At 67.1% G+C, this 222,221-nt stretch carries 207 protein-coding genes and 2 tRNA genes (1 of these 209 running past the window's edge); 98 read left to right on the forward strand and 111 right to left on the reverse strand.

Translation table 11 applies throughout. From position 1 onward, the window contains the following. Positions 1-521: 521 nt before the first annotated feature. Entirely contained in the window at positions 522-1,043 is a 522-nt protein-coding gene (locus GGR33_RS00005; RefSeq protein WP_183501272.1) for a DUF2244 domain-containing protein, read from the reverse strand. Positions 1,044-1,063: 20 nt separating this feature from the next. Between GGR33_RS00005 and nth the strand changes: the two genes are divergently transcribed. Next, entirely contained in the window at positions 1,064-1,831 is a 768-nt protein-coding gene (gene nth / locus GGR33_RS00010) for an endonuclease III (protein ID WP_183501273.1), read from the forward strand. 16 nt (positions 1,832-1,847) lie between these two features. Here nth and GGR33_RS00015 read toward each other — a convergent pair whose 3' ends face one another. After that, positions 1,848-2,366 (reverse strand): cupin domain-containing protein, encoded by a 519-nt coding sequence (locus tag GGR33_RS00015; RefSeq protein WP_183501274.1) that lies wholly within the window; start codon positions 2,364-2,366, stop codon positions 1,848-1,850. A 320-nt stretch (positions 2,367-2,686) separates the two neighbouring features. On the opposite strand from GGR33_RS00015, the gene purC reads away from it, so the two are divergent. Then, positions 2,687-3,481: a phosphoribosylaminoimidazolesuccinocarboxamide synthase gene (purC, locus tag GGR33_RS00020; protein ID WP_183501275.1), complete on the forward strand. Its 795-nt coding sequence runs from the start codon at positions 2,687-2,689 to the stop codon at positions 3,479-3,481. 62 nt (positions 3,482-3,543) lie between these two features. Here purC and GGR33_RS00025 read toward each other — a convergent pair whose 3' ends face one another. The 5 genes from GGR33_RS00025 to GGR33_RS00045 form a co-directional block, all read right to left on the reverse strand. Next, complete coding sequence (locus tag GGR33_RS00025) at positions 3,544-5,199, reverse strand: glycosyltransferase family 2 protein (RefSeq protein WP_183501276.1); 1,656 nt, start codon at positions 5,197-5,199, stop codon at positions 3,544-3,546. Positions 5,200-5,350: 151 nt separating this feature from the next. Further along, complete coding sequence (locus GGR33_RS00030; RefSeq protein ID WP_183501277.1) at positions 5,351-7,477, reverse strand: glycosyltransferase family 2 protein; 2,127 nt, start codon at positions 7,475-7,477, stop codon at positions 5,351-5,353. Between the two features lie 43 nt (positions 7,478-7,520). Beyond that, positions 7,521-8,198: a hypothetical protein gene (locus GGR33_RS00035; RefSeq protein ID WP_183501278.1), complete on the reverse strand. Its 678-nt coding sequence runs from the start codon at positions 8,196-8,198 to the stop codon at positions 7,521-7,523. A gap of 58 nt (positions 8,199-8,256) precedes the next feature. Continuing rightward, positions 8,257-8,805 carry an invasion associated locus B family protein gene (locus GGR33_RS00040; RefSeq protein ID WP_425488720.1) on the reverse strand — a complete coding sequence of 183 codons (549 nt, stop codon included), beginning with the start codon at positions 8,803-8,805 and terminating at the stop codon, positions 8,257-8,259. Positions 8,806-8,906: 101 nt separating this feature from the next. Next, positions 8,907-9,158, reverse strand: a complete 252-nt coding sequence (locus tag GGR33_RS00045; RefSeq protein WP_183501279.1) for a hypothetical protein — start codon at positions 9,156-9,158, stop codon at positions 8,907-8,909. Here GGR33_RS00045 and oxlT point away from each other — a divergent pair. From oxlT to GGR33_RS00070, 5 genes are all read left to right on the forward strand, one after another. Next, a complete protein-coding gene (oxlT, locus tag GGR33_RS00050) occupies positions 9,157-10,467 on the forward strand; it encodes an oxalate/formate MFS antiporter (protein WP_183501280.1) in 1,311 nt (436 codons plus the stop codon). The two genes, GGR33_RS00045 and oxlT, sit on opposite strands and share 2 nt — an antisense overlap. Further along, positions 10,464-11,228 carry a fumarylacetoacetate hydrolase family protein gene (locus GGR33_RS00055; RefSeq protein ID WP_183501281.1) on the forward strand — a complete coding sequence of 255 codons (765 nt, stop codon included), beginning with the start codon at positions 10,464-10,466 and terminating at the stop codon, positions 11,226-11,228. Before oxlT ends, GGR33_RS00055 begins: the two co-directional genes overlap by 4 nt. A 149-nt stretch (positions 11,229-11,377) precedes the next feature. Continuing rightward, positions 11,378-12,385, forward strand: coding sequence for a ketopantoate reductase family protein (locus GGR33_RS00060; RefSeq protein ID WP_183501282.1), 1,008 nt, complete (start codon positions 11,378-11,380; stop codon positions 12,383-12,385). Positions 12,386-12,413: 28 nt separating this feature from the next. After that, entirely contained in the window at positions 12,414-13,964 is a 1,551-nt protein-coding gene (locus tag GGR33_RS00065) for an acyl--CoA ligase (RefSeq protein ID WP_183501283.1), read from the forward strand. 199 nt (positions 13,965-14,163) lie between these two features. Continuing rightward, positions 14,164-14,472: a hypothetical protein gene (locus tag GGR33_RS00070; protein WP_183501284.1), complete on the forward strand. Its 309-nt coding sequence runs from the start codon at positions 14,164-14,166 to the stop codon at positions 14,470-14,472. A 10-nt stretch (positions 14,473-14,482) separates the two neighbouring features. Here GGR33_RS00070 and GGR33_RS00075 read toward each other — a convergent pair whose 3' ends face one another. Together GGR33_RS00075 and GGR33_RS00080 are read right to left on the reverse strand one after the other, a co-directional pair. Next, positions 14,483-16,453, reverse strand: a complete 1,971-nt coding sequence (locus GGR33_RS00075; RefSeq protein ID WP_183501285.1) for a potassium transporter Kup — start codon at positions 16,451-16,453, stop codon at positions 14,483-14,485. Positions 16,454-16,601: 148 nt separating this feature from the next. Continuing rightward, entirely contained in the window at positions 16,602-16,907 is a 306-nt protein-coding gene (locus tag GGR33_RS00080; RefSeq protein WP_183501286.1) for a hypothetical protein, read from the reverse strand. 277 nt (positions 16,908-17,184) lie between these two features. Here GGR33_RS00080 and GGR33_RS00085 point away from each other — a divergent pair, with 277 nt between their 5' ends. Continuing rightward, positions 17,185-18,354, forward strand: a complete 1,170-nt coding sequence (locus GGR33_RS00085; protein ID WP_183501287.1) for a winged helix-turn-helix domain-containing protein — start codon at positions 17,185-17,187, stop codon at positions 18,352-18,354. A 55-nt stretch (positions 18,355-18,409) separates the two neighbouring features. After that, positions 18,410-20,731: a Tex family protein gene (locus GGR33_RS00090; protein WP_183501288.1), complete on the forward strand. Its 2,322-nt coding sequence runs from the start codon at positions 18,410-18,412 to the stop codon at positions 20,729-20,731. A 151-nt stretch (positions 20,732-20,882) separates the two neighbouring features. Here GGR33_RS00090 and GGR33_RS00095 read toward each other — a convergent pair whose 3' ends face one another. From GGR33_RS00095 to GGR33_RS00105, 3 genes are all read right to left on the reverse strand, one after another. Then, positions 20,883-21,866, reverse strand: coding sequence for an alpha/beta fold hydrolase (locus GGR33_RS00095; RefSeq protein WP_425488732.1), 984 nt, complete (start codon positions 21,864-21,866; stop codon positions 20,883-20,885). Positions 21,867-22,012: 146 nt separating this feature from the next. Further along, positions 22,013-25,486, reverse strand: a complete 3,474-nt coding sequence (locus GGR33_RS00100) for an ATP-binding protein (RefSeq protein ID WP_183501290.1) — start codon at positions 25,484-25,486, stop codon at positions 22,013-22,015. Then, a complete protein-coding gene (locus tag GGR33_RS00105) occupies positions 25,486-26,754 on the reverse strand; it encodes a metallophosphoesterase family protein (protein WP_183501291.1) in 1,269 nt (422 codons plus the stop codon). Before GGR33_RS00105 ends, GGR33_RS00100 begins: the two co-directional genes overlap by 1 nt. Before the next feature lie 170 nt (positions 26,755-26,924). On the opposite strand from GGR33_RS00105, the gene GGR33_RS00110 reads away from it, so the two are divergent. The 4 genes from GGR33_RS00110 to GGR33_RS00125 all read left to right on the forward strand — a co-directional run bounded on the left by GGR33_RS00110 (position 26,925) and on the right by GGR33_RS00125 (position 31,990). Further along, positions 26,925-27,332, forward strand: a complete 408-nt coding sequence (locus GGR33_RS00110; RefSeq protein ID WP_183501293.1) for a GFA family protein — start codon at positions 26,925-26,927, stop codon at positions 27,330-27,332. A gap of 27 nt (positions 27,333-27,359) precedes the next feature. Continuing rightward, a complete protein-coding gene (locus GGR33_RS00115) occupies positions 27,360-28,127 on the forward strand; it encodes a LamB/YcsF family protein (RefSeq protein ID WP_183501295.1) in 768 nt (255 codons plus the stop codon). 132 nt (positions 28,128-28,259) lie between these two features. Further along, positions 28,260-29,786, forward strand: a complete 1,527-nt coding sequence (locus tag GGR33_RS00120) for a DUF2235 domain-containing protein (protein ID WP_284211093.1) — start codon at positions 28,260-28,262, stop codon at positions 29,784-29,786. Between the two features lie 185 nt (positions 29,787-29,971). Next, positions 29,972-31,990, forward strand: a complete 2,019-nt coding sequence (locus tag GGR33_RS00125; protein WP_183501297.1) for an AI-2E family transporter — start codon at positions 29,972-29,974, stop codon at positions 31,988-31,990. A gap of 7 nt (positions 31,991-31,997) precedes the next feature. Here GGR33_RS00125 and GGR33_RS00130 read toward each other — a convergent pair whose 3' ends face one another. From GGR33_RS00130 to GGR33_RS00145, 4 genes are all read right to left on the reverse strand, one after another. Continuing rightward, entirely contained in the window at positions 31,998-32,882 is an 885-nt protein-coding gene (locus tag GGR33_RS00130) for a putative selenate ABC transporter substrate-binding protein (RefSeq protein WP_183501299.1), read from the reverse strand. Between the two features lie 97 nt (positions 32,883-32,979). After that, entirely contained in the window at positions 32,980-34,470 is a 1,491-nt protein-coding gene (locus GGR33_RS00135; RefSeq protein WP_183501301.1) for an amino acid permease, read from the reverse strand. Positions 34,471-34,590: 120 nt separating this feature from the next. Next, the gene (locus GGR33_RS00140) at positions 34,591-35,364 is read right to left on the reverse strand and encodes a DJ-1/PfpI family protein (RefSeq protein ID WP_183501303.1); all 774 of its coding nucleotides are present in this window, start codon (positions 35,362-35,364) and stop codon (positions 34,591-34,593) included. A 22-nt stretch (positions 35,365-35,386) separates the two neighbouring features. Further along, positions 35,387-36,382 carry an alpha/beta fold hydrolase gene (locus GGR33_RS00145; RefSeq protein ID WP_183501305.1) on the reverse strand — a complete coding sequence of 332 codons (996 nt, stop codon included), beginning with the start codon at positions 36,380-36,382 and terminating at the stop codon, positions 35,387-35,389. A gap of 155 nt (positions 36,383-36,537) precedes the next feature. Here GGR33_RS00145 and GGR33_RS00150 point away from each other — a divergent pair, with 155 nt between their 5' ends. Next, positions 36,538-37,011, forward strand: a complete 474-nt coding sequence (locus tag GGR33_RS00150; protein ID WP_183501307.1) for an Hsp20 family protein — start codon at positions 36,538-36,540, stop codon at positions 37,009-37,011. Positions 37,012-37,186: 175 nt separating this feature from the next. On the opposite strand, the gene GGR33_RS00155 is transcribed toward GGR33_RS00150, so the two are convergent. From GGR33_RS00155 to tesB, 5 genes are all read right to left on the reverse strand, one after another. Beyond that, positions 37,187-37,486, reverse strand: coding sequence for a hypothetical protein (locus GGR33_RS00155; RefSeq protein ID WP_183501309.1), 300 nt, complete (start codon positions 37,484-37,486; stop codon positions 37,187-37,189). 135 nt (positions 37,487-37,621) lie between these two features. Further along, a complete protein-coding gene (locus tag GGR33_RS00160; RefSeq protein WP_183501311.1) occupies positions 37,622-38,905 on the reverse strand; it encodes an outer membrane beta-barrel protein in 1,284 nt (427 codons plus the stop codon). Positions 38,906-39,271: 366 nt separating this feature from the next. Continuing rightward, a complete protein-coding gene (locus tag GGR33_RS00165) occupies positions 39,272-40,786 on the reverse strand; it encodes an ammonium transporter (protein WP_183501312.1) in 1,515 nt (504 codons plus the stop codon). Between the two features lie 82 nt (positions 40,787-40,868). Next, complete coding sequence (locus GGR33_RS00170) at positions 40,869-41,207, reverse strand: P-II family nitrogen regulator (RefSeq protein WP_183501314.1); 339 nt, start codon at positions 41,205-41,207, stop codon at positions 40,869-40,871. Positions 41,208-41,531: 324 nt separating this feature from the next. Beyond that, positions 41,532-42,404 carry an acyl-CoA thioesterase II gene (tesB, locus tag GGR33_RS00175; RefSeq protein ID WP_183501316.1) on the reverse strand — a complete coding sequence of 291 codons (873 nt, stop codon included), beginning with the start codon at positions 42,402-42,404 and terminating at the stop codon, positions 41,532-41,534. Between the two features lie 137 nt (positions 42,405-42,541). Between tesB and GGR33_RS00180 the strand changes: the two genes are divergently transcribed. The 7 genes from GGR33_RS00180 to bioD all read left to right on the forward strand — a co-directional run bounded on the left by GGR33_RS00180 (position 42,542) and on the right by bioD (position 52,159). Then, positions 42,542-43,804, forward strand: a complete 1,263-nt coding sequence (locus GGR33_RS00180) for an FAD-dependent monooxygenase (protein WP_183501318.1) — start codon at positions 42,542-42,544, stop codon at positions 43,802-43,804. A 576-nt stretch (positions 43,805-44,380) separates the two neighbouring features. After that, positions 44,381-45,517: an ATP phosphoribosyltransferase regulatory subunit gene (locus GGR33_RS00185; protein WP_183501320.1), complete on the forward strand. Its 1,137-nt coding sequence runs from the start codon at positions 44,381-44,383 to the stop codon at positions 45,515-45,517. 1 nt (position 45,518) lies between these two features. After that, on the forward strand, positions 45,519-46,505 hold the full coding sequence (gene hisG / locus GGR33_RS00190) for an ATP phosphoribosyltransferase (RefSeq protein WP_183501321.1): 987 nt from the start codon (positions 45,519-45,521) through the stop codon (positions 46,503-46,505). A 131-nt stretch (positions 46,506-46,636) separates the two neighbouring features. Then, the gene (locus GGR33_RS00195) at positions 46,637-49,489 is read left to right on the forward strand and encodes an ATP-binding protein (RefSeq protein ID WP_183501323.1); all 2,853 of its coding nucleotides are present in this window, start codon (positions 46,637-46,639) and stop codon (positions 49,487-49,489) included. A gap of 80 nt (positions 49,490-49,569) precedes the next feature. Continuing rightward, positions 49,570-50,496, forward strand: a complete 927-nt coding sequence (locus GGR33_RS00200) for a ring-cleaving dioxygenase (protein ID WP_183501325.1) — start codon at positions 49,570-49,572, stop codon at positions 50,494-50,496. A gap of 176 nt (positions 50,497-50,672) precedes the next feature. After that, positions 50,673-51,446 (forward strand): ferredoxin--NADP reductase, encoded by a 774-nt coding sequence (locus GGR33_RS00205; protein WP_183501327.1) that lies wholly within the window; start codon positions 50,673-50,675, stop codon positions 51,444-51,446. After that, positions 51,443-52,159, forward strand: a complete 717-nt coding sequence (bioD, locus tag GGR33_RS00210) for a dethiobiotin synthase (RefSeq protein WP_183501329.1) — start codon at positions 51,443-51,445, stop codon at positions 52,157-52,159. Before GGR33_RS00205 ends, bioD begins: the two co-directional genes overlap by 4 nt. Before the next feature lie 15 nt (positions 52,160-52,174). On the opposite strand, the gene GGR33_RS00215 is transcribed toward bioD, so the two are convergent. After that, complete coding sequence (locus tag GGR33_RS00215; RefSeq protein ID WP_183501330.1) at positions 52,175-53,071, reverse strand: LysR family transcriptional regulator; 897 nt, start codon at positions 53,069-53,071, stop codon at positions 52,175-52,177. A 122-nt stretch (positions 53,072-53,193) separates the two neighbouring features. Here GGR33_RS00215 and dctA point away from each other — a divergent pair, with 122 nt between their 5' ends. From dctA to GGR33_RS00230, 3 genes are all read left to right on the forward strand, one after another. Beyond that, positions 53,194-54,504, forward strand: a complete 1,311-nt coding sequence (gene dctA, locus GGR33_RS00220) for a C4-dicarboxylate transporter DctA (RefSeq protein ID WP_183501332.1) — start codon at positions 53,194-53,196, stop codon at positions 54,502-54,504. A 31-nt stretch (positions 54,505-54,535) separates the two neighbouring features. Then, the gene (locus tag GGR33_RS00225; protein WP_183501334.1) at positions 54,536-55,699 is read left to right on the forward strand and encodes a mandelate racemase/muconate lactonizing enzyme family protein; all 1,164 of its coding nucleotides are present in this window, start codon (positions 54,536-54,538) and stop codon (positions 55,697-55,699) included. A 232-nt stretch (positions 55,700-55,931) separates the two neighbouring features. Continuing rightward, complete coding sequence (locus GGR33_RS00230) at positions 55,932-56,315, forward strand: VOC family protein (RefSeq protein ID WP_183501336.1); 384 nt, start codon at positions 55,932-55,934, stop codon at positions 56,313-56,315. Here GGR33_RS00230 and GGR33_RS00235 read toward each other — a convergent pair. From GGR33_RS00235 to GGR33_RS00245, 3 genes are all read right to left on the reverse strand, one after another. After that, complete coding sequence (locus tag GGR33_RS00235) at positions 56,312-57,241, reverse strand: prephenate/arogenate dehydrogenase family protein (RefSeq protein ID WP_183501338.1); 930 nt, start codon at positions 57,239-57,241, stop codon at positions 56,312-56,314. The genes GGR33_RS00230 and GGR33_RS00235 overlap by 4 nt on opposite strands. 1 nt (position 57,242) lies before the next feature. Then, positions 57,243-58,355, reverse strand: coding sequence for a pyridoxal phosphate-dependent aminotransferase (locus GGR33_RS00240; RefSeq protein ID WP_183501339.1), 1,113 nt, complete (start codon positions 58,353-58,355; stop codon positions 57,243-57,245). Positions 58,356-58,430: 75 nt separating this feature from the next. Continuing rightward, on the reverse strand, positions 58,431-59,741 hold the full coding sequence (locus tag GGR33_RS00245) for an MFS transporter (RefSeq protein ID WP_183501340.1): 1,311 nt from the start codon (positions 59,739-59,741) through the stop codon (positions 58,431-58,433). A gap of 238 nt (positions 59,742-59,979) precedes the next feature. On the opposite strand from GGR33_RS00245, the gene metX reads away from it, so the two are divergent. Genes metX through GGR33_RS00260 form a run of 3 tightly spaced genes read left to right on the forward strand, consistent with a single transcriptional unit; the run spans position 59,980 to position 62,394 of the window. Then, positions 59,980-61,191, forward strand: coding sequence for a homoserine O-acetyltransferase MetX (metX, locus tag GGR33_RS00250; protein WP_183502076.1), 1,212 nt, complete (start codon positions 59,980-59,982; stop codon positions 61,189-61,191). Then, complete coding sequence (gene metW, locus GGR33_RS00255; RefSeq protein WP_183501342.1) at positions 61,191-61,880, forward strand: methionine biosynthesis protein MetW; 690 nt, start codon at positions 61,191-61,193, stop codon at positions 61,878-61,880. Before metX ends, metW begins: the two co-directional genes overlap by 1 nt. A gap of 4 nt (positions 61,881-61,884) precedes the next feature. Beyond that, positions 61,885-62,394, forward strand: a complete 510-nt coding sequence (locus GGR33_RS00260) for an AAA family ATPase (protein WP_183501344.1) — start codon at positions 61,885-61,887, stop codon at positions 62,392-62,394. Here the strand turns inward: GGR33_RS00260 and GGR33_RS00265 are convergent. Next, on the reverse strand, positions 62,391-63,776 hold the full coding sequence (locus GGR33_RS00265; protein ID WP_183501345.1) for an FAD/NAD(P)-binding protein: 1,386 nt from the start codon (positions 63,774-63,776) through the stop codon (positions 62,391-62,393). The genes GGR33_RS00260 and GGR33_RS00265 overlap by 4 nt on opposite strands. Before the next feature lie 253 nt (positions 63,777-64,029). Then, positions 64,030-65,376 carry a glutamate--tRNA ligase gene (gltX, locus tag GGR33_RS00270; RefSeq protein ID WP_183501347.1) on the reverse strand — a complete coding sequence of 449 codons (1,347 nt, stop codon included), beginning with the start codon at positions 65,374-65,376 and terminating at the stop codon, positions 64,030-64,032. 120 nt (positions 65,377-65,496) lie between these two features. Here gltX and GGR33_RS00275 point away from each other — a divergent pair. After that, a tRNA-Val gene (locus GGR33_RS00275) sits at positions 65,497-65,571 on the forward strand. 16 nt (positions 65,572-65,587) lie between these two features. Here GGR33_RS00275 and GGR33_RS00280 read toward each other — a convergent pair. The 6 genes from GGR33_RS00280 to GGR33_RS00305 form a co-directional block, all read right to left on the reverse strand. Beyond that, positions 65,588-65,746 carry a hypothetical protein gene (locus GGR33_RS00280; RefSeq protein ID WP_183501349.1) on the reverse strand — a complete coding sequence of 53 codons (159 nt, stop codon included), beginning with the start codon at positions 65,744-65,746 and terminating at the stop codon, positions 65,588-65,590. 94 nt (positions 65,747-65,840) lie between these two features. After that, positions 65,841-66,518, reverse strand: a complete 678-nt coding sequence (gene gph / locus GGR33_RS00285; protein ID WP_183501351.1) for a phosphoglycolate phosphatase — start codon at positions 66,516-66,518, stop codon at positions 65,841-65,843. Between the two features lie 163 nt (positions 66,519-66,681). Next, on the reverse strand, positions 66,682-67,155 hold the full coding sequence (locus tag GGR33_RS00290; protein WP_183501353.1) for an SRPBCC family protein: 474 nt from the start codon (positions 67,153-67,155) through the stop codon (positions 66,682-66,684). 156 nt (positions 67,156-67,311) lie between these two features. Then, positions 67,312-68,214 (reverse strand): class I SAM-dependent methyltransferase, encoded by a 903-nt coding sequence (locus GGR33_RS00295; protein WP_183501355.1) that lies wholly within the window; start codon positions 68,212-68,214, stop codon positions 67,312-67,314. A 329-nt stretch (positions 68,215-68,543) separates the two neighbouring features. Further along, on the reverse strand, positions 68,544-70,547 hold the full coding sequence (locus GGR33_RS00300) for a putative bifunctional diguanylate cyclase/phosphodiesterase (protein ID WP_183501357.1): 2,004 nt from the start codon (positions 70,545-70,547) through the stop codon (positions 68,544-68,546). Between the two features lie 94 nt (positions 70,548-70,641). Further along, entirely contained in the window at positions 70,642-73,911 is a 3,270-nt protein-coding gene (locus GGR33_RS00305) for a PAS domain S-box protein (RefSeq protein ID WP_183501359.1), read from the reverse strand. 312 nt (positions 73,912-74,223) lie between these two features. Between GGR33_RS00305 and GGR33_RS00310 the strand changes: the two genes are divergently transcribed. From GGR33_RS00310 to GGR33_RS00330, 5 genes are all read left to right on the forward strand, one after another. After that, positions 74,224-74,694 carry a hypothetical protein gene (locus GGR33_RS00310; protein ID WP_183501361.1) on the forward strand — a complete coding sequence of 157 codons (471 nt, stop codon included), beginning with the start codon at positions 74,224-74,226 and terminating at the stop codon, positions 74,692-74,694. Between the two features lie 157 nt (positions 74,695-74,851). Continuing rightward, entirely contained in the window at positions 74,852-75,562 is a 711-nt protein-coding gene (rpiA, locus tag GGR33_RS00315; protein WP_183501362.1) for a ribose-5-phosphate isomerase RpiA, read from the forward strand. A gap of 47 nt (positions 75,563-75,609) precedes the next feature. Next, on the forward strand, positions 75,610-76,173 hold the full coding sequence (locus tag GGR33_RS00320; protein WP_183501363.1) for a DUF2059 domain-containing protein: 564 nt from the start codon (positions 75,610-75,612) through the stop codon (positions 76,171-76,173). 29 nt (positions 76,174-76,202) lie between these two features. Next, entirely contained in the window at positions 76,203-77,588 is a 1,386-nt protein-coding gene (gene gor / locus GGR33_RS00325) for a glutathione-disulfide reductase (RefSeq protein WP_183501365.1), read from the forward strand. 127 nt (positions 77,589-77,715) lie between these two features. After that, entirely contained in the window at positions 77,716-78,030 is a 315-nt protein-coding gene (locus tag GGR33_RS00330) for a hypothetical protein (protein ID WP_183501367.1), read from the forward strand. Between the two features lie 54 nt (positions 78,031-78,084). Here the strand turns inward: GGR33_RS00330 and GGR33_RS00335 are convergent, their stop codons facing one another. Next, positions 78,085-78,852: an alpha/beta fold hydrolase gene (locus GGR33_RS00335; protein WP_183501368.1), complete on the reverse strand. Its 768-nt coding sequence runs from the start codon at positions 78,850-78,852 to the stop codon at positions 78,085-78,087. Positions 78,853-78,999: 147 nt separating this feature from the next. Here GGR33_RS00335 and GGR33_RS00340 point away from each other — a divergent pair, with 147 nt between their 5' ends. Next, a complete protein-coding gene (locus GGR33_RS00340) occupies positions 79,000-79,509 on the forward strand; it encodes a hypothetical protein (RefSeq protein WP_183501370.1) in 510 nt (169 codons plus the stop codon). Here the strand turns inward: GGR33_RS00340 and GGR33_RS00345 are convergent. Next, positions 79,460-82,126 carry an MGH1-like glycoside hydrolase domain-containing protein gene (locus GGR33_RS00345; protein WP_246412689.1) on the reverse strand — a complete coding sequence of 889 codons (2,667 nt, stop codon included), beginning with the start codon at positions 82,124-82,126 and terminating at the stop codon, positions 79,460-79,462. The two genes, GGR33_RS00340 and GGR33_RS00345, sit on opposite strands and share 50 nt — an antisense overlap. Before the next feature lie 198 nt (positions 82,127-82,324). Between GGR33_RS00345 and GGR33_RS00350 the strand changes: the two genes are divergently transcribed. Beyond that, on the forward strand, positions 82,325-82,513 hold the full coding sequence (locus GGR33_RS00350) for a hypothetical protein (RefSeq protein WP_183501373.1): 189 nt from the start codon (positions 82,325-82,327) through the stop codon (positions 82,511-82,513). Positions 82,514-82,523: 10 nt separating this feature from the next. Here the strand turns inward: GGR33_RS00350 and GGR33_RS00355 are convergent, their stop codons facing one another. Both GGR33_RS00355 and GGR33_RS00360 read right to left on the reverse strand, forming a co-directional pair. After that, entirely contained in the window at positions 82,524-84,110 is a 1,587-nt protein-coding gene (locus GGR33_RS00355; RefSeq protein ID WP_183501375.1) for a DHA2 family efflux MFS transporter permease subunit, read from the reverse strand. 5 nt (positions 84,111-84,115) lie between these two features. Beyond that, entirely contained in the window at positions 84,116-85,339 is a 1,224-nt protein-coding gene (locus GGR33_RS00360) for an HlyD family secretion protein (RefSeq protein WP_183501377.1), read from the reverse strand. Positions 85,340-85,464: 125 nt separating this feature from the next. Between GGR33_RS00360 and GGR33_RS00365 the strand changes: the two genes are divergently transcribed. From GGR33_RS00365 to GGR33_RS00375, 3 genes are all read left to right on the forward strand, one after another. Then, complete coding sequence (locus GGR33_RS00365) at positions 85,465-86,121, forward strand: TetR/AcrR family transcriptional regulator (protein ID WP_183501379.1); 657 nt, start codon at positions 85,465-85,467, stop codon at positions 86,119-86,121. A gap of 159 nt (positions 86,122-86,280) precedes the next feature. Then, positions 86,281-86,496, forward strand: coding sequence for a hypothetical protein (locus GGR33_RS00370; protein ID WP_183501381.1), 216 nt, complete (start codon positions 86,281-86,283; stop codon positions 86,494-86,496). Between the two features lie 85 nt (positions 86,497-86,581). Then, a complete protein-coding gene (locus GGR33_RS00375; protein ID WP_183501382.1) occupies positions 86,582-86,938 on the forward strand; it encodes a hypothetical protein in 357 nt (118 codons plus the stop codon). A gap of 371 nt (positions 86,939-87,309) precedes the next feature. Here the strand turns inward: GGR33_RS00375 and GGR33_RS00380 are convergent, their stop codons facing one another. Beyond that, positions 87,310-87,504 (reverse strand): hypothetical protein, encoded by a 195-nt coding sequence (locus tag GGR33_RS00380; protein WP_183501384.1) that lies wholly within the window; start codon positions 87,502-87,504, stop codon positions 87,310-87,312. A gap of 53 nt (positions 87,505-87,557) precedes the next feature. On the opposite strand from GGR33_RS00380, the gene GGR33_RS00385 reads away from it, so the two are divergent. Next, positions 87,558-89,699, forward strand: a complete 2,142-nt coding sequence (locus GGR33_RS00385; protein WP_183501385.1) for a sodium-translocating pyrophosphatase — start codon at positions 87,558-87,560, stop codon at positions 89,697-89,699. A gap of 116 nt (positions 89,700-89,815) precedes the next feature. Here the strand turns inward: GGR33_RS00385 and GGR33_RS00390 are convergent, their stop codons facing one another. From GGR33_RS00390 to GGR33_RS00410, 5 genes are all read right to left on the reverse strand, one after another. Continuing rightward, positions 89,816-90,055 (reverse strand): hypothetical protein, encoded by a 240-nt coding sequence (locus GGR33_RS00390; RefSeq protein ID WP_183501387.1) that lies wholly within the window; start codon positions 90,053-90,055, stop codon positions 89,816-89,818. Positions 90,056-90,122: 67 nt separating this feature from the next. Beyond that, positions 90,123-90,593, reverse strand: a complete 471-nt coding sequence (locus GGR33_RS00395) for a YaiI/YqxD family protein (protein ID WP_183501389.1) — start codon at positions 90,591-90,593, stop codon at positions 90,123-90,125. 8 nt (positions 90,594-90,601) lie between these two features. After that, positions 90,602-91,165, reverse strand: coding sequence for an LPS assembly lipoprotein LptE (lptE, locus tag GGR33_RS00400; RefSeq protein ID WP_183501391.1), 564 nt, complete (start codon positions 91,163-91,165; stop codon positions 90,602-90,604). A 220-nt stretch (positions 91,166-91,385) separates the two neighbouring features. After that, complete coding sequence (gene leuS / locus GGR33_RS00405; protein WP_183501392.1) at positions 91,386-93,977, reverse strand: leucine--tRNA ligase; 2,592 nt, start codon at positions 93,975-93,977, stop codon at positions 91,386-91,388. A 99-nt stretch (positions 93,978-94,076) separates the two neighbouring features. Further along, a complete protein-coding gene (locus GGR33_RS00410) occupies positions 94,077-95,132 on the reverse strand; it encodes a DUF1963 domain-containing protein (protein ID WP_183501394.1) in 1,056 nt (351 codons plus the stop codon). Between the two features lie 104 nt (positions 95,133-95,236). Between GGR33_RS00410 and GGR33_RS00415 the strand changes: the two genes are divergently transcribed. Both GGR33_RS00415 and GGR33_RS00420 read left to right on the forward strand, forming a co-directional pair. Further along, the gene (locus GGR33_RS00415; protein WP_183501395.1) at positions 95,237-96,049 is read left to right on the forward strand and encodes an SDR family NAD(P)-dependent oxidoreductase; all 813 of its coding nucleotides are present in this window, start codon (positions 95,237-95,239) and stop codon (positions 96,047-96,049) included. A 23-nt stretch (positions 96,050-96,072) separates the two neighbouring features. Then, positions 96,073-96,798, forward strand: coding sequence for a YggS family pyridoxal phosphate-dependent enzyme (locus GGR33_RS00420; protein WP_183501397.1), 726 nt, complete (start codon positions 96,073-96,075; stop codon positions 96,796-96,798). Positions 96,799-96,813: 15 nt separating this feature from the next. Here GGR33_RS00420 and GGR33_RS00425 read toward each other — a convergent pair whose 3' ends face one another. Both GGR33_RS00425 and GGR33_RS00430 read right to left on the reverse strand, forming a co-directional pair. Further along, positions 96,814-97,245: a MarR family winged helix-turn-helix transcriptional regulator gene (locus GGR33_RS00425; protein ID WP_284211107.1), complete on the reverse strand. Its 432-nt coding sequence runs from the start codon at positions 97,243-97,245 to the stop codon at positions 96,814-96,816. A gap of 229 nt (positions 97,246-97,474) precedes the next feature. Beyond that, entirely contained in the window at positions 97,475-98,011 is a 537-nt protein-coding gene (locus tag GGR33_RS00430) for a L,D-transpeptidase family protein (protein ID WP_183501399.1), read from the reverse strand. 335 nt (positions 98,012-98,346) lie between these two features. On the opposite strand from GGR33_RS00430, the gene GGR33_RS00435 reads away from it, so the two are divergent. Both GGR33_RS00435 and GGR33_RS00440 read left to right on the forward strand, forming a co-directional pair. Next, positions 98,347-99,033: a response regulator transcription factor gene (locus GGR33_RS00435; protein ID WP_183501401.1), complete on the forward strand. Its 687-nt coding sequence runs from the start codon at positions 98,347-98,349 to the stop codon at positions 99,031-99,033. A gap of 171 nt (positions 99,034-99,204) precedes the next feature. After that, positions 99,205-99,660 (forward strand): cyclic nucleotide-binding domain-containing protein, encoded by a 456-nt coding sequence (locus GGR33_RS00440; RefSeq protein WP_183501403.1) that lies wholly within the window; start codon positions 99,205-99,207, stop codon positions 99,658-99,660. A 29-nt stretch (positions 99,661-99,689) separates the two neighbouring features. On the opposite strand, the gene GGR33_RS00445 is transcribed toward GGR33_RS00440, so the two are convergent. Together GGR33_RS00445 and GGR33_RS00450 are read right to left on the reverse strand one after the other, a co-directional pair. Continuing rightward, on the reverse strand, positions 99,690-100,118 hold the full coding sequence (locus GGR33_RS00445; protein ID WP_183501405.1) for an NfeD family protein: 429 nt from the start codon (positions 100,116-100,118) through the stop codon (positions 99,690-99,692). Further along, positions 100,115-101,119, reverse strand: a complete 1,005-nt coding sequence (locus tag GGR33_RS00450) for an SPFH domain-containing protein (protein ID WP_183501406.1) — start codon at positions 101,117-101,119, stop codon at positions 100,115-100,117. Before GGR33_RS00450 ends, GGR33_RS00445 begins: the two co-directional genes overlap by 4 nt. A 163-nt stretch (positions 101,120-101,282) precedes the next feature. Between GGR33_RS00450 and GGR33_RS00455 the strand changes: the two genes are divergently transcribed. Beyond that, entirely contained in the window at positions 101,283-101,996 is a 714-nt protein-coding gene (locus GGR33_RS00455) for an SIR2 family NAD-dependent protein deacylase (protein WP_183501408.1), read from the forward strand. A 218-nt stretch (positions 101,997-102,214) separates the two neighbouring features. Here GGR33_RS00455 and GGR33_RS00460 read toward each other — a convergent pair whose 3' ends face one another. Then, a complete protein-coding gene (locus GGR33_RS00460) occupies positions 102,215-102,667 on the reverse strand; it encodes a c-type cytochrome, methanol metabolism-related (protein WP_425488721.1) in 453 nt (150 codons plus the stop codon). Positions 102,668-103,169: 502 nt separating this feature from the next. On the opposite strand from GGR33_RS00460, the gene GGR33_RS00465 reads away from it, so the two are divergent. From GGR33_RS00465 to GGR33_RS00475, 3 genes are all read left to right on the forward strand, one after another. After that, entirely contained in the window at positions 103,170-103,646 is a 477-nt protein-coding gene (locus GGR33_RS00465) for a (2Fe-2S)-binding protein (RefSeq protein WP_183501412.1), read from the forward strand. Continuing rightward, positions 103,643-105,988, forward strand: a complete 2,346-nt coding sequence (locus GGR33_RS00470) for a xanthine dehydrogenase family protein molybdopterin-binding subunit (RefSeq protein WP_183501413.1) — start codon at positions 103,643-103,645, stop codon at positions 105,986-105,988. Before GGR33_RS00465 ends, GGR33_RS00470 begins: the two co-directional genes overlap by 4 nt. A gap of 171 nt (positions 105,989-106,159) precedes the next feature. After that, positions 106,160-106,528 carry a hypothetical protein gene (locus GGR33_RS00475; RefSeq protein WP_183501415.1) on the forward strand — a complete coding sequence of 123 codons (369 nt, stop codon included), beginning with the start codon at positions 106,160-106,162 and terminating at the stop codon, positions 106,526-106,528. Here the strand turns inward: GGR33_RS00475 and zwf are convergent, their stop codons facing one another. Continuing rightward, positions 106,529-107,986, reverse strand: coding sequence for a glucose-6-phosphate dehydrogenase (gene zwf, locus GGR33_RS00480; protein ID WP_284211108.1), 1,458 nt, complete (start codon positions 107,984-107,986; stop codon positions 106,529-106,531). A 448-nt stretch (positions 107,987-108,434) separates the two neighbouring features. Between zwf and GGR33_RS00485 the strand changes: the two genes are divergently transcribed. Further along, positions 108,435-108,662 (forward strand): hypothetical protein, encoded by a 228-nt coding sequence (locus GGR33_RS00485; RefSeq protein WP_183501418.1) that lies wholly within the window; start codon positions 108,435-108,437, stop codon positions 108,660-108,662. An 18-nt stretch (positions 108,663-108,680) separates the two neighbouring features. Here GGR33_RS00485 and GGR33_RS00490 read toward each other — a convergent pair whose 3' ends face one another. The 10 genes from GGR33_RS00490 to hemH all read right to left on the reverse strand — a co-directional run bounded on the left by GGR33_RS00490 (position 108,681) and on the right by hemH (position 121,155). Beyond that, positions 108,681-108,908: a hypothetical protein gene (locus GGR33_RS00490; RefSeq protein WP_183501420.1), complete on the reverse strand. Its 228-nt coding sequence runs from the start codon at positions 108,906-108,908 to the stop codon at positions 108,681-108,683. Positions 108,909-109,150: 242 nt separating this feature from the next. Next, on the reverse strand, positions 109,151-112,600 hold the full coding sequence (gene addA, locus GGR33_RS00495) for a double-strand break repair helicase AddA (RefSeq protein WP_425488722.1): 3,450 nt from the start codon (positions 112,598-112,600) through the stop codon (positions 109,151-109,153). Between the two features lie 112 nt (positions 112,601-112,712). Beyond that, positions 112,713-113,777, reverse strand: coding sequence for a recombinase RecA (gene recA / locus GGR33_RS00500; protein WP_425488733.1), 1,065 nt, complete (start codon positions 113,775-113,777; stop codon positions 112,713-112,715). Positions 113,778-113,977: 200 nt separating this feature from the next. Next, positions 113,978-114,373 carry a cupin domain-containing protein gene (locus GGR33_RS00505; protein ID WP_183501426.1) on the reverse strand — a complete coding sequence of 132 codons (396 nt, stop codon included), beginning with the start codon at positions 114,371-114,373 and terminating at the stop codon, positions 113,978-113,980. Positions 114,374-114,537: 164 nt separating this feature from the next. Beyond that, on the reverse strand, positions 114,538-114,939 hold the full coding sequence (locus GGR33_RS00510) for a F0F1 ATP synthase subunit epsilon (protein ID WP_183501428.1): 402 nt from the start codon (positions 114,937-114,939) through the stop codon (positions 114,538-114,540). A 147-nt stretch (positions 114,940-115,086) separates the two neighbouring features. After that, on the reverse strand, positions 115,087-116,541 hold the full coding sequence (atpD, locus tag GGR33_RS00515; protein ID WP_183501430.1) for a F0F1 ATP synthase subunit beta: 1,455 nt from the start codon (positions 116,539-116,541) through the stop codon (positions 115,087-115,089). 27 nt (positions 116,542-116,568) lie between these two features. Further along, positions 116,569-117,459 (reverse strand): F0F1 ATP synthase subunit gamma, encoded by an 891-nt coding sequence (locus GGR33_RS00520; protein WP_183501432.1) that lies wholly within the window; start codon positions 117,457-117,459, stop codon positions 116,569-116,571. A 77-nt stretch (positions 117,460-117,536) separates the two neighbouring features. Further along, a complete protein-coding gene (atpA, locus tag GGR33_RS00525) occupies positions 117,537-119,066 on the reverse strand; it encodes a F0F1 ATP synthase subunit alpha (RefSeq protein ID WP_183501434.1) in 1,530 nt (509 codons plus the stop codon). 63 nt (positions 119,067-119,129) lie between these two features. Further along, the gene (locus tag GGR33_RS00530; RefSeq protein ID WP_183501436.1) at positions 119,130-119,699 is read right to left on the reverse strand and encodes a F0F1 ATP synthase subunit delta; all 570 of its coding nucleotides are present in this window, start codon (positions 119,697-119,699) and stop codon (positions 119,130-119,132) included. Positions 119,700-120,075: 376 nt separating this feature from the next. Continuing rightward, on the reverse strand, positions 120,076-121,155 hold the full coding sequence (gene hemH / locus GGR33_RS00535; protein ID WP_183502080.1) for a ferrochelatase: 1,080 nt from the start codon (positions 121,153-121,155) through the stop codon (positions 120,076-120,078). Between the two features lie 277 nt (positions 121,156-121,432). On the opposite strand from hemH, the gene GGR33_RS00540 reads away from it, so the two are divergent. Both GGR33_RS00540 and GGR33_RS00545 read left to right on the forward strand, forming a co-directional pair. Further along, complete coding sequence (locus GGR33_RS00540) at positions 121,433-122,968, forward strand: bifunctional metallophosphatase/5'-nucleotidase (protein ID WP_183501437.1); 1,536 nt, start codon at positions 121,433-121,435, stop codon at positions 122,966-122,968. Positions 122,969-123,002: 34 nt separating this feature from the next. Then, entirely contained in the window at positions 123,003-123,710 is a 708-nt protein-coding gene (locus tag GGR33_RS00545; RefSeq protein ID WP_183501438.1) for a uracil-DNA glycosylase, read from the forward strand. On the opposite strand, the gene GGR33_RS00550 is transcribed toward GGR33_RS00545, so the two are convergent. Both GGR33_RS00550 and alaS read right to left on the reverse strand, forming a co-directional pair. Continuing rightward, positions 123,707-125,122: a phosphatase PAP2 family protein gene (locus GGR33_RS00550; RefSeq protein ID WP_183501439.1), complete on the reverse strand. Its 1,416-nt coding sequence runs from the start codon at positions 125,120-125,122 to the stop codon at positions 123,707-123,709. The two genes, GGR33_RS00545 and GGR33_RS00550, sit on opposite strands and share 4 nt — an antisense overlap. A gap of 431 nt (positions 125,123-125,553) precedes the next feature. Beyond that, positions 125,554-128,244 (reverse strand): alanine--tRNA ligase, encoded by a 2,691-nt coding sequence (alaS, locus tag GGR33_RS00555; protein ID WP_183501440.1) that lies wholly within the window; start codon positions 128,242-128,244, stop codon positions 125,554-125,556. Between the two features lie 220 nt (positions 128,245-128,464). Here alaS and GGR33_RS00560 point away from each other — a divergent pair, with 220 nt between their 5' ends. Beyond that, the gene (locus tag GGR33_RS00560; protein ID WP_183501441.1) at positions 128,465-129,241 is read left to right on the forward strand and encodes a phosphotransferase family protein; all 777 of its coding nucleotides are present in this window, start codon (positions 128,465-128,467) and stop codon (positions 129,239-129,241) included. Between the two features lie 117 nt (positions 129,242-129,358). Here the strand turns inward: GGR33_RS00560 and GGR33_RS00565 are convergent, their stop codons facing one another. After that, on the reverse strand, positions 129,359-129,877 hold the full coding sequence (locus tag GGR33_RS00565) for a TspO/MBR family protein (protein ID WP_183501442.1): 519 nt from the start codon (positions 129,875-129,877) through the stop codon (positions 129,359-129,361). 93 nt (positions 129,878-129,970) lie between these two features. On the opposite strand from GGR33_RS00565, the gene GGR33_RS00570 reads away from it, so the two are divergent. Both GGR33_RS00570 and GGR33_RS00575 read left to right on the forward strand, forming a co-directional pair. Further along, positions 129,971-131,167: a trans-sulfuration enzyme family protein gene (locus GGR33_RS00570; RefSeq protein WP_183501443.1), complete on the forward strand. Its 1,197-nt coding sequence runs from the start codon at positions 129,971-129,973 to the stop codon at positions 131,165-131,167. A gap of 62 nt (positions 131,168-131,229) precedes the next feature. Beyond that, a complete protein-coding gene (locus GGR33_RS00575) occupies positions 131,230-131,676 on the forward strand; it encodes a hypothetical protein (RefSeq protein WP_183501444.1) in 447 nt (148 codons plus the stop codon). 34 nt (positions 131,677-131,710) lie between these two features. On the opposite strand, the gene mdoH is transcribed toward GGR33_RS00575, so the two are convergent. Further along, complete coding sequence (mdoH, locus tag GGR33_RS00580) at positions 131,711-133,600, reverse strand: glucans biosynthesis glucosyltransferase MdoH (protein ID WP_183501445.1); 1,890 nt, start codon at positions 133,598-133,600, stop codon at positions 131,711-131,713. A 206-nt stretch (positions 133,601-133,806) separates the two neighbouring features. On the opposite strand from mdoH, the gene GGR33_RS00585 reads away from it, so the two are divergent. Both GGR33_RS00585 and panC read left to right on the forward strand, forming a co-directional pair. Further along, positions 133,807-135,330, forward strand: coding sequence for an OpgD/OpgG family glucan biosynthesis protein (locus GGR33_RS00585; protein WP_183501446.1), 1,524 nt, complete (start codon positions 133,807-133,809; stop codon positions 135,328-135,330). Positions 135,331-135,377: 47 nt separating this feature from the next. Then, positions 135,378-136,235, forward strand: coding sequence for a pantoate--beta-alanine ligase (gene panC / locus GGR33_RS00590; RefSeq protein WP_183501447.1), 858 nt, complete (start codon positions 135,378-135,380; stop codon positions 136,233-136,235). A 53-nt stretch (positions 136,236-136,288) separates the two neighbouring features. On the opposite strand, the gene GGR33_RS00595 is transcribed toward panC, so the two are convergent. The 8 genes from GGR33_RS00595 to GGR33_RS00630 form a co-directional block, all read right to left on the reverse strand. Further along, the gene (locus GGR33_RS00595; protein WP_183502088.1) at positions 136,289-137,479 is read right to left on the reverse strand and encodes an extracellular catalytic domain type 1 short-chain-length polyhydroxyalkanoate depolymerase; all 1,191 of its coding nucleotides are present in this window, start codon (positions 137,477-137,479) and stop codon (positions 136,289-136,291) included. A gap of 79 nt (positions 137,480-137,558) precedes the next feature. Next, on the reverse strand, positions 137,559-137,966 hold the full coding sequence (locus GGR33_RS00600; protein ID WP_183501448.1) for a CopG family transcriptional regulator: 408 nt from the start codon (positions 137,964-137,966) through the stop codon (positions 137,559-137,561). Between the two features lie 113 nt (positions 137,967-138,079). Further along, positions 138,080-138,814, reverse strand: coding sequence for a DNA polymerase III subunit epsilon (gene dnaQ, locus GGR33_RS00605; protein ID WP_183501449.1), 735 nt, complete (start codon positions 138,812-138,814; stop codon positions 138,080-138,082). A gap of 37 nt (positions 138,815-138,851) precedes the next feature. Then, the gene (gene coaE, locus GGR33_RS00610; protein WP_183501450.1) at positions 138,852-139,469 is read right to left on the reverse strand and encodes a dephospho-CoA kinase; all 618 of its coding nucleotides are present in this window, start codon (positions 139,467-139,469) and stop codon (positions 138,852-138,854) included. Continuing rightward, entirely contained in the window at positions 139,466-140,299 is an 834-nt protein-coding gene (locus GGR33_RS00615) for a shikimate dehydrogenase (RefSeq protein WP_183501451.1), read from the reverse strand. Before GGR33_RS00615 ends, coaE begins: the two co-directional genes overlap by 4 nt. After that, positions 140,299-141,249: a cation diffusion facilitator family transporter gene (locus tag GGR33_RS00620; RefSeq protein WP_246412696.1), complete on the reverse strand. Its 951-nt coding sequence runs from the start codon at positions 141,247-141,249 to the stop codon at positions 140,299-140,301. Before GGR33_RS00620 ends, GGR33_RS00615 begins: the two co-directional genes overlap by 1 nt. Before the next feature lie 11 nt (positions 141,250-141,260). Next, positions 141,261-141,887: a Maf family protein gene (locus GGR33_RS00625; RefSeq protein ID WP_183501453.1), complete on the reverse strand. Its 627-nt coding sequence runs from the start codon at positions 141,885-141,887 to the stop codon at positions 141,261-141,263. Positions 141,888-141,894: 7 nt separating this feature from the next. Continuing rightward, on the reverse strand, positions 141,895-142,725 hold the full coding sequence (locus tag GGR33_RS00630; protein ID WP_183501454.1) for a pyruvate, water dikinase regulatory protein: 831 nt from the start codon (positions 142,723-142,725) through the stop codon (positions 141,895-141,897). Between the two features lie 499 nt (positions 142,726-143,224). On the opposite strand from GGR33_RS00630, the gene hemE reads away from it, so the two are divergent. From hemE to GGR33_RS00645, 3 genes are all read left to right on the forward strand, one after another. Then, positions 143,225-144,286 (forward strand): uroporphyrinogen decarboxylase, encoded by a 1,062-nt coding sequence (hemE, locus tag GGR33_RS00635; protein ID WP_183501455.1) that lies wholly within the window; start codon positions 143,225-143,227, stop codon positions 144,284-144,286. A gap of 84 nt (positions 144,287-144,370) precedes the next feature. After that, on the forward strand, positions 144,371-144,808 hold the full coding sequence (hemJ, locus tag GGR33_RS00640; RefSeq protein WP_183501456.1) for a protoporphyrinogen oxidase HemJ: 438 nt from the start codon (positions 144,371-144,373) through the stop codon (positions 144,806-144,808). 38 nt (positions 144,809-144,846) lie between these two features. Continuing rightward, a complete protein-coding gene (locus GGR33_RS00645; RefSeq protein WP_425488734.1) occupies positions 144,847-145,188 on the forward strand; it encodes a lysozyme inhibitor LprI family protein in 342 nt (113 codons plus the stop codon). A gap of 73 nt (positions 145,189-145,261) precedes the next feature. Here GGR33_RS00645 and GGR33_RS00650 read toward each other — a convergent pair whose 3' ends face one another. From GGR33_RS00650 to ileS, 5 genes are all read right to left on the reverse strand, one after another. Then, positions 145,262-146,545 (reverse strand): M16 family metallopeptidase, encoded by a 1,284-nt coding sequence (locus GGR33_RS00650; protein WP_183501458.1) that lies wholly within the window; start codon positions 146,543-146,545, stop codon positions 145,262-145,264. 56 nt (positions 146,546-146,601) lie between these two features. Further along, the gene (locus GGR33_RS00655; protein ID WP_183501459.1) at positions 146,602-147,987 is read right to left on the reverse strand and encodes a M16 family metallopeptidase; all 1,386 of its coding nucleotides are present in this window, start codon (positions 147,985-147,987) and stop codon (positions 146,602-146,604) included. 179 nt (positions 147,988-148,166) lie between these two features. Then, positions 148,167-148,898 (reverse strand): hypothetical protein, encoded by a 732-nt coding sequence (locus tag GGR33_RS00660; protein ID WP_183501460.1) that lies wholly within the window; start codon positions 148,896-148,898, stop codon positions 148,167-148,169. Positions 148,899-149,021: 123 nt separating this feature from the next. Continuing rightward, the gene (gene lspA, locus GGR33_RS00665) at positions 149,022-149,537 is read right to left on the reverse strand and encodes a signal peptidase II (RefSeq protein WP_183501461.1); all 516 of its coding nucleotides are present in this window, start codon (positions 149,535-149,537) and stop codon (positions 149,022-149,024) included. Then, the gene (ileS, locus tag GGR33_RS00670) at positions 149,537-152,524 is read right to left on the reverse strand and encodes an isoleucine--tRNA ligase (protein WP_183501462.1); all 2,988 of its coding nucleotides are present in this window, start codon (positions 152,522-152,524) and stop codon (positions 149,537-149,539) included. The genes lspA and ileS overlap by 1 nt, the downstream gene beginning before the upstream one ends. Before the next feature lie 376 nt (positions 152,525-152,900). Here ileS and GGR33_RS00675 point away from each other — a divergent pair, with 376 nt between their 5' ends. Further along, on the forward strand, positions 152,901-153,167 hold the full coding sequence (locus GGR33_RS00675; protein ID WP_183501463.1) for a hypothetical protein: 267 nt from the start codon (positions 152,901-152,903) through the stop codon (positions 153,165-153,167). A 174-nt stretch (positions 153,168-153,341) separates the two neighbouring features. Further along, positions 153,342-153,524, forward strand: a complete 183-nt coding sequence (locus GGR33_RS00680; protein ID WP_183501464.1) for a hypothetical protein — start codon at positions 153,342-153,344, stop codon at positions 153,522-153,524. A 174-nt stretch (positions 153,525-153,698) separates the two neighbouring features. Here GGR33_RS00680 and GGR33_RS00685 read toward each other — a convergent pair whose 3' ends face one another. The 7 genes from GGR33_RS00685 to GGR33_RS00715 form a co-directional block, all read right to left on the reverse strand. Beyond that, on the reverse strand, positions 153,699-154,361 hold the full coding sequence (locus GGR33_RS00685; protein WP_425488735.1) for a MarR family winged helix-turn-helix transcriptional regulator: 663 nt from the start codon (positions 154,359-154,361) through the stop codon (positions 153,699-153,701). 281 nt (positions 154,362-154,642) lie between these two features. Further along, positions 154,643-155,032 carry a response regulator gene (locus tag GGR33_RS00690; protein WP_183501466.1) on the reverse strand — a complete coding sequence of 130 codons (390 nt, stop codon included), beginning with the start codon at positions 155,030-155,032 and terminating at the stop codon, positions 154,643-154,645. Between the two features lie 144 nt (positions 155,033-155,176). Continuing rightward, a complete protein-coding gene (locus GGR33_RS00695; protein WP_183502091.1) occupies positions 155,177-156,430 on the reverse strand; it encodes an adenosylmethionine--8-amino-7-oxononanoate transaminase in 1,254 nt (417 codons plus the stop codon). A 54-nt stretch (positions 156,431-156,484) separates the two neighbouring features. Continuing rightward, positions 156,485-156,889, reverse strand: coding sequence for a hypothetical protein (locus tag GGR33_RS00700; RefSeq protein ID WP_183501467.1), 405 nt, complete (start codon positions 156,887-156,889; stop codon positions 156,485-156,487). Between the two features lie 196 nt (positions 156,890-157,085). After that, positions 157,086-157,835, reverse strand: a complete 750-nt coding sequence (locus tag GGR33_RS00705; protein ID WP_183501468.1) for a YebC/PmpR family DNA-binding transcriptional regulator — start codon at positions 157,833-157,835, stop codon at positions 157,086-157,088. A 132-nt stretch (positions 157,836-157,967) separates the two neighbouring features. Then, entirely contained in the window at positions 157,968-159,137 is a 1,170-nt protein-coding gene (locus GGR33_RS00710; RefSeq protein ID WP_425488736.1) for a GNAT family N-acetyltransferase, read from the reverse strand. Then, entirely contained in the window at positions 159,137-160,501 is a 1,365-nt protein-coding gene (locus GGR33_RS00715; protein WP_183501469.1) for an oligosaccharide flippase family protein, read from the reverse strand. The genes GGR33_RS00710 and GGR33_RS00715 overlap by 1 nt, the downstream gene beginning before the upstream one ends. A 160-nt stretch (positions 160,502-160,661) precedes the next feature. Between GGR33_RS00715 and GGR33_RS00720 the strand changes: the two genes are divergently transcribed. Together GGR33_RS00720 and dapD are read left to right on the forward strand one after the other, a co-directional pair. After that, positions 160,662-161,369 (forward strand): glutathione binding-like protein, encoded by a 708-nt coding sequence (locus GGR33_RS00720; RefSeq protein ID WP_183501470.1) that lies wholly within the window; start codon positions 160,662-160,664, stop codon positions 161,367-161,369. Between the two features lie 98 nt (positions 161,370-161,467). Further along, complete coding sequence (gene dapD, locus GGR33_RS00725) at positions 161,468-162,322, forward strand: 2,3,4,5-tetrahydropyridine-2,6-dicarboxylate N-succinyltransferase (RefSeq protein ID WP_183501471.1); 855 nt, start codon at positions 161,468-161,470, stop codon at positions 162,320-162,322. A 24-nt stretch (positions 162,323-162,346) separates the two neighbouring features. Here the strand turns inward: dapD and GGR33_RS00730 are convergent, their stop codons facing one another. Together GGR33_RS00730 and GGR33_RS00735 are read right to left on the reverse strand one after the other, a co-directional pair. Beyond that, positions 162,347-163,219 carry a sigma-70 family RNA polymerase sigma factor gene (locus tag GGR33_RS00730; protein ID WP_183501472.1) on the reverse strand — a complete coding sequence of 291 codons (873 nt, stop codon included), beginning with the start codon at positions 163,217-163,219 and terminating at the stop codon, positions 162,347-162,349. After that, positions 163,219-163,686 (reverse strand): carboxymuconolactone decarboxylase family protein, encoded by a 468-nt coding sequence (locus tag GGR33_RS00735; RefSeq protein WP_183501473.1) that lies wholly within the window; start codon positions 163,684-163,686, stop codon positions 163,219-163,221. The genes GGR33_RS00730 and GGR33_RS00735 overlap by 1 nt, the downstream gene beginning before the upstream one ends. Before the next feature lie 145 nt (positions 163,687-163,831). Between GGR33_RS00735 and GGR33_RS00740 the strand changes: the two genes are divergently transcribed. From GGR33_RS00740 to GGR33_RS00755, 4 genes are all read left to right on the forward strand, one after another. After that, positions 163,832-164,230, forward strand: coding sequence for an MAPEG family protein (locus GGR33_RS00740; RefSeq protein ID WP_183501474.1), 399 nt, complete (start codon positions 163,832-163,834; stop codon positions 164,228-164,230). A 112-nt stretch (positions 164,231-164,342) separates the two neighbouring features. Then, the gene (locus GGR33_RS00745) at positions 164,343-165,215 is read left to right on the forward strand and encodes an alpha/beta fold hydrolase (protein WP_183501475.1); all 873 of its coding nucleotides are present in this window, start codon (positions 164,343-164,345) and stop codon (positions 165,213-165,215) included. Positions 165,216-165,283: 68 nt separating this feature from the next. Next, positions 165,284-166,165 carry an acid phosphatase gene (locus GGR33_RS00750; RefSeq protein WP_425488723.1) on the forward strand — a complete coding sequence of 294 codons (882 nt, stop codon included), beginning with the start codon at positions 165,284-165,286 and terminating at the stop codon, positions 166,163-166,165. Then, complete coding sequence (locus GGR33_RS00755) at positions 166,123-167,106, forward strand: ketopantoate reductase family protein (RefSeq protein WP_425488737.1); 984 nt, start codon at positions 166,123-166,125, stop codon at positions 167,104-167,106. Before GGR33_RS00750 ends, GGR33_RS00755 begins: the two co-directional genes overlap by 43 nt. Here GGR33_RS00755 and GGR33_RS00760 read toward each other — a convergent pair. Both GGR33_RS00760 and GGR33_RS00765 read right to left on the reverse strand, forming a co-directional pair. After that, positions 167,072-167,788, reverse strand: a complete 717-nt coding sequence (locus GGR33_RS00760) for a YoaK family protein (RefSeq protein ID WP_183501478.1) — start codon at positions 167,786-167,788, stop codon at positions 167,072-167,074. The genes GGR33_RS00755 and GGR33_RS00760 overlap by 35 nt on opposite strands. Next, positions 167,778-167,996: a hypothetical protein gene (locus tag GGR33_RS00765; RefSeq protein ID WP_183501479.1), complete on the reverse strand. Its 219-nt coding sequence runs from the start codon at positions 167,994-167,996 to the stop codon at positions 167,778-167,780. Before GGR33_RS00765 ends, GGR33_RS00760 begins: the two co-directional genes overlap by 11 nt. 98 nt (positions 167,997-168,094) lie before the next feature. Here GGR33_RS00765 and GGR33_RS00770 point away from each other — a divergent pair, with 98 nt between their 5' ends. Continuing rightward, positions 168,095-168,964, forward strand: coding sequence for a LysR family transcriptional regulator (locus GGR33_RS00770; protein ID WP_183502095.1), 870 nt, complete (start codon positions 168,095-168,097; stop codon positions 168,962-168,964). A 10-nt stretch (positions 168,965-168,974) separates the two neighbouring features. On the opposite strand, the gene GGR33_RS00775 is transcribed toward GGR33_RS00770, so the two are convergent. The 5 genes from GGR33_RS00775 to GGR33_RS00795 are packed head-to-tail and all read right to left on the reverse strand — an operon-like array spanning position 168,975 to position 173,659. Next, positions 168,975-169,559 (reverse strand): hypothetical protein, encoded by a 585-nt coding sequence (locus GGR33_RS00775; RefSeq protein ID WP_183501480.1) that lies wholly within the window; start codon positions 169,557-169,559, stop codon positions 168,975-168,977. After that, positions 169,556-170,800, reverse strand: a complete 1,245-nt coding sequence (locus GGR33_RS00780; RefSeq protein WP_183501481.1) for a YcxB family protein — start codon at positions 170,798-170,800, stop codon at positions 169,556-169,558. The genes GGR33_RS00775 and GGR33_RS00780 overlap by 4 nt, the downstream gene beginning before the upstream one ends. Before the next feature lie 15 nt (positions 170,801-170,815). Continuing rightward, entirely contained in the window at positions 170,816-171,643 is an 828-nt protein-coding gene (locus GGR33_RS00785) for a TerC family protein (RefSeq protein ID WP_210301794.1), read from the reverse strand. Further along, positions 171,594-172,664: a DMT family transporter gene (locus GGR33_RS00790; RefSeq protein ID WP_183501482.1), complete on the reverse strand. Its 1,071-nt coding sequence runs from the start codon at positions 172,662-172,664 to the stop codon at positions 171,594-171,596. Before GGR33_RS00790 ends, GGR33_RS00785 begins: the two co-directional genes overlap by 50 nt. A 53-nt stretch (positions 172,665-172,717) precedes the next feature. Continuing rightward, positions 172,718-173,659: a lipid kinase gene (locus GGR33_RS00795; protein ID WP_183501483.1), complete on the reverse strand. Its 942-nt coding sequence runs from the start codon at positions 173,657-173,659 to the stop codon at positions 172,718-172,720. 249 nt (positions 173,660-173,908) lie between these two features. Here GGR33_RS00795 and GGR33_RS00800 point away from each other — a divergent pair, with 249 nt between their 5' ends. From GGR33_RS00800 to GGR33_RS00810, 3 genes are all read left to right on the forward strand, one after another. Further along, positions 173,909-174,601, forward strand: a complete 693-nt coding sequence (locus GGR33_RS00800; RefSeq protein WP_246412698.1) for a hypothetical protein — start codon at positions 173,909-173,911, stop codon at positions 174,599-174,601. 24 nt (positions 174,602-174,625) lie between these two features. Beyond that, complete coding sequence (locus GGR33_RS00805; protein ID WP_183501484.1) at positions 174,626-175,954, forward strand: thermonuclease family protein; 1,329 nt, start codon at positions 174,626-174,628, stop codon at positions 175,952-175,954. A 245-nt stretch (positions 175,955-176,199) separates the two neighbouring features. Further along, complete coding sequence (locus GGR33_RS00810; protein ID WP_183501485.1) at positions 176,200-177,324, forward strand: DUF2778 domain-containing protein; 1,125 nt, start codon at positions 176,200-176,202, stop codon at positions 177,322-177,324. A 46-nt stretch (positions 177,325-177,370) separates the two neighbouring features. Here the strand turns inward: GGR33_RS00810 and GGR33_RS00815 are convergent, their stop codons facing one another. After that, on the reverse strand, positions 177,371-178,582 hold the full coding sequence (locus GGR33_RS00815; RefSeq protein ID WP_183502101.1) for an MFS transporter: 1,212 nt from the start codon (positions 178,580-178,582) through the stop codon (positions 177,371-177,373). A 133-nt stretch (positions 178,583-178,715) separates the two neighbouring features. Here GGR33_RS00815 and GGR33_RS00820 point away from each other — a divergent pair, with 133 nt between their 5' ends. Both GGR33_RS00820 and GGR33_RS00825 read left to right on the forward strand, forming a co-directional pair. After that, positions 178,716-179,519, forward strand: coding sequence for an AraC family transcriptional regulator (locus GGR33_RS00820; protein ID WP_183501486.1), 804 nt, complete (start codon positions 178,716-178,718; stop codon positions 179,517-179,519). Between the two features lie 80 nt (positions 179,520-179,599). Continuing rightward, positions 179,600-180,010 carry a flagellar basal body rod C-terminal domain-containing protein gene (locus GGR33_RS00825; protein WP_183501487.1) on the forward strand — a complete coding sequence of 137 codons (411 nt, stop codon included), beginning with the start codon at positions 179,600-179,602 and terminating at the stop codon, positions 180,008-180,010. Between the two features lie 39 nt (positions 180,011-180,049). Here the strand turns inward: GGR33_RS00825 and GGR33_RS00830 are convergent, their stop codons facing one another. Further along, a complete protein-coding gene (locus GGR33_RS00830; RefSeq protein ID WP_183501488.1) occupies positions 180,050-180,640 on the reverse strand; it encodes a TetR/AcrR family transcriptional regulator in 591 nt (196 codons plus the stop codon). 104 nt (positions 180,641-180,744) lie between these two features. Here GGR33_RS00830 and GGR33_RS00835 point away from each other — a divergent pair, with 104 nt between their 5' ends. The 3 genes from GGR33_RS00835 to GGR33_RS00845 all read left to right on the forward strand — a co-directional run bounded on the left by GGR33_RS00835 (position 180,745) and on the right by GGR33_RS00845 (position 183,894). Beyond that, on the forward strand, positions 180,745-181,923 hold the full coding sequence (locus tag GGR33_RS00835; RefSeq protein WP_210301795.1) for an alpha/beta fold hydrolase: 1,179 nt from the start codon (positions 180,745-180,747) through the stop codon (positions 181,921-181,923). Between the two features lie 186 nt (positions 181,924-182,109). Continuing rightward, positions 182,110-183,411: an alpha-hydroxy acid oxidase gene (locus tag GGR33_RS00840; protein ID WP_183501489.1), complete on the forward strand. Its 1,302-nt coding sequence runs from the start codon at positions 182,110-182,112 to the stop codon at positions 183,409-183,411. Between the two features lie 78 nt (positions 183,412-183,489). Then, a complete protein-coding gene (locus GGR33_RS00845) occupies positions 183,490-183,894 on the forward strand; it encodes a YybH family protein (protein ID WP_183501490.1) in 405 nt (134 codons plus the stop codon). Between the two features lie 223 nt (positions 183,895-184,117). Here the strand turns inward: GGR33_RS00845 and GGR33_RS00850 are convergent, their stop codons facing one another. Then, positions 184,118-185,383, reverse strand: a complete 1,266-nt coding sequence (locus GGR33_RS00850) for a hemolysin family protein (protein ID WP_183502105.1) — start codon at positions 185,381-185,383, stop codon at positions 184,118-184,120. Positions 185,384-185,554: 171 nt separating this feature from the next. After that, complete coding sequence (locus GGR33_RS00855) at positions 185,555-186,430, reverse strand: outer membrane protein (RefSeq protein ID WP_183501491.1); 876 nt, start codon at positions 186,428-186,430, stop codon at positions 185,555-185,557. Between the two features lie 242 nt (positions 186,431-186,672). Between GGR33_RS00855 and GGR33_RS00860 the strand changes: the two genes are divergently transcribed. After that, positions 186,673-186,861, forward strand: coding sequence for a hypothetical protein (locus GGR33_RS00860; protein ID WP_183501492.1), 189 nt, complete (start codon positions 186,673-186,675; stop codon positions 186,859-186,861). A 137-nt stretch (positions 186,862-186,998) separates the two neighbouring features. On the opposite strand, the gene GGR33_RS00865 is transcribed toward GGR33_RS00860, so the two are convergent. Further along, positions 186,999-187,160: a hypothetical protein gene (locus tag GGR33_RS00865; RefSeq protein ID WP_183501493.1), complete on the reverse strand. Its 162-nt coding sequence runs from the start codon at positions 187,158-187,160 to the stop codon at positions 186,999-187,001. A gap of 201 nt (positions 187,161-187,361) precedes the next feature. Between GGR33_RS00865 and GGR33_RS00870 the strand changes: the two genes are divergently transcribed. The 4 genes from GGR33_RS00870 (at position 187,362) to GGR33_RS00885 (ending at position 190,646) form a co-directional block, all read left to right on the forward strand. Then, positions 187,362-187,571, forward strand: coding sequence for a hypothetical protein (locus tag GGR33_RS00870; protein WP_183501494.1), 210 nt, complete (start codon positions 187,362-187,364; stop codon positions 187,569-187,571). Positions 187,572-187,639: 68 nt separating this feature from the next. Then, complete coding sequence (locus GGR33_RS00875) at positions 187,640-189,262, forward strand: ABC-F family ATP-binding cassette domain-containing protein (protein ID WP_183501495.1); 1,623 nt, start codon at positions 187,640-187,642, stop codon at positions 189,260-189,262. A 90-nt stretch (positions 189,263-189,352) separates the two neighbouring features. Next, positions 189,353-190,393 (forward strand): cysteine synthase A, encoded by a 1,041-nt coding sequence (locus GGR33_RS00880; RefSeq protein ID WP_183501496.1) that lies wholly within the window; start codon positions 189,353-189,355, stop codon positions 190,391-190,393. A gap of 103 nt (positions 190,394-190,496) precedes the next feature. After that, complete coding sequence (locus GGR33_RS00885) at positions 190,497-190,646, forward strand: DUF3309 domain-containing protein (RefSeq protein ID WP_210301796.1); 150 nt, start codon at positions 190,497-190,499, stop codon at positions 190,644-190,646. Positions 190,647-190,717: 71 nt separating this feature from the next. Here GGR33_RS00885 and GGR33_RS00890 read toward each other — a convergent pair whose 3' ends face one another. From GGR33_RS00890 to GGR33_RS00900, 3 genes are read right to left on the reverse strand one after another with little or no spacing between them, the layout of a single operon-like run. Beyond that, entirely contained in the window at positions 190,718-191,503 is a 786-nt protein-coding gene (locus GGR33_RS00890) for an ABC transporter permease subunit (RefSeq protein ID WP_183501498.1), read from the reverse strand. After that, positions 191,500-192,414 carry an ABC transporter permease gene (locus tag GGR33_RS00895; RefSeq protein ID WP_183501499.1) on the reverse strand — a complete coding sequence of 305 codons (915 nt, stop codon included), beginning with the start codon at positions 192,412-192,414 and terminating at the stop codon, positions 191,500-191,502. Before GGR33_RS00895 ends, GGR33_RS00890 begins: the two co-directional genes overlap by 4 nt. Continuing rightward, entirely contained in the window at positions 192,411-193,505 is a 1,095-nt protein-coding gene (locus GGR33_RS00900) for an ABC transporter ATP-binding protein (protein ID WP_183501500.1), read from the reverse strand. The genes GGR33_RS00895 and GGR33_RS00900 overlap by 4 nt, the downstream gene beginning before the upstream one ends. Before the next feature lie 356 nt (positions 193,506-193,861). Here GGR33_RS00900 and GGR33_RS00905 point away from each other — a divergent pair, with 356 nt between their 5' ends. After that, positions 193,862-194,425, forward strand: a complete 564-nt coding sequence (locus GGR33_RS00905) for an extensin-like domain-containing protein (protein ID WP_183501501.1) — start codon at positions 193,862-193,864, stop codon at positions 194,423-194,425. Between the two features lie 17 nt (positions 194,426-194,442). Here the strand turns inward: GGR33_RS00905 and GGR33_RS00910 are convergent, their stop codons facing one another. The 4 genes from GGR33_RS00910 to GGR33_RS00925 all read right to left on the reverse strand — a co-directional run bounded on the left by GGR33_RS00910 (position 194,443) and on the right by GGR33_RS00925 (position 198,004). Further along, positions 194,443-195,135, reverse strand: coding sequence for a Crp/Fnr family transcriptional regulator (locus GGR33_RS00910; RefSeq protein ID WP_183501502.1), 693 nt, complete (start codon positions 195,133-195,135; stop codon positions 194,443-194,445). 239 nt (positions 195,136-195,374) lie between these two features. Beyond that, positions 195,375-196,379 carry an LLM class flavin-dependent oxidoreductase gene (locus GGR33_RS00915; protein ID WP_183501503.1) on the reverse strand — a complete coding sequence of 335 codons (1,005 nt, stop codon included), beginning with the start codon at positions 196,377-196,379 and terminating at the stop codon, positions 195,375-195,377. A 171-nt stretch (positions 196,380-196,550) separates the two neighbouring features. After that, positions 196,551-197,606 (reverse strand): NAD(P)-dependent alcohol dehydrogenase, encoded by a 1,056-nt coding sequence (locus GGR33_RS00920; protein WP_183501504.1) that lies wholly within the window; start codon positions 197,604-197,606, stop codon positions 196,551-196,553. Positions 197,607-197,761: 155 nt separating this feature from the next. Continuing rightward, positions 197,762-198,004 carry a hypothetical protein gene (locus GGR33_RS00925; protein WP_210301847.1) on the reverse strand — a complete coding sequence of 81 codons (243 nt, stop codon included), beginning with the start codon at positions 198,002-198,004 and terminating at the stop codon, positions 197,762-197,764. A 208-nt stretch (positions 198,005-198,212) separates the two neighbouring features. On the opposite strand from GGR33_RS00925, the gene GGR33_RS00930 reads away from it, so the two are divergent. Beyond that, the gene (locus GGR33_RS00930; RefSeq protein ID WP_183501505.1) at positions 198,213-200,084 is read left to right on the forward strand and encodes an ABC-F family ATP-binding cassette domain-containing protein; all 1,872 of its coding nucleotides are present in this window, start codon (positions 198,213-198,215) and stop codon (positions 200,082-200,084) included. A gap of 62 nt (positions 200,085-200,146) precedes the next feature. Here the strand turns inward: GGR33_RS00930 and GGR33_RS00935 are convergent, their stop codons facing one another. Further along, on the reverse strand, positions 200,147-200,371 hold the full coding sequence (locus GGR33_RS00935; RefSeq protein WP_183501506.1) for a hypothetical protein: 225 nt from the start codon (positions 200,369-200,371) through the stop codon (positions 200,147-200,149). A gap of 314 nt (positions 200,372-200,685) precedes the next feature. Here GGR33_RS00935 and GGR33_RS00940 point away from each other — a divergent pair, with 314 nt between their 5' ends. The 3 genes from GGR33_RS00940 (at position 200,686) to GGR33_RS00950 (ending at position 204,022) form a co-directional block, all read left to right on the forward strand. Next, on the forward strand, positions 200,686-201,099 hold the full coding sequence (locus tag GGR33_RS00940; RefSeq protein ID WP_183501507.1) for a DUF4174 domain-containing protein: 414 nt from the start codon (positions 200,686-200,688) through the stop codon (positions 201,097-201,099). Between the two features lie 12 nt (positions 201,100-201,111). Next, positions 201,112-202,116 carry an alpha/beta hydrolase gene (locus tag GGR33_RS00945; protein WP_183501508.1) on the forward strand — a complete coding sequence of 335 codons (1,005 nt, stop codon included), beginning with the start codon at positions 201,112-201,114 and terminating at the stop codon, positions 202,114-202,116. Between the two features lie 136 nt (positions 202,117-202,252). After that, positions 202,253-204,022: an ATP-binding protein gene (locus tag GGR33_RS00950; protein ID WP_183501509.1), complete on the forward strand. Its 1,770-nt coding sequence runs from the start codon at positions 202,253-202,255 to the stop codon at positions 204,020-204,022. A gap of 107 nt (positions 204,023-204,129) precedes the next feature. Here the strand turns inward: GGR33_RS00950 and GGR33_RS00955 are convergent, their stop codons facing one another. The 4 genes from GGR33_RS00955 to GGR33_RS00970 form a co-directional block, all read right to left on the reverse strand. Beyond that, entirely contained in the window at positions 204,130-206,124 is a 1,995-nt protein-coding gene (locus GGR33_RS00955) for a family 2A encapsulin nanocompartment cargo protein cysteine desulfurase (protein ID WP_183501510.1), read from the reverse strand. Beyond that, positions 206,111-207,502, reverse strand: coding sequence for a family 2B encapsulin nanocompartment shell protein (locus GGR33_RS26180; protein WP_183501511.1), 1,392 nt, complete (start codon positions 207,500-207,502; stop codon positions 206,111-206,113). The genes GGR33_RS00955 and GGR33_RS26180 overlap by 14 nt, the downstream gene beginning before the upstream one ends. Positions 207,503-207,881: 379 nt before the next feature. Next, the gene (gene cysE, locus GGR33_RS00965) at positions 207,882-208,748 is read right to left on the reverse strand and encodes a serine O-acetyltransferase (protein ID WP_183501512.1); all 867 of its coding nucleotides are present in this window, start codon (positions 208,746-208,748) and stop codon (positions 207,882-207,884) included. Between the two features lie 90 nt (positions 208,749-208,838). Next, on the reverse strand, positions 208,839-209,045 hold the full coding sequence (locus tag GGR33_RS00970) for a hypothetical protein (protein ID WP_183502109.1): 207 nt from the start codon (positions 209,043-209,045) through the stop codon (positions 208,839-208,841). Between the two features lie 290 nt (positions 209,046-209,335). Here GGR33_RS00970 and GGR33_RS00975 point away from each other — a divergent pair, with 290 nt between their 5' ends. The 6 genes from GGR33_RS00975 to GGR33_RS01000 all read left to right on the forward strand — a co-directional run bounded on the left by GGR33_RS00975 (position 209,336) and on the right by GGR33_RS01000 (position 211,666). After that, the gene (locus tag GGR33_RS00975) at positions 209,336-209,773 is read left to right on the forward strand and encodes a protein tyrosine phosphatase family protein (protein ID WP_183501513.1); all 438 of its coding nucleotides are present in this window, start codon (positions 209,336-209,338) and stop codon (positions 209,771-209,773) included. Further along, positions 209,770-210,186: a YeeE/YedE family protein gene (locus GGR33_RS00980; RefSeq protein WP_183501514.1), complete on the forward strand. Its 417-nt coding sequence runs from the start codon at positions 209,770-209,772 to the stop codon at positions 210,184-210,186. The genes GGR33_RS00975 and GGR33_RS00980 overlap by 4 nt, the downstream gene beginning before the upstream one ends. Before the next feature lie 2 nt (positions 210,187-210,188). Beyond that, the gene (locus GGR33_RS00985; RefSeq protein WP_183501515.1) at positions 210,189-210,641 is read left to right on the forward strand and encodes a YeeE/YedE family protein; all 453 of its coding nucleotides are present in this window, start codon (positions 210,189-210,191) and stop codon (positions 210,639-210,641) included. Positions 210,642-210,714: 73 nt separating this feature from the next. Beyond that, positions 210,715-211,074: a hypothetical protein gene (locus tag GGR33_RS00990; RefSeq protein ID WP_183501516.1), complete on the forward strand. Its 360-nt coding sequence runs from the start codon at positions 210,715-210,717 to the stop codon at positions 211,072-211,074. 115 nt (positions 211,075-211,189) lie between these two features. Further along, positions 211,190-211,266: transfer RNA gene (locus tag GGR33_RS00995), tRNA-His, on the forward strand. A gap of 190 nt (positions 211,267-211,456) precedes the next feature. Next, entirely contained in the window at positions 211,457-211,666 is a 210-nt protein-coding gene (locus GGR33_RS01000) for a hypothetical protein (protein ID WP_183501517.1), read from the forward strand. A 30-nt stretch (positions 211,667-211,696) separates the two neighbouring features. On the opposite strand, the gene GGR33_RS01005 is transcribed toward GGR33_RS01000, so the two are convergent. Continuing rightward, positions 211,697-214,297 carry a P-loop NTPase family protein gene (locus tag GGR33_RS01005; protein WP_183501518.1) on the reverse strand — a complete coding sequence of 867 codons (2,601 nt, stop codon included), beginning with the start codon at positions 214,295-214,297 and terminating at the stop codon, positions 211,697-211,699. Positions 214,298-214,615: 318 nt separating this feature from the next. On the opposite strand from GGR33_RS01005, the gene GGR33_RS26380 reads away from it, so the two are divergent. From GGR33_RS26380 to GGR33_RS01025, 4 genes are all read left to right on the forward strand, one after another. Next, positions 214,616-216,505: a quinol:electron acceptor oxidoreductase subunit ActD gene (locus GGR33_RS26380; protein ID WP_183501519.1), complete on the forward strand. Its 1,890-nt coding sequence runs from the start codon at positions 214,616-214,618 to the stop codon at positions 216,503-216,505. Next, a complete protein-coding gene (locus GGR33_RS01015) occupies positions 216,502-217,620 on the forward strand; it encodes a hypothetical protein (RefSeq protein WP_183501520.1) in 1,119 nt (372 codons plus the stop codon). Before GGR33_RS26380 ends, GGR33_RS01015 begins: the two co-directional genes overlap by 4 nt. A 117-nt stretch (positions 217,621-217,737) precedes the next feature. Continuing rightward, complete coding sequence (locus GGR33_RS01020; protein ID WP_183501521.1) at positions 217,738-218,556, forward strand: class II glutamine amidotransferase; 819 nt, start codon at positions 217,738-217,740, stop codon at positions 218,554-218,556. Positions 218,557-218,735: 179 nt separating this feature from the next. Continuing rightward, the gene (locus GGR33_RS01025; RefSeq protein WP_183501522.1) at positions 218,736-219,482 is read left to right on the forward strand and encodes a sigma-70 family RNA polymerase sigma factor; all 747 of its coding nucleotides are present in this window, start codon (positions 218,736-218,738) and stop codon (positions 219,480-219,482) included. Positions 219,483-219,489: 7 nt separating this feature from the next. Here GGR33_RS01025 and GGR33_RS01030 read toward each other — a convergent pair whose 3' ends face one another. After that, complete coding sequence (locus tag GGR33_RS01030) at positions 219,490-220,290, reverse strand: pentapeptide repeat-containing protein (protein ID WP_183501523.1); 801 nt, start codon at positions 220,288-220,290, stop codon at positions 219,490-219,492. Positions 220,291-220,486: 196 nt separating this feature from the next. Here GGR33_RS01030 and GGR33_RS01035 point away from each other — a divergent pair, with 196 nt between their 5' ends. The 3 genes from GGR33_RS01035 to GGR33_RS01045 form a co-directional block, all read left to right on the forward strand. Continuing rightward, a complete protein-coding gene (locus GGR33_RS01035; RefSeq protein ID WP_183501524.1) occupies positions 220,487-221,161 on the forward strand; it encodes a Crp/Fnr family transcriptional regulator in 675 nt (224 codons plus the stop codon). Between the two features lie 213 nt (positions 221,162-221,374). Next, positions 221,375-221,788, forward strand: a complete 414-nt coding sequence (locus GGR33_RS01040) for a DUF1236 domain-containing protein (RefSeq protein WP_183501525.1) — start codon at positions 221,375-221,377, stop codon at positions 221,786-221,788. 188 nt (positions 221,789-221,976) lie between these two features. Continuing rightward, positions 221,977-222,221, forward strand: the 5' portion of a protein-coding gene (locus GGR33_RS01045) for a hypothetical protein (RefSeq protein ID WP_183501526.1). Its footprint extends 22 nt past the window's final position; only the first 245 of its 267 coding nucleotides appear in the window; it begins with the start codon at positions 221,977-221,979; the stop codon falls past the right edge of the window.

Here is a 222,221-nt window from a genome sequence, read left to right on the forward strand (position 1 = left end):
CACCCTCAGTTCAGAACCAGATCAACCGGCCCCGTCCCGAAGTGGAGGCGCCGTTTAAAGCGCCACCGAAACCATGTCAACTGGGAAAATTCGAAGAAGTGAATTTTCTCGTTGGCGTCAGACCCAGTCTTCTTTCGGTATCCCGAAGATGAAGTCAAGATCTTTTGTAGTTCTCTTCGTCACCTGAGCTTCGTTGAAGCTTTCCGTTTCGAAGTGGAGGCGCCGTTTAGAGCCCCTCCGAACCCCTGTCAACTCGAAAAATCTAGAAGATCCAGATCGTCTCGAAACCGACAGGTTCACATCTTTAGAGGCAAAAGCAGGCCGCCCAGCTGTCGCTGGAGCCATCCCGCGGATTGTTCAGAAGATGCGAAGGCCACCGAGCTGCTTTCGCGGCCGGCGCCGATGGACAGCGATATACGGATGGCCCGATCGGGCGTCAACCCGAAAATGCACTGCACCATGAAAAACGCCTGCCGCGAGGGCAGCGCACCATGGCCTGCAATCTGTACGAGCGCGCTGCCTCAGTAGCCCTTCTTCGCCTGGGCCAGGGCCCGGCTCAGTCCTTGGGCGACGGCTTCGCGCTCCGGGGGTGATGCATCGCGCGCGACTGCGACATGCTCATGACGAGAGACGAGCGTGAGGGCTCTGAGGCCGAATTCTTCGTCCTCGACACGACTTAAACGGGTCCAGAGCGGATTGAAGCGCCACTCGCGCCGCTCGCCCCGATGGCTCACCCGCCGCAGCAACACCTCGATCGGCGAGATCGCCACCTCCTCGAAGGAGTGCCCGCGCCGGAAGCTCACCTTGAGCGCGACGTAGAGCGCCAGCATGTCGAGGCCGAAGAAGCCGGCGATGGGCCAGAACCCCTTTGCCAGGCAGGCGATCGACGTGACGAGGGAGACCGCGCAGCAGGCCGCCATGACGAGACGGAAGCCGTCCCGGCTCAAGGACTGATGCGGCCGGATCACCGCCGCGTAGATCGGACGGTCGATCGCGTCCGGATCGAGACCGTCGGGATGGGCATGGAGGTTGCCGCTCGCCATCGGGGCAATATAACGCCCGGATGCCCGCCAGGAAGACGCCGCCCGTGACAAAACCGACGGCGAAAGCCGGCCGAGCCGCAAAGGCCGTGGGCCGGCTCCAGAAGCCCGTCGCTGCGCGGGTCGAGACAGCGCCGAAACCCGTCGACGCAGCGACGCTCTTCGAGATCTTTTCGCGGTTGCGCGACGCGAATCCGGAACCGCGGGCCGAGCTGCACTACGTCAACGCCTACACGCTGCTCGTCGCCGTGGTGCTCTCTGCCCAGGCGACCGACAAGGGTGTGAACATCGCCACCACACCGCTCTTCGCCATCGCCGATACGCCGCAGAAGATGCTCGATCTCGGCGAGGAGCGCGTGCGCCACGCCATCCGGACCATCGGCCTGTTCAACACCAAGGCTAAGAACGTCATCGCGCTCTCGCGCATCCTGGTGGAGCGCCATGGCGGCGAGGTGCCGCGTACGGCCGAAGAACTCGAAGTGCTCCCGGGCGTCGGCACCAAGACGGCGAGCGTGGTGCTCAACGTCGCCTTCGGCATCCCGCGCATCGCCGTCGACACCCATATCTTCCGGGTGGCGAATCGGATCCCGCTCGCGGTCGCGGCCACCACGGACAAGGTGCAAGCGGCCCTCGAGCGGATCGTGCCCGAACCGTTCCTGCTCAACGCCCACCACTGGCTGATCCTGTTCGGGCGCTACATCTGCAAGGCGCGCAAGCCCGAATGCCCGCGCTGCCCGATCGTCGATCTGTGCCGCTATCCGTCTAAGACCATGGAGATCGGAGCGGCCTGACGGCCACTGGGCCGCCTCAGACCTCGCGCCAGCCCGGCTTGCTCTCATCGGTCAGGTGGTAGTGAATCGGCCCGATGCCGGAAATCGCGATCACGGCGGGCTCGGGCGCCGACTTGATGACGCCGTCGTAGTGCGGCGTCTTGGCGACGCGGCGGACGTAGGAGCCGGCGGGAACCGGAACGGTCTTGTCGGGCGCGAAATCCTCGCCGCTCGCCACATACCAGACGCCCGATAGCACGACGCACATACGATCGGTCTCGTACCAGTGCGGCGCGCTCATGTAGCCCTGGTGCCAGCGGATCAGCACGTAGTACTGGCCCGGCTCGCTGATCGAGCCCGTCATCGCCGCCGCCTCCGCCATGCCCGGCGGAAAATTGTAGAGCGGTTTCCACGGGATCTTCTCCGGCGGAACCACGATGGTCATGCTCGGATCGACCCCCGCGGCCTGCGCGCCGAGACCACCGAACGCGCTCGCGGCGGCCGCAGCGAGAGAGCCGGTTAGAAGATCCCGGCGCTTCGGAACGATAATGGTCATGATTTCTCCCAGCGCGGCAGCCCGCGCTCGGTGAGAATGCGGCCGCGCCGGCTGGGTTGCCCGTGATCGCGGAACCGTCATCGCGGCATCGGGCATGACCGGTGGACTCAGGCTCGGCGAGCGGACCGCGAGACCGCTCTCGGTGAATCCGGCTGCCTGCTCTGCAAGTCCCGTGCGTTGTGCTGCCTTTTCGCATCGGGTAGTTTGGCGGCCGGCTGCGGCAGATTTCGGCGACGACGTCTTCCGCCGCCCGACCCCGCTCCGGGTCGCCGCGCCGCGGATTCCGCATCAGGTGCCAGTCCCGCAAGGAGCCCCGGCCCATGGACTTCCTCAAACCACGGTACACGCCTATGAACCGCCGCCGTCGCATCTACGAGGGCAAGGCGAAGGTCCTCTATGAGGGTCCCGAGCCGGGGACGCTGATCCAGCACTTCAAGGACGACGCGACCGCCTTCAACGCGAAGAAGCACGAGGTCATCGACGGCAAGGGTGTGCTGAACAACCGGATCTCCGAGTTCCTCTTCCAGCACCTCAACGACATCGGCGTGCCGACGCATTTCATCCGCCGGCTGAACATGCGCGAGCAGCTGATCCGTGAAGTCGAGATCATTCCGCTCGAGGTGGTGGTGCGCAACGTCGCCGCCGGCTCGCTGGCGACGCGGCTCGGCCTCGAGGAAGGCACCCAGCTGCCGCGCTCGATCATCGAGTTCTACTACAAGAACGACGCGCTCAACGACCCGATGGTCTCGGAAGAGCACATCACCGCCTTCGGCTGGGCGACCCCCCAGGAGATTGACGACATCATGGCGCTGGCCATCCGCGTCAACGACTTCCTGTCCGGTCTCTTCCTCGGCGTCGGCATCCGCCTCGTCGACTTCAAGATCGAGACCGGCCGTCTCTGGGAAGGCGACATGATGCGCATCGTCGTCGCCGACGAGATTTCTCCGGATTCCTGCCGGCTCTGGGACATCAAGTCCGCCGACAAGCTCGACAAGGATCGTTTCCGCAAGGATCTCGGCGGCTTGATCGAGGCCTACACGGAAGTCGCCAAGCGACTCGGCATCATGTCCGAGAACGAAAAGGTCCAGACCGGCGGCCCACGGCTGGTGCAGTAGGTTCGTCGCCCTCACCGTCATTCCGGGTTTCGCTCCGAGCCCCGGAATGACGGCGGAGCGATCTATCGCGGCTGAGCCGGCTCCAACCCTGTCCAACCTCGTCGCAGCCGCGCGTGGGTCGACAGATCCGGGTCGAAGCCGGGGTGATAATGGGGGTCCTGCGCCAGCAGCGGCCCCCATCTTTTTTGCAGGTTCGCGACCTCTCGGGCGTGCCGTGCTTCGGCCTCTGGTGACCGGATGCGGCTTGCCGCCTCGCGGTGATGCAAGACGGCCGAAGGCACCAGCAGGGTGCGGTAGCCGGCCCCGTTCAGGCGTAGGCACAGGTCGACATCGTTGAAGTCGACGGAAAAACGCTCGGCATCGAAACCGCCGACTTCCCGAAACTTCTGGGCCTCGACGACGAGGCAGGCCGCCGTGACGGCCGAGATCCGATGCGTCGCCAGCAGCGCCCCGAGATAGCCAGGCGCATCTCCTGGAAAATGCCGGTGGCCGTGCGTGACGAGGCCCCCGCCCGTCCCGAGCATGATGCCGCCATGCTGGATGCGGCCTTCGCCGTCGCGCAGCTTCGCCCCGACGGCCCCGACGCCCGGCCGCAGCGCCTCGCGCACCATCCGCTCCAGCCAGTCCGGCCGGAACGCCTCGACGTCGTTGTTCACGAAGGCGATCAATCGGCCCCGCGCCGCCTCGGCCGCCCGGTTGTTCATGCCGGCGAAGTCGAACGGCCCGGGACAGGCGACCACATGGGCGACGCCGCGCGTTTCGAGGTCGCGCAGATAGGCGAGCGTTTCCGGCTCTCGGCTACCGTTGTCGCAGATCAGGATTTCCTTGGCCGGCCAGTCGGTGCGCTCCAGGAGGCTGGCGATGCAGGGCCGAAGCAGGTCGAGCCGGTCGCGCGTCGGCACGATCAGGCTGACCAGCGGGCGCGGCTCGGGCAGCGGGCGCGCGACGGTGATGACGGCGTTCTCGATCGAGACGTTGCTGGGTTCCCCGCGCCTCGTGAGATCGGCACGCACGACGGCGAGGCGTGCCGCATGATCGCCATCGGCGAGGGCGGCCAAGGGCGAGAGCGAGAGGATGCGGGGGAGATGGCGGACGAGGCCGCCCGCGGCATCGATACGAAGGCAGACGTCGAGCGCCTCCGCCCCAGCCGCGAGATTCTCACCGAAGGCGGCGAGAGCCTCGCGGCGTAACGCCACGACGGGACCGACATAGTCGAGGCTCCGCAGGAAATCGGGATCGAAGCCCGAACGAAGGACCGGCAGCACGGAGCCGTCCTCGCGCTCGGCCAGGGCATCACCATAGAGGGCCTGAACCGCCTCGTTCTCCGAAAAGACCCTCGCGATGGCTTGAGCCGAGCCCGCCACGAGTTGGTGCTCGGCCGGGAGCAGAACGATCAGCGGTGCCGCGCCGACGGGCATTTCCGAAAGCCGATCGGGAGCGAGCGCGTCGATCCCATGGGCCGCGAGCGCCGAGGGTGCCTCCGGCGCGTGCCGGGCATGCTGCGGCAGCCAGAGCCGGTGATCGATGCCGGCGAGCGCCGCGAGCTTCTGCCGCGCCCGGAGACGTTTTCCCCGCAGTCGCGCCCAGGCGATGGCGCGCGCGTCGCGCGGTTGGCGCAAGAGCGCGGCGGCGATTTTTAAGAGGCCGCGTTCTGGCGCAGTGGTGAAGCGCAAGTGAGCAGGCAGGGTAGCAGAGGAAGACGCGTCGCGCTTGCTCATCCGGCAGCGCGCCCTCGGTTCGACGACACGCGCGTGCTCGTTCCGTCATTGCGAGCGAAGCGAAGCAATCCAGGGCCACACACGCGACGATGGCCCGTCAGCTCTGGATTGCTTTGCCTGCGGCTCGCAATGACGGATGTCGAAGCCCCCACTATTCCAGATCCTCGCCGAAGGTCGTGAGCGAGAGCGCCGGGTGGTAGAACGGGTCGTGGCGGATCACGTCGCGCCAGCGCGCGGCGAAGGCATCCGCCTCGCGCTCGAAGCGGCGCCGCTCCTCGCCCTTCGGCCGGCCGCGGCTGACCGATTCGAGATGCGACAGGGTGGCCTTCGGCGTCCAGATCGTCTTGAGGCCGCGGGCGCCGAGACGCAGGCAGAAGTCGACGTCGTTGAAATCGATGCCGAAGGTCTCCTCGTCGAAGCCGCCGACCTCATCGAATTTTTGGCGCTCGACGGCAAGACAGGCCGCCGTCACCGCCGAGACCTCGTGCGCCACCTTCAGTCGGCCGAGATGGCCGGCCGTGTCGCCGGGCCGCCGCCGCAGGATGTGGCCCGCTCGGCCCCCGAGGCCGACCACGACGCCAGCATGCTGCAGGGTGCCGTCCTCATAGAGAAGCTTGGCGCCAACGGCTCCCACCTCCGGCCGCACGGCCTGCCCCACCATCGCCGAGAGCCAGCCGGGCTCCAGAACCGCGATGTCGTTATTGAGGAGCACGAGCACACGACCGCTGGCGGCACGCACGCCGGCATTGGTCATGGCCGAGAAGTTGAAGGGATGCGGGTAGGGCTCGATGCGCACACGCGGATCGGCGCGCAGCCGGTCGTAGAGCTCCAGTACCGCCGGGTCGGTCGAACCATTGTCGACGATGACGAGTTCGATCGCGGGATAGTCGGTCTGGCGCAGCACGCCCTCGGTAACGCGACCGATCAGGTCGAGCCGGTCGCGGGACGGGATGACGATGCTCGCGAGCGGCGCCGGTTGCGGCACCGGCCAATGCAGGTCGAGCACTCTGCCGGCCATCGCGGCCCGGGCCGGCGAGCCGATACGGGTGAGATGCCGGTCGAGTGCTGGCCCATGCTCGGCCGTTTCGCCGGGAGTCGGTTCGGAACGGCAGAGGATGCGGGGGACGTGGGCGACCGCGCTAGCAGCGGACACGGCCGCCAGGGTGAGCGCCGTGCCGTCGGACGGCCCGACCGGGCACTCGTCCAGTCGCTCACAGAGTGCTCGCGACAGCAGCGTCGGGCGGCCGAGATAGCCGGTGACGAGAGCGAGGTCCGGACTCCAATCGGGCTTGAGCCGTGGGCGCAGGGAGGGCGTCGCCACCTCCTCGTCGGCATAGACGAGATCGGCTGAGTCGGCGGCGAGCCTGCTGGCCAGCATCGCCAGCGCCTCGGGCCGGAGTTCGTCGCCGGGCCGGAGTTGGGCCAGGGCGTCGGCGCCGCCCAGGATGGCGGCAGCGGTGGCGGTCTCGTCCCAAGTGGTTTCGGTGATGCGCGCGTCCGGTGGACCGATCGGCTCGCTTCGAGGCGGGTCCGAGGCCGTCTCGCCGAACCAGGCGATCGTCGCCTGCCAAGCCTCGTGATCCTGCGCGATCAAACTCGCCACCGTCCGGCGGAGCGCAGCGGCGTCGGAGCGGCGCGCCGGCAGGATCAGGCGGATCACGGAGCCGACGCCGGAGCCGGCATCCGCGGCCGGCCGCAGACGTTCCTCTCGCCACTCGGCGTAGTGCGAGAACCGGGTGACGGCGCAGGCTCCGCGCAGGATATCGCGGTAGCGCCGCTCGTCGCCCCGCAGCCGGTTGTAGAGTGCGGGCACGACCCGGATCGGGCGTTTCCGCAGGCATTCGGCCCACACACTCGGATGGCTGCGCAGGCCGACCCGCTCCAGGGTGAAGCCCGGCTCGGCCGCGAGTTGGATCTCGTCGAGATCGGCAGGCATCAGGCCGAGCCAAGAGGCCGCCCCCAACACCACCCCCGGCATGATGAAGTCCTGCGTCGCTCCGCCGGTGCGCAGCAACCGGATCATCGGCCGAGACGGCGCCGCGGACGGGTCGATCCGATAGCTCAGCACGATCCAACGGTCGCGCAGCCGGCCTTCCACCACCAGGCGCCGGTCGAAAAGCGGGGCCAGGATGGATTCGAGGGAATACGTGGCGTCGCGGCCGAGCCAACGCCCCGATCGCCGAGCCGGATCGCGGCGCGCTACGGGCGCGATGGCGGCAGCGTCCCGATGCTGAGCCGGGCCTGGTGGCGGCAATGGGGACGCGGCGGCCTGCTCCATGGTGCGCGGCTTATGCGGGACGCCCTCGCGCGCGTCACCCCTCTCACTGGGCGTCGAGCGCCGGTTCTGCCGGGGCCGCGACGGCCTCGGCCGGGGCTTTTCGCGTGCGGCGGCCCGCGCTCTTGGCCTTGGGCTTGGGCGCCGTGCCGGCGAGCGCCACCTCGATCTCGTAGCCAACCGCCATGTCGGCCGGCACCTGCAATCCGTCGTCGACGACCGAGGTCTGGCCGAGCGCAGCGCCTGCCGGGATCGACACCGCGACCCGGCGCGTATGCGTGGCCACGACCTTGTCGTTGTACTTCAGCGAGACGGTGAGGGGCGCATCGAAGGTGCCCGCCCCGCCGGCCGGGCCAAGCAGCGCTCGCACCTGCACGCCGACGCGCACGCGGACCGCGCCGCCCGGCAGCACGCCGCATTCGCGGCTCATCTGGCCGAAGGTGATCTGGTGGCGCAGGCGGCCGGAATCGCCGGGGGCGCCCGCATAGGCCTGGATGGCGGCTCCGCCGTCGCGGACGTCGATCTGCGGACAATAGGCCTCGTCCGGATCCTGGAGCTTCGGTCCCCTCAGGAGCGGAGTGGCGTCACCGCCGCCGCTCTCGCCACCACCGCCGCCGCCACCTCCGAACATGTTCTTGAAGAAGCCGCCCGTTTCCGCCTGCGCCGCGCCGATCCCGGCGAGCGACAGCGCGAGCGCCGCAACCAAATGACCCCGTCCCCGCATGGTACCGTGTTCCGATTCGTCTCGTCCGCAGCGCCTCTGGCACCGAAATCGGACGATTTTATTTCATCGACTCGAAGCCGGTGTCGAAACCCTTGAGCGAGAGCGGGATGCCGACCCCCTCCTCCGGCGTCTGGAAGACGATGAAGGTGGCCTGCTTGCCGCTCTTGAAGGTGCGGATCAGGCCGTCATCCATCACCACCTCGGCGACGCAGCCCGTGGTCAGGCAGCGCACGAAGCCGGCGCGGCCGATGTCGTTGGCGTCGATCTTCAGGCCGAGGCCCGACGGCAGCAGTACGCCGAGCGGGGCGACCACACGCAGCAAATAGCCGCGGTTGTCGGCCGTCTTGAGCACGATCACGACCAGCGAGAGGTTCGGCCTGTCCTCGGCGGCGACGTATTGGACGAGGGCGCATTGCTCGGCCTTGGCGCCGGCCGGCGTCTCGCAGCGCAGTTGCCAGTCGTCGAAGGTCTTGCGGACTTCGCCCTGCGCGCGGGCCGCGTTCGGCGCCGCGAAGCCGAGAACGAGAGCCAGCGCCACGAGCAGCCCCGGCAGATAGCGAACCGAAGCCGGTCCGTCCGCCCGTCGCAACCCCATGCTCAGCCTCACGCGCCGTTCCTCACTCGCACCACGGTGGCCCCGCAATCGGTCTGAGCAACCGCGAAAAGCCAGGGTGTTCCGACCATGGCGGGCGGTCGCCTGTCAAGCGATCAGGCTGCGCGAGAACACCCCGCTGCGCCAGCGACTTGGCTGTACGTTCGATCCGTGCCGGCGGCCTCGATCGAAAGCAGCCAGCCACCAATGCCTATGATGAAGTTCAAATTTTTTGGATGATGAAGCCAAATATTTTGCGGCGAGTCCCAAGGTCCCAGCCAGGTGATGGTTGTTGTATTCAAAATGCGTTGAACTAGAACCGAAACCGACAAGAAAAACTCAAACAGCGGACGTCGAGAAGCGCTCATGGCCCTGCATGCCGCCGACCCCGTGTCCGGTCCGGACACTCATGCCGGCTCTGCGGTGGCCGCTCCCGCATTCGGCCGCTGGGGCCAGCTCACCATCGGTGTGATCTGCATGGTGATGATCGCCAACCTCCAGTACGGCTGGACGTTCTTCGTCCCCGACATCCAGAAGAAGTTCGGCTTCGATCGCGCCGCGATCCAGTGGGCCTTCACGCTGTTCGTGTTGTTCGAGACCTGGCTCGTGCCGATCGAGGGCTGGTTCGTCGACAAGTACGGCCCGCGGGTCGTGGTGCTGTTCGGCGGTCTGCTCTGCGGCATCGGCTGGGTGATCAACTCCTACGCCGACACGCTGAACCTGTTCTATCTCGGCCAGGTCATCGCTGGCATCGGCGCTGGCGCGGTGTACGGCACCTGCGTCGGCAGTGCGCTGAAGTGGTTTCCGGACAAGCGCGGCCTCGCCGCCGGCATCACCGCGGCCGGCTTCGGTGCCGGCTCGGCGCTCACCGTCGCCCCGATCCAATGGATGATCTCGGACCACGGCTTCCAGGCCGCCTTCTTCTATTTCGGCATCGGCCAGGGCGTGATCGTCTGCGTGCTCGCGCTGCTGCTCGCCTCTCCGAAGAAGGGGCAGCTGCCGCAGGCTCCCGCTCAGACCAACGTCATCCAGACCCGGCGCAACTACACGCCGTCCGAGGTCGCCCGTCAGCCGATTTTCTGGCTGATGTACTTCATGTTCGTCATCGTCGGCGCCGGAGGCCTGATGATCACGGCCAACCTGAAGCCGATCGCCGCCGATATCGGCGTCGACAAAGTGCCCGTGACGATCCTCGGCCTGACCATGGTGGCGATCACCTTCGCGGCGACGATCGACCGGGTGCTCAACGGTCTGACGCGTCCGTTCTTCGGCTGGGTCTCGGACAAGATCGGCCGCGAGAACACCATGTTCATCGCCTTCGCCATGGAAGGCGGCGGCATCTACATGCTCTACCTCTGGGGCCACGACCCGCTGTGGTTCGTGCTGCTCTCGGGCTTCGTGTTCTTCGCCTGGGGCGAGATCTACTCGCTGTTCCCCTCGACCTGCACGGACACGTTCGGCTCGAAATTCGCCGCGACCAATGCGGGCCTGCTCTACACGGCCAAGGGTACGGCAGCGTTGCTCGTTCCGGCCGCGAACTATCTGCAGCAGAGCTCGGGCAACTGGAACGGCGTCTTCCTGGTCGCGGCCGGCGCCAACATCCTGGCCTCGCTGCTCGCCATCGCCGTGCTGAAGCCCTGGCGCGCCCGCGTCGTCGCCCGGAGCGCCGCGGCATGACCCTTTGGATCCGCTACACGCATGACGGCCGCGAGGGCTTCGGCCAGCTCGACGGCGAGCGCATCGCCGTCTTCGAGGGCGACCTGTTCGGCGCGCCGACGGCGACCGGAGAGACGTTGCCTCTCGCCGAGGTCGCTGTCGCGATGCCCTGCCGCCCCTCGAAGCTGATTGCGCTCTGGAACAACTTCCACGCCATGGCGGAGAAGCAGGAGCTGACGCTTCCCGAGGCGCCGCTGTTCTTCGTGAAGCCCGCGAGCAGCTACGCCGCGTCTGGCGCCGTCATCCCGATCCCCGAGGCGGCCGGCCGCGTGGTCTACGAGGGCGAGCTCGGCATCGTCATCGGCAAGCGCATCCGCGACGCGGACGAGGCAACGGCAGCCGACGCGATCTTCGGCTACACCTGCACCAACGACGTCACCGCGCCCTCCATCCTCAAGGCGGATGCGAGCTTCGCGCAATGGGTACGCGCCAAGGGCCTCGACGGGTTCTCGCCCTTTGGCCCCGTCATCGCCACCGGCCTCGACCCGGCGACGCTTACGGTGCGCACGCTGGTGAACGGGCGCGAGCGCCAAAACTATCCGGTCTCCGACATGGTCTTCCCGCCGGCCCGCCTCGTGTCGCTGCTCTCGCAGGGCATGACCCTGGAGCCGGGCGACCTCATCGCCTGCGGCACCTCCAACGGCGTCGGACCGATTCCGAAGGGCGCCACCGTCGACGTGGTGATCGACGGAATCGGCGCCCTCTCCAACCGCTTCGAGTAGAGGTCGAGCAAGACCAAGGGACAGGTGTCTCTGCTGGACTGGCATATAGTATTACCGGCCAGCCCAAGGTTTGAACGATACGACGAGAGGCGTCTGCCGGATCACGATCCCGGTCGAGGCCTCGACGGAAACCAGACACGGACACAGGCATGAGCATCGCGATCGTCGGCGCCGGAGCCATCGGCGGATATCTCGGAGTCAGGCTGGCGGAAGCCGGCGAGGACGTCACCTTCATCGCCCGCAGCAACGCGGCGGCCATCGCCAAGGACGGCCTTCGGCTGATCGAGGAGGACGGCAAGGAAATCCACGCCAGGAACGTGAAGGCGACGCGCTCCATGGAGGAGGCCGGCCGGCACGACATCGTGCTGCTCACGGTGAAGGCGCACCAGGTCGGGCCGATCGCGGCCGATCTCAAGCACCTGATTGGCCCCGAGACGGTCGTCGTCACCATGCAGAACGGCATTCCGTGGTGGTACTTCTCGGGTGGCCATGGCGGCCAATACGAGGGCACGCAGCTCGAGACCGCCGATCCGGGCGGACTGATCGCGCAGCATCTCGACCCGCGCCAGGTGATCGGCTCGGTGGTCTATCCGGCCGCCGTGCTGACCGATCCCGGCACCGTGACGGTGATCGAGGGCAACCGCTTCGGCCTCGGCGAGCTCGACGGCTCGAAATCCGAGCGCGCGCTCAACGTCTCGCAGCGCCTGACCAAGGCCGGCTTCAAGGCGCCGGTGACCAACGATATCCGGGCCGAGCTCTGGCTCAAGCTCTGGGGCAACCTCAGCTTCAACCCGATCTCGGCGCTCAGCCACGCGACGCTGGAAGACATCTGCCGCTTCCCCGACACGCGAGAGCTCGCGATCGCGATGATGAAGGAAGCCGAGAAGATCGCGAACACGCTCGGCGTCACCTTCCGCGTCGGCATCGACAAGCGCATCGCCGGTGCTGAGAAGGTCGGCGCGCACAAGACCTCGATGCTGCAGGACGTCGAGGCCGGCCGGCCGATCGAGTTGGAGGCCTTGGTCGGCTCGGTGATCGAGCTGGGCCGGCTCGTCGGCGTGCCGACGCCCCACATCGATACCGTTTACGCATTGATGAGGCTCCTGGCGCGCAGCCTCGAGACGGCGAACGGCCGTCTCGCCATCGCGCAGGCTTGAGTCTCGGACCATTCAGATCGCAGGGAAAATGACCGTGGCCGCATCTGCTCCCCCGTCAGCGACGACCCTCCACGCTCTCCTCCAGCACGGCGCCGATGATGCGTCGGCGTTGTCGAGCCCCGGCGGCGTGCCGCTGAGCTTCGCCGCGCTTCGTGCGCTGGCCGAACGCACCGTCGCCGACCTGAACGCGCACGGCATCGGCCGCGGCGACCGCGTGGCGATCGTGCTGCCGAACGGGCCGGAGATGGCCACGGCCTTCATCTCGGTCGCCTCCGGCGCGACCTCGGCCCCGCTCAACCCGTCCTACAAGGCGGACGAGTTCGAATTCTACATGAGCGACCTCAACGCGAAGCTGCTCATCGTCGCCGAGGGCAGCGAGTCGGCCTCGGTCGCCGTCGCGGAGAAGCTCGGCCTCGCCGTCGCCCGCCTGACCCCGACGCCGGACCAGGGCGCCGGCAGCTTCACCCTCGCCTTCGCCGGCGAGGCAGCCAGTCCGGCCGAGCAGAGCGGCCGCGCCGAGCCCGACGACATCGCCCTGATCCTGCACACCTCGGGCACCACGTCGCGTCCGAAGATCGTGCCGCTCAAGCAGTCGAACGTCTGCGCCTCGGCCCGCAACATCCGCACGGCGCTGGCCTTCACGCCGGAGGATCGCGGCCTCAACATCATGCCACTGTTCCACATCCACGGACTGATTGCGGGCGTGCTCGCCCCGCTCTCGGCCGGCGGCCAGGTCTGCTGCTCGCCGGGCTTCAACGCGCTGAAGTTCTTCGGCTGGATGGAGGAGGTGAAGCCCACCTGGTACACGGGCGTGCCCACCATGCATCAGGCGATCCTCGGCCGCGCCGCGCGCAACCGCGAGATCATCGAGTCGACGCCTCTGCGCTTCATCCGCTCGTCCTCGTCCTCTCTTCCGCCGCAGGTGCTGCGCGAGCTCGAAGAGACCTTCGGCGCTCCGGTCGTCGAGGCCTACGGCATGACCGAGGCCTCCCACCAGATGGCCTCGAACCCGTTGCCGCCCAAGCCGAACCGCCCCGGTTCGGTCGGCCTCGCCGCCGGTCCCGAGATCGCGGTGGTGGACCATGACGGCGAGCCGCTGCCGGCAGGCGAGACCGGCGAGATCGTCATCCGCGGCGATAACGTGATGCCGGGCTACGAGAACAACGACAAAGCCAATGAGGGGGCCTTCACCAAGCAGGGCTGGTTCCGCACCGGCGACCAGGGCGTGCTCTGTCCGGAAGGCTATCTGACGATCACGGGGCGCCTCAAGGAGATCATCAACCGCGGCGGCGAAAAGATCTCGCCGCGCGAGGTCGACGAGATCCTGATGGATCACCCCGCAGTGTCCCAGTGCGTGACCTTCGCGGTGCCCCACGACAAGCTCGGCGAGGACGTTTGCGCCGCGATCGTACTGCGCGAGGGGGCCTCGGCTCTCGAGAAGGAGATCCGCAGTTTCGCCTCCGAGCGGCTCGCGGCCTTCAAGGTGCCGGCCAAGATCGTCATCCTCGACGAGATCCCGAAAGGCGCCACCGGCAAGCTCCAGCGCATCGGGCTGGCCGAGAAGCTCGGGCTGGCCTGACGGTCACGAGGGCGGATCTTCGCCCTCGGCTCAAGGCCCCGAAGAATAAGATAAACTTAAAATCTCGCATCCAAAAATGATGCGGGATGTGACGTCTTGTGTTTTGCGTATTCGGCAAAAGTCTCTACATCCAATGACACTTCGAATCCGGCGATAACGACCGGATGATTAAGAAGAAGCATCGGGAGGATTTTGCAACATGTGCATCAAGACCGTCCTGCCGCTGGCCGCGGTCCTGATCCTGCCTTTGCCGGCTCAGGCGCTGACCATGGCCGATCCGCTCACCGCCTGGGCCAATGCCTCGGCCATGGACCGGATGGCGCTCGCCACACGCTTCGGGAAGTCGTTCGTCTCCCTCAACGAGGGCTTCACGAGCGGCTTCTTCCTCAAATGCATCGACGACATCTCGATCTATGGGGGCGCCAAGGATGCCAAGATCGAGGACGCGATGCGCGAATGCGTCGCCTCCAAGCAGCGGCTCAAGGCGACACCCGACGACGACGAGTGATCGGGCTCGGCTAGATCTCGATCTCGGTGCCGACCTCTACCACCTGGCGGGTCGGCAGGCCGAAATGGGCGCCCGTGCGCTCGGCGTTGCGCTTCATGAAGGCGAAGACGCCCTCGCGCCAGGCGGCCATTCCGGGATGGGTCGGTGAGGGGATGACCGCCTCGTGGCCGACGAAATAGGTCAGGTCCTCGATGAATTCGGGCGGGAGCAGACCGCTCGCTACCGCGCAGCGCAGGCCCTCGGGGATCGAGGCCGTCTGCATGAAGCCGTAGCGCAGGACCACCCGTTCCATGCCGCACGTATGATGCGAGATCGCCTTGCGGATGCCGGAGGCGACGAGGGTCACCTTCGCCCGCTCGCTGGCGGGGATGACCGGCTCCTCTTCGTAGATCACGGTGATCAGCAGGATGCGCTCGTGCAGGCATTTGCTGCGGTCGACCAGCCGGCCGAGTGCCAGCGGGATGCCCTCAGCGCCCGCCGCAAGGAACGCCGCGGTGCCCGGCAGCGTGACCGGCGGGTCCGATGCGAGCTTCGCCAGGAAGCCCTCGACCGGCTCGCGGAGCGTCTTGCGTTGTGCCTCCAGCAGGCGGTTGCCGGTCAGCCAGGTCAGCATCAGGAAGGCGACGGTGAAGGCGAGCACCAGCGGAAACCAACCGCCCTCGAACAGCTTCACGCTGTTGGCCGAGAGGAAGATCAGGTCGACGACGAGGAAGGCGCCGTTCAGCGCGAAGACGGCGATCGGGTTGTAGCCCCACTTCAGGGCGACCAGCGCCGCGAGCAGAGTGGTGATCGCCATCAGCGCCGAGACGGCGATGCCATAGGCGCCGGCCAGGGCATCGGACGAGCCGAAGATCAGCACCGCCGTGATCGTTGCGAGCGCCAGCAGCCAGTTCACCGCCGGCACGTAGATCTGGCCGCGCTCGTCCCGCGCCGTGTGGATCACGCGCAGCGGAGGCATGAAGCCGAGCTGGATCGCCTGTTGGGTCAGCGAGAACACTCCGGAGATTACGGCCTGGGAGGCGATCACGGCAGCCAGGGTCGCCAGGGCGAGCAGCGGATAATGCGCCCAATCCGGCGCGAGGCGGTAGAACGGGTTCTCGATTGCGTCCGGCTCGACGATAAGCAGGGCGCCCTGACCGAGATAATGGATGACCAGCGCCGGCAGCACGAGGCAGAACCAGGCCTTGCGGATTGCCGAGGCGCCGAAATGGCCGAGATCGGCATACATCGCCTCGCCACCGGTCACGGCGAGGAAGGCCGCGCCCATCATGGCGAAGCTGACGTGCCAGCCGGCATGAGTGACGAATTCCACCGCCTTCAGCGGATTGACCGCCGACAGGATCTGCGGCGCATGCACGATGCCGCCGACGCCCATCAGGGCGAGCACCAGAAACCAGACCAGCATCACCGGCCCGAAGACCTGCCCAATGGTGGCGACGCCCTTGCGCTGGACGTAGAAGATCCCGAGCAGGATCACGAGCGTGATCGGCACCACGAAGCGCCCGAGCGCCGGCGCGTCGACCTTGAGGCCCTCGATGGCGGAAAGCACTGAAATCGCTGGCGTGATCGCGCCATCGCCATAGAGCAGGGCCGCACCGATCAGGCCCACGACGAGCAGCAAACCCTGCCGCGTTCCCGCCTCCGCATGGCGTGCGCCGAGGAGCGCCAGCATCGCGACGATGCCGCCCTCGCCCCGGTTGTCCGCGCGCAGGATCAGCACCGCGTATTTCAGCGAGACGATGAGGATCAGCGACCAGAGGATCAGCGAGATCGCGCCGGTGGCGGCCAGGGGCACAGGCGCGCCGCCAGCGGTCGCCGCCTTCACCGCCTCCTTGAAGGCGTAGAGCGGACTGGTGCCGATGTCGCCGTAGACAACGCCAAGCGCCCCGAGCGTCAGGGCCGGCCCCGCCGCATGGCGGACCGCCCCGGGCTTTCGCGCGACGGGAGGCGTGTCGACGGCCGGCGCGGCAGCTTGGCTCAACGTGCGGCTCCGATTCCGAGCGCGACTGTTGAGGTGGAGAGGTAGCCTAACCTGCGTCGCCGTCCAGGGCTCGGCCGACGCTATCCCCTTCGGACAGCCGGTCGAGGCGAGAATTCGGTAGGCCGCCCGACTTTGCCGGGGGCTTTCGTCAGGCGAGTTCCAGCAACGCCTCGGCCGCAGATGCGCGCATCCCGAGCGGACCCGCGTGCAGCGCCTCGACGAGCAGCCGGATTTCCTCCGGGAAAAGCGCCTCGTGTTCAAGCCCGAAGGCCGTATCGAGCGCGGGGCCGAGGGCGCGCGCCAGGGGATGGGCGGGCGAGCCAGCCGGCGAGTCATCCCCGCCGAACCGGATGAGACCGGAAACGAAGTCGATGGCGAAGGGCCGAGAGCCGCGCATGAAGTCCAGAACCGTGCACGGCCGGTCGGAAACGACGGGCGCTCGTGCAAGGCTCAAGCTGAGCCATCGCGATTGAACGCAGGCTGAAGCGCGCGATGCCGTTGCGTTCAGCAGGCCCCGTCTGTGGACAGATTTCGCGAGGGCGGCGGCGACCTGTCGGCTCGGACGTGCTGACGGCGACGGCCGGCAGACCCTATCTGGTCCTCGTCGCCCCGCGTGAAGGGGCAACGATCAGCTCTGCCAGCCCAGCGGGGTGCGCAGCTCTGGTCGAGGATGCGACAGGCACCTCGGCCGCGCACCCCGTCCCGCGCTCTGCCGATACCGAAAGGCCCGCATGATCAGCCAAACGATCGGCTTGCCGCTGGCGCGGCGGATCGCCCTCGCCGCACAGGGTTTCGGTGCGCGCCGGCCGCCCGTGCCGGGATCCGCGCATCTGCGCCGCACGCTGGAGCGTCTACATCTGCATCAGATCGACAGCGTCAACGTGCTCTCGCGCGCCCATTACCTGCCGGCCTTCTCGCGGCTGGGAGCGTATGACCGTGGCGATCTCGATCGGCTCGCCTGGGGGCCGAAGCGCCAACGAGGGCTCTTCGAGTACTGGGCGCACGAGGCCTCCCTGCTGCCCTTCGCGCTGCAGCCGTCTCTGCGCTGGCGGATGGCGAAGGCCGATCGCGGCGAGGCGGGTTGGGTCAGGATGCGCGCCTATGCCGGCGAGCGGCGTGCCGAGGCGATGGCGCTTCTCGACCGGATTCGCGGAGAAGGCCCGCTTGCCGCCGCGGATTTCGAGGCCCACCAGGGCCAGTCCGGCTGGTGGGAATGGAGCGACGTGAAGAGCGCGCTCGAATGGCTGTTCTGGGCCGGCCACATCACCACGGCCACGCGGCGCGGCGGGTTCGAGCGGGTCTACGACCTGCCCGAACGCGTGCTGCCCGCCGAGATCCTGGCCCAGCCGACGCCCGCCGTCGCCGAGGCCCATCGTGCACTGATCGCCCGTGCCGCGACCGCCCACGGCATCGCCACCGACGCCGAATTGCGGGACTATTTCCGCCTGTCGCCCGAGGAGGCGCGGCCCGCCATCCTCTCGCTCGCGGAAGAGGGCGTGCTGATCCCGGTCTCGGTGCCGGGATGGCGCCATGCCTGGCTTCACCGGGACGCACGCCAGCCACGCCGGATCGAGGCACGCGCCCTCCTCGTCCCCTTCGATCCGCTGATCTGGGAGCGCGACCGGACCGAACGCCTGTTCGGCTTCCGCTACCGGATCGAGATCTACGTCCCGGCCGAGAAGCGCGTTCACGGCTACTACGTCCTGCCATTCCTGCTCGGCGACCGCCTCGTCGCCCGCGTCGACCTCAAGGCCGACCGGCAGGCGTCGCGGCTACTGGTGCAGGCCGTCCACTTCGAACCGGACGCGCCCGGTGATGCCCAGGATGCGCTCGTCGTGGAGCTGGACGACATGGCGCGATGGCTTGGCCTGGAGGGCGTTACGATGCCTGGTCGCTCGTGAACCTCCGGGAAATCGTGCTAGCCCATCCGCCGACCGTGAGAGTGCCGGAGACACCATGAAGTCCGTGACCCTGCTGATCGCCGAGGAGCTCGGAGTCAGGGAGGCGCAGGTGGCCGCAGCCGTTGCGCTGCTCGACGGCGGTGCGACCGTGCCCTTCATCGCCAGATACCGGAAAGAGGCGACCGGCCTGCTCGACGACGCCCAGCTGCGCACGCTCGAAGAGCGGCTCGGCTACCTCCGAGAGCTGCAGGACCGGCGCAAGACCATCCTCGACAGCATCCGGTCCCAGGACAAGCTCACGCCGGACCTCGCCCGGGCGATCGAGGCGGCCGACACCAAGGCGCGGCTGGAGGACATCTACCTCCCCTACAAGCCCAAGCGCCGCACCAAGGCGCAAGCCGCCCGGGAGGCAGGACTCGGCCCGCTCGCCGACGCGCTGCTGGCCGACCCGTCGAGCGATCCGAAGACCGCAGCGCGAGCCTACGTCTCGCCTGCCAAGGGCGTGCCCGGCACAGACGAGGCGCTGGAGGGCGCCCGGAACATCCTCATCGAAAAATTCGCCGAGGATGCCGACCTCGTCGGGCGCCTGCGCGAGGATTTTTGGCGCAGCGGCAATGCCGTGTCGAAGGTCCGCAAGGGCAAGCAGGAAGCCGGCGCCAAGTTCGCTGACTATTTCGACTGGAGCGAGCGCCTGGAGCGCATGCCCTCTCACCGCATCCTCGCGCTGTTTCGCGGGGAGAAGGAGGAGATCCTCGACGTCGAGCTCGCCGCCGAGGGCGAGGACATGCCGGCCGGCCAGCCGGGTCCGTTCGAGCTCGCCGTCTGCAAGCGCCATGGCGTCTCCGACCGGAGCCGCCCCGGTGACCGTTGGCTGCTCGAGACCGTCCGCTCGGCCTGGCGCACCAAGATCCGCACCGGGATCAAGACCGATCTGCGCACGCGCCTGTTCGAAAAGGCCGAGACCGAGGCCGTGAAAGTCTTCGCCGGCAACCTCAAGGACCTGCTCCTCGCTGCCCCCGCCGGCGGCCGGGCCACGATGGGGCTCGACCCGGGCTACCGGAACGGCGTGAAGGTCGCGGTGGTCGATGCCACCGGCAAGGTCGTCGCCGTCGAGACCACCTATCCGCACGAGCCGCAGCGGCGCTGGGCGGAGACGGTCCAGGCGCTCGGCCGGCTCTGCCGGCAACACAAGGTCGAGCTCATCGCCGTCGGCAACGGCACCGCCTCGCGCGAGACCGACAAGCTCGCCGCCGAGATCCTGGCCGCCCAGCCGGACCTCAAGATGGCGAAGGTGATGGTCTCGGAGGCCGGCGCCTCCGTCTACTCGGCCTCCGAGATCGCCAGCCGAGAATTGCCGGAGCTCGACGTGTCGCATCGCGGCGCAGTGTCGATCGCCCGGCGGCTGCAGGACCCGCTGGCCGAACTCGTGAAGATCGATCCGAAATCGATCGGCGTCGGCCAGTACCAGCACGACGTCGGCGAGGCGAAGTTGTCGAAGTCGCTCTCGGCCGTGGTCGAGGACGCGGTGAACGCCGTCGGCGTCGACGTGAACACGGCCTCGCCCTCGCTCCTGGCGCAGGTCTCGGGCCTCGGCGCGACAGTCGCCGGCAAGATCGTGGCCCATCGCGACGCGAACGGCCCCTTCAGCACTCGCGCGGGCTTGAAGAAGGTCGCCGGGCTCGGTGCCAAGACCTTCGAGCTGGCAGCCGGCTTCCTACGCATCCAGGGCGGCAAGGATCCGCTCGACTCGTCCGGCGTCCACCCGGAATCTTACCCAGTCGTGCGGCGCATCCTCGATGCCACCAAGAGCGACATCCGCGTCCTGATCGGCAACGAGACGGTGCTGAAGGGCCTGTCGCCCGCCACCTTCGCCGACGAGCGCTTCGGCATCCCCACCGTGCGCGACATCATCGCCGAGCTGGAAAAGCCTGGCCGCGATCCGCGCCCGGCCTTCAAGACCGCGACCTTCCAAGAGGGCGTGGAGAAGATCACCGACCTGAAGCCGGGCATGCAGCTCGAAGGGGTGGTCACCAACGTCGCCGCCTTCGGCGCCTTCGTCGATATCGGCGTGCACCAGGACGGCCTCGTCCACATCTCTGCCATGGCCCGCAAGCGCATCGCCTCGCCGGCCGAAGTGGTGAAGGCGGGCGACGTGGTCCGCGTCCTCGTCCTCTCTGTCGATCCAGCCCGCAAGCGGATTGGCCTCTCGATGCGCCTCGACGATCCGATCGACCGCGCTGCGCCGGCACCGGGTCAGCGCCCCAGCGCCCGGCCGGAGCCGCGGCACACGGAGTCGAAACCGGCCCCCGGCGCGCAGCCAGGCGGGGCCCTCGCCGATGCCCTTCGGCGCGCGGCGGAGGCCAACCGGCGCCGTTAGCGAAAGCCGGTGTGGCGCCTTGGGTCCCAGAAACCGTCATACGGCATCGATGAGCCGTGGCGCATGGCGAGTTCCATAAACGCCGAGACTGACCGGCCCGGCTGAAGCCGACCGATCCGTCTCGTTCCCGTCGAATGCGCCAAGCCGTCCGTCAGTTCTTCGCAGCGCCCGCCGGATGGTTGCCGAGGTTCCGGTCGAGGAAGCCGCGGATCAGCGGCGCCATCTCGTCGAGCTTGTCCTCCAGGGCGAAGTGGCCCGTGTCGAGGAGGTGCAGTTCGGCGTTCGGAAGATCGCGCAGATAGGGATGTGCGCCCGCCTCGGGGAAGATCTTGTCGTTCTTGCCCCAGACGATCAGCGTCGGCGGCTTGCGGTCGCGGAAGAAGGCCTGGAATTGCGGGTAGAGCGGCACGTTGGTGCCGTAGTCGTGGAACAGGTCGAGCTGGATGTCCTTGTTGCCGGGCCGGTCGAGAAGGGCCTGGTCCTGGACCCAGTTGTCCGGGCTGATCCGCGAGACGTCCTTCACGCCGTCGGTGTACTGGAAGATCGTGGTCGGCAGCGTCACGAGGCCGGAGAGCGCCTCGCGGTTCTTGGCCGAGCCGTCGGCCCAATAGGCTTTGATCGGGTTCCAGAAGTCGGTCAGGCCCTCTTCGTAGGCGTTGCCGTTCTGGACGATGAGGCCGCTGACCCGCTCCGGATGCTTGAGGGCGAGCCGGTAGCCGACGGGGGCGCCGTAATCCATCACGTACATCGCGTAGGACTTGGCGCCGATCTGGCCGAGCAGCCCGTCCACCAAGTCGGCATAATGGCCGAAGGTGTAGGCGAACTTGGTGTGATCCGGTGCGTCGCTCTGGCCGAAGCCCGGATAATCCGGCGCGATGACGCGGTAGCGGTCGGAAAGCGTCGGGATCAGGTTGCGGAACATGTGCGACGAGGTCGGGAAGCCGTGCAGCAGCAGCACGACGGGGCCGTCGGCCGGACCGGTCTCGCGGTAAAACACCTTCACGCCGTCGACCGTCGCGGAACGATAGTGAACGGTGGCGGGGACCTGGGCGACACTCGCGGGCTGTGCGGCTGGGGCAGCCAGGGTCTGGGTGGCAAGGCCGAAACCGGCAGTTGCCAGCAGCAGCGGGAGCATGATCCATTTCATCGAAAACCTCCATCGATCGAGCGCCGCGGGGTGCGTGTCGGCCTCTGGGAGGGAAGATGAAACTTTCGATTTGGAGAGTTAATCCGCTCAATCGTCAATAGACTGTTGCGTTGATCGGAACAGTCACGCTGGGGTCACGCACCCGGTAGAGAGTGGATGGTCACCCCGGGACCGGCCCGCCGGGCCACCTCGCAAAGATGGCTGTGATGCGTGAGGTAGACGACCTGCCCCACCCGAGCCATGCCAGCGAGCAGCCCGAAAGCCTCCTCCGCGCGGAAGTCGTCGAAGGTTTCCATGATGTCGTCGGCAATGAAGGGCAGAGGCGCCCGTGCCTGCACGAACTCGTGGTAGCCGGCGACGCGCAGCGCCAGATAGAGCTGGAAGCGCGTGCCCTTCGAGAGCTGGTCCGCCTCCTTCGAGCCGCCGCCGGCCGACAAGGCGATCAGCGTCTCGCCGTCTTTGTCCGGCTGTGCCGTGAGCCCCGAATAGGCGCCCCGGCTGATCGTGCGGAAGGCATCCGAAGCACGCGTCATCATCGAGCTGCGGTGGCGCTCACGATAGATCCGCAAGCCGTGCTCGGTGGCGGCCGTACCGGCGCGAAGCTGCAGGTAGCGCGCCGCGCCGTCCTCGATCTCCAGCAGCGTCGTACGCCGGCGCCCTTCGATCTCCGCGACCTTGTCGTCGCCACCGATGGCCTCGACCTTGCCGGTCGCGTCCTTCAGCTGGGCGAAGATCTCCTCACACAGCCGGACCTGGTCGGCGAGGCGTGCCTGAAGCTCCGCCAAATCCGCGTCCAGGGCCTCGCGGTCGGCGGCATCGAGCCGCTGCTCGGCCTCGGCGAGGCTGGCGAGGCGCAGGGCATCGAGGATCTCGCGCTCGGCCGCCTCGGCCTGCTCACGCAGATCGCTGCGTCGGCCGACATCGGCCAGACACTGGCCGACCTCTACGAGGGTCTCGACGGCGAAGAGGGCGGTCATCTCGCCCTTGCGGCCGGCATAGATGGCCAGGGTCTCGGCGAGACGGGCCTTGCGGGTGCCGGCCTCCTCGGCGGCTTCGACCAGCTTTTTCCGGCGCTCCTGCTCGGTGCGGGCCTCGCGGATGCGCTCGCCGACGCGCCGGGCCACGCCGAGCGGATCGGCGGCATCTTCGTCGAGACCGAGCTCGCCGGCCATACGCGCGACGAAGGCGCGAAACTCCTCCTGGTCCTTCGTCATGGCGTCGATCCGATAGGCCAGATCGGTCTTGCGCTGGACCGCAGGCGCCAGTTCCTCGATGGCGATGAGCATCTCGCGCACAGCAGAAACGCTCGGCACCGCCCTGCCCTCGCCGAGCCAGCAGCCGGCGCAGGTCTCGGCCCAAGCCGTGCTCCACCCGGCCCCCCGTGTCTCGGCCTGCTCGACGGCGCGGTGGCGGCCGGCGAGGTCGCGCTCGCGCTCCTCGACATCCTCGCGCAGGCCCCGGATCTCGGATTGGCGGTCGAGCGCACTCTGCGCGGTGGCGAGGAGCGCGGCGAAACCTGCCCCGGAGTCCACCGCCAGACCGGCAGCATCAAATGCGGTCCGCATGCGCTCCTCGCCGTCGCGTTCGTCGGCCAGGGCCTCACGCAGGTCGGATTCGGCCGCGAACAGCGCCTCGCGCACGGCCAGGGCGTTCGCGCGCCGGGTCAGCCATCCGTCGAGTTCGGCCGGTGTCATGGCCGGATCGAGGGCGGAGGCGATCCGGCTGATCGCGCTGGCGATGTCGCCACGCAGCCCGCTCAGGGCTTCCGCAGCCTTCGCCTGGTGGCCTTCGGCCCGGCGCAGCTCCGCCTCGGCGATGGCGAGAGCCTGCGCACGCTGTTGCAGGATGGCGAGATCCGCCACGTGGCCGAGCCGCGCAGAGGCGACCAGATCGTCCTGGCGCAGTAGGGCCTCGAAGGCATCGGCCGAGGCTGACGTGAGATCGCGGCGATGCGTGGCCCAGGCTCGTTCACGGCCGGCCCGCAGCTCCGCCGCCTCGCGGTCGTCGACGAGACCTTTCACGGACGCCATCGCCGCGCGTTCGGCGATGAGCCGTCCGACCTCGTTCCTCAGCCGCTCGACCTCGCCGGCATGCCGGGCCACGGCCGTCTCGCGTGCTTCCAGGTCGGCGCCCCAGCCCCGGATCGTCGCCGGCTCGGGGTAGCGCAGGGCAAGCAGTTCGTCGGCCTCGCCCTGCCAAGGAGCGAGCATGCGCAGCCGGTCGGCGAGACGCGCCCGCTCCGCATCGCGAGCACGCTCCGCCAATCGGCGACGGGCGTCGTGATCGGAGCCGCGCAGAGCGGACAGTGTGGCGGCGAGACCGGCCATCGCGGCAGGCGCCCTCGCGTCGCCGGCATCCGAGGCCTGCAGTCGTTCCTGCGCCTCGGTGAGGCGGCGCTCCGCATTTGCTCGCTCGGTGAGTGCGGCCTCCCTGGCGGCATCGAGCCCCGAGCGCGTTTCGATCAGCTCGCGCAGGCGGCCGGTCACCGAGGCGCCGAGCAGGAGACGGCGCGGCTCCTCTTCGCCGGGCTTATCGAGGCGAGCGAGGATAGCGGCGACGGCAAGATCGGCGGCGCGCACCTGGACGCGGCGTTCCGGCAGGTCGATCTCGGCCGTGGAATAGCGGGCCTTCATGCCCTCCAACCGGTCGAGCGCGTCGTGGCGCTTCAGCGCGACCTCGTCGACGGTGATCGCGTCGATCTCGTCCTGCAGGCGGCGCAGCTCGTCCTCGGCGGATTTCAGCCGGATGCCGAGTTCGATCTCCTGTTTCTGCAGCGACGGAAGGTCCTGAAGCCACGCTCCGGGCGGCTCGGGAAGGCCGGCGAGCGGAGCGAGGCGCTCGCGGATCGCGCGCAGGGCCGCCAGCCGCGGCAGGGCGTTGAGCGAGCGCTGGACCGCATCGAGGCGCCCCTGCACCTCCGAACGCCCGGCTATGGCCTCGTCGTATTGTGCGTTGGCCCGGTCGCGCGTCGCGATCAGCCGGGCATAGTCCGAGGCGATGGTGTCGAACTGCTCGCGCTCGGCCTTCAGCGTGGCGAGACGCGCCTTGAGATCGGCGAGCGCGCCGCCGCGGGCCCGGTACTTGTAGAAGCCGTCGGCCTCGGCGCGCAGGCCGAGCAGGTTGCGGCTGAGATCGGCGAGGCCGGCGCCAGCCGAAAACAGCAGCTCGCCGAGATCGCCCTTGCTCGCCAAAATGCTCTCGCCGCCCTTCTCCAGGGTCTCGTCGTCGAGGGAGAACATGGTCCGGTAGGCATCGCGGTCGATGCCGCCGAGATCGACCCTGATCGCCGTCTCTGGGATCACCTGGTCGTTGCCGTCGAGCAGGCTGGCCTGCGGCTTCTTCAGGCGGCCGAAGCTGCGCGGACCATCAGAAAAATCCAGCACACCGCCGATCCGCATGGTCGGATAGGGGTGCAGGAAGTTGTAGGGGCTCTGGCCGCCGATGCCGAACAGCAGATCGAGAAACGCCGCCAACGTCGTCGATTTCCCGGCTTCGTTCGGGCCGTAGACGATGTGCAGGTCCGGCACGCCCTCGGTCCGCTCACCGAAGTCGATCGCGTGGTCCGTGAACTTACCGTAGCGGGTGAGGTCGAGACGACGCAGACGCATCAGGCCTGATCATCCAGCGCGTGGAGACGGGCCAGGACCTCGTCGGTACCCTCGCGGGCATGGCGGGAGAGCAGGGTCTCGACGGCTGCCTCGTCCGCGCCGAAGCCGTCGCGGCATTCCGATGGGAGCTGGCCCCTCAGCTCATCGGCGATGTCGCCGAGCTCTTTCAAGAAAGCCTGCGAGCCGAGCACCTCGTCGTCGATCAGGCGACGCAGCTCGTGCAGCGGATCGGATGAGGCGGCCGTCGCCTCCTCGGGCGGGATGCAGGCGATCTCGAGCTTTTCGAGCCAGCAATCGCCAACGAGCCCCCCCCGCGCCTCGGCCTCGGTCCGCAAGACATCGCCGTCGCGACGCATGCGCCAGGCGAGCGGCGTCGCTCCGGTGAGCGTGAGCCGCGCCACGAGATGCCGGGTCGAGACCGTCATCCGCGCCCGCTCCAGCGCCGCGCCGATGGCGCCGATGATCTCGCGCCATTCCGTGACGCCTGAGACGTCCACCGAAACGCGCTCGAACTGCGCGATGCCGATCGGGCGCCCCTCGACGCGGATGGCGCGGTCATCGCCGATCGTGACAAGGGTCACCGATTTGGCGCCGGCTTCGTTGATGTCGCGGCCCTGCGGCATGCCGGGCATCACGATGGTGCAGTCGCCCTCGGTGACGGAGCGCCGATGGATGTGCCCGAGCGCCCAGTAGCGGAAGCCGGTGGCGCGCAGATCGGCGAGGCTGCAGGGCGCATACGGGTCGTGCCCGGCTGCCCCCGCGAGGCTGGTGTGCAGGATGCCGATATTCACCGCCCCTTCGACGGCCGGCCGGTATTTGGCGAGTAGGCTCTCGGGTGCCTGCGACTGCGAAAAGCTCAGGCCATGGATCGCGACCGGAAAGTGGTCGCCATCGCGGTCGATCGCGATCGTGTCGGCGCGTCCGCCGAACACCGTGACCGTCTCGGGAAACACCAGCTCCTTGGTGATCTTCGACAGGGCGTCGTGGTTGCCGCGGATCACGAAGACGCGGGTGCCGGCGTCGTGCAGCCGCCGGATCTGGTCGGCGAGGAAGCGGGCCGTCTTCATCGAGGTCTGTTCGCCGTCGTAGAGGTCGCCGGCCAACAAGAGCGCGTCTACGCGCTCGTCGAGGCAGAGATCCACGATGGCGGTCAGCGCCTGCCGCGTCGCGTCGCCGATCAGAGCGGCGAGATCGGGATTGCGCAGGGCGAGCGAACGCAGCGGGGAATCGAGATGGATGTCCGCCGCGTGGACAAAACGAAACGCCAAGGAACCGGAGACTCCGCACCGCCCGCCCGGTCTGGATGCCGGGCTCGTGCGGGTGCGATTATCTCCGATGGAGTCGGCCGGTTCAACGCGCCCGGGCGACCGTCCACCGGGAGGAGCGGCATCGAATTTCCGAACTCGGCGTCGTAACCTCTCGCGAAAAGGGATCGGACATGACCCGCATCACCGGCGGATGCCTCTGCGGCAGCCTGCGCTACGAGGCAGAGGGCGAGCCTCAGTTTGCGGGCATTTGCTGTTGCGCCGATTGCCGGAAGGCCTCGGGCTCCGGCTTCATCCCGTTCATGGGCTTCGCGAGCGAGGCCCTGCGGTTCAGCGGCGCGGCGGCGCAATTCCGTTCGCCCTGCTTTCGGGGTGGGGAGGCCCTGCGCAACTTCTGCCCGTCCTGCGGCGGCCTCGTCTTCGGCGGAGAGGCCGGGAAGGACACATCGCACACGATCTATGCCGGCTCCCTCGACGATCCGTCGCTGTTTCGGCCGACGATGGCGATCTTCGGCCGGGACAAGCCCCACTGGTTGCCCGTGCCGCCGGGCCTGACGGTGTTCGAGACGATGCCTGAGTGACGAATGCGTGCCGACGGAGACACGAGCATGAGCCGCACCATCGACCTCAACGCCGATCTCGGCGAAGGTTTCGGCCCCTGGCGGATGGGGGACGACGCCGCCCTCCTCGACGTCGTCACGTCGGCCAACATCGCCTGCGGCTTCCATGCCGGCGATCCGGACATCATGGTCGAGACGGCGCTCGCCGCGCAGCAGCGCGGCGTCGCCATCGGCGCCCATCCGGGCTTTTTCGATATTCGCGGCTTCGGCCGAAACCTGATCCGAGAGACGCCCAGGAAGATCGAGCGGGACGTCGCCTACCAGATCGGCGCGCTGCAGGCCTGTGCGGCCCTGGCCGGAACCCGCGTCACCTACGTCAAGGCGCATGGGGCGCTCGCCAATCTCTCCAACGCCGAGGACGAGGTGGCCGAGGCGATCGCGCGGGCGGTGGCCGGCGTCGATCGCGGCCTCGCCCTCATGGTGATGCCAGGGCTGGCCGCCGAGCGCGCAGCGGACCGCGCCGGCCTGCGCGCGATCCGCGAGATCTACGCCGACCGCGCCTATGCCGATGACGGCACCCTCGCGCCGCGCTCGGCCGAGGGCGCCGTTCTGCACGAGACGCGCGACATCGCCCCGCGCGTGATCCGCATGGTCGAGGATGGCGCGATCACGACGCTCTCGGGCAGGCGCATCCCCATCAGCATCGACACGGTCTGCGTCCACGGCGACAATCCGGGGGCCGTCGAAGCGGCGCGTGCCGTGCGCGCCTCGATCGAGGCGGCAGGCATCGTGGTGGCGCGGTTCGCCGCGACCTGAACTCCGGCCCCGATCACGTGGGGTCCGGGCGGCCGCCGCCATGAGGCTTTCCTACCTTCCCAGGCAGACGATCCACATCCTGGCGTTAGAGCGACCGGACTTCATAAGTCACATTGCCATTCAGCGAATACAGTGCTCACCTTCTTCTGCGGAGGAAGTGTTTTGGCAAAAAACATTATCATTTTCTCAGATGGCACCGGCCAAGCAGGCGGGTTGCTGCCGGACGAAACCCGCAGCAATGTCTACAAGCTGTACCGCGCCACCCGCGTTTGCCCGGACACGTCAATCGACCCGGCACATCAACTTGCGTTCTATGATGTCGGACTCGGCTCAAAAGCAGCCGGCGGCAACATAAGGATCGCCTGGTGGCGCCGCCTCTACAATATTCTCGGTTCCGCGACTGGGCTCGGAATTACGCAAAACATCATCGATTGCTATGCCGCGATCCTGCAGGTCTGGGAGCCGGACGACCGCATCTACCTCCTTGGCTTCAGCCGCGGGGCCTACACCGTTCGCTGTGTCGGCGCCGCCCTTTCGCTGTGCGGTGTTCCCACGCGGTCCGAGTCCGGCGAGCCCCTCCGCCGCGATCCGGCATCCGCCAAGGCGCTGGCCTCGGAAGCGATTCGACAGGTTTATCAGTTCGGCGCCGGCAAGACCGAGAAGGACGGGACCGCGAACAAGCTGCTCGAGGGCGTGCGTAACGAATTAGCGGCCGATTTTCGAAAGCGTTACGCATCGGCCGCGCCGAACGATGCCAACCTGTCGAATGCCTATCCGTACTTCATCGGCGTCTGGGACACCGTTGCTGCACTCGGACTAACCACTCGCAGGTTTCTGGGGCTCGGCCTCGCTGTGGCGGTGACCCTCGGCCTGCTCGCTCTGATCATGGATTTCTTCCTGGTCAGGTTCGGTCACTATTTCAGCGCCGCTCTCTTCTGGCAGTCCTATCTGCGCGTTACTGGTCTTTCCGCCGCAGTGGCCGTTCTTGCTTACCTTGCCTTCTACGTAAAATTCACGACCAAAAGTAAGATCCCTTGGTATGAAACGCTTCATCTGACCGGTTGGAAGATGGTCTTCTACAACACGGAGCTGAACCCCTTCATTCAACACGCCCGGCACGCGCTGTCGATCGACGAGAACCGCAAAGAGTTCAAGAACGTCCCCTGGACGAAAGGAAAGCAGGTCGTGACGGTCGGGAAGAAGGGGGCTGAAACGCAGCTCATCCAGACGTGGTTTGCCGGCGTACATTCGGATGTCGGCGGTAGCTATATCGAGAACGAAGCGCGTCTGTCCGACATCGCCCTGAAATGGATGATCGACCAGGCGATATCGCTGCCGAAACCGCTCCTCGTCGACGCGTCCGTCCTGCACCTTTGGCCGTCAGCCGACGGTCCGCAGCACGACGAGCGAAAGGCGACCGTGGCGAGTTGGCCCGGTTGGTTCGTCTGGTTGATGACGCTGATCTGGAAGCGCGAGGAGCTGGGCTGGAAACCATGGGTCCGAGAGGTTCCCAGGGATGCCCCGCTCGATCCGAGCGTGCTCGCGCGCCTGCAGTTGCGGGCCGTGCTGCGCTACGACCTAACCGAACCCTACCGCCCGAAAGCGCTCGAACACCACGTTCAGGCGCATCACCTGTATCCGCCGGCAAACGGCGTCTGATCCCTTCCCTGGAAGCCCCTCATGCCGTGAGCCGCGCCTCGGTGCAGAGCCGTATCCGCGGCGAGCCATGCACGGAGATCGCATGGCCGTCTCCGTACCGCGCAAAAACTCGGGATCGAATTCATAATCTCACAGTTTCTTGTGGCGCGCCGGTCAGGTGCGCCGAGTGAGAGAGTGTGCGGGCCATGAGTACCGATCCGAGGGCCCAGGCTTTGATCGCCCCGCCGCGTCCCACGCGAGTCACTGCCGCAGAGACGCCGAAAGGCGCCATCGCCTCTCCGTTGATCGTCACGGCGATCATCGTCACCGCGCTCTATCTCGCCCGCGACATCCTGATCCCGATCGCCATCGCGGTGCTGCTGTCCTTCGTGATCGCGCCGCTGGTGAACCTGATCCGACGGCTGAAGCTCGGCCGGCTGTTCTCCGTGCTGGTCTCGGTACTGATCGCCGCGGGCATCATCGGCGCTCTCTCAACGGTGATCGGCGTGCAGGTCGCCGACCTGGCGAAGGACGTGCCGCGCTACCAGCACACGATCGAGCGCAAGATCGAGGGCCTGCGGCACGGTCCGCTCGGCACCGGCATGGACTACCTCACCAACATCAACCGGGCGATCCACGACGCCGGCAACGACGCGGACAAGCAGAAGAAGGCGGATACGTCGCAGACCAAGCCCGATCCCGCACCGGCGCCCGTCATCGTCGAGATGAAGGACCGCCCACCGAGCCCGTTCGAACTCGCCAACACCGTGCTCTCGCCCGTGCTGGGGCCGCTCGCCACCGCAGGCATCGTGCTCGTGGTGCTGCTCTTCATCCTGATGCAACGCGAGGATCTTCGCGATCGGCTGATCCGGCTGGCCGGATCGAGCGACCTGCACCGCACCACCGTGGCGATGGACGACGCGGCGCGCCGGCTCAGCCGCTACTTCATCGGCCAGCTCGCGCTCAATTCCGGCTTCGGCATCGTGATCGGCCTCGGCCTTTGGGCGATCGGCGTGCCGAACCCGGTGCTGTGGGGCATCTTTTCCGCGCTGATGCGCTTCGTGCCGTATATCGGCGCCTTCCTCTCTGCGGTGTTTCCCGTCGCAGTGGCCGCGGCGGTCGATCCGGGCTGGGGCATGGCCATCGCCACGCTGGCATTGTTCGGTGTGATCGAGCCAATCGTCGGCCAGATCATCGAGCCACTGGTCTACGGCCATTCCACCGGGCTCTCGCCCTTCGCGGTGCTGGTCTCGGCCCTGTTCTGGATCTGGCTGTGGGGGCCGGTCGGGCTGATCCTGTCGACACCGCTCACCGTCTGCCTCGTCGTGCTCGGGCGGCACGTCGACTCGCTCGAATTCCTCGACGTGCTGTTCAGCGACCGGCCGGCGCTGACGCCGATCGAGAATTTCTACCAACGCATGCTTGCGGACGATCCGGAGGAGGCACAGGAACACGCCGACCTGATCCTGCGGCAATGCTCGCTCTCGGCCTATTACGACGAGGTGGTGCTGAAAGGGCTCGAACTCGCATCGCGCGATGCCACCCGTGGCGTGCTGACCCTCGAACAGAAGAGCGACATCCGCACCTCCATCACCGCGCTGATCGACGATCTGGAAAGCCGCCGGGACGAGCGGCCCGCCCGCCCCAAGACCGCACGGCGCCTCTTCGCGGGCAAGGCGGTGGCCGCGGAGAGCGCGTTCGATCCGTCGCCGGCCGTCGACGATCCGCCGGAGCACGGCGAACTGCCCGAGGCCTGGAGGCAGGAGGGCGCGGTGCTCTGCGTCGCCGGCCGCGGCTTCCTCGACGAGCCGGCCGCGGCGATTCTGGCTCAGCTCCTGCGCAAGCTCGGCCTCGGCACGCGGCTGGCCGAATTCTCGGAACTCGCCCGTGCCAAGATCGACAACTTCGATGCCGGCCCGGTACAGATGGTCGTGGTGATCTCGCTGGCGATCGGCGGCGAGCCCGGCCATGTGCGCCGCCTCGTCGGGCGACTGCGCAGCAAGCTGCCCGGCAAGCGCATCGCCGTCGGCCTCTGGCAGATCGACGAGGATTCCCTCGGACAGGCCGGGCGCCGAGAGATCGACGCCGACGAGCACGTTTCCTCGCTGCGCGACGCGGTCGAGGCGGTGCTGTCCAGCGCGGGCACGAAGGCGGGCGCCGCGGCAGCGGAGGCCGAGAAGGCGGCGGCGATCCCGCCGAGGCAGGCCATGCCGACGCCGGCGTGACCCGGCGTCAATCCAGCATGCCGGTGGCCTTGCCGACCTCGACCAGCGGCTGGAAGGCGTCGTTCTTCACCGGCACGAACTTTGTGCGGCCAAAGGGCTCGAGCAGCTGGGGATCGGTCATGCCGATGAGCGCCTGACGCAGCTTCTCGGTGAAGCCCTTGCCCCAGGTCTGCTCGACGTCACCGCGCACCGACCATTGCGTGTTGGCGAAGGCCGGCGATTCCCAGATCACCTTGACCTTGCTCGGATCAACCTTGCCGGCCTTCTCGTCGAGCTTCCAAACCGTGTAGTCGACGGCGCCCATGTCGAACTGCCCCGACTGGACGAGCTGGATGGTGCGGCTGTGCTCGCCCGAATAGCCGATGCGCGAATAGACCTCGTCCGGTGTTTTTCCCGGGAAGGCCTGACGGATATAGAATTCCGGCATCAGCCGGCCGGAGGTCGAGGAGCGCGACCCGAAGACGAAGGTCTTGCCGAGGGTGCCGACGGGGAAGTCGGGCGACTTCTCCAGGCCGAGCCGGGTGTTGGCGATGAAGTAGGTGCGGAAATTCGCGTCTTCCGCTCCCTGCGCCAGGGCCTGCGAGCCGGCGACCAGCTTGCGCGCCTGCACGCCGGTGAAGCCGCCGAACCAGGCGAGTTGGACCTCACCGTTGCTGAAGGCTGTCACGGCCGAGGAGTAGTTCTTGACGGTGACGTATTTCACCGGGACGCCGAGCTTGCTCTGGAGATAGGCCGCGACCCGGCCGTAGCGCTCGACGAGCCGGGCCTCGTCCTGGTCGGGGATCGCCGTAAAGGCGAAGACCGGCTTGGCCTCCTGCGCGTGCGCGGCACCGCCCGCGATCGCGGCAGCGAGACCCGCGATGAGCGCACCCGCACGAACCAGCCCGAACATTCGAAGTCTCCCTTCGCGCTGCCTCCCGCGGCAGTATCGACGATGCGAGACTAGAGACCGGCTCCTGACAGCTTCGTGACAGGAGCCGGGGCCCAGCTCAGATCGCCGTCGTCGCGTTGCTGCCCTCCTCGCGGCCGATGCGGCTGTTGCGGCGGCTCCAGCCAAAATAGATCAGCAGGCCGATCGCCAACCAGATGACCAGCCGCAGCCAGGTCTCGCCGTCGAGCGACACCATCATCGCGAAGCACGACAGCACGCCGAGGATCGGCACCAGCGGCACCAGCGGCGTGCGGTAGGCGCGCGGGGCATCGGGCTGCGTGCGGCGCAGGATGATCACGCCGATGCAGACCAGGATGAAGGCGAGCAGGGTGCCGATCGAGGTCATGTGGCCGAGTTGGCTGATCGGCAGGAAGCCGCCCAGCGCACTCGTGAACACCATGAAGAACAGGTTCGAGCGGTAGGGCGTCTTCCATTTCGGGTGGATCGCCGCGAAGAAGCCCGGCAGCAACCGGTCCTGCGCCATCGTGTAGAACACGCGGCTCTGGCCGAGCAGCAGCACCAGGATCACGGTGGAGAAGCCGCAGATCACGCCGAAGGTGACGAGGCCGCGCAGCCACGGGAACGGCGTCTGGGCGATGGCGGTGTTCACTGGGGCGGCATCGCCCTTCATCGCGTCGTAGTGGACGAGACCGGTGAGGACGCCGGCAAAGGCGATGTAGAGCACCGTGCAGATCGCCAGCGATCCGAGGATGCCGATCATCATGTTGCGCTGGGGGTTCTTGGCCTCCTGCGCCGCCGTCGAGACCGCGTCGAAGCCGACATAGGCGAAGAACACGACGCCGGCCGCGCGCATCACTCCGGAGATGCCATACTCGCCGAAGGTGCCGGTATTGGGCGGCAGGAAGGGCTGGTAGTTCTGGCCCTTCACGTAGAACAGGCCGACGCCGATCACGGTGATCACCACGGCGACCTTCACCAGGACGATCGCGGCGTTGACGCGGGCCGATTCCCGGATGCCGATCATCAGAAGGGCCGAGGCCGCGACGATGATGAAGATCGCTGGCAGGTTCACGAGGCCGTGCGCCATGGTGCCGTCGGCGAGCTGGTAGGTCTCGAAGGGCGAGTTCGCGAAGGCGCCGGGCAGGTTGATGCCGAGCGTGTCCTTGAGGAAGCGCGTCACGTAGCGCGACCAGCTCACCGAGACGGTGGCGGCGCCCACCGCGTATTCGAGCACGAGGTCCCAGCCAATGATCCAGGCGACGAACTCGCCCATGGTCGCGTAGCTGTAGGTGTAGGCCGAGCCCGCGACCGGGATCATGCCGGCTAGTTCCGAGTAGCACATGCCGGCGAAGGCGCAGCCGATGGCGGCAATGGCGAAGGAGATCACGACGGCGGGGCCGGCATGCTCGGCCGCCGCGATGCCGGTGAGGGAGAACAGTCCGGCGCCGATCACCGCGCCGATGCCGAGGCCGATCAGGCTCCAGGGACCGAGGGTCCGTTGCAGGGAATGCTCGCCGCCCTCTGCATCGGCGTTGAGCCGATCCAGGGTTTTGATGCGGAAGAGATCCCCCGCGATGCCTGACGCCATGTCCGCTCCCTCCCGCTCTTGATGTCGTTGCGACGATTGAGCGTTGAAAACGCTGTGGTTGCAAGGATGTTGCCGAGATTCGGCAGCCTCGGCTGGTTTTCCGCCCGCGACGTCCGCTTCTCAGCGGTCGGAGGCCGCTTTCACCGAGCCGTCGACGAGATGCCGCAGGATCTCCCTGGCCGAGCCAGCAATATCCGGGCCGGCAGCGCCCGGAGTGCCGGCCTGGAAGGGAGGCTGTGGCGCATATTCGGCAACGAGTTGCGCGGTCTTGGCATAGGCCTCGCCCTTCAGTCGGGCGGCGAGAGCGATCGCGAAGTCGAGCCCTGCCGAGATGCCGGCAGCGGTGACGCGGTTGCGATCGAACACGACGCGCTCGTCGACCGGCGTCGCGCCGAGCAGCGGCAGCACGCTCTCTCGTACGCACCAATGCGAGGTGGCGCGGTAGCCCTGGAGTAGACCCGCCGCGCCGAGGATCAGCGAACCGGTGCAGACGCTGGTGATCCAGGAGGCGACCGCCGCCTGCGCGCGCAGGAAGGCCAGGGTCTCGGCGTCGCGCATCTGCGCCGGCGTGCCGTCGCCACCGGGCACGAACAGCACCGTGACCTCGCGCGGGCAGCCCTCGAAATCGTGCGTCGCCAGGATCGAGAGGCCGGTATCGCTCTCGACCGGGCCGGCCCGTTTCGCGACGAGATGAAGGCCGCCCTCGGCGAGCCCGGAGAGCAATTCCTGTGGTCCGACGACGTCGAGAGCGGTCATGCCGGGATAGAGCAACATCGCGATCGAGATGCCCTTCGCGGACGCCCCGGCCTTGGGCTCTGACCCGGCGAGCGCCGCGGCCGGACGCGGCAGCAGAGCCGCCACGAGGGCGGCCTTGGTGAAGTCGCGCCGCTTCATCGTCCCGTCCTTCCGGCCGCTCTCAGGCCTCCTCGCGCTGCCGATCGCGGCGGACGGAGGCATCGCGATCCGCGCCCGCATGGCCCGGTATGAAAGCATCGAAAGCGGCCCAGAAATCGGCGTGGATCGCGTCAGTCTCGTTGAGGATCTCGTGTCGCGCGCCGGGCAGCACGATGAGATGGCCGGCGCGCAGACGCCCGACGAAGCGCTCGGTCGCCGGCAGGCTGCAGACTGGGTCGGCGCCGGCACCGACGACGAGCACCGGAATCTCGATTTGCGGCGGCACGCGCGGGTCGCGCAGGCGCTGCATGGCCCGGAAGGCGGAGGCGAGCCAGGCGATGGTCGGGTCACCTACTGCGCCAGCACCGACATCGACCGCCGCGGCGGCGTTGCGGGCGTATCGCACCGGATCGCCAGAGAGCCGGTTCCCGGCAAACGGCTTCGTGGCGATCGAGACCGCACTGCCGAACGGAATGTAGGCCCGGCCGAAGCCGAGCCGGTGGAGGAAGCGCGACAGCAGCGAGGCAGCGAGCGGATACTTCACCATGCGCAGCCCGAGCATCGGCGCCACCGTCACCAGCCGCTCAAAGGGCAACCAGCCCTCCAGCGCGCCGGTTAAGGCGATGGCGCCCCCCATGGAATGGGCCAGAGCGAAATGCGGCTCCGGGGTCGAGGGCACCAGCACGGTCTCGGCGACGGCCGTGAGATCGAGCCGGTAATCGTCGAACCGCGCCACGTGGCCCTTGTGGGCATTGCGGACCTGCCGCGAAGAGTCGCCCTGGCCACGCCAGTCGAAGGCGACGACGTGGAAGCCGCGGCGGCGCAGCTCACCGATCGGCTCGTAATACTTCTCGATGAATTCGGCCCGGCCCTGCATCAAACAGACGGTGCCCTTCTCCGTGCGGCCCACCGGACGCCAATAGGCGGCACGCAGGGTCTGGCCGTCGGCGGTGCGCACGGGAACCACGGTCGCTCCCGGCGGGATCGGATTCCCTGGCGTGGACTTGAGCGTCAGCATCGTCGGATGGGGCCTCGCGAAAGCGCCCGCGGAAGTCTTGCGAGCGCGAAAATCCGTTCCGATATCAGTCTCGCGCCGGCCAATGCGGCGGCGCGACGGTCCGGCCCTCAGGCGGACCCGACCAGTCTACATGTTGCTCACCGAGAGGATATGTCATGCGCCACTACGATCTCGCCCCGCTCTATCGCTCGACCGTCGGCTTCGACCGCCTCTTCGCCGCCCTCGACGGTTTCGTCAGCGCCGAGCAGGCTCCCACCTATCCGCCCTACAACATCGAGCGGACCGACGAGAACGCCTACCGCGTGACCGTCGCCGTCGCAGGCTTCACCGAGGCCGAACTCTCGATCGAGACCCGGGAAAGCACCCTGACTATCAAGGGCGAGCGCAAGCCCGTCGAAGGCAGCAAGGCGGAGCTTCTCCATCAGGGCATCGCCGCACGCGCCTTCGAGCGCCGCTTCCAGCTCGCCGACCACGTCCAGGTCACCGGCGCGTCACTGGAGCATGGTCTGCTCCACGTCGATCTCGTCCGCGAGGTTCCCGAGGCCAAGAAGCCGCGCCGGATCCAGATCGCGGGCAACGCTCCCGCAAGGCAGCCGACCATCGAGGGCTCGGTCCAGCAGGCCGCGTAAGGCCTTTCGAGTTCAAACGCTTTTGTCAGAGCGCCTCGGCCGTCGGCCGGGGCGTTTTCGTTCGAGCCCCCGTCACTGCGAGCGTAGTGAAGCAGTCCAGGGCAAACAGGCCGACGTCGCGGGTGCGACCCTGGATGGTTTCGCGTCGCCAAGACGCAGAGCGAGGCGCCAGACCTCAAAAGTCCCCGAAGCGGTCACCGCGGCCGGGCTCGTAGCAGGTGTAGCCCACGAAGCATTGCGGCGTGTCGCGGGCCGGCACGAAGGCGCGCCTACCGATCTCGGTGGGCTCGCAAAAGCTTCTGTCGCGCACGAAGCGGTCGTAGGTCTGGCCGCCGGTGCCAAGCACCACGCCGCCCTGTCGCAGAACCACGTCCCGGGCCTGCGCGCAGGTCATCTGCGTGGTGGAAGGCCGCGCGGAGGCCGCCGAGGCAAGAACCGCCAGCATCAGCGCGGACAGTGCCGTGGTGCGGATCATGACAAAGGGCTCGCGTGTCCCGGCGCCCATCATGCGCCGTACCCGGACAAGTCCGCGCCCGTCCCTTGGCTCCCCCGCCAACGAAAAAAGCCCCGGATCGCTCCGGGGCTTTTCTCTCGATCGGGTGTCGACGGATCAGAAGGTGAAGCCCGTCTCGATCAGGTAGCGGTCCTGGCCCGACTTGTTGCCGAAGCGGCCGAAGCCGAGGCCGAGCACGCCGCCGCCTGCGAAGGCGGTGCCGCGCTGGAAGCTGGCGAGATCGACGTGAGCGTACTCGCCGCGAAGGAAGTAGCGGCCGTAGGTGAAGGTCGGGGTGATCGTGTACGAGAAGGCCTCGCTGCCCGGTCCGTAGAGGACGTTCGTGCGGCCGAACGGATCGTTACGGTTGCCGCTCTGCGTGATGTACTCGAAGCGGCCACCGAGCGAGAAGTTGTCGTTGAAGTTGTAGGCGGCCAGGATCGACGCACCGAAGGTCTCGGCGCCGATCAGGCCGAGGCCGGCGTTGGAATCGACGGCGGTGTACTGGACGTACGGCGTCACGGTCCACGGACCGCTAGCGTAGGTGTAGTTCGCGCTGACGATGCTGCTGTTCTGGAGTGCCAGCGGCGTCGCGAACTGGAAGCCGAAGCCACGGGTGGAGGAGTTGAAGTTGTTGAAGTGCGTGCCGCCGTTGACGCCGATCGTGTTCGAGTCGTCCAGCTTGTAGGTGATGGCGCCGGTGACCCAGTTCAGCTCACCCGAATAGAAACCGTCGGTGACCGCGAGCGACGCGCTGAGCGGGCCGCTCGAATAGTTCACCTGGGCGCCCTGGTTGATGATGTTCTCCTGACCGAAGAGCAGGCCGCGGGAGATGTTGATGTTCTGGAAGGTGAACGGCAGCTCGGAACCGATGTTCGTGAACATGCGGCCGCCCTGGACCGACCACTCTTCATTGATCTGGTACTTGCCGTAGGCAGCCGGGACCGGCCCAAACAGCAGCTTGTTCTGATCATACGACTGATAGACCGGCAGGCCGAGGCCCGGGATCGAATAGAGGCCGGCAGCGACGAAGAACTGGAACGGGCCGTCGGCCTTCTGGACCCACAGCATCGCGTTGCTGAAGTCGAGGCGCGAGGTGCGCTCGGGATCGGTGCCGGGCGTCGGGGCCGCATAGGCGAACTGGGCCGACTGGAAGCTGTAGGCGTAGCCCGACAGCGCACCGCCGAGATACAGGTCGCCGATCGGAGAGGCCCAGCAATTGTTGTCGGCCGGGGCCTTGATGGTGGGACCGTAGGACGGCGTGGAGAGCGCAGCCTTGCAATGCTCCTCGACCATGATCGGCGGCGCTGCCTTGGCGGGAAGGTCGGCAGCGAAAGCGGATCCGGCGGCGAGAAGTGCAAGCGTCGCCACGGAACCCCGCAGCACCAGTTTGGAAGACATCGGTCGAGCCCCTTGATTTCTTGTATGGTCAAGGTTGCAGGACCGGCCCGTGCACCGCAAAACCAAGTTTGAGGCAATTGCCTATTCAGTAGGCAGTTTCGGTTGCACGAACTTGGTTGACACAGCGTGTTGCGAAGTTGCCACGATTTTGGTGGCGACCTGAGGTGCAGTCGGAAGCTTTCGACGGATGTCTTCTTCATACATTTTTTACATTCGAAGGTCGTTTCGCACCGAGACATGGGTTTTTGGAACAATCCGAATCACCCGATCTCGCAAGAACCCGCCGGAAAACGAAAAGACCCCGGCGCAGAGCGCCGGGGTCTTCCATCTCGATCGACTTATCTTGTCAGGATCGAATGTGTCCTATCAGTAATTGTAGGCGCGCTCGCCGTGATCGGCGATGTCGAGGCCCTCGCGCTCCTCGTCTTCCTTCACGCGCAGGCCGATGGTGAAGTCGACGAGCTTGTAGAGGATGAGCGAGCCGATACCCGACCAGAGCAGGGTGAGGCCGACCGCTTCCGCCTGGATGATGAGCTGGCCCATCATGTCGTAGGCGCCGACGGCGAGTTCACCGGGCTTGGTGGTGTAGTCGGGGATGCCGACGCCGCCGAGCTTCGGGTCGACCAGGATGCCGGTCGCCAGAGCACCGAGGATGCCGCCGATGCAGTGGACGCCGAAGACGTCCAGCGAGTCGTCGTAACCCAGTGCGTTCTTCACGGTGGAGCACATCACGAAGCAGACGCCGCCGGCGACGAGGCCGAGGACGATCGAGCCCATCGGGCCGGCGAAGCCCGAGGCCGGGGTGACCGCGACGAGACCCGCGATGGCGCCCGAGAGCATGCCGAGCAGCGAGGGCTTGCCCTTGGCGACCCATTCCACCAGCAGCCAGGACACAGCCGCCGCCGCCGTGGCGACGAAGGTGTTGATCATGGCGAGCGCGGTGGTGCCGTTCGACTCGAGGTTGGAGCCGGCGTTGAAGCCGAACCAGCCCACCCAGAGAAGCGAGGCGCCGATCGTGGTCATGGTCAGCGAGTGCGGGGCGAGCAGGTCACGGCCGTAGCCGATGCGCTTGCCGAGGAGCAGGCAGCCGACGAAGCCGGCGATACCCGCATTGATGTGCACGACCGTGCCGCCGGCGAAGTCGAGCGCGCCCTTCTTGAACAGGAAGCCCGCATCGCCGAGCGCCGTGTCGTAGGCGGCCTTGGCCGCGGCATTCGCCTCGCCACCGGCAGCCGCGAGCGCCTTGGCGGCGTCGGCGGTCAGGTCCGGGCCGGGCCAGTACCAGACCATGTGGGCCATCGGGAAGTAGATCAGCGTCACCCAGAGGATGACGAACACGATCAGCGCCGAGAACTTCATCCGCTCGGCGAAGGCGCCGACGATGAGGGCCGGGGTGATCATCGCGAACGTCATCTGGAAGCAGATGTAGACGTATTCGGGGATCACGACGCCGTTCGAGAAGGTGGCGACGTTGGCGTTCGCGTCGACGCCCTTGAGGAAGGCCTTCGAGAAGCCGCCGACGAAGTCGTTGATGCCGCCGCCGTTGGTGAAGGCGAGGCTGTAACCGTAGAACACCCACAGCAGGCAGACGATGCAGGCGATGGCGAACACCTGGGTCAGCACCGAGAGCATGTTCTTGGTGCGCACGAGGCCGCCGTAGAACAGGGCCAGGCCCGGCACGGTCATCATCAGGACCAGGACGGACGCGATCAGCATCCAGGCGGTGTCGCCCTTGTTCGGCAGGGGCGCAGCGGCAGCCGCTGCGGCGGGAGCAGCCGTGGCGGCTTCCGGCGTCGGCGTCTGCGCGAGGGACGGCTCGATGAAGAGGAGGCCGAGGGCGGCCCCTCCCAAGCCGAGCGCGAGGAGGTTACGGAGTTTCATGGGCACGTGGCTCCCGATCGCGATGCGATTGTGATGGAGGAGAAAGAGGGGTCCGGCCTGGGGCCGGAGGGGAGGAAAGGGCTCAGAGGGCGTCCGCGTCGGTCTCGCCGGTGCGGATGCGGATGGCCTTCTCGAGCGGCATCACGAAGATCTTGCCGTCGCCGATCTGGCCGGTGCGGGCGGACCCGGCGATGGTGTCGATGACGCTGGTGACGAGATCGGCGGCGACCGCGACCTCGATCTTCAGCTTCGGCAGAAAGCTGACGGCGTATTCGGCGCCGCGATAGATTTCCGTATGGCCCTTCTGGCGTCCGTAGCCCTTGACCTCGGTCACGGTCAGGCCGTGTACGCCGATGCCGGTCAGGGCGTCGCGGACCTCCTCCAACTTGAACGGCTTGATGATCGCCATCACGATTTTCATGGGCGGCGCCCCCTGGGTTCACGCGTTGTGCCGCCGGTCGCCTTCGTCGTCGTTCAGACGGGCTCAAGGTCCGGCGGTTCCGCAGGGCTCGGAATGAGCCTGCGACCGAGCCCCCTTATTCAAGGACTGTGCCAGACGGAACTTTTTTGCATTTTGAAGTTGTGCCCAGAAACTGAGCCGGCGCTGACTCCTGCGAGGGCACATTAAAACGGCCAAGCTGCATCATTTCTCGCCATATCGATGAAATCGGCGGCGAAAACGCAATTCAGCCCTGCCTGCGCCGCTTAATCCCGTCGAGATCGACTGAAATTCAGGCAATCGTCGTCAGCGACGCGGCCGGATCAGGCCTTCCTGGGCAACGGAGGCGACGAGGCGGCCGTCGCGCGAAAAAATCGCGCCGCGCGCGAAGCCGCGAGCGCCCGATGTGCTGGGGCTGTCTTGAGCGTAGAGCAGCCACTCGTCGGCCCGCGCCGGCCGGTGGAACCAGAGCGCGTGGTCGAGGCTCGCCGACTGGATCTCCGGATCGAACACCGTGCGTCCATGAGCGATCAGCGACGAATCGAGCAGCGTCATGTCGGAGGCGTAGGCGAGCACCGCTCGGTGAATCGCCGGGTCGTCGGGCAGCGGCGCGCCAGTGCGCATCCAGACGTGGAAGCGCGGCGCGCGCGGCTCACGGCTCTGGTAGCGCTCGATCTCGACCACCTTCAGCTCGATCGGCCAGCTCTGGGTGAAGTAGGCGAACGTCTTCGCCGGCACGATCGTGTCAGCTTGATCCGGGCCGGCGGCGATGAAGCCGCGCATCTCTCCCAGCTCCTCGGGCATCGGCACGTCGGGCATCGCGCTGGCGTGCTCGTAGCCCGGCTCGTCGCCGTGGAAGGAGGCCGACATCGCGAAGATCGCACGGCCGTGCTGGATCGCCTTGACGCGCCGCGTCGTGAAGCTGCCGCCGTCGCGGATGCGCTCGACCTCGTAGACGATCGGCACGGCCGGATCCCCGCCGAGCAGGAAATAGGCGTGCAGCGAGTGCGGCGGCCGCGCCGCCTCGACGGTGCGCGATGCCGCGACGAGGGCCTGCGCCACGACTTGGCCGCCGAACACCCGCTTCCAGCCGTTCTTCTGGCAGATGCCGCGAAACAAGTCGGTCTCGAGCTGTTCGAGATCGAGGAGGCTGAGGAGTTCGCGGACGGCGTCGGACATGGTCTCGCAAGCTGCAGTCGAGCGGGCGATATAGCGCGCGGGCTGGCCCTGTCGCCATGCATCACGCTCATCCGCGCGGATTGCCGAGGGCGGCCCGGAATGTCACGTCACGCGAGCACGGGTTGGAGGATGGCACCATGAACGGTTCGGCGAGTCGTGCGGGCAGCCGCAACCTGCTCGTGGCCGGGGCCGGCATTCCGGGCCTCACCCTCGCGCTCGCCCTGAAGAGGGCGAACCGCGAGGCCATCGACGTCACGGTCTGCGATCCGGGCCTGTCGGCCGGCGCCGCGCGGCATCGCGGCCGGGCCTTTGCCGTGGCAGCCGGACCACGCCGGATGTTCGAACAACTCGGGTTGTGGGAGATGATCGCGCCAGCGGCGGAAGCCATCCGCGACATGGCGATCACCGACAGCCGGCTCGCCGACCCGGTACGCCCGACCTTCCTGACCTTTGCGCAAGACGGCGAGACGACGCCGGACGGGGCGCCCTTCGCGCATATGGTCGAGGCCGAACCCCTGGTGGAGGCGCTGCTCGCAGCCTCTCGCGAGGCAGGCATCGGCTTCGCGGCGACGGGCATATCGGCCGCGTCGCCCGAGCGCGACCGCATCCGGGTGAGGCTCGGCGACGGGCGCGAGTTGACCGCTTCGCTCGTGGTCGCGGCCGACGGCGCCCGCTCACGCCTGCGCGAGGCGGCCGGCATCGGCTGGGTCGGCTGGTCCTATCCGCAATCCGGCATCGTCGCGACGATCGCACACGAGCGCGAGCACGAAGGCCGCGCCTATGAGCACTTCCTGCCGAGCGGCCCCTTCGCGACCCTGCCGCTGACCGACCGAGACGGCCGGCACCGCTCCTCGATCGTCTGGACCGAACGGCAAGCCGATGTGGCCGCGCTGCTCGGGGGCGAGCCCGAGGACGTGCTGGCGGAGATCGAGCGGCGTTTCGGGTTGAAGCTCGGCCGGCTCGCGCTTGAGGACGGCCCGAGCGCCCATCCCTTGAGCTTCGGCATCGCCCGCGCCTTTCGCGCGGACCGGCTGGCGCTGCTGGGCGATGCGGCGCACGTCATTCATCCGGTCGCCGGCCAGGGCCTCAATCTCGGGCTGGCAGGTGCCGCGGCGTTGGCGGAGGTCATGACAGAGGCCCTGCGGCTCGGCACCGATCCCGGCGCGCCGGAGGTGCTGCGCGCCTACGAGCGCGCTCGCCGCTTCGACACGGTGGCGATGGCGGCGGCCACCGACGGCCTCAATCGGCTCTTCTCCAATGACGCGCTGCCGGTCCGATTGGCCCGCGATTTCGGCCTGGGCCTCGTCGAGCGCATGCCCGGCCTGAAGCGGTTCTTCATCGGGGAAGCATCCGCAGCGCGCGGATCGCAGCCCCGCCTCCTTCGAGGCGAGGCCCTCTAGATCGGCCCTCAGGCGCTCTTGCGAAACAGCCAGACCACGTTGTCGACATAGACCGGCTCGGCCAGCGCGGCCTCGCGACGAACCGTCTTCACACGCGTCTCGACCGCCATCGGGCGATTCGCGTTCCAAGTGATCCAGCGCGCCACCGGCCGCCCGCTGCACCGCCTCTGGATCCAGCTCGGTACCTTCGATCGTATTGCCATGCCCCCCCTCCATAGCCGTCCCCTGGCGAGGGTCGGCTCAGTCCAAAGTCAGACCAGGATTCGCCGTTTGGCAAGCGGTAACCATGCTAAGCGTCGCTGCATCCCCCGATTTCGATCACGGAACCGTGATCGAAATCGGTCCGATCCATGGCGGCAGCTCGATCTCGCACCCTGCGTAATCAGCGTCCCGCGGCCGCGCGGCGTGACGGTCGCCAACGGGCGCGCCGGTTGGTAGGAGAGCCGGGTTTTAAGCATCTTCGCAAGGAGGCCGTCGCCATCCGTGCGGAGAAGAGGCGCAGCGACAAGGCCTTAGCGCTTTCTCCATGAATCACCGGTTCATGAGAGGACGACCTGTCGAGCCCGGACGAGGACCATGACGAGACCGGAGGCCAGCGGAGCGAGTGCGGCGGAGGCGGAGGCCCATGCGCGCCTGCTCGCCCATTTCGCGGAGGCCGGCTACGCCGCCGTGACGCCGCCGGTGCTGCAGCCGGTCGAGCCGTTCCTGGAACTGTCGGGCGAGGACATCCGCCGCCGCATCTTCGTCACGACGGACGGCGCGGGCGCCGAACTCTGCCTGCGTCCGGAATTCACGATCCCCGTCTGCCGCCACCACCAGGCGATGCGACCGGGTGAGTCGGCGGACTATTCCTATCTCGGCCCGGTCTTCCGGCTCGCGGCCGGCGAGGCGGACGAGTTCACGCAGGCCGGCATCGAATCGATCGGCCGCACCGATACCCCGGCAGCCGATGCCGAGGTGCTCGGCATGGCGCTGGACGGACTTGAGCAGCTCGGCCGGACCGACGTCTCCGTGCGGCTCGGTGACATGGGATTGACGCACGCGCTGCTCGACGCGCTCGCGGTGCCTCCCGTCGCTAAGCGCCGGACCCTGCGCGCCATCGCCTCCGGGCGCTCGCTCGACGAGGTCGCCAACCCCGCCCAGACCGAGGACCCGCATGCCGGGCTGCTCGCCACGATCCAGGGGCAGGACCCGCGGGGCGTGCGCGCCTTCGTCGAGGACGTCCTCTCGATCGCCGGCATCTCGCGCGTCGGCGGGCGCAGCGCCGGGGAGATCGCCGAGCGCTTCCTCGCCAAGGCCGCGGCGCAGGCGCAAGGCGGCGCAGGCCTCAATGCCGAGAATCGCGCCCTGGTCGAGCGCTACTGCGCCGTCTCGGGAGACCCGGACAGGGCCTGCGAAGCCGTGCGGTCCCTCGCCCGCGAGGCCGATCTCCGCCACGAGGGTCTGGACGCGGCGCTCGCGCTCTTCGAGGAGCGCACCGGGTTCATGGCCGCGCGCGGCCTGCCCGTCGAGCGCTTCGCCTTCTCCGGCGGGTTCGCGCGCAATCTCGACTACTATACCGGCTTCATCTTCGAGGTGACGTCGGGCCAGCCGGGCGCGCCCGCCCTCGTCGGCGGCGGCCGCTACGACGGCCTGCTTCAGCATCTCGGCAGCCCGGTGCCGCTGCCGGCGGTGGGCTGCGCCTTCTGGCTCTCGCGGTGCGGCGGGAACTGACATGACCGACCAGATCACCGAGCCCCTGGTGCTCGCCGTCCCCTCCAAGGGACGCCTCCAGGAGAACGCCGCCGCCTTTTTCGGCCGGGCCGGCCTGAAGCTCGCCCAGCTCAGCGGCGCCCGCGACTATCGCGGCACCCTCGTCGGGGTGCCCGGTGTCGAGGTGCGCTACCTGTCCGCCTCCGAGATCGCCAGCCAGCTCGCCAGCGGCGCGGCCCATCTCGGCATCACCGGTGAGGACCTGATCCGCGAGACGCTGCCCGACGCGGAAGCCTCGGTGGAGCTGCTGACCCCGCTCGGCTTCGGCAACGCCACGGTCGTCGTCGCCGTGCCGCAGGCCTGGATCGACGTGCGCGCCATGAGCGATCTCGACGAGGTCGCCAGCGAGATGCGCCTCCGCCAGGGTCGGCGCCTGCGGATCGCCACCAAATACGTGAACCTGACGCGCCGCTTCCTGGCCCGGCACGGCATCGCCGATTACCGCATCGTCGAGAGCCTGGGCGCCACAGAGGGCGCGCCGGCCGCCGGTTCGGCCGAGATCGTGGTCGACATCACCACCACCGGCGCGACGCTCGCGGCCAACGCTCTCAAGATCCTCGACGACGGCATCATCCTGCGCTCGGAGGCGAATCTCGTCGCCTCGATGAAGGCGTCCTGGGGCGAGAGCCAGCGCGACGCCCTGCGGGCCGTGCTCGGCCGCATCGCCGCCGAGGAGCGCGCCCGCACCAGCCGCGAGGTTCGTGCCGGCCTGCCCGAGAATGGCGCGATCGACCTCGCCAGCCTCGCCGCCCTGCACGAGGCCGAGCTGCCCTATGGCGCGCCCAAGGGCCTCGACGGCGAGATCGTGCTGCGCTGCCCGGCGGAAGCCGTGTTCGCGCTGTCCGACGCCCTCGTCCGGGCGGGCGCCCGCTCCGTCACGGTGAGACGCATCGACTACGCTTTCGCGGCAGAGAACCCGTTGGCTGAGCGGCTGCTCGCCCGTCTGTAGCGCGAGGGTCGCGGCGGGTCGGAATCCGTGGCGATCGACGTCGATTTCAGAAGAGGTTAACGGAGTTCGCGTTAACTCGGTCGGATTCGCCCGGCGTTATCGTTTGCCGGCGCTCCAACCTCGATTCCGCGATGATCCCGCTTCCGCCGAACGAAGTCGAACGGCTGGCCGCGTTACGCGGCCTGCACATCCTCGACACGGCTTCGGAACCGCATTTCGACGCGGTTTGCCGTACGGCGGCGGCCCTGTTCCGCGTGCCGATCGCGCTGGTCTCGCTGATCGACGCGGACCGGCTCTGGGTGAAGGCGCGCTGCGGCGTCGACGTGGACAGCGCGCCGCGCAAGGATGCCTTCTGCAGCCGCACCATCCTCTCGGACGACGTCCACGTCGTCGAGGACGCGCACCGAGATGATTGCTTCGCCGGCAATTCATTCGTCACGGGGGAGCCTCGGGTCCGGTTCTATGCCGGTGCTCCGCTGATCCTGCAGAAGGACCTGCGCGTCGGCAGCCTCTGCCTCGTCGACACCGTTCCGCGCTGCTTCTCGCCCGAGCAACGCCGCCAGCTTCAGGACCTCGCCGAGATGGTTGTGGCCCATCTCCACCTGCACGCGGCGACCGCCGACAAGGCGCGGCAGGCGGCCGCCCAGCAGGCCGCGATCCTCGGCCAGCTCGCCGAAGGCGTCATCGTCACCGACACGTCCGGCAGGATCACCCTCGTCAACGAGGCCGCCGCCGCGATCCACGGCGTCGCCCGCCTCGACGTCACGCCGGACGATTACAGCGCCACCTACCACCTCTTCACCGAGGATGGCCGGCCCTACGTGTCCCGCGAACTGGCCCTGGCGAGAGCCGTGCGCGGCGAGACGGTTCTCGGCTCGCGCTGGCGCATCCGGCGCCCCGACGGATCGGACGTGCTCGCCGTCGGCAGCGCCCGGCCCCTGCGCGGGCCGGACGGGGCGCAGATCGGCGCCGTGCTGACGGTACGGGACGAGACGGCACGGGACGCCGCGGAGGCCGGCCTGCGGGAGAGCGAGGCCCGCTTGCGCGCGCTCACCGACAACATGCCCTCGGGCGGTGTCTTCCAGCTCGCCAGCGGCCTCGCGCCGAACGGCACGGGCCGGCGCTTCCTGCACCTGTCGCGCAGCTACGAGCGGATGACCGGCGTCTCGGTGGAGACGGCCATCGCCAACCCGCACATAGCCTACGGCCTGATCGTGCCCGAACATCGCGCGCTGATCACCGAGGCCGAGGAGCGTTCGATCCGCGACCGCACGCCGTTCGACGTCGAGGTCCAGATCCAGCGCGCCGATACCGGCGAACTCCGCTGGTGCCGGATCATCTCCGCCCCGCGAGACCTGCTCGACGGCTCGGTGATCTGGGACGGACTGCTCATCGACGTCACCGATCAAAAGCGCACCGACGATGCCCTGCGCGAATTGAACGCGACCCTCGCTCAGCGCGTCGCCGCGCGCACGCAGGAGGCGGATGCGGCCCGCGACCAGGCCGAGGCGGCGAGCCGGGCCAAGTCCGAATTCCTGGCCGCCATGAGCCACGAGATCCGGACGCCGCTCAACGGTATCCTCGGCTACACCGATCTCCTCCTCGACCATGCGACCCTCGACAAGGCCCTGCGGCCCCATGCCGAGCGCATCCGCTCGGCCGGCTCGGCCCTGCTGACCGTGGTCGACGACATCCTCGATTTCTCCACCGTCGAGGCCGGACGCATCGCGCTTTCGCCCGAACCGCTGGCGATCGATCGCCTGGCCGAGGAGGCCGCCGCGATCGTGCGTCTCAGCGCCGAATTGAAGGGGTTGCGGCTCGGCGTCGAGGCCGATCCCGCGCTGCCGAGCCACGTCCTCGGCGACCGCGACCGGCTGCGTCAGGTGCTGCTGAACCTGCTCAACAACGCCGTGAAGTTCACCGCCGAGGGTAGCGTGACGCTGGCGATCGAAGGAGCACCCAGCGGCACTGGTGAGGCGCGGCTGCGTTTCTCCGTGCGCGATACCGGGATCGGCATCCCGGCCGAGAAGCAGCACCTGCTCTTCGAGCGCTTCAGCCAGATCGACGGCACCATCCGGCGCGAATTCGGCGGCACCGGCCTCGGCCTCGCCATCTCGAAGCGGCTCGTCGAACTGATGGGCGGCACGATCGGCCTGACGAGCGAAGCGGGGCGCGGCTCGACCTTCTGGTTCGAGGTCAGCTTGCCGCTCGCCGAGCCGGCGCCGTGCCCGGCGATCGAACGCCTGTCCGCTCCCCGCCGTGGCGGTCGCCGGCTGCTCCTCGTCGAGGATGTCCCGCTGAACCAGGATCTCGCCGAGGCCGTGCTCACGCGCGCGGGCCACGCGGTCGATATCGTCGCCAGCGGCGCCGAGGCCGTGGCCGCGGTCCAGGCCGAGAAGTACGACCTCGTGCTGATGGACATCCAGATGCCGGGCATGGACGGGATCACCGCCACCCGCCTGATCCGCGCCCTCGATCACCCGGCTGCCGCGGTCCCGATCGTGGCAATGACCGCCAACGTGCTGCCGCAGCAGGTCGCGAGCTACCGGCAGGCCGGCATGCAGGACCATGTTGGCAAGCCGTTCAAGAAGCAGGCTCTCTTCGCCACGATCGAGCTTTGGGCGCTGGGCGGCAGCGAGGACGCGGCCGACGTCGTCGAGCCGGTCGCCAATCGCGGTGCCTTCGAGGCCATCGTCGACACGCTCGGCCGATCCCGCGCCGACGACCTGCTCGCGACGCTGGCGGAGGAGCTCGACGCCCGCCTCGGCGAGGAGGGGACGATCCCCGATCGCGACGGGCTGGCGGACGGCGCGCATGCGATGGTCACGGCCGCCGCGATGCTCGGATTCGACGACCTGTCCGACCTCTGCCGCAAGGTCGAGACGTCCTGCCGCGCGGGCGCCAATTACGCCCCGCTGGTCGTCCCCCTGCACAAGCAGAGACGCCTCGCGCTCCGCAGGATCGGAAGCCTTCTCGCGACCTGAGCGGGATGCGGGACAGGCCCGCTTTGGCAAAGGCGTCGCCGCACACCATGTCTGCCCCGAATCATCGGGACGGACGCGGGATGCAGCTCACCGGACTCCACCACCTCACCGCCATCACGGCGCGCGCGGCCGACAACGCGGCCTTCTACACCCGCGTGCTGGGGCTGCGCCTCGTCAAGAAGACGGTGAACCAGGACGACGTCTCGGCCTATCACCTGTTCTACGCCGACGGGCTGGCCTCGCCGGGCTCCGACGTCACCTTCTTCGATTGGCCGGCTCCACCCGAACGGCGCGGCACCAGCAGCATCAGCCGCACCGGCCTGCGCGTCGCCGGTGGCCTCGACTGGTGGCACGAACACCTTTCGCGCGCAGGAGTGAAGCCATCGGAACCGCTGATGCGGGACGGCCGGCTCACCCTCGACGTCGAGGATCCCGAAGGCCAGCGTCTCAGCCTCGTCGACGATGGTGGCGCGGGCGAGAGCCATCCCTGGGCCGGCAGCCCCGTACCGCAGGAGCGCCAGATCCGCGGGCTCGGACCGGTCCAGCTCAGCGTCGCTGCTGCCGAGCGGACCGAGGCAGTCCTTACCGACGTGCTCGGCATGCGCTTCGAGCGCAACTTCGACAGCCCCGAAGGCGCAGTGCGCGTCTTCAGCATGGGTGCAGGCGGCCCAGCCGCGGAGGTGCACCTTCTCGAGGATGCCGGCGCGCCTGCGCGGCAGGGCGCGGGCGCCGTCCACCATGTCGCCTTCCGCATTCCCGATTCCGACTACGCGGCCTGGGCCGATCGCCTGAACCAGCGGCGGATGCCGTCGAGCGGGCCGGTGGACCGCTTCTATTTCCGCAGCCTCTACTTCCGCGAGCCCAACGGCATCCTGTTCGAGATCGCCACGGACGGCCCCGGCTTCACCGCGGACGAGCCCCTGGAGACGCTGGGCCAGCGCCTCGCCCTGCCGCCCTTCCTGGAGCCGCGCCGCGCGGAGATCGAGGCCGGACTGAAGCCCTTGTGATCGAGCGCCCTTATCGACGCCGCGATTCAGTCATGAACCGCTGGCATGGCGCTGCTCGCAATCGACGTGCATCTGCTTCGCGCGAAGCACCTCGGCATTGTCCTCGACTTGACGCGCGGGCCGCACCTGCGAGAAGAGCGGCAAAAAAATCATCGGATTCGGGACAATTTAGAATTATGAGCAAGTACTACGAAGAGCGGGTTCTCAGCGTTCATCATTGGACCGACACGCTTTTCTCTTTCCGCACCACGCGCGATCCTTCGTTCCGCTTCCGCAACGGCGAGTTCACGATGATCGGGATCGAGGTCGAGGGAAGGCCTCTGCTGCGCGCCTATTCGGTGGTCTCGGCCAATTACGAGGAAGAGCTGGAGTTCTTCTCGATCAAGGTCGCCAACGGCCCGCTCACCTCGAAGCTTCAGCACCTCAAGGTCGGCGACCCGATCATGGTCGGCAAGAAGCCGACCGGAACGCTGGTCCTCGACAACCTGCTTCCCGGCAAGAACCTCTACCTGCTCGGCACCGGCACCGGCCTCGCGCCGTTCATGTCGATCATCAAGGATCCGGAGACCTACGAGCGCTTCGAGAAGGTCGTGCTGGTCCATGGCTGCCGCCAGGTGCAGGAGCTCGCCTATGGCGAGACCATCACCGAGGCGCTACCGAACCACGAATTCCTCGGCGAGGTGATCTCGGCCGGCCTGATCTACTACCCGACCGTGACCCGCGAGCCCTTCCGCAACCGCGGCCGCATCACCGATCTGATGGTGTCCGGCAAGCTGTTCGAGGATATCGGCCTGCCGAACATGTCGATCGAGAACGACCGCTTCATGCTGTGCGGCTCGCCGGAGATGATCCGCGACACCCGCGAGTTGCTCTCCGGCCTCGGCTACGAAGAGGGCAACCACGGCGAGGCCGCCCACTACGTCATCGAGAAGGCCTTCGTCGAGAAGTGAGCGCGACACCCCGGCGCCGCGCCCTGTTCATCGCCGGCGCCGGAACCGAAATCGGCAAGACCTACGCGACCGCCGCGCTGACCCGCCGCCTGCGTGAGCAGGGACGCCACGTCCTAACGCTGAAGCCGCTGGCCAGCGGCGTCCCGCCGATCGACGATCCTGCCTTCGCCGAAAGCGACACCGCGATCCTGCTGGCGGCCCAGGGACTTTCCGTCGCGACGGAGACGGTGGAGGCCTGCTCGCCCTGGCGGTTTTCCGCGCCGCTCGCGCCCGACCAAGCTGCGGCCCGGGAGGGGCGAAAGCTCCATCTCGACGAACTCGTCACGTGGTGCGAGCGGCAGCTCCCACCCCATCGACAGCCTCATCCCGATATGACTGTCCTGATCGAAGGCGTCGGCGGCCTCATGAGCCCGATCACCGCGGACGCCACCGGCCTCGACTGGCTGAAGCAGCTTGGTTTGCCGGCTCTACTCGTCTCCGGCAGCTATCTCGGCGCAATCAGCCACGCGCTGACCGCCATCGAGACTCTGAAAGCGCATGGTGTCCCGCTCGCAGGCGTCGTGGTGAGCGAGAGCACCGACGCGCCGACGCCGCCGGAGGTCGTTTCAGAGGCCATAGCACGGCGTGTGGAGGTGACGGTTGGGATCGTGCCGCGTGGCGGCGCTTTTCCTGGCGGCCTTGCCGATGCGCTGCTTCAAGGGCCGCTCGGCTAGGCGGCCGACCTCCCCTCAGCCGTCCTCCAGCCGCCCCCAGAGCGTGTCGGCGACGTGGTTGCGGCAGTCGAGCGAGCGAAACAGCCGGATCTCGATCGGGATGTCGAACCGTGCGGGGCCGGCCCGCACCAGGCGGCCTCTCCCCAGATCCTCCTCGGCGAGCGTCCGGGGCAGCCAAGCGAGGCCATGACCTTCGCGCGCCATGGTCAGCAGCGTTGCGGCCAGCCGCGAGGTGAATCCCGCCTCCAGACGCAGTTCGCCACTCTCGGAGATCTGCGCCGCCAGGATACGGCCGAGGCCTGAGGCTTGAGCGTAGCCGAGATGCGGCAACGGCCTGTCCCGCGTACCCGGCAGCGACCAAAGCGGCTGCCCGTCTTCATCGGGCGCGGAGACGGGGACGAGCACGTCCTCGCCGATGGTCACGCTCGGAAACCGGTCCGCTTCGAAGCGCATCGGCACCCGCGCATGGCAGTGGCACAGCAGGAAATGCACCTCCCCGCCGAGCATCATCTGCTCGCAGGCCTCCATGCTGTCGGAGATGAGGTTCAGCGCGCCGAGCGCCTCGACGCGCATCAGGCCGCGTATCCAGGCCGGAAAGAAGGTGAAGGAGAGCGCGTGCGTGGCGGCCACCGAGAGCGCGCCGGTATCCCGCTCGCCGATGGCTTGCGTCTCGCGGCGCGCGCGGTCGAGCGCGCGCATCATCTCGACGGCCTGCGGCTGGAGATGCAGCCCGGCCTCCGTGAGCACGGCGCCTTGCGCGCCCCGCACGAAGAGCGGCGTGCCGATCCAGTCCTCGAGAGCCCGGATACGCCGGCTGAAGGCGGGCTGCGTCACGTTGCGGGCGTCGGCGGCGCGGGAGAAGGTCTTCTGCTCGGCGAGCGCCAGAAAATCCTTCAGCCAGTCGAGATCCATGCCGATGCCGTTCTCGCATAACGCGAACCGAACATGGCATTGGCCCGAGCGGCGAGTCCAGCAGTAGGTCTTCGGGAAAGCCCCCGTACGAGAGGCACTCAGATCCCGGGAGGATCACGGCCATGAAGAACTGGCTCGGCAAGCTCTACATCCAGGTCTTCTTCGGGATCATTCTCGGTGGCCTGATCGGATATGTCTGGCCCACCATCGGCATCGCGCTGCAGCCCTTCGCGGACGGCTTCATCAAACTGATCAAGATGCTGCTCGCGCCGATCATCTTCGGCACGATCGTGGTCGGCATCGCCAAGATGGGCAACCTCAAGGAGGTCGGCCGCATCGGCATCCGGGCGCTGTTGTACTTCGAAGTGGTCTCGACGCTGGCTCTCGTGATCGGCCTCGTCGTCGTCAACATCATGCAGCCGGGCGTGGGCATGAACATCGATGCCTCGCACATCGATGGGAAGGCCATCGCCGGCTACGCCAAGGTGGCCGAGACGCAGCCCGGCCTCGTCGGCTTCCTGATGGACATCATCCCGACGACCATCGTGGATGCCTTCGCCAAGGGCGCGATGCTGCAGATCATCCTGATCTCGGTGCTGCTCGGCATCGCCCTCGTCGAGGCCGGCGAGCGCGGCAAGCCGGTGGTCGCGGTGATCGACAGTCTGCTCGATGCGCTCTTCCGCATCGTCGCGATGGTCATGCGGCTCGCACCCCTCGGCGCGGGAGCCGGCGTCGCCTTCACCTTCGGCAAGTACGGCGTCGGCACCGTCTGGTCGCTCGCCTACCTGATGCTCGGCGTCTACCTCACCTCGATCGTCTTCGTGGTGGTGGTGCTGGGCGCGGTGGCCCGCTGGGCCGGCTTCCCACTCACGAAGTTCCTCGCCTACTTCAAGGACGAGATCCTCATCACCTTCGGCACCTGCTCGACCGAAGCGGTGATGCCCCGGATGATGGCGAAGCTCGAGCGGCTGGGCTGTGACAAGTCCGTGGTCGGGCTCGTGCTGCCCACCGGCTACACCTTCAACGCCGACGGCACCTCGATCTACCTGACCATGGCGGCGATCTTCGTCGCGCAGGCCACCAACACGCCACTCGATATCTGGGGGCAGCTCGTCATCCTGGGCGTCCTGCTGCTGACCTCGAAGGGATCGGCGGGCGTCGCCGGCGCCGGCTTCGTGACGCTCGCGGCGACCCTGTCGAGCATCCACACCGTGCCGGTGACCGGCCTCGTCCTGCTGCTCGGCGTCGACCGTTTCATGAACGAGGCGCGTGCCGTCACCAACCTCATCGGCAACGGCATCGCCACCATCGCCGTCGCGAAATGGGAGGGCGCCTTCGACCAAGCGAAGGCCGAGGCCGCGTATCGCGACCGCGCCCGGCCCGTCCTCGCCGAGCCCTCGTCCGACCCGCAGGCGGTGGCCGCCGCCTCCTGACGCCCCCTCACCTTAAAAAGCGAGAAAGAGCATGCGCATCGTCGACGTCTGCGAGATCACCAAGCCGATCTCATCGCCCATCCGCAACGCCTATATCGACTTCTCGAAGATGACTGCGAGCCTGGTGGCCGTCGTCACCGACGTGGAGCGGGATGGCCGCCGGGTGGTCGGCTACGGCTTCAACTCGAACGGTCGCTACGGCCAGGGCGGCCTGATCCGCGAACGCTTCCGGGATCGCCTGCTCCAGGCCGAGCCGAAGAGCGTCCTCAACGAGGCAGGCGACAACCTCGACCCGCACAAGCTCTGGGCGGCGATGATGACCAACGAGAAGCCCGGCGGCCACGGCGAGCGCTCGGTGGCAGTCGGCACCCTCGACATGGCGATCTGGGACGCGACGGCGAAGATCGCCGGCAAGCCGCTCTTCCGCATGCTCGCCGAGCAGGATGGCCGCGAGGCCGATCCGCGCGTCTTCGTCTACGCGGCCGGTGGCTACTACTATCCCGGCAAGGACTATTCTGCCCTGCGAGCCGAGATGCGCAGCTATCTCGACCGCGGCTACAGCGTCGTGAAGATGAAGATCGGCGGCGCCCCGATCGACGAGGACCAGCGCCGCATCGAGGCCGTGCTCGCCGAGATCGAGGGGCAGGCCCGGCTCGCCGTCGACGTGAACGGCCGCTTCGACCTCGAGACCGGCATCGCCTACGCCAAGATGCTCCGCGAATACCCGCTGTTCTGGTACGAGGAGATCGGCGACCCGCTCGACTACGCCCTGCAGGCGGCGATGAGCGAGTTCTATCCCGGCCCGATGGCCACCGGCGAGAACCTGTTCTCGCACCAGGACGCCCGCAACCTGCTCCGCTACGGCGGCATGCGCCCGGACCGCGACTGGCTGCAATTCGACTGCGCCCTGTCCTACGGCCTCGTCGAATACCTGCGCACCCTTGAGGTACTGGACCAATTCGGCTGGTCGCGCAGCCGCTGCATCCCGCATGGCGGCCACCAGATGTCGCTCAACATCGCTGCCGGCCTCGGGCTGGGCGGCAACGAGAGCTACCCCGACCTATTCCAGCCCTATGGCGGCTTCCCGGACGGCGTGAAGGTCGAGGACGGCCACATCACCATGCCGGAGATCCCGGGCATCGGCTTCGAGGGCAAGTCGGACCTAATCAAGGTGATGCGGGAATTGGCGGAGTAACGCCCTCATACCCAAGCCGTCATCCCGCGGCCGCGCAGCGGAATCCGGGATCCACGACTGGCCTCGACGGAGTGTCTGTCTCCCGCATCACGGGTAGATTCCGGGTTCTCGCCTCTGGCGAGCCCCGGAATGACGGAGTTGGAAGTATTGCGGCCGGGCTGGTGGCAGCGCGCCGAAAACCGGCTACCGCATCCTCAGCACTGATCCGCGCTGTCCGACGAGGGAACCCGCAATGCCCTACCGCATCGACCACGTTCACCTGCGTAGCCGCGACGCGGTCGCGGCCTCGGTCTTCTATGTCGAGAAGCTGGGCGCCCGGGAGATCCGCCGCGATGGCTCGCCGGTCAGCCGCGTCGTGCTCGATCTCGGCGGCCTGCACCTGTTCATCGAGCAGGCGCCGGAGGACACTGCATCGAGCGCTAAGGCCCCGCATCTCGGCCTGGAGCATATCGGCTTCGCCGTCGACGACATCGAGGCGACCTTCGCCGATCTGAAGGCCAAGAATCTCGACATCGCCTCCGGCATCAACGACGTGAAGCCGGGCCTGCGCACGATCTTCATCACCGGGCCGGACGGCGTATTGATCGAGTTTCTGAAGCGCGACTTCGCGCTTTAGTCGCTTTTCGCGTCCAGCCGCGCCCGGCCGAAATCCGGCTCGGCCGTCTCCTGGCCCATGGCGACGATGCCTTTGCGGATCGCACGGGTGCGGGTGAACAGCTCGAACAGCGCGTCCCCGTCACCCCAGCGGATCGCCTTGGTGAGCGCCGAGAGGTCCTCGTTGAAGCGGCCGAGCATCTCCAGCACGGCCTCCTTGTTGGTGAGGAAGACGTCGCGCCACATGGTCGGATCGGACGCCGCGATGCGCGTGAAATCGCGAAAACCGCCGGCCGAGAATTTGATCACCTCGGACTGCGTCACCGTCTCCAGATCGGCGGCGGTGCCGACGATGTTGTAGGCGATGAGATGCGGCACGTGGCTCGTGATGGCGAGCACGAGGTCGTGGTGCTCGGGCGTCATCGTCTCGACGATGGCGCCGAGACCCTCCCAGAATGCTGTCACCGTGGCGACGGCTCCATCATCCACGCCCTCGGGCGGGGTGATGATGCACCAGCGGTTTTGAAACAGCGTCGCGAAGCCGGAATCGGGACCGGAATACTCGGTGCCCGCCACGGGATGGGCCGGCACGAAGGGGTTTTCCGGCTTGAGGTGCGACGCCGCTGCGGCGACCACCGAGCCCTTCACCGAGCCGACATCCGACAGGATCGCGCCAGGCTTGAGATGTGGCGCGAGTTCGGCCGCGACTGCGCCGATGGCGCCCACCGGCACGCAGAGAATGACGAGATCGGCCTCGGTCACTCCGTCCGCCAGGCTGGACGTCGCGAGATCTGCAATGCCGAGCGCACGGACGCGGTCGAGCACCGCCTCGTCGCGGTCGACGGCCACGACCCTGTCGGCAAGCCCGTAGGTGCGCGCGCCGCGGGCGATCGAGGAGCCGATCAGGCCGAGCCCGACGATGGCAACTGTGTGCAGGACGGTGCCCATCCTAGCTCCGGCCAAAACTCTTCAGCGCATCGATGAAGGCCCGGTTCGCTTCCTCGCTGCCGACGCTGACCCGCAGCGCATTCGGCAATCCATAGGACGCGACCTGGCGGACGATGACGCCGTGCCGGGTCAGGTGCGCGTCGGCATCGGCAGCCGTGCGGCCGGGCTCGTCCGGAAAGTGAGCCAGCAGAAAGTTCGCGACACTCGGCGTGACGGCGTAGCCGAGCGCCCGGACCTGCTCCGTGAGCCAGCCGAGCCACTCGGTGTTGTGCGCGACGGCCGCCGCGAGATGGGCCTCGTCGGCAATCGCCGCGGCGCCCGCGGCGATGGACCCGCCTGACAGATTGAACGGCCCGCGGATGCGGTTGAGCGCATCGACCACGCCTTCCGGCCCGACCATCCAGCCGATCCGCTGCGCCGCCAGTCCGTGGATCTTCGAGAAGGTGCGCGTCATGACGACGTTCTGGGATTCGAGCGCCAGCTCCAACCCGGCGCCGTAATCGTTCGCGCGGACGTATTCGGCGTAGGCGCCGTCGAGCACCAGCAACACGTTGCCGGGCAGCCCGGCATGCAGGCGGCGGACCTCGTCGAAGGGCAGGTAGGTGCCCGTCGGGTTGTTGGGGTTGGCGATGTAGACGATCTTCGTGCGCGGCGTGACCGCGGCGAGGATGGCGTCGACGTCGGTGGTCAGATTCGTCTCCGGCACCACGACCGGCGTGCCGCCAGCCGACAGCATCGCGATCCGGTAGATCAGGAAGCCGTGCTCGCAATAGATGCCCTCGTCGCCCGGGCCGACGAAGGCGTGGGAGAGCAGGAACAGCAGCTCGTCCGAGCCCGCGCCGCAGACGATGCGGGCCGGATCGAGCCCGAAGCGGGCCGCGATGGCCGTGCGCAGCTTCGACGCGGTGCCATCCGGGTAGGCCGCGAGCTTGGCCGATGCCTCCTGAAGGGCCGCGACGGCATGCGGGCTCGGGCCCAGCGGCGTCTCGTTCGAGGAGAGCTTGTGCACCTTGGCGACACCCGGCGCCGTGCTCTTGCCGGGCACATAGGCGTCGATGGCGAGCACGCCGGGCTTGGGCACCGGGCGGAGGGGGGACGAAACAGCGGCGGACATGGCTTCGGACAACTGTCGGATGCGATCGAATCCGGTTCGTCTACAGCATTTCGCGCCGCCGTGGAGTCCGCAGGGTCACGCCTCGGCGTTGGCGTCGAGATCCCTGCCCTTCGTCTCGGGCATGAGCATCGCGGCGATGGTGCCGATCACGCTGAAGGCGACGAGGTAATAGGCCGGCGCCAGCCGGTCGCCGGTGACGGCGATCAGCTTGTTCACCACCCAGTTGGTGCTGCCGCCGAAGATCGAGACCGAGAAGGCGTAGACGATCGACAGGCCGGCGCTACGCACCGCCCGCGGCAGTGATTCCGGGATGCCGACGATGATCGCCGCCGCGTTGATCGAGGAAAGCGCCGACATCAGGAAGGTCACCGCATAGACCGAGAGCGCGGTCGGCGCCTGCGCAAGCCAGGCAAAGGCCGGGATCGCCAGAAGCACGATCACCGCGCGCGGCCAGATCATCACCGGCCGCCGTCCGATCCGGTCGGCGATCCAGCCACCAAGCAACGGAAACACGATCGAGGCCAGCCCGAGCGCGATCGGCACGGCAGTCGAGACCGTTTCGGTGAGCCCGAGCGTCGCCTGCGCATAGACCGGCATGTTGGTGCCGATCGCGTTCGAGACGGTCGAGGCCGCGATGATCAGGAAGGTGAGGATCAGCAGCCGGCCATGCTCGCGCACCAGCCGGGCCACCACCGCGAGGGTCGAATCCGCCGCTTCCGGATCCTTCTCCTCACCGGCGGTCTCGGGCAGGTGACTGCGGATGATCAGGCCGACCGGCACGACGGCGAGGCCGAGCAGGAACATTCCGCGCCAGCCCCACTCCGCCATGGCGTGGTCGCCGACCGCCAATGTCAGCACGGAGGCGACGATGCCGGCGATCAGTGCAGCGCAGCCCTGGCTCGCGATCTGCCAACTCGCGATGAAGCCGCGATGGTCCGGTGGTGCCGCCTCCAGCAGATAGGCAGTGGACGGCCCGACCTCGCCGCCGAGCGCCAGCCCCTGGATCAGCCGCCCGACGATGACGATGCCCTGCGCCCATCCCCCGATAGCATCGTAGCCCGGCGTCAGGGCCAGCATCAGCATGCCGACCGCCATGAGCGCGATGGTGATGAGCATGGCGGGCTTGCGCCCTGCCCGGTCGGCGAAGGCGCCGATCACGATGCCGCCGATCGGGCGCATCACGTAGCCGATGCCGAACAGGGCCAGCGAGGCGAGCAGGCTGTCGGTGGCGTTCTGCGACGGGAAGAAGGCGGCGCCGATCGGCACGGCGAAGAAGGCGTAGATCGTGAAATCGTAGAATTCGAGAGCGTTGCCGAGCACCACGGCCCCCACGGCCTTGCGGTCCAGCGCCGGATGGCCCTGTGCAGCTGCGATCTCGCCCTTCATTCCCGCTCCTTCGCTTATTGCGGCGCACTCATAAACCAGTGAGGGAGGTTTTGTTGCAGAGCTGGCGATAACTCCTCGCAATCAGCCGCTTCCTCCTTTCGTTGACGCACTGGGATGGGCACATTACCTCCTGTCGACCCGGCCAAGTCTGAAGGGCTGGACCCCGCGTCGCCTCATGACAACGCGAGAGCTTCGACCGATGGCCGAGTTGGCCCCGGGGGCAGCACCCGAGCGCGCGATGGACACCACGTTGACGCCAGATGCCGAGACCGGCCTTCGCGACGAGGCGAAGCCATCACGCCGTGACTACGACGCCCTTCCGGCCTCCGACCCGAAGAGCCCCGTCGCGCTGTTCGGCACCGACGAGCCGCTGTCGATGGATTGCGGTATCACGCTCGCGCCGTTCCGGGTCGCCTACCAGACCGTCGGAACGCTCAACGCCGAGCGCTCCAACGCGGTCCTGATCTGCCACGCGCTGACCGGCGACCAGCATTTCGCCCACACCCATCCGGTCACCGGCAAGGCAGGCTGGTGGGAGACGCTGGTCGGCCCCGGCAAGCCGATCGACACGAACCGCTACTTCGTCATCTGCTCGAACGTGATCGGCAGTTGCATGGGCTCGACCGGCCCGGCCTCGCTCGATCCGTCAACGGGTCGGCCCTACGGGCTCGACTTCCCGCTGGTGACCATCCGCGACATGGTGCGGGCCCAATCGATGCTGCTCGACCGGCTCGGCATCCGCGACCTGTTTCTCTGCATCGGCGGCTCGATGGGCGGGATGCAGGTCCTGCAATGGGCCTCGCTTTTCCCCGAACGCGTCTTCGCCGCGATGCCGATCGCCACGGGCGCGCGCCATTCGGCGCAGAACATCGCCTTCCACGAGGTCGGAAGGCAGGCGATCATGGCCGACCCGGCCTGGGCGGATGGACGCTATCTCGAAGAGGGCACGCGGCCGGCCAAGGGCCTCGGCGTCGCGCGGATGGGCGCGCACATCACCTACCTGTCCGAGCCGGCCCTGCATCGTAAGTTCGGCCGCCGTCTCCAGAACCGGGCTGCGCCGACCTTCTCGTTCAATGCCGACTTCCAGATCGAGAGCTACCTGCGCCACCAGGGGCTCTCCTTCGTCGAACGCTTCGACGCCAACGCCTATCTCTATCTCACCCGGGCGATGGACTATTTCGACCTCGCCGAGGACCATGGCGGCGTGCTCGCCAACGCCTTCCGAGGTTCGAAGACTCGATTCTGCGTGATCTCCTTCACCTCCGACTGGCTGTTTCCGACCGCCGATTCCCGGGCGATCGTCCACGCGCTGAACGCAGTCGCCGCGCCGGTGGCCTTCGTCGAGGTCGAGAGCGACAAAGGCCACGACGCCTTCCTGCTCGACGAGCCGGCGATGTTTTCCGCCGCACAGGGCTTCATCGACGCGGCGGCGCGGGCGCGAGGGCTCTGATGGCTCATCCCACCCTGACCGACGCCTCCACTGCGCCCTGGGATGCCGCCGAGTCATTGCCGCGGGGCGCGGATGAGCGCGTCGACCACCTCGTCGTGCTCGGGCTGGTGCCCGACGGCGCCCGCGTGCTCGATATCGGCTGCGGCGACGGCTCGCTGCTGGCGCTGCTGCGCGATCGCCGCAACATCGACGGACGCGGCATCGAGCTGTCGCGCGAGGGCGTGAACGCCTGCCTCGCCCGCGGCCTGCCGGTGATCCAGGGCGATGCCGATACCGATCTCGCCAACTATCCCGACGACGCCTTCGACGTGGTCGTACTCTCCCAGACCATCCAGGCGACGCGCAACCCGCGCATCGTGCTCGAGCATCTGCTGCGCATCGGCAAGCAGGTCATCATCTCCTTCCCGAATTTCGGGCATTGGCGCGTGCGAACGGAACTCGCCTTCCGCGGTCGCATGCCGATGACGGAGATCATGCCCGAGACCTGGTACGAGACCCCGAACATCCACCACTGCACCATCCGGGACTTCGTCGGCCTGTGTCGCACGGTCGGCGCCAACATCGAGAAGGCCACCGCCCTCGACGGGCGCGGCAAGCCGATGCGCTACTCGATGCCGTGGTGGTTCTGGAACCTCGTCGGGGCGCAGGGGGTGTTCCTGCTGCGGCGGGGTCCAGCGAAACCGCTTTGAGCGAATGCGGCGAGTCGTCATCCTCGGGCCGCCCGGTAGTGGCAAATCTACCCTCGCCCGCCAGCTCGGCGAGCGACACGGGCTGCCCGTCTTCCATCTCGACCAGATCTATTTCCGCCCCGGCTGGGTGCCGGTGGAGCAGGAGATTTTTGCCACCGAAGTCGCACGCATCGCAGCTCTGCCGGACTGGGTGATCGACGGCAACTACACCGCCACGATCGCGCCACGGCTCGCGGCGGCGGATACCGTGATCTATCTCGACGTGCCGACCTGGCTGCTCATGGCCCGCATCAGCAAGCGGACGATCACCAGCTATGCGCGCGAGCGGCCCGAGATGGCGGCCGGCTGCCCCGAGCGGTTCGAACTGGAATTCCTGCGCTTCGCGCTGGCCTGGAATCGGACCCGTCGGGCGCGAAGCGTCGCCGTCGCCGAAGGATTTCCGGGACGCGGAATCGTCCTGCGCAGCCGGCGGCCGATGCACGACCTGTCGCGTCGTCTCGGCGGAGACGCCTAGGCCGCCTCGTCGCGTGCCAGTTCGGCCGCGATTCCGGCGGCGAGGTCGGCCGCCTGGTTGCGGATATCGGGCACCGCGATGCACTCCCAGAGCGCCCCGCGCATCAGCGGGCCGATCGTCCAGAGCGGACCGCCGAGGGGCAGGCCGCGCGCACGGAAATCCGCGTCGACGTCGAGCCCGAGACCGAACGGGCCGGGACGCACTAGGCCGCGATCGATCAGCCGGCGCAGCAGCGGGTCCGGCGTCTTGCTGACGCGGCCGATCCCGGTGGCGTCGAGGATGCACTGCACCGTCAGACGCTCGGGCTCCGCAGCGCCCCGCGGCCTCAGCGTCACCACGGCGCGACTCGGTTCGTCCTCGATCGACAGGATGCGGCCGGCCCGTACCGTCAGGCAGCCGGCCGCGATGTCGTCGGCGATCGCAGCGGCGGCGGGCGGTGCCGAGCGGTGGCGATGCACGTCCCAGAACGGGCGCAGATGGCGCAGGAAGCGCTCCCGCTCCGAAGCCGGCAGGCTGCGCCAAACGTAGTCCGTAATCGGCCGAAGCGCGTCGATCACGTTGCGCCAATCGTCGCCGGCCGCATGCGCCGCCGCGCGGATGCGCCGGGTCAGGGCCGTGAGCGAGCGGAGATCCACCCCGGTCAGGTTGGGCACGGGAAGCGCCTCGGTCGGCGCATGGGTGTTCGGCAGCAGGCCACGACGCGACAGAGCGATAATCGGGCCGCCGAAGCCGCGACGGCGCAGGCTGATGACGGCATCGATCATCGTCAGCCCCGTGCCGACGATGAGCACCGGAAGCTCCGGCTGCAACCGGCCGATGGTCTCTGGCGACCAGAGATCGGCCCGGTGCCGGCTATGCGGCTCGCCGGTTCCGGCGAGGTTACCCATGGCGAGCACCGCCCCGGCGACCGGCAGGCTGAGGCCCCCCTCGGTGCGGAGCGCAAACCCGCCCGGCCGTGGCACGAGGTCGGAAATGCCATCGTTGACGAGGCGCAGGCGCGGCGGCCCGGAGCCCGTGACGGTGTCCGTCAGGATCTCCGAGAGATAGCGGCCATAGAGCGCCCGCGACGCGAAGGTGCCGCCCGGCGTGACCCGTACTCCGGCAGCCTCGTCCGGCGGCAGGTCGAGGGCATTGCGCGCGAGCCATTGCTCGAAATGCCGGGGGCGATCCGGATACGCGCTCATGTTGGAGGCGCGCAGGTTCAGGAAATGCCCGAAATCGCCGGTGCCGTAGGCGAGACCTCGCCCGAAACTCGCGGAGCGCTCGCAGAGGAGCACAGGCCGGTTGTGCGGCAGCGAGTCCAATAGCTGGATCGCCGCCATGGTGCCGCTGAAACCGGCGCCGATGACGGCGATGGGGAGCGCAGAATGGTGCGCGCTCATGACAGGATGCTCCAGAACGGGTGAGCGCGCCGCTTGAACGAGCGGCACGACGGTTTCGTTCTTTATAGAGAACGGCATGACAGGTCGTAAAGTACCCTGTCCGCCGCTCGAAGCATCCGGGTCTTGAGTCCAACCGTCGAAATTAAAAGGATAATTGCGAATTCTGCTGCTGGAAGGCTGTTCTCCCGACGGTCTCGCGCGCAGAACGTCCTTCAACCGATCGTTTGGCAAAAAGAACAATCTTCCCTGCGGCTCACGCCGTCTCCCCGGCCAGGCGCTGCGCCGCCCGTTCGCGGCCGATCAGCGGCAGGAGGCCTGCCAGATCCGGTCCATGGTCGAGCCCGGTCAGCGCGAGGCGCAGCGGCATGAACAGCGAGCGGCCCTTGGCGCCCGTCGCCTGCTTCACGGCCTCGGTCCAGCTCTTCCAGGTCGTCGCATCGAAGGGGCCTGCCGGCAGCAGCGAGAGCGCGGTCTCCAAGAAAGCCGCATCCTGGATCACGGGGCTGACCGGGCCTGCGACCACCCGCCACCACTCGGCCGCGTCCGCAACCTTGACGAGATTGGCCCGCACCACGGTCCAGAGGGACTCGGCCGTTTCTTCGGGAATGCCCAGCGCCAGCAGGCGCTCGCGCGCCTCGGCGAAGGGCATGGTGTGGACGATCTGCGCGTTGATGACGTCGAGCTCGGACGGATCGAACCGGGCTGGCGCGCGCGAGATGCGGCCGAAATCGACCAGACCCGCCAGCTCGTCGAGGGTGGGCACCGCCCGCACGGCCTCGGAGGTTCCCGTCAGCACCGCCAGGGAGTCGACCGCGGCTGGTTCGAAGCCGGCTTCGCGAAGGCTACGCAGGGAGAGATGCCCGAGCCGCTTCGACAGGCCTTCGCCATCGGCCGTGGTCAGCAGGTTATGGTGCGCGAAGACCGGCACGGGATAACCGAGCGCCTCGAAGATCTGCACCTGTACACCGGTATTGGTGACGTGGTCCTCGCCGCGAATGACGTGGGTCACGCCCAACTCGGCATCGTCCACCACGGAAGGCAACGTGTAGAGCACGGTGCCATCTTCGCGGATCAGGACCGGGTCGGAGAGCGAGGCGCAATCGACGTGACTCTCGTCGCGCACGAGGTCGTTCCAGGCGACGACCCTGTGGTCGAGCTTGAACCGCCAATGCGGGCGCCGTCCCTGCCCCTCGAAGGCGACCCTCTCCTCGTCGGTCAGGTTGAGCGCTGCGCGGTCGTAGATCGGCGGCAGGCCGCGGCCGAGCTGGCGCTTGCGGCGGCGATCGAGCTCTTCCGGCGTCTCGTAGCAGGGATAAAGCCGGCCCTGCCCGATCAACGTCTCCTTCGCGGCCTCGTAGCTCGCAGTACGCTCGCTCTGCCGTGCGAACAGGTTCGGCGCGATACCGAGCCAAGACAAGTCCTCACGGATCGCGCCCGCGAACTCCTCCGTGGAGCGCTCGCGATCGGTATCGTCGAGGCGCAGCAGGAAACGGCCACCCTCCCGGCGCGCGAACAGGAAGTTCAGCAGGGCCGGCCGTGCATTGCCGATGTGAAGGTAACCCGTCGGCGAGGGCGCGAAACGGACGAGGGGCGTGGTCATGCGCGCACGCCTAGACGGTTTGTCCGCGACTGCGAAGAGCCTGCCTTGACGGGGATCGCGCTCCCGCCCTAGAAGCGCGGCTCCGCGGGGTGCCGGCTTCGGCTGCCCCACGACCGGCATGGACGGTTAGCACAGCGGTAGTGCGTTCCCTTCACACGGGAGAGGTCGCAGGTTCGATCCCTGCACCGTCCACCAGTCATCCCGACGATATCTAATCCGCCAGATCATCGGCACGGCGTTCGCAGCGCTCGGCCTCCTTGGCGCATTCCTTCGCCGCGAGTGTGTTGCCGGCCTTGTTCCAGAGGCGTTCGGCACGGCGCCAATGGCTGGCGCGACGCCGGCAAGATTCGGCCATTTGTTCCGATGTCATGCCGGCTCAACGGGTTAGCGCCACGATGGTTGCGCTGCAGCGAGCCAAAGCGTTACCGGACCGCCAAGAAACCCGGCCGAATGCAGCGCACCCCTCAGACCGGAACCAGCGCCGCGATCGCCGCCGGAAGCTCGTCGAAATGATCGATCAGCGTGTCCGGCGCGAGGTCGCGCATCGGCACCGCCGTGTAGCCGAAGCTCACGCCGACCACAGGGATGCCGGCGGCCTTGGCGGCGTCCACGTCGGCACGGGAATCGCCGACCATCACGGCGCGCGATGGATCGCCGCCGGCCCGCTCGACGGTGAGCGTGATGTGGCGCGGGTCGGGTTTCGACCAGGCAAAGGTGTCCTTGCCGACGATCGCCGCGAAACGCGGCGCGAGGCCGAGTGCCTTCAATAGGTCGACGGCATGGCCCTCGACCTTGTTGGTGCAGACGGCGAGCCGGAAGCCTTTGGCTTCGAGATCGTCGAGAGCCGCCACGACGCCCGGATACAGCCGCGAATGGTCGGTGAGGTGGGCGCCGTAGTAGTCCAGGAAGTCCTGAAACAGCCGCTCGAGGCGATCTGGCTCCAGTACCTGCCCGGTGGCGGAGAAACCCCGCGTGATCAACGCGCGCGCGCCGGCTCCGAGCAGGTCGCGCGCCTGTTCCAGTGGTAGGGCCGCCAGCCCTTCCCTTTTCAGGATGACGTTGAGGGTCCCGATGAGATCCCCCGCCGTGTCGGCGAGGGTTCCGTCGAGATCGAACACGGCAATCGGGGGCAGATCGGACATCGGGTCTCGCGCAAGCGGAGCTGGGGCGCGAGCGGGATGGACCGAATGGGTGGGGGGATCAAGCCTCCGGCTGCACGGCCGATTCGGCTCTGATCCGCGGTCCCAACCGCTCTCTCATCCCGAGATGCAGGGGCGAACGGGACGCCCCTGCCCCTGCTGCCGCTTACTTCGCCTTGTCGGAGATGCCCTTGAGGCCGGCATCGTAGACGCCGCCGATCACGTCCTGGGCCTTGGCGTCGGGGGCGCCCTTGGCTTTGAAGCTGCCCGTCCAGGTCACCTTCGAGCCGCTGCCGTCCTTCGCCACGGAGATCGTGGACTTGTAGTCGGAGACGGGGAGCGGGCTCTCGAGGATCGTGTAGGTGTAGCTCATGGCGGCGTCGTCACGGGCCTGCTCTTCCTCCTGGATCGTGCCGCCACCCTTGAGGCTCAGCGTACGCTGTTGCTTGGCGCCCTGCTTCGACAACGCGCATTTCTCGACGACGGGATGCCAATCGCCGATGCCGCAGAAACCGCCGATGGTCTTCCAGACGGTGGCGGGAGGGGCCGCGACGCTGGCGGCCTTGGTGACCTCCAGGGCCATGGCAGGTGCGACGGCGGCCGCGGCCAGAGCCACGGCCGAAACGACGATCTTCAGCATTGGACGTTTCCTCGAGTCGATTGTTTTTGCAGCCCTTTGCGGGCTGTCGAACTAGTTAGGGCACAATCGATCTCGGGCCATGCCGCTCGCGCCTGTGTGAATGGCAGGACCGGCCCCCCTGGTCGATCGGGACGGACCGGCCGAGCCGGGCATGGCTCAGTCGGCGTAAACCTCGAGGTAGACCACGTTGCGCGGCTGATCGCGGAAGATCTTGTAGGAGGCCTTCGGGCAGGCCGCCTCGGCCAGCGCGCGCATATCGTCCTCGTCGCGGTAGATCAGGCACCAGTCCATAAAGCCGGCCATGAAGCCGCGGCCGTGGCTGTCGCGGGTGAAGTTGCCGACGGAGAGCATGCCGCCGGACTTGAGCCGGGCGAACATCGCCTTGATCAAGGCCACGGCCGGAGCCTTCGGCAGGTAGTCGAACAGGCCCGCCGAGTAGATCAGATCGTAGCTGGCGGCCGGACGCCGCTCCTTGATCAGGGCGGCGAAGCTCGCAACGCGGCCCTCGATGGTGAACTCGCTGTACTCGCCCTTGGATTCGGCGATCGAGGTCTCGTCCTGGTCGAGCACCGAGAAGCGGACGTTGGTGTCGGTGGTTGCCTCGCGGAGGGCGTCGAGCTCACGCATGTGCCCCGATGCCACCGAGAGAACCTCGGCGCATTCGCGGGAGCCCATGTAGTCGTGGATCAGGCCTGCCAGGTAATCCCGGCGCCACAGGATGCTCTTGGCATTCGGCAGCGACGTCGTCGCGCGGTGGACGATCGAGGCCATGCCGTCGAGCTGACCGGGCGTCGGCCGGTAAATGTAGTCGAGCATGACCGCGTCGCCGGCATAGCCGCGCGGCTTGTCATGGGCGCGTCGGGAATACGGATCGAGCAGGAAGACTTCGGAGAGCGGGTGCGAGCGGCAAGACGCCCGAAACTCGGAAAGCTGTCCGGTCGAGGACGCCTCGTCGTAGGTGGTTCCCAGCTCTTTGGCCAACCAATCGATGATGTCTGGGCTGGGATTGGCGATCAGCCGGCTCTGAGCCTCCGACAAAACCGAATGAAGACGTTCCATGAAAGAACTCGGGATCAGCCTGGATAACCACGTGACCGCGCCACATCGCTCCAGTGATCAGGAGATTAACAACTCCTAAACAAAAAGCACCTGATGCCAGGCATCCGGCCATGGGGTTATCAACCTTTTGACCCGAGTTACCCACAGCCCGGGAAAAACTGTTTGCTGAAAAGCAGTCTGAACGCAGTCACAAAATCGTGATCTTAAGGTTAATGAAACTCTATTATGAACGTTTGCGGATATTGTATCCAAGCGGCCGGGCGTGCCACCGCGGGGCGGCGAGCGCAGGACGGGGATGACATCGGTGGGAGCGAGGCGTCGGGAGCGCCTCAGGCCGAGGCGGACGTGCTCTTGCGCGAGACGACCGTCTCCGAGGCGACCAGCGAGTGCAGCGCGTCGGCTTTCATCGGCTTGCCGAGATGGTAGCCCTGAAGCAGGTCCACCTGGAGCTCCGCCGAAAGCTGCCGCTGCGCGCTGGTCTCAATGCCTTCCACGACGGTCTGGCAGCCGACGTTGCGGACGAGGCCGACGATGTTGCGGAACATCTCAGCGCCCCGCTGCGTCTCGGTGGCCTGGAGGAAGGAGCGGTCGATCTTGACCGCATCGAAGGCGACCTCCCGCACGCAGGACAGGCCGGCGAAGCCGGTGCCGAAGTCGTCGAGCCAGATCTTCACGCCGAGGGTCCGCAGCTCCCTCAGGCTTCGGAGGATGTCGGGATTGCCCTCGATCTGCAGGCCCTCCGTCACCTCAATAATCAGGCGATGCGGCGCCACGTCGGTCTCGCTAAGAATGGCAGCCACCGACAGCGCGAAGCTCGGCGTGCTGAGCTGGACGGCCGAGACGTTGACGCTGACCATCGCGACGAGATCCTCGACGATCAGCTCGCGGCACGCGGTGCGGATCGCCCACCGTCCGAGCTCGACGATCATCCCGGTGCGTTCGGCGATGGGGATGAACACAGCCGGAGAGATGGATTCCCCGTTCGGACCAGTCAGGCGCATCAGCGCCTCGGCGCCCGCGATCTCGCCGGAAACCGCGTCGCGGATGGGCTGGTAGACCATGGCGACGTGGCCGCCGGCGATGGCGCCCCGGAGGAGATCCGTCACGCTGTCGTCGAGGTTTACCTCCAGCGGATCGTCCCGGTCGAAGAGCTTGACGCAGTTTCGGCCGGTCTTCTTCGCCGCGTAGAGCGCGCGGTCGGCCTCGGTGACCAGCCGCTCGACCTTCGTGCTGGTGATGTCCCGGCTGAAGGCGGCGCCGATGCTGACGGTGACGACGAAGCAGGGGTCGGGCCGCTGCTCGTGCGGGATCGCGAGATCCTCGACGGCCCGGCGCACGCCCTCGGCGACGAGCGCCATGTGCTCCCGCGACTGGCAGCGCACCAGCAGGATGAACTCCTCGCCACCGAAGCGGCCGAGCGCATATTTGCTCTGCGTGGCGGCAGCCTTCATCGCGTCGGCCACGGCGATCAGGCAGCGGTCGCCGCGCTGGTGGCCGTACTGGTCGTTGTAGCGCTTGAAGTAGTCGACATCGATCAGGATGACCGCGAAGCTCTTCTCGGCCGCCTGCCAGTTGCCCCAATAGGCGCGCAGCTCGTCGTCGATGGCCCGTCGGTTGGCGAGACCCGTGAGCGCGTCGGTCGTCGAGAGCCGCAGCAGCGCGGCGCCCCGCTCCGTCGCCTCCTCTTCCCGGATCTCGGCGCGAAGCGAGTTTAGGAAGACGCGATAGCGCTCCTCATTCAACTTCCAGTTCACGAACAGCGTGAGAGTATAGGTCGAGAAATAGAGCGTGCTGATGCCGACCACGTACTCGATGGACGTGAAGAAACTGGAGACCAGGAACACGATGAAGATGCCGAGCATCACGCTCGACGACACCACCGCCAGAGCGAACCGGAAGTTGAAGAAGACGTTCTGACCGATGATGAAGATGATCCCATAGGTCAGGTAGTACGAGGCGCTGACCTGGTAGACGCTGCAGCTCGAGAACCACATCCACGTCGCGTAGGCCGCGACGATTCCGAAGGCGCATTGATAGTCGACCCACAGCGAGCGGACGCCGCGCCGGATCTGCGCCTCGATGTCGAAGATGAACAGCAGGCCGATGATGAGACGCGCGGCGATGTTGTAGACCGCCACGTCGCGGATCATGATCAGATCCGTGAAGAAGAACGCGATGTAGACGATCCCGGCGAGACGCGACGAGATCCGGGCGTCCTGCCAATGCGTGCTCTCGCTGCGCTCTTCGTACAGCTTCGCCAAGGCCGGCGAGCGCCGGGTCTGCCACCGCTTGCCGAGCTCCGCATCAATGTTTTCTGCGAGACCTGGTGCCATGAGCCTTTCCGGACGCCTCCGGATAAAACCGCGTCCGGGTTTCGAAACCGTGAAGTAGAGAACCGGTCGAGAGCGCTCTACACACAGTTTTTCCTCACGGCTTCGCGATCAGATCCCTGATCCGACTCGCCAGAGCTTCCATCACGAAGGGCTTGGTCAGGACCTGCATGCCCGGCTCGAGATGGCCGTTGCCGACGACTGCGTTCTCGGCATAGCCGGTGATGAACAGGACCTTGAGGTCCGGCCGCGTCACGCGGGCGGCGTCGGCCATCTGGCGACCGTTCATGCCGCCGGGCAGCCCGACATCGGTCACCAGCAGGTCGATACGCGCGTCCGAGCGCAGCATCTTCAGCCCGGCCGAGCCGTCCGCCGCCTCGATGGCGGTGTAGCCGAGGTCTTCCAGCACCTCCGCCACCAGCATGCGCACCGTCGGCTCGTCGTCGACGACCAGCACGGTCTGGCCCTGCTCGGCGCGCGGGGCTTTCGCGAGATCGGGCACGGCCTGCCCCCTCTCGGCGGCACCGTAATGGCGCGGCAGGTAGAGGCACATCGTGGTGCCGTCGCCGACCTCAGAATAGATCCGCACCTGCCCGCCGGACTGGCGCACGAAGCCGTAGATCATCGAGAGGCCGAGCCCCGTGCCCTGGCCGATCGGCTTGGTGGTGAAGAACGGCTCGAAGGCCTTGGCGATGACGTCCGGCGTCATACCGGTGCCGGTATCGGTGACGCAGAGCGAGAGGTACTGGCCGGGCTCCAGGTCTCGGTCCTTCGCAGCGTGCTGGTCGAGCCACTTGTTGTGGGTCTCGATGGTGATGCGGCCGCCATCGGGCATGGCATCGCGGGCGTTGATGCAGAGGTTGAGCAGGGCGTTCTCGAGCTGAGACGGGTCGACCATCGCCGCCCAGAGGCCCGCGCCCGCGACCACTTCCAGGGCGATCTCGGGGCCGATCGTGCGCCGGACCAGCTCCTCCATGCCGGCCACCAGACGGTTCACGTCGGTGGGCTTCGGATCGAGGGTTTGGCGGCGCGAGAAGGCGAGCAGGCGGTGCGTCAGCGCGGCAGCACGCTTCGAGGCGCCCTGCGCGGCGTTGACGTAGCGGTCGATCTCGGTGAGCCGGCCCTGGCTGACGCGGCTCTGCAGCAATTCGAGACTTCCCGAGATGCCGGTGAGCAGGTTGTTGAAGTCATGCGCGATGCCGCCGGTGAGCTGGCCGACGGCCTCCATCTTCTGCGACTGACGCAGGGCGTCCTCCGCCATGGCCAGCGCCTCGGCCTGCTCCCGCTCCGCCGTGACGTGGCGGCCGGTAGCGTAGATCAGACCGCCCTCCGGAACCGCGACCCACGACATCCAGCGGTAGCTGTCGTCTTTGTGCCGGTAACGGTTCTCGAAGGCGGGCAGGGCCTGCTCGGTGGCGTGCCGAAGGGCTCCCAGGGTGGGAGCGTGGTCCTCGGGATGGATGAAGTCGAAGACCGCGCAGCCGAGCATGTCCTCGGGCCGCCAGCCGAGGATCTTGGTCGCAGCCGGGCTCACGGCCCGGAAGATGCCCTTGGCGTCGATGACCACCATCAGGTCCTGTGACACGCTCCAGGTCCGGTCGCGCTCGCGGGTCCGCTCCTCGACCCGCTCCTCCAGCATGGCGTTCATCTCGCGCAGGCGGCGCTCGTCGCGCTTGCGCTCGGACAGGTCGAGCATCGCGCCGATCATACGCAGCGGCTCGCCATGCTTGCCGCGGACCATGTAGCCGCGGTCGAGCACGTCGGCGTAGCTGCAGTCGGCGCGGCGGAAGCGATATTCGTGGCTCCACTCGACACCGGTGCCAGCAATGGCCGAACGGATGTCCTCCTCGACCCGCGCGCGATCCTCGGGGTGAACGTGGTCGAGCCACCAGGCGCCGGTGGTTCCCACGGTGGCGAGGTCGTAGCCGTAGGTGGTGCCGAGCGCCTCGTTCCAGAGGACGTGGTCCGCGACGAGGTCCCAGTCCCAGATCACGTCGTTCGTCGCCCGCGTGACCAGGCGGTAACGCTCCTCGGTGGCGCGCACGGCAAGTTCGGCGCCTTTGCGGGCCGTCACGTCGCGCACCGTGCCGACGAAGCGGATCTGCCGCCCGTCCTCGAAGGTCGACTTGCCGCGCGCGGCGAGCCAGCGCTCGATGCCGGTGCGGATGCCGCGCACGCGGTATTCGATGTCGAAGAGTCCCGGGCCCGACGGATCGGTGGCGGCCTGGACCGCCGCGTCGGCTGCATCGCGGTCGTCGGGATGAAGGCCGGCGAGGTAGCTGCCCTCGTAGGACACGGGATCGTCGGGGCCGATCCCGAACATCTCGCGCACGCGTGAATCCCAGCGCAGGCTGTCGGTCTCGGGCGCGTAGTCGAAGATGCCGATGCCGGTGGCCTCGACGGCGAGCCGCATGCGCTCCTCGGACTCGGACAGCGCGCTTTCGGTGAGGCGCGAGCGCTCGTCGGAGCTCAGCTGCTCGGTGCGATCGCGCAGGATCTTGAGGTAGCCGACATGGCCGCCATCCGCGGCGGTAAGCGGCATGATCTCGCAGAGCCCGAAGAAGCGAGACCCATCCCGGCGCTGGTGCCAGCGCTCGGATTGGCTGCTGCCGTGTTCACGCGCGGCGGATAGCTCGTGATCCGAGATCGATTGTGTCACGTCCTCGGGCACGAAGAGGAAGTCGACGGTCTTGCCGAGGATCTCGGCCTCCGGCCAGCCGAGCACGCGCTCCGCTCCCGCGCTCCAGCTCGTGACCCGGCCGTCGAGATCCGTGGTCATGATCGCATAGTCGACGGCGCTGTCGAGGATCTGGCGGTGTCGGATGGCCGCCTCCCGCGCCTGCCGCGCGGCGGCGTCGCGTTCGATGACGATACGGCGTAGCTCCATCTGCCCCATCACCTGCCGGGCGAGCCGCTCCAGGCTGGAGGCCTGCCGGGGGGTGAGGCCAACCGGGCGGGGCTGGTGGTCGATGACGCACAGCGTGCCGATCGCCTCGCCCTCGGGCGTCTCCAGGCGGGCGCCGGCATAGAAGCGCAGATGCCGCTCGCCGGTGACCAGGGGGTTGTCGGCCGTGCGCGGGTCGTTCCGCAGGTCCGGGATGACCAGGAGGCCGGGCTTCTTCAGCGCGTGGGCGCAGACGGACTGCTCGATCGGCGTCTCGCAGGCGTCAAGGCCGACGCGGGCCTTGAACCACTGCCGATGGGCGGCGACGAGGCTGACCAGCGCGATTGGCGCGTCGCAAATCTCGGCCGCGAGCTCGACGATATCGTCGAACCCGGCCTCCGCCGGGGTGTCGAGGATGCCGTAGCGCGCGAGGGCCTCGACACGGGCGATCGTCGAATGGTCCGTCTCGGGGGTCGGCTGCATGGGGGTGACGATCGATCCGGGCGAGTTCAGGCCGAGCTGCGACTGCGCGCCGCCAGGTCGGCCGCCCACATCAACGAGGCCCCCTGCCGGGCTGCTCCCGCCGTCTGAGTACTCAGATAGAAGGATGGCGGCAATTTGCCGTCACACATCCTTCCCATGCCGTGCGGCAACGGGCTGATGCCGCCGCGAAGTGGATCGACAGGCCATCCCCCCACGCCGAAGCGTCGTCCCGCGAATGACCCGCGCAGGGTTTCGTTAACCATAATCGGGTCCTGTTCCGGTGACGTTTCTCCCGTGACAGGGTCACCGGCCATGCCCGCCTGCCTCTCGCCCCGCTTCGTCCGGTCGGCGCTCGCCGCCCTCGCCCTGTCCACGGCGAGCCTGCCCGCCCTCGCCGCCGGCTCCTACGAATTCGTGCCGGCCCCGCAGATCGACCTGAACCGGGTCTACCGCGTCGATCGCTCCACGGGCGAGGTCACCTCCTGCCAGTACGGCCTGCGTGACGACAACGTCGGCGTGACCCTGTGCTTTCCCGCCGGCGAGGGCGCGGGCGCCCAGGCGCCGGCCGAGTATGGCCTGATCGCCTCGCGCCACACCCGCGAGGCCGGCGTCTTCCGGGTCAACCACCGCACCGGCGAGATGAGCATCTGCTACGTTCAGGTCCGCGAGGAGCTCGTGGTCTGCACGCCGCAGACCAACCCGCCGCCGGCCGGGTCAGCCAACCCGGCGCCCGCCGCGCGTACGGCGCCGAGCGTGACGCCGCCGCAGGGCGGCCGCCCCTAATCCCGCACGCGATCGTGCGGCTCTCTGCCTGAAGGAAGCGCCGACCCGGTATCTCGCCGCGTTTGCGGGGATCGTGAGGCGTGCTAGGGGCTCGCGCCGAGTTCGTGAGCACGATCATGCACGCCCTTTCTTTCTCCGCGATTCTCGGGACGGCCGCGTGAGCGGCCCCAATCTGCGCCGCGCGGCGGCGGCCCGCGCCGTTGATCTCGTCACCGACGGGATGCGCCTCGGAATTGGCACCGGCACCACCGCCAACGCCTTCGTCCTGCTCCTCGGCGAGCGCGTCCGCGCCGGCCTCGACGTCATCGGCGTGCCGACCTCCGAGGCGACCCGAGCGGCCTGCGAGGCCGAGGGCATCCGGCTGACCAGCCTGGAGGAATGCCCCGAGCTCGACCTCACGATCGACGGCGCCGACGAACTGGACGGACACCTTCGCCTGATCAAGGGCGGCGGCGGCGCGCTGCTCCGCGAAAAGATCGTGGCGCATGCCAGCCGGCGCATGGTGGTGATCGCCGATGCGGCCAAGCACGTCGCGACGCTCGGCGCCTTCCCGCTGCCGATCGAGGTCAACCTGTTCGGCTTCGGTGCCACCTTCAAGGCGGTCCAGAAGGCGATCGAGTCGGCCGGCTGCGCGGGTGAGCTGGCCCTGCGCAAGGCCTCCGGTGGCCAGCCCTATGTCACCGATGGCGGCCACGCCATCGTCGACGCGCGTCTCGAAACCATTCACGATCCCGAGCGGCTGTCCGCCTTGCTCTGGGCGGTGCCAGGCGTGGTCGAGCACGGCCTGTTCCTCGGCCTCGCCAGCGGCGCGATCCTCGCCGAAGCCCGCGGCGACGAGGCCGTGGTGACGGTGCTGGGCACGCCGTGAATCTCCTCGAACGATCCGATTTCCGACAAGCCTCCGGAGCGCTCTCCATGTCCCGCCGCCTCGACGCCCTGGCCGCCCGTCTCCTCGGAGCGGCGCTCGGCGCCACGCTGCTCGCGCCGGCCGCCCTCGCCCAGCAACCCGCCGCCAAGCCCCCTGCCGCCAAGCCTGCGGCCCCGGCCGCTCAGAGCCAGGCCAGCGCGAACCACATCGCGCTCGCCCGGGAGGTGATGTTCAATTCCGGCATCGCCCGCTCGTTCGACTCGATCATTCCGGCGCTCGCCGAGCAGATCAAGAAGAACTCGGTGACCCGGCCGGAGCTGAGCAAGGACCTCGACGAAGTCATCAAGGGCCTGCAGCCGGAGATGGAGCTGCAGAAGCAGCGCATGATCAACGTCGCGGCCAACATCTATGCGCGCCGCCTCAACGAGGCGGAGCTGCAGGACATCGTGACCTTCTTCCGCTCGCCGTCGGGCAAGCGCTACGTCGAGACGCAGCCGCAGGTGCTCGATGAGCTGGTCGGCGCCATGCAGGATTGGACCCAGGAGGTCTCGGAATACATGATGATCCGCGTGCGCGCGGAGATGGGCAAGCGCGGCCACCAGCTCCAGTAGCCAGCGCCCCTCCTTCAAAACGGATCGTCATGAGCGAGACCTTCGACACGGATCTCTTCGTCATCGGCGGCGGCTCGGGCGGGGTGCGCGCGGCGCGGATCGCGGCCGGGCATGGGGCCCGGGTGATGCTGGCCGAGGAATATCGCCTCGGCGGCACCTGCGTGATCCGCGGCTGCGTGCCCAAGAAGCTGATGGTCTATGCCAGCCGCTTCTCGGAAGAGTTCGAGGACGCCGCCGGCTTCGGCTGGGAGGTCGGCCATCCGAGCTTCGACTGGGCCAAGCTCAAGCAGCGCCGCGATGCCGAGGTGGGGCGTCTCGAAGCCATCTATGGCCGCATGCTCGACGGGAGCGGCGTGGAGGTGGTGGCCGAGCGCGCGACCATCGAGGACCCGCATACGGTGCGGCTCTGCCAGTCGGGTCGGTTGATCCGCGCCCAGAAGATCTTGATTGCGGTCGGCGCCGCGCCATCGAACGAGCCGATGATCCCCGGCGGTGAGCTCGGCATCGATTCCAACGGCGTGTTTGAACTGGAGAGCCGGCCGGACCGCATCCTGGTGATCGGCGGCGGCTACATCGCGGTCGAGTTCGCCGGTGTCTTCGCCGGGCTCGGCAGCAAGACCACCCTGCTCCATCGCGGTGACAAGCTGCTGCGCGGGTTCGACGACGAGATCCGCGACGCGCTCGGCGAGGCCTACGGCAAGCGCATGGACCTGCGCCTCGGCCGGACCGTCGAGCGCCTGGAGCGGGACGGCGACACGATCCGCGCCACGCTGAGCGACGGTGAAATTCTCACGGTCGATTGCGTGCTCGCAGCCACCGGCCGTCGCCCGAACGTCGATGGGCTCGGCCTAGAGAAGGTCGGCATCACGCTGAAACCCAACGGTGCCATCCCCGTCGACGACTATTCGCAGACATCCGTGCCGTCGATCTACGCGGTCGGCGACGTTACCGGCCGCGCAGCGCTGACCCCCATCGCCATCCGCGAGGGCCACGCCTTTGCCGACACCGTTTTTGGCGGCAAGCCCTGGTGCGTCGACCATCGCCTGATCCCGACGGCGGTGTTCTCGACCCCCGAGATCGGCGTGGTCGGCCATAACGAAGACGTGGCCCGCGAGTGCTTCGGCGAGATCGACGTCTACCGCTCGAGCTTCCGCCCGATGAAGGCGACCCTGTCGGGCCGCGACGAGCGCATGCTGATGAAGGTGCTGGTCGACAAGGCGAGCGACCGGGTGGTCGGCGTCCACGTCCTCGGCCACGATGCCGGCGAGATCATCCAGGCCGTCGGCATCGCCGTGACCATGGGCGCCACCAAGGCCGATTTCGACCGGACCATCGCGGTGCATCCGACGGCCGGCGAGGAGCTGGTGACGATGCGGACGCCCGCAGTGACGAAGCATCCGGTCGGCGTGGGATGAGCTGGCGGAAGCGAGCCCGCGATCGCTGATGCGCGTCGCCCCTCGCCCATCGGGCCAGGGCGGCGGTGAAGGAACAAGGCACTCTGCCGGCGGTTGCCCGCACATCCTTCACAAACGGAGATTGCACATGCGCAAGATCGCATTCGCGACGATTGCCGCCCTCGGCATCGCCACCCTGGCTGCTCCTGCGGCCGACGCGCGGCCGGGCATGCGCGGCGGGAGCTATGCCGGTGGGCACGCCCGGCGAGGTGGTATCGGAACTGGCGCAGCGGTGGGGCTCGGCATCGCCGGTCTCGCCGCGGGCGGGATCGCTGCCGGAGCCTACGGCAACCGCTACGATCGCCCGGTCGGCTACGACGACGGTTACGGCCGCCGTGGTTACAACGATGGCTATGGCCGGGGCGGTTACGGATATGGCGGCGGCTACGGCCGCGGTTACTGACGAGATATGGGAGGCGCCTTCGGGCGCCTCTTTTCTTGGCCCTAGTCTGTCGACTTACGCCTGCCCCGCTGCCTTCCGGATCAGATCCGCGATCACGTCCGGCTGCGAGATCAGCGAGACGTGACTCGCCTTCACCTCGATCGTCGTGGCGTTCATGCGCTTGGCCATGAAACGCTGCAGGTCCGGGTCGATAGTCCGGTCTTCGGTCGAGACCGCATAGAAGCTCGGCTTGGAGCGCCACGCCGCCTGGGTCGTCTTGCCGGCGAGCAGGCTTTTCCGGAAAGGCTCCTGCACCGCATGAAGCACCTTGGCTCGTGCTTCGGGCACGTCGCCGGCGAAGTCACGCAGGAAAGCCTCCTGGGTCAGGCGGCCGTATTCACCGTCGAAGACGATGCCGGCTGAGGCGGGCGGGGTCGGATAGGTTTTGGCCAATGCCGGATAGTCCTCGCCAGCGTCGGGAGCTCGCGCGGCGACGTAGACCAGGGCGGTGACCTTCGGGTCGATGCCGGCCTCCGAGACGATCATGCCGGCGAAGGAATGGCCGGCGAGAACCGTCGGGCCGTCCTGCCGTGCGAGGACGCGCTGTACCGCGGCCACCGATTCCTCGAGTGTCGTCAGCGGGTTCTGGACGGCGGTGGCATTCAGCCCCGCGCCCTGCAGCTGGGCGATCACGTCGGACCAGCAGGAGCCGTCGGCGAAGAGGCCGTGCACGAGCACGACGTTGCGCGCCGTCGGAGGCGATGCGGCCAGCGCCGGAGTGACGCCCAGCGAACCGGCGGCGCCGGCTGCTGCCAGCAGTCCAAGAAAGTCTCGACGATCCATCGCAGGTCTCCGCTATGCCGATCCCAACGCCGGCGCCCCAGTTTTCGCTGCACCTGCGAAATGGTTACCCGAAACCCTCGGCTACCTCGGCGTCGATCCATGCGGTACGTTGGGGGCTGCCGGTCGCGGATCGGTTGGCGAGGCGCGATGCGGCGCTCACTCAAGTTCCTCCACACGATGGGGGCGATCGGGCTGATGGGGGCGATGGCGTCCCTGCTCGTGATGCTGAACGCCATGCCGCCGGTGAGCGACCTCACGGCCTATGCCGCGATGCGCGGCGCGATGGGCGCCATCGCCACCTGGATCTTCTTCCCGTCGCTGGGCGTCACGCTGATCGCGGGCCTGCTCGCGATCGGCCTGAACCGCGGTTTCCACGGCGCCGGCTGGGCCTGGCTCAAGGCAGCCACCGGCATCCTGGTCTTCGAGAGCGGCTTCGTCGGCGTGCTCGGGCCTATGCAGCAGGAGGCGGAACTCAGTGCCGGGGCGCTGATGGGCAAGGTGGATCCGGCGATGCTCGCCCAGACCCTCGGCCCGGAGCGCAACACCCTCTGGGTGCTGCTCGCCATCGCGACGCTCAACGTCGCCCTCGGCATCTGGCGGCCGCGGCTCAGGCGTCGGACGGAGTCGCCCGTCGTGCCTGGTGAAGGAGCAGGTTGAGCACGAGCGCCGTCCAGCCAGTCTGGTGCGAGGCGCCGAGCCCGCGGCCGGTGTCGCCGTCGAAGAACTCGTGGAAGAGCAGGGCTTCTTCCGCCTCGGGATCGGGAGCCGGCGGTGGCCGATCGCCCTGGTAGGGCCGGCGGCCGGCCTCGTCGCGCTTGAACAGCGCGATCAGCCGGTCCTCCAGCGCGTCGGCGATGGCCTCCAGGGTGAGATGCTGGCCGGAGCCGGTCGGGTACTCCACCAGGAACTGGTCGCCGTAATAGGTGTGGAACCGGCGCAAGGCCTCGATGATCAGGTAGTTCATCGGCATCCAGACCGGCCCGCGCCAATTGGAATTGCCGCCGAACATGTTGGAGCTCGAATCCGCCGGGTCGTAGCGCACAGTGAAGGACGCGCCGAAGGCATCGAGCTGGAACGGCGCGTCCTTATGCGCCTTCGAGAGCGAGCGGACGCCGTAGTCGGAGAGGAACTCGGCCTCGTCGAGCATGCGCTTCAGGAGCGCCTTCATCCGGTGGCCGCGCAGCAGCGAGAGCAGCTTGCGGTCCTTCTTGCCGCCTTCGCCCCAGCGGGAGACCAGGGCCGCCAGATGCGGGCGGTTCTCCAGCACCCAGTTCATGCGGCGGGCGAAATCCGGCAGCCGCTGCAGGATCTGCGGGTCGATCACCTCCACGGCGAAGAGCGGCACCAGCCCGACCATCGAGCGCACGCGCAGGTGCAGCGAGGCCCCGCCGGGCATGTCGACCTGGTCGTAGTAGAACTCGTCCTGCTCGTCCCAGAGCCCGAAGCCCTCGCCGCCCATGTCGGTCATCGCCTCGGCGATGCCGAGGAAATGCTCGAAGAACTTCGAGGCAGTGCTCTCGTAGACGTCATTGTGCAGCGCCAGCTCCATGGCGATGCGCATCATGTTGAGGGCATACATCGCCATCCAGGCGGTGCCGTCGGCCTGATGCACCACGCCGAAACCGGGGGGCGGGCGCGAGCGGTCGAACACACCGACATTGTCGAGGCCCAGAAAGCCGCCCTGAAAGACGTTGCGGCCCTGCGCGTCCTTGCGGTTCACCCACCAGGTGAAGTTGATCAGCAGCTTGTGGAAGACGCCTTCGAGGAAGGCGAGGTCACCGCGGCCGCCGCGCCGGTCGCGGTCGATCTCGAAGACGCGGAACGTCGCCCAGGCATGGACGGGCGGGTTGGTGTCGCCGAACTCCCATTCATAGGCCGGGAGCTGCCCGTTCGGGTGCATGTACCATTCGCGCGTGAGCAGCAGCAGCTGGCTCTTGGCGAAGTCCGGGTCGACCAGCGCCAGCGGCAGGCAGTGGAAGGCGAGGTCCCAGGCCGCGAACCACGGATACTCCCACTTGTCCGGCATCGAGAGCACGTCGGCGCTGGCGAAGTGCTTCCAGGTGCCATTGCGGATCTCACCGCGCCCGCCCGGCGGCAACGGTTTCAGCGGATCGCCAGCCAGCCAGGTGCGCACGTCGTAGCGATAGAGCTGCTTCGTCCAGATCAGGCCGGCCGCCGCCTGCCGGAAGATGCGCTGCTCGTCGGGGCAGGCGATGCCGTCCTGGATCATCTCGTAATAGGCGTCGGTCTCTTCGAGCCGCCGGCGGGTAAGCGCGCCCTGCGCATCGACTGGCCGCGCGCGGGCGCCTGCATAGAGGCGCACGCGCACCACGGCGCTCGCGCCCGGCTCCACCATGAAGCGGTAGTGCAGGCCGACCTTCGTGCCGCGCGTGGAGGAGACCGCCTCACGGTCGCCCTTCACGATGGCCGCATCGAGCCCGTCCTTGAACGGCCCCGGCGCTTCGGGCTGGCCGTGATGCAGGCGCAGGTTCGTCTCGTTCTCGCAGAACAGCACCTCCGGCGTGCCGTCGAAGGACAGACGGTAGGAACCGAGGCGGGAATGGTTGACCGCGACGCGGCCGTCCGGGCCGAGCTCCATCCAGGGCTTCCAGGCGATGGCGCCGTCGCGCCAGCTCCAGGTGTTGCGGAACCAGAGCTGCGGCACGAGGTGCAGCTCGGCGGCCTGCGCGCCGCGGTTCACGGCGGTGACGGTCATGTGGATGTCGTCGGCATCCTCCTTCGCGTATTCGATCGTCACCGCGAAGTAGCGATCGTCCGCGAAGGCCCGGGTATCGCCGATCTCGTATTCTGGCTCCTCGCGCGAGCGCCGCCAGCTCTCCCGCAGCATCTCGTCATGCGGGAACGGCCTCTGCGGATACTTGTAGAGATACTTCAGATAGGCGTGGCTCGGGACGGCATCGAGGTAGTGGTAGAGCTCCTTGACGTCCTCGCCGTGGTTGCCCTCCTCGTTGGTGACACCGAACAGCCGCTCCTTGAGGATGCGGTCGCGCCCGTTCCAGAGGGACAGCGAGAGATTGAGCAGGCCGTGGTCGTCGCACAGGCCGGCGATGCCGTCCTCGCCCCAGCGATAGGCACGCGAGCGCGCATCCTCGTGCGTGAGGAAGCGCCAGGCGTTGCCGTCGGCGCTGTAATCCTCGCGCACCGTGCCCCATTGCCGCTCGGCGAGATACGGTCCCCAGAGGGACCAATCCCGTTCGCCGCGTGCCTGCTCGGCAATGCGGCGCCGTTCGGCCCACCGATCCACATCGCTCAATGACCGACCTTTTCGTCTCACCGACGCGGAGGGAGCGGACCGGCCAACCCGACGAGCCTTCTCGATTCCGCGCCATTCAGCGGGCGCGGTCATGCATCTTCAGCGCCAAGCGGGCTTGCGTCGGACGCAGTAGCGATCTCCATGGGATTGGAGCGTCAATTATAACCGCCACTTCACCTCGGTGTGCGAAGGTGGGGCATGACAACGATCGCCTCCCAAGCCGTGCAGATGCAGGCCGGTGCACAATCCCAATCAATCGGGATCGCAGTGGCGCGGCAGCAGATCGCAGCCGATCAGGCCGTTGCCGCGCTCGTCGCCGGCACGGCTGCCTCGACATCTCCATCGCCGCCGCCGGGCCAGGGGCAAGTCGTCGACCTGAAGGTCTAGCTGGCCGCTTCTAGTGACCACCACCCCCGGCCGCCCCGGCACGCGGCCGGCGGATCAGGAAGGTGGCGCAGGCCATGGCCAGGAACAGCACGGTGAGCACGAGGAACACATCCTCGAAGGCCATCACAATGCCCTGGATGCGGACCTGGGCGTTCATCGATGAGATCGCCATCGCATCCGCCGCGCTGCCGAAGCTCGAGAAGCCCTGCCTGAGCGACTCCATCCGCTCCATGGCGGCGGCGTTGGCCCAGGTCACGCGCTCGTGCAGCCGGGCGAGGTGTAGGTCCCAGCGATCGTTGAGCACCGTGTTGATCAGGGCGAGGCCGACGGCGCCCCCGAGATTGCGCGTCAGGTTGAACAGGCCCGAGGCGTTCTTCATGCGCTCGGGCGGCAGCGTGCCGAGCGCGACGTTGTTGATCGGGATCATGCACAGCATGAGCGAGCAGCCGCGCAGCACCTGCGGCCAGAGCAGCTCCCAGAAATCCCAGTCCTTGGTCATCCCGGTGACGATCCAGGTGCCGAGCGCGAAGCCCGAGAAGCCGAGCGCCATCATCACGCGCGAATCGAGCTTGCCCATCAGCCGGCCGGCGATCGGCGCGGTGGCGAACATGCAGAGCCCCGAGACGAACATCGTCTCGCCGATCTGCAGAGCCGAGTAGCCGCGCACCCGCGCCAGGAAGACCGGATACAGGTAGGTCAGCCCGTAGAGGCCGATGCCGAGCACGAAGCTCGCCACGCAGCCGGTGGCGAAGTTGCGGTCCGAGAAGGCGCGCAGGTCGACGATCGGCTGGCGCGCCGTGAAGACGCGAGCGAAGAACAGCAGAGCCGAGACGCCGCAGATCACCGCGCAGGCGAAGACCGCCTCGTCCTGCAGCCAGTCGTGGTTGGGGCCTTCCTCGAGCACGTATTCGAGGCAGCCGAGGAAGCCCGCCATGAAGGCGAGGCCCGACCAGTCGAAATTGTCGAGCAGCTTGAGGTTCGGCTCGTCGAAATCCACGAGCAGCCAGGTCGTCACCGTGACGAAGATGCCCGGCACGATGTTGATCAGGAACAGCCAGTGCCAGGAGAACAGGTCGGTCAGGTAGCCGCCCACCGTCGGGCCGATGGTCGGCGCCAGCGTGGCGACGAGGCCGATCATCGGCGAGACGATGCTACGCTTGCTTGGCGGGAAGATCGTGAAGGCCGAGGCGAAGACGGTGGGGATCATGCCGCCGCCGATGAAACCCTGCAGCGCGCGCCAGACGATCATCTCGTTTATCGAGGTCGCGGTGGAGCACATCAGGCTCATCAGGGTGAAGCCGGCGGCCGAGATGACGAACATCCAGCGCGTCGAGAGCACCCGCGAGAGCGTGCCGGAGAGCGGGATCGAGATGACCTCGGCGATGAGGTAGCTGGTCTGGACCCAGGGGATCTCGTCGCCGGAGGCCGCCAGCCCCGCCTGGATCTCGTTGAGCGAGGCCGAGACGATCTGGATGTCCAGGATCGCCATGAACATCCCGAACACCATGCACAGGAACGCCACCATGCGGCGCTTGTCGATGGGCGGATCAGCCGGCGGGGCGGCGGCGGAGGGGGCAATCGCGGCCGTGGCGGCCATGGCGCTTACTCGGCGTGAGCAGTGCGCACGGGCGCGGTGTCGTCCGGCCCGCGTGTATCGACCTTTACGACGACCGACAGGCCCGGCCGCAGCAGGCCCTCGCGCGCCACGTCTGCCGGCACACGGATACGCACGGGCAGGCGCTGCACGATCTTGGTGAAGTTGCCGGTGGCGTTGTCGGTGGGCAGCAGGCTGAACAGGGTGCCGGAGGCCGGCGAGAACGACTCGACCTCGCCCGTGATCTTCCGGTCGGGGAAGGCGTCGACGCTGATCGTGACTGGCTGGCCCGGCTTCATGTGCGCGAGCTGCGTCTCCTTGAAGTTCGCGTCGATGCGTACGCTCTGGAGCGGTACCAGGGCAGCGACGCGCGAGCCCGGCTGGACATAGGCGCCCGCCTCCACGGCCTTGTTGCCGACGACGCCGTCGAACGGCGCGCGGATGACGGTGAAGTCGAGATCGCGCTGCGCCCGGTCGACCGCCGTGCGCAGCTCGCCGGCGAGGCTCTCGGCCTCACGCTTCTGCGCGCTCAGCACATCGACATTGGCCTTGGCCGCGATCACCGCCGCCTGCGCGCCCTTCACGGCTGCCTCGGTGCGGTCGCGATCGGCCTTGGTCTGGTCGAGCTTGGACTTGGCGACGTAGTCGGCCTGCATCTGGGTCGAACGAAGGTAATCGGCCGCTGCGCGCACGGCATCGGCCTTCGAGGCCTCGACCTGCGCCACGCTCTGCGCGATCTGCGCGTCCGCGGCTTCGACCTGCCGCCCGATGCGGACGATAGTGCTCTCCTGAGTGGCGAGCTTGTCCTTCGCGGCACGGAGCGCGAGCCGGTAATCGCCGTCGTCGAGCCGAGCGATGACGTCGCCCTTCTTCACCGACTGGCCGTTTACGATCGGGGCCGCGTCGAGATAGCCGGAGACCTTGGCCGCGAGCACCGAGATGTCGGCCTGCACGTAGGCATCGTCCGTCGAAACGAAGAACCGTCCCAGCGTCCAGTACTGCCAGCCCTCGTAGCCGCCTCCGCCGAGCGCTGCGGCGAGAATGGCCAGCATCACGAGCTTCTTACGCGACCTGCGTGGCTTCGTGGGAGCGTCGGCAGCCGAGGATGTCACCGGCAGGGAAGGCGAAACGGCGGAAGGGTGCTTGGCTTCTGCCGATGCAGGCGTCGCGATCTCGTCCATCGATTCGGCCGATGCTTCATCCCGGGAGGCAGTGTCTTCGCGAAGGGACATCGCGGGCTCCGACTAGTCTTGACCGAACCGTTCGGTCAACGCGGGGGCAGGTTGACGCCCGACCGCTCACACCCCATAAATACGATGACCGAACCGTTCGGTCAATGGCATCGAGTTGGGTGAACATGAGCGCCGCGGCGACCAGCGTTGCGAATCCGAAGACGCAGTCCGGTTCGGCGGCATCGCAGCCCGATACGGACAAGCGCCGCCAGATCCTCGATGGTGCGCGCGACGTGTTCCTGGCCTCGGGCTTCGACGGCGCGAGCATGGGCGAGATCGCAAAGGCGGCCGGCGTCTCGAAGGGGACGCTCTACGTCTATTTCGACAGCAAGGACGCGCTGTTCGAGGCGCTGACCACCCAGGAGAAGCGCTGGCTCGCCGAGGCCCTGTTCAAGCTCGGCTCCGAGACCTCGGACGTCGGCAGCGTGCTGACCCAGCTCGGCCTCACCTACCTGACCGAGATGTCGAAACCGAACCACGTTTCGGCCATCCGCATGGTGATCGGCGCAACCGAGAAATTCCCGCATCTCGGCCGGTCCTTCTATGAGGCCGGCCCGGCCTGCGGGATCGATCGGCTCACCGCCTATCTCGACAAGCAGGTCGCAGGCGGCCGTCTACGGGCCGCGGATACCGAACTCGCCGCCAAGCACTTCCTGCATCTCTGCCAGGCGGGCCTGCTCACGCGGTTGCTCTTCGCCGCCGGCGACCCGCCGACCGAGGAGCAGATGAAGCATCAGATCGCGGAAGCGGTGCGGGTCTTTCTGGCGGCCTACTCGTCCTGACGGGGCCCCCCTGCCATGTGGCCGCGGGGCGACATGGCTCCGTAAAGCGCAGCGATGGCGACGCTGAAGCTTGTCAGCCGGAGCCATGGCTCGCAGGGTCGCCCTATGCTCGGCCGTCGGTGCGTACCGTCGGTCTCGATTCTGGTTTTCGAGGTCACCATGCGTCGTCTGATGCAGGCCGCCGCTCTCGCCCTCGCGGTCTCCACCGTCACGGCCTGTGCGCCGCATCCGATCGTCGCCCGCGATCCCGTGCCGCCGCCCTCGCCCGCAGAGGCCTATGATTGCGGTACGATGCGGCTGCCGCTCAACGCCGCCATGTCGGACTGCTCGCCTCGCTACCGCGACGCTCCGGCGGTCCTGCGCTCGCGGGGCTGACCAGGCGGAGCGGAGCTCGCAGCGTTTACCCGCGGTGAGCGTTTCCGCTTCACACTCGCATGCAGCCTGACGGAGACCTGAGCCCGTGTCGCATTCCAGCCTCTTCGCCGCCACTGCCCTGATCGGCCTGTCGCTCGTGAGCCCTGTCCGGGCCGAGAGCATGGTCGACCGGGCGAACCGCGCCGCTGCGGCCGGACCGGTGGTGCTGGAGGTCGACCGCGATAGCGGCCGGTTCGTCGGACGACCCGTCGGTGCGGTGGTTCCCGCCGCCGGCGAGCGGATCGTCAACGCCGTGCCCGTGCCGCACGTGATGAATGGCGGCGGCTTCGGGCTCTCGGGCGTCGACTACTACAACGACTCCGCCTCCGAGGGTGGTCTCGGCCGGCGCCGTCACGCCAACGAGCAGATCCTGGCGCCAGCTCTGCGCGCACCGCTGCGCTGAGCACTCCATCCCATTAGACATCGCCGACGTGGGTTCGTCCCCATCGATGATGGTGGGGCAGCCTGAGAAGGCGCGTGGCTGTCTCCCGGGCATGGCCTGCACCCTCGCTGGCTCCTAGCCCGCACCTTCAGAGGGCGCGTTAAGCGGCGTCACCGCCTCCCTCCGGCGTCCCGCATCATGGCAGAGCCAAGAGCCGCCATCGCATCCCGGAAATATCGTTCATCGGCGAAGACGGCGTTGCCGCTTCGGCACTCGATCATGCGAGGTAGGTCAGACCGATCGACGAGCCGGCTTATATCATCCAAATCGGATCTGCCTGACCAAAGCTTGGCTATAAGCCTTGCGATCCTCAAACCATAAAAAGATCGATTCTACTTTTCGCAATCGCGAATATCGATTGCGCGGCGCACAATTGAATACATTTTACGGAAAGGCTTTTGACGATTTGCGCAGCGCAAAAATAAGTGCTGCCAACGAGCGTTGAGCGTTTGCGCTTCACGCTGAAGTTTGGCAATCAATTCCTGCTCTTCCGGGGAGGAGCGTCCTGATCCGAGCACACGTCCCATGGCCGTTGCGGCCAGGCTCGGCAAACACGAAACAAAAGTTCAAGGACGAACGAATGACCGCATTGCTGCTGATCATCTTGGGCGGGCTCTGCGCCGTCGCCTACGGAATCGTCACGATCCAAGACGTCATGAAGCGGGACGCCGGCACCGCTCGAATGCAGGAAATTGCCGGCGCGATCGCCGAGGGCGCCCAGGCCTATCTCAAGCGCCAATACGCCACGATCGGCATCGTCGGCATCGTTCTCTTCGTCGGGCTCGCCTATTTCCTCGGCATCAAGGTCGCCATCGGCTTCCTCATTGGCGCGGTGCTCTCGGGCGCGGCCGGCTTCATCGGCATGAACGTCTCGGTGCGCGCCAACGTCCGCACCGCACAGGCCGCGACGACCTCGCTCGGCGGCGGCCTCGACGTGGCCTTCAAGTCGGGCGCCGTCACCGGCATGCTGGTCGCCGGCCTCGCGCTCCTCGGCGTGGCCATCTACTACACCTACCTCACCCGCGGCGCCGGCCTCGAGCCCGCCAGCCGTGAGGTCATCGACGCCCTCGTCGCGCTCGGCTTCGGCGCCTCGCTGATCTCGATCTTCGCCCGTCTCGGCGGCGGTATCTTCACCAAGGGTGCGGATGTCGGCGGCGATCTCGTCGGCAAGGTCGAAGCCGGTATTCCAGAGGATGATCCGCGCAACCCCGCCACCATCGCCGACAACGTGGGCGACAACGTCGGCGACTGCGCCGGCATGGCGGCCGATCTGTTCGAGACCTACGCGGTGACTGTGGTCGCCACCATGGTGCTCGCCGCGATCTTCTTCGCCGGCCAGCCGATCCTCGAAACGATGATGCTCTATCCGCTCGCCATCGGCGCGGCCTGCATCGTCACCTCGATCGCCGGCACCTACGCGGTGAAGCTCGGCGCCAACCAGTCGATCATGGGCGCGCTCTACAAGGGCCTGATCGCCTCCGGCCTGCTGTCGGTCGTGGCCATCGGCATCGTGAACTTCGCGTTGTTCGGTGGATTCGGTACCACTTTCACCACCGGGACCGGCCAGACCTTCACGTCCGGCGGCCTGTTCGGCTGCGCGGTGATCGGTCTCGCCATCACGGCGCTGATCGTGGTGATCACCGAGTACTACACCGGCACCAACTTCCGCCCGGTCAAGTCGATCGCCAACGCCTCCGTCACCGGCCACGGCACCAACGTGATCCAGGGCCTCGCCGTCTCGCTGGAATCGACGGCATTGCCGGCGATCGTCATCGTGGCGGGCATCATCTCGACCTACGCGCTCGGCGGCCTGTTCGGCATCGCCATCGCGGTCACCGCGATGCTGGCGCTGGCCGGCTTCATCGTGGCGCTCGACGCGTTCGGGCCGGTCACCGACAATGCCGGCGGCATCGCCGAGATGGCGGGTCTGCCCTCCGAGGTCCGCAAGGCCACCGACGCGCTCGACGCGGTCGGCAACACCACCAAGGCCGTCACCAAGGGCTACGCGATCGGCTCCGCCGGTCTCGGAGCACTCGTGCTGTTTGCCGCCTACACCTCGGACCTGAACTACTTCATCGCGAACTCCGACAAATACACCTTCTTCAAGGGCGTCAGCGTCGATTTCTCGCTCTCCAACCCCTACGTCGTCGTCGGCCTGCTGCTCGGCGGCCTGATCCCGTTCCTGTTCGGCGGCATGGCCATGACCGCGGTCGGCCGCGCCGCCGGGTCGGTGGTCGTGGAAGTGCGCCGCCAGTTCAAGGAGAAGCCCGGCATCATGCAGGGCACGGACCGGCCCGATTACGGCCGGGCCGTCGACATGCTCACCCGCGCTGCGATCAAGGAGATGGTGATCCCGTCCCTGCTCCCGGTACTGTCGCCGATCGTGCTGTTCTTCCTGATCCAGGCGATCGCCGGGAAGAGCCAGGCTTTCGCGACCGTGGGCGCCATGCTGCTCGGCGTGATCATCACCGGCCTCTACGTCGCGATCTCGATGACCTCGGGCGGCGGCGCCTGGGACAACGCGAAGAAGTCCTTCGAGGACGGCTTCGTCGACGAAAACGGCGTTACCCACCACAAGGGCTCCGAGGCGCACAAGGCCTCGGTCACCGGCGATACCGTCGGCGACCCCTACAAGGATACGGCCGGCCCTGCCGTGAATCCGGCGATCAAGATCACCAACATCATCGCCCTGCTGCTGCTGGCCATCCTGGCGCACCAATGATCCCGGTCTCACCGGCCTGAAACGAAAAGCCCGCCTCGGGAAACCGAGGCGGGCTTTTTAGTGTCGTGGCCCCTCCCCGCGGACGGGTGGAGCGTCCGGGAAGAAGGCGTGAGATCTCAGTCGCAGGTCTCTTTCTTGACCGTCTTGGAGTCGCCCTCGTCGTTCTCCTTGCGGACCGTCTTCGAGACGCAGCCATCGCCGTGATCCTTGACCGTGACCGACTTCGACTCCGTCGCGGGACGGTCGACCACGACGGTGTCGGGCGCGTCGCGATGGATCACGGTGGTCTCCGCCTGCACGGCTGCCGCGCTGAACAAGGTCAGGGCGGACGCGGCGATGATCAGATGATTGCGCATTCTTTCCTCCGGTGAAGGTCAAGTCGCGCAAGCAACGGCACGGAGAACGGAAGCGTTCCAGGCTTTCTCAGAGCCCTCGCTCGCGGCGGAGCCTGACCACGGCACGATCGAGCGCACCGAGGAAGGCCGAGCGGTCCTGCCGCGAGAACGGCGGCGGCCCGCCGGTGATCAGACCGGATTCCCGCAAGTCCTGCATGAGGTTGCGGGTCGCGAGTGCCATGCCGACCGAGGAATCGGTGAAGGGTTTTCCGGTCGGGGCCAGCACGGAGGCGCCGGCCTTCACACAACGGCTGGCGAGTGGCACATCCGCCGTGATCACGATCGCGCCAGGACCGACCCGCTCGGCGATCCAGTCGTCGGCCGCATCGAAGCCGTCGCTCACCACGACGCGCTCGATCCACGGCTCGCGCGGCAGGTTCATGAAGCTGTTGGAGACGACGTAGACGTGCAGCCCGTAACGCGCCGCCACGCGAAACGTCTCGTCTTTGACCGGACAGGCATCCGCATCGACGTAGATCGCAATCGGCGCAACGGTCATGCGGGGTGTCAGGAGCCGGAGGGCTTGATCACCGCGAGGACGGAGGCGATGCGCGTCTTGATCTGGTCGGACAGAACCTTGGCGAGCCGGATCTCGGCATCGCGCGCGGCACGCAGCGAGGCGAAGCGCTGGGTCGAGCGATCGTAGGTCGCGGTCGAGGTGGCGACGCCGTCGGTGATGACCTTGCGACCGTCGAGGCTTTCCAGGGAGTACTCGATCGTTCCGATCAGGGTACCGGCTTCCGCGCGGGCAGTGGTCGAGGACACGATCGGCGTCGTCACCGTCTCGCTGCCCTTTAGCTTGAGCTTGTAGCGTTTCGGCGTCGCGTCCTGGCCTGAGCCGTCGAGGGCGAAGATCAACTCGCTGCGCAGGTAGTGGCCGAGGCGGTCCTGGTCCTGAGCCATCACGACGTCGTCGACCTGCACGGCGGCCAGCGCCACCTGCATCGACTCGCCGGAGGCGGTCGGTCCGTAGAGGGGGCGGAAACAGGCCGAGACGTTCAGCGCGAGGCCGGCCGCAAGGGCGAGCCGCACAAGGCGGGAAGCCGCCTCTCGTGTCCCGATCCGCATCATCGCCCGTGGTCGCCCCGACTCTTACGCTCAAGCTTGTACGGCATCAGCCGCAGCCGGTCATCAGCCTGCCAGAGCGTGGTTTACGCTTCGTCTGCGGCAAGATCATGCCCGCTCGACCGTCATTGCGAGCGCAGCGAAGCAATCCAGAGCGACACCCGCAACGTTGGCGCGTTGGCCCTGGATTGCTTCGGCTACGCCTCGCAATGACGGCGGAGTGGCGTCACACCACCAGATTGACGATCCGCCCCGGCACCACGATCACCTTCTTCGGTGCGCGTCCTTCAAGCGCCCGCTGCACGGCCTCGTCGGCCAGCACGATGGCCTCGACGGCGGCCTTGTCGGCGCTGGTCGGCACGGTGACGTCCGCACGCTTCTTGCCGTTGATCTGCACCGGCAGGGTGATCTCGTCTTCGACGAGCAGGGCCCGCTCGACCTCGGGCCAGGCGGCCTCCGCCACCATCCCCTTTCGGCCGAGCGCTTGCCAGCTTTCTTCGGCGAGATGCGGCATCATCGGCGCGATGAGCTGCACCAGGATGCCGGCCGCCTCGTCCGCCGCCTTGCGCGTCGTGCCGGCGCGCAGCGCCTCGTCGAGGGCGTTGGCGAGCGTGTAGATGTGGGCGACGCAGCGGTTGAAGCGCAGCCGCTCGACATCCTCCTCCATCGAGGCCAGCGCCTTGTGGGCCGCCTTGCGCAGGACCGCGTCAGCGGACTGCGTCTGGCCGTCGGAAGCGGCCGCGAGGTTCACGAGGCGCCAGACGCGCTGCACGAAGCGGTGTGCGCCCTGCACGCCCTCCTCGGTCCAGATCACGTCGCGTTCGGGCGGCGAGTCGGAGAGCACGAACCAGCGGGCGGTGTCGGCGCCGTAGCTCGCGATGATGTCGTCGGGGTCGACGACGTTCTTCTTCGACTTCGACATCTTCTCGATGGAGCCGATGGTGATCTCGGCGCCCGTTCCGATGTGAAAGGCCCGGCGGTTTCCGCCCTCGTTGTCGAGACGCACCTCGGCCGGGGTCACCCAGGCGCCGGCAGCATCCTTATAGGTCTCGTGGACGACCATGCCCTGCGTGAACAGGCCGGCGAAAGGCTCGGAGACGCCAGCCCAGCCGGTCTCGCGCATCGCCCGCATGAAGAAGCGCGAATAGAGCAGGTGCAGGATCGCGTGCTCGATGCCGCCGATATACTGGTCGACGGCGAGCCAATGGTCGACGGCGCCGCGATCGGTGGGCGCGTCCTGCAGCCAGGGCGCGGTGAAGCGGGCGTAGTACCAGGACGAATCCACGAAGGTGTCCATGGTGTCGCTCTCGCGCTGCGCCGCCGCCCCGCATTTGGGACACGGCACGTTGCGCCAGGCGGCGTCGCGCTCCAGCGGGTTGCCAGGCACGTCGAAGGAGACTTCGTCCGGCAGCTTCACCGGCAGGTCGGCGACGGGCACCGGCACCGGACCGCAGGCGTCGCAGTGGATGATCGGAATCGGGCAGCCCCAGTAGCGCTGGCGCGAGACGCCCCAGTCGCGCAGCCGGAACTGAATCTTGCGCTTCGCGACGCCGTCACTTTCGAGGCGGTCGGCGACGGCCTGGAAGGCCGCCTCCGTCGTCATGCCGTCGAGGAAGCGTGAATTGATCATCCGGCCATCACCGTCATAGGCGGTGTCGGTGATCGTGAAGGTCGCGGGGTCCTGGTCCTCGGGGCAGACCACAGGCGTGTTGCCGAGCCCGTATTTGTTGGAAAAGTCGAGGTCGCGCTGGTCGTGGGCCGGGCAGCCGAACACGGCGCCCGTGCCGTATTCCATGAGCACGAAATTCGCGACGTAGACTGGCAGCTCCCAGGACGGATCGAGCGGGTGGCGCACCTTCAGGCCCGTATCGAAGCCGAGCTTTTCCGCCGTATCGATCGCCGCCTGGGCCGTGCCCATCCGGTGGCATTCCTCGATGAAGGCCTGCAGCTCGGGGCGTGACGGGGCGAGCGCCGCCGCCAACGGGTGATCGGCGGCAATCGCCAAGAAGCGGGCGCCGAACAACGTATCGGGCCGGGTCGTGAAGACCGTAACGCCGTCCTCCGCACCGGCCGGCGGATTGGTGAGCGCGAAGCGTAGCTCCAGCCCTTCCGAGCGGCCGATCCAGTTGCGCTGCATCAGCCGGACCTTGTCCGGCCAGCGCTCCAGCCCGTCGAGCCCACTCAGCAGCTCGTCGGCGAAGTGGGAAATCCGGAAGAACCACTGCGTCAGCTCGCGCTGCTCGACGAGCGCGCCCGAGCGCCAGCCGCGCCCGTCGATGACCTGCTCGTTGGCGAGCACGGTGTGATCGACCGGGTCCCAGTTCACCTTCGCGGTACGGCGCGAGACGAGGCCCTTGTCCAGGAATTCCAGGAACAGCCGCTGCTGATGCTTGTAGTAGTCGGGATCGCAGGTCGCGATCTCCCGGCTCCAGTCCAGCGACAGGCCCATGGACTGCAGCTGCGTGCGCATCGAGGCGATGTTGGCGTAGGTCCACTCCCTCGGATTGACCTTGCGCTCCATGGCCGCGTTCTCGGCCGGCAGGCCGAAGGCGTCCCAGCCCATCGGATGCAGCACGTTGAAGCCGCGCGCCCGCTTGTAGCGCGCCACCACGTCGCCCATCGCGTAGTTGCGGACGTGGCCGACATGGATGCGCCCCGACGGATAGGGGAACATCTCCAGCACGTAGTATTTCGGCCGGCCGTCGTCGTTCTTCGTCTCGAAGAGGTGCGCCTCGTTCCAGGCCTGCTGCCAGCGCGGCTCGGAATCCTTGGCGTTGTAGCGCTCGATCGTGCGATCGGGGGCGGAAGTGCTGGTCATGGGCTGGAGCGCCGCGAAATCTCAAAGAAAGCGAGCGGCGGCACTAGCATATCCGTGGCGCACTGGGTCAACGGATCGCGCAATCGTGGCCCCTGACCGTCAGGTCTGCTGGTAGACCGCGACCACCCTGTCGAAACGGCGCTCGGCGAGATCCGAGGCGCGGATCAGGACGTAGACGGTTCCCTGCCCGTCACCCTGCATGAAGTCGCCGACGTCGATCTGCAGAAGCAGGCGCCAATTCTTCTCCGCAGCCACGATCTCGTCCCGATGCGCCTTACGCTGCGCCTCATCGAGATGCTGGATTCCGAAGCGTGTCACGACCTCGGCGTCGTATCGCGGATCGTCCTGCTCGGGGAGCGGCGAGCCGAGGAGCTGGTTGCGCCGCCCCGGATTGGCCTCGCCGTAAAACTTGTCGAAGGCCCGCGAGAGGCGATCGTTATAGGCATCGCGGAAAGGGTTCTCGCCCATCGGCTGGTGGCCATAGACGGCTTTCAGCGTCGGACTCGCTTCCATCTCGACGCTGTAGCCGGCAGGCGGGCGCAACGTCGCGCGTAAGGTCATCGCACGAGCAGGACCGCTATAGGACGTCCCCGCATCGGGCCTCGGCTTCGGAAGATTGTACTTGGCATTGATCGCCGCGATCTCGGCCCGGTGTGCCTCCACCACGGCGGCGAGATCCGCGGGCATCGCCTGCGCCGTCAGGCTCTCGCGCGGGCTCTGGTCCCAGATCACCCGGACGGCCTCCGTTCCGGTATCCCAGGGTCCCGCGGCGAGGTCGTAGAAGAACAGCAGCCGTCCGGTCTCGGGCAAGTCTCCCGCCGCCCCTCCCTGGCCACGGGCCTCTGCAAGGTCGACCTGCGCGAAGAACGCATAGGGCAAACGCTTCTGAAAATGCTCGCGGATCTCCTTGGCCGAGTCGGCATTGGCGCGCCGGGCGACGGCTTCGATATCCGCCGGCGCTGCCCGGCGCGGCCATGCGAGGCCGGGCGGGAGATCGGGCGTTCCGCCGATCCGGGTGCCCCCGAGGACGAGCGCGCCGTCCGCCTTCGGCTGGAAGACCAGCGTCGGCACCAGCGCCTCGACGATGATCTCGGCCTGCGGGCGGGTAAAGGCGTTGGCGAGCTGGCGATAGGCATCGTCGGGCGAATCGAACATCCGCGTCCTTCCATCGTGAGCCGCCCCCTGCAAACCCGCCGGGATGGGAAAGGCAAGCGTGAAAGCCATATCCGTCCCTGACCGAACAAGTGGGAAGGGTTTCGATGGTGAGCGATGGGATCGACACGGCCCTGATCACGGGCGCCTCGTCGGGAATCGGCGCGACCTATGCCGACCGGCTGGCCCGGCGAGGACACGATCTCGTGCTGGTGGCCCGCGACGGTGGGCGGCTCGACGAACTCGCCACGCGCCTGCGCAACGAGACCGGTGTGACCGTCGACATCGTGCCGGCGGACCTCACCGATGGCGTCCAGCTGCGCGCAGTCGAGACGCGGCTGCGGGACGACGATTCGATCGGCATCCTCGTCAACAATGCAGGCGCGAGCATCCGTGGAGGCTTCGAGCATCCGGATCTCGATGCTCAGGAGCGCCTGGTCCAGCTCAACGTCACCGCCATGATGCGACTCGCCGGCGCGAGCATCGATCGCTTCCTCGCACGTGGCGAGGGCGCTATCGTCAACGTCGCCTCGGTGCTGGCCCTCGCACCCGAGCGGCGACCGGGCATCTATCCCGCAACGAAGGCTTTCATCCTGGCCTTCTCGCAATCCTTGCAGGCCGAATTCGGCGAGCGCGGGCTCTACGTGCAGGCCGTGCTCCCTGCCGCGACGCGCACCGAAATCTGGCAGCGCTCCGGGCAATCCGTCGACGCGCAACCCGAGGGTTCGGTGATGGAAGTCGGCGACATGGTCGATGCGGCGCTCGTCGGCTTCGACCAGCGCGAGGCCGTGACGATCCCCTCTCTTCTCGATCTCGGGCTCTGGGAGAGCTTCACCGAGGCTCGCCTCGCCATGGCGCGCACATTCAGGCAGGGAGAGCCGGCCGAGCGCTACCGGACTTTTTCGCTGAAACCCGAATAGCCCTTCGTAGCCCGAGAGGATCGATGACCGAAACGCCCGCCCCTGTCGCGCCCGACGAGACACCGCCCATCGGCGAGGCGGACGTCGCGACTAGTCTCGAAGAGGTGCGGGCGCTGATCCGCCGTGCCGCCGAGGACAACGAGCGCGATCCGGCCGGCGTGCATCTCGTTGCCATTTCGAAGACCGCACCCGCAGAGGTGATCCTACCGGCGCTCGAAGCCGGCCAGCGGCTTTTCGGCGAGAACTACGTCCAGGAGGCCAAGGCCAAGTGGCCCGCTCTCAAGGAACGCTTCCCGGATGTCGAGCTTCACTTCGTCGGCCCGCTCCAGTCGAACAAGGCGCGCGAGGCCGTCGAGCTGTTCGAGGTGATCCACTCCCTCGATCGCCTGTCGCTCGCCGCGGCGATCGCCAAGGAGAGCGAGCGGGTCGGCCGTCAGCCGAAGCTGCTGATCCAGGTCAATACCGGCGACGAGGCGCAGAAGGCCGGCGTCACGCCCGATGCCGTCCACACCTTGCTCGCCGAGTGCCGCGACACCCATGGCCTGACGATCCAGGGGCTGATGTGCATCCCCCCGGCAGAGGACCCGCCCTCACCGCATTTTGCTCTGCTGGCCCGCATCGCCGACCGGCACCGTCTGCCGATCCTGTCGATGGGCATGAGCGCGGACTACCCTGCTGCGATCCAGATGGGCGCGACACATGTCCGCGTCGGCACGGCCATCTTCGGAGCGCGAGCGAAGAAGAGTTGAACGCCGCAGCTCGCCTCAGGCCGTCTGGCTGACGACGCGCGACAGCAGCCCGCGCAGGTCCTGCGTTTCCGCCGCACCGAAGCGCGTCTCGAACTCGGCCTGGGCACGGTTCCAGGTCGGCATCAGTTCTTCGAGGAGATCGTGACCGGCCTGCGTGAGGGACAGCATCCGCGTGCGGGCGTCGAGACCCGGCGCCACGCTCACGAGGCCGTCGCGCTCTAAGGGGCGCAGGGCGCGGCTCAGCGTCGTGCGGTCCATGACCATCGCGTCGGCTAGACGCTGCATGGTGATCAGTTCGCAGCGCTTGATGACGCGCAGCACCGAGTACTGGGTAATGCGCAGGCCCGTCGGCCCGAAATGCTGGTCGTAGAGTTGCGTGACCTGTCGCGAGGCCTGACGCATCGCCAAGCAATGGCAGGGCGGCGCCGTGTGAGCTTGCTTCGACACTGCGGACCATCCTCAATCGCGGACTCATCGCTCCGCTTAGGCATCGGTGCGGTAGCACATTCGCGCAGTCCGTGACAGGCATCGGTCACTCGGATGGCATCATAATGCCGTCCCGCGCCGTCATCGTCTCTGGGCGAGGCGCCGCAAGAATCAGATCGTCCACGGTTCGCTTCAGTGTCCGACGATGTGCGGTCCGAGCTTCGATTGAGCGGTGGAAACCGGGCATTCCTCAGATGATCGTCAATACCGTGCGCGGTCCGAGACGGCGAAGCAGTCTCGCCAGATCGGGCCGGGCCAGGGCGACGCAGCCCTCGGTCGGCCGGTAACCCGGCCGCGCGACATGCATGAAGATCGCCGAGCCGCGGCCGGGACGGATCGGTCCGCGATTGCAGTCGAGATCGATCACCAGATCGTAAAGGCCGTCCTGGCGCCACATCTCCTCGGCACTCACGCCGGGCAGTGGCAGGCGGACGGGCCGGTTGTAGCGTCGGTCGAGCGGGTCATCGCACCAGCCGTCGCCAGGCTGCGTCGCGCGCAGAGGCAGGGCGGTTCGCGGACGTATCCGGAGATGGTCGGGCCGGTAGGCTCCGCCGCGGAGGCGAAAGGTGCCGCGCGGCGAGCCGCCATCCCCCTCGCGCTTGACCTGGACGATTCCCGAGCGGCCGAGCGCGCAGGGAATCACGGAGGACCCAACGATGAGATGCCCGCGGGTCCTATCGCCGACGAGCGGGCGGACCCTCAGCACAGGAATCGTCACCCGCTTCATCGTCGTCGTCACCCCCCGAATGCGGATCGCCGCCGCCTCGATCGGCCGAGTCCTAGCCCGACACAGCCCGAGCCGGGAACCGCTCCGACCGGGAAGCTTGGCAAGACGGTGACAATCGCCCGAAAACGCTGCAAAAACGAAGCGTTGCTTATTCCATGATAAGAAATTCGGATTAGGTTGGCCCTCGGGCTCGTCCGTCCAGGGCGGCCCGCGGTGCTCGTGGCGTCCGGATGGGGCAATCTCGTCGCCACACACCCCTTGTCCGACGCACCCGGTCCCGATCGTCGAGCGGTCGGGCGCCGACGCGCATGTTTTGCGCGGGAGTTCTGCTTCCGATGGCCAATACCCTCCGTCTCCTCGTCTGCGACGACGACGATGCCCTACGGGAGACGCTTACAGAAGAACTCGACCTCTACGAGGAATTCGCCGCCAGTGGCGCCGCGACGGCGCAGGGTGCCATCGATCTCGTCGCACAGGACCGGATCGATCTCGTCGTGATGGATGTCGGCCTGCCCGACATGGATGGCCGCGAGGGTGTGCGGGTGATGCGGCGCGAGGGGTTTCGCGGGCCGATCATCATGCTCACCGCGCAGGATTCCGAGAGCGACACCGTCGAGGGGCTGGAAGCCGGCGCCAACGACTACGTCACCAAGCCCTTCAAGTTCGCGGTGCTGCTCGCCCGCATCCGCGCGCAGTTGCGCCAGCACCAGGCGAGCGAAGACGCAATCTTCCGCATCGGTCCCTACACGTTCCGGCCCGGCGCGAAGCTGCTGGTCGGCGAGCGCGGCTCGAAGCTGAAGCTCACCGAGAAAGAGACCGCGATCCTGCGCTATCTCTACCGCGCCGGCCGCGAGGTGGTGGGCCGCGATACGCTGCTCGCCGAGGTCTGGGGCTACAACGCCCACGTCACCACGCATACGCTGGAGACTCACATCTACCGGCTGCGCCAGAAGATCGAGCCGAATCCGGCCGCCGCCGCGATCCTGATCACCGAGGCCGGCGGCTACAAGCTGCTGCCGTAGCGCCCTGCCCGTTCCGGGTATGGTCAACGCCGGATTAAGGTCTCGGCGATAGTGTTTCGCGAGCATGGCGGACGACCCGGCGTCACGCGCGGGCGGCTCGTGTTTCGCGACCCGGCGCGCTTCGGCTAAGGGACGTTCTGCAGCAGGAACCGGCCGGAGGATGGGCGCGCATTGGGGCTCGACGACGAAATCGCGATCCTCGCCGCCGCACCCGTGTTCGAGTTCTTCGATTCCGGCGCGCTTCGACTGCTGACCTTTGCCGGCGAGCGCGTCCTGCTCGAGCCTGGTGAACGCTTGTTCGAGCGCGGCGACAAGGCCGATGGCGGGTTCATCGTCCTGTCGGGGACGGTCGAACTCAAGGGCCCGGGCGGCACACCGGTCCTGGCCGGCCGCTCCGCCCTGATCGGCCGCACGGCCTTGTTCGCCAAGGGAAAACGTCCGACCGACGCCGTCGCGACGTCCAGCGTCGAGCTCATGCGGATCACCACGCAGCTCATGACCCGCGTGCTGAAAGAATTCCCGGATGCCGCCACCGCGATCTACGACTGGCTGGCCGATGACCTCGGCGAACTCAGCCGCGGGTTGGAGACGGTGCGGGCGAGGCTGACGGACACCAAGGCGCGGTAAGCGCCCACGCGCTTTCGCCGGCGCGGCCGTCAGACGCCCACCACCGTCAGAATGGTTCCTTCGGCACCCGTCACGCGGACCCGTGTTCCCGCCGGCATGTCCGGCCCGGAGATACGCCAGAGCGTATCGTCGAGACGCATGCCGCCGCGGCCCGCGACGATGGGGGTCTCCAGCACGACCTCGCGGCCAACCAGCCCGCGCACGCCGCGATTCAGCAGCGGGACCTCGGCGTGGTTGAGCCGAGTCGCGATCGTCACCGTAATGGCCGAGAGCAGCGCGAAGAGCGGCAGTTGCGCCTGCCAAGGCAGGTCCACACCCGCCTCGACGAGCCCCGTGACGAAGGCGGCAAGGCCGAGCCAGACCAGAAAGATGCCGGGCAGCAGCAACTCGCCGCCCATCAATAGGAGCCCGGCGAGAATCCAGCCCCAGGCCGGATCGATGGCGGAGAGGTCGCTCATGGCGCCGTGGTGGGCTTGATCGCAGGCGTGCCGACCCGCGGCGGCAGGCCGGCGCTGCGAGTGCCCTGCCCGGTCCCACCGTCACCGAAGACGCTGCGCGTGATCTCGGCAATGCCGCCCAGCGTGCCGGCGAGCGCCGCCGCCTCGATCGGCACCACCACGACCCGCTGATTCGGCGCCGTGGCGATGGCCTTGACTGCCTCGACGTATTTCTCGGCCACCAGGAAGTTCGCGGCGGCGATGTCACCCTTGGAGATCGCCTCGCTGACCATGCCGGTGGCCTTGGCCTCGGCTTCCGCGGAGCGCTCGCGCGCCTCGGCATCGCGGAAAGCGGCTTCCTTGCGGCCCTCGGCTTCGAGAATGGCCGATTGCTTGCGGCCTTCCGCGCGCAGGATCTCCGCCTGCCGCTGGCCCTCGGCCTCCAGCACCGAGGCGCGCTTTTCGCGTTCGGCCTTCATCTGGCGGGCCATCGAGCCGGCGAGGTCGGCCGGCGGCAGGATGTCCTTGATCTCGACGCGGTTCATCTTGACGCCCCAGGGCGCGCCGGCCGCGTCGAGCACCTTGAGCAGGCGGTCGTTGATCTCGTCGCGATGCGAGAGCAGCTGGTCGAGATCCATCGAGCCAACCACGGTGCGGATGTTGGTCATGGTCAGCGTCAGCAGCGCCGTTTCGAGGTTCGAGATCTCGTAGGAAGCGCGAGCCGCGTCGAGCACTTGGTAGAACACCACCGCGTCGATCCGCACCCCGGCATTGTCGCGGGTGAAGGCCTCCTGGCTCGGCACCTCGACGACCTGCTCCATCACGTTCACCCGCCGGCCGACGCGCTCGATGTAGGGAATGATCAGTCCGAGCCCGGATTGCAGGGAGCGGTTGTAGCGTCCGAAGCGCTCCACGGTGTGGACGAAGCCTTGCGGGATCGTGCGGATGCCGATCGCCAGCGTCACGATGACAAGCAGCGCGAAAGCGATCGCGACGGCGCTCACCCCGATCGAAATGGTCATGCAGGCCCTCGACTGATTCCGCGAACGAGCTTCAGTGTATGGCGTCTCCCGTGTCAGTTGAAAGTAACGCCGCGCACCTGTGCGAAGACTGTCGTCGAAGCCCGGCATAGGGTGATTTCGGGTGGCAACGGCGTTGCTTCCATCCTGACGAAAGGCGTGTCCCATGACCTCCGCACAACGGGTGTTCGTGCTGACCGGAGCCGGCGTCTCGGCGGAGAGCGGGCTCGGCACCTTCCAGGATCGCGGCGGGATCTGGAGCCGCTTCGACCCGATGGCACTCGCCACACCCGAGGCCTTCGCCCGCGATCCCGCGCTGGTCCACGAATTCTATAACCTGCGCCGCAGCGGCGTGGTCGCAGCCACGCCCAACGCTGCGCACGAGGCCTTGGCTCGGCTCGAAAGCCGCCTGCAGGAACGCGGCGCGACCCTCTTCCTCTGCACGCAGAACGTCGATGACCTGCACGAGCGAGCGGGCAGCCGCGCCGTGACGCACATGCATGGCGAGATCCTGAAAGCGCGTTGCCTCGCCTGTGAGGCGGTTACGCCCTGGCGCGACGACCTTTCCGTCGCCACGCCCTGCCCCGCCTGCGGCCGAGCCAGTGGGATGCGGCCGGACATCGTCTGGTTCGGCGAGATGCCGAAGCATCTCGAAGCCATCGACGCGGCCCTGCGGGAGGCCGACCTGTTCGTCGCCATCGGCACGTCTGGAGCGGTCTATCCGGCGGCCGGCTACGTCGCCCAGGCCCGCGCCCTCGGCATCCGCACCTGCGAGCTGAACCTGGAGCCCTCCGACAACGCCGCGCATTTCGACGAGGCTCGGTATGGGCCGGCGAGCGTGGTGGTGCCGGAGTTCATCGCATGGCTCCTTGGAAGGTGAGCCAACGCGCTTCCGTCATCCCAGGGTGCCGAAGGCAAACCCGGAATGACGAAGACCCAGACTCAGGTCGCACCCGGTTCCAAGCCGTCCTGCAGCAGAGCGTCGCGATAGCGGGGATCACGTCCCGTGTTGGACGAGGAGGCCCCAGTCGCAATCGAGAGCGCCGGTGACGTGGCCGCCCCCTCGGGAGCAGGCATCGGCCCGGGCCGCGACGGGCCTTAGCCCATGCACTCGTTTTCGGCCTTCTTGAAGCTCTCGGATTTCGGCTCGTGCTCGGCCGGGCGTCCGCGACCGATGACGCCGTCCGAACGACCCCGCAGATAGGTGTAGATGTCGGTGAGGTAGCACATCACGTTCTTGTTGTCGGCGAAGGCCGGCATCACGAGATTCTGCGACGAGCTGACGTCCTTCTTTCCACCCGCGACGATGCCGGAGAAGGTCGAGAAATCGTCGGTCTTGAGCGCATCCACGAGCGAGGGCGCATAGGTCGAACCGGCTCCATCCGGACCGTGACAGACGATGCAGTTCGAATTGTAGCGCAGGTAGCCCGACATGGTCGGCCAATCGACCTTCTTGCCACCTTCCGTGACGTGGTAGGTCGGATTGCCGTCTTTGTCGGTGTAGCGGCCGTCTTCGACCTTGGCCGGCTGGGTCGGGCCGTCGCTCTTCAAGGACGCGGCATCTGCGGAGTTCGGAGCTGCAGACGCGGGAAATGCCATCAAGGCAAGCGTCGTAGATGCTGCGAGAAGCAGCGCTGCTGGACGGTTCTGCACGGTTTCGGCTCCGTTCGTAGTCCCTGACGACAGTGCCGCAGGGTTGCGATCGGGACGACGCCGATTGCCTGGAATGGTTCCAGGATGCGACCTTCAATCCCGCGCAGTCCTGCCATGTGCGAAACGTCACGCCTCTCTCGCTGAGCGCAACCCGGCGGCGTCACCCAAGCCGTGGCCTGCATTGCTTGATTGTCCTGCGCGCGGATACATTATTCCCATTCCAAGATGCGGTGCGGAGGCGGGGGCCTTCGCGCTCCCGCCGGGTCAGCGCCCGGCCGGAGCGGGTTCGTCCGCATCATCCGACGATCGGACGAGCGTTCCGCTCCCGTCGATCGCCCACTGACACCGGCTCTTCCCGTGCGTCGCTCGGCGCGCGGCGGTCTCACGACAGGATGAAGCGATGATCAAACTCACCGTGAACGGGACGGAGCGAAGCTTCGACGGCGACCCCGACATGCCGCTGCTCTGGTTCCTGCGCGACGAACTCGGCTTCACCGGCGTGAAGTTCGGCTGCGGCCAGGCGCTCTGCGGCGCCTGCACCATCCATCTCGGCGGCTCCGCCACGCGTGCCTGCACCACGCCGGTCTCGGCCGCGGAAGGCCAGGAAGTCCTGACCATCGAGGGCCTCTCGCCCGATGGCAACCATCCGGTCCAGGTCGCCTGGCGCGATCTCAACGTGGCGCAGTGCGGCTACTGCCAGTGCGGCCAGATCATGCAGGCGGCCTCGCTCCTCAAGGACACGCCGAAGCCCAGCGACCAGGACATCGACGACGCCATGAGCGGCAACATCTGTCGATGTGGCACCTATCCGCGTATCCGCGCGGCGATCCATCAGGCTGCCGGCCAGTCGGCCTCCAACCAGGGAGGCAAGCTGTGATCCACGACGCGAAGCTCATGGCCGACATCGCGGCGAACTCCTCAAAGGCTCCCGCCCTTCTCGACAACGTCAGCCGGCGCGCCACGCTCGGCGGCCTCGGCGCCCTCGTTCTCGCCCTCTCGCTTCGGGACGCGCGCGCCGACGAAGGTCAGACCAAGGAGCAGAAGGAGAAGAAATACGGCGCCGACGGCATGCCGCACGGCTGGCAGGACGATCCGAAGATCTTCGTCGCCATTGCCGCCGATGGGACCGTCACGGTCACCAACCATCGTTCCGAGATGGGCACGGGCGTGCGCACCTCGATCGCCTTCACCGTCGCCGACGAGCTCGAGGCGGATTGGTCGAAGGTCAAGGTGATCCAGGCCTGGGGCGACGAGACCCGCTTCGGCAACCAGGACACCGACGGTTCGCGCTCGCTCCGCCACTTCTTCCAACATTTCCGCCATGCGGGCGCCGCTGCCCGGCTGATGCTGATCCAGGCCGCCGCCAAGCAATGGGGCGTGCCGGTGGGCGAGGTGACGGCCGAGAACCACGTCATCAGCCACGCGAAGAGCGGAAAGAAAGCCGGCTACGGAGAGTTCGCGGCGGCCGCCGCCGAGCTGCCCGTGCCGCCCCGCGAGAGCGTGGTGCTCAAGGACCCGAAGGCCTTCCGATACATCGGCAAGGGCAAGATCGGCCTCATCGACAACCACGACATCACCACCGGCAAGGCGATCTACGGCCTCGATACCAAGCTCGACGGCATGCTTTACGCCGTCGTTGCGCGCCCAGCCGTCTATGGCGGCAAAGTGAAGAGCTTCGACGATTCCGCAACGCTCAAGATCCCCGGCGTCGTGAAGACCGTGAAGATCGAGGGCGGCGAGATACCGTCCGAGTTCATGCCGCTCGGCGGCATCGCGGTGGTCGCGAAAAACACCTGGGCTGCCATGAAAGGCCGCGAGGCCCTCAAGATCGTGTGGGATGACGGCCCGAACGCCACTTACGACACCACCACCTTCCGCAAGGAGCTGGAAGCGGCGGCCCGTCAGCCCGGCAAGGTCGTGCGCAACCAGGGCGACGTTGATGCCGCCATGGCAAAGGCGAAGACCAAGCTGCAGGCCGAATACTTCGTGCCCCACCTCGCCCAGGCTCCGATGGAGCCTCCGGCGGCAGTGGCACGGGTCAAGGACGGCGCCTGCGAGGTCTGGGCGTGCACCCAGGGCCCGCAGGCTGCCCATGACCGGCTGATGAAGCGGCTCAACCTGCCCACCGACAAGGTGAGGGTGAACGTCACGCTGCTCGGCGGCGGCTTCGGCCGCAAGTCGAAGCCCGACTACGTGGTCGAGGCGGCGCTCTGCTCGGAGGCCGTCGACGGGGCTCCCGTGAAGCTCGCCTGGACCCGCGAGGACGACCTGCACCACGGCTACTACCACACCATCTCGGTGGAGCGCCTGGAGGCCGGCCTCGACGACAAGGGCATGCCGGTGGCGTGGCTGCACCGTTCGACGGCGCCGACGATCGGCTCGATCTTCGCGCCCGATCCGAAGCACGAACTGCCGTTCGAGCTCGGCATGGGCCTGACCAACCTGCCGCTCAATCTGCCCAACGTCCGCCTCGAGAATCCGGAAGCCTCCGCGCATGTGCGCATCGGCTGGTTCCGCTCGGTCTCGAACATCCCGCACGCCTTCGCGATCCAGTCCTTCGTGGCTGAACTCGCACATGCAGCGGGCAAGGAGCCGCTGGAATACCTGCTCGCCCTGATCGGGCCCGATCGGAAGATCGACCCGAACACGATCGGCGACGTCTGGAACTACGGTGAGGATCCGGCGCGCTACCCGATCGATACGGCGCGCCTGAAGGGCGTGATCCAGGCGGCGGCCAAGGGTGCCGGCTGGGGACGCAAGCTTGCCAAGGGCCGGGGCCTCGGTGTCGCCGGTCACTACAGCTTCGTCACCTACACGGCGGTGGCGGCCGAGGTGGAGGTCGACGACAGGGGCGAGGTGAAGGTGCACGCGGTCGACATCGCCGTCGACAGCGGAGCCCAGGTCAATCCGGAGCGAGTGCGCTCGCAGATGGAAGGCGCCGTGGTGATGGGGATGGGCCTCGCCCTGTCCTCGCAGATCACCTTCAAGAACGGCCGTGCGGAGCAGAACAACTTCGACGGCTACGAGGTGGTGCGCATCGACGCCGCTCCGAAGGACCTGCGAGTGCATCTCCTCGGCTCGGGCGACTTCAACGGCCCGCTCGGCGGCGTCGGTGAGCCCGGTGTCCCGCCGGTCGCTCCGGCCATCGCCAACGCGGTCTTCGCCGCTACTGGCCGCCGCATCCGGCAATTGCCGATCAAGGATCAGCTTTCGAGCTGATCGTTCGAGAGACGACGGTGAGCAGGGTTTCGACCTCGCTCACCGTCATTGCGAGCGAAGCGAAGCAATCCGGGGCCAGACCCGCGACGTCAGCCTGTCGGCCCTGGATTGCTTCGCCTACGGCTCTCAATGACGCGAGTGCTTGAACAACAGAGACGAAGGAAACATCCGATGACGCGCATCGCGTGCCTTGCCGTTGTCTTGAGCGCATTGGCAGCCCCTGTCGCAGCCTCACCCTGCGCGGACGAGATCAAGACCCTCACCGGCAAGGTGCAGGAAGAGGGCAAGCAGGCCATCTCGGCCGGCTCCAGTGGTCAGGCCGACGCAGCCGCACGCGGTGGCCAGGGCAAGACCGGCGCCTCGGGTGAAGCATCGACGGCACCGCCCGAAAAATCCGCCGATGCCGGCAAGGGCGCCGATAAGGCTCAGGCCGCCAAGGTCGCCCTGGACGAAGCCCGTACCGCCGATGGCAAAGGCGACGAGACAGGCTGCTTGGACGCGGTTGGCCGGGCGAAGAGGCAACTCGGCACGGTGCCGTAGCTAGCCGCCGTTCGGATCCCGCCACACCCGCTCGAACGGCAGCCGCCAGGCATGCGGGGCCACGAGCTGGTGGATCGATTTCGGGCCCCAGGAGCCCGGCGCGTAGAGCCGCACCGGCGGCGGCTCGTCGAGCAGGGGCTGCGAGACCTCCCAGAGCCGCTCGATGCCCTCGGCCGTGTTGAACAGCGTGTGATCGCCGCGCATGGCGTCGAGGATCAGGCGCTCATAGGCCTCCAGCACCTCACCGACGAAGTCGGTGTCCTTCATCGAGAACTGCATCGAGAGCTTGTCGAGGCGCATGCCCGGGCCGGGCCGCTTGCCGTAGAAGGACAGGCTCATCTTGGTGGCGTCGGCGAGGTCGAAGGTGAGGTGATCCGGCCCCTGGGCGCCGACGCCGGAGCCCGCCGGAAACATGCTCTTGGGCGGTTCGCGGAAGGCAATGGAGATGATGCGCTGGCCCTCTGCCAGCTTCTTCCCCGTGCGCAGGAAGAATGGCACCCCCGCCCAGCGCCAATTGTCGATCCGGCATTGCAGGGCAATGAACGTTTCGGTCTCCGAGAGTGGATCGACGCCGGGCTCCGATCGGTAGCCGGCATATTGTCCGCGCACGACCTCCTTCGGGTCGATCGGGAGCATCGAGCGGAAGACCTTGTTCTTCTCCTCGCTGATCGGCCCGGATTCGAGCGAGGTCGGCGGCTCCATGGCCATGAAACCGAGGATCTGGAACAGGTGGGTGACCACCATGTCCTTGAAGGCTCCGGTGGCCTCGTAGAAGCCGGTGCGCTGGCCGAGGCCCAGCGTCTCGGGCACGTCGATCTGCACGTGATCGATGAAGGTGCGGTTCCAGATCGGCTCGAACAGGCCGTTGGCGAAGCGGAAGGCCAGGATGTTCTGGGCCGCCTCCTTGCCCAGGAAGTGGTCGATCCGGAAGATCTGCTCTTCGGTGAAAACCTCGTGCAGCCGCGCGTTCAGGGAAACCGCACTGGCGAGGTCGGTGCCGAACGGCTTCTCCATGATGATGCGAGCACGCTCGACGAGATCGGCTTCTCCCAGCAGACGTACTACCGAGAGCGCGGCGGCGGGCGGCACACTCAGGTAATGCAGGCGGCGTGTCTCACCGTCGAGCGCAGTCTCCGCACGCGCCACGGCGGCCTTCAGCACCTCCGCACCTGCCGAGAGGGGCACGTAGTCCAGCGTCTCGGCGAAGGCAGACCAGTCAGCCTCGTTGATGGGCCGGCCCGAAAACTCGTCGAGGGCCTTGCGTGTGAAGGCACGGAAGCTGTCGGCGTCGTGCTCGTCGAGTGACACGCCGATGATCCGGTAGCCAGGGATGAATCCGGCGAGCGCGAGATGGTACAAGCCCGGCAGCAGCTTTCGCCGGGACAGATCGCCGGTGGCGCCGAACAGCACGACCACCTGCGGGAATTTCGGACCGACGCTCAGAGGAATCGTTCGCACGCTCACCACCCTCGCCACACCGGACGCAAGCCGGATGCCGGGATGCGAACCTCAGTCGTCCGAGCAACGATGTCGAGGGCGCGTGACGACGGCATGACGCGTGAAGACGGAGCGCTCTTCCGGACTCACCGCCGGAGCTAGGGGTGAGCACTGGACGGTGGTCCGCTCAGGCAGGTGAGCCTCGCGGGGAAAGCGTGCCGGGGGCACGACCGCTTCCCCTGCGAGGCCGAGGCTTCCGTTTTCACGAAAACCTCGGACCCTTACGGCAATCGGGGACGGAAAGTTTCAGGCTTGGCTCGCGATGGGAGAAGACGCGCTTAACCTTGACCGCAGGTCACGATCGTTGCCGGCCTTTGACGCAAGATTCGGGTAAAGCTCCCGCCCGTATGACCCTCCCTATCGGAGCCGCCGGGGCTTCGCTCGAGACCCTATCGAGGGGATGGACATCATGCGCGACGTCATCACGATCTTCGCCGCCGGCGCGCTGATGATGGCCTACGCGCTGGTCGCGCCGACGATCGTCGAAGCGGTGCAGCGCCCGGTTCCCGGCTCGCAGAAGGTGCTTGTGCAGCGTCTCGTCCAGGCCGAAGGCGAGGCTCCCGTCAGCGCCGTGACGGGGCCTGTTTCGGCCGAGGCGCCGACCGGCTCTACTCTGCCGCTCTTCGCCCGCTACTGAACTGAAAATCGACCAGCCTCAGGCGGCGATGCCGAGGGCGTGCTTGTTGCCGTAGAGGCCGGCGCAAAGGTCGTCGACCTCGGCCAGATCGAGGGCATCGCCCGCGGATTGGGCGATGATGTCGATGAGATGATCCTGCTGCGGATCGAACGGATGACCCTGCATCCGGTAGAACTGGTAGTAGCGCAGAGCCGCCAGCAGCGTATCGCGCTCGCGTGCAGTCACGGTGATGTTCTGCGTGGTCAATGGGCAACCCCTTGGCTTGCAACGAACCTCTTTGGTGAGTGCCCGGAGGGTCTGCGCGCCGACTCGCCAAGCTTTGCTATTTTATCGCGATCGAGGCTCCTGCGCCACAGCTTGGCCGTAAGAAGACTTGGCCGGCTCTGCATCCTGCGCGGGCAAAGGACTGGGCCGCCGGGGGCAGAAGTCTGTTCCTTCAAGGGTTTGCGCGGACAGTGGAGCTGCTGAAAATTCGAGCTTCCGTTTCGTCAGGCCGCCTCGAACCCGATCGTCGCGAGAGCGGCATCGCATTCCGCCCGATCGAGCCGGCGAAGCACCGGGCCCGAGGTCCAGACCAGCATCGGCACGATCTGGTGCCCCGGATAGATCTTTTCGAGGAGCGCCGCGTAGAGCGCGATCTGTGCCGCTTCGGACGCGGGCAGCGGAGCATCCTCCGTGGGGGGGCGGCCCGTCTTGAAGTCGCAGACCAGTACCCGGTCGCCGTCGATCGCCAGACGGTCGACCCGGCCGAAGACTCGTCGCTCCCGGCCGCCGATGACGACGCTGCCGGAGAGGGTCAGCTCCGCCCTCGCCGCGGGCGCGAAGAGCGGGGCGAGATCGGGCTTGTCGAACAGCCGCAGACAGGCCGCTACCAGCGCCTCGCGCTTCGGTGACGGCATCGAGGGAGCGCGTGCCGCGACGAAGCGGGTCGCGGCGTCCTCTCGCTTCTCGGCGGGGAGTCGCGGCAGGTGCTCCATCAGGGAGTGGATCAGCTTGCCGCGCCGCCGTGCCTCCGCGGCGGCTTCGCGGCGACCCGGGTCACGACGGCCGTCGGCCGCGGCGAGAGCACCCGATGGGCTCAGCGGAGGCGCAGGCTGACGCTCCACGCCGGCCGGACGGTGCAACCAGTCCGGAAGCGTGGCCTCGGTCGCCCTCGGCCCCCGCGCCTCCTCGGAGAGAGGAGTACCGGCCATGCCGCGGCGCCACAGCGTGATCGGACCGTGGGGGGTCTCCAGGGCTTCACCCATTCCGAGGCCACGTTCCAGGCCGATCCGCACCATCTCGCACCACGAGGCGGGCGTTTCGAGGGTCGCGCCGCGATAGGGGGCGATCACCAGATGATCGGCCGCGCGGGTCATGGCGACGTAGAGTAGGCGGTTGTGTTCCTCGCGGGCACGGGCATGCAGCATGGCGCGCGCCTCCGTCGTCGCCGCGCAATCCTGGATGCGGCCGGCGATCCAGACGGGTGGGATCGCTGCGTCGGCCAGCGGCAGCAGGGCGGGGTCGTTGCGGCCGAGCGGCTCGCAGCCGTCGATCAACACCACCACCGGCGCCTCCAAGCCCTTGGCACCGTGCACGGTCATGACGCGGATCTCGTCGCGGCCCGATTCCATGTCGCGCTTGACGGTGTGGCCGGATTCGCCGCGGCCGGGCCGCGCCGCATAGCGGGCGAGGAAGCCGTCGAGGCTCGGGGCATCGGTCCCGCCTTCGAAGGCCTGGGCGGCGGCGAGAAACACGTCGATGGCGTCGCCCGCCTCGCCGCCGAGCCGGGCCACCAGGGCCTTGCGTCCACCGAGCGGCCCGAGCAGCTTCGCGTAGAAGCCGAACGGCCCTTGCTCGGCCGCCAGCGCGATCCAGACGCCGAGTGCCGCGCGCCCGCGTTGAGCCGGCTCGTATCCCGCATCGGCGTGGCGGAGGAGCGCATCTTCCAGCGTCTCCTCGTCGGGGCGGCGGCTGGCGATGCGAACGAGATCGTCGTCGTCGAGCCCGACCAGCGGCGTCTTGAGGGCGGTGGCGAGCGTCAGGTCGTCGGCCGGCAGCAGGCCGGCGCGACCAGCTGCGACGAGATCGAGCACGGCGATGTGGCCGGCCACTTCCAGCCGGTCCTGGCCCGCGACCGGGACGTCGAGAGCCTTGAGGGCGCGGATGACCTCTTCGAAGGCAGCCGAACGCTTGCGCACCAGGATCAGCACCTCGCCCGGCCGCCAGACCCGGCCGCAGGCATCGCCGGTGGTCGTCCAGGCGCGCACCGCGCGGGCGACGCGGCGCGCGACGAGGATCGCCGGAGCGTTGGGCTCGGGCGCGTCGACGGGAGCGGCCCAGGCATCCGCATCGGGTTCCTCTTCGGGTTCGGCGATCGGCCATAGTTCGACCGCGCCGGGCGCCGGGCCACGCGCCGAACCGTGGACCGTACCGATCGCCGTATCGGCGAAGGACAGGCCCTGAAAATGCTCCGGCAGGGCGAAGACGGCGTCCACCGCCTGCAGCACGCCGGCGGTCGAACGGAAGGACAGCCTTAGCTCGACATCCTCGAAGGCGAGGCCGGCATCCTTGGCTGCCCGGCGCCAGTCGCGCCGGGTCTCCTCGAACTCACGGGGCTCTGCGCCCTGGAAGCTGTAGATCGACTGCTTCGGGTCGCCGACGGCGAAGCGGGTGCGGAGCGTCTCACGGGCTCCCTCGCCGGAGGCGAATTCCTCGGTAATCCGGCGCAGGATCTCCCATTGCTCGGGATTGGTGTCTTGAGCTTCATCGACGAGGACGTGGTCCACGCCGCGGTCGAGCTTGTACAGCACCCAGGACACCTCGACCCGGCGCAGCAGGTCGAGGGCCTTGTGGATCAGGTCGTCGAAATCGAGGGCGCCGAGCCGGCCTTTCTCGGTCTCGACGCGACGATGGATCTCGGCCGCGAGTAGGAAGAGTGCGCTGGTGCGGGCATGGGCAGTCGCGGCGCGCAGAGTGTCGAAGAGCGGCACGAGTCGCGTCTGCTCGTCGAGCAAGCGCTCACGCACGGCCTCCGGCACGCCCTTGGTGCCGAGGCCCTTTCGCGGCTTGTCCTCGTCGGTGAAGAAGACCGCGCAGTAGCCTTCCAGCGCTTCCGGCCGGCTCGTCGCACGAGCGGCGGCCGCGAGACCGTCGGCGAGGCGCTCGTCGGTGACCTTGCCCGTGCGCAGACCCTCGACGATCGCTAAATCGCCGAGCAGACCACCGGCGAGGATGCGCTCCTCGACCGCGTCGGCAGTCTCGCCCTCCGCGAGGCCGAGGGTTTTGCCGAGGGTGGCGAGGCCTTTCCTCAACGTGTGGCCGGGATCGGCGAAGAAGGCGCGTCGCCGCATCGCCATGCGGAGCGCGTCGCGCAGGGCATCGCCGCTGGCCTCTGGACCGACCACGTCGAACGCGATGCGGAGATCCGGCCGCCGGCCGAGGATGGCGTCGGCCAGAACCGTATCGGTCTGCCGGGCGAAGGTGTCGCGTGTCTGATCCTCGTCGAGCACCTGAAAGCGGGCCGGCACGTTCGCCTCGAAGGGAAACATGTGCAGCAGGCGCTCGCACAGCGCGTGCAGCGTCTCGATCTTGAGACCTCCGGGCGTTTCGACGGCACGGGCGAAGAGCCGGCGCGCCAGGCTGAGTTCCCGGCGCGAGGCCTTGCGGCCGGAGAGGTCGAACAGCTCGGCCGAGAGAGCCTCGTCGTCGAGGGTCACCCAGCGGCCGAGTCGCTGGAAGACGCGGATCGACATGTTGGCCGCCGCCGCCTTGGTGAAGGTCAGGCAGAGGATGCGCCCCGGCGGGGAGCCGTCGAGCAGCAGACGCAGCACCCGGTCGGTGAGCACCTTGGTCTTGCCCGCGCCGGCATTGGCCGAGACCCAGGCCGAGGCGCGCGGATCGGCGGCCCGACGCTGCGCCTCCTGTGTGAGCGGATCGACGACGAAACGGCCGCTCACGAGACTCCCCAATTACGCGCCGATGAATAACGAGACGTCACGACCGATAGCATGAAAAAGCCCCGCTCCGCGGCACGGAGCAGGGCTCGTTTCTTCAGACCGACATCCGCGCTCAGTCGTCGAGATCGTCCTCGCCCGGCTTCACGTTCTCGAGGATCCGTTCGGCGACGAGGCCGGAATTTTGGCGGATCGAGGCTTCGATCTTGTTCGCGATGTCCGGATTGTCGCGCAGGAATCCCTTGGAGTTCTCGCGGCCCTGGCCGAGACGCTGGCTGTCGTAGGAGAACCAAGCGCCGGACTTTTCGACGATGCCGGCTTTCACGCCGAGGTCGATCAGCTCGCCGACCTTCGAGACGCCCTCGCCGAACATGATGTCGAACTCGACCTGCTTGAAAGGCGGCGCGACCTTGTTCTTGACGACCTTGACGCGAACCTGGTTGCCGATGGCCTCGTCGCGATCCTTCAGGGTGGAGATGCGGCGGATGTCGAGGCGCACCGAGGCGTAGAACTTCAGCGCGTTGCCGCCCGTGGTGGTTTCGGGCGAGCCGTACATCACACCGATCTTCATGCGGATCTGATTGATGAAGATCACCATGCACTTGGAACGCGAGATCGAACCGGTGAGCTTGCGCAGGGCCTGGGACATCAGGCGGGCCTGAAGACCGGGCTGGCTGTCGCCCATCTCACCTTCGATCTCGGCGCGCGGCGTCAGCGCCGCGACCGAGTCGACCACGAGAACGTCGATCGCGCCGGAGCGCACCAAGGTATCGGTGATCTCGAGGGCCTGCTCGCCGGTATCCGGCTGCGAGATCAGCAGGTCGTCGAGCTGGACGCCGAGCTTCCTCGCATAGACCGGGTCGAGGGCGTGCTCGGCATCGACGAAGGCGCAGACGCCGCCCTTCTTCTGGGCCTCGGCGATGGTGTGCAGCGCCAGCGTGGTCTTGCCGGAGGATTCCGGTCCGTAGATCTCGATGACGCGACCGCGCGGCAGGCCACCGACGCCGAGGGCAATGTCGAGGCCGAGCGACCCGGTGGAGACGGTCTCGACCTCCGCTACCTTGTCGTTCTTACCGAGCCGCATGATCGAGCCCTTGCCGAAGGCACGCTCGATCTGGGACAGCGCGGCGTCGATCGCCTTCGACTTGTCCTTGTCCACTGCCATCGTGGGTTCCACCATCTTGAGCGCGGCCTGGGCCATCGGTCGGCATCCTTATGCATGGGGAGGGCGGCGTTCTCAATGCAGCGCCGATGGTGATTTTGTACTCTTTTTGTTCTCACCCTGCAAGAGGAGCGAAATCAGCCCGCTGAACCGGGACGTCATTCCGGGTTCCGCTTCGCGGCCCCAGAATGACGGCATGTTGGAAATCCTCGCGGCGCCTACGGCACTGGCACCTGCAGCGGCTTGTCCTTGTCGACGATGTAGACCGACAGGATCTTGATCGGCTTATCGCCGACATTGGTGTATCCGGCATGCGGAACTTCGCGCTGGTTGATGCCGTGCTCGCCGGCGGCGCGGTCGATCGCGTCCTTGCCCGGCAGTTGCACCTTGCCGCCCTCCATCACGTAGAAGGCCTCCTGGCCGTTGTGGAAGTGACGGCGGGAGGTGGCACCCGGCGGGATCTCGACTAGTTGCATCACGATCTCCTTGCTCTCGTCCCCGGATAGCGGAGATCGGCCGAGATCGGTGCGCTTCACCTCCTGGGCGGAGACGGGGCCGCCTAAGAGAGCCGTAGCGAGAGCGAGAACAGCAAGGGAATGGGGGCGTCGCGGCATCTGGACCTCCAAGGATTCTTCTTGGTCGCACGGCTCTGCGGCCGGCATGGTCCACTCAGCCCCGGCCTAAGGGGAATGTCGAGGTATTCTGCATACAATCCCTGGCGCGATCGCCAGGGTGTGATCGGCTTCCATCGGCGGGACCCAATCCCACCGCGTCATCCTCAGAAGGCGAGAACCTTCTTGGCTTCCTGGAGCTGGACGATCTGCGCGTTGAGCTGCTCGCGCTTGCCGAGATCGGTGGTGGCGTCACGGTCGAGCTCGGCCTGCTCGATCTCCTTGTCGAGCATGGCCGGGTTCACTTCCTCGATCGGCGCGGCGCGCTCGGCGAGGACGGTGACGGATTCAGGCCCGATATCGGCGAAACCGCCCTGCACGTAGATGCGCTTGCCGCTGCCCGAGGTCTCGGTGACGGTGATCACGCCGACCTTCAGCGTGGTCAGTACGGGCGCGTGCTTCGGCAGCACGGTCATCTCGCCCTCGGTGCCGGGGAGCTGAACGGCCTGGACCTCGCCGGAATAGAGGGTCCGCTCGGGGCCGACGAAATCGAAGTGGAAGGTGGCCATCGTTCAGCGTGTCCGGCGTCCGGTGAGCATTCTCCTCCCCCTTGCGGGGAGGAGGTAGGAGGTGGGGGTGGTGCAGGTGGCACCGCGACGTTTCACGCGGCCCGACCCCCACCCTGCCCTTCCCCGCAAGGGGGGAGGGAAAAACGCTTACGCGGCGTCCTTGGCGAGCTTCTTCGCCTTCTCCTTGGCGTCCTCGATGGTGCCGACCATGTAGAAGGCCGCCTCCGGGAGGTCGTCGTACTCGCCGTTCACCAGGCCCTTGAAGCCCTTGATGGTGTCTTCCAGCGGCACCTGGATGCCCGGCGAGCCAGTGAACACCTCGGCGACCGAGAAGGGCTGCGAGAAGAAGCGCTCGATCTTGCGGGCGCGGGCGACGGTCAGCTTATCCTCTTCGGACAGCTCGTCCATGCCCAGGATCGCGATGATGTCCTGGAGCGCCTTGTAGCGCTGCAGGGTCTGCTGGACGCGACGGGCGACGTCGTAATGCTCCTCGCCGAGGATGGCGGGAGAGAGCATGCGCGAAGTCGAGTCGAGCGGATCCACCGCCGGGTAGATGCCCTTCTCGGCGATCGAGCGGGACAGCGTGGTGGTGGCGTCCAAGTGGGCGAAGGAGGTGGCGGGGGCCGGGTCGGTCAAGTCGTCGGCCGGCACGTAGATCGCCTGCACCGAGGTGATCGAGCCCTTGTTGGTGGTGGTGATGCGCTCCTGCAGGGCGCCCATGTCGGTCGACAGGGTCGGCTGGTAGCCCACCGCCGACGGGATGCGGCCGAGAAGCGCCGACACCTCGGAGCCCGCCTGCGTGAAGCGGAAGATGTTGTCGACGAAGAACAGCACGTCCTGGCCCTGGTCGCGGAAGTCCTCGGCGATGGTCAGGCCGGTCAGCGCGACGCGCGAGCGGGCGCCGGGGGACTCGTTCATCTGGCCGTAGACCAGCGCGCACTTGGAGCCTTCGGCCGAGCCGTTGTTCTCCTTGGGGTCCTTGTTGACCTTGGACTCGATCATCTCGTGGTAGAGATCGTTGCCCTCGCGGGTGCGCTCGCCGACGCCGGCGAAGACCGAGTAGCCCGAGTGCACCTTCGCGATGTTGTTGATCAGCTCCATGATCAGCACGGTCTTGCCGACGCCGGCGCCGCCGAACAGGCCGATCTTGCCGCCCTTGGCGTAGGGGGCGAGCAGGTCCACCACCTTGATGCCGGTGACCAGGATCTGCGACTCGGTCGACTGGTCGGTATAGGCCGGGGCCGGTTGGTGGATAGCGCGCAGCGTGTCCGACTGGATCGGGCCGGCCTCGTCGATCGGCTCGCCGATGACGTTCATGATGCGGCCCAGCGTGTTGTGGCCGACCGGCACCTTGATCGGCGCGCCGGTGTCGGTGACCTCCTGGCCGCGCACGAGGCCTTCCGAGGTGTCCATGGCGACGCAGCGCACGGTGCTCTCGCCGAGCTGCTGGGCCACTTCGAGGACGAGGCGGTTGCCCTGGTTCTTGGTCTCCAGCGCGTTCAGGATCTCCGGCAGGTGGCCGTCGAACTGCACGTCGATCACCGGTCCGATGACCTGGGTGATGCGGCCCTTGGAGTTGGCCGGGGAAGCGGTGTTCGCCATGATGCGATTGTCCTTAACGAGTGGCGGTCAGAGCGCTTCCGCGCCCGAAATGATTTCGATGAGTTCCTTGGTGATCATGGCCTGACGCGTCCGGTTGTAGATCTGCGTCTGCTTCTTGATCATCTCGCCCGCGTTGCGGGTGGCCGAATCCATGGCGCTCATGCGGGCGCCCTGCTCGGAGGCGGCGTTCTCGAGGAGCGCTTTGTAGATCTGCACCGTGAGGTTCTTCGGCAGCAGCGTGTCGAGGATGCCCTCCTCGCTCGGCTCGAACTCCATGGCGGCATCCGCCGAGGCACCGGTCGTCGTCTTGCCCTCGGCGTCGGGCAGCTCGGCCGGGATCAGCTTCTGCGCGGTCGGGATCTGCGAGATCACCGACTTGAAGGCGGAGAAGTACAGCGTCGCGACGTCGAACTCGCCGGCATCGAAGCGCGCCAGGATCTTTTCGGCGATCTCGCTGGCGAAAGCATAATCCACGGGCCGGGTGCCACGGATGTCGATGTTCTCGATGATCTCCGCCCGGAACTGCCGGCGGAGCATGTCGTAGCCCTTCTTGCCGACCGTGAAGATCTTGACCGTCTTGCCCTCGCTCGCGAGCTGGCGAGCATGCTTGGCAGCCAGACGCGAGATCGACGAGTTGAAGGCGCCGCACAGGCCGCGATCGGCTGTGCAGACGATGAGCAGGTGTGTCTTGTCGGCACCGGTGCCCGAGAGCAGCTTCGGCGCACCGACGCCGCCAACGAGGTTCGCGGCGAGGTTGCCGAGCGTCGCGGACATCTTTTCGGCGTAGGGCCGGCCGCTCTCGGCAGCGGTCTGCGCGCGCCGCAGCTTGGCGGCGGCGACCATCTGCATGGCCTTGGTGATCTTCTGCGTCGACTTCACCGAAGTGATGCGATTCCGCAGATCCTTCAAACTCGGCATCGGGAAATTTCCGGTCTCTCGCGAGCGTCACGTCGAAGGCGGGCGCTCGGAGGCGCCCGCCATTGGCCGAAGTCGGATCAGTCGAACGACTTGGAGACGCTCTCGACCACGCTCTTGAGCTTGCCGGCGCTGTCGTCCGACAGGTCCTTCGAGTCGCGGATCGCGCCGAGCAGGTCCGCGTGCTTGGAGCGCAGGGTCTCCAGCAGCTTGTCCTCGAAGGCGCGCACCTTGTTGACCGGCATCTTGTCGAGATAGCCGTTCACACCGGCATAGATCACCGCGACCTGCTCTTCCATCTTCAGCGGGGCGAACTGGGCCTGCTTCAGGAGCTCGGTAAGACGCGAGCCACGGTTCAGGAGCTTCTGCGTCGAGGCGTCGAGATCCGAGCCGAACTGCGCGAAGGCAGCCATCTCGCGGTACTGCGCGAGCTCGCCCTTGATCTTGCCGGCGACCTTTTTCATCGCCTTGGTCTGGGCCGAAGAGCCCACGCGCGACACCGAGAGGCCGACGTTCACCGCCGGGCGGATGCCCTGGTAGAACAGGTCGGTCTCGAGGAAGATCTGGCCATCGGTGATCGAGATCACGTTGGTCGGGATGTAGGCAGAGACGTCGTTCGCCTGGGTCTCGATCACCGGGAGCGCGGTCAGCGAACCCTTGCCGGCCGCGTCACCCATCTTGGCGGCGCGCTCGAGCAGGCGGCTGTGGAGGTAGAACACGTCGCCCGGATAGGCTTCGCGGCCCGGTGGGCGTCGCAGCAGCAGCGACATCTGGCGGTAGGCGACGGCCTGCTTGGACAGGTCGTCGTACACGATCACGGCGTGCATGCCGTTATCGCGGAAGTACTCGCCCATGGCGCAGCCGGCGAAGGGCGCGATGAACTGCATCGGGGCCGGGTCGGAAGCGGTGGCTGCGACGATGATGGAGTATTCGAGTGCGCCCTGGTCCTCGAGGACCTTCACGAACTGGGCGACGGTGGAGCGCTTCTGGCCGATCGCGACGTAGACGCAGTAGAGCTTCTGGCCCTCGTCGTCGCTCTGGTTGAGCGGCTTCTGGTTGAGGATCGTGTCGAGGGCGATCGCGGTCTTGCCGGTCTGGCGGTCGCCGATGATCAGCTCGCGCTGGCCGCGGCCGATCGGGATCAGGGCATCGACGGCCTTGAGGCCAGTGGCCATCGGCTCGTGAACCGACTTGCGCGGAATGATACCGGGGGCCTTCACGTCGACGCGGCGACGCTCGGTCGACTGGATCGGGCCCTTGCCGTCGATCGGGTTGCCGAGGCCGTCGACCACGCGGCCGAGCAGGCCCTTGCCGACCGGCACGTCCACGATGGCGCCGGTGCGCTTGACGGTCTGGCCTTCCTTGATGTCGCGGTCGGACCCGAAGATCACGACGCCGACATTGTCCTGCTCGAGGTTCAGGGTCATGCCCTTCACGCCGGACTCGAACTCGACGAGCTCGCCGGCCTGAACCTGGTCGAGGCCGTAGATGCGGGCGATGCCGTCACCGACCGCGAGCACCTGCCCGACCTCGGTGACCTCGGCGGCTTCGCCGAAGTTCTTGATCTGCTCTTTGAGGATCGCGGAGATCTCGGCGGGGCGGATGTCCATCGTCGGGCCTTCTTTGAAAGTGTCGGACGTCAGTCGCGAAGTCAGTGAGCCGCCTGCAGCGCCTTAGTGGGCGGCGTGCATGGCGAGGCGGATTCCGTTGAGCTTGGTGCGCAGCGAGGCATCGACCATGCGCGAGCCGATCTTGACCACGAGGCCGCCGATCAGGCTCGGATCGACCTTGAGGTCGAGTTCGATCTCGGAGCCGGCGACCTCGCGTAGGGTCTGCTCGATCTCCTTGACCAGCGTCTCGGACGGCTTCTCGGCGACGCGAACTTCGGCGCGCACGATGCCCTTCGATTCGCGGACCTTCTCGCGGTATCCGCGGATCATGTCGGGGAGAGCGAAAAGCCGGCGGTTGGAGGCGGCGAGCTTGATGAAGTTGGCGGCGAGGCCGCCGATGCCGGCCTTCGCAAGAATCGCCTCGATCGCGGCCGCCTGCTGCTCGGCCGTGTAGGCCGGGCTCTTCACGAGGCGACGAAGGTCATCGCTTTCATTGTAGAGGGACTCGAATCGGTCGAGGTTCTGCGAGACGTCGTCGACCTGTTTCTCGTCTCGCGCCAATTCGAACAGCGCGAGGGCGTAGCGGCCTGCCACACCGGAGACCAGGGCACCTTCGGAACCGTTCTGCGCCACCCGTCGCTCTCTTTGTTTCGTGCCCGTCGGTCTCTTCCGAACCTGCTCGCCGTCGGAGTGGCGGCGGCTCGGCGAACCGTGGGAGAAAGGGGATGCGCCGGCAGTCCGAGCGGGTGACGACACCCCCCCTTCCAGCGCGGGGTGGCCGTAGCATGGCACTGCGGGCTCACGCAAGGCGACGGTTCCGCTGATTCCGAATGCCGACGAAGGAATCGTGGCAAGGGGTTAGCGGGTGTTTGGAATGGGTCCGATCGGCCACGTCCTCGTCGTCATTGCGAGCGCAGCGAAGCAATCCAGGGCAAGACCCGCACTGTCAGTGCATTGGCCCTAGATTGCTTCGCTGCGCTCGCAATGACGACGAGGACGTGGCCGAACCTCAGATCCAGCCCTGCAATTCCCGTCTGACCACGTGCTCGATCACCCGCATGCCGAGACTGGAATCGTTGAGGCACGGGATGAAGGCGTAGTGCTCGCCGCCATTCTCTTCGAAGTAATGGCGGTTCTCGCCGTCGAGTTCTTCCAGTGTCTCCAGGCAATCGGCCGTGAAGCCCGGCGCTATGATCGCCATGCGTTTCACGCCGGATTTCGCCAGGGCGATCACCGTCTCGTCGGTATAGGGCTTGAGCCACTCCTCGTTACCGAATCGCGACTGGAAGGTCACGCGCATCCGCTCGGCGGAATAACCTAGCCGCTCGCGAACCAGGCGCCCGGTTTTCAGGCACTGGCAATGGTAGGGGTCGCCCTTGAGCAGGTAGCTCTTCGGCACCCCGTGGAACGAGGTCAGAATCACCTCCGGCTCGAAGTCGAGTGTCTCGAGGCCTTCGCGAATCGAGTCGGCGATCGCGTCGATATAGACCGGGTCGTCGTGATAAGGCGGCGAGACCCGCACGCTCGGCTGCCAGCGCATCTGCATCAGCGCCTTGAAGGCCTGGTCGCAGGCAGTCGCAGAAGTGGCGGCCGCGTATTGAGGATAGAGGGGCACCAGCAGGATGCGGTCGCAGCCCTCGTCGAGCAGGGCCTGGATACGCACCGAGACCTCCGGCTTGCCGTAGCGCATCGCCCAGTCGACGAGCACAGTCTCGCCCATCGCCGCCTGCAGCTTCTCGGACTGGCCGCGGGTGATGGTCTTGAGCGGGCCCTCGTCCAACTCCTTGTTCCAGATACTGTCGTAATCCTTGCCCTTGGGGCCCGGGCGCTTCGAGAGGATGATCAGGTTCAGGAGCGGCCACCAGATCAGGCGCGGCACCTCGATGACGCGGCGATCCGACAGGAATTCCTTGAGGTAGCGCCGCATCGGCCAGTAGCTCGTGGCCTCGGGCGTGCCGAGATTCATCAGGAGCACGCCGACACGGCCCGTCTTCGCCATCGGATGATCGGGCGGCATGGCCGCCGGCGCGACCGGTACGGTGACCGGGCTGCTCGGCTGCAGGCTGTCAGGCTCGACGCGCTCGTTCATCACGCTTCCGGTCACGGCTTCCGGTCCCTCGTGCGAACGGCGATGGTCGACGCGAGACACCCTGGACCGGTTATAGACAGGCAGGCCTCGCGCCAAGCCGGGCGCCCTGCCGCATGGACCGGCCTCGACCCCGATGTCTCGTACGGTCAGAGTAGACATCGCGCGAAATCGGCCGGGAGACCAGCGCGTCACGCCGTCCCCCCATGGTTTCGTGGACGAGGCCGCACGCCGATCTGGCCGTCGCTCCGCCGTTACCAGAACGGTTTAAACGCAAGCCATGGCTCCCTCACCCAACCGCCGTGAAACCTTCGGCCTGGCTGCCGGCGCCGTCACCCTGGGGGCCGGCGCCCCCTCGGCTGGAGAGGTCCGCTCCGAGGCGAGGAGCCCTGCCTTCACCCTCCTCCTCGTCAACGACATCTACCTGATGGGCGAGGTCGAGGGCCGTGGCGGCTTCGCGCGGCTGAACGCCGTGGTGAAGGCCGAGCGGGCGCGGGGCGTGCCGGTGCTCTATTGCCATGCCGGCGATTGCCTCTCGCCCTCGCTGATGTCGGGTTTCGACAAGGGCGCTCACATCATCGCGCTCCACAACCTCGCGCCCCCCGACGTCATCGTGCCGGGCAATCACGAGTTCGATTTCGGCCCCGACATCTTCGCCGAGCGGCTGCGCGAGGCTCGCTTTCCCTGGTTCGCCGCCAACCTGCGGGACCATGACGACAAGTCCCTGCCAGGCGTGAAGGATCGGGAGATCGTCACCCTCGGCGGCGTGAAGGTCGGCATCGTCGGTATCGCGCTGGCCTCGACGCCGGAAAAATCGCAATCCAAGGCTCTCCGCTTTGGTCCCGAGATCGAGACCTTGGAACGGGAGGCCAAGGCCCTGCGCGCAGAGGGCGCCGACCTCGTCGTCGGCGTCGCGCATACAGCGCGTCCGGTGGACGACGCGATCGTTCGCCGGCGCATCGTCGACATCCTGCTCTCGGGCCACGATCACGACCTGATGGTCCATTACGATGGCCAGACCGTGCTCGCGGAATCGAGCCACGACGCGCATTTCGTCACGGCGGTCGACGTCACCGTCGCCATCACGAACGAGGGCACCTCGCGCCGGGTTCGCTGGCACCCGAGTTTCCGCATCCACGACACGGGGACGGTAACGCCCGATCCTGAGACGCTCGCCCTGGTGACCCGTCTCGACGGTGAGCTGTCACGGCAGCTCGACGTACCGGTCGGCGTCACGACCGGCGCCCTCGACAGCCGGATCTCGTCGGTCCGCGCTCGCGAGTCGAGCTTCGGCGATCTTGTGGCTGATGCTGTTCGCGAGCAGACCGGCGCCGAGATCGGCCTGATGAATGGCGGCGGCATTCGCGGAAACCGGCTCTACCCCGCCGGTATCACGCTGACACGCCGGGACATCCTCACGGAACTTCCCTTCGGGAACACGACGGTGCTCGTCGAGATTCCCGGGCACGTCCTTCGTGCTGCCCTGGAGAACGGTTTCAGCGATTACGGCCGACCCGCCGGTCGCTTCCTGCAAGTCTCGGGTCTCACCGTCACGCTCGATCCGAGCCGGCCGCTCGGAGCTCGTGTCGTCTCGGCCACGGTTGGAGGACAGCCGCTCGACGATGCTCGCGCCTACAGGGTCGCCGCCAACAACTTCATGCTGGATGGCGGCAACGGTTACGAGATGCTGCGCGAAGGCCGGGTGCTGATCGGCGCGACGGACGGAATGCTGCTGGCAAACGCAGTGATCGACTATATCGCCCGGCATTCTCCGCTCCCGCCCGAGCCCGGCGGCCGGATTGTTACGACTCCATAAGGCGGCCATGCCGCCACTCCGTCCGGAAGGCCGTATGTCCGACACCCCCGTCACCGACGCGCTCCAGGTTTTTCGCGGGAGCGGTTCGCCCTGGCTCGCCCTGCCGTTCTTCTCCGATGGCGGCGCGGAGGCAGTGGCGCGGAAGGTCGATGACTGCGTGGCGGGCGGTGCCCAGGTGTTGCCCGCTCCCGACGCCATCTTCCGGGCCTTGAGCCTCACGCCGCTCGACCGGGTGAAGGCCGTGATCCTCGGGCAGGACCCCTACCCGACGCCGGGCGATGCCAACGGGCTAGCCTTTTCCTATGTCGGGCCGCGCCGGCTGCCGGTCTCGCTCAAGATCATCCTGGCGGAGGTGGTCGGAGCGGCGAGCGGCGATAAGCCGGTCTTCCAGTCAGGAGATCTCACGCCCTGGGCCGAGCAGGGCGTGCTGCTGCTCAACACGGCGCTCACCGTGGAGGCCGGCAAAGCCGGTAAGCATCTGCGGCTCGGCTGGTCGCGGCTCGCCGACGAAGCCGTGGCTGCGGTCTCGGCGCGCCAGAGCCCGTCGGTCTTCCTGCTTTGGGGAGCGCAGGCGCGTGCCCGCGAGGCACTGATCGACACGAGCCGGCACGGCGTCATTGCCTCCGGTCACCCGTCTCCGCTCAATCGAGCCCGGGATTTCCCAGGCTCGCGCCCGTTCACCAAGGCGAATGCCTGGCTGTCGGAGCGAGGGCTCGCCCCGATCACTTGGCGCCTCGATTAGCGGGTGGAGGCCGCCGTTCCTTTCGAGGCGGCGAGCGCCGCAGCTTTGCCGCCGGCCGCGTAGAGATTCAGCCGCGAATAGAGGCCGAAGGCCGAACCGTCGTCGAGGAAGCCACCCGCCGGCCCGAGGGTCTCGGTCAGGATCGCGTTGGCCTCGTCGAGCGACAGCGATGGGAAGGCCGCAGTGAGAAGATAGCCGGCTTCCGGAGCGGCCTTGCCGACGTCCACCGTTTGCCCGGCCGCGTCCTTGTGGACCACCGGAAGGCCGTAGGTCTGGGTAACGTCGTAGAAAGTCTTGTTGGCGGCCGCATTCTTGAAGCGGCTGTCGTCCTTGGCGGCGCAGGTGGCGACGTCGCCACCGCAGGCCGCGGTGAGGAAGGTGGTCAGCTCGGCCTTCGCCGTCTTCAGGGCGGCCTGATAGTCGGTGACGACGACGGGCTCGCCATCGGTCTGACCCATGGCGTTGATCACGGCCGGATTCTTGCGCCCCTGGCCGACATAGGCCGGATCATTGGCCAGAAGGTGCGCCACGGCATGGGTCGCGACGGTGCGGCCACCGAGCACGTCCATGGCGTAATGCGCGCCGATCACGATGCGGTTGTTGCCGTACTCGGCAGCGCGCGCGATCATCTGCTGGTAGCGCTCCGGCACCAGGATCGCGAGGAGCAGCGACTCGGTGTAGCCGTAGGTGGTGTGGCCGCTCGGGTAGGAGGGGCTGTCGGTCAGGTTCTGGCTCGGCCCGCGCAACCAGTCGATCGTGTGCGAGGCCTTTCCGAAGTAATCGTTGCCCCGGTAGGCGAGCAGCGTCGGGTCGGTCTGGAAGGGGCGCGAATTGCCGAAAGCGTCGGCGCCGGTACTGCCAGCAGGCCGATCATAGGCCTTGCCGAAGATGTCGGGGATGCCGCCATTGGCGGTGTAGATCGCGGAGGCTTCCGCCGAGACGGCATCCTTGCCGTTCTTGGTGGCGTTGGCGAAGAAATACTTGCCCGCGTTCGAATCCGACTTGGTGACGTTGTTGGTGTAGCCGATCAGATCGGCCAAGGCCTTCGAGATGCTCGTGAAATCCTTGTGGTTCTCGTAACGTGCCTTGGCTTGGTAGACGGCGGCGAGGCTTGTGCCGAGGCCGTCGGTGAGTTCCGTGGCGTTGCCGTCGGTAATGAAGGCGTCGCGCAAAGCGAGCTGCTGCTGCTCGGCAAAGGGCAGCAGGATCGGCTGCTTCAGCGTACCGGTCTGGATGCCGGTAGTGACCTCGAGATTCGCCTTCAGCGCCGCCTCGCCCTCGGGGGTCCTCATCAGCGTGCTCACCGGCGCGAGGCCCTTCAGCGCGGTGATGTTCGTCGCCGTCTGCGCCAAGGCCGGGAGTGGGGCCAGCACACATAGGATTGCGAAGCCCGTTGCCTTGCGATGGCGCATGATCGTCACCCGTCCCTAGTGCCGGCCGTATCGGAGCAGGCGATGGTTCGCCCCCCTCTCACCTGGTGCGGTGAAAGGGATATGACAGCACGGTCGGGATTCGAAGCCCGCGCAACAGAAACATCCCCGGCGCACGGTCGCACCATCATGGATCCGTTGGTGCAGCAATTGATTCGATCGCGCGTTCATGCGTTGGCTACCTCGAAATGGATACTCCGTTCGAGGTAAGGGATGAATCGAAACGCATTGCGACGTGAGACCGAAGCTGCTCTGGCGGCGGAAGAGCGTGCCCACCGGCCTGTTCTGCGTCGAGACAGCCTCGTCACGGACGAGGTCCGATACGAACAAGCCCGCATCTTTCGGATGAACGGCCGTATCGAAAGTTTCGACAGCCGGTCCGACCAAGTTCGATCGGCAGGCGTTAACCGAGACTAAGCAGCCGTCAACGCCTCGACGATCGCCTCCAGCGCAGCGCTGGCGCCGGCCCCGTTCGGACCACCGGCCTGGGCCATGTCGCGGCGGCCGCCGCCGCCCTTGCCGCCGAGATAACCGGCGCCGGCGCGCACGAGGCCGACGGCGTCGTAGCGCTCGGCGAGATCCTCGGTGACGCCGACCACGAGGCCAGCCTTGCCGTCGGCGGCGACACCCACGATGGCGACGATGCCGGAGCCGATCCGGGTCTTGCCCTCGTCGGCGAGGCTCTTGAGATCGCGCATCTCGACGCCCTCGACCACGCGGGCCATCAGTTTCACGCCAGCGATGTCGCGGATGCCCTCGTCATTGCCGCCTGCCGAACTCGCGCCACCACTCATCGCCAGCTTCTTGCGGGTGTCGGTGAGTTCACGCTCCAGCCGGCGGCGGTCCTCGATCAGGGCTGAGAGCCGCTCGGGCACGTCGGCCACCGGGGCCTTGAGCAGCCCGGCGAGATGGCCGAGGGTGCGGCTCTCCTCGGCGTGATGACGACGTGCGCCGTGGCCTGTCATGGCCTCGATGCGGCGCACCCCGGCACCGACCGCGCTCTCGCCGAGAACGGTGATCTGGCCGATGTCGCCGGTGCGCGCGACATGGGTGCCGCCGCAGAGCTCGATCGAGAAGTCCGACAAGCGCGCCTTTTCCAGAACCGTACCCTCGTCATCCACGGGCTTGCCCATGGAAACGACGCGGACTTCGTCCCCGTATTTTTCGCCGAACAGCGCACGAGCGCCGGATTCGATGGCCTCGTCCACCGCCATCAGCCGTGTGACGACGGGCCGGTTCTGAAGCAGCACAGCGTTGGCGATTTCCTCGACCTTACGCAGCTCTTCGGCTTCGATGGGCTTCGGATGGCTGATGTCGAAGCGCAGGCGCTCCGGCGCAACGAGCGAGCCCTTCTGCGCGACGTGGTCGCCAAGGACCTGACGGAGGGCCTCGTGCAGCAGGTGGGTCGCGGAGTGGTTGGCGCGGATCGCCGAGCGGCGGCCATGATCGACGGCGAGCTGCACCGAAGCACCAATCGTCAGGGAACCGTCCTCGACGGTGACGTGATGCACGAAGAGATCGCCGAGCTTCTTTTCGGTGGCCGTGACCTGGACCTTGAGGCCAAGACCGGTGATCGCGCCGGTATCGCCGACCTGGCCGCCGGATTCACCATAGAACGGTGTCTGGTTGAACAGCGCGAGCCCGGTCTCACCGGCTTTCAGTTCCTGAACCTCAGCACCGTCACGCAGTAGAGCCGCAACGACGGCTTCGGTCTCTTCGGCCTCGTAACCGAGGAATTCGCTGGCGCCGTTGCGCTCGCGGATGTCGAACCAAACCGTCTCGGTCGCGGCCTCGCCGGAGCCTTTCCAGGCAGCCCGCGCTGCCTGCTTCTGGCGAGCCATCGCCGTGTCGAAAGCTGCCGTGTCGACGCCGATGCCGCGGCCCTTGAGGGCGTCCTGCGTCAAGTCGAGGGGAAAGCCATAGGTGTCGTAGAGCGTGAAGGCGGTTTCGCCCGACAGGTTCTGACCCTTGGTCAGGCCTTGGCTCTCGGTATCGAGGATGGCGAGGCCCCGTTCCAGCGTCTTGCGGAAGCGCGTCTCTTCCAGCCGCAGCGTCTCGGAGATCAGGGCCTCGGCCCGGACCAGCTCCGGGAAGGCCTGACCCATCTCGCGCACCAGGGTCGGGACGAGGCGGTACATCACCGGATCGCGTGCGCCGAGCAGTTCGAGATGGCGCATGGCGCGGCGCATGATCCGGCGAAGCACGTAACCGCGACCCTCGTTCGAGGGCAGCACGCCGTCGGCGATGAGAAACGAGACCGAGCGCAGGTGATCGGCGATCACGCGGTAGGAAGCGACGTTCGATGCATCCGGCCCCCGCGACAGCACATGCGCCACTGCATCGATCAGCGCGCGGAACAGGTCCGTGTCGTAATTCGAGTGGACGCCCTGCAGGATCGCGGCGATGCGTTCCAGGCCCATGCCAGTATCGATCGAGGGCCTCGGCAGCGGATGGCGCTCGCCAGGCTGCCGCTGCTCGTACTGCATGAAGACGAGGTTCCAGAATTCCAAGAACCGGTCGCCATCCTCGTCCGGAGAGCCGGGCGGTCCGCCCTGCAGACTCGGCCCCTGGTCGATGAAGATCTCCGAGCAGGGGCCGCAAGGGCCGGTATCGCCCATCTGCCAGAAATTGTCGGAGGTCCCGATGCGGATGATTTTTTCGTCCGAGAAGCCGGCGATCTTGCGCCAAAGGCCCGCGGCCTCGTCGTCGTCGGCATAGACCGTGACCAGCAGCTTGTCGGGCTTGAGCCCGAGTTCCTTGGTGATCAGCCCCCAGGCCAGGGTGATCGCCTGTTCCTTGAAGTAATCTCCGAAGGAGAAATTGCCGAGCATCTCGAAGAAGGTGTGGTGACGCGCGGTATAGCCGACATTGTCGAGATCGTTGTGCTTGCCGCCCGCGCGCACGCATTTCTGCGATGAGGTCGCCGTCACGTAGGGGCGCTTCTCGACGCCGGTGAAGACGTTCTTGAACTGCACCATGCCCGCGTTCGTGAACATCAACGTCGGGTCGTTCTTCGGCACCAGCGAAGACGACGGCACGACCGTGTGGCCGGCTTTCGCGAAGTAGTTGAGGAAGGTCGACCGGATCTCGTTGACGCCGCTCATTTCAGGGTCGCTCGGGGGTCTGGAAACAGGCGCGGGATCAGCCGGATGCGCGTCACGCCCCAGCCATGCTCGCGCCCTCATAAGGAGGCAGGAAGCGCGAGTCACGGGTGGTGTACTGTCCGCGCGGCTTGCCGCCAATCTCAGCCCCGTCTACGCCGCCGGCCGGACCATAGGGGCGAAAGCGCGCCGAATGCTTGCCGACGAAGATCCAGCCGTCCCGATGCTCATCGGTTCAGGCCTCAGTTCGGAGGTCTTTCTGCACGGCAGCGACCGAGTGCTGAAACTCTACAGGGAGCCCTCCGAGGCCGCCGATATCGAGAACGAGTTCCGGGCCACCGCGCTCGCCCACGAGCGTGGCCTCCCGGCGGCGCGGCCGATCGCACTGCTGCGCCAGGACGGGCGCCATGGCATCCTGTTCGAGCGTCTGCATGGCGAGACCATGCTGCGCCACTACGCGAAAAATCCTCTCGGGATGATCCTGGCTTTGCGCCGGCTCGCGCTGATTCAGCACGCGATGCACGGCGAGGCGGCCGGAGACTTGCCGGCCCAGCAGGCGCGGCTGCGCCACGATATCGACCGAGCCCGTGTGCCGGAAGCGATCCGCGAGGCGGCGCTCGCCGCGCTCGACCGGCTGCCTAGCGGCAGCGCGCTCTGTCACAACGACATCCATCCTGGAAACGTGCTGTGCACGCCGGGCGGCCTGGCGCTCATCGACTGGCAGAAGGCCGGTGCCGGCTGTCCGGCGGCCGACGTCGCACGCACCGAGTTGATGATCCGCTACGGCCGGCTGCCGGCAAACCGCGGAGGCAAGGCCGACAGGCTACGTGGGCTGGCCGCGGATTGGTACGTCCGCTGCTATCGCAGCGCCAGCGGACTCGGCCGCGCCGAAATCAGAGGCTGGCACCTGCCGCTCATGGTGGCCCGGCTCTGCGCCCGGCGTACCGACAAGGACGAACAGATCTTGGGCGTCGTCGACCAGCTGATGACGGCTGCCTGAGGTCTGAAACCTCCGCTGGCCTACTCACGATCGACCGAGCGCGTCAGTAGCCTCGAATGCGCTGCGCTGAGATGCGGGCAACTGGTTCGCATCACGAACGGCGGCGAGGGCCTCTGCTCAATTCATCTGCCAGATCAAGCCGTTGAGCAGACTCGCGAAGGCCACCCAGGCGGCATACGGCACGAGCAGCCACGCAGCCACATGGTCGAAGCGCCAGGACAAGCGGATGGTCCAGAGCACCATCACCAGCATGGCGAGCGCGACGATAAGACCGGCACCGAGGGCGTGATAGGCGAAAAAAACCGGGGTCCAGGCCGCGTTGAGCGCGAGTTGGGTGAAGAAGGCGGCGAGCGCCAGCCACCAGGCGCGGCCAGTCGGCCCCGCGATCGGACGTGCGCCGAGCAGCCGCCAGAGGGAGGCAGCGATCATCGTGTAGAGGATCGTCCAGGCGACCGGAAACACCCAGTTTGGCGGGTTGAAGACAGGCTTCTGGATGGTCTCGTACCAGCCCTCGATGTTCGAGCCGGTAGAGAGAGACCCGATCGCCGTCGCGAGCGCCACGGGCAGGATCGCCGCAGCGATGCGCGGGACTGGTGGAAGTACGGCGCGTCCGGGAACGGCAGTGCCACGGCTCATGCCCGGCAGTCGGTTTCGAGGGTCGTGGCCGTTGCGTGACTGGACGGCTTCGCCCAAGCCACGGTGTCGTCGTTATGCAGCCGGAGAGAGATCATGCCTGCCAACTCACGGACTCCCAATCCGGATGCAGGCGGATCGGAGCGTTACACCAAGCGGACGCTCGCCGCGCAGGCGATGGGGAGGATCGATCCGGCAACGAGGGCCGTAGTGCCGCCGCTGCACGTCTCGACCACGTTCCTGCGAGACCCGGACAACGCCTACAGCTCAGGCTTCTCCTACGGTCGCGCCGACAACGCCACGGTACGCGAGGCCGAGAGCGTGCTGGCGATGCTCGAGGATGCGGCCGGTGCGCTGCTGTTCGGATCGGGCATGGCTGCGGCAGCGGCGGTCTTCTGCGCATTGGAGCCGGGCGATCATGTGATCGCACCACGGGTAATGTATTGGGGTTTGCGGTGCTGGCTGCATCAGGAGGGGCCGCGTCTGCAGATTTCCATTGATTTCGTTGATACAGAAACGCCGGAAAACATTTGGAACGCAATCCGGCCTGGTGAGACCAAGCTCGTCTGGATCGAGACACCGGGCAACCCGCTCTGGACGATCGCTGATATCGCGGCAATTGCGGAGATCACGCATGAGGCCGGCGCTCGGCTCGCCGTCGACTCGACCGCGGCGTCACCTTTCCACACCCAGCCCCTGGCGCTCGGGGCCGACATCGTGATGCATTCGGCCACCAAGATCCTCAACGGTCATTCCGACGTGATCGCGGGCGTGCTCGCCTGCGCGAACACGGACGCCACTTGGAAGCGTATCATCGCGATACGAGCCGGTTGGGGCGCGATTCTCGGGCCGTTCGAGGCCTATCTGCTGATGCGCTCGCTGCGCACCTTCCCGTTACGTGCGACGGCGCAGGCTGCGGGGGCTGCCGTTCTGGCAGACCGCCTGAGCGGGCATCCGCATGTAAGCGCGGTGCTCTATCCCGGTCTGCCCAATCACCCGGGCCATGCAGTGGCTACGCGTCAGATGCGAAACGGTTTCGGCTTCATGCTCTCGATCCGGGTCGTGGGTGGCGAGGCGGCAGCCATCGCCACTGCGGCAGCGGTCAGGCTTTGGAAGCGCGCCACGTCGCTCGGTGGTGTCGAGAGCCTGATCGAACATCGAGCATCAGTGGAAGGGCCGGATACGCCCTGTCCACCCGATCTGCTGCGGCTCTCCACTGGTATCGAAGATCCGGACGACCTGTTCGACGATCTCGATCAGGCCTTGTGGGCCGCGCATGCGGGAAACGTCTGAATCCGGGCGTATCGTTTTCGATTCTTGCGCGTTGTCGGGTCGAACAGACCGGAGCCTGCACGATGCGACCCGCCATCCCTCACCTCTGCGCCGCTCTCGGCCTGATCCTGCTCGCCGGCCAGGCGATGGCCGAGGGCCCGCCGGAATTCGACGTCCGTCAAACCTGCCGGTCGTCGGGCGGCTCGTCGCTCGGCCTGAGCGAGAAGGAAAGCCAGGATGGCTGCCTGCGCTCGGAGCGCGCGGCGCATGACGAACTGAAGCGGCGCTGGGGTGAGTTCAGCTCCTCCGCCAAAGCGCAATGCTCCAAACAGGCGGTGGCGGGCGGCTCTCCCTCATATGTCGAGACAGTAACCTGTCTCGAACTCGCCACCGGCACGGTCCCGGCGCAGACCGGCGATGGAGCGCCGAAGCCGGCCGTACCTGCCCGCAAGGAGAGCAGTAAACTGACCGCCGAGCCCTCCGCCAAGCAGCGCACCAACCCGATCGAGGTGCTCGACCACAAACCCTAGGACAGGCTTCGAGAAAGGGCGCGACGCCGTCCGGTCAGCGCGAGGACGCGTCCACCGCTGGAATCCAGACCGCGTCGTTGGCCGGCGCCGCTAGCGGCGGTGTCGGAAGTCGGTCGTGGTGGAGTTCGGCGAGTTCGCGGGCCTGCGCGGTGTCGTCCTCCGTGAGGAACAGGCCACGCGTCTTCGAGAGCAGGCCGAGGCCAGTGCTGCTGGTGAGCACGCTCTGGGCAGGGCTCACCACCAAAGCGAGGGCGACCGGCGCCATCCAGAGCGTGAGCCACGGGTCGGCTGCGTAGATCAGCAGCGCCGTCAGCGCGAACCCCACGACGATGGCGTCGACCTGCAACCGGCAAGCCTCGCGCCACGGTACGCGGCGGTCGTCGCGGGCCTGGGAATCCCAACGGACCACGCGGCCGGCCAGCGTCGTGAGCACGGCACCCGAGGCGAAGAGCGCCATCACCGGCCAGAGCAGGATCCAGGTGACCTGTTCGAGTGCCGCACTCGTGAGAAGCGAGGCCGTCCCCCCGAAGGCGGCACGGCGCGGCGCGGATGCAAGGACGTAGCCGAGGCTGAGCAGTTTAGGCAGCGCCATCACCGTGAGGACCAGTGCCACGAGCGCATGTGCAGCCAGGGTCGTGCCGGTCAGCCCATAACCGAGGAGGCCGAGTTCGCCGGTCCTGATCGCCTGAGCCGTACCGAGCACCAGGAAGGCCACCCAGATGGGATAAGCGAGATACATCAGGATACCGACGATCATGTGCCATCGGCTCGCCCAGCCGAACCCCTTCATCGGCACGACGCGGCTGTGTTGCAGGTTGCCCTGGCACCAGCGGCGGTCGCGCCCGAGCAGGTCGATCAGGTTCGTGGGCATCTCCTCCCAGGTACCGCCCATCTCCGGCAGAAGGTGAACGTCCCAGCCGGCCCGGCGCAATAGGGCGCCCTCGACGATGTCGTGGCAGAGGATCTCGCCGCCGAGCGGCGCCTTGCCCGGGAGCACCGGCAACTCTGCATTCTGCGCGAAAGCGGCGATGCGCAGGATGGCGTTGTGGCCCCAATAGGAGCCATCCGGTCCCTGCCAGGTTTCCAGGCAGCGTAGGGAGAGTGGCGCGTAGAGCCGCACAGCGAATTGCTGGATGCGGGCAAAGAGCGTGTCGCGGCCTGCAGCGTAGGACACGGTCTGGATCAGGCCGGCTCGCGGGTTCTCCTCCATCAGCCGGGCGAGGCGCCGCATGGTGGCACCGGTCATCAGGCTGTCGGCGTCGAGCACGATCATGAAATCGTACTCGTCGCCGTGGCTATGGCAGAACTCGGCGATGTTGCCGGCTTTACGCCCGGCATTTTTCTCGCGGCGACGATAGCGGATCGTCGGCATGCCAGGGCCTTCGGCCTCGGCCCATGCCTGCGCACGCTGGAACTCGTGCTCCTCGACGGCGCTGATCGCGCCCTCACGGGTATCAGATAGGACGAACAGGTCGATGTCAGACCCGTCGCCGCCCTCGCGCTGAAGCGAGCGGGCCATGACGCGCACTGCAGAGAACACCGCGATCGGGTCCTCGGCATGGATCGCCACCACGGCGGCCGTACGCGACAGACCGGTGGCGCGCGGCGTGATTATCTCGGAGCGCAACTCAAGGGCGGATTTCACCCGGTCGCCCATCAGCGCGGCGGCGAACCCGTAGAGGTACTGCCATGCAGTGAAGACCTGCCATGCCATGGCCAGCACGAACAGGACGAGCACGCTCCAGGCCAGCACACCCAGCGGCTCGCCGAACGCTCGGATTGCAAGCCAAGCGATCAACACCGTCGTCGCAAGCGTCGGGATGGCAAGCGCCAGCCGCCGGAGCAGGAACGAAGGTCGCGCGGCACCGTTGGGAGCCGGTCTCTCGACCCCGGACATGTCATGCGACAAAGGTGAGGTGGACATGGCGGGTCGCGAGGGCTCTCGATGAAGACCGGGACCACCGGCCCGGATCAGGAGGATGGATGCGCGAGTGCCCCGAGAGTGCTTCGACCCGGACGGAGGAAACCCGGGAGGCTCGCTTCTCGCGGCGAGGATTGCTGCGGACGTCGCTCGCGTCGGTCGCGGGCACGTTCCTGCCTAGTGCCTATGACCTGAATGGTGCCAGAACGATGGCGCAACCTCGCGAATCCGCCTCGCCTGACGGTCCATCGACCTACGAGAGCTTCGTCGAGCGCGCCAGGGCGCTCGCCGCGGAAGCGTATCGCCCGGCTCCCGAAGACCTGCCGCAGGAGCTCGCAGCCCTCGACTACGATGCCTATCAGCGCATCGCCTTCCGACCCGAGAAGACGATCCCTCTCGGCCAGCGCTTTTCCCTGCAGCCGTTCCATCGCGGCTTCCTGCAGAGAAAGCGCGTCGACGTCGTGCTGCAGGCCTCGGACGGAACTGGGCGCCGGCTCGACTACGATTCGAGCTTGTTCGATCTCGGCCCCGCCCTGCAGGGTCGCAGCTTCCCGCGCTCCCTCGGTTATGCCGGATTCCGCCTGAACACCGGCTTCGACACCGCCAAGCCCAACGCGCAGGAGGAGTTCCTGGTCTTCCTCGGCGCCTCGTATTTCCGATTGCGCGGGCGGGGACAGACTTATGGTCTCTCGGCGCGAGGTGTAGCGGTGAATACCTTTGGGCCGGGCTCCGAGGAGTTCCCGGATTTCACGGCCTTTCGCATCCTCGAACCCTCCGGCAACGAGACCACCATCACGATCCTGGCGCTCCTCGACGGGCAGAGTCTGTCGGGCGCCTATCGCTTCGTGGTGACGCCGGGAGAGATCGCACATATCGCCGTCACGGCTTCGCTGCATCCACGCCGTGAGATCGCACGACTCGGCCTCGCGCCACTGACCAGCATGTTCCTGCACGGACAAAACGGAGCAGGTGCGCGCGGTGCTGAGGCTTTCGACGATTTCCGTCCCCAGGTGCACGATTCCGACGGCCTCGCCGTCGAGACGGAGGGCGATCGGCTCTGGCGGCCACTCGTCAACGGGCGAGCATCCACGGCGATCTCCGCCTTCGAGGCAACGCCTTTAAGGGGCTTCGGCCTGCTCCAGCGTGACCGGAATTTTGCCGACTATCTCGACGTCCAGGCTCGACACGAAGACAGGCCGGGGCTTTGGGTCAGGCCGGAGGCAGGCAACGCCGCCTTCGGATCAGGGGCAGTGCAACTCTTCGAGATCCCATCGCGTGAGGAATATACCGACAACATCGTCGCCGCCTTCGTGCCCTCGACCAAGCCTGTGCCGGGCCGGGCGATCGACCTCGCCTACGGGCTGACGACCGTTGGGGCCGAGCCTACCCCTCTGCTCAGCAGTGCGCCGGCCCGCGTGGTGTCGACACGGGTCGGCTCAGCCGAGCGCCTGCGGCCGACCAACCCGCCAAATCCGCAGCGCCGGCTCTACGTAATCGATTTCGAGGGTGACGGACTACCGGCCGATCCGAAGGCGCAGGTCGATGTCGCCCTGTCGGCAAGCGCGGGAGCTTTCGTCGATCCCTTCACGGAGCGGGTGCCACAGACGGGAGGTTGGCGGCTCTATGCCGAGTACCGCCCCCCGAACCCGCTGCCGGCAGGAGATGTGGTGCTGCGCGCGCGTCTTTCGCATGCCGGCAAGGTAATCACCGAGACCTGGGACGCGGTGGCATAGCGCCGGCCTCGCGATTACATGCGCCGGTAAACTCGGAGCCCGCCGCCTTGTCGACCATACCCATCTTCGAGACCGTCGCCGCCTTGCGCGAGCAGACTGGTGCCTGGCACGGCAGAGGCGACCGGATCGTATTGGTCCCGACCATGGGAGCGCTGCATGAGGGTCATCTTGCCCTCATCGCCCATGCCAGGACGCTCGGTGAACGTGTCGTGGCGAGCATCTTCGTGAACCCGACCCAGTTCGGCCCAACGGAGGACTTTTCACGCTATCCGCGCACTGTGGAGGCCGACCTCGCCGCACTCGCGCAGGCTGGGGCCGATGCGGCCTATATGCCGGGCGCCGACGTGATGTATCCGCCGGGGTTTTCCAGCCGTATCGAGCCGGGTGGCCCGTCCGAAGGGCTGTGTGGCGAAGTCAGGCCGGGTCATTTCTCGGGTGTCGCCACGGTGGTGACGAAGCTGATCAACCAGACCCGAGCCGACGTCGCCTTGTTTGGCGAGAAGGACTTTCAGCAGCTTCAAGTCATCCGGCGAGTGGCACGTGATCTCGACCTGCCCGTCTCGATCGCCGGAATGCCGACGATCCGCGAAGCAGACGGGCTCGCGCTATCCTCGCGCAACCGCTACCTGAACGAAGCGGAGCGAAGCATTGCCCCACGCCTCCATGCCGTGCTGGCTAAGGCTGCCGAAAGGCTCGCCGGGGGAGACATGGCCGCTCCTGTCCTCGCTGACAGCATCGAAGCTTTGAAAGCTAGTGGGTTCGGGCCGGTGCAGTATTTCGAACTGCGCGACACCGAGACCCTTCTCCCCGTCTCCCAGCTCGAACGTCCTGCTCGCCTCCTGACGGCGGCCTATCTCGGCACAACCCGCTTGATCGACAACGTCGCAGTCCTGCCGAAGGCCTGACTGCGCCTCTGGATCTGACTTGTGATTCTACCGATACCTCATCCTGAGCGAGGTCACGGATTCAAGCCGCTGCCGAGCCTGTGTTGCGCGAAAAAATCGAGCATGGCGCGCGAAGCGTCCGGTCCAAGCGGGTCAGTGTAGCTGCCGGTCGAACTGCCGCCGGACCAGGCGTGCCCGGACCCATCGACTCGCCAGGATTCGGCCTGAACCTGGCCGTCAGTGTCTCGATAAAGCGTCCGGGTGTAGCGATGACCACCGGGTCTCGTCCCACTCTCGCTGCTCTGGGACAGGCTGTCGATGCCCGCTTGAGCCAATACCTCTTCGCCGTTGCGCGGGTTGACCGTCGTATCGTTCCCGCCATGGAAGACGATGGTGGGAACGCGGACGGATTGTGTCGCCTGCGCCGTGCCGAAACCTGACTCGCCACCGGGCAATTCGGCTCCTGGTGCTCCGGCCCGCATGGCCATCAACGCCGAAGTCAGGTCGCGGGCACATCCTGCCGCCAGTCCCGAATGGACGCCTACCCCGGCGAAAACATCTGGATAGGCCCGCGCGATGTTGGCTGCTGCTGCACCACCGGCCGACAAACCGGCGACGTAGACTCTCAGCGGGTCAATTGGATGCTCGGCGATAATCGCGCGGGTCAACCCAGCAATGATTCCCGCCTCGCCACGCTCACGACCCTGATCCCGGGTCTCGAACCAATTCCAGCATTTCTGTGCGTTGGCGCCCCGAGTCTGACCCGGATAGGCGACGTAGATCCCATCCTCTTGTGCCAGTTCGTTCATGCGCGTACCGGCCGCGAAATCATCGGGCGATTGCGTGCAGCCGTGAAGCATGACGACGAGAGGACGCGGGCCGGCATGGCCCGATGGAATGAACAGTTTGTAGTCCCGAGCGCCTGCGACATTGCTGAAACTCCGAGCGACGAAATGCTCGTTGGGGCGACTCTCGGGTTCCGGTTGAAGACCGTGAAACTCGAACCCTTTCAACCCCTTGACGACCGGAACTCCACGTAAACCGCGTAGCAATTGGCCCAGTCCTTCACGGAGGCGTTCAGGCAATATCGCTGCGTGACGATCGGCCTGTGTTGTCCTCGATCCCGTAGTGTCTCCTGCTTCCAAACCGCTCGAAAGGCTGCGTTGGATCAGCGCCGACGCTTTGCCGAGGCGTCCTCCGCGAGCAAGCCGAGTGGCTTCCGTGAGATCAGCAAGGTTTGGCATTTTGAAACCGCGTTCGGTCATCAGATCGCTTTCCGTCATTGCCTGTAGCCTCAGCGCGAGACGTCTGCGCTCGGAAGAAAATGGAAGATGTCGTGAAGGGTCAGCGCAGGCGATCGGCCAGCGCTTCACGGACCGCCGGGCTGGCTTGCAGGCTGCCGAGCACTTCGATCGAGTTGATCGTCGCGCGAGCAAGATCCGGTGATATGTCGGCTTCAATTACCGCGAGTCCGAGTACGCGGATGTCGAGCATCTCACCAGCCGCGAACAGTATCTCCAGTTCGGACCGCCGGTAATGCCTGAGCCCGAGTTCAACGCTCTTTCGAGCCATCGACTGCCTAGTCAGGTCGGCGTGACGCTCGGCCTGATTGCGGATTGCAGTGCGGATGAAGTCGCTGCGGTTGGCATAGACGCCTTCCGATACGAGCAGATCGATATGTCCCAAGTCGACATAGCCGAGGTTGATCGTAACCTTCTCGGTGTCGCCTGCCTTTGAAACCGCTTGCCGCATCCAACCAGCTCCAAACCATCCAATGGGATGGTATATGGAGGGTGTATGCTGCAGTGCAAGATAGCCATCAACGATGGTGGACTCAGTATGACGTGCTCGAACCGCTCGCTCGGTCAGCCTGCTTTTTTCTCACCGAGATAGTCGCGCCAGATCGCGTTTTCTCCGAGCGTTCCTATGAAGGCCGTATGGTGCTCGCTTTCATTCTCGGTCAGCCGGCTGCGTATCGTTCGTGAGGCGATCACGGAGTCTTCGCCCCGTACGGTCGACGTCATTCCGTCGGATTCCACAGCATCGGCAATGACGGTCGCAAGCCCCAGGCTCGTCTGCTTGCCACCGAGAAGTTCAACATAGACTTCCGCCAGGATCTCGGCATCGAGCAGCGCCCCATGCTTCGTCCGTTTGGTGTTGTCGATGCCGTAGCGGTTGCACAAAGCATCGAGATTGTTGGCAGCACCCGGATGACGCCGTCGAGCCAGGGTCAGCGTGTCCACGACCTCTTCGAGGGCGATAGGTTGCGGTGCAGACGGTTTTAGCCGAGCATATTCCATGTTGAGGAAGCCGACGTCGAAAGCTGCGTTGTGGATCACCAAGCGTGCATCGCCGCAGAAATCGAGAAAAGCATCGACGATGTCGGCGAATAACGGCTTGTCGGAGAGGAACGCGTCGGACAGGCCATGGACCGCAAAGGCGCCTTCCGACACCGCGCGCTGAGGGTTCACGAAACGGTGGAACGTCTTGCCGGTGCGAATGTGATTGATCAGCTCGACGCAACCGATCTCGATCAGCCGGTCGCCACCCTTCGCATCCGTACCAGTGGTCTCGGTATCGAGAACGATTTCACGCAGCATGACTTTGGATTTCGCTTAGGAGGCCAGGCAAGCAATCCTATCCCGAATCCGTCAGCCGCGCGATGAGCGCGACGATTTCGGCCTCGGCATGAGCAAAACCGAGGCTGGTATCGATCACGATATCCGCCCGAAATCGTTTTTCGGCATCCGGCATCTGCTTGGCGATGATCGTATCGAACGCGGCCTGCGTCATACCTGGGCGAGCGAGTACTCTAGCACGCTGCACCTCAGAAGGAGCGCTGACAACAAGGACCGCATCACAGCGTTTGTCGGCACCGGTTTCGAAAAGAAGCGGAACATCGAGAACGACAAGTGACGCGTTCGCGTGCTGTTCGAGAAACGCGCGATTCTCATTTCTAACCAACGGATGAACCAAGGCCTCGAGGCGCCGCAGAGCATCCGGTTGGTCGAGTATAATCTGGCGAAGCTGATCTCGGTCCACCGCGCCATCCGGCTTCAGACTTCCCGGAAAAGTCTTTCCGATTGCCTGAGCCACTGCGCCGCCAGCAGCATAGAGGCGATGAACAGCCGCATCCGCATCGTAGACTGGTATGCCATGCTTGGCGAAAAGACCCGCGGTCGCGGATTTCCCCATACCAATCGAACCGGTAAGTCCCAGCACGACCCGTGATTGATCGCGTCCCGGCTCGCTCATCGTGCAAGATCGGCTACGATCAGATCGCGGAGCTCGGACGTGACCTGCGGCCGAATACCGAACCATGCTTCGAAACCCGGCACGGCTTGGTGAAGCAGCATCCCAAGACCATCCACGACCGACAACCCTCGGGCACGTGCGTTCGCAAGAAGCGTTGTCTCGAGAGGAGCATAAACGATGTCTGCAACTGCTGCCGTGGACGGTAAGCTGTTGAGATCGAGCTCAAGCATCGGATGCCCCGTCATGCCGAGCGAGGTCGTGTTAACAAGAAGACCTACCTCCGCAAGTCGCTTCGGCAAAGCGCTCCAATCGACCACTTCGATCCGTTCGGGATCGATTGTGACCAGAGCACAGGCACGATCGAAGCTTCGATTCGCGATCACGATTCGATCGATTCCGCGCTCCGCAAGTCCCGCGACAACGGCTCGTGCCGCTCCACCGGCGCCCAGAACGACAGCCGTTCCACCGGAACATTGCAGCCAATGAGGACCGAGCGACTGATCAAGATGTGCAATGAAGCCCGGCGCATCGGTATTGTCGCCGAGAATACCGTTATTATCGACGACCAACGTATTGACTGCACCGATCTTTTGGGCTCTCGGCGTCAACCTATCGGCCAAGCGATATGCAGCTTCTTTGTGGGGAATGGTAACGTTGCCGCCGGCAAACCCGGTTTGCGCCAGCTTCTGAATGAATGCTTCGAATTCTTCGGGAGGAACATCGACACGCTCGTAAGAGCCTTCGATTCCGAGATGTCGCAGCCAATATCCGTGGATCAGCGGTGATCGCGAATGCGCGATCGGATGCCCGACAACAAAGGCCTTGCGCATCACGCCTCGCATTCTGCAGGCAATGTACAATCACCGATACCGATTCGTTCTATCTGAAGTGTCGCATGCGCGATGCCAAAGGTCTCACGCAGCTCTCGGGCGGTTTCACGTAGAAAATCGTCGGATAACAGTGCCCTTTCAGTGACGAGGTGCGCTGTCAAAGCGATCTCAGTGGTACTCATCGACCAAATATGCAGATCATGAAGGCTTGAAATCCCCGGACGATTTTTCAAAACAGCGTGAACGGCAGCCGCATCAATGTTGGGCGGGACGGCTGAAAGTGCCATCCCCAGGCTATCGCGCAGAAGTCCCCAGGTGCTCCAGATGATCAGCACTGCGATGACGAGACTGACGAAAGGGTCAATCCAATCGAATCCGGTAGCGAGGATGATAAGACCAGACACAACGACGCCGAGCGACACCACTGCATCCGCCATCATGTGCAGATAGGCGCCACGAATGTTAATGTCGCTCCGCCCACCGGATGCGAAAAGCCACGCTGTAAAACCATTGATCGCGATACCGATCGCAGCCACGATCATGACCGTCGTGCCCACGACAGGTTGTGGTGTAAGAAGGCGCTGCACTGCTTCCAGAATGATCGCTCCCGTCGCAATCAGGAGGAAGACCGCATTGAACAACGCTGCCAGAATCGAAGAACCTCGCAAACCATAGGTAAAGCGGGGACTCGGCCGTCTCTTTACCAGCACCGAAGCAATCCAAGCCGCCGTGAGACCGAGGACATCCGACAGATTGTGGCCGGCATCGGCGACAAGAGCCATGGAATTGCTCAGAATCCCATAACCAGCTTCGATAACAACGAACCCGAGATTTAGAGTAATACCGATCGCAAAGGCCGGACCAAAATTCTTCGGTGAGTGACGATGGCCTGCCGATCCATGATCGTGACCTTCATGATGGGCGTGATCATGGTGCGCGATATTCGGCATTCGAGATTCCGTCATGCGATCGCCAGAGCACCCATCATGCGGAGCTTGGCCAGCAGTGGGATCAGCGGCAAACCGAGCACCGTTGAATGATCCCCTTCGACCCGTTCGAACAAATGGATACCGAGCCCTTCGAGTTGGTAACCGCCGACACTCGATGTTACCCGATCTTCACCCGCCAAAAGAAGATAGGCTGCGATCGCTTCCGCATTGAGACAGCGCATGCTGAGCCATGCCGTGTCATGAAAAACCTCCGATTTTCCATCCGCGACAACGGCGACAGCAGAGTGCAAAGCGTGTCTCCGTCCTTGAAGACGGTCGATATGCCTGTGCGCTTCTGTCAAATCGGCGGCCTTGTGAAGAACCACCCCATCGACGTCCAGAACCTGATCTGCACCGATCGTGATACAATCCGGATGGCGACCCGCAACCTCTCTTGCTTTCGCCTCTGCAAGAGTATGCGCGAGATTAATCGGGTTCAGACCTTGTAACTCCGCCTCGATCGCTCGTTCATCGACCGAAGGCTTGACGACCCGCGCTACGAGGCCAGCATTGGCCAAAAGCTCAGCTCTCGTTCGGCTGCCAGAAGCAAGAATAAGCGCTGTCTTCGGCAACCAGAGATGTCCTGGAGTATCGGACATTACTGGTTCACGTCGCGATGAATTTGAGCCGATGTTCGCGATACAGATCGAGGATCGCAGCGGCGGTCTCTTCGATCGAACGTCGCGTTACATCAATCGTCGGCCAGCGCTGTTTTGCGCAGAGCCGGCGTGACGCAGCAATTTCGTCCGCAACAGCATCGCGGTCGATGTACATCGAGTTATCGTCGGCCTTGAGGCTGAGTAGCCGGTTCTGACGGATGTGGACGATGCGTTCAGGAGACGCGATCAACCCAACGACAAGTGGTTTTCGCGTTTCCGCAAGTGCCACGGGCAACGGCATTGACGGAACAAGTGGGAAATTCGCTGTCTTGAGACCGCGGTTTGCAAGATAAATCGATGTCGGTGTCTTCGATGTCCGGCTCACACCGACGAGCACGACATCCGCTTCGTCGATGTTCGGCGGCAAGTTGCCGTCATCATGTGCAAGCGTGAAATTCATTGCGTCGATGCGCTTGAAATACTCCGCATTCAGCATGTGCTGCGCACCTGGCCGAGCAGTCGAATTAGCTCCGAGATAGGAGCGCAGCAAAGCATGAACTGGCTGCAATACGTTCAGCGTGGGAGACCCGGTTTCACGACAGGCCTCTTCGAGGCGTGACATAAGCTCGTCGTCGACGAGCGTATAAAGCACGAGCCCAGGTGCAGCTTGAATCTCCGACACGACACGCTCGAGCTGTGCGCGCGACCGGACCAGCGGATAAACGTGTTCGATCGCAGAGACGCCCTCATACTGGGCGGCAGCTGCACGTCCCACATTGATCAGCGTCTCGCCTGTCGAATCCGACACGAGATGAAGATGGAAATAGCTGCGGCTCATCGCGAATTCGCTCTTTCCGCAAACAAGTTGAGAATGCTCGAACGGGTTGTCCCCAGCCTGAGTGACTGGGAGTCGATGAATGGGGATAAGCCGGGTTCCGGGAACGGTCCAGCCAGAGCAAGGAGTGTCTTGTCGACTCCCGCATCAACAATCCGTCGAGTCGAACTCGTGGAAGTGCAGGAATGGGAGAACCTGGGACGGTCTCGCTAAAAACCGTCTCGGTGATCGTTCAAGCCGCTGACATAGCTCGCGATTGCATCATACTAGAGCCGATCCGTTAAAACCCTCTTAACGGCGTGGCAATGGGGATGATCTGTGGACGGTTTTGTGGGCCCGTGACTCAGCCTCCAAGAGAAGAAACAGAGTCTAAGAGTCTCTTTTCTCTTTAGAAAAGGGCCTGTGTAGACAGGACCGCACTGAGTCCGGACGAGAAGGCTTTTCGCGAGGACGCTTGGCTGTATGCTTGGCGTTACGAAGAACGACGGGATCGGAACGCGCTATGGTTGGGGGGAGGACGGAGGATCGGAAGGTCCTGCGGGTGCTGTCGGGCGAAGCGATCTCGCCACCGCCGGCCTGGATGATGCGCCAGGCTGGACGATATCTGCCCGAATATCGTGAGACCCGTGCCCAGGCCGGCTCCTTTCTCGATCTCTGCTACAATCCTGCCTTTGCCACCGAAGTGACGCTCCAACCCATTCGCCGCTTCGGTTTCGAGGCGTCGATCCTATTCTCCGATATTCTCGTGGTCCCTCACGCATTGGGTCAAGGGGTGAGGTTCGTCGAAGGAGAAGGCCCGCAGCTCGATGCAATGGCCGGCCGAGCAGAGTTTGATCGCTTGCGTGAAGCAGAGGATCCGACAATCTTCTCGCATCTCGCTCCGGTTTTCGAGGCGGTTTCGAGCATCCGGGCCGCACTGCCACATGAGACAACATTACTCGGCTTCTGCGGAGCTCCTTGGACGGTAGCGAGCTACATGATTGGTGGTCGAGGCACACCCGATCTAGCTCCAGCAAGAGCATTGGCTGGAGCGGATCCCGAACTCGTGGAGTCGTTGATCGACCGGCTCGTGCAGGTGCAGACGGAATATCTTATCCGGCAGTTCCAGGCAGGAGCCGATGCGGTTCAGATCTTCGAATCGCATGCGGGGGTACTGCCAGAAGGAGGGGACTCCTTAGCGCGTTGGTCGCTGTTGCCGATTGCGCGAATGATCCAAGGCGTCCGTAAGCACGTACCCGATGCTAAGATCATCGTTTTCTGCCGTGGTTCGGGTTTGGACGGCCATATGCGGGTCGTGCCGGAAACTGGCGCCAGCGCTGTTGGCGTCGATTGGAGTGTCGATCTCGCGGCCTTGCGAGCGCGTCTACCCGAGACGACGGTAACGCAGGGCAACCTGCATCCTGAAACGCTGATAGAGGGTGGCGTGGCGTTGGATGCCGAGGTGGATGGCATCCTGGAAGCAACACGCGGTCTGCCGCATATTTTCAATCTCGGTCACGGCATCACGCCGCAGACGCCTATCGTCCATGTCGAGCAAATGTTAGCGCGGCTCAGGCGAAAATGAACGGCCCTCGACGGTTGGAGGTAAGGCGAGCTAAGGACAAGGCGAGCGGCTCGACCGCCTGTTAAGCCGGAGCCTCCCGAGCCCGTGGACAACCTCTACCTCTGGATCAAGGCCGGTCACGTCGTTTCGCTGATCGCCTGGATGGCGGCGATGCTCTACCTGCCGCGTCTCTTCGTTTACCACGCAGGTTTGCCTGCTGGGTCCGAAGTACAGTCGGCAACGTTCAAGATCATGGAGCGCCGGCTGCTCAAGGCGATCATGACGCCGGCAATGATCCTCACCTGGATTTTCGGCATCATCCTGGCAGTGAAGAGCGGCTACTACACGTCGTACTGGCTCCAGATGAAGTTTCTACTCGTCTTGGTGATGAGCGGTATTCACGGCTGGCTGTCGAAGATGGTGAAAGATTTTGCTGCCGATCGAAATCGTCGTGGCGACCGATTCTACCGCGTCGTCAACGAGGTGCCGACATTGCTGATGATCCTCATCGTCATCCTGGCGGTGGTGAAGCCCGGTGGTTGAGCCGTTCGATCCAGTTGTAACTTGAGGAATCGTCAATGCTGCGCTGTCTTGGTCTTGCTTTCGTCATGACGTTGGCGGGATCGGGCGTTGCCCTGGCGGCGAGCTTCCCCTGCGAGAAGGCCGAAACGCCGGATGAGAAAGCCATCTGCACCACGCCGAGCCTCAACGACCGTGACGTCGAGCTCGCCGTGCGCTTCGAGATCCTGAAAGAGGTCCTGGCGATGGGCAACCGTGCTCAACTGCAGGACGATCAGGAGACTTGGCTCAAGGAGCGTCGTGCCTGTGCGGCCGACGTCACTTGCTTACGACAAGCCTACGAGACGCGTCTCAAGGTCCTTCGTGGCGTGTTTTCGGAATTCGCCAAACAGGGTCCGCAATAACTCACCTTGATCGCGTACGTCGTCGTTCCAGTCTGGCAAAATGCGTGGTGGAACGACGTCCGGCCGGCTCGGATCAGAACCCTACCGGCCGTCCTGCCGCCACTACCAGCATCTTGCCGTCTGCGAATGTCCGTGCGCTGGCGCGGCGAATATCGGCCTGGGTTACGGCAGCCACCATGTCGTTGCGGCGGGCGATGTAATCCATGCCGAGGCCTTCGAAGGCGATCTGCACGAGCTGGTTGGCGATCTTGGTCGAGGTATCGAAGCTCAGGGCATAGGAACCGGTGAGGTAATCCTTGGCTTTCTGCAATTCCTCGTCCGAAGGACCGTCTTGGATCAACCGGGAGATCTCGTCACCGATCACGTCGAGCGCTTCGACGACGCGCTCGTTCTTGGTGGCGGTATAGCCCCAGGTCATGGCGACGGCCCGGTGCGAGGTCAGGGAGGTGCCGACCGAGTAGGCGAGGCCACGTTTCTCACGCACTTCCTGAAACAGGCGAGAGGTGAAGGCACCACCGCCCAGAATGTGGTTCAGGACATAGGCCGGGATGAAGTCGGGATCGCGCCAGGCGACACCGCCGAGGCCGAAGCGGATCACCGATTGCGGCACGTCGAGATCGACGACGATCCGGCGGCCAAGTTCATGGATGTGCGTGGAGGGAATCGCCTTCAGCGCGGTCGTTTCGGGCAACCCGCCAAAAGCCTTTTCCAACATCTTGGCGACGCCCTCGGCCTCGATGGCACCGACGACGGCCACTTTGAGGCCGCCGCGGCCGATCAGGGCGCGGTGCATGGCGACGAGGTCGTCGCGGGTAATGGCAGCCAGGCTTTCTAGGGTGCCGGCGGAGGGGCGGCCATAAGCATGGCCGGGAAACGCCTCTCGGAAATAACGGCGAGAGGCCATCACACCCGGATCGTTCTGCTGGTAGCGCAGGCTCGCGATCATCTGCGAACGCACACGCTCAATCGCGACTGGATCGAATTGCGGTTCGGCCAGAGCCAAAGCCGTGAGGCGGATCGCCTCGTCGGCATGCTTGACCAGCATCTTCAATGACCCGCCGACGGAATCAGGGCCGGCATGGAAATGCAGCTCGATCGCCCGCGCGGCCAGCGCCTCTTGGAACGCGTCAGAGCCGAGATCGCCGGCGCCCTCGTCGAGAAGACGGGCGAGCATTTGGGCGGTGCCGGCTTTCCCATCCGGATCCTGCGCAGCGCCACCCTCGAATGTGAAGGCGATCGCAATCATCGGGACGAGGGGCGAGGGAACGTACCAAGCCTCGATGCCGCGGGCGGCCGGTACCGGCATCGCCTGGGTTGGCGACGACGCGGTGCGGATGCCAGTCTCGGCGATGGTCATCGAAAACAGTCCTTAGGCGTTTCGAATCCGGGTCGGCCTGATGGCCACCGAAACAGTCAGGAGGCGACCGGCGCGTCCGATTCTCGGTCGTTGGTGAGGTAGCCGGTGACGGAACGCGAGGGCACGAGGTATCGCTCCGCGACAGCGGACAACCGGTCCCGCGTCACCGCCTCGATGTCGGTTGGCCAGCGGCGGACCTCGTCTACGCTCTCGCCGATGGCGAGCGCCGCACCGTAGATCCGCGCCAACGAGGACTGGCTATCGGAAGAGTAGATCGTCTCGGCCACGAGGCGGGTCTTGGCCCGCTCGATTGCTTCGGGTGACAGCGCTTCGCTGATACCGCGCAAGGCACGGTCGACGTGGTCTTCGAGCTGTTCGAGGCTCACGCCCTCGGCGGGTACGGCGTAGACCGAGAAACGGGTATCGTCGATCGCGGAGCCCATGTACCAGGCGCCGGCATTCACGGCGATGCCGGTTTCCAGCACCAGTTTGCGGTAAAGGTAGGAGGTGGCCCCCCCTCCGATCACCTCGGCCAGCAATTCGAGGGCGTGGCATTCACCGTCCCGCGCGGTGATGCAGGAAGGCGTCAGGTAGAGGCGCTGTAGAGTCGGCTGCTCGACTTTTGGGTCGGCGACGCAGACGCGGCGTAACGCCTTCGGCTCGGGTTCGCGGGCACGATGGCGCCGGGGCCGGGCGCCATGCGGCGCGACCTTGCCGTAAGTGCTCTCGGCGAGCCGGCGGACCTCGTCGGAAGTGACGTCTCCGGCAACTACCAGGATGGCGTTCTCGGGTGTGTAGAACCGCTTGTAGTAGTCGATGGCGTGGTGCCGGTTCAGCTCTTCGATCTCGTGCATCCAGCCGATGATCGGGATTCCGTAGGGATGGTGCACGAAGAGCGAGGCAGCCATAGCTTCGGAGAGCTGGGCGTTCGGATCAGTCTCGACCCGCATGCGGCGCTCTTCCAGCACCACGTCGCGCTCGGGACCGACGACGTCGTCTGACAGGACCAGGCCGCCCATGCGGTCGGCCTCGAACTCCATCATGGTTGCGAGATGGTCGCGGGCGACGCGCTGGAAATAGGCTGTGTAATCATAGCTGGTGAAGGCGTTTTCCTGGCCGCCGAGCGAGGACACCGCTTTCGAAAAGGCGCCCGCCGGGTGCCGATCCGTGCCCTTGAACATCAGATGCTCGAGGAAGTGGGCGATGCCGGACTGGCCGAGCGGATCGTCCGCCGAACCGTTGCGGTACCAGATCATATGGGTTGCGACGGGCACGCGGTGATCGGGCACCACCACGACGTCGAGGCCGTTATCGAGCACGAAGGAGGAGACTTCCGGACCACCGGCCTCCGAGCCTCCGAACGGCGCTGCCTCCACGCGACCGGCATGCGCGAGGCCGCGCACCGGCCCGAGCAGGGCGTTGGCCTTCCGGGGGAGATACATCCTGACGTCCTTCGTGCGTCTGGTCTCGAGACGGGTCTCGCCCCGAACTGTCGCGAGGTTCGTTTGCCGGGGCAAGACCCGTACCGCAGGGTGTGACCTCTTGGCCACCCACGCGAATGACGAAAACCGAACCTTCGGTTGCCGAAACGGTCCGAACGCGCAGAACCAGGGCCGGAGCGCTAGTAACCGCCCTGCTTGCTCTGCTCGCGCATATAGGCGCGCGGATCGGCTTCCTCGTTACCACTGATTGAACCGCCCATCGGACCGTTCTGCGTCTTGACCGTCTTGATCGGCGCCTTGCGGTAGCCGTTCGGCGGATCGGTTAGGCCGTCACGATCTGGCTCGACGGTCGAGGGCTGAAGCTCGTCTTTCTTGCCGCCGAAAAGGGCGAGAGGATCGAACCAGCTCGAATCGCGGGCCTCACCCGGACGCGGCGCTGGATCACTCGACAGACCTGCGCCGGCACGCCGGCCACTGTTCATCTCGGCGGCTGACAGAGTTTCGTTGTTATCGTTCATGCGGCCCTGAGCGCCGCGCACGATCGGCTTGTTGGCCTCGCTCCTGGCACGTTCGCGCTGGGTCACCTCAGGATCCTTCGGCCAGGCCGGATCGGCCTGACGCGCCTGGGGTGTCGGAAGCGGCAGAGGCAGCGTCGGATCGGCGCTCGTCGTGTCGAGGGCCTTACCTTTCTGATGCTTCTTCGCGCTGGGATGGGCGCCGAGGGCCGGCGGCATCACCAAAGGTGCGCGCTCACGATAGGTGATTGGCGGGCGTTCCGGCTCGATCAGGCCGATGCTGCTCATAGCGTCGCGCATGAATTCGCCTTCGGCGGCACGAGCCGGGGCGCTTGTGAGGAGGCCGAGAACGAGACTGCTCGTGAAGACCGTGAGGATTCCGCGCTGCCCGCTCATTCTGCCCTCGAGTTTCGGTCGTTCGGCGCCGATGAAGGGAATCGCATCCGATGCGTGGGCGCCGAAGGTTTTCCGTGAGCCGGTTTTCGGGCGAAGGTAAGGCGTTCGCCGGTGCTGCCGTCGTCAGCGGCTGGAATCCGGGATATTCGGCAGCCCGTGTTGCTGCCGGTCTTTGCGTTCGGGTCTCAAGCTGTCGAGAATCAGGCCCACCACACCGGCCACGATCGCTGCGTCGGCGATGTTGAACACATACCACGACCAATCGCCCGCATGCAGGTGGACGAAGTCGAACACGGCTCCGAATACGGCCCGATCGATGGCATTGCCGATGGCTCCGCCGATGATGAGGCCGAGCGCCACCGCCAGGAGGCGCGACGTGGCGCGGCTCATCCAGAATCCGAGCGCGATGGCTGCCGCAATCGAGAGCCCGACCAGCAGCCAGCGGCCGAAATCACCCTCCTGCTGGAACATCCCGTAGGACACGCCGCGATTCCAGACGACGACGAAGTCGGTGAAGGGCGCGATTCGCCAAGGCTGCGTCAGCACGAGGTCGGTGCGCAGATACAGCCAGAGCTTCGACGCCTGGTCGATGACGAGCGTCAGGATCGCCGCGACGAGGCCGAGACGGAACGGGGCCATCAGGCCTCACTCGGATGCGCAGCATCCCATTCGCGCAGGGCCTTGGCATCGCGGGGGGTGACGTCGGGATAGTCCGGATCGCTGCCGACGTCGGGTGAGACACGCCAGGAGCGCGCACATTTCCGGCCCTCGGCGGTCTGGGGCACCACGGCAACGCCCTTGATCTCGTCGAGGCGGAAGGCGTCGGCGGGTCCCTCACCGGCGCTCACCCGGATGCCGGAGGTGATGCAAACCTCGGCGAAGTCCACGCCGTCGAGCGCGGTGAGAAGCTCGGGATCTGAGACGAAGACCTGCGGAGCGGCCTCCAGGCTCGCACCGATACGTTTGGCAGCCCGTTCGATCTCCAGGGCACCGGTCACCACCCGACGGACGCGACGGATCTTCTGCCAACGCACGGCGAGAGCGTCGTCGCGCCATTCTACCGGGGTTTCTGGCAAGGTCTGGAGATGCACCGAGCCGTCCTCGGACGGATAGCGCTCCAACCAGGCTTCCTCGGCCGTGAAGGCGAGGACCGGTGCCAGCCAGATCACGACACGGCGGAAGGCTTCGTCAATGACCTGGAGCGAAGCCCGACGGACCGTCGACGAGATTGGATCACAGTAGAGCGCGTCCTTGCGCACGTCGAAATAGAAGGCGGAGAGATCGCCGGTCATGAACCCGTTGAGCAGCGCCACGATCCGCTTGGTATCGAAACCCGTATAGGCCTCGCGGATCTCGCCATCGAGCTGAGCGAGCCGGTGCAGGATGAAGCGCTCGAGCTCCGGCATGTCTTTGAATGAAAGGTCGTCACCCGGTACGTGATGCGCCAGCGAGCCGAGCATCCAGCGCAATGAATTACGGAGCTTCCGATAGGTTTCGGCAAATGTCTTCACGATCTCCGGGCCGATCCGCAGGTCGTCCGAATAGTCGGAGGCTGCGACCCAGAGGCGGAGGATGTCTGCGCCCGATTCCTTGATCACACTCTGCGGCGCGACGACGTTGCCCTTCGACTTCGACATCTTCTCGCCCTTGGGGTCGAGAACGAAGCCGTGGGTCAGCACCACGTCGTAGGGCGCAAAGCCGCGCGTACCGCAGGATTCGAGCAGCGAGGACTGGAACCAGCCGCGATGCTGGTCTGAGCCCTCCAGGTACATGACCCGGTCCCGACCACCTTCACGGACCCGCTTGATGTCGGCGAGGCCTGGGAAAGCCTGCGGATCATCGAGCACGAATGCGTGGGTCGAGCCGGAATCGAACCAGACGTCGAGGACGTCGGTGACCTTGTCGTAATCTGCCGGGTCATGGTCCGGAGCGAGGAAGCGGGCGCCGTCGGCATCCGAGAACCAGGCGTCCGCACCCTCGGCTGTGAAGGCCTCTGCGATGCGGGTGTTCACGCGCTCGTCGCGAAGCACCTCGCTGGTGCCCTTCTTGACGAAGACGGTGATCGGTACGCCCCAGGCGCGCTGACGCGAAACCACCCAGTCGGGCTTGTTGCCGACCATGCCGTTGATGCGGTTCTTGCCCTGGGGCGGCACCCACTGTGTCACCTCGATCGCCTCGAAGGCGACCTCGCGCAAAGTGCGGTTGCCGAGCGCATCCACCGGCTTGTCCATCGCAATGAACCATTGCGGGGTGTTGCGGAAGATGACGGGTTTCTTCGATCGCCAGGAATGAGGGTACTGATGGCGCAGCACGCCGCGGGCGATGAGGCTGCCGGCCTCGGTGAGCGCGGCGATCAGCGCCTTGTTGGCATCGCCCTTCTCGCCCTTGTGGTTGAGAACGCGCTTGCCCGTAAAGCCCGGAGCCTCCTCGGTGTACATGCCGTCGGCGTCTACCGTGTAGGGGATGCGGGTCTCGATTCCGCTCTGAGTCAGCCGGCGGCCATTGGCCATCCAGACCTCGAAATCCTCACGACCATGGCTCGGCGCCGTATGGACGAATCCGGTACCAGCCTCGTCGGTGACGTGATCGCCGTCGAGGAGCGGAACCGCGAACTCGTAGCCGGCAACACTGCCGTTCAGCGGATGCGAGAGTGTCAGCTCGGCGAGCACCTCCGGTGAAACGTCCCCGACCCGTTCGAAAGCTTCGACACGAGCTGCCTTGAACACCGTCTCGGCGAGTGCATCGGCGAGCAGGAAGGTCTCGCCGGTCTTTGCCCAATTGTCCTCGGCCGCCGCCGTGATGCGGTAGAGCCCGTAGGCCACGCGCTTGGAATAGGCGACGGCGCGGTTGCCGGGAATGGTCCAGGGCGTGGTGGTCCAGATGACGATGCGAGCATTGGCCCATTCCGCGGGCGCGCCGTCACGCATCCGGAAGGCCACGAAGATCGTGTCGCTGACGTGCTCCTCGTACTCGATCTCGGCCTCGGCCAGCGCGGTTTTCTCGACCACCGACCACATCACCGGCTTCGACCCGCGGTAGAGCTGGCCAGTCACCGCGAATTTCATCAATTCGGAAGCGATGCGCGCCTCGGCTGGGTAGGCCATGGTCGAATAGGGATGCGCCCAGTCGCCGGTGACACCGAGCCGTTTGAACTCGTCCCGCTGCACGTCGAGCCACTGCGCGGCGAAGGCCCGGCATTCCTGGCGGAATTCGAGGATCGGCACCTCGTCCTTGTTCTTGCCCTTGGCCCGGTACTGCTCCTCGATCTTCCACTCGATCGGCAGGCCATGGCAGTCCCAGCCGGGCACGTAATCGGCATCGTGCCCGAGGGCGCCCTGCGAGCGCACGATCACGTCCTTGAGGATCTTGTTCAGCGCGTGCCCGATATGGATGTTGCCGTTGGCATAGGGCGGCCCGTCATGAAGGACGAAGCGCGGGCGTCCGGCGGATTCGCGACGAATGCGGCCATAGAGATCGTTGCGTATCCAGCGCTCCAGCAGCAGCGGCTCACGCGTCGGCAAGCCGGCCCGCATCGGGAATTCGGTCTTGGGCAGGAACAGCGTCTTGGAATAGTCGCGGCCCGGGCCAGCATCGTCCGGCGCGGCAGGATTGGCGGACTCGGTCATCGGTTCGGTCTTGCTCGTCTCGTCTCGCGCTGGGTCAGGAGGCAGACCGTAGTGCGCTCATGCGCACATGCGGACCTGTTCCGGCATCTACGCCCGGCCGCGCGCAACAGGCGCGGCGCTCAGGCGGAGGCCGGGCCGGTAATTCGAGGACGCGGCGGCGCGCCCGTCAGATCATGGGCCTCGAGCATGCGGCGCTTCTAGCAGCGGGTTTTCCCGCGCGCCAGCAGACAACGGTGTGTGACCGATTCATCACGAATCCGGGAATGAGCAATCTTTCGTGGCACTTTTGGCAAGCCTAGCCGTTGGGGCCACACGAGTCCGAGAGCCGACGAACATCTCGGAAGCGGAACACAACGAGAAGCACCAAGAGGTCCGCATGAAACATCTCCTCCTCGCCGCTACGGTGGCCCTGTCCGCCTTGACCCTATCGAGCGCTGCGGATGCCCAGGGCGTTCCCGGTGGCATGAGCCGTGGTGCTCACGAGGGTAACCGCGTGGCTGGTCCGGTCGGTGGAATCGTAGGTGGCGCGGTTGGCGGTGCCGTCGGCGGAGTCAATGGCGTGCTCGGAATCGATCCAGGCCGTCGCGCCTACCGTACCCGCATGCGCTCGCATCGCGGCTATCGTCACCGTCACCACCGCTGAGTTCAGTTCCGCGCGTCATGGACCTCGTTCCAGCGGCGCGCGGGCCATCTTTCGTCGGGAAGAGCACGTGCGGTCGAGGCTAGGCTTCTGTTCCGACGTACCTTTTGAGCGAATCGGCATCCCCTTCGCCGGATGGCGCCCTAGCTATTCCCCGGAGACCAGAGAGGAGCTGGAATGTCCCGCGACCAGAGTCACGTCATCGACCGCGCCGAGACCAAAGCTGCAAAGGCTGCCGAGCAGCATGCGAAAGCCTCGGCAATCTGGGAAGAGATCGAGGCCGATCGGCGGGCCTTGGACAATCGCACAGAGCGGCTGCGGGCCCTGCGTCTCGCGCGCCAATCCGACGGACGTGATTAGACCGTCTTCCGGTACAGTAAAAGCGGTCTTCTTCCCGAAGACTGCCCTTTGATTCTCTGAATGCATCGTATTGTTCGTGTTTCGACCGAGGCGGTCGAAACACGACGTGATCGACATTAGTCCCGTGCAGTGTCGGCCAGCGGAGCTGGAGGGCGCAAGGCGCTCTCCAAAGAATCAGACCGGACGTGCTACCGCATCCGATGCGACGGGGCCGATCAGCGTCTCGGCTTCGTGGTCGTGGTCGTCCTCCGGATCACCATCGGTTTCCGGATCGGCCTCGTGGCCACTTACGCCTGCGGCTTCCGCGAGATTGCCGGCGGCCTTGCGCAGGAGCTTCCGAAGCCGGCGCTTTTCCTTGCCTTCGAAATCATCGAGTAGCTCGGCTTCGACCTCGTCCCAGATCTTCTCGATAGCCGCCGCCTTGGCGAGGCCGGTCTCGGTGAGGCGCACACGCACGATCCGACCGTCGCCAGCCTCGGCACGGCGCTCGACGAAGCCAAGGGCAGCCAGGCGAGAGATGGTCTTCGAGGCGGTGGGCGGGCGCACGCGCAGCGTCGCGGCAAGGTCGCCCATGGTCATCGAGCCGGCCACGGCCAGCGCCTGGACCACCTGTTCCTGACCGGCGAAGAGATCGAGCGCGGCGAGCCGGTCGCCGACTCGAGCGCGGTGGAGGCGCGCGGCCTGGACGAGCGCCCATCCGACGCTCTTGGCAGCCGGCGGCCTCATCGGTTTGGCTGACTTGCCGTCCTTGCCCAAAGCGCGTTTGCCCGTCTGTCCGGTATCGCCGCCATGCACCTGAGCATGCGCGATCGTCACCAATGCGTCCGCCGGCTCCAATTGCCTCGCCGACATGACCGAATGCTCCTCGAACCGATGGACGAGCGAACGCATTCGCCTCTCAGCGCTGCTCGATTCGGGAGCATCTGCCAGCCTAACCGTGACGGTGAGATGACGTAAAGCTTATTCGGCTTTGTTTTGTTGTTCGTCGCGTAGATTACCGTCTTCTTGTTGCAGAGACGACCGCCACGATTGCGCGCATGCATCCCGCAACACCGGTTCGACGGAGCGACGACTCGGGTTTTGCTTCTTTCGCATCCGCGATGACGAAATAGAATCGTTCAGCAGGTCGGCATCAGGCTCTTGAGTCGGGCCAGAATGTCTTCGCCGGCACAGGGTCGGGCGATGAACTGGGCTCCCTCCGGCATCCGGTCCGGGTCGGGGGCGGCGCGCCCCGAGACGATCAGGATCGGCAGTTCAGGCCGGGACTGAGAGACCGAGTTGGCGAGTTCGAAGCCGTTGGTGCGGCCCGAGAGTTCGACGTCGGTGACGAGGCCGCAAATGTCGGGCCGGGCTTGGAGGATACTGAGGGCGCGTTCGGCGGAGGCGCATTGCACGGTGTCGTAGCCGCCATCCTCAAGGACGTCGCCGAGATCCATGATGGTCAGCGCCTCGTCCTCCACCAGGAGGATCACGGGGCGGTCGTCTGCCGGAATCGTGTCGCTCGCCACGCTGTCACTCCTGAGCTGATTCGAGACCCGTCAGGCGGCTTTGCGCCGCTCGTTGCTCGAAGGAAGGCTAGTGCTGGATTCGTGATCAGCCAACGAGGAACGAAAGCCGTGGTTGCAATGCGGCAGTGATGTCGCAGGAGGAGGCTAGACCGAGAGCCCGCTCACGATGCCGCGAACTGCCTCGATCAACCGGTCGAGATCGTCCTTGGCGATGGTCAGGGCGGGAGTCAGGTAGACGATGTTACCGAACGGGCGCACCCAAACGCCGTGCTCGACAAAGGCCGCCTTCAGCGCGGCGAGATCAGGATTGCCTCGGAGCTGAACCGCTCCGATCGCGCCGAGAATGCGCACATCCGCCACAGCCTTTGCCGCTCGCAGTGGCTCCAGGCCCGCGGTGAGCTGTTCCCGGATCGCCTCAGCTTGAGCGAGACGCGGCTCGGTCTCGAACAGGTCGAGGCTGGCATTGGCAGCGGCGCAGGCGAGTGGGTTCGCCATGAAGGTCGGGCCGTGCATCAGCGCTTGCGCTGGATCGTCGGACCAGAAGGCGGAGAAGATCTCGGACGTGGCGACCGTGGCGGCGAGGGCCATGGTGCCGCCGGTGAGCGCTTTCGACAGGCAGAGGATGTCGGGCACCACGCCGGCCTGCTCGCAGGCAAAGAGTGTTCCCGTGCGGCCGAACCCGGTAAAGATCTCGTCCACGATCAGGGGCAAACCGTGGCGCCGGCTGAGCCGGGCGATGGTGGCTAGGGTCTCGGGCGGATGCATCAACATGCCGCCGGCGCCCTGAACCAGCGGCTCGACGATCACCGCCGCGAGCTCGTGCCGATGCGATGCCATGGTCGCGTCGAGTGCCGCTTCCCATTCGGCATTCTTCGGCAGTTCGCAGAAGATCTGCGCCGGAACGTAGGCACCGAAGCGGTGGTGCATGCCCTCGTCGGGATCGCAGGCCGACATCGCGCCCATCGTGTCGCCATGATAGCCGCCGCGAAAGGCGAGAACGCGGGTTCGGCCCTGCACGCCGCGGTTCAGCCAGAACTGCACCGCCATCTTCAAGGCGACCTCGACCGCCACCGAGCCGGAATCGGTGAAGAAGACGTGGTTCAGATCGCCCGGCAGAAGGACGGCGAGCCGGGCGGCCAAACGTTCGGCTGGTGTATGGGTCAAGCCGCCGAACATGACGTGCGGCATGCGTGCGAGCTGGTCGCCGACCGCCTCGCGAATATGCGGGTGATTGTAGCCGTGAACCGCCGTCCACCAGGAGGCGATTCCGTCGATCAGCTCACGCCTGTCGGCTAAGATGATTCGGCTGCCGGACGTCGCCACCGCTTCCAACGGAGGCGCGGCGAGCTTCATCTGCGTGTAGGGCCGCCAGAGGTGATCGCTGCGCCGCTCGCTCATGGCGACGGGATGCGAGGCGATGGCGACCTGGGTCAAGCCTGGATCAGGCGAAACTCAGCGGCGCGGCTCCAGCGGGCGGCCGCTGCGGCGCTCGACGATCACGGTGGGGCGGGTCCGGCGCTCGACTACGACGGGGCGCGGCGCGCGGCTCGGCGAGCCGGGGCTCATCACCCGCTCCGGCATCCGGTCGAAGCCGCGATCGGGCATGCGCTCGATGCTGCGCTCACGCGGACGCTCTTGCCGCTCCTTAGCAGCGGCGATCACCTGGGGACGCACCTCGTCGAGGGGCAGGCCGATCAGGCCGGCCGCGATCTCGACCTGCTGCTCAAGGTCGTCGGCGAGATCCTGCGCGGCGGCGATCGCCTCGACAATCGTCGGCGGCTCCTTGCGCACCCGGATCGGGGGGAGTTCGGCGAAGGACTTCGGGGTCTTCTTCACGGCACGACTCGCATTGGTCATGGCCTGAGACTAAGCGCTTCCCCGAGCCTTGTGCACTGCATCAAACGAGGAAAGAGCTATCCGCCGGACGCATACGGCCATGCTGCTGCCGGCGCGGTCAGATTGATCCCGTCCTGCGGCTCAGCGCCAGCACATAAGGCGGGCAGATGACACGCGTACTGCGAGTTGTCTGCGTCAAAGTGCCGCAGGCTGGAAGCTACTCGTCGGCGAGGCGGGCCATCAGCTCGGTCGATAGGGCGAAGTTCACGAAAACCCGCTGCACGTCGTCCTGATCCTCGATGACCTCCACGAGGCGGATCAGCTTCTCACCGGTCTCGTCGTCGACGTCGACGGTGTTCTGGGCCTTCCAGATCAGCGAGGTGCGACGCGGATCGCCGAAGCGAGCCTCCAGCGCCTTCGAGACCTCGCCATAGGCGGTCTGCTCGCAGAAGATCTCGTGGCCCTCGTCCGAGGAACGTACGTCGTCGGCACCGGCCTCGATCGCGGCTTCCAGCACGGCATCGGCATCCCCGACCTCGGGGGCGAATTCGATCAGCCCGACATGGTCGAACATGAAGGCGACCGCGCCGGTCTCGGCGAGGCTGCCGCCGGACTTGGTGAAGGCCGAGCGTACGTCGGAGGCGGTGCGGTTGCGGTTGTCGGTCTGCGCCTCGACGATCAGCGCAGCGCCGCCTGGGCCGTAGCCCTCGTAACGGATGTCCTCGTAGTTCTCGCCGTCGCCGCCAGCCGCCTTCTTGATGGCGCGCTCGATGTTGTCCTTGGGCACGTTCTCGGCACGGGCCGCCAGGATCGCCGCACGCAGGCGCGGGTTCATGGCCGGGTCGGGCATGCCGAGCTTGGCCGCCACGGTGATCTCTCGGGCGAGCTTGCCGAACATCTTCGAGCGGACCGCGTCGACGCGGCCCTTGCGGTGCATGATGTTCTTGAACTGGGAATGCCCGGCCATGGCGCGACCTTCTTCGTCTTCGTCGATCGGCGGAGGCCTCCCTGGGATCGGGATCCTCGACACCGCGCGTGTGGGAATGGGGCAGCCTTATAGGGCGGGCTCGCGCGCACTGGCAACGCGGATGGCGTCAGCTCAACCGCGCTTCAGCAACCGCTTGGCTTCGGCGCGCGCCTTGTGCTCGAGCCGAGCCAGCGCCACGCGACGCTCAAGCGACAATCTCGCCTCCCCGCCCGGCGGCACCGCGATGATCTCGGCGACCGTCTCGCGCTCGCGGTAGAGACTCTCCAGGGCGGAGCCGGCCAACGTCGCCGAATCGAGTCTGTTGGCGAAGGCCGTTTCGTGAAAAGCCCGCACGATCTCGGCCTCCAGCACAAGGCCGGGCGCCAGGGCACGCTCGCGCTCGTCGTAGGCCGTCTTCAGCAGACTCACAGTTCCACCGGACACGAGGGCGAGGCTGACGGCGAGAGGGCGTCCGTCGAGCGTCAGGCTGTCGGCTCGGATGCCGACCGGTCCCGGCTGATCGGCGAACAAGGCGCGTGCGAGGGCAAGGGTGTTGGGCCGAGAGGCGAGTGCCGTGCCGGCTTCGCCCTTCCAACCGGACAGTTCCAGGGCGAGGAAATCCTCCAGCGCAGCGGCCAGTGCCTCGCCTTCCGTCGCCGTCACGAGATCGAGCTGGCCCGCTTCGGCGATACGGCGCTGACGGCGGCGCAGATCCTTCAGCCGGCTCTTGTGCGGATGATCTTTTAAAAAGGCGTCGTGGGTCGCGCGACGGTCGAGCACGGGACGCTCGAATCCATCAACGGTGCTTGTGACCCAGCCGGCTTCCCGCATGGTGTCCAACAGTCCGCTTCCGGCCGGACCCGAAACCGTCAGCAAGGGCCAGCGCCAGGCACGGCCGCGCGACGCCTCGGCCAGGCCGTCGACGAAAGTTGCCAGGGTATCGCGGAAGCCGTCCGCCGCCACGAGCGGTGCGCTCGACGGCATAAAGGGCGAGAGCACGGGCTGCGCCACCAGACTGCCGAAGCCGGTGATGTCGAGGCCCGTGCGGAAGGGAAGCAATGCGTTGATCCGACTACCGTCGCGCACGGTGACGAAAGACAGGTCGTCGCGCATCAGGCCAGCGCGCAGATGCGCCTGAATGACATGGCGACTGAAATACGGGTGCGGTTCGAGCGCACGCGAGACGAGATCGTCCCAAGCTGCCGGCTCGGCGCCGAGGGCCGCCGCATCGACCACCTGGACCGATAGCCGGCTTTGTTTGACGCTCTGGATCACGCTCGACCGGCGGCGAAGACGTGCGATCACCGGCGGGTCCTGTGCATGAAGAAGTCGGAAAAAGCCGGCGTTGCGATACCGTGGATGGCACGGGCGCCGAGCGCCATCGCGGCAGCGCGTAGGATCGTCATGGCTGCCATGGCCAAAGCCGCGCCGATCAGGCCGAGCCAGGGCACCAGGACAAAACAGAGGCCCGCACCGATGGCGAGCATCGCTACGGTGATGCCGGCACAGAGCCGTTCGCCACCGAGCATGGTCAGCAGGTCCTCGCCCGGACCAAACAGGCTCGCACCAACGCTGCCAATGACGAGCACGGTGAGGACAGGAAGGCTCTCGCGGAATTCGGGACCGAACAGGCCGAGCAGCAGCGGGGCCATGATCACGGTGCCGGCGCCGACGAGCGCCGTCGCGCCGAGGACCCAGCGGGCCTGATCGCGCACCAGAGCATTCAACCCCGCGAGATCACCACGCGCCTTCGCCGCGGTGAAACGCTGCGCGGTGGCGGCGGAGGCCGCGTAATGCACGAAGACCACGAATTGCTGGATGCGCGTGGCGGCAAAGTAGAGACCGACGGAGGCGGGCGAAGTCAGGAAGCCGAGCAGCACCACGTCGACGAAGCCGAAGGCCGCGGTAGCGAGGTCGCCCGCGGCGATCGGCAGGCAGGCCGTCAGCCATTCCCGCCAATGATAGCGCCGGCTTCCGGTGAGAGCGGGCGGGCCGAGGCGCTTGAGCAGCAGGGCCGCTTGGACGATCACGGCGATCGCCGTGGCAAAGAGTGTGCAAGACACCGCGACGGAGGCCTTGGCCGGTGCGCCGAGCAGAACCGCGAGAATCATCGCGGCCATGATCAGGCCCTGGCGCAGCAGGTAGGGCGGCGCGATGGCGAGCACGGCCCAGTTCCGGCTGCGGGCGACGCCTTCGAGATAATCCTGGAATGCGAAGAGCGGCAGGACGAGCGCGCCGAGCACGATCGGCGCGCCGTAGGGACTGGCGAGCAGACTGCCCTCGGCCTTCAGCATCAGGAGCCCGACCAGGGACAGGATGAGGCCTCCGGCCATACTGGCGGCCGCTCCGCCAGCCAGGAAACCGCGTACCTCGGCATGACGCCCGAGCGCTTCGTCCGCCGGCATGAAGCGGCAGGCGCCCTGCGATAGGCCGAGCGTCGCCGAATGGCCGAGGATCGCGATCCAGACCCAAACGGCCGCGAAGATTCCGTATTCCGCCCCGCCCATCATGCGGGCCATCAGGACTTGGGCGATATAAGCGAAGCCGGCAGCCGCGATTCGCACTGCGAAGACGCTCGCGGCGGAGAAACCCGCGCCCGAGCGCACGGCCTTGAGCCGCCCGAGGGCAGCTCCGAAGGCTGCATCGACGGTGAGACCCGCTGCCATGACGGCCCTCCGCGAGACGGCGTGCGCCGGCGCACACGCACCATCAAGCGTTCTAGCGGCGGCAGCGTTTCGAGGCGGTTAAGCCGGTTGCCGAGTCGGGGGCGGAAGAGCATGTGAGCCGCCGAGTGGGCCGCAAATCAGTTTTTTCCCGGAGCATCCGATGATCGACCTGCATTACTGGCCCACCCCGAACGGTCACAAAGTGACGCTGTTCCTGGAGGAGACAGGCCTGCCCTACCGGATCCAACCGGTGAACATCGGCAAGGGCGCCCAGTTCGAGCCCGACTTCCTCAAGATCGCCCCGAACAACCGCATGCCGGCCATCGTCGATCACGAGCCGGTCGATGCCGGCGCCCCGATTTCGCTCTTCGAATCCGGCGCGATCCTGCTCTATCTCGCGGAGAAGACGAAGAAATTCATTCCGGAGGACATCCGCGGCCGGGCCGAGGTGCTGCAATGGCTGTTCTGGCAGATGGGCGGCCTCGGGCCGATGGCCGGCCAGAACCACCATTTTTCGCAATATGCGCCAGAGAAGATCCCCTACGCGGTGAATCGGTACGTGAACGAGACCAACCGCCTCTATGGCGTGCTCGACCGTCGCCTCGCCGACCGTGAATTCGTGGCGGGTGCCGCGTACTCCATCGCCGACATGGCGGCCTATCCCTGGATCGTGCCGTGGGAGAAGCAGGCACAGAAGCTCGACGACCACCCGCATCTGAAGCGCTGGTTCGAGGCGATCGCCGAGCGTCCGGCGACCAAGGCCGCCTATGCTCGCGCGCCCGAGGTCAACCCGGATTTCGGCAAGACCATGAGCGAAGATGCCAAGAAGGTGATGTTCGGCCAGACGGCGGGCAACACCAAGCGCTGAGCGGCGTCGGCATAGCGGGGCATCGAGCCGCGAACGGTGACAGCAACGGGCGGCTTTTGTAGAGAAGCCGCCTGTCCGTCCCGTGCCGAAAGCCTCTGATGTCCCACGACGATCTCGCCCAGACCATCGAAGCCGCCTGGGAAGACCGCGCGAGCGTCTCCACCACGACCACCGGCGCCGTGCGCGAGGCCGTGGACGAGGCGCTCAACCTGCTCGATTCCGGCAAGGAGCGCGTCGCCTACAAGACCGGCGATCAGCCGGGCGAGGGCTGGCAGGTGAACCAGTGGCTCAAGAAGGCCGTGCTGCTCTCCTTCCGCCTCAACGACATGAGCGCGATCGAGGGCGGCCCGAACGCCTCGCCCTGGTGGGACAAGGTGCCGTCGAAGTTCGAGGGCTGGACGGAGCGGGAATTCCGCGCCGGCGGCTTCCGGGCCGTGCCGGGCTGCTTCGTGCGCCGCGGCTCCTACATCGCGCCGGGTGCTGTGTTGATGCCGAGCTTCATCAATCTCGGCGCCCATGTCGGCGAGGGCACCATGGTGGATACCTGGGTGACCATCGGCTCCTGCGCCCAGGTCGGGAAGAACTGCCACATCTCCGGCGGCGCCGGCATCGCGGGCGTGCTCGAGCCGCTGCAGGCCAACCCGGTCATCATCGAGGACAATTGCTTCGTCGGCGCTCGCGCCGAGGTGGCCGAGGGCGTGATCGTCGGGGAGGGCTCGGTGCTCTCGATGGGCGTCTATATCGGCGCCTCGACCCGCATCATCGACCGCAGCACCGGCGAGACCTTCTATGGCCGCGTGCCGCCCTACTCCGTGGTGGTCTCGGGCACGATGCCCGGCAAGCCGCTGCCGGACGGCACGCCCGGCCCGGGCCTGTACTGTGCGGTGATCGTCAAGCGCGTCGATGCCAAGACGCGGGCCAAGACGGGCATCAACGAGCTGCTGCGCACCTGAGGAACGGCATCCCGAGGCATCCGCTCAGCCGTTATAGAGCGGATGCAGGTGCCTCAGCTTGTCGGGATTCCGCATCACGTAGATCGCGGTGATGCGGCCATCCTCGATGTCGAGCGCTGTGGTCTGCAACTCGCCATCGGCCTCGCGGGTGACGAAGCCTGACAGTCCGTTGATGGATCCGGCATAGACGAGGTGTGACGGGTGCGCACCGAAATGGCGTGAGAGCGCCCCATGAAGCTTCATCACGTCCTCGATCCCGAACAGCACGCGGAGCGCCGCCGAGCGCTTCCCACCGCCATCCGAATGGAGGCTGACATCGGCGGCCAGCAGGCCACCGAGCGCCGCCATGTCGCCGCTGCGTGAGGCGGTGAAGAAGGCCTGAGCGATGGCGAGCCCACGCTCCTTCTCCACCTGAAAGCGAGGGCGGGCCTCGCGGATGTGAGTGCGGGCCCGTGCGGCGAGCTGCCGGCAGGCGGCCGGGTCGCGATCGATCGTCGTCGCCACTTCCTCGAAGGCTACGCCGAATACGTCGTGCAGGAGGAAGGCCGCGCGTTCGAGCGGGGAGAGCCGCTCCAGCGCCAGCATCAGCGGCAAGGTCACGTCCTCGTCCTCCGGCTCCTCGACGACCGGGTCGGGAAGCCAGGGGCCGATATAGGTTTCGTGCCGCCGCCGAGCCGATCCGAGCTGGTCGAGGCAGAGCCGGGTCACGGTCCGGCGCAGGAACGCTTCCGGCTCGCGGATCGCGGCGTGATCGACCCCCATCCAGCGGATGAAGGCCTCCTGCACCACGTCCTCGGCATCTGCGACGGAGCCGAGCATTCGGTAGGCGACCCGGATCAGGCGAGGACGCAGCGGATCGAAGGAGAGCGCTGCATCCTCGCCCGTCATCTGCGCCATTAGCCAACCGCCTGCAGGGTTTTGACGGCCTCCGGCTCCATCCAGAGCCTGAAGCCGACGGCGAGGCGGTTCCAACCGTTGATCACGTTGATCATCACGGTGAGCTTCACCTGCTCGTCCTTGCCGAACTTGGCCGCGAGGGCGTCGTAGGCCTCGTCGTGGGGAGGACCGTCGGAGAGACGCGTCAGCGCCTCGGTCCAAGCCAGCGCTGCACGTTCGCGATCGGTATAGCAGGGTGCCTCGCGCCAAGCCGAGAGCAGGTGCAGGCGCTGCTCGGTCTCGCCCTGCGCGCGCGCCTCGACCGTGTGCATGTTGAGGCAGTTGGCGCAGGCATTGATCTGCGAGGCGCGGATCTTCACGAGCTCGATCAGCTGGGGTTCGAGGCTGGCACCGGCGGCCAGCGAGACCGCCATCCATTGCTTCATGAGCTGAGGGGCGGCAGCGTAGGGGTCGAGTCGGGCGGTCATGGTCGGTCTCCGTTTCGTGGGGTCCACCGTCATGACGAAACGGCATCGCCAGATGTGACATCGGCGGCGATTACGCGACCCGCGTAGCGATTGGATCGCCGTCCAAGCATGGCCATATGACGGGTCCCGCTCACCGGATTCCCGTATGCCCTTTCCCGCCACCTCCCTCGCCACGCTTCTCGCCGTGCTCGTCTATTTCTGGATGTCCATGCAGGTCGGCCGCACCCGCGGTGCCGTGGGTATCCCGGCTCCGGCTATGACCGGCAACGATCTGCTGGAGCGCACCATCCGCGCGCACATGAACACGCTGGAATGGATGCCGATCTTCCTGCCCGCACTCTGGCTCTTCGCCCTCGGCTGGGGTGACAAGCTCGCGGCCTTGTTCGGCGTGATCTGGGTGATCGGCCGGATCGTCTATTTCCTCGGCTATATCCGAGCGCCGTCCGGCCGGGCGATGGGCTTCTACATCCAGGCGCTCGCTGGGGCGGTGCTCCTCTTCGGTGCGCTGGGGCGGGTGGTCTGGTCGCTCGTGACCGGCGCCTAGCGGTCGCGATCCCCATGGATCGATGACCGGCTGCATGGTTTAGTCTCGGGCGGCGATGCATGTTGCTGGCCGAGGACCCCGCGCCGTGATCCGCTCTATGTGACAGGCCAGAATGGCAGCTCCCGTCCACGCCACGCGCACCCTCGATCTGACGGTTGCCGGACACCGCGTTCCGACACCCTGCGACGTGCTCGGCGAGGGGCCGGAAGCGCTGCTCCTGCCGGCCCTGTCCTCGATCTCCTCGCGTGAGGAGATGCTGCCGCTGGCACGCGAGTTGTCGGCCTCCCATCGTTGCCTCGTGCCCGACTGGCCGGGTTTCGGCGCGCGGGAGCGAGCCCAGATTCCGCTGGAGCCGGCCAGCATGCATGCCTTCCTCGATGCCCTGCTCACTGCCGCGCCCGGTCCCTATGCCCTCGGCGTTGCGGGGGGTCACGCGGCCGGCTATCTCGTGGCCGTTGCTGGCCGGTATCCGACGGCGTTCGGACGGCTGGTGCTGATCGCGCCGACCTGGCGCGGGCCGCTGCCCACCATGATGGGCGAGGCGCACGCGGCCTGGTTCGGGCGGATCCGCAGGGCGATCGAACGGCCGGTGACCGGCGAGTGGCTCTACCGGCTCAACATCAGCCGCCCTGTGATCGGCCGGATGATGCGCGCGCATGTCTATGCCGATCCGGCCCATGTTACGCCGGAGGCGATCGCGGCCAAGCACGCGATCACGCGCCAGCGTGGCGGACGGTTCGGGACCGCGGCCTTCGTCACCGGCGGCCTCGATCCGGTGGCGAGCCGCACGGCCTTTCTCGGCCTGTTTCGTGAGGGATTGCCTCCGATCAAGGTGCTGCGGCCGGAATCCGCGCCGCGTCGCTCCGGTGCCGAGATGGACGCGCTGATCGACGACGAGAACGTCTCGGCAGCCCGGATTCCCGGAGCCCTGAGCCCGCATGAAGAATATCCACGCGAGACTGCTGCGGCGATCCGCGTAGTCTAAGACGGAACTGTGACGCGGGTGTCGCACGTCGATGCCAAGGGGCACTCCCCGCCCCGTTATCACGCCGCATGATGCGGCCATTGTCATCCGGGACCGATTCGATGCTTCGCCTGTCGTGCCTGCTGGCTGCGCTCCTCCTCTCGACCGCCCCGCTCGCGGCAGAGCCGGTGGCGCAGGCCAAGGAGAAGTCGGCACCCTCGCTCTCCGCCGATCCGGTGAACCCGGACAAGCCGGCCCAGAAGCCCTACCTCGCGGACGAGACCGCGCCCGACACGCTTGCGATCCTGCCGCCGCCGCCCGGTGGTCATACTGCCGGCGAAAGTGCGGACCGTGCCGTCTACAACATGACGCGGGCGATGGTCGGGACCCCTCGCTGGGATCTCGCCACCAGCGACGTGGCCGAGGGCTCCGAGGCATTGTTGGAGAACATGTCCTGCGTGCTCGCGCGCCGGCTCGATCCCAAACGCGTGCCGACCCTGATCACGATGCTCGATCGCGCCCGCCTCGACCTCGTGCGCGCCGTGCGCGCGCCGAAGCGCCATTACCGCCGGCTGCGCCCCTTCGTCGGCAACGAAGCGCCGATCTGCGTGGCGCGCGATCCCCATCTCTCCGACAGTTTCAGCTACCCCTCCGGCCATGCGACTCAGGGTTGGGCCTATGCCCTGATCATGGCAAGCCTGCTGCCCGAGAAGGCCACGCCGCTGCTGCTGCGCGGTCGCCTCTACGGAGAGAGCCGCGTCGTCTGCGGAGTGCACTGGATGAGCGACGTGGTGGCCGGGCGCACCAACGCCTCGATCGTCGTCGCGGCGCTAATGGGGGATGCCGGCTTCCGCGCCGATCTCGATAAGGCGCGGGCGGAGCTCAAAGCCGCCCTGTCCGGAGAGGGCACGATGCCAGACGCAGCGGCCTGCCAGCGCGAGGAGGTAGCGGCGCGCGAGACGTTGCCCTAGGGGCTCCCCCGGACAGGGGCAGCAATGCGGAGCAAATGTCGATGAAGGTTACCGTTATGGGAGCCGGTGCGGTCGGCTGCTATTACGGCGGCCTGCTGGCGCGCGCCGGCCACGCCGTCACGCTGATCGGCCGGCAGCCACATGTCGATGCGGTGCGCAAGCGTGGCCTTCTGCTCGAGATCGGCGCCAGCTGCGAAGCCGTGCCCGTGACCGCCACTACGAACAGCAACGGTGTCGCGGATGCGGAACTGGTGCTGGTCTGCGTCAAGTCGGGCGACACCGAGACTGTCGGCCGCGATCTCGTCGCGCACCTCTCGCCTGGGACAACGGTGCTCAGCCTGCAGAACGGCATCGACAACGCCGAGCGGTTGCAGGCCGTGATCGAGCGGCATGTCGTTCCGGTTGCGGTCTATGTCGCCACCGAGATGGCAGGGCCGGGCCACGTCAGGCATCACGGCCGTGGTGACCTGATCATGGGCGAGTGTCCGACGAGCGGGATCATTGCCGCCGTTTTCGAGGCCGCTGGCATTCCGACCACGATCTCTGCCCGGGCCATCGATGCCCTGTGGGGCAAGCTGATCCTGAACTGCGCCTACAACGCGCTCTCGGCGATGACCCAGCTCCCCTATGGCCGCCTGATTGGCATTCCCGGCATCGATGTGGTGATGACCGACGTCGTCGAGGAATGCATGGCGGTCGCGGCAGCCTCGGGTGTCGTGATCCCACCGGACTGCCTGACCGGCATTCTCGCACTCGCCGATACGATGCCGGACCAGTTTTCATCGACGGCGCAGGATCTGGCGCGGGGCCGCCCGAGCGAGATCGACCACCTCAACGGCACCATCGTCCGCCGAGGTCAGGCCCTGAACGTGCCGACGCCCGTGAACCGTGTGCTGTACACTCTGATCAAGGCGTTGGATTCGAAGCAGCAGGCGGCGTGATCGCCAATACGGTCAAGGCGATCAACACCACGATCGGCAGCCCGATGCAGGCGAAGCTCAACTGGGCAACCCCTAAAGCTCCTATGAGTGCTCCCGCAGCAAAGGCGACGATGGCCGGAAGCAGGCGCACGAACCGCGCGCGCGTCTGACCCGGATTGCGAGCGGTCTTCAGGGCAAGGTCCGTCGCGTCGATCACGGCCTGGCTCACGCTCACGGTCATCACCGTGGTGGGCGCGAGATGGCCGAGCGACAGCCGGCCGATCGCGTTCTGCAGACCCATGGCCGCGACCGCGAGCATGCCGACGAGAAGTGCCGGTACCCCATCCGGTGCACCGATGGGCGACCACAGCGTGCCGCAAAGTCCGAACCCCGCGAGCAGAACCGCTTCGACGGCGAGCAGCCAGGGCAGCGCATCGGAGCCACGCCGCTCCAGGAGCAGCGAGAGGATACGCGCGGCCGCCACCGCTCCTATGAAGACCGGTAGCGCCAGGAGTTTCGCGAAGACGCCGGTGGAACTCGTGACCAGCTCGGCACCGATCAGGACGAAGTTTCCCGTGACGTGAGCCGTGAACAGGCCGGTCAGCGCGATAAAAGCCGCCGCATCGACGAAGCCGGCGACGAAGGCGAGGGCGGTTCCAGCGGAAGCGGGCCGGTCCTGGCCCTCTGCGACCCTAGTCGACATCGGACGAGAAGGTCACCGCGACCGGCATATGCGGATTGGCGTAGTAGTTCGGCCAGCGCTCGCAGAGGTAGAGGATCGTCACCATCAGCGCGGCCGCCGCCAGCAGCGCAGCGAGCCCTTCCGTGACGTAGCGCGCCCACTTGCCGAGCGCCTGGATGGCGACGCAGCCGCCGACGAAGATCGTGGCCATGACGACGGGGGCGGTCATCGCGAGGGGCTCGGTATCCGGTTCGAGAACGGCTTCGCTCCGACCTTTAGGACTGCCTTGCTCCAACCCGGTATGGATATCGGTTATCACGAAGCATGATGAGCAACCTGAACGTCGACCTGCTCCGCTCCTTCCTGGCCGTGGTCGAGAGTAGCAGCTTCACGGCGGCGGCCCAGGCGCTCGGCGTGCGGCAATCCACGGTGAGCGGGCACATCGCGCGGCTGGAGCAGGCTTTGGGGCGCTCCCTGCTCATGCGCGACACCCATCACGTCGCGCCGACGCCGGACGGCCAGGCCATGATCGGCTTCGCGCGCGACGTACTGGACTCGCATGACCGGCTGCGCGCCTTCTTCTCCCCGAGCGGCCTGCGCGGCCGAATCCGCCTCGGCGTCTCCGAGGATTACACCCTGTCGGCGCTGGCCCAGATCCTCGCGCGGTTCTCGAACCGCCACCCTTCCGTGGACGTGCAGCTCACGATCGGGCTGAGCCGGTCCCTCTACCAGGGCTACGATGCGGGCGAGCTGGACGTGATCTTCTGCAAGCGCCGGCGCGGCGACCCGCGCGGCGAACTGGCCTGGGCGGAACACCTGATCTGGGCGGGCCGTCCCGGCTACGTCCCCGATCCGGCTCTGCCGTTGCCGCTCGTCCTCTATCCGCCGCCTTCCATGAACCGCACCCTGGCGCTCGATGCCCTCGAAGCGGCGGGCCGCTCCTGGCGGATCGCCTGCACGAGCGGCAGCCTGATGGGGCTCCACGCGGCGGTCGTCGCAGGCCTCGGCATCGCGCCGCATTCGGCCAAGGTGATGCCATCGGGCCTGGCTCCCGTGCCGGAGACGGCAGGGTTGCCCGCACTCGGCGAGGTCGAGTTCGTGGTGCTCGGGCCGGGGCGCCACCACGTCGTCGCGACGGCCCTGCAGGAGACGATCCTGGCGAACACGGCGGAGCTGCAGGGCGTCTCGGGGGACTGAGCTTTGCGCCTCAGAATCCGTCTGAATCCCGCCTGTCGACGCTCGACAGCATCGCGCGGGCGGCGCCGTGGCGGATCTCTCCGGTCTCGCAGGTCCGGCAGATCGCGCCGACATACCAGCCGTCGATGACGGTCTCGGCGAAGAGCGCCGACTTGAAGCCCGGGCGTGCCTGGGTTTCCAGAACCCACCACTCGCGCGGCCCGATGGTTTCACGCTCCAGCGAGCGCCGCAGCGTGGCCTGCTCGCCGGTATTCTTCACGGCGGCGCGCAGTCGCGCGTAGCGCGACAGGGCCGTCGCGTAGAGGCCGGAGAGACGGCTGGCGTCGTCGTCGCCCTCCACGCGATCGTTTTTCAGGACGAAGGTGCAGGATTCCTGGCTGCGACGGCAGGATTCCGAATGGCAGACGATCTGCAGCCGGCGGTAGCCCTTGGTGTCGTATGCGACGGGTGCGGAGGCCTCGTCGTCGGCCTGCCAATCGGCCGGCAGCGTGGCGGCGATGCCGTGATCGAGATCGAGGCGGCTCGGCCTCGCCCCCTCGCCGACATGGGCCGTGGAGGCGGAGAGAAGCGCGGCGAGGATCGGTGCGGTTCTCATGTCGTCACCTTTCTGGGCAGACCGTGAGCCGCGGCCAGGGCCTCGATCCTGGCTATGGCCGGCGCATCCAGGATCGTCAGGGACAGGGGAATGGCGAGGCCGCGCGCCAGCGGCAGGAAGACGTGGGTCGAGGTGCGCTCGAATCCCTCGAACGAGGCCCAGCTGAACCGGGCCGTCGCACCGTCGTGCCGGGTGGCGATGCCGTCCTCGTCGATCGCGGCCTGGATCGTGCCGGGACGGGCCTGCTCGGCGAAGTGGCGCCCCCAGGCCTGGCTCGACCTTCGGCGCAGCGGCCTCTGCGCGAGCCAGAGCAGGCCGAGCAGCACGGCCACCGCCAAGGCAGGCATCCAGAACAGGTCGCCGAACATGTCGATGAAGAGCGGCAGCGCGACGTCGAGTGGCAGGCGATAGGGATCGACCACCCAGCCGAAAACGAAGAGCAGCGGAGCGATCAGGCTGAGGATCGCAAACAGGATCAGGAAGCCCTTCGCCCGCTGCCAGCGCGCCTTGGGCAATTCCTGGGCGCGCCATGTCACGGCGGCGTAATCGGCCGCGCCGAGCACGTAGCTCAGCCTTAGGGCATTGGCCCGGGCGGGTAGCTCGCCCTTGACCGAGGGTCTCGTGGTGTCCCCGATCAGCCCGCACCACGAGCGCAGCTCCCGGAGAAGGGCAGGGTCAAGCCCCCGCTTCGGGATCACCGTCGGCTCCTCGACGCGGCTCGCGACGAGGACGAGGCAGCGATCGCTCTCGGCGAGGCGGGCATACCAGTGCCAGGGCACGACACCCGACCGCACGCCCTCGTCGGAGGCGACGCCGTCCTCGTCGATGCGGTAGCGGATTCGGAGCGGCTGGCGAAAATCCGCGCGCAGGTCATTTCGGATGGCCCTGCGCAGGCGCCAGAGCCGCGTCGCCCAGGCCACCAGGGCGCCCGCCGTGATGATCCCGAGAAAGATCCCCGCCGGCATCAGCGACAGCTTTTCGAGATCCCCGAAGAACCCCGCGATGCTCCTGCGGCCGCCCGCCGTGGCATATTCCGAGACGATGCCGAGCAGGGTCAGGCCCCAGATCACCGGCAGGAAGACGGTGAGGATGCGTCTGCGCTGCCGCGCCTGCGCCTCCTCGTGAACGGCGAGGAGGGCATCGGCCCAATCGTCGAGCGTGATCTCGACCTCGAATTCGGGAAGCGACTGCGTCGGCGTCGTGACCGGCGCAGCTGCACGAATCGAGGGGACGACGCCCATTCCGGCTCCTTGGGTTCACGCCTCTGGCGAGGGGGCTCGTTTCCGCCGCCTGCGGCGCGCCAACATGTTCAGGCCCTCGACACCCGCCGAGAAAGCCATGGCGGTGTAGATGTAGCCCTTCGGCACATGCGCACCGAAGCCCTCGGCGATCAGCGTCATGCCGATCATGATCAAGAATCCGAGAGCCAGCATCACCACCGTCGGGTTGGCCGCGATGAAGCGCGAGAGCGGGTCGGCGGCGATCAGCATCACGGTGACGGCGGCGATCACCGCCACCACCATGATCGCGACGTGGTCGGTCATGCCCACGGCGGTGATGATCGAGTCGATCGAGAAGACGAGGTCGAGCACCAGGATCTGGCCGATCGCCGCGGCGAAGCCGAGCTGCGGACCCTTCTTCTCGTCGCCACCGCCATCGGGATCGACGCTGTGATGGATCTCCTTGGTGGCCTTCCAGAGCAGGAACAGGCCGCCGGCGACGAGGATCAGGTCACGCCAGGAGAAGGATTTTCCAAGAACCGAGAAGACCGGCTCGGTAAGGTGGACGATCCAGGCGACGGTCCCGAGCAGCCCGAGCCGCAGGATCAGCGCCAGGCCGATGCCGATGCGCCGCGCCTTCGCCTGCTGGTTCTCCGGCAGGCGGTTCGTCAGGATCGAGATGAAGATCAGGTTGTCGATGCCGAGCACCACCTCCATCACCACGAGCGTCGCGAGTGCGGCCCAGGCCGTGGGGTCGGAGAGTAGGGGTAGGATGTTGTCCACGCCGGATCGGTCCTTGTCCTGATGGGCTGTGTCAGCCGTGCCCGTGCTGGTGGTGCAGGTCGGGATAGTGCGGGTGCGCATGCCGCAGCGTCTGGTGGCGATGCCGGTGCGAGTGCGGTTCCGTCACCGGTCCATCGTGCTCGTGCTGGTGATGCTCGTCGTGCACGTGGACGTGCTCGTGCTCCATCACCTCGTGGGTGTGCTCATGCTCGTGGCGCTCCGCGAGATGCAGCCAGAGACCGAGGCCCATAAACGCTCCGGCCACGATGATCTGAATCGTCACCGACTCGTGCAGCAACGCGACGGCGATGACCGCTCCGATGAACGGCGCGAGTGAGAAATAGGCCCCCGTGCGGGCAGTCCCGAGATGGCGCAGCGCCAGCATGAACAGGACGAGGCTCACCCCGACGCCCAGGAAGCCGACGACGGCCGCTGCGCCGAGGGTCATCGGCGATGGCACGGCCGCGCCCAGCAGAAGCGCCAGTGTGACGTTCATGCCGCCTGCCGCCAGCCCCTTGATGGCGGCCGTGACCACCGGATCGGCACTGGACAGCTTGCGCGTCAGGTTGTTGTCGATGCCCCAGGCCAGACAGGCGGCTGCGATGAGAATCGCTCCGGAATCGAGCCTTACGCCCGTCCCGCTCCACGACAGCACGGCTGCCCCGGCCAGGATGGCGAACGCCCCGAGCATCAGCCGGCGATCGACGTTCTCGCGGCACGCCAGCCAAGCGATGAGCATGGTGGCGAGGCCTTCGAGATTGAGCAGCAGCGAACCGGTCGTGGCCGAGGTGCGGGCCAGCCCCAGCATCAGCAGCAACGGCCCGGCAAAGCCGCCGAACAAGACGACGGCGACGAGCCACGGCACGTCGTGGCGGCGAAGGGGAGCCTCCTGCGCCGGGATGCCGAGGATCGCTCGGCCGCCATGAACGAGGGACAAGCCGATCCCCGCACCGAGGTAGAGCAGCCCCGCCAGAAGTTGCGGCGACACGTCGCCGAGCAGAAGCTTGGCGAAGGGTGCCGATGCTCCGAACAGGACGGCAGACGAGAGCGCCAGAGGCACTCCAGGCCAGAGATGCGCGTGAGAATGGGCCCGCTCGGTCATGCGGTTCGGTCACATGAAAGCGAAGCGGGGGGCTCTCGGCTGCTGCTCATGGTTCAGAACGGCATCCGGAAGCGAACCGCCGTCGACGGCCTTTCATCCTGAGGTGGCGCGAAGATCCGCACGGCTTTCGGCATCACCTTGAAATGGGCGGGCGTGTGCGTGGCGAGTTCGCCATCGGTGTTCACCGGCCGGGGTTTGCGCGTCCGCAGCACGATCTCGGTGGTGGAGAAGGCGCGCACGTCGGTGGCCTGGCCGTGCGTGCCGCGACGCAGAGCCGGCAGAAGGGCGATCAGCCGCCACCAATGATCGACTTCGAGGCTGTAGAAATCGAGCTTGCCGTCGTCGACGGTGGCGTCCTCCGACACCGTCATGCCGCCGCCATAGTGCCGGCCGTTGCCGACGGAGGCCTGGATCGTGGTCACCCGCTCCACCGTGCCGTCATGCTCGATGGTGATCGAGAAGGGCCGCGCCCGACGCAGGAGGCGGAAGGCGGCGATGGCGTAGCCGAGCGTGCCCCAGGTCTTCTTAGCTTCCGCCGTGAGTTCTCCGGCGAGATCGGCGGAGAAGCCGATGCTGGCGACGTTGAAATAATAGTGGCCGTTGACCCAGCCGAGATCGACGGGCTGCGGATCGCGCGTGGCGATGACCTGCGCCGCCGCCAATGGGTCGAGGGGCAACCCGAGCGATCGGGCGAGATCGTTAGCGGTCCCGAGCGGCAGGATGCCGAGGGGCAGCCCGGTCTCGATCAGGGCGGCCGCAGCCGCGTTCAGCGTACCGTCACCGCCGCCAAGGATGATCAGGTCGCAATCCTTGGCATGACGGACGATGGCGGCGCTGCAATCGGCCTGGGTGCCCTCGAGGCCCGCTGGCTCGACCGGTTCGATACCGCCGCTGCGCAGGCCATCTCGGATGGCGCCGAGGGGCACGCTCCCGTTGCGAGCGCGCGGATTGACCATCATCAGGGCGCGGCGCGGACGCGCGCTCGCATCGGTCATGCGAGACCCATGGCATGGACGAGGGATGAGACCAACGGATCGGCAGCCTGGATGCGCGGCGTGAGCGCGAGGCGCGAGGGGGCCCGACATCACGGTCAACGCCTCGACCGCCAGAGGGGCCCGGACCCATCTCCTACAACGTGGGGATGCTCGGGCCTGCGGCAAGGCCGCGGATCGTGGAACCTTGTCGACCAGGTCGAGAGTTGGAGGCGGAAGTGATCCCTCGCCTGTCACTGCGGCACGGCTTACATGCCTGACGTCACGATGATGCGGCCAAGCCTCGGTAACGCCATGCGCCTCTGCTCGATTCTGGCTGCGTCCTGCCTGACTGGTCTGCTGATGGCGCAGAGTCCGGCGAGTGCCGAACCGGCCTCCGGCTGGGTCGATCCTCCAGCGAAGGAGGCACTGACGCCGTCGGCCCGCTACCCGCATCGCTCGACCGAGAAGAGCCAGCGCCCGATGGCTGCACCTTCCGAGATCAGCACTGTTCCCGATCCGCGCTTCACGGATCGGGCGGCACAGGCGCAGAGGCTGGCGGGCGACTATCTCGACAGCGTCTCTTCCCGGAACGACGCCATGCTCACTTCGGCCCCGCGCTTCTACGGTGAGCGGGTGCTCTTCCATGGCCGGACCATGAGCCTCGCCGCGCTGATGGCCGAGAAGCGTCGCTTCGTCCGGCGCTGGCCGGAGCGGCGCTATCGGCTGCAGGAGGGCGCCACTCGCACGGCCTGCGACGCGGCGCGCGCCAGCTGCGTCGTGCGTACCCTCTTCGGCTTCCAGGCCGGGAGCCCGGCACGGGGCGCCCGATCGCAGGGCTTGTCGGAACTGACGCTGACCGTCAGCTTCGCGGGCGAGCGCCCGGTGATCGTCTCGGAGACGAGCCGTGTGCTGCGCCGTGGCAGCCTCGCTCTCGGTCCGGCCGAGCGTCGGGGCGGGGCCTGAGCGGCTCTTGGAGACGATGACGGGATGACGGCCGAAGCTGCCGATACGGTGCAGGAAGAGGTAAAGCGCATGGGCGGCGATCCGTCGCCGAAGCGTGGGCTCTCTCCGGATGACGACGATCGGCTGCGCGGCCTGATCCGAACGGAGCTCGAGCGCCAACACGCCATGCCGTTGGCCCGGCGAACTCTGGAACTCCTCGCCGAAGCCGAATTGGAGCCGACCTTCGAGGAGCCGGGCTACCGGGTGATCGACCGCGACGGCGAGACGCGCCTTCTCCGGGATAGCGATGCCGGAATGGACGAGGGTGGCGACGTCACTGCGCCCATGACGCTGCGTGGTCTCGTGGCCGAGCTGCGCGAGCGCCATCCTGACCTGTTCGCGACGCCGCCCGAACCGGAGACGGTCGATCCGGTCCCTCCTCCGCCGCCCGAGCCGGAGCACCACGCGCTGGCCGATGTGAAGGCCGCTGGCGCGCGCTTCGTCGAGACGCAATCGGCCCTGGCGAAATCCCTGGCGACGAACTCCGCCGAGCGCGGCCGCACTCTGGCCAACGCCGCTGGCGGACGCTTCGAGACCTGGCGCCGCCGACTTGGCGAGCGTTTCAAGACGAAGCCGACGACGGCTCCGGTCGCGAGGGCGATGGAAGAGGCTCCGGCGGAGGCCAAGCCGGACTTCATCCCGGTCGGTCCCTCGGCCGAGCCGAAGGGCGAGAGCGCTCTCGCCAGCCTCGGCAGGCGCGGCCGCGACCTCCTTCCGGTGATCGATCGGCATGCTTTCGATCTGCACCGCGTGGCCTTCCTCGGCCTCGCCACGGCCACGGCGCTGGTGGTCGGGCTGGTGGTGCTCACCACCCTGCAGCGCGGTCAGGAGGTGCCGAGTGCGCCGCCGCCGGTGGTGCAGAACCAGGAGCCGCCGAAACCGGCTGCCGAGACACGTAACGATACCGCCTCGCGCGCGCCGGAGCCGAAGCCGGCCGCCCCCGAGCCGGCCCCGGAGGATGCCGAGGCGGCGCCCGTCGAGGAGCCGCCCCGCAACCCGGGCGATCTCGCCGGAGTGCCCCAGGTGATCGACACCGCGACCTTGAAGCTCTCGGGCAAGGTCATCCATCTGTTCGGCGTCGAGTGGGTACGCGGCGGCCAGGCCGACGAGCTGGCGAAATACATTCGCGGGCGCCCCATCACCTGCCGCCCGGCGCAAGGGTCGAGTGCTTTCCTCTGCACCATAGAGGGGCGCGACCTCTCGGAGGTCGTGCTGTTCAACGGCGGCGGCCGTGCCTCTTCTGAGGCCTCTCCCGATCTCGTCGCGGCCGAAGACCACGCCCGCAGCGAGCGGCTCGGGGTGTGGAAGCGGTAGGGCGCCCTTCTTACTCATCCCCCTCAAGATGAGTGGGATCGGGAGCCGTCGGCCGCGCGAAATCTACACGAACCTCGCTCTCGATTTAGCGGAGATTAACCAAAACAGCGCTCAATGGCTGGCAGTTAAGGTTGATGTTTCCCTGACGGAAGAGTTGGCCGGTCCAGCCAGCGGGTCTGCCCTCACGGGCGACGCGACGGCCAAGCGGCCTCCGTGCGGGATACGCGTATCCGAGTACCGCCTGCATGATCGACGACGCGTACCCGTCCGGCCGCTCTGCCCGCCGCCCTCGTCGCCGCCGGTTTCGCGCCGACCTTCTCGCCATGACTGCCGCCGCGGCGATCCTCGTTGGCGCCCTGCCCCGGTTCTCGAACAGGCCCGACCCGGCTCCCGCTCCCGAGTCTGCCATGCCCGAGCCGGTGGCCACCTCTTCCATCGCCACTTCGCCCCAGCGGAATGCCTGGATGTTCGATCCGGCTCCGGTCCTCGGGCGGCGTGCCCAGGCCTTGCGCGCCGTGGCGACGTTGAACTCGGCCTTCGAACCCGTCGCCGTGCCGAAACCGGCGGCTGTCGCGGCGCTGATCGAGCGCGAACCGGTGCAGGCGCCGCGTCCTCAGGTCTCGCAGTCTCAAATCCAGCGGACGGCCCTGCTGTCTCCGCCGGTGGCGGCTCAGACCATCCCGCTGCCGATACGGCGGCCCTCCGACCTGATGGCCGTGCCGACCCCGGCCGTGGCTCGGCTCGCCGAGCGTACGGCGATGCCGCGCGCCAGGGTGGCGGCCCAGCGGAACGAGGAGGCCGAGCGGTCTTTCTTCGACACGGTGTTTGGCGCCAAGCCCGCCACCGAGGAGCAGCAGGCCCTGGCCTATGCCGGCGTCGACGCGGGCAGCCTCGGCTCGAACCCCCGCAGTTCCCCTGCGGTCCAAGCCGGCGGCGGCACGGCCGTCTACGACATCAGTGCGGGCCGGGTGACGCTGCCCAGCGGCGAAGTGCTGGAAGCCCATTCCGGCCTCGGCTCCAGCTTCGACAACCCGCGCGACGTCCACTTGCGGATGCGTGGCTCGACGCCGCCCGGCACCTACGACCTCACCGAGCGCGAGGCGTTGTTCCACGGTGTGCGGGCTTTGCGCCTGAATCCGATCGGTGGCGCCGGAGCGATCCATAACCGCAACGGCCTGCTCACCCACACCTACATGCTTGGACCCAGCGGCGCCTCGAACGGCTGCATCTCGTTCCGCAACTACCCGCGCTTCCTGAAGGCCTATCTCAGCGGTGAGGTTCGTCGGGTGGTGGTGGTGGCCGGCGCCAAGGGGGACAGGACGCCGAGCTTCGCTAGCCGGCTGTTTGGAGCCAGCGCCTCGGCGGAATGAGGCCGGGGCACGGGCACCGGGGCACCATCCGGATCGTCCGTCTTCGTCATCTGGCGGCCTTGCCGGTTTCGGCTGCGGGCTCGTGCAGGTTCGGCAGGAGCATCGTCAGGATGCCGAGCGCCGGAAGGAACGAGCAGATCGAGAAGACGAAGGAGATCCCCTTCCAGTCCGCCAGCGTTCCGAGCATCGCCGCGCCGATGCCTCCGATGCCGAAGATGAAGCCGAAGAACAGGCCCGAGACCATGCCCACGCGCCCGGGCATCAACTCCTGGCCATAGACCACGATGGCCGGGAAGGCCGAGGAGATCACGAAGCCGATCACCACGCTGAGCGCGATCGTCGGCGCCAGCCCGGCAAAGGGCAGCGCCACGGAGAACGGCAGGACGCCGAGGATCGAGACCCAGATCACGAGCTTGCGGCCGACTCTGTCGCCGATCGGACCGCCGGCGATCGTCCCGGCCGCGACGGCGGCGAAGAACACGAACTGGCAGATCTGCGCCGACTTCGTCGAAAGGCCGAACCGCTCGATCAGGTAGAAGGTGTAGTAGCTCGTGAAGCTCGCCAGGTAGATATACTTCGAAAACAATAGCGCGATCAGGACGGCGATGGCCTTCGACACCTGCCTGCGCGACAACGTGGCGTGACGGCTGGGAGCCGCGCCTGCGGTGCGGTTCGTGCGGACATTGACGCGATACCAGTGTCCGAGCCCGCTCAGGATAACGATGCCGCCGATCGCGGCGAGCGCGAACCAGGCCAGACCGCTCTGGCCCCGCGGCAGAACGACGAAGGCCGCGGCGAGCGGACCCAGAGCCGAGCCGAAATTGCCGCCGACCTGGAACAGCGACTGGGCCAGCCCGTGCGATCCGCCCGAGGCCAGGCGGGCGATGCGCGACGATTCCGGATGGAAGATCGACGAGCCGATGCCGAGCAGCATGCCGCCGACGAGCAGCAACGCGTAGCTCGGTGCGAAGGCGAGCGTCAGCAGCCCTGCCATCGACGAGGCCATGCCGAACGGCAGCGAGTACGGCATCGGTCGCCGGTCGGTGAAGTGCCCGATGAAGGGCTGCAGGATCGACGCGGTCATCTGATAGACGAAGGTCAAGAGGCCGACCTGGGCGAAGCTGAGATCGAAGCCACCCTGCAGGATCGGATAGACGGCCGGCAGCAGCGCCTGCAGCATGTCGTTCAGCAGATGGCAGATACTTGCCGCGACCAGCACGGGAAACACCGTTCGCGCGCGGTTCGGCGCGAGGGGCATGGCGGCGACGGACACGGCTGACCTCTGATGTCGTCTCTCGCGGCCTCTTTGCGGGCGGCGCGGCGGCAGGGTAGGAAGCGCCAGTGCGGCCTGCCACCAGGGTTGGGCCTGTTTCATACGCGAGTGGGCCAGCGTGCCGTCTCTGCCCATCGACGCGGTCGACCATCTGCCCCGGCCGATCATTGCGCTCGGGCGGAGCTACCCGGACGGGCACGTGATCGAGCCTCATCGGCATCGGCGCGGTCAGCTGATCTCGGGTGCCACGGGCGTGATCGTGCTCGCGACATCAGAAGGCCGATGGGTGATGCCGCCGCAGCGCGGCATGTGGATCCCGCCGGCCGTGGAGCACCGGGTCCATACGGTGGGCGCGGTCAGCATGCAGAGCCTCTACCTGGAGCCGGAGGCCGTCCCGGACCTGCCCGCGCATTGCCAAGTCGTCGGCATCTCGCCGTTCCTGCGCGCCCTGATGAGCGAGGCCCTGGAACTGCCGCTCGCATACGATCTCACCGGCCGCTCGGGAGCTCTGATGGAGCTAATCGGGCACGAGATGCGACGGTTGCCGAGCCTGCCGCTGTCGCTCCCCTATCCGGCGCATGGTGCCCTGGCGGCGCGCTGCCGGCTTTTCGTCCAGAGGCCGGAGATCCACGAGACGATCGACGACTGGAGCGGATCGCTCGGCATGAGCCGGCGTGGATTCACGCGGCTGTTCCGGCGCGAGACCGGCCTCAGCTTCGTCGCCTGGCGGCAGCAGGCCTGCCTGCTCAGCGCGATGCCCAGGCTCGCGGCGGGCGAGGCGGTGACGACGGTGGCAATGGACCTCGGCTACGAGAACCCCGCTGCCTTCACCATCATGTTCAAGCGGGCCTTTGGACGTTCGCCGTTGGCCTATCTCGGGCTCAGGAATGGGGCGCCTGCTGCCGCTCTCCGGGGAGCGTGAGGTGGCCGCGTCTTTAACGGTTGGTTAAGCATAATTCTCAACAGACCGTAAAGGATTGCCATCGCCGAAACCGGGCTGTGATGAAGACCGTCGATCTGCTCAAATCCGCCTCGAATACCCTGGCGGCTGGCCGCAGGATCACGACCGGGCAGCTCCACACGGCCTTTGAAAACATCGCCAACGCGAATTCCGCCGCGAAGACCCAGGGTGCTGAACCCTATGCGCGAAAAATCGCCGTCTTCGGCCTCGTCGTGCCGGATAGCGACAAGGATTCGGTCGGCCGGGTGGTGCGCGACCACAGCGCGTTCCGCACCCGGTACGATCCAGGCAGTGCGGGCGCCGACCAGAGCGGCTACGTCAAGCTGCCGAACGTCAACACCACCCTGGAATTCATGAACGTCCAGTCGCTGGCGCGTGCCTACGAGATGAACATGAACGCCTCCGATGCCATCGACAAATCCGCCAAGGCGACGCTGGATCTGTTGAAGTAGGCTGAGTGCCGATCGCCCGGGACGAGGCCTCCGCTCGCGTCATCCAGCGTTCGTTTTCGCGAGGGCCGCCAGAAGCGACGGCGCGGCCGCGATCAGCGCATCCGAGCCCTGCGCATCCGCCGACTGGATCGCCCTCGCGACGGCGACGATGCCGATCATCGCCGCTGCGATCACGTGGCTCGTCTGGGCCTGGGGCGCTTCGCCGTCCCGGTCGAGCGCCTGCGCGATCGTGGCGCTCAAGCGATCGAAGGATCGCGCGAAATGCTCGCGCAGATCATCGGATTGCCGGGCGGCCTCGCTGGCGGAGGCGAGCATCGGGCAGCACTGGGCGTGATTGTCGCGCTGACGGGCCGAGACATAGAAGTCGAGGATCTGATCGAGGCTCGGCGCCGCGCCGAGCGCAGCCTGCATCGATGCCTCGCTCTGGGTCTCGCCGCTGCCGAACGCGGCTGCCACGAGCCCGTCCCGTGAGCCGAAGCGCGAATAGAGCGCGCCATGCGTCATCCCCGCTTCTCGGCTCAGCTCTGCGACGCCCACCCCGTCCATGCCACGTTCGCGAAACAGACGGCCGGCGACCTGGGCAAGCCGGTCGCGGTTCTGCAGGGCCTGCTCGCGCGATACCCGAGCCATGCCGATCTCCTGGCTTTTAGATTGCGGTCATTATCAATGTGGTTATGATGATGATCGCAATCATTGGCCGACACTGCAATGGGTGTCCGAGCGGGAGCGGGATCATGGCATCGGGCATTGTTCGGCGGCTGATGACGCGTCACGGCGCCTCGACTTTCCGAGGGCGGTCGCGTCGTTCGGCCGCTCTGGTGACTTTCGCCGTACTGCTCTCGGCAGGTGGGACCGGGGCGGCCGAATCCACCAAACCTGTCGCTCCCGCGCTCGAGCAGAGGGAAACGGACGCCACCTACAATAGCTATCGCCTGCGCAGCGGCGAGGCGATCGAGCAGCTCAGGCTTCACTACGCCACCCTCGGCTCGCCCCATCGCAACGCCGCCGGCGAGATCGACAACGCCGTGCTGGTGCTGCACTGGACCGGCAATAGCGGCGCCTCGCTCCTGACCCCGGAATACAAGGCTTCGCTCTTCGCCGCCGGCAAGCCGCTCGATGCGAGCCGTTACTACCTGATCTTCCCGGACAATCTCGGCCATGGCCGTTCGACCAAGCCGAGCGACGGCCTGCGCAACCGCTTCCCCCGCTACGGCTACGGCGACATCGTCGACGTCCAGCACAGGCTCGTCACCGAGACGCTCGGCATCAGGCGCCTCCACGCCATCCTCGGCATGTCCATGGGCGGGATGAATGCCTGGCAATGGGCCGAGGCCTATCCGGATCAGGTCGGGGCGATCATGCCGGTGGTGGCGCTGCCGGTGCCGATCTCGGGCCGTAACCTGTTGTGGCGGCGCATGGCGGCGGAGAACATCCGCAACGACCCCGAGTGGAAGGCCAACGCCTATACCGGCCCGACGCGGGGTTATGCGGTCGCCCAACAATTCATCCGGCTGATGATCGACGGCGTGCCGCACTTCCAGACGACGATCCCGACGGTCACGGCCGCCGATGCCTTCATCGCGGGAATCGCCAAGCCAACCCCGTCGGCGGACCCGAACGACATCCTCTACTCGCTCGAATCCTCGCAGGATTACGACCCGCGACCGGGCTTCTCGGCGCTCCGGATGAAAGTCTTCGCCCTGAATTTCGAGGACGACGAGTTCAACCCCGACCGGCTCCAGATCCTCCAGCAGGCCGTGAAGACGCTGCCGAATGCCCGCTTCGTCGTCCAGGCCGGCAGTCCAGACTCGTATGGTCATCTGACCATGGCGCATCCCGCACTCTGGGCTGGGCATGTCGGGGCGTTCATGGACTGGATCGAGGGCCGGCCAAATAAGGCTGGTTCCCACTGAGTCAGCCTTGCCGCTGCGGAGCCCGGCGTCCTCTCTTTTCCACTTGGCACCGTCCCAGTGGGCCCAGTGGCGCGTTCGTTGCCTCATCCATGTTCGGCGACACGTTCACGGCGGTGTTATCATCCTCGCATAAGGCGCGCGGAGCCGATGTCGCCGTGACGACGACGGGTGGACGGAGGAACTGCGATGAGCCGGAAGACCGAGACGAGGCATGGCGGTGCCGTGGATGACGGCGTCCAACTGAGCCGGCGGAAGTTTCTGGAATTCGCCTCCGCGAGCCCCCTCCTCGCGCCGCAAATCGCCTCGACGATCGCCGGCCTGTCCGTGCTCGGCACATCGGAGGCATTGGCCCAGAGCTACGACGTCCTGCGCGCGGCGCCGGTCATGAACGGCGATCTCATCGCCAATCCGTCCCAGGCCCTGAACGTGTTCGATTTCGAGCCGGTGGCGAAGAACGCGCTTCCGCCGGCCCATTACGGCTATCTCGCCAGCGGCGTCGATGCCGACAAGACCCTCCAGGCCAACCGCGACGGTTTCGACAAGATCGCCATCCGCACCCGTCGCCTGATCGACGTGCGCAAGATCGACACCTCCGTGAAAATCTTCGGCGAGACCTGGGGGAGCCCGATCGCGCTGGCGCCCGTCAGCAGCGTCGGTGCCTTCAATTCCGAGGCCGAGGCGGCCGCGGCCCGGGCCTGCAAGGCCAAGGGTCACCAGATGATCCTCTCGACCGTGGGCAGCACCTCGATCGAGGATTGTATCAAGGAGCGCGGCGCGCCGATCTGGTACATGCTCTACCCGACCGACGACTGGGCCGTGACCCAGCTTCTGGTGGCGCGGGCAGAGATGGCCGGTGCCCCGGCGATCGTCCTGACCGTCGACCGCCAGGGCGGCCGCAACACCGAGACCCTGTTCCGCGACCGACGCGGCGACACCCGGACCTGCACGGATTGCCATACGCCCGGCTTCGCCAACGAGGTCAGCCGCAAGCCGATGTTCGACAACATCGACGTGTCGAAGGTGACCAACCTCTACGGCACCGGCATGACCTGGGACTACGTCAAGCGCCTGCGCAGCATCGTGAAGGGCAAGCTCGTCCTCAAGGGCATCGTCACGCACGAGGACGCCAAGACCGCCCTCGATTATGGTGTCGACGCGATCATCGTCTCGAACCACGGTGGCCGTGCCGAGGAGAGCCTGCAATCGACCATCGGCGTGCTGCCCGAGATCGTCACGGCGGTGAACGGCAAGATCCCGGTGCTCATCGACGGCGGCTTCAGGCGCGGCACCGACGTGCTCAAGGCGCTGGCGCTGGGCGCGACCGCCGTCTGCATCGGCCGCCCCTATATCTGGGGTCTCGCTGCCTTCGGCCAGCCGGGCGTGGAGATGGTGCTTACCCTCATGCAGCGCGAGTTCGAGACCATCATGCGACAGGTTGGCGCGACGAAGCTCGCGGAGATCAACGGCGCCTCCGTCACGCGGGTGTGAACCAGCGGCGGGAACCGCGGGCGGTCTCGGCGCTTCGGGTTCGGCGGTGAGCGAACCGCGATGTCGAGTGAGTCTGCCATGCGATATGCCACGCCGTTGCTGATCGCCGTGATGCTCGCTGCATCGGGCGTTTCGTCCGATGCGGAAGAGGCGAGGTCGGGACGAGGACCCGTTCCTTCCGGCGCATCGCTTCAGGATGCGGCCGTCCAGCTGGCTCACCTCTACGACGAGCTCTACGGTCAGAAGAACTTCGCCGAGATGTCGAACCTCTATGCCGAGGACGGCACGCTCGTCTCGCCGAGCGGCAAGATCGTCAGGGGGCATGACGACCTGCTGGGCTATTACCGCCAGCGCTTCGCTTCCGGTGCGTCCGGTCACAAGATCACGGTGTTGGAAACGCACGCGATCGGTGATGCAGGCTACAGCATCTCCGATTTCTCGGTCTCGGTGCCGACGAAGGCGAATGCCTCCGAGACGCATTAGGAGCACGGCCACATCGCGGCGGTCTACAGCCACAATGCGACCGGCTGGCACTATCGCCTCGTCCAGCCCAGCGTGACCCCCGAGCACGGCCACTAGAGCAGGCTGCGAAAAAGTGGAGACGGTTTTTCGCTGAAAGCCTGCTCTCACTTTTTGAATCGATCATGTTTTCTGTGTTTTGACTGATTCAGGCAAAACACAGCATGATCTTGGGGGTCGAGCGGCCCTACTGCACGCGCTGGGCCAGCACCTTGTCGATACGGCGGCCGTCCATGTCGACGACCTCCAGTCGCCAACCCTGACTGTCGACGAAATCGCCCTCGGACGGGATGCGGCCGAGTTCGACGATGACGAAGCCGGCGAGCGTGGAGAAGTCGCCGGTTCGCGGGCGATCGGAGAAGCCGAGGCGCTCGAAGGCCTCGCCGGCCGGCATCATGCCGTCGATGAGCAGCGAGCCGTCCTCGCGCTCCACCACCATGGCCTCCTCGCCGGGATCGGGAATCTCGCCGGCCATGGCTTCGAGGAGGTCCGTCTGGGTGACGATCCCCTCCAGGCTGCCGTATTCGTCCACCACGATCGCCATGCGCACCGGCTTCGTGCGAAACGCCTCCAGCACCTTGAGGATGGCGAGGCCCTCGTGAACCACGATAGGCTCGCGCATCGCCGCTTCCACGCGTAGGGGCTTGCCATCGAGGAACTGGTCGAGCAGGTCCTGCTTTCTCAGCACGCCAACCACGTGATCGATCTGGCCGCGGCTGACGACGATCTGCTCGTGGCGGCACTCGCGGATCGCCTTCACGATTTCGTCCTGATCGTCATCGAGATCGACCCAGTCGACCTCGTTCCTCGGCGTGACGATCTCGCGAATGCGGCGGTCGCCGAGCGCCAGGATGCGGGCCACCGCATCCTCCTGCGCCTCGTGCAGGAAGCCGGCCTCCTGGCTCGCCGTGACGAGGAGGCTGAGCTCGGCGGGCGAGGGCAGGTTCTCCTCGCCCGAGCCCGGCTTGAGGCCCATCAGCCGCAACACGCCGTTGCCGAGCCCGTTCAGGAACAGGATGGCCGGGCGGAAGATGGCCAGGAACAGCGAGAGCGGCCGCACGATCGCCAGCGCCGTGCGCTCGCTGCGCTGGAGCGCCAGGCTCTTGGGTGCCAGCTCGCCGAGCACGATGTGAAGCGCCGTGATCACCACGAAGGCGATAGCCACTGCGAAGGTGTGCGCGCCGATGCCGGCGAATTTCTCGGGCAGCCACGCGAAGAGCGGCTCGATCAGATGGGAGAGCGCCGGCTCGCCGACCCAGCCGAGGGCTAGAGAGGAGATGGTGATGCCGAGCTGCGTCGCGGCGAGATGCGCATCGAGCCGGTCAGTCGCCCGCTGCAGGGCGGCCGCGTTGAGCCGCCGCTCGTTGACGAGTTCCGCCACGCGGGAGCGCCGAACGGCGACGAGGGAGAACTCCGCCGCGACGAAGAACCCGTTGGCGAGGACGAGTGCCAGGACCGCCAGCAGCCCGAACCCCGTAGACCAGCCGTCGCTGAAAATCGTGTCCTCCGAGGCGTCCCGCCGCGAGAGTGCGACCACTGCCGCTTAGAGCAGGTCGCGGAAAAGTGGTAGCGGCTTGCGCGCCGCCCCGCCATCGTCGCGCAGCGAAGGCTCCGATGAGCCGGCTCAGTTCGCTCCGGAGAAGCGGTAAGTCAGGCCGGCGGTGACGAGCTGGCCTTCGCTGCGGAAGACGGCGTTGGCGGTATGGCCGAGCTGGCCGGGGCCGCCGGGACCGAAATACGGACCCATCCCATTCACCGACACGGTGCGGTTGCCGAGATCGTAGCGCAGATATTCGAGCTTGAAGGCGAGCTGGCCCGGCATCAGGCCGCCCGGCGCCATCCACTCGATCCCGCCGCCATAGACGTATCCCGTCTCGATCCCGCTGTGTCTGCCGCCGTCGTAGATCCCGCTATAGGCGCTGTTGGAGATCGTGGTCCGGGCCGAGAGTCCGACATGGCCGTAGGCGAGGCCGCCGGTGCCGTAGACCAGCACGGGACCGAGCCCATAGCCGAGCCGGCCGCGCAGGGTGCCGAGGAAGTCGAGCGACTGGTGAGCCGCGAGGCTGATGTCGTTGCCACCGAAGGAGAAGGCTGCGGTTTGGTCGCGTTGCTGCTCGGTGTAGAGCGCATCCGTCACGACGCCGACCACGAGGCCGGAGTCCACCACCGGCTGCAAGTCGTAGCCGAGGCCGCCACGCAGCACGAACGAGTTCGACGGCATGTTGACCCGGCCGACATTGCCGACGTCGATCAACATTTGCTCCAGCGCATTGGTACCGGTGGTCTTGAGATGCTGGCTGCCCGTGCGGGTGTAGCCGGCATCGAGATCGACATGGAACCCGGCCCAAACCGGCACGGGGGCCGGCGGCGGCAGGTCCACCATCGGCGGCAGGGACGAGCGCAGAGGCAGGTCGGCCGCCCAGGCCTGCCCGAAGGCCGGCACGATCGCCAGGGCGACGCCGAACCTGACAGCCGAGCGGAGGATGGAGCATGTCGCCATGCCCGGATTGTGAGGCGCTATGCTTAACGCAGGTTTACTGCAGCGATCCGAAAAGGCCGTTCAGCGACCCGAAGCCCGGATTTTCGCGAGAACCGTCGCGGTGAGCTGTCGAGGGCCATGCGCGGACCCAGGCAATCATGGTGACCGGGATCGGTGGCATTCGTCGTAAAAGCGATCTTAACCAACCGGCCCCAGGATCGCTCCGAGGACGCAGCCGTTCGCGTCGCGCGGGGAGTGGTTCCATGGCTAAGATCCAGCTCGATGCGAGGACCGAAGCGCCTCCGCTGCGCGCCGACGTTCCGCCGCTGAGTGCCGGGACCCGCCGTCACCTCGGCAAGACCCTGCGCTCCCATTTCGCCGCTACCCTCGCCGAGCCGGTCAGCGAACGGCTCGAAGCACTCCTCGCCAAGCTGCAGGCTCCGCCGCGCTGACTTTTTCCACGCTCGGTTAGGAACGATGAAGGCCACCATGATCTCGGGGATCGGGCGGCCATTTTCATTGCACCGATGAGCGTTGAAGGCGCGTGATGGCGAGCGCGTCGCGACAGTGCGAGCGCGTTTGGCGACAATCAGTCGAAGGCGACGGCGACGAGGGAGAAGAGCCCGGCGAGGGCCAGATTGCCGGCGAGGACGAGAACGATGACCGTCATGAGGAGATCGGACGCTTTGCGAAGGAATCGGGAGGCGGTGTGTAGCGGGTCGCGCGGGCCGGTGCTGCCACGCTTGCGCATCACGGGTCCCGAAACCGGCACTGGCTTTGGGTGCGATGCAACGAGGTCACGGTGTCCGTCGCGTACCGACCACACTGGGCGCGCAATGCTTGCCCGGAGCTGAATACTTCGAGGTGGGGGCGCGATTCGTCTCATAATCGTTACAATTGCGTTGAGGCATACGTTTCGCGGCCCGCCCCAGGGCTGCGGAGGGCGCCCGGCATGATCTCGGTCAGCGAAGTGGTTCTCACGGCAGCAGGATTTCTGGGAATCGGCATGGCCGGCGTCGCCGAGCGTCCCGCTCCGGTGACGGAAACCGCAGTCACCGACGAAGACGCCCCGCCCTCTACCATGAGCCTGCTGTCGCCGGGCGAGCCGTATTTCGAGGCGGTGGCGGCGGAACTGCGCAAGAGCGGCCATCTCGACGGCTGACGCCTCTTCCGCTCCCCCAAGCCATGCCTTAAGCCCGCGCGAACTCCCCCAAGACACCCGCGGACGGCATGATACGCCTCGACAAGATCGGCAAGCAGAACGGCCGTCAGATCGTCTTCATCGAGGCCTCGGCCGCGCTGCAGAAGGGCGAGAAGGCCGGCCTCGTCGGCCCGAACGGCGCCGGTAAGACCACCCTTTTCCGGCTGCTCACCGGCCAGGAGGAGCCCGACGAGGGCCAGGTCGCCTCCGAGCGCGGCACCACGATCGGCTATTTCAGCCAGGATGTCGGCGAGATGGCCGGCCGCTCCGTCGTCTCCGAGGTTATGGCCGGTGCCGGCGCCGTGAGCGATGTCGGGGCCGAACTGAAGCTCGTCGAAGCCGATCTCGCCGACCCCGACAAGGCCGACGAGATGGAGGCCATCATCGAGCGCTACGGCGAGATCCAGTCGCGCTTCGAGGAGCTCGGTGGCTACGCGCTGGAGGGCAAGGCCTACGAGGTGCTCTCCGGCCTCGGCTTCTCCCAGGAGATGATGGACGGCGACGTCGGCAAGCTCTCGGGCGGCTGGAAGATGCGCGTGGCGCTTGCCCGCATCTTGCTCATGAACCCCGACGTCATGCTGCTCGACGAGCCGTCGAACCATCTGGATCTCGAAAGCCTGATCTGGCTCGAAGACTTCCTGAAGAACTACGACGGCGCGCTGCTGATGACCTCGCACGATCGCGAGTTCATGAACCGCATCGTCGGCAAGGTCATCGAGATCGATGGCGGCCAGCTCACCACCTATTCGGGCGATTACGGCTTCTACGAGCAGCAGCGCGCGCAGAACGAGAGCCAGCAGCAGGCGCAGTTCGAGCGCCAACAGGCGATGCTGGCGAAGGAAATCAAGTTCATCGAGCGATTCAAGGCGCGCGCCTCACACGCCGCTCAAGTCCAAAGTCGTGTGAAAAAACTCGACAAGATCGAGCGGGTGGAGCCGCCGAAGCGCCGCCAGAGCGTGGCCTTCGAGTTCCAGCCCGCCCCGCGATCCGGCGACGACGTCGTCATGATCAAGAACGTGCACAAGAGCTACGGCAGCCGGACGATCTACGAGGGGCTGGACTTCTCGATCCGGAGGCGGGAGCGCTGGTGCGTGATGGGCATCAACGGCGCCGGCAAGTCGACGCTCCTGAAGCTCGTCACCGGCACTGCCGCGCCCGATGCCGGCACGGTCACGGTCGGCGGCAGCGTGAAGCTCGGCTACTTCGCCCAGCACGCCATGGACCTGCTCGACGGCGACCTCACCATCTTCGAGGATCTGGAATCGAGCTTCCCGCAGGCCGGGCAAGGGTCGCTGCGCGCGCTCGCTGGTGCCTTCGGCTTCTCCGGTGACGACGTCGAAAAGCGCTGCCGTGTGCTCTCCGGTGGCGAGAAGGCCCGGCTGGTGATGGCCAAGATGCTCTACGACCCGCCGAACTTCCTGGTGCTCGACGAGCCGACCAACCACCTCGACATCGCCACCAAGGAGATGCTGATCACGGCGCTCTCGAACTACGAGGGCACCATGCTCTTCGTGAGCCACGACCGGCACTTCCTCGCCGCGCTCTCGAACCGGCTGCTGGAGCTGACGCCCGAGGGCATCCACCAGTACGGCGGGGGGTATACCGAGTACGTCGCGCGCACCGGACAAGAGGCACCCGGACTGAGAAGCTGAAGGCGCCTGGCCGAGTTCTCCCAACCCGGACAGCGCATTCGAAAAAGGCTTCTCTCGCCAAGGCGCCCGGCTCCGCTTAAACCGGCCTCCATGCAGACGAAATCCGATGTCCTGGCCGCGATCGGCTGCACTCCGCTGATCCGGCTCGCCCGCGCCTCCGAGGAGACGGGCTGCACCATTCTCGGCAAGGCCGAGTTCCTGAATCCGGGCCTCTCGGTGAAGGACCGTGCGGCGCTCTCCATCGTGCAGGATGCCGAGGCGAAGGGCTTGATCCGGCCCGGTGGTACCATCGTCGAGGGCACGGCCGGCAATACTGGAATCGGGCTGGCCTTGGTGGCGGCGGTGCGCGGCTATCGCACGGTCATCGTCATCCCCGAGACCCAGTCGGCCGAGAAGAAGGCCACGCTCCGGCTCGCGGGCGCACGCCTCGTCGAGGTGCCGGCCGTGCCCTTCTCGAACCCCAACAACTACGTGCACGCCGCGCGTCGTCTCGCCGAGAAGCTGGCGGCGACGGAGCCGGCAGGCGCCTTCTTTGCCGACCAGTTCGACAACGTCGCCAACCGGCGGGCCCATGTCGAGCATACCGGTCCGGAGATCTTCGAGCAGACGGACGGCACGGTCGATGGCTTCGTCTGCGCCTGCGGCACCGGCGGTACCCTCGCAGGCATCGCCGAAGCCTTGCGGGCGCGGAAGCCCGGCGTGACCATCGCCCTGTCCGATCCCGATGGCTCGGCGCTGCACGCCTACTACACGACGGGTACGCTCAAGGCCGAAGGCTCCTCGATCACGGAGGGCATTGGCCAGGGCCGCATCACGAAGAACCTCGAGGGTTTCAAGCCGGATCTCTCGTTCCGCATCCCGGATACCGAGGCCGTGGCTGAGGTCTTCCATCTGATGCAGGAGGAGGGGCTCAGTCTCGGTGGTTCCTCGGGCATCAACGTCGCCGGTGCGATCCGGCTGGCCCGCCATCTCGGCCCCGGTCACACCATCGTGACCATCCTGTGCGACGGCGCGGCGCGCTACGCGTCGAAGCTGTTCAACCCCGACTTCCTGAAGGAAAAGGGCCTGCCGACCCCGGATTGGCTCGCTGCCGAGGCCGGCGGGCTGCCCGATTGGCGGGTCGAGGCGTAAACGGCGGGGAAACTTCGAAAAATCGTGTGAACGTTATGCGACGTCGCGGCGTTTGAACGGTTCAGCTCAGGCGACGGTGCCCGAGCATTCGGAGTTCGTGTCGATGGTCACCATCATTCTCATCATCCTGATTCTGATGCTGTTTGGCGGCGGCAACTTTCTCGGTGGTGGTGCTTATCGTGGCCCCGGCTTCGGTCTCGGCGGCATTCTGCTCATCGTCCTGATCGTGCTTTTGCTGACCGGACGAATCTGAGCGCCCGCCGGCGCGAATGTTTCACGTGAAGCATTTCTTAACCGAAGCCGCAGGTCCGCCTGCGGCTTCGGTCATTGAGCGGCCGTCGTTCCGTTCTTGCGTACACTCAGCCAGGATGCCCCCAGCACCACGACGCTGACGGAGGCGATCAATAGCGTCGACGCCGCGTTGATCTCTGGGTTCACGCCGAGCCGGACCTGGCTGTAGAGCCGCATCGGCAGGGTGGTCGCCCCCGGCCCGGAAACGAAGCTCGCAATGACGAGATCGTCGAGCGAGAGCGTGAAGGCGAGCAGGAAGCCCGCGGCGAGCGATGGTGCCAGCAGCGGCAGCGTCACCGTGAAGAACACGCGGAGGGGACTGGCGCCGAGATCCGCAGCGGCCTCCTCGATGGAGCGATCGAGCCCCTTCAATCGTGCGCCGACGATCACCGCGACGAAGCCGGTGCCGAAGGTGGCATGGGCGATCACGATGGTCGGGATGCCCCGTTCCATGTCGATGCCGACGAAAAGCAGCAGCAGAGACAGTCCGGTGATCACCTCGGGCATCACCATCGGCGCATAGAGGAGGCCGGTGAAGGCGCCTCGCCCGGCGAAGCGACCGTGCCGATCGAGGGCCAGAGCGGCCAGCGTACCGAGCATCGCGGCGATGGTCGCGGAGAGCGCGGCCACTTTCAGGGAGACCAGGGCGGAGGCGAGAAGGGGGCCGTCGCTCAAGAGCACGCCATACCAGCGCGTCGAGAACCCGCCCCACACCGTCACCAGCCGCGAGTCGTTGAACGAGTAGACGACGAGCACCAGGATCGGCGCGTAGAGGAAACCGAGACCGAGCGTCAGCGTGATGCGATTGAAGGCGGTCACCGCAGCGCCTCCTCCCGCTTCTCCTCCGCCCCGCGAAAGATCACGACGGGGCCGACGATCAGGATCAGCAGCAGCACCGCCACCGCAGAGGCGATGGGCCAGTCGCGGTTCGAGAAGAACTCGATCCAGAGCATGCGCCCGAGCATCAGGGTCTCGGAGCCGCCGAGCAGGTCGGGGATGATGAACTCGCCGACCATCGGGATGAAGCAGAGCAGCGCTCCGGCGACCAGCCCGGGCATAGCGAGCGGCAGCGTCACCGTGCGGAACACGCGGGTGCGAGAGGCACCGAGATCGGCAGCAGCTTCCGGCAATGAGGAATCGAGCCGGCTCATCACCGCGTAGAGCGGCAGCACCATGAAAGGCAGGTAGGCGTAGGTGAGCCCGATCATCACCGCGAGCGGCGTGTTCAGGATCTCCAGCGGCTGCGCGATCAGTCCGAACTTCAACAGCCCGGCGTTGAGCAGGCCCTCGGGCTTCAGAATCGCGATCCAGGCATAGATCCGGATCAGAAAGCTCGTCCAGAACGGCACCACGACCAGCGCGACGAGAAGAGGCTGCACACGCTCACTCGCCCGCGCCATCGCAAGCGCCATTGGCGTGCCGATCAGGATGAGGATGACCGTCGCCGTGGCCGCGTAGGCCAGCGACGACACCGTTGCCTCCCAATAGAGAGAGTCGGCCGCCAGCATCTGATAGTTGGTGAGATCGAGCGCGTAGAAGAATTCGCGCCAGCCCTCCAGGCCATTGCTCCAGTCGATCACCGGCAGATAGGGCGGCTGGGCGGTGGCCGGTGTCGAAAAGCTGATCTTCACGGTGATGACGAAGGGCACCAGGAAGAACAGGCTGAGCCAGACGAACGGGACTGCCCGCACCAGCCAGCGGCCCGACGGACGAACGGCGTTCCCGCTCATGCCGGCAGGATCCAGCCGGCCTCAGGCGCAAAGCCGAGGCTGACGGGCTGGCCGATGCCGAGATCCCCAGGATCTCCGGGGAGAGCCGTGCTGGCACGGAGCACGGTGCCATCCGCCAGGCGGATCTGCCGCCGCACCCGGTCGCCGAGAAAGGCGACGTCGACGAGCGTACCGGTCAGGATGGTGTCGCCGTCGCCGAGCCGTAGTCGCTCCGGTCGCAGAGCGACCACGACGGACGTCTCGGAGGCGGCGCTGGCCACGGCCGGCGAGGGCACAGCGCGCAGGGGGCCGAAAGCCGTGCAGACGCTGCGCGATTCCCCTTCCCCCGGTTCGAGCGTGCCCGCGATCAGGTTCACATCACCGAGGAGACCGGCCACGAAGCGGCTGGCCGGGCGCTCGTAGAGTTCACGGGCCGGCCCCGCCTGCACGATCCGGCCGCGATCCATCACGACGATGCGATCGGCCAGCGCCATCGCCTCCTCGGGATCGTGAGTTACCACCATGAAGCTGGTGCCCAGACGGCGCTGAATGGCGCGCAACTCTCCTTGCGTCTCCTCGCGCAGGGTCCGGTCGAGTGCGCCCAGCGGCTCGTCGAGCAGGAGAAGTCGTGGCTCGCGGGCTAGCGCCCGAGCGAGGGCGACGCGCTGGCGCTGTCCGCCCGAGAGCTTGTCGGGGCGCCGATCCTCGAAGCCTTCGAGCTTCACCAGACGCAGGAGTGACTGAACCCGCTCGGTGATCCGCGAGCGGTCGAGCCCCAGCCCCTGCAGCCCGTAGGCGAGGTTCTTGGCCACGCTCATATGCGGGAACAGCGCATAGGACTGGAACATCATGTTCACCGGCCGCTGATGCGGCGGCAGGCCGATCAGATCCTGACCGTGGAGGGTGATGGCGCCGGCATCCGGCGTCTCGAACCCGGCGAGCATGCGCAGCAGCGTGCTCTTTCCGCAGCCCGAGGGCCCGAGCAGGCAGAGAAACTCGCCGGCCGCGAGGTCGAGCGAGACCGCGTCGACGGCCCGATGAGCGCCGAACGTCTTGGTGACGCCGTCGATGCGCAACAGGGGCGCAGCGGTGAGGGGAGACGGAGCCTGCAACTTCGAAGCGGACCTGGCACGCCACGGATATGGTCAAGCTATACCCGAAGCGGCTCACGTGCCATGGCCGAGCGCACGGTCACGCTTCGGCCGGCGTCGAGAGGGGAGCTGAGATGGTCTGGCCTCGCCGCAGCGTCTTCTTGGGGCTGTCTACGATGCTGCTGTCGGTCGCCGCCCAGGCTCAGGCTCTCGTCGGAGCACCCTTGCCCACCCCCGGCGGCGTTGCTTCGCCCCCTCCTCCCAAGGCAACCGAGCGCTCTGCGGCCGAGATTCCATCTGTCGAAATACTTGTCCCGCTACCGCCACGGCGGCCCGAAAGCCTGGGCGGACGGAAGCCGCCGACGTCCGAGTCCATCGTGACCGCCTCGGGTGAAGCCTGCCTCGCCTCACTTCGTGAGACGGGGGCGCAGTTCGAGGCCGTCGAGACGCCGAAGACCGGCAGCGCAGCCTGTCGCATCGAGACCCCGGTCCGCCTCACGGCGCTCGCCCTGGCCGATGCGACGGGTCGGGTGTTGCCGCTCACGGACAAGCCCATCGTCGATTGCCGGCTGGCCCTCGCCTTCGATGCCTGGATGACGGAGATCGCGCCGGATCTCGTCGCCGGCCGGAGCGCACAGCTCTCCTCCGTGACGACGGGGCCGGGCTGGGAATGCCGCACGCGCAACCGACAGCCCGGTGCGCCCATGAGCAATCACGCCAACGGGCTGGCGCTCGACGTGAACACCTTCTCGTTCGCCAACAAGGCGCGTCTCCCGGTCACGGGAAGTGCCGGCGATCCGGGCTTCCGCGCCTTGCGAGCGGCAGCCTGCAGCCACTTCACCACCGTTCTCGGGCCGGGCTCGGACGGCTTTCACGAAAGCCATCTTCATGTCGACGTGCTGCCACGTCATTCCGGCCGCTTCGGCAAGTTCTGCCACTGAGCCCGGTCGAGGCAGGCTCAGCCGTCCTCGCGCAGGGCCTCGGCGACGCGCGCTTCCAGCAGGTCCGGCCGGCGCAGGACGAGAGCGCCGCGGGTCCGGTCGATGAGGCCCTCGCCCGCCATCACCGTGAACTCGCGCGTCACCTGCTCGCGGCGGCAGCCGATGCGGGCGGCGAGCACGTGGTGATAGGGCGGCGGGGTGACGACGCGCTCGCCCTCGTGGCCTGCGCGCGGCACCGAGAGGCGCAGCAGCTCGGAATAGAGCCGGTGGCGCAGGTCGAGCAGCGCATGCTCCATGAGCCGGGTGTTCAGCTCGCGTACGCGCTTGGCCAGCAGCCGGAACAGCCGGTCGGCGATGGCCTCGGAGGCGAAGACGATCTGCCGGAAGACGTTGGCCGGCACCACGCAGACCTCGCCGCGGGTCAGCGCAGTGACGTTGGCCGAGCGTCCGACCCCGTCGATGGCCGAAAGCTCACCGAAGAAGGCGCCGCCGCGCATCTCGCCGAGGATCACCTCCTTGCCGGACTGGGTCCGGTTGAGGATGCGGACTTCGCCGGTGGCGAGGAAGTACACGTCGGTGGAGATGTCGTCGTAATCGACCAGCACCTCGTTCTCGTCGAACCGGCGCCAATGGCAGCGGGTCTCGTAGGGGGTGAGATCGATCTCCGGTTCCTTGAAGAACGGAATAGTCGCCAGCCGGCCGCTCGACACTGCCTTCACCCCCCCTGCCCGACATCGCAAGGCCGTAGCACGATCGAGCGGGCAAAAGATCCGCGAAGTCGATGCGACGGCGACCTCAGGCGCCGAAAACGGCACGACGCCTCTCGTGCGGGCGTCGACGGCCTGAGGGCCGATTCGATCGTGGCGCTCCGACGGTTCACGGTCAAGGCGTCAGCGCATGCGTTCGCCCCTGCCGCAGCCGCGACCCACACGCATCGGGTGCCGGGCCGTCAGGCCACGTGGCGGAGCGCGTCGCTGCGATGAACCTCGGCCAGGATCTCATAGGAGCGCAGCCGGGCCTCGTGGTCGTGGATCGCGGAGGCAACCATGACCTCGTCGGCACCGGTCTCCGCGATCAGGCGATCGAGCTCCGACCGGATCGTCTCCGGCGATCCGACCAGAGAGCGTGATAGCATCTGGGAGACGTGCCGTTTCTCGGCCGGCGACCAGTAGGCCTCGATGTCGTCGATCGGCGGGCGCAGCAGGCCGCGCGTGCCGCGGATGATGTTGGTGAAGTTCTGCTGTGGCGAGGTGAAGAGCCGCCGCGCCGCCTCGTCCGTCTCGGCCGCGATCACGTTCACGCCGACCATGGCGTGAGGCTTGTCCAGTTGCGCCGAGGGCTGGAACTGCGAGCGATAGGTCGCCAGGGCCGGCAGCAGGGCGTCGGGTGCGAAATGCGAGGCGAAGGCGTAGGGCAGTCCGAGCATGGCCGCGAGCTGAGCGCCGTACAGGCTCGACCCGAGGATCCAGAGAGGCACGTGGGTGCCGGTGCCGGGGACCGCCCGGATGGCTTGGTCCGGCCGCGCCGGCCCGAGCAGGGCCTGCAGCTCGAGCACGTCCTGCGGGAAAGTGTCGGCCCCTTCGAAGGAGCGGCGTAGCGCGCGCATCGTCGCCCGGTCGGTTCCCGGCGCGCGGCCGAGGCCGAGATCGATCCGGCCGGGATGCAGCGTCTCCAGCGTGCCGAACTGCTCGGCGATGACGAGCGGCGCATGGTTCGGCAGCATGATGCCGCCGGCCCCGACGCGAATGGTCTTGGTGCCCGCCGCGACGTGGCCGATCACCACCGAGGTCGCCGCGCTGGCGATGCCGATCATGTTGTGGTGTTCGGCAAGCCAGAACCGCCGGTAGCCGAGCCGCTCGGCATGGCGCGCCAGATCGAGGCTGTTGCGCAGGGCGTCGGCCGGCCCGGACCCTTCGGGAACGAAGGCGAGATCGAGGATGGAGAGCGGAGGCATCACGCGCAGTCGCTTTCGGGCCGCAAACCATGCGGCCGTGACGCGCCCTCGTTCGCCAACATCGTGTGTCGCCGGCGGCTTCGCAAGCGAGGGCGGCGCACCACGAGAGCCGATCGCATGAAGAAGCCCGCCGCGGTGAGCCGGGCGGGCCTCGTCGATGTCACGAGCGGGTTACGCCGCCTTCGGGAGCGACGCCATGTCGATGACGAAGCGATACTTCACGTCGCTCTTCTGCATGCGGGTATAGGCCGCCTCGATCTGATCGATCGGGATCATCTCGATATCGGCGGTGATACCGTGCTTGCCGCAGAAATCGAGCATCTCCTGCGTCTCGGCGATGCCGCCGATGAGGGAGCCGGCGAAGTTGCGGCGGCGCCAGATCACGCTGAAGACGTTCACGTCGAGCGGTTTCTCCGGCGCGCCGACCTGGACCAGGGTGCAGTCGCGCTTCAGCAGGCCGAGATAGGCGTTGATGTCGTGCTGGGCCGCGACCGTATCGAGGATGAAGTCGAAGCTCTCGGCCTGCGCGGCCATGGCCTCGGGGTCCTTCGAGATCACGACCTCGTCGGCGCCCAGGCGCCGGGCATCGGCTTCCTTGCCCGGAGAGGTCGTGAACAGCACGACCCGCGCTCCCATCGCGTGCGCGATCTTCACGCCCATATGGCCGAGGCCGCCCAAGCCCACGATGCCGACCTTCTGGCCGGGACCGACCTTCCAATGGTGCAGCGGTGAGAAGGTGGTGATGCCGGCGCAGAGCAGCGGGGCGACGCCCGCGAGGTCGAGGTTTTCCGGGATGCGCAGCACGAAGTGCTTGTCGACGACGATGTGGCTCGAATAGCCGCCATAGGTGTTCTCGCCGGTCTTCTGTGCCGGGCCGTTATAGGTGCCGGTGAAGCCGGGCTCGCAATACTGCTCCAGGCCTTCCTTGCAGGCCGCGCATTCGCGGCAGGAATCGACCATGCAGCCGACGCCGGCGAGGTCGCCCTCCTTGAAGGTCGAGACGTTCGCGCCGACCCGCTTCACGTGGCCGACGATCTCGTGGCCGGGAACGCAGGGATAGTTGGAGTTCTGCCACTCGTTGCGGGCCTGATGCAGGTCCGAATGGCAAACGCCGCAATAGACGATCTCGATCTCGACGTCGTTCGGGCCGGGATCGCGCCGTTCGAAGCTGAAGGGCGCGAGCGGAGTCGTCGCCTCCTGCGCGGCGTAACCAATGCATTGGAACATTCGCGGACGATCTCCCAGCAGAGCGGCAGTCTCATCGCTGCACTGCCGCAGCCCCTCGGGATCGCTATACACGCGCCATCATGACGGCAGCCAGACACGGTCACGTTGCATCGCTCGATCGATGGAAAATCCCGCAGACCGATGCGGTCTGCAGCTCAGCGGCCGCCGACTTGCCGCCCGGCCTCCGCGACGAGCCGGGAGAACGCCACCGCAGCGGCCGAAGCCTGCACGCGGCTCGGATAGGCGATGTGTGAGCGCGCGACCTCCTCGCCATAGGCGTTGCGCAACGCCCAGCCCCAGCTGTCGCGATCCTGCTCCAGCAGGTCGAAATGCACGGAGCGCGCGCCGAGGCGGCGGGCGAGATCGGTCGGGGTTCGCGACGACGTCCGACCGCTCACGCGAGCCGGCCGAGAGCCTTCTGTCCACAGGTCTGCGATCTGCATGTCGACCTCGAAGCTTGATTCTATGTTCTTGATATGTTCCCAGGCTTAGCCTGTCTAGAAGGTCGGGAGAGCTACGACCGAATTTCCGGTCGCCGGTTCGTCATGACGCAGGCTGCGTGCTTCCCGCCTTGCACCGGAGGCCGCTGCCGATCAGAACGCCGCCATGCTGCGCGTCAACGACCTCTCCTACCGCATCGGCGAGCGCCTGATCCTCGATGCGGCGACCTTCGCGATCCCCGATGGCGCCCGCGTCGGGCTCGTCGGCCGCAACGGTGCGGGCAAGACCACCCTGTTCCGGGCGATCCTCGGCGAGTTGCCGGTCGACGGCAAAGCGGTGTCCATGCCCAAGGGCATGCGGATCGGCGCGGTGGCGCAGGAGGCCCCGGCCGGCCCTGAGACGCTGCACGAGGTCGTGCTCGCGGCCGATACCGAACGCGCGCGGCTCATGGCCGAGGCCGAGACCGCTGATGGCCTGCGCCGGGCGGAGATCGAAACCCGGCTCGTCGACATCGGCGCGCATTCGGCGCCGGCCCGCGCTGCGGCGATCCTGCACGGGCTCGGCTTCGACGCGGCGGCGCAGGGTCGCCCCTGCGCCGATTTCTCCGGCGGCTGGCGCATGCGTGTGGCGCTCGCGGCCGTGCTCTTCTCAGAGCCCGACCTGCTGCTGCTCGATGAGCCGACGAACTATCTCGACATCGAGGGCACGATCTGGCTGTACGACTACCTCGAGAAGTACCCGCGCACGGCGGTCATCATCAGCCACGACCGCGACTTGCTGGATGAGTGTGTCGACCACATCCTGCATCTCGATCGGGGCAAGCTGACGATCTACCGCGGCGGCTATACCAGCTTCGCCCGGCAGCTCTCCGAGAAGCGGGTGCTGCAGGCCAAAGCCAAGGCGAAGCAGGACGTCGAGCGGGCGCACCTCCAGAGCTTCGTCGACCGCTTCAAGGCCAAGGCGACCAAGGCCCGGCAGGCACAGTCGCGCATGAAGCGCCTCGCCAAGATGGAGCCGATCGCTGCGCTCCTCGAAGACGATGTGCCGGTGATCCACCTGCCGAGCCCGGAGCGGCCCCTCTCGCCGCCGATCGTCTCGATGGAGCGCGTGCAGGCCGGCTACGGCGAGCGCATCGTGCTGAAAGGCCTCAACCTCTCACTGGCGCCGGATGATCGCGTCGCGCTGCTCGGGGCCAACGGCAACGGCAAGTCGACCTTCTGCAAGCTGATCGGCGGCCGGCTGCCCCCGTTGTCGGGCGAGATGCGACGTTCCTCCAAAATGGAGGTCGCCTATTTCGCCCAGCACCAGCTCGACGAACTTCGCCCGGCCGAGAGCGCCGTCGCCCATGTCCGCGACCTGATGCCGGACGCGCCCGAGGCGCGGGTCCGTTCGGCCGCCGCGCGGCTTGGCTTCCCGGCCTCGAAAGCCGACACCCCGGTCGGCCAGCTCTCAGGTGGCGAGAAGGCGCGGTTGCTGATGGGGCTCGCGGCCTTCGAGGGGCCGCACCTGCTCATCCTCGATGAGCCGACGAACCATCTCGACATCGAGAGCCGCCAGGCCCTGGTCGAGGCGATCAACGACTACGAGGGCGCGGTGATCCTGGTGAGCCACGACCGCTTCCTGGTCGAGGCCTGCGCCGACCGCCTCTGGATCGTCGGCGACGGCTCGGTGAAGGCTTATGACGGCGATATGGACGACTATCGCCGCCTCGTGCTGTCCGGTCCGGAGCGCGACGACGAGCGCGCAGCCGAGGGCAGCGGTGGGCGGCAGGCCGAGGCTCGCCGCTCGGCGGTGGAGCGCCGAGCAGCACTCGCGCCGCTCCGCAAGAAGCTCGAAGGCACCGAAGCGCGGATGGAAAAGCTCTCGGCGGCGATCGCCAAGATCGACGCGGCGCTCGGCGACGGCACGGCCTTCCTCAAGGACGCGGCCAAGGCCGGCGAACTCGCCAAGATGCGGTCTGACGCAGCCACCGCGCTGGCGCGTGCCGAGGAGGAGTGGCTGGAGCTGAGTGGCGAGATCGAGGGCGCCTCGGCCTGATCTTCCGGGCGACTCCACCCCACGAAAAAGGGGCCGAAAGGCCCCTTTCCGTCGCCTACGCCTCACCAGTGACGGTGGCGGCGATGATGATGGTGATGATGCCGGTGCCGGCGCCAGCCGTGATGATGGTGGTGGTGATGCCCGTGCCGGATGCTGTGCACGAGGGTCGTGTCGTCCTGTCCTGCCAGACCGGCTCCCGTCGCGACGGGAGCGGCCTGCGCCGATCCGATCTGGAGACCGGCGGTCAGGACGAGGGCGGCGAGGCCGCCGAGAAGCCGTGTGGACATCCATATCCTCCTCAAACGCGAGCCATTGCTCGCGCGAGACAAGCTAGTGTCGTGTGACGTAAATCAAAGTCTTGTCGACGAACTAAGAAGAATTTTTGCTGATATTGCACGCCGATAGTCTGGATCTCACCTGTTGAAGCCGCACGTGTGGCGAATTGTTTTAATCCGTTGCTGCGTCGCGTTTCGTCATCCGCAAGCAGTCGTCACTCGCATGGCCCGTCCGGCCGCGGAAGTGTCCCCGCGCCGATCGATCGCAGCGATCCGAACGGGCTCGCGAACGTTGTCGAGCCGCGGTGCTGGCGGGAGACGACGAGATGGCGGGTTGGATCGGAAGCCTGGTGGGAGCCGCCGTGATCGCGACGACCGCGGCCGGGGCGATGGCGGCGGGTGGCGATCCGCTGGCCGTCCATCTCTGGAAATCGCGGGTTCTCGTGATCGCGGCGCCCGAGGCGGGCGATGCCCGGCTGCAGGCCCAGCGCGAGGCCCTGGCCGCCGCGCGCGGGGGCGTGAAGGAGCGGGATCTCGTGGTGGTGGAAGCCATCGGCAATGGGCCTCGCGCCGTGGAGCTTCGGCAGCGCCTCGGTCTCCCGGAAGGCGCCTTTCGAGCGGTGCTCGTGGGCAAGGATGGCGGTCCGAAGCTCTCGTCCGGGGAGCCGATCCCACCCCAAAACCTGTTCGCCACCATCGACGCCATGCCGATGCGGCGTGACGAGATGAAACGGCGCTGAGAGGCCGGCCGCATGATCTTTCACCCGAACCGTCACCCTGCCCGCCGGCCGCCGGCGAAGACGCTCGCGCTCTTGCCCCTGGCGGCGGCGGGCGCCTGGATCGCCTGGAGCCATCTCGGTCGAGGGACCGTGCCGCTGCCTCCCGCTCTGCCCGGCCGCCGCCGCGTGCTGCGGACGCGGGCCGGCGCGGTGAGTTTCTATGCTTCCGACGAGCGGGCCGGCGTGCCGCTGCTCTTGATCCACTCGGTCAACGCGGCAGCCAATGCCTACGAGGTCCGGCCGCTCTACGAGCAATACCGGCGCAGCCGTCCGGTCTATGCCCTCGACCTGCCGGGTTTCGGCTTCTCCGAACGCTCGGACCGGACCTACACGCCGCGGCTGATGACCGACGCGATCCACGCGATCACTGCGGAAATCCGGGGCCGGCACGGCGGCCCGGCGATCGACGCCCTCGCGCTGTCGCTTCCTTCCGCCTATCTCGCCCGCGCCGCGCTGGAGCGGCCGGCCGATTATGCCAGCCTCGGCCTGATCAGCCCGGTGGGGTTCGATGCGCGCCTTTCAGGCGACGGGCCGGTGGGCGGCGACCGCCGGCATCCGCTGACGCGCGAGATCGTCGGCTTCCCGCTTTGGGGGCGGCCGCTCTTCGACGCCCTCGTGAGCCGGCCGAGCATGCGCTACTTCCTGGAGCGGACCTGGGGCTCCAAGGATATCGACGAAGGCCTGCTGGAATACGATCAGCTCTCCGTGCGCCAGCCCGGCGCCGAATACGCGCCGTTCTCCTTCCTCTCGGGCTACCTGTTCCCGACCGACGTCAGCCGGCTCTACGCGGCCTTGCGCCTGCCGGTCTGGATGCTGCGCGGGTCGCGCGGCGACTTCACCGACTACGACCGGGTGGGCGAGGCCGTCGCCCGGCACAACTGGACGGTGGACCGACTTCCGACCGGCGCCTTCCCGCATTTCGAGGATAGCAATGCTGTTTCCCAACTCTACGATGATTTTCTGAGGCGGTCTCGTTGACCTCGGAAATTCTCTGCAACCTGTGCGCCGCTGTATTCTTGCACCGCTTGTTCGATTTCCTGACGTAACGACTTGCTGATCCTCGATCTTCTCAGGATGATCGGCCGCGAATCAGCTTGAACGAGCAGGACATCGGATGCTCGGAGGCCTGGGAGGGTCGTTTCGACACGCCAGGAGTGCCTCGGGCCTCCTGAGACTTCTGCTTGTCCTGTCGCTTGTCGTTCCGACGGCCGTCTTCGCCTTCGTGACGCTGCAGGGCCGCGCCCTGTTACTCGACAATGCGACGAACCGTACCACCCGTATGGCGGAGCTCCTGGCGCAGCAGGCGGCGGCGACCTTCGACGGCTACAACGCCGCCTTCAGCCGGATCGAGGAGCATCTGCTGCACACGGAGGGGCAGTTCCAGGAGAATCTGCTGCACGAGTATCTCTCCGACATCGACCGGGACATGCGCTCCGTCGACAGCATCGCCGTTGTGGACGAGGATGGCGCTGCGATCGCGCATAGCCGCTACTTCCCCGTTCCCAAGACCTATGTTGGGGATCGCGACTACATTCAGAACGCGACACCGGCTGGCCGCGACCGACCGGGGTCGATCCAGGGTCGTGAAGGCATGGTGATCGGCCTCCCGGTGAAGAGCCGAATCTCCGGCAAGACCGTTCTTCTCGCCTCGCGCGGCCGTCACGACATCCCCGGCGCGGCGCACGGCACGCTCGTGATCTCGATCTCGCAGCAATACTTCGAGGAATTCTACCGCACCCTCGCCCTCACCAAGAGCGATCGGGTCGCCCTGATCCGCTCCGATACCCGTGTGCTGGCCCAGATCCCGGCCGTCCCCGGCCGTCCTTCGATCGACCCGGAGCAGACCGGGACGCTCGGCCCGATCACGACCGCCGCGGCCAGCGAAGTCGGCATCCGGCAACTCACCGACGGCACGATCGACTACGTCTCGCCCGTCGATGGAGCGCGGCGGATCTCGGGCTTCCGCAAGGTCGAGGGTTACCCGATCTATGTCGAGGTGGGCTTCGCCGTCGACAACGTGCTGGCGCCATGGCGCAACCAAGCCCTGATCAATCTCGCGATCGCGGCCATCGCCACGCTGCTGCTCTTCTCGGTGGCCCGCATGGCGCTCGTGAAATCGCGGGACGAGGCGGCGATGCAGGCGCTGCTTCTCGCCGAGGAACACCAGCGCCTCGAGGCGGAGTCGGCTCTGCGTCAGGCGCAGAAGATGGAAGCGCTCGGCCAGCTCACCGGCGGCATCGCGCACGACTTCAACAACATGCTCAACATCGTCCTGGTGAACCTCGAACTCGCCGCCAAACGCCTGACCGACCGCAAGCCGGACGATCTCGATCGCGTGGACGGCTACGTGAGGGGCGCGGCGCAGGGCGCCGAGCGCGGCGTGGCGCTCACCCGGCGGCTGCTCGCCTTCGCCCATCGCCAGGAGGACGAGGACCCGGTGGTCGTCCAGGCCTCGGATCTGGTGGTCGGAGTGCTCGACCTTCTCGGCCAGGCGGCCGGCTCCAAGGTGAGGATCACGCTGGATACTCCTCGGGGCCTGCATCCGGTCCGGGTCGATCCGAACGAATTGGAGACGGCCCTGCTCAACCTCGTCGTGAATGCACGCGACGCCATGCCGGCGGGCGGACGCGTCCACGTTTCCGTGCGGGAGGAGGGACGCATGGTCGTGCTCTCGGTGAAGGATACCGGGCACGGGATGGATGCGGAGATGCTGAAGCGCGCCACCGAGCCCTTCTTCACCACCAAGGAATCCGGCAAGGGCTCCGGCCTTGGCCTCTCGATGGTCGAGCGCTTCGCAATCCATTCGGGGGGCAGCTTGCGGCTGGAAAGCCAGCCCGGCAGCGGGACGACCGCAGAGATCAGGCTGCCGGCGGCTTCCACCTGAACCTGCCGAGATCGGCTGATCCGCTGCTCATGCGTGACCGGGTGCCATTCGTGAAAACGGGCGAGGCCATCGCCCCGCCCGCTTCTGCATTTCGGTGATGCCGGCCGTCAGTGTCGCGGCAGCCGCTGCAGCGCCTTGAGGAAGATGTCGACGTCCTCGCGGTTGTTGTAGAAGGCCAGCGAGGCGCGGATCGACTGGTCGACGCCGAAGCGGCGAAGCGCCGGCAGGGCGCAGTGGTGGCCGGAGCGCACCGCGACGCCGTGGCGGTCGAGATGCTGGGCCACCGCCGCGTTGTCCTGCCCCTCGATCACGAAGGACATCACGCTCGCCTTCTCGCGGGCCGTGCCGATGAGGCGAAGGCCCTTGATGTCGGCGAGGCCGGCTTGCGCGTATTCGAGCAGGTCGTGCTCGTAGGCCGCTATGGCCGGCAGGCCGACGCTCTCCAGATAGTCGAGCGCCGCGCCGAGGCCGACAGCGCCGGCGATGTCCGGCGTGCCCGCCTCGAACTTTTCGGGCGCGCCCTTGTAGACGGTCTTCGCGAAGGTGACGTCCTCGATCATGTGGCCGCCGCCCTGCCACGGAGGCATCGCCTCTAGCAGGTGCTTCTTGCCGTAGAGCGCGCCGATACCCGTCGGCCCGAACACCTTGTGGCCGGAGAAGACCACGAAGTCCGCATCGAGCGACTGCACGTCGATCGGGATGTGTGGGGTCGACTGGGCCGCATCGACCAGCACCGGCACGCCATAGGCGTGGGACAGCGCGATGATCTCGCGGACCGGGTTCACCGTGCCGAGCGCGTTGGCGACGTGGGTGATCGAGACGATCTTGGTGCGGCCCGACAGCAGGGCCGCGAACTGCTCGAAGATGATCTCGCCGCGATCGTTGACCGGGATCACCCGCAGCGCCGCCCCGGTGGCCTGTGTGAGGAGCTGCCAGGGCACGATGTTGGCGTGGTGCTCGATCGTCGAGACGATGATCTCATCGCCCGGGCCGATATTGGCGCGGCCATAGGAGGCTGCGACGAGGTTGATCGCCTCGGTCGTGCCGCGCAGGAAGACGATGTCGTCCTTCGACGGGGCGTTGAGGAAGCGGCGCACCTTCTCGCGGCCACCCTCGAACAGATCCGTGGAGCGCGCCGCGAGGGTGTGTGCGGCCCGGTGAATGTTCGAGTTGTGGCGGCCGTAGAACTCGCTCGTCGCGTCGATGACCGATTGCGGCTTGTGGGTGGTGGCCGCGTTGTCGAGCCAGACGAGGCGATGCCCGTTGATGCTCTGGTGCAGCGCCGGGAAGTCCTTGCGGACATGCTCCACGTCGAAGGGCGCGCCCACCGGGCTCGATCCCTGCGAGGTCACGCGCGGCGCCGGGCCACAGTTGCGGGACGGCTCGACGCGAGGCGAAGCGTGCGGCTTCGACGTGCGGGTGGGGCCCGTCAGGAAGTAGTAGTCGCCCGAGGAGAACGGCTCGTCGTCGTCATGCTCCACTGTGCGCACGGCATCGCTGCTCCCGGACGGACCTGCCGGCACGACACCGGGCGCGATCGCGCCGGCGAAGCCGGCGGCACGCGGATGGTCTGCCGCGATCTGCCGGCGGAGGTCCGGACCGCCCGGAAGGAAGGCGACGACGTCCGGCAGGCTCGGCACGAAGAATTCCGGCAGCCGCGCGGGAGCCAGGGGATCGAGCAGAGGATGCACCGACGGGATCGTCGTGGTGTCGAGGAAGCCCGCGCTCACCGGTGCTGGGGTGCCGCCCACCGGATTGGCAGGCGCCGGACCGGTCAGGCCCGGCAGCCCGACGGCAGGACCAACGACGTTGCGCGCGGCGAGGACGGACGCGTCGGGCTGGTAGCCCGACGGCATGGCGCCCGAGGGCGCGGAAGGCGTACCGACCGGGCCGCCCGGCACCGCAGGGTGTCCCGAGGCTTGAGTCAGCGACTCGGCACCCTGCGGCAGTTGCGGCGAGGCCGGCAGCGACGGGGCGAAGGGCGCAGAGGCCGCGTTGCCCTGGCCGTAGATCTCGCGGGCGAGGCGCCCGACGAGATCGGCGTGGGCGAGATCACGCGGCGCGCCCGTGGGAACGGCGAAGCCGACCTCAGGCGTAGTCATGGTAGTTGCCCAGCAGCACGTTATCGAGACGGGCGATAGCGTCCTCGACCAGCACGGCGGCCGAGAAGTAGCGCGTCACGAGGTGCGAGGCGATGGAGTGGTCGTTGGTGCCCATGTAGCGCACCGACAGGCCCGGCTCGATCTCGCCGGTGACGCCGGACTTCTGCAGGCCGACCACGCCCTGCTCGCCCTCGCCGACGCGAAGCAGCAGGATCGAGGTGGTCTGGGCGCCGGTGGCCGGATCGGTGTCGATCGGCAGCTTGTCGCTGGGCACCAGCGGGACGCCGCGCCAGGTGATGAACGGCGCGCCGAACAGGTGCACCACGACCGGCGGCACGCCGCGGCGGGTGGCCTCGCGGCCGAACGCGGCGATGGCGCGCGGATGCGCGACGAAGAAGGCGGGCTTCTTCCAGACCAGCGTCAGCAGCTCGTCCAGATCGTCCGGGGTCGGCGGCCCCGAGCGGGTCGGGATGCGCTGGCGGCCGCCGACTTCATTGAGCAGGCCGAATTCCGAATTGTTGAGCAGCTCCCACTCCTCGCGCTCCTTCACGGCGTCGACCGTGAGGCGGATCTGCTCGCGGAGCTGGTCGATCTCGTTCGAGTAGAGGTCGGTGACGCGGGTATGGGTGTTGAGGATCGTCTGGATCGTCGAGAGGTGGTACTCGCGCGGGTCGACTTCGTAATCGACGTAGGTCGTCGGCAGGCGCGGCTCGCCGGTATGGACGGCCAGGAGCTCGATGCCCTGCTCGCCCTGGCTGTTGACGTGGCCCTTCAGCCGGTCGCGCTCCTCGACATATTGCGAGATGCGGTTCTTGATCGCGTCGTCGTCGAGCGCCTTGCGGTCGAGGGTGAGCAACGTGACGGCCGAGAGCGCCTTCACGGCCGGGGCAGGCTGGCCCTCGCCGGTCAGCGCGTCGTCACCGAAGAAGTCGCCGCGGGTGGCGAGACCCGAGCGCAGGCGGTTCTTGTAGGGGCCGGACAGGGAGAGCTCGACGGTGCCGTCGGCGACGACGGTCAGGCTGCGGTCCTTTGCGCCCTCGTCCGAGATGGTCTCGCCGGCCTTGTGCTTGCTCTCGGTGAAATGGTCCGCGAGTGCGGCGAGCTCGGCATCGCCGAGACGGCTGAAGACCGGCACGGCGCGCAGCGAGGCCGGGCTGATCGCGCGCTTCTTGCCCTCGGCAGCGAGATCGATGCGGCCGGGCTTGGCCAGCACGACGGCGCGGCGGTTCACGCGGTAGACGCCACCGCCGACATTCACGAACGGGAGCAGGCGCAGCAGCCAGCGCGGTGTGTTCGCCAGATTCTGGACGGAGGTGACGGTGGCCGTCGATAGATTACGTGCTGCCGATGCGCTCACGCTCAGTCCCGGTCCGCTCATGATGTGTCGTCTCCGTGCAGGAAGAATATCGAGGATGTTTGGGACGCGAAGACGGGCTCCGGCGCGAAACGAACGCGACCGGGCCAGGCACATGCAAGAACTCGCATGCGCTTGATCCAAGCATCGAAATATTGTGCTTCCGCTGGCGAAACCTTGCTAACGCCGCGGCGCAGCAGTGGTCTAGTCTTGTGCGACGATTCGGGTCAATGAAACGATCATCTAAATTATGCGGTATTTTCAGGATATTTATTCAGTGATTATGTATTATCGGGAAAATGATTCCGTTATCCGATGAAAATATGGAATTTAGTTCCACAGAACGAACATTTGAGAAGAACTTTTGAACGGATTGTGTCGGAGAACCTTTTTCTTCGTATGGTTAGATGCCATCGCCGTAGCCGAACGATTGATCCATGCTGAGCGCCGGGGACTCGCCGACGGGAAGCTTGGACACCACCCTGGCCGGAACGCCCGCGACGGTCGTATGGGGCGGCACGTCGCTGAGCACGACGGCTGCCGCCGCGACCTTGGCGCCCTCCCCGACCCGGATGTTGCCGAGAACCTTGGCGCCGACGCTGAGCAGCACGCCGCGTGCGATCTTCGGATGGCGATCGCCGCTCTCCTTGCCGTTGCCGCCGAGCGTCACGGATTGAAGGATCGACACGTCGTCGGCGATCACCGTGGTCTCGCCGATCACCACGCCGGTGGCGTGATCGATGAAGACGCCGGACCCGATGCGCGCTGCCGGATGGATGTCCGCGCCGAAGACTTCGGAGATCCGGCTCTGCACGTGCAGCGCCAGCGTCGCCCGGCCCTGGTGCCAGAGCCAGTGCGCCACGCGGTAGCCTTCGAGGGCGGCGAGCCCCTTGTAGAACAGGAACGGGTCGAGATAGCGCCGGCAGGTCGGGTCGCGCTCTCGTATGGCGACGAGGTCGCGCACTGCGTGCGTGCTGGCATGGGGATCGGCTTCGAAGGCCGATAGGCAGAGGTCGCGCATGGCGAGCCGCGACAGGTCGCCGTCGCCGAGGCGATGCGCGAGCCGGTAGGCGAAGGCCTGGGCGATGCTGCGCTGGTCGAGCACCGTCGCCTGAATGATGCCGGCATAGAGCGGCTCCTCGATGAGGGCCGCTTCGGCTTCCGAGCGCAACTGGTCCCAGACCGCGTCGACGCTCGAAGACCGGCTCGTCGTCCGCAGTGGCACCTGGGGCAGCGACGAGCGTGCCTCGAGAACGACACCGAGACTCATGCGACGATCCTCGACCGAGCCGTCACATCGCTCCGGGTTCGAGCCGAGGGAGTGCTCGCTGTTCTCGACAAAGTGGAAGCGCCTGCCACCTCAGTTCATCCGCTTCTCGAAGAGATCGGGCAGATAGCGGTACAAGGTCTCGTGACCCTCGAACTGTACGTCGACGCTCACCGTGCCCTCGGGAGAGGGCTGCCCCTCGTCATGCGTTTCGATCACGCGGCCAGTGGCATGGCGCCAGATGCCGAGAGCCTCGGCGACGTCCAGCCGTGCGAACACGACCTCGTCGCCCGGCTCCATGGCCTCGCGCTTCTCGACCACCTCGCAAGGCTGCCGGTTCAGATCTCCGGCCTGCCCCGATGCCGTTCGGAATCGCTCTGCGGGCGGTGGAGAGGACATGTCCTCCGACGCGTCCGATTCAGAGAAACTTTGCGTCGTAGAAGCTCGGTCAAGCAGCATGATTTTTCTGCTAAATCATTGTTTCGACTAGATATTTGGAGATTATCATCGGATTTGCAAGCCTTGTTTCAGGCAGCCTCCCGCGATACGCGACGAGAGCCGCTGCGTTCACTGCCGGCAGGAGCCCGCGCATGAAAATCACCCCCGTCGACGAGAAGCTCTCGGTCGCGCACCAGCCGAGCGAGGCGGAGATCGCCGCGCTCGGCGCGAACGGCGTTGCGCTTCTCATCAACAACCGCCCCGACGGCGAGGAGGCCGGGCAGCCCGGCACGCAGGCGGAAGCCGCGGCCGCCAAAGCGGCAGGCCTCGCCTATCTCCACATCCCCGTCACCGGGCCGAGCCTGAGCCGCGCAGACGTCGACGGGTTCCGCGAGGCGGTGCTCGCCGCACCGGGCCCGGTGGTCGCGCATTGCCGCAGCGGCACGCGCTCGCTGACGCTCTGGGCGATCGGCGAGGTGCTCGCCGGCAATCTCGGCCGCGAGGAGGTTCTCGATTACGGTGCGCGGCTCGGGATCGACCTATCCGGCGCCGCACGCTGGCTCGACGCCCACGCCGGCGAGCCGGCATGAGCCCCTACCTCGCCTCGCTCGCCGGCGGCGCGCTGATCGGTCTGTCGGTGGCGCTGATGCTGATCCTGCACGGCCGTATCGCTGGGGTGAGCGGGCTCGTTGCCGGGCTCGGCACGGACCGGGGCGAGCGCCGCTGGGTCGACGCCGCCTTCGTCGCTGGGCTGGTCCTGGGGCCGCCGGTCGTCGCGGGTCTCTCCGGCGCGTGGCCTGCGATGCGGATCGCCGCCTCGCTGCCGGTGCTCGTCGTGGCGGGACTGCTGGTTGGGTTCGGGACGCGGCTCGGCTCGGGCTGCACCAGCGGGCACGGCGTTGCCGGGCTGGCGCGGCTCTCTCCCCGCTCGATCGTCGCGGTGCTTACGTTCGTGGCTGCCGGGATTCTGACCGTCGCCCTCGTCGGGCTGGGAGCGCGGTGAGCATGGCGCCGGTCCGCATTCTCGCCGCCCTCGGGCTCGGCCTGCTCTTCGGCCTCGGCCTCGCCCTCTCCGGCATGCTCGACCCTGCCCGCGTGCGCGGCTTCCTCGACGTCTTCGGCGCCTGGGATCCGAGCCTGGTCTTCGTGCTCGGCGGCGCCGTCACCGTCTCGAGCCTCGGCTACCAGCTCGTGCGCCGCCTCTCGAAGCCGGCCCTGGCCGAAAGCTTCCAGATCCCCACGAACCGCCGGGTCGACGGAAAACTGATCGGAGGCTCGGCCCTGTTCGGGATCGGATGGGGCCTCTCCGGCTTCTGCCCGGGGCCGGCAGTCGCCGCGCTCTCCACCGGCGTGCTGCCGGTCGCGGTCTTCGTGGCGGCGATGCTCGTCGGCATGACGGCGCATCGGGTTTTCACCCTGCGCGGGGCAGAAGCCGGGATTCCGGCACGGGATTCTTAATAGTTTGTCCCACCCAATGGGGTTCGTGCTGCACCGCACTTGATCGAGACCGAGCTCTGAGCGACCGAAGATCATGGTCAAACTCGTTCGCCTCATGGCCTGGATGATGATCGCCGCGCTCGTCGTCGTGACGCTCGCGCCGATCGGCATGCGCCCGGTCATCGTCCAGAACGCGAACATGGAGCGCGCGCTGGCCTACGCTCTCCTCGGCTTCCTCTTCGCCGCCGGTTATCCGCGCCACCGCCTGCTCGCCTTCGCCGTGGGCGTGGCCGTCGCGGCGGGACTGGAGATCGGGCAGGTCTTCACCGCGAGCCGTCACGGGCGCGTGCCGGACTTCCTGGTGAAGGCTGCCGCTGCCGGTATCGGTGTCGTCGCGGCCTGGGTTCTCGCCGAACTCCATAGCCGCTGGACCCGCCAGACCCTTCGTGCCTGAGAGGAGCCGGCGAGAGCCGCCATGTCGGCTGCGCCGACCCACTCACCATACCCCGCATCCGGTGCGTCGAGCCGCTTGAAAAGCGCCGATCCCTTCGATACACCGCACCGCCTGTGCCGCCGTAGCTCAGTTGGTTAGAGCGCTTGATTGTGGATCAAGAGGTCCCCCGTTCGAGCCGGGGCGGTGGTACCATCTCATTTGTCTGATGGTTCTTAAGGGGTTGGCGCGGGCGCCAGCCCCTTTTTCGTTCGACCTTGCCGTGCCGTCGGAAAGCGGGATGAGCGATCGGTTAAGGCGCTGGGGACGGGCGCCCCGTCGTTAACCCTTCGCTAACCATAATCCCGTCACCCTGACCCTCCACCGCAGATCGAAGGGAAAGGCCATGGCTCGCGACCGGGATTTCGATGCGCTCAGCGAGGCGCAGGTGGTTGCAGGCCGCACGGCCAAGCGCGGCGTCACCACCGATGCGCGGTTTCGGCCGGCCGGTACCAAGTCCATGGCCGAATTGCTCGATACGATCCAACTCGTCGCCGAGGCCGCCACCGGCGAGCGCAGCTTCCTGCACGTCGACCCGGCGCGCGACCGGCGCTGAGGCGCGGTCGAGGCCTTCAACAAGGGAATCTCAGGCCGCGTGAGAGGGCGCGGCCTCTTCGGCCGAGTCCGTCCCCGACAGAGTCGCGGCATTGCGCGCGACGGTGAGCACCGCGTCGAAGGGCGGCAGGCGGCCCAGCGTCGCGGCATCGGGCAGGCAGACGATCAAGCCCATTCCCTGCCGGATCATGCGCAGGCGCATGATGCGCGCGGCGATCTCCTCCGACTTGCGCTCGTCCGGCAGCAGGCCGACCACCAGGATGTCGGGCCGGCGCACGAGGCAGCGCACGAGGTCGATGGCGACGCGCTCACGCGGGCCGATGCCGCCCTCGGTGAGGCCCTGTCGGCGCGCCATGGCAGTGCCGGGGCCGCTCGAGGCCACACGGCTGGCGAGGCCGAGGCGGTAGACCGTCGGCTCCAGGCCCTGGTCGGCGAGCACCTGGCGCACCAGGGCGCGCACACGCTGCTCGGCATTGGCCTCGCCCTGGGTGATGCGGCCGAACAGGACGTTTTCCTCGAAGCTCGCGGCGGCGGTGACGCGTGCAGGATCGTAGAGGTCGATCTTGTCCCGGAATTTCGCGGGCATCAGCCGGGCGAACGAGATGCGCGCGGCGACGATGCGCTGCTCCAGCTCCGGATCGACCAGACCGAAGCGATGGCGGGTCTCGCTGTAGCGCAGGGCGAGACCGATCAGGCGTTCACGGTCGCGCGCTCCGGCAGGGCCGCGGCGCAGGCTGCCGCCATTCGGCTGACGCGCGATCAGATCCTCGAAGAAGCCGCGCTCCTGGGCCGGAAACAGCGAGAAGGCATCGAAGAGCGGGTGATCGTCCGGCAATTCCGAAAAGATCTCGACGGTCGCGCGGGCGATGGCCAGGCCCATCTCGACGAAGCTGCGCGTCAGGCCTTCCGCCTCAAGCACCGCGCGCAGATAGGGCTGGCGGGCCAGCCGCTCCTCGGAGAATGTCGGACCCACCGCCTCGCCGAACAGGATGTTCTCGCCGACCGTCGCCTGATGGTTGTAGCGGGCCGGGTCGAAAGCCTCGACGAGCCGGGCCATGCCCTGCGTGGCGAGCATCTCGCGAACGGCCGAGCGCGCGGCGACGACGGCCTGCGCGACGGCCGGCTCGTCATCGGGATCGATGGTGCCCTCCAGGCCGCGCGAATAGATCAATGCGTCGAGGCCGGAGAGCTTGAGGAGGGCGATCCGCCCCTGCTCGCCCAGCGCCTCGCGCTCGTCGGTGCGCGCGCCGTAGAGCAGGTTCTGCTTCAGCGTTCCCTCGATCAGGATGGCTTCCGATCCGGCAAAGGCGATGCGGTGGGCGCGCTCGGCCGGGTCGAGGCTCCGCAGGTCGAGGCCGCCATAGGTAATCGTACCGACGCTCGGCTCGATCTGGCCGGCCAGCAGCGCCGCGAGCGCCTGCACGCCGCTGCCGCGCTCGCCGACGATCGCGACATGGGCCGGCATCGGCAGGTCGGCGTCGAGGCCGGTGAGACGCTCGCCACTCGCCGGATCGTAGGCGCCCGCCTCCGTCGCGATCAGCGCGCCCGATGCCGGGAAGGCCGCGGCACGGTGCAAGGCGGGTCGCTTGTCGGCGAGCCCGTCGAAGGTTTGCGCCAGCCTCCGATAGGTCGGCGCGGTTTCCATCCTGAGGAACCAGAGCCGCAGGAAGGCCGCGACGAGAGCCGCCGCGAGCGTGAAGGCGGCGCCCGCCGCGGCGAGCGCACCGGGCATGATGGGTGCGGCCCCCTCCGACATGCCCGGACCGCGCCACAGCGCCGTCGCCACGAAGATCGCCGGTAGCAAGACGATCAGCGCGAGGGCCGGCGCGCGGGCATAGGCCATCGCGGCCTCGGCCCGGGCCAGGGTGCCGTGCGTGGCGCGCGCGCGCAGTCCGAGCCGCCGCCGCTCGAACATCGCCGAGCCGTGCGCACGCACGGCGGGCATCCGCAGGATCAGGTCGCCGAGCCCTGCCTCCGCCGCCGTCCGCTCCTGCTGGCGCAGGGCGGTGCGTTCGAGGCCGCGGCGGATCTGGAGGGCGCGGGCGAGGCCGACGGCGACGAGGCCGATCGCCACTGCCGGGACCAGACGCGGCGCAGCGAGCGCGGCGGTGGCGAGCGCCAGCAGCACGCCGGCGAGCGTCATCGCCGGCACCAAGATGCCGGCGGCGGGCAGGCCGGCGAGAGCCGCCCCGACGAGGCCAGGCAGGGCGCGCACGTCCTCGCGGGCGCCGGGCGGCGCGCGCAGGATCGCATCGACAGCGGTGGCGCGCAGGCGGGTCGCCGCGCGGGCCTGGGCGGAGAAGCAGACCCGGGCGACGAGCCAGCCGAGCCCGGCCACGGCCAGCGCTGCGGCGGCGAGCCCGAGCAGGGCCGCGAGCAGCAGCCCATGTCCGCTCAAGGGCAGGCCGGGGGCGATCTGCAGAGATCCCGCCGGATCGCCGGGAATCGGCAGGGCCAGGGCCAGAAAGCGATGTGGGCCTGTGGCGCCCGGCACCATCAGGTCGACCAGGTCGCGCAAGCAGAGCAGCGCCAACAGGGCGAGCGGGGTGCCCAGCCCGACGCCGAGCGCCACCGCCAGGGCGTGCGGCCGCGGCGCCGAGCGCCAGCCGAACAGGATCGGATCACGCTCCATCGACGGGCCGCGCGGGGCTGCGATGGCGGGGCTCGATACGTCTCATGCACCGGCGGGCTTAGAGGATCGCAAAGGGGCAGGGAAGCGCAGGCGGGTGCGGCCCGTCACATGCTCAAACGATGCCGTGCTCCTTCAGCAGCGGCTGCTCGTCGCCGGACACCCAGCCGAAGACTTACGGATACGAGGCGACACCATGCGGGTGGGGCCGATTTTCCGATCGCCTGCGATCCGACTAGGGTGGCCTTCCGAAAGCGAAGGGAGCAAGCGGCCTGGGATGGGCGAACGAGTGAGGCACCGGCCATCCTGGATTCCGGCATCGTGACGGCGAGAGCGTTCCCGAAGGCTCTTCCCAAAGCTCGCACGCCCCTGCCCGAGAGCCTCTACGGCGAGCGGATCGTCGCACCGGGCGAGAGCGTCGAAAGCGTCGCCCGCACCATCACCGACATCGTTCTGGCAAAGCGGGTCGTGCGGAAGCGCTGGCTGATCGCGGCCGGGGTTTGCGGGTTGCTCGCGGCGCTCCTGGCCCTCGTCCCGAGGCGGCCTGACGAGGGCGCACTCGTGGCGGTAGCGAGCTACGAGGGTTGGATCGGCATAGCTGAGGGGAGCCTGCTGGTCTCGGCCGTGCTGCAGCTCGCGGGCGTCGATTGGCGCTGCGCGGTCGGCCGCATCACCGAGACGGTGGCTTTGCTCGCCGCCATCGCCGCGTGGTTCTGCGCGGGGGCGGCGGCCGAGCCGTGGATGGGCGGCACCGGCCTGTCTCGACCCTTCGGATCGGCCGGGTTCTGGCAGGCGTCCGGCATCGCCGGGCTCGTCGTGGTCTGCGCCGGCCATTGGCTCGTTGGCCTCCTGCCCGATCTCGCGGTCCTGCACGAGCGAGGCGCCTCCCGCCTCTACGGCCGGCTCGCGGGTGGCTGGCGCGGCTCGGCCCTACAATGGCGGCTCTGGGACGAAGCCCACCGCGCCACGGCCCTTCTCGGCGCCCTTCTCGCCATCGCGCTGCAAGTCGGCGCCTCGGTGATGCAGGCGGCCTCGGCGGCGCCCGGACGGCAGGACACGCTCCTACCGGTCACCTATCTCGTCGACGCGGTGCTCTCCGGCGTGGGAGCGAGCGCGGCGGTGATCGTCACGATCCGCGCGACGCATCGTCTGCACGGCCTGATCACCCGGCGCCACCTCGACATCCTGGCCCGGCTGATCCTCGTCCTCGGCCTTGCCAGCCTCTACTGCCACGCCACCACCATCCTGGCGGTGCTGCTGTCCGGCGACGTGGCGGCGCGGGACACCGTGGCGCGGGGCTTCCACGGCGACCTCGCCCCGGCCTTCTGGACGGTGGTGGTCTGCGGGCTACTGCCGCCCCAGCTCTTCTGGCTGCCGCACCTGCGCCGCTCGGGCCTCGCCGTCGCCGGGGTCGGGACGCTCGCGGCCGTCGGCGCCTATGCCGACCGTGCGATGGGCCTCGCCGTCGCGCTCCGGGACGGAGCCGTCCTGGTTCCGCCCTCGGCCGACATCGCCGGCATCGCCACCCTCGCGGGCTCGATCGCCCTGTTTCTCGCCGGGCTGATCCTCGCGCTGCGAACGCTACCGATCGTCTCGATCGCGCAGATGCGCGCGCTCGTCATCGCACACAATCCGCCAGTGACACCGACCGGCCCGACGCCGGAGGCCCCGGCCGCAGGGGCCGTGCCCCTTGCACGGGTCCGGTCGATCGTGGCCGAATTCGCCTCCGCGCGGACGCTCGCCGTCGCGGCCGGCCTGCTGCGGGCGCGCGACCGCAACCTGCGTCTCGACGCGCTTGGCCCGGTGCCGATCCCGGAGGCGCTCGAGGTTCTGCGTCCAGCCGTCGTCCCGATCCGCCTCAGGGCGCTCGCGGGCGCGCTCATCGGCGGGACGGGCGTCCTGGCGGTCTGCCTCGCCGCGATCCCGCTGGCGGCCGGCGCCGCGCCCTGGGGAGCCTGGCCGTCTCTCGTCCTCCCGAGCCTGACGGCGGCGCTGACCGCCGGCACGCTCGCCGCTCTGGCGGCGCTGCTCGCGGCGCGCGGCCGGCTCGATCCCGGTGAGACCGACGCCGCGCGGGCCGGACGCGGCCGTTTCGTACTGACGGTGCGGGTCGGCGAGGAGCCGGGCGAAGCCGACCGTATCGGCCAGCGGCTGATGGCTCTGCCCGCCGCGGACGGCCGGCCGATCGCGGTTCGGATGATCGGCCGATGAGCCTCCCGCGCGACCCGCCGCAAGAAGAGGCCGGGCGCCGGGCGGAGGCCTCGCCGCCCCGCACCGCGCGCGCCTTTCTGCTCGATCCGGCCCGGCGCGGCGCCGCCGGGCTCGGCATCGGAGCGGTGGCCCTCGGCCTCGCGCTGCTGCTGGGTGGCTGGCACCGCCTCGCGATCTCCTACCTGCCGGCCTGGCTCTGCCTGCTCGCCCTGCCCGCGGGCGCGCTTCCCGTCGCGATCATGGTCGAGCGGGCCGACGCCTGGCGGCCCCAGCCCGAGACGGCCCTGCTCGAGACCCTGCGCTGGCTGCTCGGCCTGATGCCAGCGGCGGCCCTGCTCGGGCTACCGATCCTGGCCGTCCTGCCGGTTCTCTACCCCTGGGCGGCCGGAGCCCAGCCCGAGTCGCCACTCGCCGCGATCTGGTTCACCACGCCTTTCCTCCTCCTGCGCCTCACCTTCGTCTTCCTGGTCTGGATCGGCCTCGCCGTGCTGTTCGCCCGGCGTGGCGGAGAGCCGTGGGGCAAGGCCGGCCGTATCGACGATGGGCGCGCCATCCTCGGCCTCGGGCTGCACATCGTCTGCGGGACGCTCGCGGCGGCCGACCTCGTCATGGCGGCGCTCTTGCGGTTCCATTCGGGTCTCGCCGGGCTCGTCCTGCTCGCGAGCTGGAGCGCACTGGCGTTGAGCGCGGCGATCCTGGCCGCGCCGCCGGATGTCGGCCCATCGCGGCGCCGGCTCGACCGGCTGACGCCGCTCGCCGTGCTGCTGGCGATCTGGGCGGCGATGCACCTCGTGCAGGCGCTGGTGCTCGGTTCGCCGGAGGCCGCTCTCTGGTACGGCGCGCGTCTCGTCGGTGAAGGGCGCGCGCTCGCCGGCGTTGCCGGAGCGGTCGTCCTCCTCGCGGCGGCGGTGACCCTGAAGCCCGGCGAATACCGCACCCGCGTCGTGGCGGCGCTGGCGCTCGGAGTGCAGATCCTCGCCCTATACTGGTTCGTGACGCCGGCGATACGCGGCTCGTTCAAGGTCACGCTGGTCGACGTGCTGGCGCTCGTCGGCGTCGCCGGAATCGCCGTCGGGCTGATGCCGGCGACGCGGCGGCTGTTTCCTGCCCGGTGAGGACGGCTTCCCGCTTCCCAATTCGGCTTCGCCTGCCCTACATCTGGGGGCGATCAACAGGCGCGCTGCCGGCGCGCGAGACGAGCTGACCCCAAGAGCGCAAGATCCCGAGAGCCTATGTGCGAACTGCTCGGCATGAGCGCCAACGTGCCAACCGACATCCGCTTCTCCTTCGCAGGCTTGGCCAAGCGCGGCGGCGAGACCGGGCCGCATGCCGACGGCTGGGGCATCACCTTCTACGAGGGCGGCCGCGGCTGCCGCGCCTTCCACGATCCGGACCCGAGCGCGCAATCGGAGCTTGCCAAGCTCCTAAAGCGCTATGCGATCAAGAGCCGCATCGTCGTCGCCCATGTCCGCAAGGCCAATCGCGGCCGGGTCTCGCTCGAGAACACGCATCCGTTCAGCCGCGAGCTGTGGGGCCGGCGCTGGACCTTCGCCCACAACGGCCAGCTCAAGGGCATCAAGAAACGCGTCCTCGGCCGTTTCGAGCCGATCGGCTCCACCGACAGCGAATATGCCTTCTGCTGGATCATGTCACAGCTCGAAGCGCGCTGGCCAAAGGCGCCGCGCACGGCGCAGCTCGACGCGTTCGTAGCCGAGCTGTGCCGTGAGTTGGGCACGCTCGGCGTCTTCAACATGCTGCTGTCGGACAGCCGTGTGCTCTACGCCCATTGCGGCAAGCGTCTGTGCTACCTGACCCGCTGCGCGCCATTCGGCACCGCGACCTTGATCGATGAGGATTGGCGCGTCGACTTCGCCCAGGAGACCACCGAGACCGACGTGGTCACCATGATCGCGACCCGGGCGCTGACTCGCGACGAGACCTGGACCGAGCTCGCCCGTGGCGACACGGTGGCCTTCAAGGACGGCGCCGTGCGGCTGCTGCGGCCCGGCCGTCGCCCCGTCGAGGTCGCGCTGCCCTGCGGCCGAGGCTGAGCGAACGGGTGCGGGTGGGACACGCAAGTCCAAAAAGGGTCTGAAAGCGACCATAGCCGCTCCATCATGCCCTCCCCTCGGGGTGTACCCGTCTTCGCGATGCGATACAGTCCCGGTGTCTGCCGAGGGATGGTGTTGGGCCGCCCGACGTTTACCGATCGAAGCACGCTGATCGAATCATGAGCCGCAACGAGACAGCCGACACCCTCGATCGCCCTGCGGAGGACGGCTCCGAAGGACGCCCGAACCTCTCCGCGAGCATCCGCACGCATCTCGGAGACCAGCTGCGCACGGTCTACGAGGCGCTCGGCGCACCGGACGCGGTAACGGCTCGCTTCGCCGACCTCATCGAGAAGCTCGAGGCCGCGCTCAAGGCGCAAGGCGAGCGCGTCGATCCCGAATTCCGCGACGGCTTGCTCGCGGCGGTACCGAGCTTGCGCGCCTTCGCCCTCTCGCTCACCTCGAACCCGGCCCGTTCGGACGACCTCGTCCAGGACACGCTGATGAAGGGCTGGCAGCACCGCGCCCGCTTCCAGCCCGGCACCAACCTGAACGCTTGGCTGTTCACGATCCTGCGCAACATCTTCTATTCGGACCACCGCAAGCGCGTGCGCGAGGTCGAGGACCAGGATGGCTCCTATGCCGCCCGTCTCGCCACCGCCCCGCACCAGGGCGACCGGCTCGACGTCGAGGATCTGCAATCGGCGCTGGCCAAGCTGCCGCCGGACCAGCGCGAGGCCCTGGTGCTCGTGGGCGCCGAGGGTGTCTCCTACGAGGAGGCGGCGACGATCATGGGCTGCAAGGTCGGCACCGTGAAGAGCCGTGTCAGCCGCGCCCGCGGCCGCCTCGCGGAACTGCTCGGCTACGACGAAGAAGATCTCGGATCGGACCGCTTCATCCAGTCGGCGATGCCGAAAGACGCCTGAGCAGGATCTAATCCGCCTTGTCGGTGATGGCGCGGTCGGCATGGACCAGCGCGCCCCAATCCTTGGCGCGATCCTGGCCCTTGAGCCGCTGAAGCCGCGCGCCGCTGACGTCGACGCCCTTGAAATCGGTGCCCGCCACATTGGCCCCGGTCAGATCCGCGCCGGAGGCGTCGGAGCCCATCAGCACGGCATCGGTGAGATCGGCATCCTTCAGGTTGGCATAGTCGAGCCGCGACCGGCCGAGATTGGCGCCTTTCAGCCGTGCGCCCTGCAGGTTCACCGAGACAAACATCGCCCGCATCAGGCCCATCGATTGGTTCTTGATGTCGGCCCCTCCGTTGAGGTCGACGAGGCTGGCGCCGCTCATGTTGGCGCCCATGAAGTCGCCGATCGGCTTTGACCGGCTCAGATCGGCGCCGCTGAAATCCGCCCCGCGGGCGGTGATGCCGAACATGTCGGCGCCGGCGAGATTGGCGCCCTTCAGATTCGCCTTGAGCAGCCACGCCTGCTGCAGATTGGCCCCACTGAGGTCGGCGCCCTGCAGGTTGGCGCCGTTCAGGCGGGCCGTGCGCAGATTGACGCCTTTGAGGTCGAGCCCCGAAAGGTCGAGGCCCGACAGGCTCTTGTCGGTCAGGTCGATCGGCCGGCCGCCGGATTTGGCGATGAGCGCCTCGATATCGGCCCGGCTCATCTCGGCCTTCGTCATCCGCGGTGTGTTCATGTCGGCGCCGAGCAGCAAGTCCTGCTCTGCACGGGCCGGAACGCCCGCCGTCAGCACCGCGAGGACGAGCAATGGAAATCGGCGCACGCGTTTCACTCCCTGTCGGGTCTCGGTCGTCCGGCGGCTCCTGCCGCGGGACCGGACTGATGGTTCTCTCAGAGCGTGGTAAGCTGAAATGCCGGACGTGTCGGTGACCCAGGTCACCGAGGCAGGATCCGGCGGGAGCAAAACGCAAAAGAGAGGCGGCGGCCATCGCCGTCCGCGCCTCAAGGGCCGTTCAGCCATGCCGGACAATCGACAGGTCGAGCGCTGGATCGAGCGGTTTCCGCTCATCGCCGGCTTCAGCCCGGCGCATCTGCAGATCGCCCGTGGGACGGTGCAGTTCCCGGTCCTGGAGGCGGGCGCCATCGCCTATGCACTGAACGGAGATTGCGCCAACTACCTGATGTGCATCGACGGCCGCACGCGGGTGTTCCGCACCTCGGAGGGTGGTCGCGAGATGCTGATCTACAAGGTCGGTCCCGGTGGCACCTGCGTGCTGACCACGCAATGCCTGCTCTCGGGTGGCACCTTCCCGGCCGAGAGCATCGCCGAGCAGCATACCGAGCTCGCCGCGCTCCCCATGAGCACCTTCAAGCAGCTCATGGCCGAGAGCGCGGCATTCCGCGACTTCGTGTTGGACGATTATACGAGGCTGCTCTCGGGCCTCTTCGCCCTCGTCGATGAGATCGCGTTCGCTTCGCTGGAGCAGCGACTCGCCCGCCGCCTCCTTGTCGAGGCCGATGCCGGCGGACTCGTCACTAAAACGCACCAGCAGCTCGCCGCCGATGTCGGCAGCGTGCGCGAGGTGATCAGCCGTATTCTCGGCGAATGGACGGATGCCGGCTTAGTAGAGCTGCAGCGCGGACAAGTTCAGATCGTCGACCGCGCGGCTCTCGCGTCGGGCCGAAGCCATTAGGCGCGCAAAAGGATCAGAAAAATCGTGGCGCAGACCATTCGGAATCTGCCGGATGCCGGGACTTCTAGAAAAATTCCATCGCATCAGACACATGATGCGAAAAATCCAGCCTTTCTCGTTTTTCGATGCATCCCTTTCCGAGATCGCGGCGTTACCGGGCCATGTCTGCGGCGCTTGTTGCGCCGCGGGAGATTTGAAACGGAGATACCTTCGATGAAGATCAAGACCCTTCTCGCCGCCTCTGCGATCGCGCTGGCGCTGCCGATGGCCGCGCAGGCTCAGGGCACCGTTCGCGGTGCCGAGCGCGGCGCTCAGGAAGGTGCGGACGTCGGCGGCCCGATCGGCGCCGTGGTCGGCGGTGCCGTGGGTGCGGCGACCGGCACGGTCGGCGGCATCCTCGGCGTCGACGATCGCCCGCGCTTCCGCTCCTACGTGCGCGAGCGCAACGTCCGCTCCTACGATTACGATGGCCGCGTCGCCGTCGGCTCCGAGCTGCCCCGCTCGGGCGTGACCTACTACGAGGTCCCGAACGACTATCACGTCGCTCGCGGCACCCGTTACACGGTCGTGAACGATACGCCGGTGCTCGTCGACGGCCGCGGCCATATCATCGAAGTGCTCAACTGATCGTCGGACGACGTTCGACGACGACAACAAGAAAGCCCCGGCACCCTGTGCCGGGGCTTTTTACTCGGAATTGACCTTCATAACGTCCAGTGCTCGACAGTTTTTGAGACTGATTTCGCAACACTCGACATGTTCGCCCGTTAAGCTGCTCTAAGGACTATGCACCGAGCACAAGGGGCGAACGGCCCATGACCGACGACAACGACACCACGCTGCCCGAGCCGGTCCGCGACCATCTCGGCCATCAGCTCCGCACGATCTACACGGTCGGTGAGGGCAAGCCGCAGTTCCTCGGCGACGAGGCGGGCGTGCCGCAGGAATTCGCCCCGCAGATCGAGCGGCTAGAGACTCGTCTCAAGACGCATGAGGAAGGCACCGAGGCCGTCGGCCAGGCGCTCGACCAGATCGTCGACGCCTTCGGTCTCCCGCCGAA

The sequence above is a fragment of the Methylobacterium brachythecii genome, from assembly GCF_014196345.1.
GTDB classification, from domain to species: domain Bacteria; phylum Pseudomonadota; class Alphaproteobacteria; order Rhizobiales; family Beijerinckiaceae; genus Methylobacterium; species Methylobacterium brachythecii.

What these genes read in the sequence shown, in the direction of transcription:
- GGR33_RS00005 (WP_183501272.1), bottom strand. Translation starts at nt 1,043, where the DNA reads ATGGCGAGCGGCAACCTCCATGCCCATCCCGACGGTCTCGATCCGGAC.
- nth (WP_183501273.1), top strand. Translation starts at nt 1,064, where the DNA reads ATGCCCGCCAGGAAGACGCCGCCCGTGACAAAACCGACGGCGAAAGCC.
- GGR33_RS00015 (WP_183501274.1), bottom strand. Translation starts at nt 2,366, where the DNA reads ATGACCATTATCGTTCCGAAGCGCCGGGATCTTCTAACCGGCTCTCTC.
- purC (WP_183501275.1), top strand. Translation starts at nt 2,687, where the DNA reads ATGGACTTCCTCAAACCACGGTACACGCCTATGAACCGCCGCCGTCGC.
- GGR33_RS00025 (WP_183501276.1), bottom strand. Translation starts at nt 5,199, where the DNA reads ATGAGCAAGCGCGACGCGTCTTCCTCTGCTACCCTGCCTGCTCACTTG.
- GGR33_RS00030 (WP_183501277.1), bottom strand. Translation starts at nt 7,477, where the DNA reads ATGGAGCAGGCCGCCGCGTCCCCATTGCCGCCACCAGGCCCGGCTCAG.
- GGR33_RS00035 (WP_183501278.1), bottom strand. Translation starts at nt 8,198, where the DNA reads ATGCGGGGACGGGGTCATTTGGTTGCGGCGCTCGCGCTGTCGCTCGCC.
- oxlT (WP_183501280.1), top strand. Translation starts at nt 9,157, where the DNA reads ATGGCCCTGCATGCCGCCGACCCCGTGTCCGGTCCGGACACTCATGCC.
- GGR33_RS00045 (WP_183501279.1), bottom strand. Translation starts at nt 9,158, where the DNA reads ATGAGCGCTTCTCGACGTCCGCTGTTTGAGTTTTTCTTGTCGGTTTCG.
- GGR33_RS00055 (WP_183501281.1), top strand. Translation starts at nt 10,464, where the DNA reads ATGACCCTTTGGATCCGCTACACGCATGACGGCCGCGAGGGCTTCGGC.
- GGR33_RS00060 (WP_183501282.1), top strand. Translation starts at nt 11,378, where the DNA reads ATGAGCATCGCGATCGTCGGCGCCGGAGCCATCGGCGGATATCTCGGA.
- GGR33_RS00065 (WP_183501283.1), top strand. Translation starts at nt 12,414, where the DNA reads ATGACCGTGGCCGCATCTGCTCCCCCGTCAGCGACGACCCTCCACGCT.
- GGR33_RS00070 (WP_183501284.1), top strand. Translation starts at nt 14,164, where the DNA reads ATGTGCATCAAGACCGTCCTGCCGCTGGCCGCGGTCCTGATCCTGCCT.
- GGR33_RS00085 (WP_183501287.1), top strand. Translation starts at nt 17,185, where the DNA reads ATGATCAGCCAAACGATCGGCTTGCCGCTGGCGCGGCGGATCGCCCTC.
- GGR33_RS00090 (WP_183501288.1), top strand. Translation starts at nt 18,410, where the DNA reads ATGAAGTCCGTGACCCTGCTGATCGCCGAGGAGCTCGGAGTCAGGGAG.
- GGR33_RS00095 (WP_425488732.1), bottom strand. Translation starts at nt 21,866, where the DNA reads ATGCTCCCGCTGCTGCTGGCAACTGCCGGTTTCGGCCTTGCCACCCAG.
- GGR33_RS00100 (WP_183501290.1), bottom strand. Translation starts at nt 25,486, where the DNA reads ATGCGTCTGCGTCGTCTCGACCTCACCCGCTACGGTAAGTTCACGGAC.
- GGR33_RS00110 (WP_183501293.1), top strand. Translation starts at nt 26,925, where the DNA reads ATGACCCGCATCACCGGCGGATGCCTCTGCGGCAGCCTGCGCTACGAG.
- GGR33_RS00115 (WP_183501295.1), top strand. Translation starts at nt 27,360, where the DNA reads ATGAGCCGCACCATCGACCTCAACGCCGATCTCGGCGAAGGTTTCGGC.
- GGR33_RS00125 (WP_183501297.1), top strand. Translation starts at nt 29,972, where the DNA reads ATGAGTACCGATCCGAGGGCCCAGGCTTTGATCGCCCCGCCGCGTCCC.
- GGR33_RS00130 (WP_183501299.1), bottom strand. Translation starts at nt 32,882, where the DNA reads ATGTTCGGGCTGGTTCGTGCGGGTGCGCTCATCGCGGGTCTCGCTGCC.
- GGR33_RS00135 (WP_183501301.1), bottom strand. Translation starts at nt 34,470, where the DNA reads ATGGCGTCAGGCATCGCGGGGGATCTCTTCCGCATCAAAACCCTGGAT.
- GGR33_RS00140 (WP_183501303.1), bottom strand. Translation starts at nt 35,364, where the DNA reads ATGAAGCGGCGCGACTTCACCAAGGCCGCCCTCGTGGCGGCTCTGCTG.
- GGR33_RS00145 (WP_183501305.1), bottom strand. Translation starts at nt 36,382, where the DNA reads ATGCTGACGCTCAAGTCCACGCCAGGGAATCCGATCCCGCCGGGAGCG.
- GGR33_RS00150 (WP_183501307.1), top strand. Translation starts at nt 36,538, where the DNA reads ATGCGCCACTACGATCTCGCCCCGCTCTATCGCTCGACCGTCGGCTTC.
- GGR33_RS00155 (WP_183501309.1), bottom strand. Translation starts at nt 37,486, where the DNA reads ATGATCCGCACCACGGCACTGTCCGCGCTGATGCTGGCGGTTCTTGCC.
- GGR33_RS00160 (WP_183501311.1), bottom strand. Translation starts at nt 38,905, where the DNA reads ATGTCTTCCAAACTGGTGCTGCGGGGTTCCGTGGCGACGCTTGCACTT.
- GGR33_RS00165 (WP_183501312.1), bottom strand. Translation starts at nt 40,786, where the DNA reads ATGAAACTCCGTAACCTCCTCGCGCTCGGCTTGGGAGGGGCCGCCCTC.
- GGR33_RS00170 (WP_183501314.1), bottom strand. Translation starts at nt 41,207, where the DNA reads ATGAAAATCGTGATGGCGATCATCAAGCCGTTCAAGTTGGAGGAGGTC.
- tesB (WP_183501316.1), bottom strand. Translation starts at nt 42,404, where the DNA reads ATGTCCGACGCCGTCCGCGAACTCCTCAGCCTCCTCGATCTCGAACAG.
- GGR33_RS00180 (WP_183501318.1), top strand. Translation starts at nt 42,542, where the DNA reads ATGAACGGTTCGGCGAGTCGTGCGGGCAGCCGCAACCTGCTCGTGGCC.
- GGR33_RS00185 (WP_183501320.1), top strand. Translation starts at nt 44,381, where the DNA reads ATGACGAGACCGGAGGCCAGCGGAGCGAGTGCGGCGGAGGCGGAGGCC.
- hisG (WP_183501321.1), top strand. Translation starts at nt 45,519, where the DNA reads ATGACCGACCAGATCACCGAGCCCCTGGTGCTCGCCGTCCCCTCCAAG.
- GGR33_RS00195 (WP_183501323.1), top strand. Translation starts at nt 46,637, where the DNA reads ATGATCCCGCTTCCGCCGAACGAAGTCGAACGGCTGGCCGCGTTACGC.
- GGR33_RS00200 (WP_183501325.1), top strand. Translation starts at nt 49,570, where the DNA reads ATGCAGCTCACCGGACTCCACCACCTCACCGCCATCACGGCGCGCGCG.
- GGR33_RS00205 (WP_183501327.1), top strand. Translation starts at nt 50,673, where the DNA reads ATGAGCAAGTACTACGAAGAGCGGGTTCTCAGCGTTCATCATTGGACC.
- GGR33_RS00215 (WP_183501330.1), bottom strand. Translation starts at nt 53,071, where the DNA reads ATGGATCTCGACTGGCTGAAGGATTTTCTGGCGCTCGCCGAGCAGAAG.
- dctA (WP_183501332.1), top strand. Translation starts at nt 53,194, where the DNA reads ATGAAGAACTGGCTCGGCAAGCTCTACATCCAGGTCTTCTTCGGGATC.
- GGR33_RS00225 (WP_183501334.1), top strand. Translation starts at nt 54,536, where the DNA reads ATGCGCATCGTCGACGTCTGCGAGATCACCAAGCCGATCTCATCGCCC.
- GGR33_RS00230 (WP_183501336.1), top strand. Translation starts at nt 55,932, where the DNA reads ATGCCCTACCGCATCGACCACGTTCACCTGCGTAGCCGCGACGCGGTC.
- GGR33_RS00235 (WP_183501338.1), bottom strand. Translation starts at nt 57,241, where the DNA reads ATGGGCACCGTCCTGCACACAGTTGCCATCGTCGGGCTCGGCCTGATC.
- GGR33_RS00240 (WP_183501339.1), bottom strand. Translation starts at nt 58,355, where the DNA reads ATGTCCGCCGCTGTTTCGTCCCCCCTCCGCCCGGTGCCCAAGCCCGGC.
- GGR33_RS00245 (WP_183501340.1), bottom strand. Translation starts at nt 59,741, where the DNA reads ATGAAGGGCGAGATCGCAGCTGCACAGGGCCATCCGGCGCTGGACCGC.
- metX (WP_183502076.1), top strand. Translation starts at nt 59,980, where the DNA reads ATGGACACCACGTTGACGCCAGATGCCGAGACCGGCCTTCGCGACGAG.
- metW (WP_183501342.1), top strand. Translation starts at nt 61,191, where the DNA reads ATGGCTCATCCCACCCTGACCGACGCCTCCACTGCGCCCTGGGATGCC.
- GGR33_RS00260 (WP_183501344.1), top strand. Translation starts at nt 61,885, where the DNA reads ATGCGGCGAGTCGTCATCCTCGGGCCGCCCGGTAGTGGCAAATCTACC.
- GGR33_RS00265 (WP_183501345.1), bottom strand. Translation starts at nt 63,776, where the DNA reads ATGAGCGCGCACCATTCTGCGCTCCCCATCGCCGTCATCGGCGCCGGT.
- gltX (WP_183501347.1), bottom strand. Translation starts at nt 65,376, where the DNA reads ATGACCACGCCCCTCGTCCGTTTCGCGCCCTCGCCGACGGGTTACCTT.
- GGR33_RS00280 (WP_183501349.1), bottom strand. Translation starts at nt 65,746, where the DNA reads ATGACATCGGAACAAATGGCCGAATCTTGCCGGCGTCGCGCCAGCCAT.
- gph (WP_183501351.1), bottom strand. Translation starts at nt 66,518, where the DNA reads ATGTCCGATCTGCCCCCGATTGCCGTGTTCGATCTCGACGGAACCCTC.
- GGR33_RS00290 (WP_183501353.1), bottom strand. Translation starts at nt 67,155, where the DNA reads ATGCTGAAGATCGTCGTTTCGGCCGTGGCTCTGGCCGCGGCCGCCGTC.
- GGR33_RS00295 (WP_183501355.1), bottom strand. Translation starts at nt 68,214, where the DNA reads ATGGAACGTCTTCATTCGGTTTTGTCGGAGGCTCAGAGCCGGCTGATC.
- GGR33_RS00300 (WP_183501357.1), bottom strand. Translation starts at nt 70,547, where the DNA reads ATGGCACCAGGTCTCGCAGAAAACATTGATGCGGAGCTCGGCAAGCGG.
- GGR33_RS00305 (WP_183501359.1), bottom strand. Translation starts at nt 73,911, where the DNA reads ATGCAGCCGACCCCCGAGACGGACCATTCGACGATCGCCCGTGTCGAG.
- GGR33_RS00310 (WP_183501361.1), top strand. Translation starts at nt 74,224, where the DNA reads ATGCCCGCCTGCCTCTCGCCCCGCTTCGTCCGGTCGGCGCTCGCCGCC.
- GGR33_RS00320 (WP_183501363.1), top strand. Translation starts at nt 75,610, where the DNA reads ATGTCCCGCCGCCTCGACGCCCTGGCCGCCCGTCTCCTCGGAGCGGCG.
- gor (WP_183501365.1), top strand. Translation starts at nt 76,203, where the DNA reads ATGAGCGAGACCTTCGACACGGATCTCTTCGTCATCGGCGGCGGCTCG.
- GGR33_RS00330 (WP_183501367.1), top strand. Translation starts at nt 77,716, where the DNA reads ATGCGCAAGATCGCATTCGCGACGATTGCCGCCCTCGGCATCGCCACC.
- GGR33_RS00335 (WP_183501368.1), bottom strand. Translation starts at nt 78,852, where the DNA reads ATGGATCGTCGAGACTTTCTTGGACTGCTGGCAGCAGCCGGCGCCGCC.
- GGR33_RS00340 (WP_183501370.1), top strand. Translation starts at nt 79,000, where the DNA reads ATGCGGCGCTCACTCAAGTTCCTCCACACGATGGGGGCGATCGGGCTG.
- GGR33_RS00350 (WP_183501373.1), top strand. Translation starts at nt 82,325, where the DNA reads ATGACAACGATCGCCTCCCAAGCCGTGCAGATGCAGGCCGGTGCACAA.
- GGR33_RS00355 (WP_183501375.1), bottom strand. Translation starts at nt 84,110, where the DNA reads ATGGCCGCCACGGCCGCGATTGCCCCCTCCGCCGCCGCCCCGCCGGCT.
- GGR33_RS00360 (WP_183501377.1), bottom strand. Translation starts at nt 85,339, where the DNA reads ATGTCCCTTCGCGAAGACACTGCCTCCCGGGATGAAGCATCGGCCGAA.
- GGR33_RS00365 (WP_183501379.1), top strand. Translation starts at nt 85,465, where the DNA reads ATGAGCGCCGCGGCGACCAGCGTTGCGAATCCGAAGACGCAGTCCGGT.
- GGR33_RS00370 (WP_183501381.1), top strand. Translation starts at nt 86,281, where the DNA reads ATGCGTCGTCTGATGCAGGCCGCCGCTCTCGCCCTCGCGGTCTCCACC.
- GGR33_RS00380 (WP_183501384.1), bottom strand. Translation starts at nt 87,504, where the DNA reads ATGGGACGTGTGCTCGGATCAGGACGCTCCTCCCCGGAAGAGCAGGAA.
- GGR33_RS00385 (WP_183501385.1), top strand. Translation starts at nt 87,558, where the DNA reads ATGACCGCATTGCTGCTGATCATCTTGGGCGGGCTCTGCGCCGTCGCC.
- GGR33_RS00390 (WP_183501387.1), bottom strand. Translation starts at nt 90,055, where the DNA reads ATGCGCAATCATCTGATCATCGCCGCGTCCGCCCTGACCTTGTTCAGC.
- GGR33_RS00395 (WP_183501389.1), bottom strand. Translation starts at nt 90,593, where the DNA reads ATGACCGTTGCGCCGATTGCGATCTACGTCGATGCGGATGCCTGTCCG.
- lptE (WP_183501391.1), bottom strand. Translation starts at nt 91,165, where the DNA reads ATGATGCGGATCGGGACACGAGAGGCGGCTTCCCGCCTTGTGCGGCTC.
- leuS (WP_183501392.1), bottom strand. Translation starts at nt 93,977, where the DNA reads ATGACCAGCACTTCCGCCCCCGATCGCACGATCGAGCGCTACAACGCC.
- GGR33_RS00410 (WP_183501394.1), bottom strand. Translation starts at nt 95,132, where the DNA reads ATGTTCGATTCGCCCGACGATGCCTATCGCCAGCTCGCCAACGCCTTT.
- GGR33_RS00415 (WP_183501395.1), top strand. Translation starts at nt 95,237, where the DNA reads ATGGTGAGCGATGGGATCGACACGGCCCTGATCACGGGCGCCTCGTCG.
- GGR33_RS00420 (WP_183501397.1), top strand. Translation starts at nt 96,073, where the DNA reads ATGACCGAAACGCCCGCCCCTGTCGCGCCCGACGAGACACCGCCCATC.
- GGR33_RS00430 (WP_183501399.1), bottom strand. Translation starts at nt 98,011, where the DNA reads ATGAAGCGGGTGACGATTCCTGTGCTGAGGGTCCGCCCGCTCGTCGGC.
- GGR33_RS00435 (WP_183501401.1), top strand. Translation starts at nt 98,347, where the DNA reads ATGGCCAATACCCTCCGTCTCCTCGTCTGCGACGACGACGATGCCCTA.
- GGR33_RS00445 (WP_183501405.1), bottom strand. Translation starts at nt 100,118, where the DNA reads ATGAGCGACCTCTCCGCCATCGATCCGGCCTGGGGCTGGATTCTCGCC.
- GGR33_RS00450 (WP_183501406.1), bottom strand. Translation starts at nt 101,119, where the DNA reads ATGACCATTTCGATCGGGGTGAGCGCCGTCGCGATCGCTTTCGCGCTG.
- GGR33_RS00455 (WP_183501408.1), top strand. Translation starts at nt 101,283, where the DNA reads ATGACCTCCGCACAACGGGTGTTCGTGCTGACCGGAGCCGGCGTCTCG.
- GGR33_RS00465 (WP_183501412.1), top strand. Translation starts at nt 103,170, where the DNA reads ATGATCAAACTCACCGTGAACGGGACGGAGCGAAGCTTCGACGGCGAC.
- GGR33_RS00475 (WP_183501415.1), top strand. Translation starts at nt 106,160, where the DNA reads ATGACGCGCATCGCGTGCCTTGCCGTTGTCTTGAGCGCATTGGCAGCC.
- GGR33_RS00485 (WP_183501418.1), top strand. Translation starts at nt 108,435, where the DNA reads ATGCGCGACGTCATCACGATCTTCGCCGCCGGCGCGCTGATGATGGCC.
- recA (WP_425488733.1), bottom strand. Translation starts at nt 113,777, where the DNA reads ATGGTGGAACCCACGATGGCAGTGGACAAGGACAAGTCGAAGGCGATC.
- GGR33_RS00505 (WP_183501426.1), bottom strand. Translation starts at nt 114,373, where the DNA reads ATGCCGCGACGCCCCCATTCCCTTGCTGTTCTCGCTCTCGCTACGGCT.
- GGR33_RS00510 (WP_183501428.1), bottom strand. Translation starts at nt 114,939, where the DNA reads ATGGCCACCTTCCACTTCGATTTCGTCGGCCCCGAGCGGACCCTCTAT.
- atpD (WP_183501430.1), bottom strand. Translation starts at nt 116,541, where the DNA reads ATGGCGAACACCGCTTCCCCGGCCAACTCCAAGGGCCGCATCACCCAG.
- GGR33_RS00520 (WP_183501432.1), bottom strand. Translation starts at nt 117,459, where the DNA reads ATGCCGAGTTTGAAGGATCTGCGGAATCGCATCACTTCGGTGAAGTCG.
- atpA (WP_183501434.1), bottom strand. Translation starts at nt 119,066, where the DNA reads ATGGACATCCGCCCCGCCGAGATCTCCGCGATCCTCAAAGAGCAGATC.
- hemH (WP_183502080.1), bottom strand. Translation starts at nt 121,155, where the DNA reads ATGAACGAGCGCGTCGAGCCTGACAGCCTGCAGCCGAGCAGCCCGGTC.
- GGR33_RS00540 (WP_183501437.1), top strand. Translation starts at nt 121,433, where the DNA reads ATGGCTCCCTCACCCAACCGCCGTGAAACCTTCGGCCTGGCTGCCGGC.
- GGR33_RS00545 (WP_183501438.1), top strand. Translation starts at nt 123,003, where the DNA reads ATGTCCGACACCCCCGTCACCGACGCGCTCCAGGTTTTTCGCGGGAGC.
- GGR33_RS00550 (WP_183501439.1), bottom strand. Translation starts at nt 125,122, where the DNA reads ATGCGCCATCGCAAGGCAACGGGCTTCGCAATCCTATGTGTGCTGGCC.
- alaS (WP_183501440.1), bottom strand. Translation starts at nt 128,244, where the DNA reads ATGAGCGGCGTCAACGAGATCCGGTCGACCTTCCTCAACTACTTCGCG.
- GGR33_RS00560 (WP_183501441.1), top strand. Translation starts at nt 128,465, where the DNA reads ATGCTCATCGGTTCAGGCCTCAGTTCGGAGGTCTTTCTGCACGGCAGC.
- GGR33_RS00565 (WP_183501442.1), bottom strand. Translation starts at nt 129,877, where the DNA reads ATGAGCCGTGGCACTGCCGTTCCCGGACGCGCCGTACTTCCACCAGTC.
- GGR33_RS00570 (WP_183501443.1), top strand. Translation starts at nt 129,971, where the DNA reads ATGCCTGCCAACTCACGGACTCCCAATCCGGATGCAGGCGGATCGGAG.
- GGR33_RS00575 (WP_183501444.1), top strand. Translation starts at nt 131,230, where the DNA reads ATGCGACCCGCCATCCCTCACCTCTGCGCCGCTCTCGGCCTGATCCTG.
- mdoH (WP_183501445.1), bottom strand. Translation starts at nt 133,600, where the DNA reads ATGTCCACCTCACCTTTGTCGCATGACATGTCCGGGGTCGAGAGACCG.
- GGR33_RS00585 (WP_183501446.1), top strand. Translation starts at nt 133,807, where the DNA reads ATGGCGCAACCTCGCGAATCCGCCTCGCCTGACGGTCCATCGACCTAC.
- GGR33_RS00595 (WP_183502088.1), bottom strand. Translation starts at nt 137,479, where the DNA reads ATGACCGAACGCGGTTTCAAAATGCCAAACCTTGCTGATCTCACGGAA.
- GGR33_RS00600 (WP_183501448.1), bottom strand. Translation starts at nt 137,966, where the DNA reads ATGCGGCAAGCGGTTTCAAAGGCAGGCGACACCGAGAAGGTTACGATC.
- dnaQ (WP_183501449.1), bottom strand. Translation starts at nt 138,814, where the DNA reads ATGCTGCGTGAAATCGTTCTCGATACCGAGACCACTGGTACGGATGCG.
- coaE (WP_183501450.1), bottom strand. Translation starts at nt 139,469, where the DNA reads ATGAGCGAGCCGGGACGCGATCAATCACGGGTCGTGCTGGGACTTACC.
- GGR33_RS00615 (WP_183501451.1), bottom strand. Translation starts at nt 140,299, where the DNA reads ATGCGCAAGGCCTTTGTTGTCGGGCATCCGATCGCGCATTCGCGATCA.
- GGR33_RS00620 (WP_246412696.1), bottom strand. Translation starts at nt 141,249, where the DNA reads ATGCCGAATATCGCGCACCATGATCACGCCCATCATGAAGGTCACGAT.
- GGR33_RS00625 (WP_183501453.1), bottom strand. Translation starts at nt 141,887, where the DNA reads ATGTCCGATACTCCAGGACATCTCTGGTTGCCGAAGACAGCGCTTATT.
- GGR33_RS00630 (WP_183501454.1), bottom strand. Translation starts at nt 142,725, where the DNA reads ATGAGCCGCAGCTATTTCCATCTTCATCTCGTGTCGGATTCGACAGGC.
- hemE (WP_183501455.1), top strand. Translation starts at nt 143,225, where the DNA reads ATGGTTGGGGGGAGGACGGAGGATCGGAAGGTCCTGCGGGTGCTGTCG.
- GGR33_RS00650 (WP_183501458.1), bottom strand. Translation starts at nt 146,545, where the DNA reads ATGACCATCGCCGAGACTGGCATCCGCACCGCGTCGTCGCCAACCCAG.
- GGR33_RS00655 (WP_183501459.1), bottom strand. Translation starts at nt 147,987, where the DNA reads ATGTATCTCCCCCGGAAGGCCAACGCCCTGCTCGGGCCGGTGCGCGGC.
- GGR33_RS00660 (WP_183501460.1), bottom strand. Translation starts at nt 148,898, where the DNA reads ATGAGCGGGCAGCGCGGAATCCTCACGGTCTTCACGAGCAGTCTCGTT.
- lspA (WP_183501461.1), bottom strand. Translation starts at nt 149,537, where the DNA reads ATGGCCCCGTTCCGTCTCGGCCTCGTCGCGGCGATCCTGACGCTCGTC.
- ileS (WP_183501462.1), bottom strand. Translation starts at nt 152,524, where the DNA reads ATGACCGAGTCCGCCAATCCTGCCGCGCCGGACGATGCTGGCCCGGGC.
- GGR33_RS00675 (WP_183501463.1), top strand. Translation starts at nt 152,901, where the DNA reads ATGAAACATCTCCTCCTCGCCGCTACGGTGGCCCTGTCCGCCTTGACC.
- GGR33_RS00680 (WP_183501464.1), top strand. Translation starts at nt 153,342, where the DNA reads ATGTCCCGCGACCAGAGTCACGTCATCGACCGCGCCGAGACCAAAGCT.
- GGR33_RS00695 (WP_183502091.1), bottom strand. Translation starts at nt 156,430, where the DNA reads ATGAGCGAGCGGCGCAGCGATCACCTCTGGCGGCCCTACACGCAGATG.
- GGR33_RS00700 (WP_183501467.1), bottom strand. Translation starts at nt 156,889, where the DNA reads ATGACCAATGCGAGTCGTGCCGTGAAGAAGACCCCGAAGTCCTTCGCC.
- GGR33_RS00705 (WP_183501468.1), bottom strand. Translation starts at nt 157,835, where the DNA reads ATGGCCGGGCATTCCCAGTTCAAGAACATCATGCACCGCAAGGGCCGC.
- GGR33_RS00715 (WP_183501469.1), bottom strand. Translation starts at nt 160,501, where the DNA reads ATGGCAGCGGGTCTCACCGTCGATGCAGCCTTCGGAGCTGCCCTCGGG.
- GGR33_RS00720 (WP_183501470.1), top strand. Translation starts at nt 160,662, where the DNA reads ATGATCGACCTGCATTACTGGCCCACCCCGAACGGTCACAAAGTGACG.
- dapD (WP_183501471.1), top strand. Translation starts at nt 161,468, where the DNA reads ATGTCCCACGACGATCTCGCCCAGACCATCGAAGCCGCCTGGGAAGAC.
- GGR33_RS00730 (WP_183501472.1), bottom strand. Translation starts at nt 163,219, where the DNA reads ATGGCGCAGATGACGGGCGAGGATGCAGCGCTCTCCTTCGATCCGCTG.
- GGR33_RS00735 (WP_183501473.1), bottom strand. Translation starts at nt 163,686, where the DNA reads ATGACCGCCCGACTCGACCCCTACGCTGCCGCCCCTCAGCTCATGAAG.
- GGR33_RS00740 (WP_183501474.1), top strand. Translation starts at nt 163,832, where the DNA reads ATGCCCTTTCCCGCCACCTCCCTCGCCACGCTTCTCGCCGTGCTCGTC.
- GGR33_RS00745 (WP_183501475.1), top strand. Translation starts at nt 164,343, where the DNA reads ATGGCAGCTCCCGTCCACGCCACGCGCACCCTCGATCTGACGGTTGCC.
- GGR33_RS00750 (WP_425488723.1), top strand. Translation starts at nt 165,284, where the DNA reads ATGATGCGGCCATTGTCATCCGGGACCGATTCGATGCTTCGCCTGTCG.
- GGR33_RS00760 (WP_183501478.1), bottom strand. Translation starts at nt 167,788, where the DNA reads ATGTCGACTAGGGTCGCAGAGGGCCAGGACCGGCCCGCTTCCGCTGGA.
- GGR33_RS00765 (WP_183501479.1), bottom strand. Translation starts at nt 167,996, where the DNA reads ATGACCGCCCCCGTCGTCATGGCCACGATCTTCGTCGGCGGCTGCGTC.
- GGR33_RS00770 (WP_183502095.1), top strand. Translation starts at nt 168,095, where the DNA reads ATGAGCAACCTGAACGTCGACCTGCTCCGCTCCTTCCTGGCCGTGGTC.
- GGR33_RS00775 (WP_183501480.1), bottom strand. Translation starts at nt 169,559, where the DNA reads ATGAGAACCGCACCGATCCTCGCCGCGCTTCTCTCCGCCTCCACGGCC.
- GGR33_RS00780 (WP_183501481.1), bottom strand. Translation starts at nt 170,800, where the DNA reads ATGGGCGTCGTCCCCTCGATTCGTGCAGCTGCGCCGGTCACGACGCCG.
- GGR33_RS00785 (WP_210301794.1), bottom strand. Translation starts at nt 171,643, where the DNA reads ATGCGCACCCGCACTATCCCGACCTGCACCACCAGCACGGGCACGGCT.
- GGR33_RS00790 (WP_183501482.1), bottom strand. Translation starts at nt 172,664, where the DNA reads ATGACCGAGCGGGCCCATTCTCACGCGCATCTCTGGCCTGGAGTGCCT.
- GGR33_RS00795 (WP_183501483.1), bottom strand. Translation starts at nt 173,659, where the DNA reads ATGACCGATGCGAGCGCGCGTCCGCGCCGCGCCCTGATGATGGTCAAT.
- GGR33_RS00800 (WP_246412698.1), top strand. Translation starts at nt 173,909, where the DNA reads ATGCCTGACGTCACGATGATGCGGCCAAGCCTCGGTAACGCCATGCGC.
- GGR33_RS00805 (WP_183501484.1), top strand. Translation starts at nt 174,626, where the DNA reads ATGACGGCCGAAGCTGCCGATACGGTGCAGGAAGAGGTAAAGCGCATG.
- GGR33_RS00810 (WP_183501485.1), top strand. Translation starts at nt 176,200, where the DNA reads ATGATCGACGACGCGTACCCGTCCGGCCGCTCTGCCCGCCGCCCTCGT.
- GGR33_RS00815 (WP_183502101.1), bottom strand. Translation starts at nt 178,582, where the DNA reads ATGCCCCTCGCGCCGAACCGCGCGCGAACGGTGTTTCCCGTGCTGGTC.
- GGR33_RS00825 (WP_183501487.1), top strand. Translation starts at nt 179,600, where the DNA reads ATGAAGACCGTCGATCTGCTCAAATCCGCCTCGAATACCCTGGCGGCT.
- GGR33_RS00830 (WP_183501488.1), bottom strand. Translation starts at nt 180,640, where the DNA reads ATGGCTCGGGTATCGCGCGAGCAGGCCCTGCAGAACCGCGACCGGCTT.
- GGR33_RS00835 (WP_210301795.1), top strand. Translation starts at nt 180,745, where the DNA reads ATGGCATCGGGCATTGTTCGGCGGCTGATGACGCGTCACGGCGCCTCG.
- GGR33_RS00840 (WP_183501489.1), top strand. Translation starts at nt 182,110, where the DNA reads ATGAGCCGGAAGACCGAGACGAGGCATGGCGGTGCCGTGGATGACGGC.
- GGR33_RS00845 (WP_183501490.1), top strand. Translation starts at nt 183,490, where the DNA reads ATGCGATATGCCACGCCGTTGCTGATCGCCGTGATGCTCGCTGCATCG.
- GGR33_RS00855 (WP_183501491.1), bottom strand. Translation starts at nt 186,430, where the DNA reads ATGGCGACATGCTCCATCCTCCGCTCGGCTGTCAGGTTCGGCGTCGCC.
- GGR33_RS00860 (WP_183501492.1), top strand. Translation starts at nt 186,673, where the DNA reads ATGGCTAAGATCCAGCTCGATGCGAGGACCGAAGCGCCTCCGCTGCGC.
- GGR33_RS00865 (WP_183501493.1), bottom strand. Translation starts at nt 187,160, where the DNA reads ATGCGCAAGCGTGGCAGCACCGGCCCGCGCGACCCGCTACACACCGCC.
- GGR33_RS00870 (WP_183501494.1), top strand. Translation starts at nt 187,362, where the DNA reads ATGATCTCGGTCAGCGAAGTGGTTCTCACGGCAGCAGGATTTCTGGGA.
- GGR33_RS00875 (WP_183501495.1), top strand. Translation starts at nt 187,640, where the DNA reads ATGATACGCCTCGACAAGATCGGCAAGCAGAACGGCCGTCAGATCGTC.
- GGR33_RS00880 (WP_183501496.1), top strand. Translation starts at nt 189,353, where the DNA reads ATGCAGACGAAATCCGATGTCCTGGCCGCGATCGGCTGCACTCCGCTG.
- GGR33_RS00885 (WP_210301796.1), top strand. Translation starts at nt 190,497, where the DNA reads ATGGTCACCATCATTCTCATCATCCTGATTCTGATGCTGTTTGGCGGC.
- GGR33_RS00895 (WP_183501499.1), bottom strand. Translation starts at nt 192,414, where the DNA reads ATGAGCGGGAACGCCGTTCGTCCGTCGGGCCGCTGGCTGGTGCGGGCA.
- GGR33_RS00915 (WP_183501503.1), bottom strand. Translation starts at nt 196,379, where the DNA reads ATGCCTCCGCTCTCCATCCTCGATCTCGCCTTCGTTCCCGAAGGGTCC.
- GGR33_RS00920 (WP_183501504.1), bottom strand. Translation starts at nt 197,606, where the DNA reads ATGTTCCAATGCATTGGTTACGCCGCGCAGGAGGCGACGACTCCGCTC.
- GGR33_RS00930 (WP_183501505.1), top strand. Translation starts at nt 198,213, where the DNA reads ATGCTGCGCGTCAACGACCTCTCCTACCGCATCGGCGAGCGCCTGATC.
- GGR33_RS00935 (WP_183501506.1), bottom strand. Translation starts at nt 200,371, where the DNA reads ATGTCCACACGGCTTCTCGGCGGCCTCGCCGCCCTCGTCCTGACCGCC.
- GGR33_RS00940 (WP_183501507.1), top strand. Translation starts at nt 200,686, where the DNA reads ATGGCGGGTTGGATCGGAAGCCTGGTGGGAGCCGCCGTGATCGCGACG.
- GGR33_RS00945 (WP_183501508.1), top strand. Translation starts at nt 201,112, where the DNA reads ATGATCTTTCACCCGAACCGTCACCCTGCCCGCCGGCCGCCGGCGAAG.
- GGR33_RS00950 (WP_183501509.1), top strand. Translation starts at nt 202,253, where the DNA reads ATGCTCGGAGGCCTGGGAGGGTCGTTTCGACACGCCAGGAGTGCCTCG.
- GGR33_RS00955 (WP_183501510.1), bottom strand. Translation starts at nt 206,124, where the DNA reads ATGACTACGCCTGAGGTCGGCTTCGCCGTTCCCACGGGCGCGCCGCGT.
- GGR33_RS26180 (WP_183501511.1), bottom strand. Translation starts at nt 207,502, where the DNA reads ATGAGCGGACCGGGACTGAGCGTGAGCGCATCGGCAGCACGTAATCTA.
- cysE (WP_183501512.1), bottom strand. Translation starts at nt 208,748, where the DNA reads ATGAGTCTCGGTGTCGTTCTCGAGGCACGCTCGTCGCTGCCCCAGGTG.
- GGR33_RS00970 (WP_183502109.1), bottom strand. Translation starts at nt 209,045, where the DNA reads ATGGAGCCGGGCGACGAGGTCGTGTTCGCACGGCTGGACGTCGCCGAG.
- GGR33_RS00975 (WP_183501513.1), top strand. Translation starts at nt 209,336, where the DNA reads ATGAAAATCACCCCCGTCGACGAGAAGCTCTCGGTCGCGCACCAGCCG.
- GGR33_RS00980 (WP_183501514.1), top strand. Translation starts at nt 209,770, where the DNA reads ATGAGCCCCTACCTCGCCTCGCTCGCCGGCGGCGCGCTGATCGGTCTG.
- GGR33_RS00985 (WP_183501515.1), top strand. Translation starts at nt 210,189, where the DNA reads ATGGCGCCGGTCCGCATTCTCGCCGCCCTCGGGCTCGGCCTGCTCTTC.
- GGR33_RS00990 (WP_183501516.1), top strand. Translation starts at nt 210,715, where the DNA reads ATGGTCAAACTCGTTCGCCTCATGGCCTGGATGATGATCGCCGCGCTC.
- GGR33_RS01000 (WP_183501517.1), top strand. Translation starts at nt 211,457, where the DNA reads ATGGCTCGCGACCGGGATTTCGATGCGCTCAGCGAGGCGCAGGTGGTT.
- GGR33_RS01005 (WP_183501518.1), bottom strand. Translation starts at nt 214,297, where the DNA reads ATGGAGCGTGATCCGATCCTGTTCGGCTGGCGCTCGGCGCCGCGGCCG.
- GGR33_RS01015 (WP_183501520.1), top strand. Translation starts at nt 216,502, where the DNA reads ATGAGCCTCCCGCGCGACCCGCCGCAAGAAGAGGCCGGGCGCCGGGCG.
- GGR33_RS01020 (WP_183501521.1), top strand. Translation starts at nt 217,738, where the DNA reads ATGTGCGAACTGCTCGGCATGAGCGCCAACGTGCCAACCGACATCCGC.
- GGR33_RS01025 (WP_183501522.1), top strand. Translation starts at nt 218,736, where the DNA reads ATGAGCCGCAACGAGACAGCCGACACCCTCGATCGCCCTGCGGAGGAC.
- GGR33_RS01035 (WP_183501524.1), top strand. Translation starts at nt 220,487, where the DNA reads ATGCCGGACAATCGACAGGTCGAGCGCTGGATCGAGCGGTTTCCGCTC.
- GGR33_RS01040 (WP_183501525.1), top strand. Translation starts at nt 221,375, where the DNA reads ATGAAGATCAAGACCCTTCTCGCCGCCTCTGCGATCGCGCTGGCGCTG.